General features: G+C 68.9%; 169 protein-coding genes, 2 tRNA genes and 2 pseudogenes. 77 read left to right on the top strand and 96 right to left on the bottom strand.

Annotation, left to right across the window (positions count from 1 at the left end):
* The 9 genes and pseudogenes from ABZX85_RS36230 to ABZX85_RS36190 all read left to right on the top strand — a co-directional run.
* Nucleotides 1-82: pseudogene (locus ABZX85_RS36230) on the top strand (toxic cation resistance protein); the annotation flags it as partial.
* A gap of 1700 nt (nucleotides 83-1782) precedes the next feature.
* On the top strand, nucleotides 1783-2913 hold the full coding sequence (gene dnaN, locus ABZX85_RS36225) for a DNA polymerase III subunit beta (protein WP_355878543.1): 1131 nt from the start codon (nucleotides 1783-1785) through the stop codon (nucleotides 2911-2913).
* A gap of 139 nt (nucleotides 2914-3052) precedes the next feature.
* Nucleotides 3053-3928, top strand: coding sequence for a phosphogluconate dehydrogenase (NAD(+)-dependent, decarboxylating) (gnd, locus tag ABZX85_RS36220; protein WP_355878536.1), 876 nt, complete (start codon nucleotides 3053-3055; stop codon nucleotides 3926-3928).
* Between the two features lie 55 nt (nucleotides 3929-3983).
* Entirely contained in the window at nucleotides 3984-5105 is a 1122-nt protein-coding gene (recF, locus tag ABZX85_RS36215) for a DNA replication/repair protein RecF (RefSeq protein ID WP_355878533.1), read from the top strand.
* The gene (locus tag ABZX85_RS36210; protein ID WP_355878530.1) at nucleotides 5102-5677 is read left to right on the top strand and encodes a DciA family protein; all 576 of its coding nucleotides are present in this window, start codon (nucleotides 5102-5104) and stop codon (nucleotides 5675-5677) included. The genes recF and ABZX85_RS36210 overlap by 4 nt, the downstream gene beginning before the upstream one ends.
* A 460-nt stretch (nucleotides 5678-6137) precedes the next feature.
* A complete protein-coding gene (gyrB, locus tag ABZX85_RS36205) occupies nucleotides 6138-8201 on the top strand; it encodes a DNA topoisomerase (ATP-hydrolyzing) subunit B (RefSeq protein ID WP_355878527.1) in 2064 nt (687 codons plus the stop codon).
* 42 nt (nucleotides 8202-8243) lie between these two features.
* Nucleotides 8244-10823 (top strand): DNA gyrase subunit A, encoded by a 2580-nt coding sequence (gene gyrA, locus ABZX85_RS36200; protein WP_355878524.1) that lies wholly within the window; start codon nucleotides 8244-8246, stop codon nucleotides 10821-10823.
* A 19-nt stretch (nucleotides 10824-10842) separates the two neighbouring features.
* Complete coding sequence (locus tag ABZX85_RS36195) at nucleotides 10843-11841, top strand: DUF3566 domain-containing protein (protein WP_355878521.1); 999 nt, start codon at nucleotides 10843-10845, stop codon at nucleotides 11839-11841.
* Between the two features lie 111 nt (nucleotides 11842-11952).
* A tRNA-Ile gene (locus tag ABZX85_RS36190) sits at nucleotides 11953-12029 on the top strand.
* Nucleotides 12030-12170: 141 nt separating this feature from the next.
* Here the strand turns inward: ABZX85_RS36190 and ABZX85_RS36185 are convergent.
* The 5 genes from ABZX85_RS36185 to ABZX85_RS36165 form a co-directional block, all read right to left on the bottom strand.
* Nucleotides 12171-13328 (bottom strand): tyrosine-type recombinase/integrase, encoded by a 1158-nt coding sequence (locus tag ABZX85_RS36185; protein WP_355878518.1) that lies wholly within the window; start codon nucleotides 13326-13328, stop codon nucleotides 12171-12173.
* A complete protein-coding gene (locus ABZX85_RS36180) occupies nucleotides 13328-13546 on the bottom strand; it encodes a helix-turn-helix domain-containing protein (protein WP_355878515.1) in 219 nt (72 codons plus the stop codon). The genes ABZX85_RS36185 and ABZX85_RS36180 overlap by 1 nt, the downstream gene beginning before the upstream one ends.
* A gap of 501 nt (nucleotides 13547-14047) precedes the next feature.
* Entirely contained in the window at nucleotides 14048-15523 is a 1476-nt protein-coding gene (locus ABZX85_RS36175) for an ATP-binding protein (protein WP_355878512.1), read from the bottom strand.
* A gap of 3 nt (nucleotides 15524-15526) precedes the next feature.
* Nucleotides 15527-16375 carry a bifunctional DNA primase/polymerase gene (locus ABZX85_RS36170; protein ID WP_355878509.1) on the bottom strand — a complete coding sequence of 283 codons (849 nt, stop codon included), beginning with the start codon at nucleotides 16373-16375 and terminating at the stop codon, nucleotides 15527-15529.
* Complete coding sequence (locus ABZX85_RS36165) at nucleotides 16372-17235, bottom strand: hypothetical protein (RefSeq protein ID WP_355878506.1); 864 nt, start codon at nucleotides 17233-17235, stop codon at nucleotides 16372-16374. The genes ABZX85_RS36170 and ABZX85_RS36165 overlap by 4 nt, the downstream gene beginning before the upstream one ends.
* Before the next feature lie 141 nt (nucleotides 17236-17376).
* Here ABZX85_RS36165 and ABZX85_RS36160 point away from each other — a divergent pair, with 141 nt between their 5' ends.
* A complete protein-coding gene (locus ABZX85_RS36160; RefSeq protein ID WP_355878504.1) occupies nucleotides 17377-18396 on the top strand; it encodes a hypothetical protein in 1020 nt (339 codons plus the stop codon).
* 84 nt (nucleotides 18397-18480) lie between these two features.
* Here ABZX85_RS36160 and ABZX85_RS36155 read toward each other — a convergent pair whose 3' ends face one another.
* From ABZX85_RS36155 to ABZX85_RS36100, 12 genes are all read right to left on the bottom strand, one after another.
* Nucleotides 18481-18867, bottom strand: a complete 387-nt coding sequence (locus ABZX85_RS36155; RefSeq protein ID WP_355878501.1) for an RNase adapter RapZ — start codon at nucleotides 18865-18867, stop codon at nucleotides 18481-18483.
* Between the two features lie 20 nt (nucleotides 18868-18887).
* Complete coding sequence (locus ABZX85_RS36150) at nucleotides 18888-19145, bottom strand: hypothetical protein (RefSeq protein WP_355878499.1); 258 nt, start codon at nucleotides 19143-19145, stop codon at nucleotides 18888-18890.
* 19 nt (nucleotides 19146-19164) lie between these two features.
* Nucleotides 19165-19620 carry a hypothetical protein gene (locus ABZX85_RS36145; RefSeq protein WP_355878498.1) on the bottom strand — a complete coding sequence of 152 codons (456 nt, stop codon included), beginning with the start codon at nucleotides 19618-19620 and terminating at the stop codon, nucleotides 19165-19167.
* 147 nt (nucleotides 19621-19767) lie between these two features.
* Nucleotides 19768-21825, bottom strand: coding sequence for a plasmid transfer protein TraB (traB, locus tag ABZX85_RS36140; RefSeq protein ID WP_355878496.1), 2058 nt, complete (start codon nucleotides 21823-21825; stop codon nucleotides 19768-19770).
* Nucleotides 21826-21837: 12 nt separating this feature from the next.
* A complete protein-coding gene (gene traA, locus ABZX85_RS36135; RefSeq protein WP_355878493.1) occupies nucleotides 21838-22410 on the bottom strand; it encodes a plasmid transfer protein TraA in 573 nt (190 codons plus the stop codon).
* Nucleotides 22410-22928: a hypothetical protein gene (locus ABZX85_RS36130; RefSeq protein ID WP_355878490.1), complete on the bottom strand. Its 519-nt coding sequence runs from the start codon at nucleotides 22926-22928 to the stop codon at nucleotides 22410-22412. Before ABZX85_RS36130 ends, traA begins: the two co-directional genes overlap by 1 nt.
* A 137-nt stretch (nucleotides 22929-23065) precedes the next feature.
* Entirely contained in the window at nucleotides 23066-23533 is a 468-nt protein-coding gene (locus ABZX85_RS36125; protein WP_355878487.1) for a Pycsar system effector family protein, read from the bottom strand.
* A complete protein-coding gene (locus tag ABZX85_RS36120) occupies nucleotides 23530-23886 on the bottom strand; it encodes an RRQRL motif-containing zinc-binding protein (protein ID WP_355878484.1) in 357 nt (118 codons plus the stop codon). The genes ABZX85_RS36125 and ABZX85_RS36120 overlap by 4 nt, the downstream gene beginning before the upstream one ends.
* Nucleotides 23886-24947 carry a DUF2637 domain-containing protein gene (locus tag ABZX85_RS36115; protein WP_355878481.1) on the bottom strand — a complete coding sequence of 354 codons (1062 nt, stop codon included), beginning with the start codon at nucleotides 24945-24947 and terminating at the stop codon, nucleotides 23886-23888. The genes ABZX85_RS36120 and ABZX85_RS36115 overlap by 1 nt, the downstream gene beginning before the upstream one ends.
* Nucleotides 24947-25261, bottom strand: a complete 315-nt coding sequence (locus tag ABZX85_RS36110; protein WP_355878478.1) for a hypothetical protein — start codon at nucleotides 25259-25261, stop codon at nucleotides 24947-24949. Before ABZX85_RS36110 ends, ABZX85_RS36115 begins: the two co-directional genes overlap by 1 nt.
* Nucleotides 25258-25521 (bottom strand): DUF6284 family protein, encoded by a 264-nt coding sequence (locus ABZX85_RS36105; protein ID WP_355878475.1) that lies wholly within the window; start codon nucleotides 25519-25521, stop codon nucleotides 25258-25260. The genes ABZX85_RS36110 and ABZX85_RS36105 overlap by 4 nt, the downstream gene beginning before the upstream one ends.
* 109 nt (nucleotides 25522-25630) lie before the next feature.
* Entirely contained in the window at nucleotides 25631-25828 is a 198-nt protein-coding gene (locus ABZX85_RS36100; RefSeq protein WP_355878472.1) for a hypothetical protein, read from the bottom strand.
* Nucleotides 25829-26429: 601 nt separating this feature from the next.
* On the opposite strand from ABZX85_RS36100, the gene ABZX85_RS36095 reads away from it, so the two are divergent.
* Complete coding sequence (locus ABZX85_RS36095) at nucleotides 26430-27206, top strand: GntR family transcriptional regulator (protein WP_355878469.1); 777 nt, start codon at nucleotides 26430-26432, stop codon at nucleotides 27204-27206.
* A 13-nt stretch (nucleotides 27207-27219) separates the two neighbouring features.
* Nucleotides 27220-27768 (top strand): UTRA domain-containing protein, encoded by a 549-nt coding sequence (locus ABZX85_RS36090; protein ID WP_355878466.1) that lies wholly within the window; start codon nucleotides 27220-27222, stop codon nucleotides 27766-27768.
* 497 nt (nucleotides 27769-28265) lie between these two features.
* Here the strand turns inward: ABZX85_RS36090 and ABZX85_RS36085 are convergent, their stop codons facing one another.
* A complete protein-coding gene (locus tag ABZX85_RS36085; RefSeq protein ID WP_355878463.1) occupies nucleotides 28266-28829 on the bottom strand; it encodes a hypothetical protein in 564 nt (187 codons plus the stop codon).
* A 320-nt stretch (nucleotides 28830-29149) separates the two neighbouring features.
* Here ABZX85_RS36085 and ABZX85_RS36080 point away from each other — a divergent pair, with 320 nt between their 5' ends.
* Nucleotides 29150-30361, top strand: coding sequence for an amidohydrolase family protein (locus ABZX85_RS36080; RefSeq protein ID WP_355878460.1), 1212 nt, complete (start codon nucleotides 29150-29152; stop codon nucleotides 30359-30361).
* 379 nt (nucleotides 30362-30740) lie between these two features.
* On the opposite strand, the gene ABZX85_RS36075 is transcribed toward ABZX85_RS36080, so the two are convergent.
* Nucleotides 30741-34841 (bottom strand): hypothetical protein, encoded by a 4101-nt coding sequence (locus ABZX85_RS36075; protein WP_355878458.1) that lies wholly within the window; start codon nucleotides 34839-34841, stop codon nucleotides 30741-30743.
* A 962-nt stretch (nucleotides 34842-35803) separates the two neighbouring features.
* Between ABZX85_RS36075 and ABZX85_RS36070 the strand changes: the two genes are divergently transcribed.
* Nucleotides 35804-36727, top strand: coding sequence for an FkbM family methyltransferase (locus tag ABZX85_RS36070; protein WP_355878455.1), 924 nt, complete (start codon nucleotides 35804-35806; stop codon nucleotides 36725-36727).
* 120 nt (nucleotides 36728-36847) lie between these two features.
* On the opposite strand, the gene ABZX85_RS36065 is transcribed toward ABZX85_RS36070, so the two are convergent.
* On the bottom strand, nucleotides 36848-37246 hold the full coding sequence (locus tag ABZX85_RS36065; protein ID WP_355878452.1) for a hypothetical protein: 399 nt from the start codon (nucleotides 37244-37246) through the stop codon (nucleotides 36848-36850).
* Nucleotides 37243-37992, bottom strand: coding sequence for a GntR family transcriptional regulator (locus ABZX85_RS36060; protein ID WP_355878449.1), 750 nt, complete (start codon nucleotides 37990-37992; stop codon nucleotides 37243-37245). The genes ABZX85_RS36065 and ABZX85_RS36060 overlap by 4 nt, the downstream gene beginning before the upstream one ends.
* A gap of 619 nt (nucleotides 37993-38611) precedes the next feature.
* On the opposite strand from ABZX85_RS36060, the gene ABZX85_RS36055 reads away from it, so the two are divergent.
* Nucleotides 38612-39367, top strand: a complete 756-nt coding sequence (locus ABZX85_RS36055; RefSeq protein ID WP_355878446.1) for a GntR family transcriptional regulator — start codon at nucleotides 38612-38614, stop codon at nucleotides 39365-39367.
* A gap of 69 nt (nucleotides 39368-39436) precedes the next feature.
* Nucleotides 39437-40432, top strand: a complete 996-nt coding sequence (gene galE / locus ABZX85_RS36050) for a UDP-glucose 4-epimerase GalE (protein WP_355878443.1) — start codon at nucleotides 39437-39439, stop codon at nucleotides 40430-40432.
* 14 nt (nucleotides 40433-40446) lie between these two features.
* Here galE and ABZX85_RS36045 read toward each other — a convergent pair whose 3' ends face one another.
* Genes ABZX85_RS36045 through ABZX85_RS36020 form a run of 6 tightly spaced genes read right to left on the bottom strand, consistent with a single transcriptional unit; the run spans nucleotide 40447 to nucleotide 45782 of the window.
* A complete protein-coding gene (locus tag ABZX85_RS36045; protein WP_355878440.1) occupies nucleotides 40447-41118 on the bottom strand; it encodes an alpha/beta hydrolase-fold protein in 672 nt (223 codons plus the stop codon).
* 49 nt (nucleotides 41119-41167) lie between these two features.
* Complete coding sequence (locus tag ABZX85_RS36040; protein WP_355878438.1) at nucleotides 41168-41920, bottom strand: sugar phosphate nucleotidyltransferase; 753 nt, start codon at nucleotides 41918-41920, stop codon at nucleotides 41168-41170.
* Nucleotides 41921-41932: 12 nt separating this feature from the next.
* Nucleotides 41933-42973 carry a DUF2332 domain-containing protein gene (locus ABZX85_RS36035; protein WP_355878435.1) on the bottom strand — a complete coding sequence of 347 codons (1041 nt, stop codon included), beginning with the start codon at nucleotides 42971-42973 and terminating at the stop codon, nucleotides 41933-41935.
* Entirely contained in the window at nucleotides 42973-43650 is a 678-nt protein-coding gene (locus tag ABZX85_RS36030) for a hypothetical protein (protein WP_355878432.1), read from the bottom strand. The genes ABZX85_RS36035 and ABZX85_RS36030 overlap by 1 nt, the downstream gene beginning before the upstream one ends.
* A gap of 15 nt (nucleotides 43651-43665) precedes the next feature.
* The gene (locus ABZX85_RS36025; protein ID WP_355878430.1) at nucleotides 43666-44865 is read right to left on the bottom strand and encodes an SIS domain-containing protein; all 1200 of its coding nucleotides are present in this window, start codon (nucleotides 44863-44865) and stop codon (nucleotides 43666-43668) included.
* Nucleotides 44862-45782 carry an SDR family oxidoreductase gene (locus ABZX85_RS36020; RefSeq protein WP_355878428.1) on the bottom strand — a complete coding sequence of 307 codons (921 nt, stop codon included), beginning with the start codon at nucleotides 45780-45782 and terminating at the stop codon, nucleotides 44862-44864. Before ABZX85_RS36020 ends, ABZX85_RS36025 begins: the two co-directional genes overlap by 4 nt.
* 247 nt (nucleotides 45783-46029) lie before the next feature.
* Between ABZX85_RS36020 and ABZX85_RS36015 the strand changes: the two genes are divergently transcribed.
* Both ABZX85_RS36015 and ABZX85_RS36010 read left to right on the top strand, forming a co-directional pair.
* On the top strand, nucleotides 46030-47322 hold the full coding sequence (locus ABZX85_RS36015; protein WP_355878425.1) for an XRE family transcriptional regulator: 1293 nt from the start codon (nucleotides 46030-46032) through the stop codon (nucleotides 47320-47322).
* Nucleotides 47323-47611: 289 nt separating this feature from the next.
* Nucleotides 47612-47809, top strand: a complete 198-nt coding sequence (locus ABZX85_RS36010; RefSeq protein WP_355878422.1) for a hypothetical protein — start codon at nucleotides 47612-47614, stop codon at nucleotides 47807-47809.
* A gap of 54 nt (nucleotides 47810-47863) precedes the next feature.
* Here ABZX85_RS36010 and ABZX85_RS36005 read toward each other — a convergent pair whose 3' ends face one another.
* The 3 genes from ABZX85_RS36005 to ABZX85_RS35995 form a co-directional block, all read right to left on the bottom strand.
* Entirely contained in the window at nucleotides 47864-48043 is a 180-nt protein-coding gene (locus tag ABZX85_RS36005; protein ID WP_355878419.1) for a hypothetical protein, read from the bottom strand.
* 738 nt (nucleotides 48044-48781) lie between these two features.
* Nucleotides 48782-49540: a glycosyltransferase family 2 protein gene (locus tag ABZX85_RS36000; RefSeq protein WP_355878416.1), complete on the bottom strand. Its 759-nt coding sequence runs from the start codon at nucleotides 49538-49540 to the stop codon at nucleotides 48782-48784.
* 8 nt (nucleotides 49541-49548) lie between these two features.
* Nucleotides 49549-50337, bottom strand: coding sequence for a GntR family transcriptional regulator (locus ABZX85_RS35995; protein ID WP_355878541.1), 789 nt, complete (start codon nucleotides 50335-50337; stop codon nucleotides 49549-49551).
* A gap of 335 nt (nucleotides 50338-50672) precedes the next feature.
* Between ABZX85_RS35995 and ABZX85_RS35990 the strand changes: the two genes are divergently transcribed.
* From ABZX85_RS35990 to ABZX85_RS35920, 15 genes are all read left to right on the top strand, one after another.
* Nucleotides 50673-51044 carry a hypothetical protein gene (locus ABZX85_RS35990; protein WP_355878413.1) on the top strand — a complete coding sequence of 124 codons (372 nt, stop codon included), beginning with the start codon at nucleotides 50673-50675 and terminating at the stop codon, nucleotides 51042-51044.
* Nucleotides 51045-51146: 102 nt separating this feature from the next.
* The gene (locus ABZX85_RS35985) at nucleotides 51147-51443 is read left to right on the top strand and encodes a hypothetical protein (protein WP_355878411.1); all 297 of its coding nucleotides are present in this window, start codon (nucleotides 51147-51149) and stop codon (nucleotides 51441-51443) included.
* Nucleotides 51443-52714 carry a hypothetical protein gene (locus tag ABZX85_RS35980; RefSeq protein ID WP_355878409.1) on the top strand — a complete coding sequence of 424 codons (1272 nt, stop codon included), beginning with the start codon at nucleotides 51443-51445 and terminating at the stop codon, nucleotides 52712-52714. The genes ABZX85_RS35985 and ABZX85_RS35980 overlap by 1 nt, the downstream gene beginning before the upstream one ends.
* Nucleotides 52711-54927 carry a cell division protein FtsK gene (locus ABZX85_RS35975; RefSeq protein WP_355878407.1) on the top strand — a complete coding sequence of 739 codons (2217 nt, stop codon included), beginning with the start codon at nucleotides 52711-52713 and terminating at the stop codon, nucleotides 54925-54927. The genes ABZX85_RS35980 and ABZX85_RS35975 overlap by 4 nt, the downstream gene beginning before the upstream one ends.
* A 140-nt stretch (nucleotides 54928-55067) precedes the next feature.
* Entirely contained in the window at nucleotides 55068-55319 is a 252-nt protein-coding gene (locus ABZX85_RS35970) for a hypothetical protein (RefSeq protein ID WP_355878405.1), read from the top strand.
* Nucleotides 55320-55440: 121 nt separating this feature from the next.
* Entirely contained in the window at nucleotides 55441-55632 is a 192-nt protein-coding gene (locus tag ABZX85_RS35965) for a hypothetical protein (protein ID WP_355878403.1), read from the top strand.
* Between the two features lie 28 nt (nucleotides 55633-55660).
* Nucleotides 55661-55867 carry a hypothetical protein gene (locus ABZX85_RS35960; RefSeq protein ID WP_355878400.1) on the top strand — a complete coding sequence of 69 codons (207 nt, stop codon included), beginning with the start codon at nucleotides 55661-55663 and terminating at the stop codon, nucleotides 55865-55867.
* A 21-nt stretch (nucleotides 55868-55888) separates the two neighbouring features.
* Nucleotides 55889-56119, top strand: coding sequence for a hypothetical protein (locus ABZX85_RS35955; RefSeq protein ID WP_355878397.1), 231 nt, complete (start codon nucleotides 55889-55891; stop codon nucleotides 56117-56119).
* A 92-nt stretch (nucleotides 56120-56211) separates the two neighbouring features.
* Entirely contained in the window at nucleotides 56212-56874 is a 663-nt protein-coding gene (locus ABZX85_RS35950) for a hypothetical protein (protein WP_355878394.1), read from the top strand.
* Nucleotides 56871-57236, top strand: a complete 366-nt coding sequence (locus ABZX85_RS35945; RefSeq protein ID WP_355878391.1) for a hypothetical protein — start codon at nucleotides 56871-56873, stop codon at nucleotides 57234-57236. The genes ABZX85_RS35950 and ABZX85_RS35945 overlap by 4 nt, the downstream gene beginning before the upstream one ends.
* 87 nt (nucleotides 57237-57323) lie before the next feature.
* Nucleotides 57324-58223: a bifunctional DNA primase/polymerase gene (locus ABZX85_RS35940; RefSeq protein ID WP_355878388.1), complete on the top strand. Its 900-nt coding sequence runs from the start codon at nucleotides 57324-57326 to the stop codon at nucleotides 58221-58223.
* Entirely contained in the window at nucleotides 58220-58819 is a 600-nt protein-coding gene (locus ABZX85_RS35935; protein WP_355878385.1) for a hypothetical protein, read from the top strand. Before ABZX85_RS35940 ends, ABZX85_RS35935 begins: the two co-directional genes overlap by 4 nt.
* The gene (locus ABZX85_RS35930) at nucleotides 58816-59811 is read left to right on the top strand and encodes an AAA family ATPase (protein ID WP_355878382.1); all 996 of its coding nucleotides are present in this window, start codon (nucleotides 58816-58818) and stop codon (nucleotides 59809-59811) included. Before ABZX85_RS35935 ends, ABZX85_RS35930 begins: the two co-directional genes overlap by 4 nt.
* A complete protein-coding gene (locus tag ABZX85_RS35925) occupies nucleotides 59808-60164 on the top strand; it encodes a helix-turn-helix domain-containing protein (protein ID WP_355878380.1) in 357 nt (118 codons plus the stop codon). Before ABZX85_RS35930 ends, ABZX85_RS35925 begins: the two co-directional genes overlap by 4 nt.
* Before the next feature lie 11 nt (nucleotides 60165-60175).
* On the top strand, nucleotides 60176-61747 hold the full coding sequence (locus ABZX85_RS35920) for a LacI family DNA-binding transcriptional regulator (RefSeq protein WP_355878377.1): 1572 nt from the start codon (nucleotides 60176-60178) through the stop codon (nucleotides 61745-61747).
* 409 nt (nucleotides 61748-62156) lie between these two features.
* Here ABZX85_RS35920 and ABZX85_RS35915 read toward each other — a convergent pair whose 3' ends face one another.
* The 3 genes from ABZX85_RS35915 to ABZX85_RS35905 form a co-directional block, all read right to left on the bottom strand.
* Nucleotides 62157-62549 (bottom strand): transcriptional regulator, encoded by a 393-nt coding sequence (locus ABZX85_RS35915; RefSeq protein WP_355878374.1) that lies wholly within the window; start codon nucleotides 62547-62549, stop codon nucleotides 62157-62159.
* Nucleotides 62546-63013: a hypothetical protein gene (locus tag ABZX85_RS35910; protein ID WP_355878371.1), complete on the bottom strand. Its 468-nt coding sequence runs from the start codon at nucleotides 63011-63013 to the stop codon at nucleotides 62546-62548. Before ABZX85_RS35910 ends, ABZX85_RS35915 begins: the two co-directional genes overlap by 4 nt.
* Before the next feature lie 167 nt (nucleotides 63014-63180).
* Nucleotides 63181-63534: a DUF6344 domain-containing protein gene (locus tag ABZX85_RS35905; protein WP_355878368.1), complete on the bottom strand. Its 354-nt coding sequence runs from the start codon at nucleotides 63532-63534 to the stop codon at nucleotides 63181-63183.
* Nucleotides 63535-63861: 327 nt separating this feature from the next.
* On the opposite strand from ABZX85_RS35905, the gene ABZX85_RS35900 reads away from it, so the two are divergent.
* Nucleotides 63862-63990 (top strand): DLW-39 family protein, encoded by a 129-nt coding sequence (locus tag ABZX85_RS35900; RefSeq protein WP_003999697.1) that lies wholly within the window; start codon nucleotides 63862-63864, stop codon nucleotides 63988-63990.
* A gap of 129 nt (nucleotides 63991-64119) precedes the next feature.
* Complete coding sequence (locus ABZX85_RS35895; protein ID WP_355878365.1) at nucleotides 64120-65526, top strand: hypothetical protein; 1407 nt, start codon at nucleotides 64120-64122, stop codon at nucleotides 65524-65526.
* Here the strand turns inward: ABZX85_RS35895 and ABZX85_RS35890 are convergent.
* Nucleotides 65490-67013 (bottom strand): serine/threonine-protein kinase, encoded by a 1524-nt coding sequence (locus tag ABZX85_RS35890; RefSeq protein WP_355878362.1) that lies wholly within the window; start codon nucleotides 67011-67013, stop codon nucleotides 65490-65492. The genes ABZX85_RS35895 and ABZX85_RS35890 overlap by 37 nt on opposite strands.
* A gap of 275 nt (nucleotides 67014-67288) precedes the next feature.
* Entirely contained in the window at nucleotides 67289-67837 is a 549-nt protein-coding gene (locus ABZX85_RS35885; RefSeq protein ID WP_010353434.1) for a DNA-binding protein, read from the bottom strand.
* Nucleotides 67838-68013: 176 nt separating this feature from the next.
* Between ABZX85_RS35885 and ABZX85_RS35880 the strand changes: the two genes are divergently transcribed.
* Nucleotides 68014-68086: transfer RNA gene (locus ABZX85_RS35880), tRNA-Ala, on the top strand.
* A gap of 185 nt (nucleotides 68087-68271) precedes the next feature.
* On the top strand, nucleotides 68272-70128 hold the full coding sequence (locus ABZX85_RS35875; RefSeq protein WP_355878359.1) for a site-specific integrase: 1857 nt from the start codon (nucleotides 68272-68274) through the stop codon (nucleotides 70126-70128).
* A 40-nt stretch (nucleotides 70129-70168) separates the two neighbouring features.
* Here the strand turns inward: ABZX85_RS35875 and ABZX85_RS35870 are convergent, their stop codons facing one another.
* The 5 genes from ABZX85_RS35870 to ABZX85_RS35850 form a co-directional block, all read right to left on the bottom strand.
* Nucleotides 70169-71623 carry a DUF5131 family protein gene (locus ABZX85_RS35870; RefSeq protein ID WP_355878356.1) on the bottom strand — a complete coding sequence of 485 codons (1455 nt, stop codon included), beginning with the start codon at nucleotides 71621-71623 and terminating at the stop codon, nucleotides 70169-70171.
* 2 nt (nucleotides 71624-71625) lie between these two features.
* Nucleotides 71626-72615 carry a hypothetical protein gene (locus tag ABZX85_RS35865; RefSeq protein ID WP_355878353.1) on the bottom strand — a complete coding sequence of 330 codons (990 nt, stop codon included), beginning with the start codon at nucleotides 72613-72615 and terminating at the stop codon, nucleotides 71626-71628.
* Between the two features lie 221 nt (nucleotides 72616-72836).
* On the bottom strand, nucleotides 72837-73532 hold the full coding sequence (locus ABZX85_RS35860) for a hypothetical protein (RefSeq protein ID WP_355878350.1): 696 nt from the start codon (nucleotides 73530-73532) through the stop codon (nucleotides 72837-72839).
* Between the two features lie 36 nt (nucleotides 73533-73568).
* Nucleotides 73569-74204, bottom strand: coding sequence for a hypothetical protein (locus ABZX85_RS35855; RefSeq protein ID WP_355878347.1), 636 nt, complete (start codon nucleotides 74202-74204; stop codon nucleotides 73569-73571).
* Entirely contained in the window at nucleotides 74194-74565 is a 372-nt protein-coding gene (locus ABZX85_RS35850) for a hypothetical protein (protein WP_355878344.1), read from the bottom strand. Before ABZX85_RS35850 ends, ABZX85_RS35855 begins: the two co-directional genes overlap by 11 nt.
* Nucleotides 74566-75369: 804 nt before the next feature.
* Between ABZX85_RS35850 and ABZX85_RS35845 the strand changes: the two genes are divergently transcribed.
* From ABZX85_RS35845 to ABZX85_RS35825, 5 genes are all read left to right on the top strand, one after another.
* Entirely contained in the window at nucleotides 75370-76116 is a 747-nt protein-coding gene (locus ABZX85_RS35845; protein WP_355878342.1) for a DUF2786 domain-containing protein, read from the top strand.
* A gap of 66 nt (nucleotides 76117-76182) precedes the next feature.
* A complete protein-coding gene (locus tag ABZX85_RS35840; RefSeq protein WP_355878339.1) occupies nucleotides 76183-76635 on the top strand; it encodes a DUF6197 family protein in 453 nt (150 codons plus the stop codon).
* A 105-nt stretch (nucleotides 76636-76740) separates the two neighbouring features.
* Nucleotides 76741-78510, top strand: coding sequence for a ParB N-terminal domain-containing protein (locus ABZX85_RS35835; protein WP_355878337.1), 1770 nt, complete (start codon nucleotides 76741-76743; stop codon nucleotides 78508-78510).
* 69 nt (nucleotides 78511-78579) lie between these two features.
* Nucleotides 78580-78990, top strand: a complete 411-nt coding sequence (locus ABZX85_RS35830) for a hypothetical protein (protein WP_355878334.1) — start codon at nucleotides 78580-78582, stop codon at nucleotides 78988-78990.
* A 128-nt stretch (nucleotides 78991-79118) separates the two neighbouring features.
* On the top strand, nucleotides 79119-80357 hold the full coding sequence (locus tag ABZX85_RS35825; protein ID WP_355878331.1) for a hypothetical protein: 1239 nt from the start codon (nucleotides 79119-79121) through the stop codon (nucleotides 80355-80357).
* 363 nt (nucleotides 80358-80720) lie between these two features.
* Here ABZX85_RS35825 and ABZX85_RS35820 read toward each other — a convergent pair whose 3' ends face one another.
* Entirely contained in the window at nucleotides 80721-81752 is a 1032-nt protein-coding gene (locus tag ABZX85_RS35820; RefSeq protein WP_355878328.1) for a DUF5937 family protein, read from the bottom strand.
* A gap of 217 nt (nucleotides 81753-81969) precedes the next feature.
* Between ABZX85_RS35820 and ABZX85_RS35815 the strand changes: the two genes are divergently transcribed.
* The 10 genes from ABZX85_RS35815 (at nucleotide 81970) to ABZX85_RS35770 (ending at nucleotide 88960) form a co-directional block, all read left to right on the top strand.
* Nucleotides 81970-82401: a peptidase inhibitor family I36 protein gene (locus ABZX85_RS35815; RefSeq protein WP_355878326.1), complete on the top strand. Its 432-nt coding sequence runs from the start codon at nucleotides 81970-81972 to the stop codon at nucleotides 82399-82401.
* Between the two features lie 512 nt (nucleotides 82402-82913).
* Nucleotides 82914-83768 carry a hypothetical protein gene (locus ABZX85_RS35810; protein WP_355878324.1) on the top strand — a complete coding sequence of 285 codons (855 nt, stop codon included), beginning with the start codon at nucleotides 82914-82916 and terminating at the stop codon, nucleotides 83766-83768.
* Nucleotides 83769-83887: 119 nt separating this feature from the next.
* Complete coding sequence (locus ABZX85_RS35805) at nucleotides 83888-84304, top strand: DUF6409 family protein (RefSeq protein WP_355878321.1); 417 nt, start codon at nucleotides 83888-83890, stop codon at nucleotides 84302-84304.
* A gap of 314 nt (nucleotides 84305-84618) precedes the next feature.
* Nucleotides 84619-85632: a DUF3560 domain-containing protein gene (locus tag ABZX85_RS35800; protein ID WP_355878318.1), complete on the top strand. Its 1014-nt coding sequence runs from the start codon at nucleotides 84619-84621 to the stop codon at nucleotides 85630-85632.
* A 72-nt stretch (nucleotides 85633-85704) separates the two neighbouring features.
* Nucleotides 85705-86337 (top strand): hypothetical protein, encoded by a 633-nt coding sequence (locus ABZX85_RS35795; protein ID WP_355878316.1) that lies wholly within the window; start codon nucleotides 85705-85707, stop codon nucleotides 86335-86337.
* A 54-nt stretch (nucleotides 86338-86391) separates the two neighbouring features.
* Complete coding sequence (locus ABZX85_RS35790) at nucleotides 86392-86814, top strand: DUF6197 family protein (protein ID WP_355878313.1); 423 nt, start codon at nucleotides 86392-86394, stop codon at nucleotides 86812-86814.
* 11 nt (nucleotides 86815-86825) lie between these two features.
* Entirely contained in the window at nucleotides 86826-87227 is a 402-nt protein-coding gene (locus ABZX85_RS35785) for a DUF6181 family protein (RefSeq protein WP_355878310.1), read from the top strand.
* Complete coding sequence (locus tag ABZX85_RS35780) at nucleotides 87224-87805, top strand: DUF6349 family protein (RefSeq protein ID WP_355878307.1); 582 nt, start codon at nucleotides 87224-87226, stop codon at nucleotides 87803-87805. The genes ABZX85_RS35785 and ABZX85_RS35780 overlap by 4 nt, the downstream gene beginning before the upstream one ends.
* Before the next feature lie 190 nt (nucleotides 87806-87995).
* Nucleotides 87996-88274: a DUF6211 family protein gene (locus tag ABZX85_RS35775; protein WP_355878304.1), complete on the top strand. Its 279-nt coding sequence runs from the start codon at nucleotides 87996-87998 to the stop codon at nucleotides 88272-88274.
* The gene (locus ABZX85_RS35770) at nucleotides 88271-88960 is read left to right on the top strand and encodes a hypothetical protein (protein ID WP_355878303.1); all 690 of its coding nucleotides are present in this window, start codon (nucleotides 88271-88273) and stop codon (nucleotides 88958-88960) included. The genes ABZX85_RS35775 and ABZX85_RS35770 overlap by 4 nt, the downstream gene beginning before the upstream one ends.
* A 263-nt stretch (nucleotides 88961-89223) precedes the next feature.
* Here the strand turns inward: ABZX85_RS35770 and ABZX85_RS35765 are convergent, their stop codons facing one another.
* Both ABZX85_RS35765 and ABZX85_RS35760 read right to left on the bottom strand, forming a co-directional pair.
* Nucleotides 89224-89385 (bottom strand): hypothetical protein, encoded by a 162-nt coding sequence (locus tag ABZX85_RS35765; protein ID WP_355878301.1) that lies wholly within the window; start codon nucleotides 89383-89385, stop codon nucleotides 89224-89226.
* A gap of 70 nt (nucleotides 89386-89455) precedes the next feature.
* Nucleotides 89456-90202, bottom strand: a complete 747-nt coding sequence (locus ABZX85_RS35760; RefSeq protein ID WP_355878298.1) for a hypothetical protein — start codon at nucleotides 90200-90202, stop codon at nucleotides 89456-89458.
* A gap of 292 nt (nucleotides 90203-90494) precedes the next feature.
* Here ABZX85_RS35760 and mobF point away from each other — a divergent pair, with 292 nt between their 5' ends.
* Nucleotides 90495-94895 carry a MobF family relaxase gene (gene mobF / locus ABZX85_RS35755; RefSeq protein WP_355878295.1) on the top strand — a complete coding sequence of 1467 codons (4401 nt, stop codon included), beginning with the start codon at nucleotides 90495-90497 and terminating at the stop codon, nucleotides 94893-94895.
* 97 nt (nucleotides 94896-94992) lie between these two features.
* Here mobF and ABZX85_RS35750 read toward each other — a convergent pair whose 3' ends face one another.
* From ABZX85_RS35750 to ABZX85_RS35695, 12 genes are all read right to left on the bottom strand, one after another.
* Nucleotides 94993-95496, bottom strand: coding sequence for a hypothetical protein (locus ABZX85_RS35750; protein WP_355878293.1), 504 nt, complete (start codon nucleotides 95494-95496; stop codon nucleotides 94993-94995).
* Nucleotides 95497-95524: 28 nt separating this feature from the next.
* Nucleotides 95525-96895 (bottom strand): NucA/NucB deoxyribonuclease domain-containing protein, encoded by a 1371-nt coding sequence (locus ABZX85_RS35745; RefSeq protein WP_355878291.1) that lies wholly within the window; start codon nucleotides 96893-96895, stop codon nucleotides 95525-95527.
* A 114-nt stretch (nucleotides 96896-97009) separates the two neighbouring features.
* Nucleotides 97010-98389, bottom strand: coding sequence for a glutamine synthetase family protein (locus ABZX85_RS35740; RefSeq protein WP_355878288.1), 1380 nt, complete (start codon nucleotides 98387-98389; stop codon nucleotides 97010-97012).
* Nucleotides 98389-99897 carry an amino acid permease gene (locus ABZX85_RS35735; protein WP_355878285.1) on the bottom strand — a complete coding sequence of 503 codons (1509 nt, stop codon included), beginning with the start codon at nucleotides 99895-99897 and terminating at the stop codon, nucleotides 98389-98391. Before ABZX85_RS35735 ends, ABZX85_RS35740 begins: the two co-directional genes overlap by 1 nt.
* A gap of 54 nt (nucleotides 99898-99951) precedes the next feature.
* Nucleotides 99952-100944: a hypothetical protein gene (locus ABZX85_RS35730; protein WP_355878282.1), complete on the bottom strand. Its 993-nt coding sequence runs from the start codon at nucleotides 100942-100944 to the stop codon at nucleotides 99952-99954.
* A gap of 126 nt (nucleotides 100945-101070) precedes the next feature.
* A complete protein-coding gene (locus ABZX85_RS35725; RefSeq protein ID WP_355878279.1) occupies nucleotides 101071-101265 on the bottom strand; it encodes a hypothetical protein in 195 nt (64 codons plus the stop codon).
* Nucleotides 101265-101705, bottom strand: coding sequence for a hypothetical protein (locus tag ABZX85_RS35720; protein WP_355878276.1), 441 nt, complete (start codon nucleotides 101703-101705; stop codon nucleotides 101265-101267). Before ABZX85_RS35720 ends, ABZX85_RS35725 begins: the two co-directional genes overlap by 1 nt.
* Before the next feature lie 108 nt (nucleotides 101706-101813).
* Nucleotides 101814-103052 (bottom strand): helix-turn-helix transcriptional regulator, encoded by a 1239-nt coding sequence (locus tag ABZX85_RS35715; protein ID WP_355878273.1) that lies wholly within the window; start codon nucleotides 103050-103052, stop codon nucleotides 101814-101816.
* A gap of 305 nt (nucleotides 103053-103357) precedes the next feature.
* Nucleotides 103358-103786 carry a GNAT family N-acetyltransferase gene (locus ABZX85_RS35710; RefSeq protein ID WP_355878270.1) on the bottom strand — a complete coding sequence of 143 codons (429 nt, stop codon included), beginning with the start codon at nucleotides 103784-103786 and terminating at the stop codon, nucleotides 103358-103360.
* Nucleotides 103783-104625 carry a hypothetical protein gene (locus tag ABZX85_RS35705; RefSeq protein ID WP_355878267.1) on the bottom strand — a complete coding sequence of 281 codons (843 nt, stop codon included), beginning with the start codon at nucleotides 104623-104625 and terminating at the stop codon, nucleotides 103783-103785. The genes ABZX85_RS35710 and ABZX85_RS35705 overlap by 4 nt, the downstream gene beginning before the upstream one ends.
* Nucleotides 104556-105227 (bottom strand): DUF6875 domain-containing protein, encoded by a 672-nt coding sequence (locus ABZX85_RS35700; protein WP_355878264.1) that lies wholly within the window; start codon nucleotides 105225-105227, stop codon nucleotides 104556-104558. The genes ABZX85_RS35705 and ABZX85_RS35700 overlap by 70 nt, the downstream gene beginning before the upstream one ends.
* Nucleotides 105224-105622 carry a hypothetical protein gene (locus ABZX85_RS35695; RefSeq protein ID WP_355878261.1) on the bottom strand — a complete coding sequence of 133 codons (399 nt, stop codon included), beginning with the start codon at nucleotides 105620-105622 and terminating at the stop codon, nucleotides 105224-105226. The genes ABZX85_RS35700 and ABZX85_RS35695 overlap by 4 nt, the downstream gene beginning before the upstream one ends.
* A gap of 531 nt (nucleotides 105623-106153) precedes the next feature.
* Here ABZX85_RS35695 and ABZX85_RS35690 point away from each other — a divergent pair.
* The 6 genes from ABZX85_RS35690 to ABZX85_RS35665 all read left to right on the top strand — a co-directional run bounded on the left by ABZX85_RS35690 (nucleotide 106154) and on the right by ABZX85_RS35665 (nucleotide 110573).
* Nucleotides 106154-106663: a nucleoside-diphosphate kinase gene (locus ABZX85_RS35690; protein ID WP_355878258.1), complete on the top strand. Its 510-nt coding sequence runs from the start codon at nucleotides 106154-106156 to the stop codon at nucleotides 106661-106663.
* 76 nt (nucleotides 106664-106739) lie between these two features.
* Nucleotides 106740-107039: a hypothetical protein gene (locus ABZX85_RS35685; RefSeq protein WP_355878255.1), complete on the top strand. Its 300-nt coding sequence runs from the start codon at nucleotides 106740-106742 to the stop codon at nucleotides 107037-107039.
* Between the two features lie 120 nt (nucleotides 107040-107159).
* Nucleotides 107160-107717 (top strand): hypothetical protein, encoded by a 558-nt coding sequence (locus ABZX85_RS35680; RefSeq protein ID WP_355878252.1) that lies wholly within the window; start codon nucleotides 107160-107162, stop codon nucleotides 107715-107717.
* Nucleotides 107717-108475 (top strand): hypothetical protein, encoded by a 759-nt coding sequence (locus ABZX85_RS35675; protein ID WP_355878249.1) that lies wholly within the window; start codon nucleotides 107717-107719, stop codon nucleotides 108473-108475. The genes ABZX85_RS35680 and ABZX85_RS35675 overlap by 1 nt, the downstream gene beginning before the upstream one ends.
* Nucleotides 108475-109833, top strand: a complete 1359-nt coding sequence (locus tag ABZX85_RS35670) for a hypothetical protein (protein ID WP_355878246.1) — start codon at nucleotides 108475-108477, stop codon at nucleotides 109831-109833. The genes ABZX85_RS35675 and ABZX85_RS35670 overlap by 1 nt, the downstream gene beginning before the upstream one ends.
* A gap of 20 nt (nucleotides 109834-109853) precedes the next feature.
* Nucleotides 109854-110573, top strand: a complete 720-nt coding sequence (locus tag ABZX85_RS35665; protein WP_355878243.1) for a methyltransferase domain-containing protein — start codon at nucleotides 109854-109856, stop codon at nucleotides 110571-110573.
* Nucleotides 110574-110594: 21 nt separating this feature from the next.
* Here the strand turns inward: ABZX85_RS35665 and ABZX85_RS35660 are convergent, their stop codons facing one another.
* From ABZX85_RS35660 to ABZX85_RS35550, 23 genes are all read right to left on the bottom strand, one after another.
* The gene (locus ABZX85_RS35660; RefSeq protein WP_355878240.1) at nucleotides 110595-111197 is read right to left on the bottom strand and encodes a non-canonical purine NTP pyrophosphatase; all 603 of its coding nucleotides are present in this window, start codon (nucleotides 111195-111197) and stop codon (nucleotides 110595-110597) included.
* Nucleotides 111198-111212: 15 nt separating this feature from the next.
* Nucleotides 111213-111752, bottom strand: a complete 540-nt coding sequence (locus ABZX85_RS35655; RefSeq protein ID WP_355878237.1) for an ATP-binding protein — start codon at nucleotides 111750-111752, stop codon at nucleotides 111213-111215.
* A gap of 195 nt (nucleotides 111753-111947) precedes the next feature.
* Nucleotides 111948-112409: a hypothetical protein gene (locus ABZX85_RS35650; RefSeq protein ID WP_355878234.1), complete on the bottom strand. Its 462-nt coding sequence runs from the start codon at nucleotides 112407-112409 to the stop codon at nucleotides 111948-111950.
* On the bottom strand, nucleotides 112406-113845 hold the full coding sequence (locus ABZX85_RS35645) for a TraM recognition domain-containing protein (RefSeq protein ID WP_355878231.1): 1440 nt from the start codon (nucleotides 113843-113845) through the stop codon (nucleotides 112406-112408). Before ABZX85_RS35645 ends, ABZX85_RS35650 begins: the two co-directional genes overlap by 4 nt.
* A gap of 19 nt (nucleotides 113846-113864) precedes the next feature.
* Nucleotides 113865-114044, bottom strand: a complete 180-nt coding sequence (locus tag ABZX85_RS35640; RefSeq protein ID WP_355878228.1) for a hypothetical protein — start codon at nucleotides 114042-114044, stop codon at nucleotides 113865-113867.
* Nucleotides 114041-114316, bottom strand: coding sequence for a DUF6238 family protein (locus ABZX85_RS35635; protein ID WP_355878226.1), 276 nt, complete (start codon nucleotides 114314-114316; stop codon nucleotides 114041-114043). Before ABZX85_RS35635 ends, ABZX85_RS35640 begins: the two co-directional genes overlap by 4 nt.
* On the bottom strand, nucleotides 114313-115713 hold the full coding sequence (locus ABZX85_RS35630; RefSeq protein ID WP_355878223.1) for an ATP/GTP-binding protein: 1401 nt from the start codon (nucleotides 115711-115713) through the stop codon (nucleotides 114313-114315). Before ABZX85_RS35630 ends, ABZX85_RS35635 begins: the two co-directional genes overlap by 4 nt.
* On the bottom strand, nucleotides 115710-117236 hold the full coding sequence (locus ABZX85_RS35625) for an SCO6880 family protein (protein ID WP_355878220.1): 1527 nt from the start codon (nucleotides 117234-117236) through the stop codon (nucleotides 115710-115712). The genes ABZX85_RS35630 and ABZX85_RS35625 overlap by 4 nt, the downstream gene beginning before the upstream one ends.
* A 3-nt stretch (nucleotides 117237-117239) precedes the next feature.
* Complete coding sequence (locus ABZX85_RS35620; RefSeq protein ID WP_355878217.1) at nucleotides 117240-118754, bottom strand: hypothetical protein; 1515 nt, start codon at nucleotides 118752-118754, stop codon at nucleotides 117240-117242.
* Nucleotides 118735-119775: a hypothetical protein gene (locus tag ABZX85_RS35615; RefSeq protein WP_355878214.1), complete on the bottom strand. Its 1041-nt coding sequence runs from the start codon at nucleotides 119773-119775 to the stop codon at nucleotides 118735-118737. Before ABZX85_RS35615 ends, ABZX85_RS35620 begins: the two co-directional genes overlap by 20 nt.
* Nucleotides 119776-119975: 200 nt before the next feature.
* Nucleotides 119976-120236 carry a hypothetical protein gene (locus tag ABZX85_RS35610; protein WP_355878212.1) on the bottom strand — a complete coding sequence of 87 codons (261 nt, stop codon included), beginning with the start codon at nucleotides 120234-120236 and terminating at the stop codon, nucleotides 119976-119978.
* A 129-nt stretch (nucleotides 120237-120365) separates the two neighbouring features.
* Nucleotides 120366-121343, bottom strand: coding sequence for a bifunctional lytic transglycosylase/C40 family peptidase (locus ABZX85_RS35605; protein ID WP_355878209.1), 978 nt, complete (start codon nucleotides 121341-121343; stop codon nucleotides 120366-120368).
* Between the two features lie 6 nt (nucleotides 121344-121349).
* Nucleotides 121350-121526, bottom strand: a complete 177-nt coding sequence (locus ABZX85_RS35600) for a hypothetical protein (RefSeq protein WP_355878206.1) — start codon at nucleotides 121524-121526, stop codon at nucleotides 121350-121352.
* A gap of 890 nt (nucleotides 121527-122416) precedes the next feature.
* A complete protein-coding gene (locus ABZX85_RS35595; RefSeq protein WP_355878203.1) occupies nucleotides 122417-123664 on the bottom strand; it encodes an SLATT domain-containing protein in 1248 nt (415 codons plus the stop codon).
* A 159-nt stretch (nucleotides 123665-123823) separates the two neighbouring features.
* Entirely contained in the window at nucleotides 123824-124387 is a 564-nt protein-coding gene (locus ABZX85_RS35590) for a hypothetical protein (protein ID WP_355878200.1), read from the bottom strand.
* 45 nt (nucleotides 124388-124432) lie between these two features.
* On the bottom strand, nucleotides 124433-125518 hold the full coding sequence (locus ABZX85_RS35585; RefSeq protein ID WP_355878197.1) for a DUF2637 domain-containing protein: 1086 nt from the start codon (nucleotides 125516-125518) through the stop codon (nucleotides 124433-124435).
* A complete protein-coding gene (locus tag ABZX85_RS35580) occupies nucleotides 125515-125925 on the bottom strand; it encodes a DUF6195 family protein (protein WP_355878195.1) in 411 nt (136 codons plus the stop codon). Before ABZX85_RS35580 ends, ABZX85_RS35585 begins: the two co-directional genes overlap by 4 nt.
* 35 nt (nucleotides 125926-125960) lie before the next feature.
* Nucleotides 125961-126686, bottom strand: a complete 726-nt coding sequence (locus tag ABZX85_RS35575; protein ID WP_355878192.1) for an ATP-binding protein — start codon at nucleotides 126684-126686, stop codon at nucleotides 125961-125963.
* Between the two features lie 2 nt (nucleotides 126687-126688).
* Nucleotides 126689-127489, bottom strand: a complete 801-nt coding sequence (locus tag ABZX85_RS35570) for a hypothetical protein (protein WP_355878189.1) — start codon at nucleotides 127487-127489, stop codon at nucleotides 126689-126691.
* Complete coding sequence (locus ABZX85_RS35565; RefSeq protein ID WP_355878187.1) at nucleotides 127486-127740, bottom strand: hypothetical protein; 255 nt, start codon at nucleotides 127738-127740, stop codon at nucleotides 127486-127488. Before ABZX85_RS35565 ends, ABZX85_RS35570 begins: the two co-directional genes overlap by 4 nt.
* Nucleotides 127741-127860: 120 nt before the next feature.
* Nucleotides 127861-128433, bottom strand: a complete 573-nt coding sequence (locus tag ABZX85_RS35560; RefSeq protein ID WP_355878185.1) for a WhiB family transcriptional regulator — start codon at nucleotides 128431-128433, stop codon at nucleotides 127861-127863.
* A gap of 20 nt (nucleotides 128434-128453) precedes the next feature.
* The gene (locus ABZX85_RS35555; RefSeq protein ID WP_355878183.1) at nucleotides 128454-128786 is read right to left on the bottom strand and encodes a hypothetical protein; all 333 of its coding nucleotides are present in this window, start codon (nucleotides 128784-128786) and stop codon (nucleotides 128454-128456) included.
* Nucleotides 128783-129100 (bottom strand): transcriptional regulator, encoded by a 318-nt coding sequence (locus tag ABZX85_RS35550; RefSeq protein ID WP_355878180.1) that lies wholly within the window; start codon nucleotides 129098-129100, stop codon nucleotides 128783-128785. The genes ABZX85_RS35555 and ABZX85_RS35550 overlap by 4 nt, the downstream gene beginning before the upstream one ends.
* A 364-nt stretch (nucleotides 129101-129464) precedes the next feature.
* On the opposite strand from ABZX85_RS35550, the gene ABZX85_RS35545 reads away from it, so the two are divergent.
* Entirely contained in the window at nucleotides 129465-130325 is an 861-nt protein-coding gene (locus tag ABZX85_RS35545) for a helix-turn-helix transcriptional regulator (RefSeq protein ID WP_355878177.1), read from the top strand.
* Nucleotides 130326-130332: 7 nt separating this feature from the next.
* Here the strand turns inward: ABZX85_RS35545 and ABZX85_RS35540 are convergent, their stop codons facing one another.
* From ABZX85_RS35540 to ABZX85_RS35530, 3 genes are read right to left on the bottom strand one after another with little or no spacing between them, the layout of a single operon-like run.
* Nucleotides 130333-130779 (bottom strand): NUDIX hydrolase, encoded by a 447-nt coding sequence (locus ABZX85_RS35540; RefSeq protein ID WP_355878174.1) that lies wholly within the window; start codon nucleotides 130777-130779, stop codon nucleotides 130333-130335.
* A gap of 5 nt (nucleotides 130780-130784) precedes the next feature.
* Nucleotides 130785-132038, bottom strand: a complete 1254-nt coding sequence (locus ABZX85_RS35535) for an MAB_1171c family putative transporter (protein WP_355878171.1) — start codon at nucleotides 132036-132038, stop codon at nucleotides 130785-130787.
* Nucleotides 132025-132531, bottom strand: coding sequence for a hypothetical protein (locus ABZX85_RS35530; protein WP_355878168.1), 507 nt, complete (start codon nucleotides 132529-132531; stop codon nucleotides 132025-132027). Before ABZX85_RS35530 ends, ABZX85_RS35535 begins: the two co-directional genes overlap by 14 nt.
* Before the next feature lie 539 nt (nucleotides 132532-133070).
* Here ABZX85_RS35530 and ABZX85_RS35525 point away from each other — a divergent pair.
* On the top strand, nucleotides 133071-133904 hold the full coding sequence (locus ABZX85_RS35525) for a helix-turn-helix domain-containing protein (RefSeq protein WP_355878165.1): 834 nt from the start codon (nucleotides 133071-133073) through the stop codon (nucleotides 133902-133904).
* Here ABZX85_RS35525 and ABZX85_RS35520 read toward each other — a convergent pair.
* The 3 genes from ABZX85_RS35520 to ABZX85_RS35510 form a co-directional block, all read right to left on the bottom strand.
* Entirely contained in the window at nucleotides 133892-135688 is a 1797-nt protein-coding gene (locus tag ABZX85_RS35520; RefSeq protein ID WP_355878163.1) for a DUF4209 domain-containing protein, read from the bottom strand. The genes ABZX85_RS35525 and ABZX85_RS35520 overlap by 13 nt on opposite strands.
* 95 nt (nucleotides 135689-135783) lie before the next feature.
* Nucleotides 135784-136224, bottom strand: coding sequence for a transposase (locus tag ABZX85_RS35515; RefSeq protein WP_355878160.1), 441 nt, complete (start codon nucleotides 136222-136224; stop codon nucleotides 135784-135786).
* A 14-nt stretch (nucleotides 136225-136238) separates the two neighbouring features.
* Nucleotides 136239-137477, bottom strand: a complete 1239-nt coding sequence (locus tag ABZX85_RS35510) for an acyltransferase (protein WP_355878157.1) — start codon at nucleotides 137475-137477, stop codon at nucleotides 136239-136241.
* A gap of 439 nt (nucleotides 137478-137916) precedes the next feature.
* On the opposite strand from ABZX85_RS35510, the gene ABZX85_RS35505 reads away from it, so the two are divergent.
* From ABZX85_RS35505 to ABZX85_RS35485, 5 genes are all read left to right on the top strand, one after another.
* Entirely contained in the window at nucleotides 137917-138507 is a 591-nt protein-coding gene (locus ABZX85_RS35505) for an RICIN domain-containing protein (protein ID WP_355878154.1), read from the top strand.
* 310 nt (nucleotides 138508-138817) lie between these two features.
* Nucleotides 138818-138943, top strand: a complete 126-nt coding sequence (locus ABZX85_RS35500; RefSeq protein ID WP_355878153.1) for a hypothetical protein — start codon at nucleotides 138818-138820, stop codon at nucleotides 138941-138943.
* 764 nt (nucleotides 138944-139707) lie between these two features.
* On the top strand, nucleotides 139708-140328 hold the full coding sequence (locus ABZX85_RS35495) for a hypothetical protein (protein WP_355878150.1): 621 nt from the start codon (nucleotides 139708-139710) through the stop codon (nucleotides 140326-140328).
* A 6-nt stretch (nucleotides 140329-140334) separates the two neighbouring features.
* A complete protein-coding gene (locus tag ABZX85_RS35490; RefSeq protein ID WP_355878148.1) occupies nucleotides 140335-141954 on the top strand; it encodes a hypothetical protein in 1620 nt (539 codons plus the stop codon).
* A gap of 2 nt (nucleotides 141955-141956) precedes the next feature.
* Complete coding sequence (locus tag ABZX85_RS35485; protein WP_355878145.1) at nucleotides 141957-142655, top strand: nucleotide-binding protein; 699 nt, start codon at nucleotides 141957-141959, stop codon at nucleotides 142653-142655.
* A gap of 6 nt (nucleotides 142656-142661) precedes the next feature.
* On the opposite strand, the gene ABZX85_RS35480 is transcribed toward ABZX85_RS35485, so the two are convergent.
* Nucleotides 142662-143585: a macro domain-containing protein gene (locus ABZX85_RS35480; protein ID WP_355878142.1), complete on the bottom strand. Its 924-nt coding sequence runs from the start codon at nucleotides 143583-143585 to the stop codon at nucleotides 142662-142664.
* A gap of 83 nt (nucleotides 143586-143668) precedes the next feature.
* Between ABZX85_RS35480 and ABZX85_RS35475 the strand changes: the two genes are divergently transcribed.
* A complete protein-coding gene (locus ABZX85_RS35475) occupies nucleotides 143669-145075 on the top strand; it encodes a macro domain-containing protein (RefSeq protein ID WP_355878139.1) in 1407 nt (468 codons plus the stop codon).
* A 344-nt stretch (nucleotides 145076-145419) separates the two neighbouring features.
* On the opposite strand, the gene ABZX85_RS35470 is transcribed toward ABZX85_RS35475, so the two are convergent.
* Nucleotides 145420-145905, bottom strand: a complete 486-nt coding sequence (locus ABZX85_RS35470) for a hypothetical protein (protein ID WP_355878137.1) — start codon at nucleotides 145903-145905, stop codon at nucleotides 145420-145422.
* Between the two features lie 252 nt (nucleotides 145906-146157).
* Here ABZX85_RS35470 and ABZX85_RS35465 point away from each other — a divergent pair, with 252 nt between their 5' ends.
* Together ABZX85_RS35465 and ABZX85_RS35460 are read left to right on the top strand one after the other, a co-directional pair.
* A complete protein-coding gene (locus ABZX85_RS35465; RefSeq protein WP_355878134.1) occupies nucleotides 146158-147021 on the top strand; it encodes a YihY/virulence factor BrkB family protein in 864 nt (287 codons plus the stop codon).
* A gap of 130 nt (nucleotides 147022-147151) precedes the next feature.
* Nucleotides 147152-147523 carry a hypothetical protein gene (locus ABZX85_RS35460; RefSeq protein WP_355878131.1) on the top strand — a complete coding sequence of 124 codons (372 nt, stop codon included), beginning with the start codon at nucleotides 147152-147154 and terminating at the stop codon, nucleotides 147521-147523.
* Between the two features lie 112 nt (nucleotides 147524-147635).
* Here ABZX85_RS35460 and ABZX85_RS35455 read toward each other — a convergent pair whose 3' ends face one another.
* A complete protein-coding gene (locus tag ABZX85_RS35455; protein ID WP_355878128.1) occupies nucleotides 147636-148346 on the bottom strand; it encodes a hypothetical protein in 711 nt (236 codons plus the stop codon).
* A 224-nt stretch (nucleotides 148347-148570) separates the two neighbouring features.
* Here ABZX85_RS35455 and ABZX85_RS35450 point away from each other — a divergent pair, with 224 nt between their 5' ends.
* Both ABZX85_RS35450 and ABZX85_RS35445 read left to right on the top strand, forming a co-directional pair.
* Complete coding sequence (locus tag ABZX85_RS35450; RefSeq protein ID WP_355878125.1) at nucleotides 148571-162766, top strand: hypothetical protein; 14196 nt, start codon at nucleotides 148571-148573, stop codon at nucleotides 162764-162766.
* 85 nt (nucleotides 162767-162851) lie between these two features.
* Nucleotides 162852-163253 (top strand): hypothetical protein, encoded by a 402-nt coding sequence (locus ABZX85_RS35445; RefSeq protein WP_355878122.1) that lies wholly within the window; start codon nucleotides 162852-162854, stop codon nucleotides 163251-163253.
* Nucleotides 163254-163264: 11 nt separating this feature from the next.
* Here ABZX85_RS35445 and ABZX85_RS35440 read toward each other — a convergent pair whose 3' ends face one another.
* The gene (locus tag ABZX85_RS35440; protein ID WP_355878119.1) at nucleotides 163265-164302 is read right to left on the bottom strand and encodes a phosphatidylinositol-specific phospholipase C domain-containing protein; all 1038 of its coding nucleotides are present in this window, start codon (nucleotides 164300-164302) and stop codon (nucleotides 163265-163267) included.
* A gap of 139 nt (nucleotides 164303-164441) precedes the next feature.
* Complete coding sequence (locus ABZX85_RS35435; RefSeq protein ID WP_355878116.1) at nucleotides 164442-164837, bottom strand: ATP-binding protein; 396 nt, start codon at nucleotides 164835-164837, stop codon at nucleotides 164442-164444.
* A 111-nt stretch (nucleotides 164838-164948) separates the two neighbouring features.
* Here ABZX85_RS35435 and ABZX85_RS35430 point away from each other — a divergent pair, with 111 nt between their 5' ends.
* Genes ABZX85_RS35430 through ABZX85_RS35420 form a run of 3 tightly spaced genes read left to right on the top strand, consistent with a single transcriptional unit; the run spans nucleotide 164949 to nucleotide 166344 of the window.
* A complete protein-coding gene (locus ABZX85_RS35430) occupies nucleotides 164949-165773 on the top strand; it encodes a helix-turn-helix transcriptional regulator (RefSeq protein ID WP_355878113.1) in 825 nt (274 codons plus the stop codon).
* Nucleotides 165770-165925, top strand: coding sequence for a DUF397 domain-containing protein (locus tag ABZX85_RS35425; RefSeq protein ID WP_355878110.1), 156 nt, complete (start codon nucleotides 165770-165772; stop codon nucleotides 165923-165925). The genes ABZX85_RS35430 and ABZX85_RS35425 overlap by 4 nt, the downstream gene beginning before the upstream one ends.
* Entirely contained in the window at nucleotides 165922-166344 is a 423-nt protein-coding gene (locus tag ABZX85_RS35420) for an NUDIX domain-containing protein (protein ID WP_355878108.1), read from the top strand. Before ABZX85_RS35425 ends, ABZX85_RS35420 begins: the two co-directional genes overlap by 4 nt.
* Nucleotides 166345-166463: 119 nt before the next feature.
* Here the strand turns inward: ABZX85_RS35420 and ABZX85_RS35415 are convergent, their stop codons facing one another.
* The 3 genes from ABZX85_RS35415 to ABZX85_RS35405 all read right to left on the bottom strand — a co-directional run bounded on the left by ABZX85_RS35415 (nucleotide 166464) and on the right by ABZX85_RS35405 (nucleotide 168492).
* The gene (locus tag ABZX85_RS35415) at nucleotides 166464-166901 is read right to left on the bottom strand and encodes a hypothetical protein (protein ID WP_355878105.1); all 438 of its coding nucleotides are present in this window, start codon (nucleotides 166899-166901) and stop codon (nucleotides 166464-166466) included.
* A gap of 53 nt (nucleotides 166902-166954) precedes the next feature.
* Nucleotides 166955-167476, bottom strand: coding sequence for a SigE family RNA polymerase sigma factor (locus tag ABZX85_RS35410; RefSeq protein ID WP_355878102.1), 522 nt, complete (start codon nucleotides 167474-167476; stop codon nucleotides 166955-166957).
* A 134-nt stretch (nucleotides 167477-167610) separates the two neighbouring features.
* Nucleotides 167611-168492: an NAD(P)-binding domain-containing protein gene (locus tag ABZX85_RS35405; RefSeq protein ID WP_355878099.1), complete on the bottom strand. Its 882-nt coding sequence runs from the start codon at nucleotides 168490-168492 to the stop codon at nucleotides 167611-167613.
* Between the two features lie 96 nt (nucleotides 168493-168588).
* Between ABZX85_RS35405 and ABZX85_RS35400 the strand changes: the two genes are divergently transcribed.
* Entirely contained in the window at nucleotides 168589-168927 is a 339-nt protein-coding gene (locus tag ABZX85_RS35400) for a helix-turn-helix domain-containing protein (RefSeq protein ID WP_355878097.1), read from the top strand.
* Nucleotides 168928-169000: 73 nt separating this feature from the next.
* Here the strand turns inward: ABZX85_RS35400 and ABZX85_RS35395 are convergent, their stop codons facing one another.
* The 4 genes and pseudogenes from ABZX85_RS35395 to ABZX85_RS35380 all read right to left on the bottom strand — a co-directional run bounded on the left by ABZX85_RS35395 (nucleotide 169001) and on the right by ABZX85_RS35380 (nucleotide 172811).
* A complete protein-coding gene (locus ABZX85_RS35395) occupies nucleotides 169001-169291 on the bottom strand; it encodes a hypothetical protein (RefSeq protein ID WP_355878094.1) in 291 nt (96 codons plus the stop codon).
* A gap of 56 nt (nucleotides 169292-169347) precedes the next feature.
* Complete coding sequence (locus ABZX85_RS35390; protein WP_355878091.1) at nucleotides 169348-170352, bottom strand: SDR family oxidoreductase; 1005 nt, start codon at nucleotides 170350-170352, stop codon at nucleotides 169348-169350.
* A 19-nt stretch (nucleotides 170353-170371) separates the two neighbouring features.
* Nucleotides 170372-171544: pseudogene (locus tag ABZX85_RS35385) on the bottom strand (beta-ketoacyl-[acyl-carrier-protein] synthase family protein); the annotation flags it as partial.
* A complete protein-coding gene (locus ABZX85_RS35380) occupies nucleotides 171531-172811 on the bottom strand; it encodes a beta-ketoacyl-ACP synthase 3 (protein ID WP_355878088.1) in 1281 nt (426 codons plus the stop codon). The gene ABZX85_RS35380 and the pseudogene ABZX85_RS35385, both read right to left, overlap by 14 nt.
* A gap of 197 nt (nucleotides 172812-173008) precedes the next feature.
* Between ABZX85_RS35380 and ABZX85_RS35375 the strand changes: the two genes are divergently transcribed.
* A complete protein-coding gene (locus tag ABZX85_RS35375; protein WP_355878086.1) occupies nucleotides 173009-173473 on the top strand; it encodes a hypothetical protein in 465 nt (154 codons plus the stop codon).
* Nucleotides 173474-173503: 30 nt separating this feature from the next.
* Nucleotides 173504-173887: a VOC family protein gene (locus ABZX85_RS35370; RefSeq protein WP_355878083.1), complete on the top strand. Its 384-nt coding sequence runs from the start codon at nucleotides 173504-173506 to the stop codon at nucleotides 173885-173887.
* Nucleotides 173888-174103: the final 216 nt, after the last annotated feature.

Genomic DNA, 174103 nt, shown 5'->3' with positions numbered 1-174103 from the left:
GTTCGACTTCCTGCGGAAGCTGGACGAGCTGCCGGTGCCGGACAAACGGGTGGTCGACAACGCGGGGTTCTTCCACGCCGGCGGACGGGCTGGAGAGGGGTGGGCTGGGAGGGAGGGGTGCGGGGGGCGGGTGTGGAGGAGGAAGGGGAGCCTGGAGGGGGGCCGGAAGGGGGTGGGGAGTCCGGAAGGGTGTGGGCGCGGGGCGTGGGAGAGGGGAAGCCCTGGCTAGGGGGAACGGGAAGCCAGGGGGAGGGGCGAGGGAGGAGGGGCGTGGGGAGGGCGAGGGGGAAGTCCTGGCGAGGGGCGTGGGGGAACGGGAAGCCTGGGCGAAGGAGAAGGGGCGAGGGGGAAGGGGCGAGGTGGAGGTGGAGGTGGAGGTGGAGGGGAAGGGGAAGGGGGAAGTCCTGGCGAGAGGTATGGGGGAACGGGAAGCCTCGGTGGAGGGAGTCCGAAAGCAGGACGGTCCGGCCGGGGAAGCCCGGGAGCCGGAAGGCCCGGCGAGGGAAGCCGGGAAACCGGAAACCCCGGCGAGGGAAGCCCGGGGGCTCGATCTTCCGGGGGCGCGGTCTTCCGGGGCCTCACCCGGCTCTCGGCGGCTGGCATCCCCGCGGTCACGGTCGTCTTCGGCAACTGCACGGCGGGCGGGAGAGAGCCCCGGAAGGGGAAGTCCGGGCGTTGCGGGAGCCCGGGGCAGAGAGCTCAGGTCGACGGGAAAGCTTGGGCCGGGGACGGGCTGATGCTGGGGCGGAGGGCCTGGGCGGGGATGGCCTGCCGCCAATGCCTGCCGCCGACGCTCGACGCCGACGCGCGGCAAGTAACGGCCGCCGACCGTAACCACCTCCGCGGAGCCGCGTGAAGCCGCCCGTGTGCGGGGATCGAGGGTCTGGAGAGCCAGCCCGAGTCCGGGAGACAGGCCAAGTGGGGGAGAGGCGAGAGGCGCGGGGGCAGGGGTGTGAGGGGGTGCCGTGTGGGGGTGTGGGGGCGGGGCGGGGTGAGGGGGGTGTTCGAATGATTTTGGGGTTACGGGTGTCGTCCACAGATTGGGTGGGTTTTTTGCTTCCACAGGCTGGGGACTGGGAAGTTGTCCAGACTGTGTCCACAGGCTGGGGGTGCGGGAGGGGATCTGGGCAGGTCAGGGGGGTGTGGATTCGTGGATAACTGTTGTCCACAGGGTGTGGAAAACTTTGGCGTCCACAGGGGGTCTACGAAGTTTTCCACCGGGTTTCCCCAGGTTGGAGGGTGTTTTCCCCAGGGAACGGGGGGTTCTCCACAGCGTTGTCCACTGTTCGGCAACATGACGCGCCTGCTCACCGGGTCGAGTGAAAGGCGTCACACGAAGGTGCCAGGTTGGCCTGTGGGAAACGTGGGTAAACCTGGGGACGCAGTTGGGGATAAGGGGCCCAGGTCTGTGGACGGGGTGTGCAGAACTTTTCGTTCTCCACAGGAGCACCGAGTTGTCCACCGGCTCCATCCACAGGACCGGTGGATAAAATTTCCGCTCTGAGCTGGGAAAACGTAGTTATCCACTGTATCCACAGCCCCTACTACTAAGACCAACTAGAGAGAGCCTGGGAATCGTTTCGAAGCGGGGCCTGTGCACAACTCGCTCCGGGCTGCCCGGCTGCCCCTCGTCACGACTTGACCCCGAGGGGCACCAGCTGTCAGTGGGGTGCGTCAGACTGTTCCCCGGTGTCCTTCCCCTCGCCGAGGGCCACGACACCCAGACAGACGACGAAGGCGAAGCAGGCCGAGAAGCGCCGGCAACAGCAGGAGGCGGCAAGAGTGAAGATCCGGGTGGAACGCGACGTACTCGCGGAGGCCGTGGCCTGGGCGGCACGCAGCCTCCCGGCCCGCCCGCCGGCGCCTGTCCTCGCCGGGCTCCTGCTGAAGGCCGAGGAAGGCCAGCTGAGCCTGTCGAGCTTCGACTACGAGGTCTCCGCCAGGGTCGGCGTCGAGGCCGAGGTCGACGAGGAGGGCACGGTCCTGGTGTCGGGCCGGCTGCTCGCGGACATCTGCCGCGCGCTGCCGAACCGTCCGGTGGAGATCTCCACAGACGGTGTACGGGCGACCGTGGTCTGCGGCTCCTCGCGGTTCACACTCCACACCCTGCCTGTGGAGGAGTACCCGGCACTCCCGCAGATGCCGGAGGCGACGGGCACGGTCCCCGGCGAGGTCTTCGCCTCCGCCGCCGCCCAGGTCGCCATCGCCGCCGGCCGCGACGACACCCTCCCGGTGCTGACGGGTGTCCGCATCGAGATCGAGGGCGACACGGTCACGCTGGCCTCCACCGACCGCTACCGCTTCGCCGTCCGCGAGTTCCTGTGGAAGCCGGAGAACCCCGAGGCGTCCGCCGTCGCGCTCGTCCCGGCGAAGACCCTCCTGGACACCGCGAAGGCGCTCACGAGCGGCGACAGCGTCATCCTGGCGCTCTCCGGCTCGGGCAGCGGCGAGGGCCTCATCGGCTTCGAGGGCGCCGGCCGCCGGACGACCACGCGTCTCCTGGAGGGCGACCTCCCGAAGTACCGCACGCTCTTCCCGACCGAGTTCAACTCCGTCGCCGTGATCGAGACCGCGCCGTTCGTCGAGGCGGTCAAGCGTGTCGCCCTCGTCGCCGAGCGGAACACCCCGGTGCGGCTCAGCTTCGAGCAGGGCGTGCTGATCCTGGAGGCCGGTTCCAGCGACGACGCACAGGCTGTGGAGCGCGTCGACGCCCAGCTGGAGGGCGACGACATCTCGATCGCCTTCAACCCGGGCTTCCTGCTGGAGGGCCTGAGCGCGATCGGCTCGCCGGTGGCGCAGCTGTCGTTCACGACGTCCACGAAGCCCGCGCTGCTGAGCGGCAAGCCCGCGCTCGACGCCGAGGCGGACGAGGCGTACAAGTACCTGATCATGCCGGTGCGCCTCAGCGGCTGAGTGTCGTCGTGGCGGGGGTGGGCGCGTAGCGTTCACAGGTGAGCGGTTATGCCCACAACTGTGCGCTGACGTCCGGGTTTAGGCTCAGGCCGGGGAACAACGTGCCCCCCACGCCACACAGCGACCTAAGGAACCACTGATGGAGCTCGGCCTCGTCGGACTCGGCAAGATGGGCGGCAACATGCGCGAGCGGATTCGCCGCGCGGGCCACACTGTCGTCGGGTACGACCGCAACCCGGACCTCGCGGACGTCCACAGCCTCAAGGAACTTGTGGACGGCCTCCAGGCGCCGCGCGTGGTCTGGGTGATGGTCCCGGCCGGAGCTCCCACCCAGGCGACGGTCGACGAGCTGGCCGAGCTGCTGGAGCCCGGGGACGTCGTCGTGGACGGCGGCAACTCCCGCTGGACGGACGACGAGAAGCACGCCGAGGAGCTGGCGGCCAAGGGCATCGGGTTCGTCGACTGCGGTGTCTCCGGCGGCGTCTGGGGCCTGGCCAACGGCTACGCGCTCATGTACGGCGGCGACGCCGCGGACATCGCCAAGGTCCAGCCGGTCTTCGACGCGCTGAAGCCCGAGGGCGACTTCGGGGCCGTCCACGCCGGCAAGGTCGGCGCGGGGCACTTCGCGAAGATGGTCCACAACGGCATCGAGTACGCCATGATGCAGGCGTACGCCGAGGGCTGGGAGCTCCTGGAGAAGGTCGACTCCGTCACCGACGTACGCGAGGTCTTCCGGTCCTGGCAGGAGGGGACGGTCATCCGCTCCTGGCTGCTCGACCTCGCCGTGAACGCGCTGGACGAGGACGAGCACCTCGACAAGCTGCGCGGTTACGCCCAGGACTCCGGCGAGGGCCGCTGGACCGTCGAGGCCGCCATCGACCACGCCGTCCCGCTGCCCGCGATCACCGCCTCGCTGTTCGCGCGGTTCGCGTCCCGGCAGGACGACTCGCCGCAGATGAAGATGATCTCGGCGCTGCGCAACCAGTTCGGCGGACACGCGGTCGAGTCCAAGTAACACCTGACGAGACAACACCTGTCGAGTCCGAGCCACACCCCCGGAGAGGTCGGCCATGCACGTCACGCATCTGTCGCTGGCCGACTTCCGTTCGTACGCCCGGGCCGAGGTCCCGCTCGACCCGGGCGTCACCGCGTTCGTGGGCCCCAACGGACAGGGCAAGACGAACCTCGTCGAGGCCGTCGGCTATCTCGCGACCCTCGGCAGCCACCGCGTCGCCTCGGACGCGCCGCTCGTGCGGATGGGGGCCGACCGGGCGATCGTCCGGGCGCAGGTGAGGCAGGGCGAGCGGCAGCAGCTCGTCGAACTGGAGGTGAACCCCGGCAAATCGAACCGCGCGCGCATCAACCGGTCGAGCCAGGTCCGTCCCCGGGACGTCCTCGGAATCCTGCGCACGGTGCTGTTCGCGCCGGAGGACCTCGCGCTCGTCAAGGGCGACCCCGGCGAGCGCCGCCGCTTCCTCGACGAGCTGGTCACCGCCCGCTCGCCCCGGATGGCCGGCGTCCGCTCCGACTACGAGCGCGTCCTCAAGCAGCGCAACACCCTCCTCAAGTCCGCCGCCCTCGCCCGCCGGCACGGCGGCCGGACCATGGACCTCTCCACCCTCGACGTCTGGGACCAGCACCTCGCCCGCGCGGGCGCCGAACTCCTCGCCCAGCGCCTCGACCTGGTCGCCACCCTCCAGCCGCTCGCCGACAAGGCGTACGAGCAACTGGCGCCCGGCGGCGGCCCGTTGGCCCTGGAGTACAAGCCGTCCGCCCCCGGCGAGGCGCACACCCGCGAGGAGCTGTACGGCCAGCTGATGGCGGCCCTCGCGGAGGCCCGCAAGCAGGAGATCGAACGGGGCGTCACACTTGTCGGCCCGCACCGCGACGACCTCCTCCTCCAGCTCGGCCGGCTCCCCGCGAAGGGCTACGCCTCCCACGGCGAGTCCTGGTCCTACGCCCTCGCCCTGCGCCTCGCCTCCTACGACCTGCTGCGCGCCGAGGGGAACGAGCCGGTGCTCGTCCTCGACGACGTCTTCGCGGAACTGGACGCCCGCCGGCGCGAACGGCTGGCGGAGCTGGTGGCTCCCGGCGAGCAGGTACTGGTGACGGCCGCGGTGGACGACGACGTACCTGGAGTGCTGGTCGGGACGCGGTTCTCGGTGTCGGACGGTCAGGTGGAGCGGGTATGAGTACCGACGAACGGGACGCGAGGGAAGTTCCCGGCGAAACGCGCGAAAAGCGTGAGAAGGCCGCGTCACCGGAACCCTCCGGCGTCGACCTCGCCCGCGTCGCCCTCAAGGCCGCCCGCGAACAGGCACGCGCGCGTGGGGACGCCGCCCAGCAGAAGAAGCAGGCCCGGCGCGGCGGCGGGCTGCGCTCCGGGGCGCGCGCGGACGGCCGCGACCCCATGGCGCTCGGCGCCGCGATCAACCGCCTGCTGAACGAGCGCGGCTGGGAGGCGCCGGCCGCGGTCGGCGGGGTGATGGGCCGCTGGCCGGAGATCGTCGGCGAGGACATCGGCAAGCACTGCGTCCCCGAGCGCTACGACGAGGACGCGTACGAACTGGTCGTGCGCTGCGACTCGACGGCCTGGGCGACGAACCTGCGGCTGCTCGCGCCGACGCTGGTCGCCCGGCTCAACCAGGACCTCGGGCACGGCACCGTACGTCTGATCAAGGTGTTGGGGCCCGGCGGTCCCGTGCGCCGTTACGGGCCCCTGCGCGCCCCCGGGAGCACCGGGCCCGGCGACACTTACGGGTGACTTACCTCACGCCGTGCGCGAGTGACCCGGTCGCCTCCGGGCCGTCGTACACAGGGGGAGCCGTGCCGGGGCCGGCGTGCGCCGTGTGCGGGGGCGTCGTCCTGGGCGCCCGGAAGCCGCTCAACCCGCTTGTCGTACAAGGCCGAACCGGACGTATGCACCGGTGAATCCGGAGCTGACTCGCCGGTAGCCATGGGTTGACAGCCGGAAGCGCTGAGTGCCGCCGTGAGCCTCTTGAGCCCCCCGTCCGTATATCGGGAGTCGTAAGAGGCGGGTTGAGGGCGGCACATGCGGACTCAGGTACCGGCAAACCCCCATCGCGGTCGGTGCTACCGGTAGACTGGAAGCCAATCCCGCCCCAAACGTGGGGACCGCCCGGGACAAGCTGAGCAACGCTGATCAAGGCTTACCAACGCAACATGCCGCAGCCGCTCCGGCAACCTGCCCAGGAGTCTGGCTCGTGCTGTGCCAGAAAGGGCGCTTCGTGGCCGATTCCGGCAACCCCAACGAGAACAACCCGTCCACCGACGCGGGCGTGAACGGCGAGGTCACCGCCTCGTACGACGCCAACGCGATCACCGTCCTCGAAGGGCTGGACGCGGTCCGCAAGCGGCCCGGTATGTACATCGGCTCGACCGGTGAGCGCGGTCTGCACCACCTCGTGTACGAGGTCGTGGACAACGCGGTCGACGAGGCCCTGGCCGGTCACGCGGACACCATCGACGTCACGATCCTCGCCGACGGCGGGGTGCGCGTGATCGACAACGGCCGCGGCATCCCGGTCGGCATCGTGCCGTCCGAGGGCAAGCCGGCCGTCGAGGTCGTGCTCACCGTCCTGCACGCGGGCGGCAAGTTCGGCGGCGGCGGGTACGCCGTCTCCGGCGGTCTGCACGGCGTCGGTGTCTCCGTCGTCAACGCGCTGTCGAGCCGGGTCTCCGTCGAGATCCGCACGGACGGCCACCGCTGGACGCAGGACTACAAGCTCGGTGCCCCGACCGCCCCCCTCGCGCAGCACGAACAGACGCGCGAGACCGGCACCTCGGTCACCTTCTGGGCGGACCCCGACATCTTCGAGACGACCGTCTACTCCTTCGAGACGCTCTCGCGGCGCTTCCAGGAGATGGCCTTCCTCAACAAGGGCCTGACGATCAAGCTCACCGACGAGCGCGAGTCGGCGAAGGCCACGGCCGGCGCGGACGAGGCCGGGTCGGACGAGAAGGCCGAGGTCAAGACGGTCACGTACCGCTACGACGGCGGCATCGTCGACTTCGTGAAGTACCTCAACTCCCGCAAGGGCGAGGCCGTGCACGCCACGATCATCGACCTGGAGGCGGAGGACAAGGAGAAGGCCCTCTCCCTCGAAGTCGCCATGCAGTGGAACAGCGGCTACAGCGAGGGCGTCTACTCCTTCGCCAACATCATCCACACGCACGAGGGCGGCACCCACGAAGAGGGCTTCCGCGCGGCGCTCACGAACCTGATCAACAAGTACGCCCGCGACAAGAAGCTGCTCCGCGAGAAGGACGACAACCTCACGGGCGACGACATCCGCGAGGGCCTCACGGCGATCATCTCGGTCAAGCTCAGCGAGCCGCAGTTCGAGGGCCAGACCAAGACCAAGCTGGGCAACACGGAGGCGAAGACCTTCGTCCAGAAGGCGGTCTACGAGCACCTCAACGACTGGCTGGACCGCAACCCGGTGGAGGCCGCGGACATCGTCCGCAAGGGCATCCAGGCGGCCACCGCGCGCGTCGCGGCCCGCAAGGCGCGCGATCTGACGCGCCGCAAGGGGCTGCTGGAGTCGGCGTCGCTGCCGGGCAAGCTGTCCGACTGCCAGTCGAACGACCCCACCAAGTGCGAGATCTTCATCGTCGAGGGTGACTCCGCCGGCGGTTCCGCGAAGTCGGGCCGCAACCCGCAGTACCAGGCGATCCTCCCGATCCGCGGCAAGATCCTGAACGTCGAGAAGGCGCGGATCGACAAGATCCTCCAGAACCAGGAGATCCAGGCGCTGATCTCCGCGTTCGGCACTGGTGTGCACGAGGACTTCGACATCTCGAAGCTCCGCTATCACAAGATCATCCTGATGGCGGACGCCGACGTCGACGGCCAGCACATCAACACCCTGCTGCTGACCTTCCTGTTCCGCTTCATGCGGCCCCTGGTCGAGGCCGGGCACGTCTTCCTGTCCCGCCCCCCGCTGTACAAGATCAAGTGGGGCCGCGAGGACATCGAGTACGCCTACTCCGACCGCGAGCGCGACGCGCTCCTGGAGATGGGCCGCCAGCGCGGCAAGCGCGTGCGCGAGGACTCGATCCAGCGCTTCAAGGGTCTCGGCGAGATGAACGCCGAGGAGCTGCGCGTCACGACCATGGACCAGGACCTGCGCGTCCTCGGCCAGGTCACCCTCGACGACGCCGCCCAGGCGGACGACCTGTTCTCGGTCCTCATGGGTGAGGACGTCGAGGCCCGCCGCGCGTTCATCCAGCGCAACGCCAAGGACGTCCGCTTCCTCGACATCTGAGTCGGTATCGGCTGACCGCGACAGAAAGGATCTTCACCAGCAATGACCGACGAGAACACGCCAGAGGTTCCGGCGGAAGAGGGCACCACCCGCATCGAGCCCGTCGGGCTCGAGACGGAGATGCAGCGCTCCTACCTGGACTACGCGATGTCCGTCATCGTGTCCCGGGCCCTGCCCGACGTCCGTGACGGCCTCAAGCCCGTCCACCGCCGGGTCCTGTACGCCATGTACGACGGCGGCTACCGGCCCGAGAAGGGCTTCTACAAGTGCGCCCGCGTCGTCGGCGACGTCATGGGCAACTACCACCCGCACGGCGACTCCTCGATCTACGACGCGCTGGTCCGCCTCGCGCAGCCGTGGTCGATGCGGATGCCGCTCGTGGACTCCAACGGCAACTTCGGTTCCCCGGGCAACGACCCGGCCGCCGCCATGCGGTACACCGAGTGCAAGATGATGCCGCTGTCCATGGAGATGGTCCGCGACATCGACGAGGAGACCGTCGACTTCACGGACAACTACGACGGCCGCTCCCAGGAGCCGACCGTCCTCCCGGCCCGCTTCCCGAACCTGCTGATCAACGGCTCGGCGGGCATCGCGGTCGGCATGGCCACCAACATCCCCTCGCACAACCTGCGCGAGGTCGCGGCCGGCGCGCAGTGGTGTCTGGAGCACCCGGACGCCTCGCACGAGGAGCTGCTCGACGCGCTGATCGAGCGCATCAAGGGCCCCGACTTCCCCACAGGGGCGTTGGTGGTCGGCCGCAAGGGCATCGAGGAGGCGTACCGCACCGGGCGCGGCTCCATCACGATGCGCGCGGTCGTCGAGGTCGAGGAGATCCAGAACCGCCAGTGCCTGGTGGTCACCGAGCTGCCCTACCAGGTCAACCCGGACAACCTCGCGCAGAAGATCGCCGACCTCGTCAAGGACGGCAAGATCGGCGGCATCGCCGACGTCCGCGACGAGACGTCCTCCCGTACCGGCCAGCGGCTCGTCATCGTCCTCAAGAGGGACGCGGTCGCCAAGGTCGTCCTGAACAACCTCTACAAGCACACCGACCTCCAGACGAACTTCGGCGCCAACATGCTGGCGCTCGTCGACGGCGTGCCGCGCACCCTCTCGCTGGACGCGTTCATCCGGCACTGGGTGACGCACCAGATCGAGGTCGTCGTCCGGCGTACGCGCTTCAGGCTGCGCAAGGCCGAGGAGCGGGCGCACATCCTGCGCGGGCTGCTGAAGGCGCTCGACGCGATCGACGAGGTCATCGCGCTGATCAGGCGCAGCGAGACCGTCGACATCGCGCGCACGGGCCTGATGGACCTGCTCACGATCGACGAGATCCAGGCCAACGCGATCCTGGAGATGCAGCTCCGCCGGCTCGCGGCCCTGGAGCGGCAGAAGATCATCCAGGAGCACGACGAACTCCAGGCGAAGATCGCCGAGTACAACGAGATCCTCGCCTCGCCGGTCCGCCAGCGCGGGATCGTCAGCGAGGAGCTCGCCGCGATCGTCGAGAAGTACGGCGACGACCGCAAGACCATGCTGGTGCCCTACGACGGTGACATGTCCATCGAGGACCTGATCGCCGAGGAGGACATCGTCGTCACCGTCTCCCGCAGCGGCTACGTCAAGCGGACCAAGACGGACGACTACCGGGCGCAGAAGCGCGGCGGCAAGGGCGTGCGGGGCACGAAGCTCAAGGAAGACGACATCGTCGACCACTTCTTCGTCTCCACCACCCACCACTGGCTGCTGTTCTTCACGAACAAGGGCCGCGTCTACCGGGCGAAGGCGTACGAGCTTCCGGACGCCGGCCGGGACGCGCGCGGGCAGCACGTCGCGAACCTGCTCGCCTTCCAGCCGGACGAGGCGATCGCCGAGATCCTCGCCATCCGCGACTACGAGGCGGCGCCGCACCTGGTGCTCGCCACGAAGGCGGGTCTGGTGAAGAAGACGCCTCTGAAGGATTACGATTCGCCGCGCTCCGGGGGCGTCATCGCGATCAACCTGCGCGAGCGGGAGGACGGTTCGGACGACGAACTGATCGGTGCCGAACTGGTCTCGTCCGACGACGATCTGCTTCTGATCAGCAAGAAGGCGCAGTCGATCAGGTTCACCGCCTCGGACGACACGCTGCGTCCGATGGGCCGCGCGACCTCGGGCGTCAAGGGCATGAGCTTCCGCGAGGGCGACGAACTGCTCTCGATGAATGTCGTCCGACCCGGTACGTTCGTGTTCACCGCGACAGACGGTGGGTACGCGAAGCGAACCAATGTCGACGAATATCGCGTCCAAGGACGTGGGGGCCTCGGAATCAAGGCCGCCAAGATCGTCGAGGACCGGGGTTCGCTCGTCGGTGCGCTGGTGGTCGAGGAGACCGATGAGATCCTCGCCATCACGCTCGGCGGCGGTGTGATTCGTACGCGAGTCAACGAGGTCAGGGAGACGGGCCGTGACACCATGGGCGTCCAACTGATCAACCTGGGCAAGCGCGATGCCGTCGTCGGCATCGCCCGTAACGCCGAGGCGGGGCGCGAGGCGGAGGAGGTCGAGGGAGACCTCGACGCCGCGGAGGCCACGACCGAGGCCGGCACGGACGAGGGCGACGTGCCCTCGGCCGAGTAGCACCGAGGAGAGAGTCATCGTGAGCGGAGCCACGGGCGCCGGTACGTCCGCCGGTACGGCCGGTACTTCCGGTACTTCGGGCACTTCGGGCCGGGAGAAGGACGGCGGCGGTCGTGGCTCCGCCGCGGACGCCCCCGGTACGGGGGGTGCGGGCGGGGGCGATCCGCGTGACTCGCACACGACGCAGCTGAAGGCGATCAAGCCGGACAGCGAGCCGCCGGCGTCGCTCGCCAAGAAGGGGGCCGCTCAGCGGGGGGCCGGTGGGTCCTCGGGCAACGGGCAGTCTCCGAAGGGTGGTTCGGGGGCCGGGGCGGGGGCTGTGGGGGCTCAGCAGGGTGCCGGGGCCGGTGCTGGTGCCGGGGTTCGGCAGGGGCAGCGGCAGCGTGGTGACGCCGGGGCGGCTACGGCGTCCGCGGCGTCCGCGGCGTCTGCGGCGTCTGCGTCTGTGTCCGCGGCGTCTGCGGCGTCCGGGGCTCAGGTCGGGCATCAGCAGACCGCCTCCCCGCTGCCCGGCGAGCGCCGCCAGGACGCCGGGGCCGCTCAGGGGGCCGCGCCGTACCACCCGCCGCAGGCGTACGCCGCTGAGGACGGGGACGTCGCCGAGGGTGCCGTCCGGCTGCCGAGGACGGGGGCGCGTACGGCGCCTCGGGTGCGGAAGGCGCGGCTGCGGGTCGCCAAGGCCGATCCCTGGTCCGTGATGAAGGTCAGCTTCCTGCTCTCCATCGCGCTCGGGGTCTGCACGATCGTCGCCTCGGCCGTGCTGTGGATGGTCATGGACGCGATGGGGGTCTTCTCCTCCGTCGGCTCCACGATCTCCGAGGCGACCGGGTCCAACGAGTCCAACGGGTTCGACCTCCAGTCCTTCCTGTCCCTCCCCCACGTGCTGATGTTCTCGACGATCATCGCGGTCATCGACGTCGTCCTCGCGACGGCGCTGGCGACCCTCGCGGCGTTCATCTACAACCTCTCCGCCGGGTTCGTCGGCGGGGTCGAGCTGACGCTCGCCGAGGACGAGTGAACTGCGGCTAAACCTGCGGTGGGCAGTCCCCCGACAACCGATTTTGGGACTGCCCGCGTCGTGCGCTAATCTTCAGGAGTCAGCGCGCGGGACACACTCCGCAGGCGCGGCGGGGCTATAGCTCAGTTGGTTAGAGCGCATCCCTGATAAGGATGAGGCCACAGGTTCAAATCCTGTTAGCCCCACCAGCACAAAGGCCCCCAACCGATCATGGTTGGGGGTCTTTGACATCAGCAGATGACATCAACGGGTCTGCGACGCCTGTTTCGGGGCGGGTTCACCGGGGGGGCCTACTCGCGGGTTACCCCAGGACTTCCCCGTTGCGTTGGTCACCCGATGAGCGGGTTCTCCAAGAGCTCCGCGAGCATGTCGACGGCTTCCCGCTCCGAGTCGCCAACGATCTGCGTGTAGATGTCCAGCGTCATCTTGATCTCGCTGTGCCGCATGATCTTCTGTGCCACCTTGGGGTGCACCTTCAGGTAGGCCAGCAGCGAGGCGCACGTCTTCCGGGCGATCCGGAGAGTGATCCGGCGCACGCCGGAACGCTTCAGGAGGCGGACGAAGGTCCGGCCGAAGCCGACCGGGTCTGTCAGACCGCCATGTTCGTTGGAGAAGATCACGTCATGGTCCGGGTCCTGGTGCCACTTGTCACCGGCGATCTGCCGTTCCAGGTCCTGTAGCTCGAAGCGCTGCTCCAGGGCGCGGGCGCAGAACCTCGGGAGCGGGAGAGGGGCGTTCGACGAGTCCGTCTTGAGGTTCTTGAGAACCAACCCCTTCCCCTTCACCCTCTGCACCTGCTTGACCGGGGTGAACTGGCCCGTTTCGAAGTCGATGTCCTGTCGGCGCAGACCCAGCAACTCGCTGCGGCGCAGACCGAGAACCAGTACTAGGACGAACGCCGCGTAGAAGCGGTGAGCGCGGGCGGAGTACAGGAAGCGGATCGCTTCCGAAGGGTTCCACGCCTTGCCCTTGTCGGTGTCGACCTTGGGCATGTCGACCAGGAGCGCCACGTTCCTGGTGAGGATCTCCTCTTTGACCGCGCGATTGAGGGCGTTCCGCAGGGTGCGGAGTACCTCGAAGCGGGTGGGTGCCGGCACGTCTTCACGGGTGAGCAGCGCCATGACGCTGCGGACCTTGGCCGGGGTCAGGCGAGTGATCGAGGTTTTCCCCAGGTGTGGAAGAAGGTAGAGCCTCACCTTGGACTCGTACTTGGAGTAGGTGTTGAACTCCAGGTTCGGCTTGACGATGTGGTTGATCCAGTAGTTCAGCCACTCGCCGACGCTCCATGAACGGGACGGGACGGGGACGCCCTCCCGCTCCTGCTGCTGAAGCTTCCCGAGCTTCTCGTTGGCTTCGTCGTACGTGGCGCCGTACACGAACTTGCGGACGCGGTTGCCGTCGGTGTCCGTGACGTACGCAGCACCCTGATAGCGGCCGTCCTTGCGCTGCGTGATGGTTCCCCCGCCGTTGGGGCGTCGCTTGGCCATCAGGCGGCCTCCCCCATGCCGCGACGGATGAAGGCGTGCACCGCTTCGTTCGGGATGCGGCGACAGGCGTCGACCTTCATGGAGGCGAGGCGGTTGGTGCGGATCAGGTCGTAGACCTTGGAGCGGCTGAGCTTGAGCTGGGCCATGACCTGAGGCACGGTGAGTAGTTCGGGGGTGCTGATGATGGGTGACTCCGTGTTCGTGGTGCGCGGGCTCATGTGATCCTCCGTGCGGGAGGCGCTCCCTGGGTGCGCAGGGGCAACCTCGTAAGCCGGACGCTGAAGGTGTAGCGCGGTGTCCGAGGCGGGGATTTCTGCGTCACTGGGTCATGCACGTCATTCGGGTCTCTGACCTGCTGGTTTGTGTGACGCGGTGACGTGGGTGTGTGTCACTGGCGTACGTCACTCCGTGCCGGGCTGTGTGGTGGTGATGACGCGGGTGACGTGGGGTGACACAGCCGTCGTGCGCGTACGTCACTGCCATATCCGCAGACCAGTGGTTGTTTCGCGGACGGGGGTGACGCGGGTGACGCAGCGTCCCTTTCCTTCGGACAAGAGGGAGGGGTGTCTGTGGTGGTGGGGTGCGGCTCAGGGCGTGAAGAAGGGGCCGCTTCGCGGCGCGTCTTTTGCCGGGCGGCGGTGCCGCCGGAACAGCAAGAAGAGCACCCCGGGCATGGGGCGGCGTGCTCTTCTTGCTTGTCCCCGGCGGCGGCCCGCAGGTCAGAATGCCGGCTGCTGTTCGTGGGGCGGCGGAACGGCGGGGCGGGCCATCTCGATGTAGCGGGCGGCGCTGGTGCGTCCCCAGTCGATGAGGACGCCCCGTGCGGCGAGGGTCGGCTGAAGGCGTTTGAGGCGGTCGGAGAGGACTTTCCCGGTGGTGGGCCAGCCTTTGGGGAGGGGGCGGAAGTCGTCGCCGGTGTACTGGCGGGTGAGGCAGTGCAGCCACTCAGCGGCCGTCATCCGCTGTTCCGTGCCTGGCTCGATGCTTGCGGCGTGCGCGAGGACAGTCTGTGCCAGCAGGTCGCCCTCGATGACGTCGTCGTTGAGGTCGTCGAGACTCGCCCGGTACGCGGCGAGAGCCCCCAAGCCGGTCGCCGCGTCGAGTTGGGCGCAGAGGTGGGCGAAGTCGGCCATGCGCAGGTCGGTGGGAATCTCCGCCTCTGCCGCACGGACCTTGACGGTGAGATCGAGCAGCGACCCGAGGATGACGGGCAACACATCCTCGAACTCCGTCCACAGCTCAGCCTCGGTGCGCCGGACGCGTGGCCGTTCGAGTCGCAACGGCAGGAGTCGTTCGGCGAGGTCGGGGCGGATGACGCCGACGTCGATGCCGGTGAGGAGGAGGGGCCGGCGGTAGCGGGCCCTCACGACGTCGCCGTCGGTGTAGAGGGCGCGCTTGATGGTCTCGGCGCCGGTCACGATGCAGCACATCAGGTCCGAGAGGTCCGGGGCCAGGTGCGAGAGGTTGTCCAGCGCGGTGACCCAGCCCGCTGCGACGGCCGCGATCAGGTTTTCCTCGTCCTTCGGGGCGCGGCGCAGGTCGCCGCTCATGCCCTCGATGATCCGTACGAGCATCCGGCCGCCGGTCGACTTCCCTGCGCCCTGGGGGCCGGTGAGGAACGGTGCGGGCACCGGCACGGACGGTCCGAGACAGCCGATCAGCCACGCGATGGCCAGGCACTCGGTCGCGGCGTTGGCGAAGTTGCACAGGCCCAACAGGAGGTCGATGCCCTTGCCGTCGGTGTCCCGTGCGGGGAGGGGGAGTTCGCCGGTGAGCTGGGTGCGCCGCCAGCACACCTCACGCGGGTCGGGAACGGTGATCTCCCACCCGGTGGGGTGGATGCGCACGGACTGCCCGTCGTCGCGTCCCAGGTCCAGCCAGGTGGCCCCGTCGAACCCGGGGGCGACACGGATGTGCACGGGCTGTACGGGCTGGCTCATCGCGAGTGCTTCGATCAAGTCCAACGCTTCCTTCAATGCGGTTCCGTTGAACACGCCGTATCCGTCCTTGAACAGGCCGACCATGAGTTCCTGCCGGTGGCTCCCCGAGGTTCCCTGGGATCGGATCGGGCGGGCGACGGGGTGGCCGTTCTTCTGTGCGAATACGGTGCCGTCGGCGGTGCGGAAGTAGCGGAAGTGCTCGCGGGCGTAGTCGGTGATGACCTCGCGTGCGGGGTTCTTGTCGTCGTCCGCCACGGGTCACATCCCCAGTCGGGTACGGGCGTTGGTCCACGCGTCGGTGCAGTGCCGGACTGTTTCGCCCTTGGTTTGCGCGGCGGTGAACAGCCGGCCGATGTGCGCTTCGGTGAGGCACCCGCAGGCGCCGTGTGCGGCCAGCACCGCGAGGAACGTGCGGTAGACCGTGTGGTGCACGCCGCTGCGGGCGCCGGTGATGCGCTGTTCCGCCATGGTGATACCGCGTTCCAGGTAGGCGGGGGTGCGATGACGGCACGTCCCACCCCCGACGGGCGTGGGGGCGACGACAGTCTGTGTCGCTGGCAGGGCAGGGGAGGACTGCCGTACGGCGAGCGCGCGCACGGTGTCCGGCAGCGTGGTGCGGGTACCGGTGCCGGGACCGAGCCAACGCGCGTAGGACATGAGCGACTTGACGTCGACACCCGGGCGGACGGCGTTCGACGACGGCATGGTGCCCTGGTAGATCCAGTGCTCACCCCGCGTCGTTGCCACGATCCGGGTAGCGGGCAGGGCGGTACGCGCCCACGCGACGGCCGCCGCGTCGTCGAGGTCGACGACCGTGAGTCCAGCGCCGCCGGGGTGGTAGGCAACCGCCGCGGCTTCGCGCCACGCCGCCACCCACGCCGGGGAGGCGAGGACGTTCGGGTCGGTCGTGGCGGCAGCCCACGCGTGGCACGGCAACGGGCACGCGCAGTGTCCCGGGGTCTTCATGTTCGGTCGGCCGCCGCACGCGTTGCCGTTGCAGATGCGGCAGTTGCCGAACGGGACCTTTCCCGCGCGCAGGGGCAGCACGGGGGTACCGCCCGCCGCGAGAGTGAGGGCGGTGTGCAGGGGTTCGGGCGTCGTGTTCATGCGGCGCTCCGGTCGGTCAGCAGCGTCTGCCGGTGCCGGGGGACGGCGTTGACGACCCGCTCGCGCCAGTTGAGGGCGTAGTCGATGCAGTTGGCACAGTTCTTGTGCGTGTGGCCGGCCAGCGGCGGACGTCGGCGTGCGTGGGAGCTCCAGGCAGCGGAGTCGGCGGAAGCCAGGAGGTGGCCGACGCGTTCGAGTCCGAGGATCTTGAAGCCGAAGCCGTGCAGGTTGAAGCCGTGTGCGGCCATGGCGGTGACGATCGCGGCGCCCTCGCGGGTGGACTGCAACCGGCACACCGAGCCCAGCCCAACGACGGGTTCGGCCCGCAGGTCGACCCCGGCCCGCTCGTACAGCTCCACACAGTGCTCGTACTCGGGGATGCTGCGCCCCTGGAGAACGGGGGCGATGCGCAGATCGGGGGCGAGGGAGCGTAGTTCGAGGAAGTTGTTCACGGTGCGGTGCTGGTGTTCGGCGACGTTGAGGTGGGTGCCGGTGAAGTGCTGGCCGTTGAAGGTGCCGCCGTGGATGATGGCGTCCTCGCACATCCAGTCCTGTTGCGCGGCCCAGTCGTAGGGGCCGACGTGTTCCCAGATCCGGCGCAGGTCATCGACGTACTGGCGCGGCGTGCGGGTCCAGGTGCCCTTGTTCTTCAGTTCCATGAAGCCGCCGGAGTCGATGGCGTAAGGGCCGCGGGCTTCGTCCCACTTGACGGCGCGCTCAAAGTGCTCGGACTTCAGGAACAGCGGCACATCGGTGAGGCGCAGCCAGTGCCGTTTGTGGGTGGTCAGGTAGAACCGCATCGCGCCCGGGGTGGGAGCTCCCACCGGGAGGGCTCGCGGGGAGGTGATGGGTTGGGTCATGCTGGGTGTCTCCAGTTCCTTTGGTTGGGTCCTGGTTGGTGAGGGCGGCCCCGGATCTTTGGTGAGATGAGGGGGTCGCCCTTGCCTTGCGCTGCGGAAATGCGGCGGCAGGGTGTCAGTGGGGGCGTTTAGGGTCGCGGTATGACGACGACCGTTGATCTTGTGCCGGGGTTGATTACGACGCGCGATGCGATCGCGGCGGCCTATGGCTGTGGGACGTTCCAGGGCATCGAACCGGCGGATGACGCGGGGAAGGTGTTCGTGTACTCGGACCCGTCCGCGGGTGAGGAGTACGGCTACACCTTCGATGGCCGTGCGGAAGACGATGAGTTCGGCCCGCTCTACCTGTACACCGGCGCCGGCGCGAACGGGGATCAGAAGCCCTCCGGGCGCAACGGTTCGCTGTTGAGCCATGTCGAGAAGCAGCGCGAGCTCCACCTGTTCATCGCACACGGCAAGGTGGACGGCGGTGGCGCCATGCTTCAGCGCTACATCGGCCAGATGGTGTTGGACACGATCAACCCGTACGACGTGCGGCGCGGTCCTGGCAAGGACGGCGTGATGCGTAACGCGCTCGTCTTCCGGTTCCGGCCGGCTGAGGGCACGACGCCTGCGTGGACCGAGGCGGACAACCAGCCGGTGGCCACGAAGTCGGCGATTGAAGTCACGGACCCTGAGGGCTTGGTGCCGGCGCCCGTCGTCCTGCCGAAGCAGAGCGGCGTGAAGGCCAAGAAGAACGAGCAGCACAGCACCGCGGAGACGACCGCCGACATTCCCGCGGGGCAGCGCAAGGTGTTGCGGCGCGAGGGCGAGTTGGTGAAGGCGTTCGTGGCGCATCTGGCCGCGGCAGGGCATGAGACCCACAGCTTCCAGATCACCATTGCGGGCGAGTCGGGGGCGTTGACTCCGGACCTCTACGACCCGACCGATCACGTGCTGTACGAGGCGAAGGGGCTGACTACCCGGGCCAACGTCCGCATGGCAATCGGGCAGTTGGCCGACTACCGCCGGCACATCCCCGAGCGGGCGAGTCTGCGGGTGGCCGTGTTGCTGCCCAGCGAGCCCACCGCGGACGTACAGAACCTCCTCAGCGAGGAGTCCATCGCCCTGGTCTACCAGACCGAAGAAGGCTTCGCCGGCTGGCCGCTCACTTCCCCCTAGCCGCAGCCGGTACGGGTGGCCTTCCTGCGCGTTGAGGCAGGGGACGCCACCCGTACCGGGCCCGAAAGGGAGCCGGGTGCAGCGCTACCGGTCGACGACCGGTTTGGTGAGGTCGCGGTGGTGGACGTGGACGGTGAGGCCGGTGGCTCGCAGGTGTGCGGCGAGGTGGTCGGCGAAGGTGGGGGCGCGGTGGCGTCCGCCGGCGCATCCGTCCGCGACGATGACCGGTCCGGCGCTGGGTCCGGTGCGGAACGCGTGGACGGCGTGGGCGGTGGCGGTGACGAGTTCGGGGATGCCGGGGGTGTTCATGACGGCGTCGCGGACGGGGGCGTCGTGGGCGGTCATGTGTCGGAGTTCCGGGGAGACGTGGGGGTCGCGGAAGTGGTGGCGCAGGTCGATGGTGAGGTGCGCGGCCGGGGGCGGTGCGTGGAGGTAGCCGAACGAGACGATCTCGACGTCCGAGTGGGGCACGGGTCTCCTCAACTCGCGGGTCAGAAGGGGGGTTCGTTGCTGTAGCCGCCGGGCGGGGTGCGGCGCCACTTGCGGGGCAGGGGGATCAGGAGCCGGCGGCGGGTGTGGTTCCAGCAGCCGCACGGCCACCAGTCGCTCCCGGCGTACTCGCCGAGGTGGTCGACGTACGGTTCCTCGGTGCCGCCCGTACCGCCGCAGTCGGGGCAGCCGGGGCGGGGGGTGTCGGTCAGGACCAGCGCGCGGCGCGGCCAGTCGACGACCCGGATACGCAGTCGCATCACGGAGATCGGTCTCCTGCTAGCCGTGGAAGTGGTTGCGCTTGATGACGGCTTTGCGGATGTTGACCGTCGTTCCCACGTCGGTCTTGCTGCCGTGACCGCTGAACACCTGTAGGGCGATCCACCCGCCGAAGATGACGGCGGCGAGGATGATCAACTGGGTGATCAGGGCGGTCAACGCGGCGATGAACGTGGTGAGGACGAACAGGCCCCCGCACACGGCGGCGAAGCCGACGCCCCCGAGGGCGACGTTTACCGCGGCCCGGGACACGGCCGGCTTCGCGGCGACCGGCTCGGGCTGGGCGGGGGTGATGCTGTAGCCGGTGATGACGCGTCCGTCGGGCAGCATGATCGAGGTGACAGCCGGGGCCGTGTCCGGCTGCACCGGCAGGAGCGGCGCGGGGTGGATGACGGCGGGGGTGAGGGGTACGGGCCGGTGGACATCGACCGGCGTGGGCTGTTCGGAGTGGGCCACGGGCGGGTTCCTTCCCGGGTGTGACGCGGGCTCGCGGGCGGGTGTGACGCGTGGGTGTGGGGGGTGTGACGGGCCGCTGTGACGGCGCGTCACACCCGCGTCTGCCTAGGGGTTTGGGTGTGACGGGCCCGTCACGTGTGACGGGTGTCAGACGGCCGTGAGGGCGGGGACGATGCGCCACCGGCCGGTGGTGTTCGTCGCCGTGAGCCGCCCTTCCAGGGCGGCGTCCTTGAGGCGCTTGGACACCCAGGAGCGGGACAGGTTGTGCCGGTCGCACCAGTCCATGAAGTCCTTCGGGCCGACGACCATGAGTCCCTGGTCCTCGAACTCGGTGAGCGCCTGGTCGAACAGGCGGCGCCCTTCCTCGGGGGTCGGCTTGCGGCCGGCTTCCTGTCCGAAGATCGGGGCGTCGTCGCCTTCCTGCGCGTCGGGGAGTTCGGCCTCGGGGTCGATGCCGGCGTCTTCCGGGTCGACGAGCATGCCGGTCAGCTCCATGTCGTCGTCCTCCACGGCGTGCGGCGCGGCCGGCGCCGGGCCGGTGCTGGTGTCGGTGGTGCGGCCGGTGTAGGCGCGGCCGGCGACCGAGGCGGCGGCGCCGGCGGTGACGGGGTCGGCGGTGGCGCCGTTGTGCTGTGCCCACGCGGCGAGCTGTTCCATGACGGGGACGGCGCGGTGGGTGAAGCGGGAGGTGCGGGCCGGGGAGGCGTACCGGTCCTCGGGGATGCCCGGGGAGACGACGTAGCAGTAGCCGGGGCGCCGGTTGCCCCACGCGCCGGGGTGCGCGCCGGCGTCGATGACGGTCTCCGGCAGCGAGAATCCCTCGTCGCGCGGGTCGCAGCCGAGTGCGATCACGGATGGGAGGGAGGCGCGGGTGGAGGTGGACATCTGGTCGTACGACGGGCGCTGGAGCGACACGAAGATGGCCGCGCCGGCAGAGCGGGCTTCCTGCGTCATGCCGGTGAACACGTCGTCGCCGAGCACGCGCAGGGTGTTGGCGGATTCCTCGAACCAGCCGATCAGGAACGGCATCCCCGGGCACCCGCACACGGTGCCGTCCGGGCGGCAGGAGTGTGCGGGGTCGTTCTGCGGCCCGGCTGCTTCGGGTACCCACTGGCGGTAGCCGTGGGCGCCGAGCCAGCGGGTCCGGGCCGGGATGACCGCTTCGACGGCCGCGACCATGACCTCGGTCGGGCTGCCGCCCTCCGCCGCCCAGTCCAGGCCGGGGCGCAGCGGCGCGAAGTCCTGGAACGCCTTGGGGTCGGAGAACCACACGATGACGTCGCGGCGGGAGAGGATCTCCGTCAGCAGGTTCAGCGCGGCGTCCCCCTTCCCGGAACCCGTGCCGCCCGCGATCAGGACGTGAGTGGAGTTGCGGCCCGCGTCCGGGTCACCGGGAAGCCACATGAGCAGCGGGGCGCCGTCGTCGTAGCGGCCGATGACCAGCGGATCGGCGATCGATCCCCCGAGGTTGGAGGGGCCTTCCCACTCGACGACCTCGGAGAGCATGTCCTCGGGGACGATGACGAGTTCCCCGCGCCGCACGGACTCCGGGTCGGGGGTGTAGCGCACGGCGGACTTCGGCAGATCGAGCGCGGACGCGATCCGTGCCAGCGCCTTGGCGACGTCGTCGTTGGTCTGCTCCCCGGGTTGCAGCGCGAGCGGCGCGGTCACCCGGTTCGGTTCCACCTTCGCCGCGCCGATCTGCGCCCGCGCGAGCCCGACCTTCTCCAGCAGTCCCCCGTCCGAACTCCCCACGGAACCTTCGGGGTTGTGGCGCATGATCATGCGCACGTTCCACGACAGGGCCATGGCGGGCCCGCCCATCAGGAACAGGTCGTCGATCGGTCCGGCCGTGGGTCCGGCCAGGCAGGCGGCGGTCACCCACGCCGATCCGGCGGCCACGGTGACGGCCGAGTGCAGCCGGCGCTGCCTGCTGATGCCCTTGCCCGCCGCCCACGCCACACCGGTCAACGCGACCGAGGTGAGGGTGAGGCCGACGCCGCCCGCCGCACTGTCGGGCCACCGCTGGTGTCCGACGACGCCGGCCAGGCCGGTGGCGGCCCAGCCCAGCCACGGCGGGAGGTGGGGCTTTGCCCGGTTCAGCAGGTAGGCGCCGACGCCGCCGCCGGAAGCGCTGTGCGTGCCGGCGGGGACGGTGAGCGGGTAGGCCCGGCCCTCTTGGTCGGTCCACACTTCACGAGCCATGGTCGAACCTCCTTACTGCTGGGCCCAGTTCATGACCGGCTGCTGGGGCTTGCGGGCACGGTGACGGACGCGGTTGATCTCTTCCTCGAACTCCTGCTGGAAAGCCGAGTAGCAGGAGGCGGCGTTCTTCGCCGCGTCCCGCAGGGCGTCGGCGGACTTGCGCATCTTGCGGGACACCTTCCGGGCCCGGATGCGGGAGCCGAACGCACGGCCCTCGGGGTCCGGCACGGCCGACAGCACGCTGTCGAGGATCTCGGCGGCCATCGCCACCTCGATCGACAGCGTCACGCCCGCCGCCCGCAGCGTGTTGCAGTAGTTGCGCACCTGAGCCGGGGACCCGAACTCCGGGGACGGCAGCAGGGAACCGGCGTACGAGCCGCCCCCGCCCCCGCCGCCGCGCGCGGTGTTCTTGGTGTTGTTGACGGTGACGCTGATCGGCGGGACGAACGAGCCGCCCACCGCGCCGACGAACCCGCCCACGGCGGCGCCCGCGTTGGCGAACTTGGCGCCCTTGTCCTGCGGGTTCGCACCGGAACGGCTGCCCGCCGCCGCCTGCCGGCGCGGGCCGTTGGTGGTCTGAGCCATCAGACGCTCTCCTCAGAACGGGCCGGACGGGGACCGACGAAGAACCACGTGGTCTGTGCGGCGATCAGTGCCAGCAGCCACAGCAGCGGCAGCGGGCCCGCGAGCGGGCCGAAGCCGGCGGCGAGGCACAGCCACACGGCGGCGGCCGTGGCCAACGCGACAAGTCCGGCCCGCCACAGGACGACCGACCCCTTCGCGGGACGGCGCCGGTGCATGACCAGCAGCCACACCGCCGGCGCGAGCGCGAGCGGGGCGAGCAGCAGCGACGACCACCACGCCAGCAGGTTGAGGACGCCCGCCAGCGGCATGGCGAGCAGGGCGAGGGCGGTCGGGGCGAGGACGCGGCGGGCGTTCCACAGGGCGCGAACCGCCCAGCCGGCGGCGAGGCGGGTGAGGGTGGGGCGTTCGGGGACGACGATGACGACCTGTTCCCCGCGCCGGCCGCGCTGGCGGGGGATGTTGAGGGTGTGGACGCCCGCGGCCGTTTTCACGGTCCGGGCACGGGTACGGCTGGACATGGGCAAGGCTCCCCTTGCTCGCAGGAAGCAGGACCCGGACACCCACGGCCAAGCGGATGTGTCCGGGTCCCGCGCGATGAAATAAGTGCTGTTCAGAGCTGTTTGGGCGCCAGGAAGAAGAACAGAGCTGCCGTCCGTCACAGGGCGCCCGCCGCCGCGACGACGGCGGCCAGGACCAGCAGGGCGCCGCCGGCCAGGATGAGCAGCACGGCGCGGCGCAGGCAGGCGAACTTCCGCAGCGCGAGCCGGGACAGGTTGGCGACGTCGGCCGCCATGTCGGTTGCGGCGAGGGCGGCGGTGATCTCCGCCGGGGTGAGGGTCGCCCAGAGCGGGAACCCGTTGTGCGGGCGCAGGTTTGGGCACACCGACCACAGCAGCAGTCCCGCCGCCACGGCCAGCAGCACCACCCCGCCACCCCCGAGCAGGTAGGCGGGGGCGTTCAGCGGGACGTCCTTCGCGACCGTCCACACCCCCGCGAGGACCGCGCCGGCGAACGCCAGCAACAGCCCCGCCTTGGTGTCCGTCCGCGCGATCTCCGCTTTCACCTCGGCGTGCGCCGACTCCGTACTCCGTGCCGCGTACGCGGCAGGCGTCGGGATGCTCACAGCAACTCCCCTTCACAGGAGGCGGATTCGTCGTCCGGGTAGGCGCAGGGCACGCACATCCCGAGCGAGACGGGGATGACGTAGCCGGCGTCCGTGCCGCATTCCGGGCAGGTGCGGCGGGCGGTGTTCGCCTTGTCGAGGGCCGCCCGCTTCGCCGGGGTCATCGGCCGTACGGGCTTGGCGGCGTCGACGCGGTAGAGGTAGCCGACCAGGGGCGGACGCCGGTAGCGGGGACGTTCTATCTGCGCGACCACGTCCTGACCGCCGGGCCGAAGCCCCCGCGCGCGCAACTGCCGGCGGGTGGCGAGCCCGTCGGGGGCCAGGCGCCAGCAGTAGACCGGGATGCCGGCCATCAGAGCACCGCCTCAACCGGATCGCCGGCGGTGTCGCGCTCGCGGTTCTCCTGGAGGCGGGCGGACACCCAGCCGACCGACCAGCCGGTGTTCTCGGCGAGCTGACGCACCGAGAGAACGCCCGCCTGGCCGGCGATGTAGTCGCGTGCCTGCTGCTCGGTGGCCTTCCCCGTGAACGCGGCGGGCGGGGTGTTCACGGTCGTGTTCACGACGTCCCCGGCGGTGTTCACGGGAGCCTCCAGGGTGTTCACGCGTGCGCCCCCGACAGCCCTCGAAGCGGCCTGTACGGCGGCGGCGGGGACGGCCTGTTCACGGTGTGAACGCTCCTGCCGCTCCTGCTGTTCACGCCTCAGGTCGTCCGCACGGTGCTGTTCCTCGCGGCGTACACGGTCGTCGTGTTCGCGCTGCTCACGCCGCATCTGCGCTTCGTGATCAAGGCGTTCACGCTCCAGGCGGGCGGAGTGCTCGCGCTCCGCCGTACGCTCCGCAGCCTCCCGCTCGGCCCGCTCGCGCTCCACGTGTCCGGCGTGTTCACGGGCGGACTGTTCAGCGTGTTCACGCGCCTGCCGCTCGTGTTCACGCTCATCGCGCTCACGCTGTTCACGCTCCTGCTGCTCCTGCGCCCGTGAACGCTCGATGCCCTCCAGCGCGCGGCCGATCGCCCGGCGGTAGGCGAGACCGGCTTCCGCCGTCACGATCAGCAGCAGCGGCGCCACGGAGTGGACCGCGACGCCGACCAGGTCCCGCTTGAGGGCACTGTCCCCGACGTTCAGGAGCAGGGTCATCAGGCCGGTCATCCACCGCAGCACCGCCGGCCACCGGCCCGCAGCGCCCCCGAGGCGGGCGACCACCGCGTCCAGCCGCACGACGATGACGACGGCGGCGTCCACCACCAGCGGCAGGATCGGCGCCGTCCACCCCCACTCGGGCGGGGTGACCCGTTCCACCAGCGGCGTCACGGTCAGGACCGAGAAGAGGACCGCGCCGCCCGTGATCGCCCACGTCCCCGCCGACAGCGTCCGCTCCGCCGACTGGATCTGCGCCGGCGTCAGCGTCTGCATCACCCCGCACCCCCCGCCGGCACGGCGGCCGGGGTGTAGGTGGCGTAGACGTGGAACGTGAAGCCGGAGGTGTTCGCGTGGAACTCCAGCGACGGCCGCTCCCCGATCCGGTCGGCGACCACCGCGTCCGGGGCGACGCCCAGCGCCTCCCGCCACGCTTCCAGGTCACCGGGGCTGTCGAGCTGCACGCTCAACTCCCGGGGCAGGTGCCGGCTCACGGGGAGGTAGGCGCCGGGCAGGTCCGGCCGCGTCTCGGCGAGATCGGCCAGGAACCGCAGAGCCGCCGCCTGGGAGGCCAGCGTCCGGGCGCTCACGCGCTCACCTCGGCGACCGCCATCGACCGGTTGACCAGGTCCACCCGCGCGGCCAGCGCCCGCCGCCGCGCCCTGCGCAGCCGGCGCGTGTCCAGCTCGGTCGGGGTGCGGTCGAGGGTGGCGATGTACGCGTCCAGCAACTCGACGTCGGCCAGCACGACCGGCATCTCCGTCTCGATCGCGGCCAGTTCCGCGTCGGTCGGCTCCGTCCAGTCCTCGAACGCGGTAACGGCGTCCTGAACAGTCACGATGGGACTCATTGGGTTGGTTCCTCTCACACAGGAACGGCCCGTCGCGGTCCCCGGGGTGCCTCCCGGGGACCGCTCGCCGTTTGAGGGAAAGCCGCACGGACCGCGCGGCGGGGGAAAGTCAGCTGGCGGTGACGCGGGCCCGGCGGTGCATCCGGGAGTCCTCGCCCTGCCGCGCACCGGGCTGAGGGGTCAGCCCGTTGAAGCTGGCGTCACCGGGCGAGACGCCCGCGCTCTGCCAGGCACGCGCCGGTCGCGGACCCCGGCTGTCGTCGGTACGGCCCGCGCCGCCCTGACTCTGGTTCCTCCACATGGGCATGGGATCAAGTCCCTTTCCATCCAGGTGGATCGAAGCCCTCCGGCTCCCCGCACCCCCTCCCGTACAACCCCGCGCCGAAGCACGGACCGGACGGGAAGGAGAGGCAACCGACGCAGCGCGATGACGCTGCGGGAAGGGTTGAGGGTGACTCAGCGGGCGATGCCGTCCATGCCGGTCCCGCACGGCGGCGCCCATCTCGTTCGTCGCATCGAACCTCCTCAGCAGGGATGGGGCTTGGCCCCGGGACAAGGAAAAACACTGCAAGGGGGACCACGTCCCCACACGCCGGCCGTTGCTCGCGGTCGCCGGGCCACCTCGCCAGTCGGGCCGAAGCCCATTGCGTCCTACCTGGCCTTTAGCGGGATTGCAGCGTCCCCGCCCTCTGCTTCGGAACAGCCCAAAGAAGGGCCCTCCCTGCGCTTCGCTGAACTAGTTCTGCGGTGCGCTGTGACGATTAAGGCACGCCCTGGAGTGGGTGTCAACAGAACTAGTTCAGAACCCTCGGAAGTCGCTTGCGGACCGCATAGAGATCTCCGCTACCCTTCTAGGACTAGTTCTGTAACACTGTGGTCCACGAGTCACACGAGCGAGGGAGTCATACGTGGATGAGGCCAAGGGGCCGAAGGTGCAGCGGCTCGCCGCTGAGCTTCGCGCGAAGATCCAGCAGGGGACGTATCCCCCTGGATCGGCGCTGCCCAAGGTCCGGGAACTCAAGGAATCCGAGGGCGTCGCCTACCAGACGGCGCGCGACGTCTACCGAGTGCTGGAAGACGAAGGTCTGATCATTTCCCGCCGGGGTGAAGGCACCTTCGTGTCCCCGATCCTCGGGAAGATCCACCGAGACGGAACGGGCCGCTACATCAAGTCGGCCCGCGAGGAAGCCGGCGCCCGGGGCGCGTTCGCGGCGGAGATCGCCCGACTCGGGATGACGTCGTCCGCGACAACCGAGATCAGTCACGCGCGGCCACCGAAGCAGGTGGCCCAGATTCTTGACATCCACCACTCGGCAAAGGCGCTCGTGAGGGCGCGTGTCATGCGCGCCGACGCCACTGTCGTGCAGGTGGCGACCTCGTACTTCCCGGGCGACGTCGCGTTCGGCACGCAGCTCGAACAGCAGGACACCGGCGACGGCGGGAGCAAGTCGCGTCTTGCCGAACTCGGCTACCAGCAGACCCGCATCCGAGAGTCCGTCGACGTACGACCCCCCAGCAAGGAAGAGGCCGAACAGCTCGGCGTCTCGGTCGACAGGTTGGTCTACGAGATCACCCATGTCGGCCTGACCGAAAGTGGCAGAGCCGTAGAGGTCTGCGTGCACGTCATGCCGGTCACCCTCTGGTCGCTCAGCTACGAGTGGCCCATCGACCTGCCGACCGTCTGAGAGGAACACCGAAGTGAACAGCAACACCGCCATCGTCCGAGACGCGACGGAGCGCTACCGCACGGAGCGGCGCGAGGCCGGCGAAAGCCGTGGCGCGTTCGAGACCGAGATCAAGCGACTGGGCGGAACGCCCCGTGTGGAAACCGCGATCCGTCGCGACACGGCCCCCGCCCAGGTGGCTGAGCTTCTCGGCGTCGAGTCGTCGGCACAGACCGCGATCCGTGCGCGGCACATGTACGACGGTGAGCGGCTGGTCCAGCTCGCTGACTCGTACATCCCCGTGGACGTCGCGGAAGCGGCCAGCGTCGAGAACCCGGACCCGGGTCTCGGTGGCATCATCAGCCGGATGCGTGACGCGGGGTTCGAGCAGACCGAGGTGATCGAGGAAGTCGCCCTCTACGCGGCGACCTCGGTTGAGGCGGAAGCTTTCGGCGTCGAGGTCGGCAGCAACCTGCTTCAGATCACGCACACCGGCTACACGGCGGCCGGCCGCGCGGTCGAGGTCACCGTTCACCGCCCCAGCCCCGGTTGGGTCCTGCGCTACAGCCCGCCCATCGACTGAACGCTGAGCAAGTAGAGCGGCCCGCATCGTAGGATGCGGGCCGCTCTGTGTTTGGTGAGACGAAAGCGCAGGTCGACCGGTCACCTAGTGGAACCCTGCGCTCTTGTCAAGTTCGCTTCCGTTGATGACATCAGCGGGTGACACCAACAGCGGCGAACAGGTGCGGTCGACGCCGGACGCCCACGGACACGTCGTCAAGGTCAGCGGTGCGTTGGCCACGGCGCTCGACACCCCATAACCGACCTGATAAGGATGAGGCCACAGGTTCAAATCCTGTTAGCCCCACAGAAGAAGTACCTGAAGAGAAGGCGTTTCCCCAGGTGGGAGGCGCCTTCTCGCTTTTCCGCGCCGTGGTCGTGGTGTTGGTCGGCGTTGGTCTGGCGTGGGATGGGGCACCATCGCGGGAGAAGATCCTCTCCCAGATTTCTCCCAGCGCGCTCCCATGGCTTCCGAGGGGCGTCGCGGAAGTTCGCCGTCTTCAGGTCAGGAGAGGGCCGTCAGGTCTCGTCAGAAGACTGGCGGGACGGAGGAAGCAGGAGATCGCGCTCAGGGTGCTTCTCGCCCATGACGTTGCCCTGGATGCCGAGATCCGCGCGAGCGGCCTCGTGGAAGGCGTTGATGGCCCGGAAGGCGGAACGGTTCCGCTGGCGCCACTCGTCCAGGCTCCCGGACGTCTTGCCCGTCGCCTGCCACTCGATCTCGGAGAGGAACACGTTCAGCTCGTGGCCGGCCTCGATGGCGTCGTCGCCACCGAGCAGCATCACGCGTTCGAACGCGGAGCCCCATACGCGGCTGGCGTCCGTCAGATCGTCGCGGAGGTCGCTCTCCGCCCGGCGCTCCTCGCGAAGCCCCTCACGGGTCTCGTAGAGGCGTACGGACATGGCGATCCTTGCCTTGGCCGCGTCCACGTAGTCTCCGTACGCGTCGATCTTCTTGTCGTCCCAGCGGGTGAGGAGCTGGTAGCGGTTCTTGCTGCGCTCCATGAGGAAGTTGGTGATGTGGGTGCTGAGCGCTCCGAGGAGTACCGCAGCGATCGTGATGAGTTGATCGCCCGTGTCCAACGTTCCCCCTGGTCAGCAGCGCTCCTAAAGATGACTTGGCGATCTTACGGGTGCGGGCTTGGAGGGGTGAGGGGATTGCTGAAACAGGGACTGCGTCACAGCTCGTCACGGGTGGCTGACCCCTTACGGCGGGGTGCGTGACGGTGTGACCGGTGTGACAGCCCCATGTTTCAGCGTCTTTCCCCTCTCTTCTGCGGGTGTGTACGAGTACCCGCAGGGGTGGGGTCGGGTCTTGCTGTCGTCGTAGTGCTCTCCTACGCTCAATCTGATGGACCGTCAGATTCGACGGTCGGGATCGGCAGACGAGCAGGGGGCAAGCAGTGAGCGGCACTGAAGCCAGCACCAAGGATCTCCCCCGGATCATCAGCGTGGACGATCACGTGATCGAGCCCGCTCACCTCTTCGAGACGTGGCTGCCCAGCAAGTACCGCGACCGGGGGCCGAAGCCCTTCACGGCCGGTATCGGCGAGCTGGCGTACGTGGGAGGGAAGTACCGCTTCACCACCGACCCTGAGGGACAGACCACCGACTGGTGGGAGTACGAGGGCCTGCTGTTCCCGTACAAGCGGATCATCGCGGCTGTGGGGTTCTCACGCGACGAGATGACCCTGGACGGCATCACGCGCGAACAGATGCGGCGGGGGTGCTGGGACCCCAAGGCACGGCTGGAAGACATGGACCTCAACCATGTGGAGGCATCGCTGTGCTTCCCGACGTTTCCACGGTTCTGCGGGCAGACCTTCGCCGAAGCCCAGGACAAGGAGGTCGCGCTGGCGTGCGTGCGCGCGTACAACGACTGGATGGTGGAGGAGTGGTGCGGCGGCAGCGGAGGGCGGTTGATTCCGCTGTGCTTGATTCCGCTGTGGGACATCGAGCTGGCGGTGGCGGAGATCCGGCGCAACGCGGCCCGTGGGGTGCGTGCGGTGACGTTCAGCGAGATCCCGACGTACCTGGGGCTGCCGTCGATCCACAGCGGCTACTGGGACCCGTTCTTCGCCGTGTGCGAGGAGACCGGGACCGTGGTGAACATGCACATCGGGTCAAGCAGCCAGATGCCGGCCGCGTCCCCGGACGCCCCGCCTGCCGTCCAGGCGTCGCTCAGCTTCAACAACGCCATGGCGTCGATGATGGACTTCCTGTTCAGCGGGGTCCTGGTCAAGTTCCCCCGGCTCAAACTCGCGTACAGCGAGGGGCAGATGGGGTGGATTCCGTACGCCCTGGAGCGGGCTGACGACGTGTGGGAGGAGCATCGTGCGTGGGGCGGGGTGAGGGACCTGGTCCCGGAGCCGCCGTCGACGTACTACTACCGGCAGATCTTCTGCTGCTTCTTCCGTGACCGGCACGGCATCGAGGCGATCGAGACCGTGGGCGTGAACAACGCGACCTTCGAGACGGACTACCCGCACGTCGACTCGACGTGGCCGGAAACGAAGAAGGTGGCGGCTGAGCATGTGGGTGGGTTGTCGGATGACGTGGCGTACAAGTTGCTGAGGGGTAATGCGATTCGGATGCTGGAGTTACCTTTTGAGTAGAAGGGAGTAGATACAGAAATCGGCTACCAGTCGATCTCGCGACTGGTAGCCGCTGAGGTAATGAGCCATTTTCCGTGCCGGATTTGTGAACTAAATCGGCGACAACTGCCCTTCCGTCCTGCTTGCAGAACGGGCAGTTGGAGGTCTCTACATCCTAAGGCAACCCGATCGGTGACCTGAATCGCAGAGCGTCCGAATAACTCGCTCGACCCCTTGCGTCGCAATGTAACCAGTCGCAGTGCGAAATTCATTTCCTCTGCTCGGCTAGTACTGCAGCCCAAAATGCTCCGGGAATCTTCCCATCTACTGCTTCTGTATCGAGTGTAACCTTCACGCACTCTCGGAGATCTGCGACATGAAAGCGGTGATTATTCAGATTTCACTCAACCGCTACGGAGTGAAGGTAAGAAAGCGAGCTAGTTACTGCCGAATTATTTGGATGTTTTTTCGCGAGCTTGAGTAGCAATTCTTTTGTCTTTGGTTTTTCCGGCCATGCCAGAGTCAGGATTTTCACTAGACTTTCGAGCATCTCGCCAGTTTTCTCCTCAAAGTGAATTGCTGCACAGTCCCATGTGGCTTCGAGGTCTGGCCACCGCTGGACCAGCATGTACAGGGAGGCGTCATTGGCGTTGGCGTCGCTGGCGGCATTGAGGATCGCAGGGTAGGTGTCGTCCCGGTCAGGCCACCGTCGGGCCAACACCTGCAGGGCGGTGTCGCGGGCATGCCTGTTGGTGTTGGTGTCGCGGGCGGTGTTGAGGACTGCGGTGTAGGCGTCGTCCCGGCCGGGCCACAGCTCTCCCAGCATCCGCAGGGCGGTGCCGCGGGCGTAGTTGTTGGTGTTGGTGTCGCTGGCGGCATTGAGGATCGCAGGGTAGGTGTCGTCCCGGTCAGGCCACCGTCGGGCCAACACCTGCAGGGCGGTGCCGCTGGTGGTGTCGTTGGCGTTGGTGTTGGTGTCGCGGGCGATCTCGAGGATCGCAGGGTAGGTGTCGTCCCGGTCAGGCCACCGTCGGGCCAACACCTCCAGGGCGGTGCCGCGGGTGTAGTCGTTGGCGTTGGTGTCGCGGGCGATCTCGAGGATCGCAGGGTAGGTGTCGTCCCGGTCAGGCCGCTGCTCCTCCAGCACCTGCAGGGCGGTGTCGCGGGCATGCCTGTTGGTGTTGGTGTCGCGGGCGGTGTTGAGGATCGCAGAGTAGGTGTCGTCCCGGTCAGGCCACCGCTCTCCTAGTGCCTCTAGGGCGGCGTTGCGGGCAGATGCGTTGGCGTTGGTGTCGCGGGCTGTGTTGAGGATCGTGGTGTAGGTGTCGTCCCGGTCGGGCCACCGCTCCACCAACACCTCTAGAGCGGTGTAGCGGGTGTAGTCGTTGGGGTTGGTGTCGCGGGCGATCTCGAGGATCGCAGGGTAGGTGTCGTCCCGGTCAGGCCACCGTCGGGCCAACACCTCCAGGGCGGTGCCGCTGGTGGTGTCGTTGGGGTTGGTGTCGCGGGCTGTGTTGAGGACTGTGGTGTAGGCGTCGTCCCGGTCGGGCCACTGCTCCCCCAGCACCTGTAGGGCGGTGTGGCGGGCATGCCTGTTGGCGTAGTCGCTGTTGCTGATGTTGGTGTCGCGGGCGATCTCGAGGATCGCAGGGTAGGTGTCGTCCAGGTCAGGCCACCGTCGAGCCAACACCCGCGCGGCGACGTCGCGTGAGTTTGAGTCTCGGTCGCGGGCTGTGTTGAGGACTGTGGTGTATGTGTCGTCCAGGTCGGGCCACTGCTCCCCCAGCGCCTCCAGGGCGGCGTCGCGGGCGTAGACGTTGGCGTTGGTGTCGCGGGCGATCTCGAGGATCGCAGGGTAGGTGTCGTCCAGGTCAGGCCACCGTCGGGCCAACACCTCCAGGGCGGTGCCAAAGGTGGTGTTGTCATCGTTGGTGTCGCGGGCGATCTCGAGGATCGCAGGGTAGGTGTCGTCCCGGTCAGGCCACCTCTCCACCAGCACCCGCAGGGCGGCGCTGCGGGCGTAGTCGTTGGCGTTGGTGTCGCGGGCGATCTCGAGGATCGCAGGGTAGGTGTCGTCCCGGTCAGGCCACCTCTCCACCAACACCTCCAGGGCAGCAGTTGCTGTCGAATATCCCCAAGGCACTCGAGCCAGAAGGCTGGCCTCCTGAGGCGTACGGCAAAGCGACGCCGCAAGGACATCTTTTGAACGGCCTGGATCGGAAGGAATTTCTGTACGGTGCCAGCGCTGATAGCGCTCTCGGCCGGTCCAGGACCAAGGGAAAGACATCATCGCAGGCACAGCGTCATCCAGTGTGGCCCATGAGAAGTCCGAAAGGTGGGCTGTGAGGGTGTCGATGACGGCGTTGCTCTGGATGGCGAGTGATCGTTCGGGATGCTTCCCGGGTTTGGCGGGTGCACGAGGAATCCGGTGGGCTTCGGCAAGCACACGGATGGCGAGTTCCAGGAACTTTGCACTGCTGTCTGTCTGGCCGTAAGCGGGAGTACCGCGCAGGCGGTGCATACTGAGCAAGCGGGCGATGAAGGTGGCGTGTTCGGCTTCTGCCTGACTGCTGATCTCGCCGATGAACAGCAGGATGACTTCGTACCAGACGGGGTTGGTGGCGCGGTCGGCGAGCATGTCGATGAGCTCTTCGGGGGACCATTCGCGGCCCGCGTAGCGTCGGCTGAGTTCGCGTGCGGCGAGATATTCGAGGAAGGTGCGGTGAACGAAACCGTACATGCCGGCACCATGGGGGTGCAGGAGGAAAGCCCGCTCGTGGAGCCGGGTGACCACGGCGCCGGCGACGATGCGGCCGACGCGGTGCGGGTAGTTCATGTCGGTGACGACGTACTCGGCGATCATGTCCGTGAGGTCACTGTGAGGGATGAGGGGGCTGCCCTCGGGGCTGCTCGCGCTCTCCTGTAGACGGCGGGCGAGACGTTGGAGGAGCTCTTGAAGCAGGCCCATGTCGAGTTCGTCGATGGCAGCGGCGACATCGGGGTGGTCTTGGCGGGGGAGGGGAAGGTGTTTGGCGTCACGGTCCCAGCGGCTGGTGAGGACATCGACGGCGTGCCGATAGACCTCGCGACGGTCGCGGGGGATGGTGGCGCCCAGGCCGATGGAGGCCAAGATGGTCAGCAGCAGGGGGTTGCCGGCCAGCTCCGCCACGGACGTGAATCCGCGCACGGCGTTGATGAGGCGTTCACTGAGGCGGGATGCCTCGTTGGGGTCGTCGCAATGGGCGGCGGTGTACCAGCGTCGGATGAACGACTCGATCTGCCGCCGGGGCAGGTCCTCAAGTTTGGCCTGGGCGAAGCCGGCGTTGGCGAACACCTCGCGGGTGAAGCCGATGCCGCGGGAGGTGACGATGACCTGCACATGTTCGTGGACTTCGGCGAACGCGGCCACCTGTCGGGCGACCGCAGCGCGTCGGCCGGGGTCGAAGATCTCGTCCAGGCCGTCGAAGACCACCAGGACCGGCCGGTGCGTGCGCTCCAGCAGATACTCGAAGACGTGCCGCGGCAGGCACATGCGTTCGATGGTGTTGAACTCCTCCCAGAAGTCCTCCACCGTCCGCCCCTGCCACCTCTCATCGGCGAGGTGCCGCAGCTCCACAACCACCGGCACTGTGCCCGCCTCCACCAGACCGCGCAGTTCGGCGGGCACCTCCTCCAGCCCGCCAGCGATCGCCAGCGCCAGAAACCGCGACAGCGTCGACTTGCCAGCCCCTGGGTCGCCCAGCAGCACCAGTCGCCGCCCCTGAGCTGAGGCAACCGCCTCGAACACAGGCACTGGCGGCCGCTCCACTCGCGTCTTACGCCACTCCTTGACCTGTTCCGCCCGCAGCCCCGGAGGCAACTCCTCCACCGGCACCTCGCCACGCTCCACCAGTTCCTGCCACAGCCGGGCCGGCAACTCTGGCTTCGGCGGGTTCCACGATGCCGGCGGGGCCTCAAACACCTGCCGCAGCCGGATCATGGGCTGCTCACCCGCCCTATCGCTCCCACCCAGGACATCGAGGTTCAGCCGCCCGCACGTCACCACCAGGCGCTCGAAGTAGCGGACCACAGCAGCATCCGCCTCAGCCTCTATACCAGACGCGGCCTGGGTACGGCGCCGGGCGTTGGCGGTTTCCTGCCAGGCGCTGTCCAGCAGGCGCTGCCAGTCCTTGCGACCCTCCGAGGCAAGCCAGGTCTGCCGGACCCGGCCGTCCGTTTCGAGCCGGTGGGCGCCGGTCCAGGACTCCCAGACCGCGACCACCGCCAGGACCTGCTCGAAACTGTCGGGCTGCGGCACGCTGAAGGACGCCAGGTCCTTCGGGGCCCACCGGCTGGCCACCTTCCCCTCGAACGCCGATGCTCCCGGCAGCTTGGTTCCACGGACCTGCCGCTCTAGCGGCGCCTGCAGACCACCTGACCCGTGCCGCTCTCGGTACGCGGCCTCTGCCTCGGTGCGCAGCGTGCGCAGTCGCCGGTACAGCGTCTCGCGGTGAACTCCCACAGTCTCTTCCCCCCCTGATGCTGGCCCCGTCCCATCATCCGGCAGCCCCCGGCTGCCTGAAACGGGTGGATCGGGCAGCCGTGGCGCACCGGTGCGGAACAGCAGGTTAGTACCCAACTTGCCTCACCCACCCCGCTCTTGGGACCAGACCACCCCCATGAGGCCAATCTCGAAACAACGCCGGGCCCGGCGCACCACCGTCCACACTGCTACGAGGGGGAAGAGCCGCCATGGCCAACCGTCGCCGCAAGCCCGCCACTACCCGCTCCACCACCCCACCTACTGGCCCTCGGCCCCGCCCGCAGACGCTGTGGCGAGAAGCGGGCCGCCGCGCCGTTCTAGGCTTCGCCGGTTCTACGGGAGCTGTCGCCGTCGCCGTTCTCGAATGGTGGCTGCGCACCCGCTGAAGCGCGAGGACACACCAGGACCCGACGCTCTGTCTCCTGCTGATGTAGGTGAACCAGGCCAACAACCTAGGCCACTTACATTGGCACCACTCTGTCCTAGTCCGGCAGGTGCCTCACCTCAAGCATCTGGCGCTGTGGATCACAGCGCCAGATCAGAGCAGCCCGAAGCCGCTCGCCGATCAAGTCCATCGCCCGCGATGCCGACCGCCCCGTCAACCTGCTCCTGACCACATAATCGACGACTTTGCCGTGTGCCTGCGCCCGCCCTTACGAGGAGCGCGACGCCGACGTCCGGGTGGCGGCGATGACACGCTGACTGCTCCCGCAAGCAGCAGTACGGCGGTGCGGGTGCCGACGGGGCCGTTCACGCTGAACTCCCCGGTGAGGTACAGGAGTACGCGGTCCTTCCGCGTCTCGGCCCGCAGCTTCGGACACCGAAGGGTTAGCCCCGCAACTCGTGTGAAGCGCTGCTGCGTGCGGTTGCGTGCTGGCTCTCTCGTACCGCCGTAAAGGGGTCGCGCTACCGTTTGCTGGAGTCGGCGGAGAGGCAGTCGGATGCGCGGCGCGGTGACAGAGGCCCTGGTTACGCTCGGGCGAGGATACGTGCGGGAGGCGCCGGGGGCGGTCGGGAAGGGGTTCCTGGTCTCGCGGTTCCTCAATGCTCAGCTTCGGGACCACCCCCGGCAACGGGTTGTCGAGACCCGGTTCGGCGCGCGGTTCGCCGTGGACACTCAGGACCTCATCCAGAGGTACGTCTACCTGTTCGGGGTCTGGGAGCCGCACATGACCGGCTGGTTGCAGCGGCGACTTAAGCCGGGGGACACGTTTGTCGACGTCGGCGCCAATGTCGGGATCTTCAGTGTGCTGGCGTCGCGGCTCGTCGGTGATGCGGGGCGGGTGGTCTCGATCGAGGCTTCGCTGGACTTTCATCGGCGGTTGGAGCAGCAGGCGCGGCTCAACGGGTGCCGCAACGTCCGTGCGGTGAACGCGGCGGTGGCCGACAGTCGCAAGACGCTGACGTTCGTCCTCGCAAGCTCCCGCAACATGGGGGCCAACAGCATCGTGCCGTACGACGGGCCCGCCGAGTCCACGTTCGACATCCAGGCGCTCCCGCTGCCGGAGCTGCTTACTCCGGACGAGATCGAGACCGCTCGTGTCATCAAGATCGACGTTGAGGGGGCCGAGGGAGGGGTCGTCCGGGGGCTGGCGCCGTTGCTCGCCAAACTCCGGCCCGATGCGGAGATCACCATTGAGGTCACGCCTGATCGCATGGCCCAACTCGGCGACTCTGTTGATGAGTTGCTCGGGATCATGGCGGACGCGGGGTTTCACACCTACCGGTTGGCCAACGACTACCGGCCCGAGAGCTACCCGGCTGCCCTGAAAGACGGGCCGTCCGTGCCGGTTCGGTGGCGGGGGCCTGTCGTGGCCGAGAGCGACCTGATCTTTTCCCGGGTGGACGCCGAGATGCTCCCCTGACATGCCGGTGGCCCGGTTCCCTTGCCACAAGGGCACGAGAGGACCGGGCCACGGCCGGCGGCTGGGGGCCCGCCGGGGGAGATGGCTTGTGGAGCGGTGGTCAGCGGACGGTACGGGTGGTCACTCGGGCGTCTCCTCGTCGCCCTGGTCCTCCTCGTCCTCCCACTCTTCCTCCTCCTCGTCGTCCTCGATGACGTCGGGCAGAAGGTGCCGGAGCCGTTCACCCCGGCTCTCGGAGATGACCAGGACGTCGTCCAGGTGCTCCAACAGGCAGCTCAACGCGGCGCGCAGTTCGCCGGCGTCCGCCGCGGGTTCGTTCAGGAGGGTGCGGCCCCTGGCCAACATGTCCTCCGCCGCAGACATCTGGGACCTCTCCAAGGCGTCGGCGAGCCGGCCTACCGTACTTCGGTGGCTGTCCGTTCTGAGGTACGAGCGCTTGCCGCTGCCGTCCCGGGGCAACAGCCGGACGTGCTTGCTGCGGGGACTCTCGTAGAGCGGCGGCGTGGAGTCGTCAGTCATCGGGTGGTTGCCTCCAGTTCCTGCTCCCGGAGGAGGGAATGGGTGGTGAAGGTGGCTTCGGCGTTGAAGCCGGGGAGGACGAGGAGCGTTGCTTCCACGACACGGCCCGTGGGGTCAAGGGAGGTGCGGACGATGTCGAGGACGGCCGTTCCGATGCCGATGCCGAGCAAGCGCGCTTCCTCGGCGGTGGGGAGGCGTGCCGTGATGTTCGACTGGGTGGCGGCCAAACGGACGCCGGACGCGATGAGTTGAGCGCGTACGTCGTCGCCCAGCGGGGACAGGGCTTTGAGGGACTCGTCCGGAGCGAGTAACCCGGCCGGGACGTAGACGTGGGCCAGGCTGTACGGGACGGTTCCGTGGCGGCTTCGGTAGACGTACTCGGTCAGCCGGGTGTCCGTCGGGATGCCCAGCAGTGCGCACAGCTTGTTGTCGGCCGTGATCGTCTTGTGGGTGACGCTCACCTCCATCACCGGGGCGATGGCGGCTCGCGTCTCGGGGGACAGCTTGTCGTTGGTGTACCTGATCCGCGTGGTGGGCTGCCGGACGAACGTGCCGCTGCCGTGGCGCCGCACGATCAGGCCCTCGTTCTCCAGTACCTCCATGGCGAGCCGTACGGTCGGCCGGCTCGCGCTGTACGCGGCCATGAGGTCGGCTTCCGAGGGCATTCGGTCGTCGGCGGAGAGAACGCGCTGCTCGATCTGTACGCGGAGCTGATTCGCGATGTGTGTGTAGCGGTTCGCGACCATCACTCTCCCTCTGCCTCTGAGGCATGGTTCTGTTTGGTGCCCGAGTGGCATTTGCACGCGCACCGCTCGTAGATCAGCGGCAGGTCGGAGGGGGCGGGCGGGGGTTCCGCCTCGCCGCACTCGTCGTGGACGCCGATGGCACAGGCGAGCGAGAGGTAAGGGGCGGGCGCTCCAGTGTCCGGAAGCCGACACCTGGCTGATGTGGTGTTGGGGTGGATAGGGTTTGACACGCTGTTCAGCTCCCTAAAGCTGAGGGGCCGTGCCCCTGGGCCACTGGGGTGGCCGCAGGGGTTTTCTTGTACACGCCGGCCCATGCGGTGTGGCCACGTTCCGCGCTGACGACGTGCCCGAACCAGTCGGCTGACGCGAGCTGCGTCAAGAGCACCTGCCAGGACTTGGCGGAGGTCTGGTCGGGGACGCTCACCTCTATGGCGATGTGGTCGTGGTGATCACGGAGAAGGGGTGCGAACCCAGCGGCGGTGAGCTGCGCTGCGATCGTGTCGGCACGTTCCTCGGGTGAGGGCAAGACGCTCCTCCGTGGCACTCGAACTTCGAGCAATCTAGACCTCTAGCATATAGCTAGAGGTCTAGATTATGGTGCGTCGGCTAGATTTTCCATATGCGAGAGCAGCCGTCTTATCTCCGGGTCGCTGACGTGCTACGACAGCGGATCGCCGATCGTGAGTGGGTACCGGGAGACCGGCTGCCGTCGCGTGGGCAGTTGGCGAAGGAGTGCGGAGCGAGCGAGGCCGTGGTCCGGACGGCTCAGGAGCTGCTCATCTCGCAGGGCGTTCTCGAAGGGCGTGCCGGATCGGGAACCTATGTGGCCGAGCCGCGCCGGAAGGTGCGCATGATCCGGTCCCAGCACCGAGAGCGGCGGGACGGCTCCCCGTTCCAGGCAGACATGGCGGAGATCGGCAAAGTAGGGACCTGGGAGAGCCGCAGTGACGCCATGCTGCCCGCTCCCCCGAACATCGCCGCCCGCCTGGGTATCTCTGAGGGCGACTACTGCGTCCGCACCACGTACGAGTTCCTGGCCGACGGCCGGCCCGTCCAGCTTTCGACGAGTTGGGAGCCGTACAGCATCACGTCCGGGTCCCTGGTCGTGCTGCCGGAAGCCGGACCCCACGCGGGGCAAGGTGTTGTGCGCCGGATGGCCGAGATCGGCATCACGGTCACCCGCGCTGTGGAGATGCCGGAAGCCGGACAGGCCGACGCCGAGGAGGCGACGCTCCTCGGCATTCAGCGCGGTGCGCTGGTCACTCGCATTCAGCGGACGTACTACAGCGACGACGGGCGCGCGGTCGAGACGGCGGACATCGTCCTTCCCGCCGCGCTCTGCGAGATCGTCTATGAGGTTCCGGCCAGTCCGTGATCTTCCCGGTTTCTCCGCTAGCCTGCTGCCGGTCGTTTGCTCGGGCTGGTACGAAGCGGGAGAGACGTCGTGGTGAAGGTTCTTGTCGCCGGTGGCGCCGGTTACATCGGGAGCACGGTGGCCTCGGCCTGTCTGGACGCGGGCATCACGCCCGTGATCCTCGACAGCCTCGTCCGTGGGCGCCGTGAGTTCACCGAGGGGCGGGTCTTCTACGAGGGTGACATCGCGGACGGCGCCCTCGTCGACAGGGTCTTCGCCGAACACCCGGACATCTCCGCCGTGGTGCACTGCGCGGCGCTGATCGTGGTGCCCGAGTCGGTGGCCGACCCGATCGGGTACTACGAGGCGAACGTCGCCAAGAGTCTGGCCTTCGTCAGCCATCTGCACCGCAACGGCTGCGACCGGATCATCTTCAGCAGTTCGGCCTCCGTCTACCGCGCCGAGGACGGCTCACCCGTCGACGAGGACTCGCCGCTGGCCCCGCAGAGCCCCTACGCCCGGACCAAGGCCGTCTGCGAGGAGATGTTCGCCGACATCGCCGCGGCCGGGCCGCGTGTGCTTTCGCTGCGGTACTTCAACCCGGTCGGATCTGACCCGCAGTTGAGGACCGGACTCCAGCTCAAACGGCCCAGCCACGCGGTGGGCGTCCTCATTCAGGCGCACAGCGAATGCCGTCCGTTCCCGGTCACCGGCACTCACTATCCGACGCGCGACGGCTCGGGCATCCGGGACTACGTCCACGTCTGGGACCTTGCCGCCGCACATCTCGCGGCGATCGAGCGCTTCGACTCGATCCTCGCGGGGCCCAAGCGCTCGATCGCGATCAACCTCGGCACCGGAACCGGCACCACGGTCCGTGAACTGTGCACCGCGTTCAACAACGTCGTCAGCACTCCCCTGGCCACCATCGATGCTGAGCCGCGCCCCGGGGATGTCGCGGGCGGCTACACCAAGAGCGAGCGGGCAGCCGAACTGCTGGACTGGGCACCGAAGTTGTCCTTGGAGGACGCCATCCGTTCCGCGCTGGAGTGGATTCCGGTACGCGACGCGCTGTTGAAGGACTGAAACCTGTTCAGCTCTCACCGGTCGGCTTCGAGGGTGAGCAGGTGCCGTATGGCGGGGGCGAGCCAGGCGGGGTCCCATCGGTGGTCGGCCGGTGCGTCCCGGTAGGCGTCGTGGGGGATGCCGAGCGTTTCGAGGAGTCGGCGGCCGGCGGTCCAGTCGGCTTCCAGGGTGCCGATGCCGCCGAGCGCGATGCGACGGGTTCCGCGCAGGTGGTGCGCGTGGCGGCGCAGGTTCTGCCGGGCGTCGTACTCGTCGAGCCGCGCCGTGCTTCCGGCGATGTCCACGAGCTGGGGGTGGGGCGGCCGGTCGCTGAGCAGCGAGGCGTCCCAGACGCTCGCGACGCCGAAGAGGGTGGGGTGGCGGGTGAGCAGGTTGAGGGCTGCGAAACCTCCCTTGCTGAATCCCAGCAGGTGCACCGGCGGCCGGGTCCGGGTGCCGAGTATGGCCAGGACCGTCGGCAGGACCACTTGGACGAGGTGATCCTCCTGTCGGCAGTCGGCCCGGGTGGCGTGGTTGACCAGCCAGGGCGACTCGCTGAACGTGGGTGCCGCGAAGACGGTCCCATCGCGCAGGTCGGCCGGGAGCCGTCCGATCTCGGTGAGGCTGTGGCCGTACTTGCGCTCGTCGCCCTTCTCCACGGGCAGGGCCAGTACAACCCGGCGCACATGCTGTTCGGGCCAGGTCACGGCGACCTGCGTTCCGGGCTTCTGGAACGGGCTTTGCAAGGCGGTGAGTTCAGGGGCGTAGCGCGGCGACGGCATCAAGGTAGGTCTCCCAGTTGTCGCAGTTGAACCTGAGGTCGTCGGGCCGGAGCGGCAGAGTCACCAGCGAGTTGCCGTTGCCGATCCAGCGTCGTACCGCGTCGATCAGGTACAACTCTCCGTTGGGGCGGGGCGGGCACTCGCGAAGGGCGTCGAAGACGAACGGCCCGAGCGTCCAGCGGCCGGCGCAGGCGTGCACCCACTGGGCACTGACGTGGTCCAGGAGTTCCTCGCCGAAGACAGCCTGACCGGCGATGGCCGCTCCCAGCAGCGTCTCGTGTCGGGGGACGCCGTCCGAAGGGAAGACGCGGGTCAGGACGGAGCAGTCCGACGCGCCGGCCACGAGCCGTTGGAGCGGTGTCCCGTGGTTGTCGGCGGCACGGATCAGGTTGTCCCCGAACGCGAGGACGAACGGCCTGCCCGCAGTCCATGTCTCGGCGGCGAGGACGGGGGCGCCGGGGCCGGCGCCGTCGTCCTGGACGCGGTAGGAGAAGTCCATGCCGTACGCGGCGCCGCTGCCGAAGTAGGCCGGGATCTGCGGCTTGCGGGAGGAGATGACGAACAGGACGTCGGTGACCTGGGCGGTGCGCAGTTCGTGGACGAGGTGTTCGAGGATCGGCATCCGTCCGGCGGGCAGCATCTCCTTAGGCAGGACGCGGGTGATCGGGGCCATCTTGGTCCCGGCGCCGCCTGCGGCCACGACCGCTCTGGTGATCGTGCGTGACATGAGGTCTCCCTGTCAGGCCAGCCAGTCGAGCCAAGCGCCGTAGATGTCGCAGCGGGCCACGATGTCGGCATGGCTCGCGCCGCCGTCGTGGCGGGCCATGATCATGCGAGGGATGTCGTGGCCGAAGTGGCCGATGGAGATCTCGTGCAGCGGGCGGTACCGGCTCAGCTCGGCGAGGGTGCTGACCAGGCGTTCCCTGCCTCCCGGTGAGCCGAAGATCTGGTAGATCGACCATGAGAAGACGAGCACCAAGTGATGCTCGTCGGGCGTCTCGGCGACGACATCGGCGAGGTGATCCTGGGCCGTGCCCGCCAGGATCGTCGGCGGGGTGCGGGCGGCCAGCGCCAGGGCGGAGTTCAGGGTCGTCATGCGCTTGGTCTGTTCGGGCCAGGTGAGGCTGACCAGCCACTCGGTGGCCTCGGGGTCGGTGACGTCCACCGGATGCGGTTCGATCCCGATCGGCCGCGCGAACCACGCCCGGTCCAGTGTCAGGGGCGGCATCGCGCCCTTGATCTCGCAGTGCAGGACCGTGCCGGGGTCGCTGTCGGGCAGGGTGAGCCGGTGTCCGTCGTAGTCGTAGGTGTAGCGGTCCCAGAGCAGGGTCAGCCCGGCGCTGGCGCCCACGTCCACGATTCTGATCGGTCGGCCGTCATCGAGCTGCTGCTGGAGGGCGGCGAAGGCCGGGAGGAGGACGGCGCATCGGCCTACTTCGTTGGTCTGGACGGACCGAGTGGAAATGATCCGCTGGATTCGCCCGGTGTGGCGGCGGCAGAAGTCCGCCAGCAGGGCGCTGGCACGGGCCTCGTCCAGGTCCTCGCGGCTGGTGAAATAGGGGGCGAGGGGGTCCTGGACGCCACTGCGGAGGACGTGGTGGACGGCCCCGAGCAGCATGTTGGGGGCGGGTTGTCCCGGCTGGGTGCGGGCCGCGAGGTTAAGCAGTTCGGGGGTGCGGGCGACCGCGCGGGACAGCGTGGCGTACAGCGGGGACAGGCCCATGGCCTGCTGGTCGGCGAACCGGCGGAAGGTCTCGGCGAGCTGGGTGTGGTCGGTCATCAGAGTCCCTCGCGGACGATCTCGTAGCCGCAGTCCGTGAGTTGCCGTACGGCGTCGAGGCTCTGGCCCCTCCGGGCCCACCACTTCTCCTCCTCGGCGGTCATGGACGCGTGGGCCTTGGTGATGACGGTCGCGACCTGGCTGCGGGGCACGATCACGGTGCCGTCCTCGTCGGCGGCCACGACGTCCCCGGGGTCGATGCGGACGCCGTCGATGTAGACGGGGACGTTGACCGCGCCGTGTTCCTGGTCGGCGGGGTAGTCGAAGTTCAGCGGGGTGGCGCCGCGCGCGACCGTCGGGAAGGCGATGCGGCGCAGTTCGGCGAGGTCGCGGACCATGCCGTCGACCAGGACCCCAGCGATGCCCCGGGTCTGCATGTGCGCGGCGGTCACGCCGCCGAAGCACGAGCGTTCCTTGCTGCCGCCGGCCGCGACCACGACGACGTCGCCGGGCTGGGCGAGGTCGATCGCCGCGCGGCGGACGGTGACGTCCGGGCCCAGCGCGGTGATCGCGCTGCCACATAACACTAGGCCGGGGGTCTGAAGGTTCAGGCAGTGGGATAGGGCTCCGGTCTTGCCGAGGGCGTCCACGATGGCGGCGACAGGGATGCGGGACAGGTCGGTGATCTCGCTCCGTGGAGAGCGGAGGATGTTGGTGTGGATCTCGCGTGCGGACACGTTGAAGCCCTTCGTTCAGAGGGTGTCGGAGAGTTCGCGGAGCGGCGCTAGGTCTTGCGCCATGAGGGCACTGGACGACAGCGCGGCCGTCGAGCCGTCGTGGTTCGCTGCCAGCGCGGCGTGGGTCGTCCGGCAGATCAGGTGCGCGACCGATTGCGTCAGGGCCGCGAGTGCGAAGTCGTCGGTCTGCGGCAGCTGGAAGTGGTGCTGGGTGCTGGGGCCGTTCCGGTGGAGGAGGAACAGTCGGGTGCCTGCCTCGGTCGCGGTGCCGATCGCCTCGCGGGTCGTCCTGGCAGCCGAGTCGTAGGCCAGGAGGAAGACCACGTCCTCGGGGCCGGCGCCGCTCAGTTGGTGACGGACGCCGTATGCGGGGTCGGGGTGGTCGTTGTAGATCGCGGTGAGGTCGGCCAGCGATGGGTCACGGACGACGAGCGGGGGCCGCACACCTTCGATGCCGAGCGGGGCGTCCCAGTTCAGGTTGTGCGCGAAGTGCTCGGCGACCAGTGCAAGGGGGCCGCCTTCGGGGCACAGCACGTAGATGCGGCGGCGGGTGCGGATCGCGTTCGAGATGGCCTCGGTCGCCTTCCGTAAGAAGACGCCGAGCCGCCCGTGGTCCACCGTGGTCAGGGCGTGCAGGTGCCGCTCCGTGTGGACCGACAGCGGGTCCGTGCCGGGGCCGAGCGCGGCAGCGGTCAGGGTCAGCGCGGTCAGCATGGCGTCCTCGCTGATCTGCTGGTCGGTGGTCCCGGTCGGCCAGACCATGCCGTGGGCCGTTTCCAACTGGGCCCCGTCGCCGCCGACCAGGGCCAGCACCGGCACGTGGTGGTCCGCGCAGAGCCGGATGGTCTCGCGGATGTTCACCGAACGGCCGCTGACACTCGCGACGACCACCAGGCCCACGCGGTCGATGCCCCCAGTGAGCGACCGGGCGAAGACACCGCGATAGTCGTCCCGCTGCGTGCTGTAGGTCAGGGCCGCCGGGCTCATCATCGTGTCGTGCACCGGCAGTTCGGCCTGGGCGCACAACTGGAGCAGGAGCGAGCGGACGATCGCCGACGAGCCGCCGTTGCCGAAGGCGCGGACCTCGCCGCCGCCGATGGTGGCACTGGTCACCAGGTCGACGGCGGCTGTGCCACGGGTGAGCATGCGGTGGACGGCCTCGCTCACCTCGGTCACGTACGCGCGGGCGAAGTCCTCGTGCAAAAGCGTGGTCACGATGGTTTCCTTCTCTGGTTCTTGATGCGTCCGACAGGGGCCAGCCAGGGCTCCACCACGAGCGGGAACTCGATGTCGAACGATCGGCGGCGGGCCGGGCGCAGGGCCTCGGGCAGGTCCCGGCAGTCGAGGCGGCAGTCGAGGGGCCGGTCCCCGGACGCCGCGTCCGCGTTCCCGGCGCTGACGTGACCGGCGGAAAGGCCGAACCGGCGCGCGATCAGGACGGCCATCCCGTACTTGGTGAGGCCCTGCTCCGCACTCCAGTGGGCAACCGCGCCCGGGTAATGCCCTCGTAGGAGGGCCCCGGCGATCCGCCGGCACACCTCGGCGGCGTCGTCCACGTGGGTGGGGTAGCGGATGCATACGTCGTCCAGTTCGACCGGGGCACCGGCAGCGACCTGGCGGGCGATCTCGGTCAGGTTCGTCTCGGCCGCGAACCGCACGGGTCCGTAGAGCACGGGCAGCCGCAGGACCGACGCGTCCGGGCAGGCGGCCCGCACGGCATGCTCGGCGAGGAGCTTCCACCGACCGTAGGCGTTCAGTGGGTTCGGGAGGCTGCCGGGCCGGTAGGGCGGCGTCGTCCCGTCGAAGACGTAGTCACTGGAGATCTGCACCAGCCGGGCCCCGCACCGACGGGTGCCCTCGGCGATCAGCCGGGCCGCGTCCACGTTCCCCGCGCGGGCCCGGTCCGGTGAACCGGCCCAGACTGCGGGACGACGCTCACCCACACAGTTCACGACCACGTCCGGCCGGCACTGGCCCAACAAGCGCGCGATGCCGTTGGACGACGTCGCGTCGACCGCGACCAGCCCTCCGCCGGTCCGGCTGTACCCGGTGCCCGTCACGGTCATGTCGTCGAAGGCCCGCATCACGCTGCGGCCCAGAAGCCCGGACGCGCCGAAGACCACTGCTCGCATTCGTCACCTCCATGGTCCTGCGAGGCGAGACAGCCAAGCGGAGGCGGACAGGTCATCGCGAGAGGTCGCCGTGGTGTACCCGGTGCACACACCAAGTCGGTTTACGGACACCGGTTTTGGGGCTTGGTGTACGTACACCAAGCCCCATTCGTCCCGTCTTCTGGCGGTGCATCAGCCGGTGGTACCGTCCGGCCAGAACCCTGCCGGACTTGGAGTGCCCATGGAGCCAGCAGCAGCGTTAGACGGCATGCCGGCGAACGTTCTCGGCGCCCTGTTGCAGCAGTTGGGGATGCGCCCGGAGCAACTCGTGGCCCGCATTAACCAGCGCCGGGCCCGTCGCGGCTGTTCGCCGCTCAGCCCGAAAGCGGCCTACCCCTGGCTTCGCGAGGTCCCCGCTCTCCCGCAGCCCGACAACCAGGCGGACGCCCTGGCCGTGCTCACCGACAGGGCCGGACGGTGCATCACCGCGTCCGACGTCGGTTGGGACCTGCCCCGCCCCCGGACCCGGCACCGTCACATCGACGCTCCCGGCGATGCCCCCCTGGAGGCACTGCTCCACGAGATCAGCCAAGGAGACATCATGGACCGCCGCAACCTGTTCATGCTCACCGGAGCAGCCGCCACCGCACCCGCCCTCGCACTGCTGCTGGGCCCGGTGGCGGAAGCCGCCGCCGGGCCGTCGTCCACCCGACTCAACGAGCAGCTCGTAGGGTCGATCGAACGTGCCGTCCGCGACCTCCGGGAGATGGACGACTCCACCGGCAGCGCCAGCAGCGATCTCACCTGGGGTGTCGGTATCTGGCAGAGCACCTCCCGGGTCGTGGCGCAGGCACACGGCCAAGGAGCGCTCGCCGACCGGCTTCGGACGGCCTACATCGAGCTGAGCGAACAGGTCGGCTGGATGCTGTTCGACGCCCGCCGGCATCCGCAGGCCCAGCGCGTCTACCACACAGGGATGCGGCTGGCCCGCGAGGCCGACACCTCACTGACCACCCGTCACGCGACTGCCAACCTGGTCGCCTCCACCGCGTACCAAGCCGCATGGCTGGGTCATCACAACGACGCCGCCGCACTCCTGGACATCGCCGCGCGGACACCGGAGCTTCCGTCCGCCGCAGCGGCGGTGATCGCGGAGCGGCGCGTCTACGCAGCGGGACGACGGCACGACTCCGATACGGTTCTCCGATTCCGTGACGAGGCGCTACTCCACCTCGACTCTCCGGACGAGCGCACACCGTGGTGGGCGGCCTGGCTCACGAAGGACTCCGTGGATGCCGCCACCGGGCGGGCCTGGCTCGCCTGCGACCAGCCCTCACAGGCTGTTCCCTACCTGCGTAGCCGCGTCGAAGCGACTACGCCCGCCTACCCGCGCGACCACCTTCACGCCGTACTCGACCTGGCCGACACCACCCGCCAGTGCGGCGAGGACGACGAGGCGCGGGAGCTACTCGGCCAAGCCGGAAGGCTGATCGGCATCGTCAGCTCCCAGCGCTTGGCCCATCGCTTCGAATCCCTGTCGTCGGCTGTCGCCGACGTGTGATGGCTGGAGCCGATGGCCGAGTAGCCCAGCTTTGTTCATCTCTCGCGACGGCACCAGTAGACGTGTCTGTTTCAGGGCAGTTGGGTGACTCATGAGAGTGCTGATCGTGCGGCTGCGTGGAACTGCACGTACTCGATGGTCGCGCCTCCGGGGTGCTGCACGGTCATGTTGCGGCCGGTGGGGATCTTTTCGCCGTGTGATCGCGCTCCGAACCTCTGCCTGATCTGAGATCTGGATCACAAGGTCTTAGGCGTTGCCCCCTCGATGCACCGGACTTATGCGCGGTCGTGTGTCGGTGTCAGCTCTCCTCGTCGTCGAGGGCGGTCGGGACGAACGAGACGTCGACGATCTCGAACTCGTCGCCGACGGCTTGGTGCTGCGCGCCATCGACGCCGACCTCCTCGTGAAGGTCGCCGAAGCCGACCCCAGCAGCGCCGCCCGCAACACCACGACCGGTCAGCCTTACGACCTGGTCAAGGCCGACTAGAAGTCCGGAGGCTCCGAAACACGAGGTGTTCCGGAGCCCCTGGCTGTCTTGGCGCTACTTCAGCGCCGAGGAGGCGTCGTCCTCCTCGCCCATGACGACCGCCTCGGGAGAGGGGCGATGCAGGACGTAGGCGATGACGGCGATCGTCGCGGCTGCGATGCTACCGATGGCCGTTCCCTGCTCGGGCTCGATCATGTGGGTGAGGACGCCGGCGGCGAGGAGAGCACCGATCACAGCCGTAATGGAAGCGATCAGAATCCGCCGCATTCCGTACTTGGACAGTCCTCCAGTGAGCGGGGTCACTGTGCGCGTACGGGTCCAGCGACTACGTTGGAACATGGGTATCGGCCCTTTCGAGGCTCGACGCACTACCCGGCGGCCCCCTGCTCGAACAGGGGGCCGCAGTCATTCCCGAGGGGTCGACTGCGGCCGATGGCCTATGGGTGCACCCGCGACGGGTGCTGATCCAAGGGGTACCGCTGTGGGGTCGCCAAAACAACAGAAGTGGCCTGCGCCACAGTTGCTCAAATGGGACCCGAACTTCCGTGTAAAGGCTTCCTTATTGACGCCGTAGCGGTCATAACGGTCATACGGGTGAGGGGCGTTCACCAGCAGACTTGCGTTGGATGTCCTATTTTTGAAGCCGCTTTACTAGGAGTCTGGATGCGTGTACAAGCCCGCTTTTTTGGGGGGTGTGGCGTGTGTGTGGACTGTCACATGAAGCGGGCGACTGGGCAGGTCAGGGCCTGTTGGCACATGTCCGAGATGTCCGTTCCTTGAATGCGTCTCGGACCTCCCTTCACATTCATGTGATAAAGCGCCGTGTGGTCTACGTCACAGCATGGACGGGGTGAGTTGGTAGGCGACGCCTCTGGTCGGCCCGCTGGCGACCAGCGAGAGCGTTGACAAACCCGTACGGGGCTCCCGGCTCAAGTTCTTCGTCCCGCGTGGGTTCCATTCGATGACCACCAGTCACCCCGTGACCGGATACCGCCACTGGAAGTAGGCCAACTGCCTGGCCCTGGCCTCCACCACCGCCATGCGTGCCTCGCGTTCCACGGGCTCGGTGTGTGACATCTGGCCTGTCATCTGTCCTTCCCACTTCCGATAGAGGAGGCCCACCTCCTCGTTGAACCAGCCGCGACTGACGGCGCTCAGTGCGAGGAGAAGGCCCGTGTCCTCCGACGCGGGCAGTGCCATCCAGCCGCCGAGGGCGAGCAGGAGGTCTCGGCGGATGAAGAGCGTGGCCGGGTGGACCTGGGCGCGGAAGCCGTTCGCCTTCCAGAAGTCGAGTACCTCGCCCCGCTCGATCGGCCCGTTGTCCGGATCACCGGGGAATCCGGCTGTGGAGCCGTCCGGGAGGAAGTCCAAGACACGGGACGTCGCCCAGCCGATCGTGGGGTCCGCTTCGAGGGCGTCCAGGTCGCGGGCCAGGACGCCCGGGGTCAGTTGGTCGTCGGCGTCGAGGATTTTCACGTACTCGCCCTCGGCGTGTGCCAGGGCGATGGTGCGGGCGACCCCGGGGCCGCCAGGCCGGCCTTGGCGGAACGTCACCCGGCTGTCGTCGGGGACGTGGGGGGCGACCTTGTCCGTCCGCCCGTCTTCTTGGATCACCCAATGCCAGTCCCAGCCGTCGGGCAGTTCCTGCTCGCGCAGCGACTTGTACGCCTCGGCGAGGAACGGTGCGGACGGTGCGTGGATGGCGGTGACGATGATGATGCTCCGGCTCATGACGGCGCTCACCACCTTTCCAGAGGAGTGGTGAACAGGAGTTCCGTGCGGTCGCCGGGGAGCGTGATGTCGGAGATGTCGACGACGCGGTCATGGACGTCGTACGACGTCTTGCGGAGGAGGATCACCGACGTGCCGGGCGGGAGTTCCAGCTCCTCCGCCTCTTCCGGCGTCGGTGGCCGGGCGGTGAGTCGTTCCTCGATGCGGTCGATCTCGATGCCCACCGTGTAGAGCTGGTTCTGGGTGCCGCCCGGCCATGGCTCCTTGGAGTCGTCCAAGAGGTCGGGGTTGGCGGCTACCAGGTCGCGGACGAGGTACGACGTCACCAAGTTGAAGGGGGCCGTCTCCGCCGCGTACCGCGTTCGGTAGGTGCGTTCGACGAGCTCTGTGCCCTCGGGGACCGCCAGGGCGTCCGCCAGATCCTGGGGGGCCTTGATCTCGCGGTACTTCGCGTAGAACACCAAGTCGTTGATTTCCAGGCCGGTGTCATGTTCCGTCGCGCCGGTCTGGGCGCGTTCGGCCAGGGCTTCGCGTGCCCGGTCCTTCTCCCACTGATGCCGCGTGTTGTCGCGGACCGCCGCTGTGCGGGGTCGGCGTACGAAGTTGCCGCGGCCGTGCTGCTTGTCGATCAGCCCCTCTTCGTTCAGGAGGCGGAGCGCGTTCTGAACGGTCGGGACGCTGCGCTTGTAGTGCTTGGCCAGATCCGTCTCCGACGGCAGACGGTCACCGGGTTCGCGCGTCCCCTCGCGGATGGATCTGCGGATGTCGTCCGCGATCACTTCGTACGCCTTGGGCATGGTGCTCACCGATCCGTTGCGCGGCCTGGGCCATATCACTGACTCCAGACTACGACTCCTAAAGAGGTCTTGACGACCCGACGAGGGATACGTCATAGTCACAGCAAGTCCTAAAGAGGAGTTGAGGAGAAGTCCTCTTAACCTCTTGAGGTCTCAGCGTCCGGAGGAAAGCCCGAGGGGGTGAGTACGAAGGCGACGCCCGCTTCTTGAGAACTCAACAGAGTGTCCGAACGAGTGTTTTTGATCTCCGGAGTGCGAACGGCCTTACCTGGCGCCGCACTTCGAAGGTCATGGCCACTCGTCCTGCTTGTCCCACACCTCCGAAGGAGACCTTCATGCGTCTCGCCATTGGCGACGTCGTCCGCGACCGCACCGACCTGGTCATCGGAACGGTCGCCCGTATCGACTACAACGCGCCCCGCCTCGTCCTCATGCACGTCCCTGGCGGGTTCTACCGGCCGGTCGCCGTGACCGACCTGGAGATCGTGCGCCGCTACTCCAAGCCGCTGACGGCGAAGCTTCGCCTGGCGGCCGTGCTCGTCCTCGTCATCGCGCTGCTCACCGCGTACGTCGCGGCTCACTCCGTCCAGTTGCTGGGCGGAAGCTGGCTGCTGATGTTCATGGCGGCGCTCGGCGGCTACCAGATGCACGAGATCGCGTTCCGCTTGGCCCGTCGCCTGACCGGGCCGCGCCGCTTCCGCGTCTGACCACCTCCGCACTACTTCGGCCGGCGGTGGTGGCCGACGGGTCAAAGCAGCCCACCCCGCTGGCTCTCTCCCATCCCATCCAGGAACCCCAGGAGAAGAACCATGCGAGCGTTCGTCGGCAATCAAGAAGCCGTGGACGAGCACGAATTCGCCGAGCTGGCCCGGGGAGTCGACGACTTCCCGGACGGCTTCCTTCCGGCCCTGTTCCTCGGCTTCGTCGGCGAGTCCGACGAGGAGAGCGAGGCCCGCAGGGCGGCGGCCGAGGACATCCTCGCCGACCTGATCGAGCACAGCCCCGACGGCATGTACACGGCCTACGCGAAGCAGGTCGCGGCCGTTACGTCGCTGCGGAAGCGCTCCCGTGGGACGCGCCCCGGCCGGATGCCGAAGGCGGCGTGATGAGCGACCTGCACATTCCCACGTGGGGCACGGCGGCCCCGTACCTCGTGGCCCTGGCAGTCGTCGCGTTCCTGGTGTGGCGCTGCGTCCGGAGACTCCGGGGCAAGGCCGCGCCCGCGATCTGGGTTGCCGGTGTCGCCGCCATCGCCTGCACGGGCTATACGGCGGACACGAGTTGGCGGTTCGCCGCCGACTACCTGGACATGGGCAGCACGCTCGAACGCGCCGCGATGTTCGCCGCCGCCGAGCTGGCGCTGTTCGCCAACTCGCTCCTCGCCCGGCAGAACCTGAACGGTCCGAAGGGGACGCCCGGTGCGCCCGGCGTTCTCGTCTGGGTGATCACCGGAGTTCAGATCATTCCCGCGTACGCCGAGTCGGGCCTGATCGGCGGGACGGTCCGGGCTTTCGTCGGGCCCGTCATGGCGGCGCTGTTGTGGCACCTCGCCATGGGCATCGACCTCCGTCACCAGAAGCCCGGAGCCGAGTCCAACGGCTTGGCCGCGCGCGTCGGCAGGGCACTGCGCGAACGTCTCCTCTCCCGTATCGGCCTTGCCGAGCAGGACCGGGACGCCGCACAGATCACCCGAGACCGGGCCACGGTCCGGGCGGTGAAGCTCGCGGCGCGGCTCGCCATGATGACGCCCGCCGAGCGGGGAGGCCGGTCCGGGCAACGGCTCGGGCGTCGGCTCTCCGACGCTGTGGCCCGCGCTTCCGTGGGCATGGACCACGAACAGCGCGGGAAGCTCCTCGGCCAACTCGCCGCGCGCCGCCACGCGGTCGGCCTCGCGACCATCGAACTCCGGTCTCCTTGGGAGGAGTTCAGAACCGATGCTGCGGCTTCCGCCTTGGCGGAGCAGACCCGCGAACAGATGCGCACCGCGACCGCGAGCATCCGGAGTCAGGTGCTGCCCGAACTCCTCTTCCCCGATGTCGCCCCTGTTCATGGGGTGGACAAGGAGGAGTGTTCACCTGAACAGCCAGATCAGGGCCAGGTGAACACCGAAGACGGCGAACAGTCCTCCAAGTTGGGCACCGAGGACGCCCGCGCCGCCATCGAGGAGGGGTGGGCCACCGGCCTCACCGTGCGGGACACCGCAGCACTCGCGACCCGCGCCCCCTCCTTTGTCCACAACGTGTTCGTGAAGCTGGACACCGAACGCGGGCCCCGACCGATGCGTGGCCAACTCGCCTTGCTCAACAGCGCCAACGGCCACGACGTCCAGGCGGACGACGACGCCGACGTGGACGGTTCCGGAAGGAAGCCTGAGTGAAACCCGAGGGCCAGAAAGGTTCCGGCGACAACTCGGAGAAGGAACTCTTCGAGCGGCTGGAAGCCGAGATGAGCAGCGGTTCAGGTGGCAGGCCGGAGCCGACGGACGAGGCCGTGGATCTCGGCAAGGCGCGGACGGCGCGCGGTACGGAGACGGAAGCCGACGCGGACGGCACTTCCGAGGGACCGGTCGTCGACCAGCCGTCCCCGGCCCACGCGGGTCCGGGACTGATCGACAGGATCAGGAGTTCCCAGCGCCGGGACGTGATCCCCGCCTGGGCGAAGTCCACCGGGGAGTTCAAGGACGCGATGCGCTGGCTGGCCGGGCACGCCTGGCACACCATCGCCTTCCACGCGGTCCGCCTCCCCTTCTTGTACGTGCCCAAGCTGGTCTGGCGCTCCCCTCTCGGAGTCGCCAACACCATTGGCCAGATCGCCCGTTGGGCCAGCGACGCCGAGAGCGAGCCGTTGCGCCGGGCAGAGGCGCGACGCGAGGACACCGATCGATACCTCAAGCTCTCCCGGCAGCGTGACCGCCGGGCGGTCTGGCGTGGGCTGGTACTCGCGGCGACGTCGCCGGTCGCTCTGGGGGCCGCGCTGTACGTCACGTTCGGCGCGTCGTCCGGGGTACGGCTCCTCGCGCTCCTCCTCGCGGTGCTGGGGTTCGGAGCGAAGGGAGCGCCGGCGGACGCGCCGCTGGTGACCCGCGCGGTGATCAAGGCAGAGGTGCAGAAGCTGACCAGCGACATCGTGGTCAGGGCAATGGCCTCGATCGGTGTCGGCCCCATCACAAGCGCCGTCGCGAAGGGCAGCGACGGCATCACGTTCGCCGCCCCCATCACCCGGGATGGCCCGGGGTGGCGTGCGGACATCGACCTCCCGCTCGGCGTGACGGTCGCAGATGTGGCCGCCCGGCGGGCCCGGCTCGCCTCGGGTCTGCGCCGTCCGCTGGGCTGTGTCTGGCCCGAGGGCGATCCCACGGTCCATGAGGGCCGGCTCGTCCTGTGGGTCGGTGACCGGGACCTCTCCAAGACCGGGTTCGTGAAGTGGCAGTTGGCCGCTGCCCGGCGGCACGACATCTTCAAGGGGAACCCCTTCGGCATCGACCCGCGAGGCCGGAGCCAAGTCGTCCCGTTGATCCAACACAACGTGCTGATCGGCTCGTTGCCCGGCCAGGGCAAGACGGCGTCGGTCCGGGTGATCGCCTGTGGCGCCGCCCTCGACCCCTCCGTCGAACTCTGGCTCCACGAGAACAAGGGGACCGGCGACCTGGACGCCCTCAAGTGCGTCTCGCACCGGTTCGTGTCCGGCATCGACGACGAGTCGATCCGGTACGCGGCCGACTCGCTGAGGCTGTTGCGCGAGGAGGTCATGCGCCGGGCCGCCGCGATGAAGAAGCTGCCCCGCGATCTGTGCCCGGACAAGCGGATCACCCGGGAGATCGCGAACAAGCGCTCCCTGAAACTCTGGCCGCTGCTCGCCGTGTTCGACGAGTGCCAGAACCTGTTCGCGCACTCCGAGTACGGCAAACAGGCCGGAGAAGACGCCGAGTTCGTCATCAAGCTGGGGCGGGCACTGGGCGTGATCCTGGTACTGGCCACGCAGCGGCCCGACAAGGAATCCCTCCCGACCGGCGTCAGCGGCAACGTCTCCATCCGCTTCTGTCTGCGCGTCGCGGGCCAGATCGAGAACGACATGATCCTCGGCACCTCGGCGTACAAGAACGGCATCCGCGCGACCTCCTTCCGGCCCGAGGGCGACGCGGGCAACGGCTACCTCGTCGGCGCGTCGGCACTGCCGACCGTGGTGCGCACGGCCTACCTGGACGACCCGGCGACCGACGCCATCGCGCAGCGCGCGTTGGCGCTGCGCAAGGCCGAGCACACCTTGACCGGCATCGCGGCAGGCGAGGAGAGCGAGGCCCCGGCGGGACCGTCGTACGACCTGCTGGCCGATGTCGCGTCCGTTGTTCCTGTGTCCGAAGAGCGCGTGTGGAACGAGCGGATCGCTGCCCGGCTCACCGAACTCCGTCCCGAGGTCTACGGCGGCTGGAAGGGCGAGAACGTCACCTCCGCGCTCAAGCCGCACGGCGTCAGGACAACCGGCGTCGCCGGGACGACCGACGACGGGGCGCGCACCACCCGGCGCGGAATCCTGCGTGCCGATGTCACCAAGGCGATTGCCGAACGTGACGGAAACAGGGGCGCGGCGTAGTCCTCGCCGCCCGCTACCGGTAGCGGGGCGACCTGCTACCGGTAGCACCCCTGCTAGCACCCCGAACAGTGCTTCACCTGCGATCTAGCACGTAGCACCTCATCAGTGAAAACCCCTGGAACCCTGCGGAAGGGGCCCCGATGACCCTCGCGTTCACTGCTTTCCTCTGCCTGCTCGTCGTCACTTTGGGTTACGCATCCATATGTGCGGCCAGTCCGTTCGGTACCTGCCGGAAGTGCCGGGGCTTCGGCTTCCAGCTCACGCAGGACCGCAAGGGACGACTGAAGAGGGGGAAGCACTGCCGCCGCTGCGACGGGCACGGCCGGCGCATCCGCGTCGGGCGGCGGCTCTTCAACCGAGTTCACCGGCTGCACCGAGAAGGCAGCCACTGATGCGCGCGGTCATCCGACTCTGCGTCCTCGGTGTCCTCCTCGGCTTGCTCGTCACGTCGTGCCCCCGCCACGGGACGCCGCCCACCACCCACTCGCCCAGCACCTCGAAAGGGGCCCCTTCATGGCCGTGACCGTCTCGCTCGTCGTGATCTTCGGACTCGTCGTCTACGGACTCCTCCGCGACGGCTCGCTCAGCTACGGACCGGCGTTCTTCGCCGTGATGTTCGGTTTCTTCCTCTCGTCCACGGGCCTCGCCGGGCCGATCAACGAGATCACGGCGAGCGTCATCCTCTCGATCCGTCAGTACCTCTGACCTTCAACTCAACCAGAAAGCAGGGCCCTTGTTCGAGATTCGCATCGTCTGCGGCGCGGACGACATCGACCGCGTCACCACCGCCCTCAGTGCCGCATTCGTCACCGGCACCTCCCGCAAGTACCCGAGCAGGGACGGTCTGCGCACCCTCCTCTACTTCCACGCCGACCTGCTCTGTGTCTGCGACGCCGCCGACGAGGCCCCCTGCCCGCGTCACCCCGACTCCACCCACTAGCTATACAAGGAGGGACTCCGCATGGAATCCCCTGCTCAACCGCGCCTCTCCCTCATGGCCGTCGGAGAACTCCGAGACGCCCTCACCGCGATCGACGAGGGCAAGGGCCCGGCGGCCGTCGCCGCGCTGCTCGCCATCGACCCCGAGTCCTGGCAGGCGATCGAGCGCCGCCTGGCCGCGCTCATAGGCGGTGACCTCCGCGAGCTTCTCCTCTCGGCGGGACGGGACTCCGGGCAGACGGCTCTGGACTGACGGCGCCCGGTGCGGCACCCGCTTCTCGGAGCGGGTGCCGTGCCGAGAGTCGGAAAGCCCGGCCGCTCGTCCACACCCTGTGGAGGAACTTCATGCCCGAGACCACCCTCGCGTGGTTCCACACCCTCTCCGACAGCGTGGCCGCTCTCGGAGCCGCCGCCCGCGAGTACCGCATGGCACACCAGGCGACACAGGCCACCGCCTGGCACTTCGATCCGGCGCGGCTCACCACCGAGGACGGACAGACGCGCGTCCCCGGCCAGTACTTCTTCCAGCCGCACGTGGACGCGCACCGCACCCTCAAGGAGGTGTACGGCGCTGCCGAACTCCGCCTCAAGGACCTCTACGAGAACACGGCCCTGGCGTACGCCTACGGCACGGCGGCCGTGATCAAGGCGATCCGCGACGGCGAGCACCCGCACCACGTCGAGGTCACCCGCGTCGACAGCCGGTACGGCCTGACCGCCGAGCGGCTGCCGGACCTGGCCGAGACCCTCGCTCTCTGGGACGGGTCCGCCGACCTCGCGGCCCTGCGGGACATCGTGATCCAGCACGAACGTGCCCGCCAGGTGGCCCGCGAGTTCTCGTACTTCGAGGACCTCGCGGACTACCGGGGGCACGCCGTGACGGAAGCGTCGGAGTACGCCGTCGGCCTGGCCGACGCCGCGTTCACCTACGCCGAGGCCGCCGAACGCGCGCTCCACTTCGTGCTTCTCGGTATCCGGGCGAGCCGCGCCGCCGGGGAGAGCGAGTGACGTACTCGCACCAGGTTCCGGCCGACGTCGCGTACGCCGGGGCGCCGAGCATCGTGCAGGAGATCTGCCTGATCGCCGAGACGTCCGGCGATGGTCCGTCCGACGTCAGCGCCGACCGGGAGTTCCGGCTGCGCAAGGCCGCGCTCCTCGACCGCATCGCGCTGCGCGAGCGGGCTCGGTCCGGGGGCGAGGCGGCGGCCGACGCCGACGACGCCGCGTTGGTCGCGGCGGAGTGGCTGATCGAGCACGACGTCGCGCACCGCAACTTGAGCCGCCGGGGACAGGATCTCGTCCTCGCCGAGGACTACCGCGAGTACGTCCGATCGGCATACAGGGTCTGGGTCAGTTCACAGACCGCCTGAATGTGCCCGGAGCAGCGGTCGACGGGTCAACGCAGCCCGCTGCTCCGGTCCTCCCATCCCATCCAGGAAATAGGAGGTGCCCTAAGAATGCACCACAACACCCCTGTTCCGCTGCTCCGCGCCGCGCTTGCGGCAGTCGAGCGCGGTGCGTACGTCTTCCCGCTCGTCCCCCGCGAGAAGCGGCCGGCGATCGAGTCGTGGGAACGGCGTGCCACTCGGGACATCGAGCGCGTCACCCGCTGCTGGACGTCCGGCGACTACAACTTCGGCATCGCCACGGGCCCGTCCCGGCTCGTCGTCGTCGACCTGGACGTGCCCAAGCACGACCAGGACACCCCGCCCGCGCACCTGGCGGCTGGCATGACGGACGGCGCCGACGCCCTGGCCCTGCTCGCCGAGCAGCACGGCCGACAGGTCGACGACACGTACACCGTCCGCACGCCCAGCGGCGGCACGCACCTGTACTTCACTTCTCCGGCCGGTGTGGAACTGCGCAACACCGCAGGGAAGTTGGGCTGGAAGATCGACACGCGCGCGAACGGCGGGTACGTCGTCGGAGCGGGCAGCGTCATCGACGGCACGGCGTACACCGTGGTGCGGGAGACAGCCCCGGTTCCGCTGCCCGACTGGCTGACGAAGCTCCTCGTACCGGCCGAGCTGCCGCCGCAGTGTCCCGTGGCCGTTCCCCTGATGGGGCACGACCGGCGAAGCGCCTACCTGGTCGCCGCCGTCAACGGCGAGTTGGCTCGCGTCAGGCGCGCGCCGGAAGGGGAGCGCAACAACGCGCTCTATCAGGCGTCCGTGGCCCTTGGTCAGTTGGTCGCGGGCGGTGAGCTGACCGAGCGCGAAGCGGTCGAGCCACTGATCGCTCAGGCCATCGCCAAGGGGCTCGGCGAGTCCGACTCCCGCCGCACCGTCGCGTCCGGTCTCCGTGCCGGTGTGAAGCGTCCCCGGATGTTCGGTTCGTTCGCCCGGAGGGCCGTATGAACCGCGATGTTCAGGAGACGTACCTCGGCTGGAACGAGCTGAGCCACAAGCGGGACTGCGTCCGCCCGGCGTGGACGGTCGACGTCCGCGAGGAAGAGAAGTACCGGCCTGCCTGGCAGGGGGCCGTACACGGGCACTTCTGCCCGGAGGAGGACTGCGAGCACGGCATCCTGTACACCCGCGTGACCGTGCGGGCGGTCTGTCTCTCCTGCCACATCGCCCACCTGATCAGCGGCGAGAGCGAGACCAGGCACTCCACGACCACCAGGACGACCGGCTACGGCGAAACCCCGCGCAAGACGGGCGGCTTGTACCTCTGGCCGGGCGAGCTGTGGTTCGACGACGAGCCCCACGAGTGGCTGGTCTCCCGGGAGAAGGCGGCCCGCCTGAGTGCCGAGAACATCCTCGGTGGGGTCTACGAAGAGCGTGGCCCGCGCGGCGGACGGACGTTCAGCGCCACCGCCAGGCCCTCGCCGACCGGTGAATACGGCGTCGGGCGCCGGCTTCGCTGGGAGCGTGCGCAGCGCGGTCTCTCGTCGCCTGCCGCCGCCGCGAAGTGGATCGTGGAGCAGTACGACGGCGGTGGCGCGGCATGAGCCACAACCCGTACGACGAATCCCACCCACAGCCGCTCCAGCCCGCACAGCAGCGCATCCGCACGGCGTGGACTGCGGACGAGCTGATGGACATGGTGTTCCCCGACCCCAAGTGGGCTGTACCGGGCCTGATCTCGGAGGGCGTCAACCTCCTCGCCGGTCCGCCAAAGGTCGGCAAGTCCTGGCTCTCCCTCGGCCTCGCCCTGTCGGTAGCCGCCGGGGGCACGGCGATGGACAGTGTCCCGGTGGAGGGCGGCCCGGTGCTGTACCTGGCCCTGGAAGACACCCCGCGCCGACTCCAGAGCCGTATGGGCAAGATCCTCGGCACCGAACGCGCCCCGGCGTCTCTCACGCTGGCAACCTCCTGCCCGCCGCTTCCTCAGGGCGGCAGTGAGGCCATCGCCCAGTGGTGCGAGCGCAACCCGGACGCCCGGATGGTCGTCATCGACGTCTTCGCGAAGATCCGCGGAACGTCGGCGCCGGGTGCTTCGGCGTACGACGCGGACTATGCGGCCGTCGGCCACGTCAAGCGCATCGCCGACCACTACGGCATCGCCGTCGTCCTCGTACACCACGTCCGCAAGGCCGGTGCGGACGACTTCCTGGCGGAGGTCTCCGGCACCAACGGCCTGGCGGGCGCCGCCGATGCCACGCTCGTCCTCAAGCGCTCGCGCGGCCAGGCGGACGGCGTCCTCCACGTCACCGGCCGCGATGTCGACGAAGCTGAGTACGCACTCCGCTTCTACGCCGAGCAGGGAGCTTGGCAGCTCCTCGAAGGTCCGGCCGCCGAGCACACCATCGGTGACAGCCGCGCCACGATCCTGCGGTACGTCCGCGACCACCCCGGCGCCGCGCCCAAGCAGATCGCCGAAGGAACGGGCCTCTCCTCCGACCTCGTACGGCAGACCTGCTCCCGCATGGCGAAGGACGTCCAGCTCATCCGCAGGGACGGGGGCTACCTCGCCCCCGAGGGGAACGGGGGACAGGCATGACGAGTCACACCAGTCACGGTGTCACCGCAGTCACGGTGTTGCCCCACCTGTTCCGCCCGGCACAGATCGCCGAAGCACTCGGCGTCTCGGAGTGGTGGGTGAAGGAACAGGCCCGGCGAGGGCGCATCCCGTGCACCCGCCCGGCGGGCGCCTACCGGTTCACCGCCGAGCACTTCGCCGAGATCGTGCAGCTCTTCGAGGAGCGCCCCACACGGCATCCGCGCGCGGCCGAGGTCCGTCCCCGGGCCAGGGCTCGCGCCCACCGGGCCGCGCCCGAGCAGACGCCCGCCGGTCTTGTCGCCCGGCTGCCTCAACGGTTGCGTCAGGCAGCCCAGTTGGCCACCGCCGGATAGGGGGCACTCAGATGGGATACGCAGAGAAGCGTTCGGGCTACTTCCGTGGCCGTTACAAGATCGCTCCCGGCAAGTACGGGACGGTGTCCGACGAGTCCGGCCGCGTGATCAAGTTCAGCACGAAACGCGAGGCCAAGAAGGCGGCGGACGCGGAAGAACTCAAGATCGAGCAGAAGACGTGGAAGTCCCCTTCCACAGGTCTCGAAACCTTCGGCGAGTACGTGAACCGCTGGTACGAGGATCAGGACCTCGCCGACAAGACGATGGAAAACTATCGTGACGTGATCGAGTGTCACCTCTTGCCCGAGTTCGGGGATCTCGCTCTCAAGGCCATCGAGGCCAAACTCGTCATCGCGTGGGAGCGGAAGCTCAAGGAAGCGAGATACGAGAACTCCAGCATCGCCACATACCGGTCCCGGCTTCACCTGATTCTCGGCGACGCGGTAGAGGCAGGGCTGATCGACGCCAACCCCGCCGCACGGCGTCGAGGACGTGGCCGTCGAGCGGGACGCGTTCAGTACCGGGGCGCGGAAAAGGTGATCACGACATCGCTCGGCATCCTGCTCGTCTCCGAGCGCATGGCGGTTCTGTCGGGCAGGGACGACGAATTCGTGGCCGGTGTCCTGAAGGGATTCACCGGCATCCGCTGGGGCGAACTCGTCGGCTTGGAGAAGGAGTTCGTACGGCCCGCCACCATGACCGTGCGTATCGAGTGGCAACTCGTCGAACTCAACTCGGGTGAACTCGTCCGTGCCGCTCCGAAGGACGACAGCTACCGAACGGTCGACATCCCGCAGTGGCTGTGCGTTCTGGTCGTCGACTTCCTGGCGCGCAAGCAGCCGAAGCCGTGCCCGTGCCACGGCGAGACCTACGTCTTCGACAGCTTCGGCACCGTACGACGTTGGGGCAGGGGCGGGGGGCCGACGGCGAAGGACGTCGCGAAGCTCGCCGGCGTGAGCACCGGTACGGTCTCGAACGTCCTCAACCACCCTGAGACGGTGGCTGTGGAAACCCGTCTCCGAGTCACCTCCGCGATGGAGGAACTCGACTACATCAGGGGCCGGACCCCCGAGGAGACGGCGGCACACTGGCGCCGCACGTTCGGCACCCGCATCTTCTACCCGGCGACCCACGGCACGTACCCACCGAAGAAAGAAGGACGGAGTACCGGCCAGACAGCGGCCAAGCCGGATAGGAGGGGAGACCTGGTTCCGATCCTCGCGGACCCCTACATGCCGGGCACCTTGCTGGAAGGCCGGGGTGCGGCGAAGAGAGCGACCGCGTGTTGGTTGCCGATCACCCCGGGCCTCACGGGGCACGGACTGCGGCACACACACCGGTCGATCATGGAGGAGCGCGGTACTCCGAAGGTCCTCATGGACGACCGGCTGGGTCACATGGACGGTTCGGTGTCCGCGCGCTACGCCCACGTGACCGACCACATGCGTCACGAGCTGATGGTGATGCTCACCGAGCAGTGGGAGGCGGCGCTTGACGCGCGGCTGGCCATGAGTCCACGGTCGTCCGTGAGCGTGCTCGATGCTCTGCTGAGGGCGCGAGCGGCGGAGTTGGAACAGCGCTGACGGCGTATGAAGGGCGTCTCCCTCGGGAGGCGCCCTTTCTTTTTTGTGGTATAGCAGCCGCCGCTGGCCAACGGTCCCTGGGGCGGATTTCTCCCAGGATTCTCCCAAACGATCTTCAGTGAGCGCAGGCGACCGCTCTGACCTGCCTAAATACTTGCGGCTGTGGTCGCTGGCCATTGCTGATAAGGATGAGGCCACAGGTTCAAATCCTGTTAGCCCCACTTCCAAGAAGGCGTCTCCCCTCGGGGAGGCGCCTTCTTCGTATGCGTGGGGCGTTTTCGGGCAGCGAAAACGCCCGGTCGCTGGCGACGGGGGATGCACCAGCGACCGGGCTATGGCCAAGGCTAACAAGGGTGTTGGGGGCGGTGGGGGGTGACTGGCCGGACGGGATGGGGATATGTGAGCGGGATCACTCCGGGGGTGCCGGGGCGGAGGCGTGGAATCGGGCTCGGGCGCGGGCCTGCGTGGCGATGCGCTGGAGGGCGTCCAGGTGGGATGCCAGGCGGGCGCGGCCCTGTTCGGTGAGGGAGAGCCAGGTACGGGGGCGTCTGCCGACGAAGCCCTTGCGGGACTTCACGTAGCCGGCGGCCTCCAGCGCGGAGACCGTCTTGCTGAGGGCGGAGTCGGAGAGGTTCAGCGCGTCGCGGGTGGTGCGGAAGTCCGCTTCCAGGCAGCCGGAGAGGAAGGCGGTCAGGGCCAGGCGGGCGGGGTGCTGGATGACGGGGTCCAGCTGGGGGTCCGCCTCCGGCTGGGCGTCCGCCTCCAGTCGGGGGGCCGCCGGGGAGGGCTCGTCCGCCGTCATGCCGTCGGCCTCGCCCCTGAGCGTCGCATCTGGAACCACGTCACCGCGCCCTGAGTCACGCCGTACACCGCCAGCCCGGCTGAGGGGTCGGTCAGGAACGCCGTCGCGACGGCGGCAGCGGTGGTGAGGAGCGCCGGGGACTGGCGCCGCCATCGCTCGCGCGGTGTTCCCGTCGGCGGCAGGAGGACGCCGCCCGCCCTCGCGTCGACGACGAACAGGGCGAGGAAGGCGAGGAGGCAGGTGAGGGAGGCCGCCATCAGGTGGGCGTTCGCGTGGTCCTGGTTCATGGCGAGGGCCAGGCCCGTGAAACCGGCGGCGTGCAGGAGGCCGGCGGCCGGTGGGTGCCAGGTGGGGACCCGGCGGGCGGCGAGGGCCGCTGCGCGCGCGGAACGGGCGGCGGCCAGGGCTGCCTGTGCTGCACGGATCTCATGCCCTGCGGCCGGAGCGGGGTGGTCGGCCGTCATGAGGCGGAGGCGGTACGGGTGGTCGGCATGCTGTCAGCTTGGCAAGTACTTTCCTTATCGGCAAGTACTTTCCCTGCCCCGGCATGGCGAAGGCCCGGCGGCTCCGAGGAGTCGGCCGGGCCTGGCGTGGGGCTGTACGCAAGTTCGCCGTCACGTCGTGGGGAGGGTCAGTGCTGGAGGGGGGTGGCCGGTTCCGGCTGGGGGAGGTGGTCGGAGGGGTGGGCCGGGGTGATGAGGGAGTCCGTGTCCGGGTGGGAGCGGTGGCGGCAGTTGGGGGACTTGCCGTGGGCCTCCGCGCGGATGCGCTGCTTCATCGTCGGGGGGAGGGAGCGGGGGTGGGGGCGGTCCCAACCGGGGAGGAGCGGGGGTTCCGACTGGGGCGCCGTCGCCGTGTTGCGGGCCGGCTCGCTCTGGGCTACCGCGGCCGTCGCGGCCGTCGTGATCAGGCCGAGCGCCGTGCACAGGGCCAGGAGGGCGGTGATGACGGTCGTCCAGAGGTTCTTGAGCTGGGTGCGGGCCACGGCCCCTCACTTTCGGGTTGGGCGGATTTGCGTACTTTCCTCATGATGTGTATGTCGGCCGTGAAACGGTGGACCGACGCTCGCGGCGTGGCGATGTTCAGATGAACACCACCCGGATGGGCGTACGGGCGGGGACGAGGGCGAAAGGTGACGTTCTGTGGGGGTGTGATCACCCTCAGATCGGAATGACGGAAGTCCCCCGCCCCGGCGTCTACTCGGCGGTACCGAGCGGTAGTTGGGGCCCCGGGTAGGTCACCGATCGGTCTCGGCCGGTGTGTATAGTCGGGCGCCAGAGGTCCCCTACGTCAAGAAAGACGAGGTCGCGCGGTGAAGAAGCTTCTCCTGGTCGCACTGGCCGCCATCGGCGGGCTCCTCGTGTACCGCCAGATCCAGGCGGATCGCGCCGAGCAGGATCTGTGGACGGAGGCGACCGACTCCGTGCCCACGGGTTCGTGACTGCCGATTCCCAGTACTCCCACAGGCCCCGACCGCCGAAGCGGTCGGGGTCTTGCGTTGTGCGGTGACCTGACGTGAGGGTGTCGACGTCGGACAGCGGCTCCGGCGCGGCGAGCGAGGGGGCGGGCGATGAGCTGGGGACCGGCGGCGCGGCGGCGCGTGGTGCTGGGGAGCGTCGTGGCGCTGCTGCTGACGGGCCCGGTCACGACGGCCCGCGCGGCGGACGTACCGGCGTACGCGTACGACCGTGAGGCGCGCGCCGTCAACGGGGCGAGCGGGACGAGCGACGCCGTACGGCTGGAAGCGGGCGGGGTCTACCGCAGCTCCCTCACCGGGACCGGGAAGACGTACTTCCAGGTCGAGCTGGACGCCGTGTCGACGACGTACGTGTCCGTGACCGCGGTGCCCGGGGACGACGCGGAGCTGACGTTCAACGACGGGGTCAAGGTGGCCCTCCAGGACGCCAACGGGCTGAACTGCTCCAGCGACGTCGTGACCTTCGGGTCCGTCGCCGACCCGCGTCCGATCACGGCGTGGGCGGGGCGGGAGGTGCGGGCGGGGCGCTCGGTGTGCCAGGGCGCGGGGACGTACTACGTGGTGGTGGAGCGGGCGGGGGGCCGGGCCTCCTCGGGGCCGTCCTCGGGGTCCCCCTACGGGTCCGCCGCGCCCGACGCGCAGCCCTGGGGGCTGGAGGCGGCCGTCGTCTCCGAGCCGCCCGTCGGCAAGGGCGGCGCCACCGAGGCGCCCAAGGGGTGGAGCTCGGCGACCCCCTCCCCCATGGCCGGCGAGGCGCGGCGGCGGCCCGGCGGGGCCGGGTTCGCCACGGCCACCGATCTGGAGCAGGGCGCCTGGCGGGACGACATCCTGCCGGGGCAGACGCTCTTCTACGCCGTCCCCGTCGAGTGGGGCCAGCAGGCGTACGTCACCGCCGAACTGGGCAGCGCCGGCGGCGGCTCCGGGTACGTCGCCTCCGCGCTGGACGTGACGCTGTACAACCCCGTCCGCGCGAAGGTCGACGACCTGCGGTTCGGGTACGACGGGGAGCAGAAGACGGGGACGATGCGGCCGTTGCCGCCGGTCGAGTACGCGAACCGGTACGCGTCGAGCGGGTCGGCGGGCGCGATGCGGTTCGCCGGGGGGTACTTCCTCGTCGTCCATCTCGCCGCGCAGGTCGGGGAGCGGTTCGGGGACGGGGTGTACGGGGTGATGCTGCGGGTGCGGGTGAGCGGCGCCGCGCAGGCGGGGCCGGGGTATCGGGGGGTGTCGGTGCCGGAGGGGCTGTTCGGGAGCGGGGGCTCCGCCGGTGTGTCCGGCTCGGGTGCGGGGGGTGCGGGGGGTGCGGGGGGTGCCTCCTCCGCCGCCTCCGAGGCCGCCGGGCCCGCCGGTACGGAGGGGGGCGGGGCCGCCATGGTCGCCGTCGCCGTCGGGGGGTTCGGGGTGGGGACGCTGCTGTTCGTCGTGCTGGGGGTGTGGGCCGTCGTGGGGCGGCGGCGGGCGGGTCAGATGCGGGTGAGGGCCCAGAAGCCGATCGCGTAGCAGGTGAGGGCCAGGAGGAGGAGGGGGATCGCGACGGCCGGGGGCGGGCCGGGGCGGGGGGACGCGGCGCGTTTCGGGGGGCGGCCGTGGCGGGCCGTGCGGGGTGCGGGGGCTGCCGTGTAGGTGGCGGTGGAGGCGGTGTCCGGGGGGCGGGGGGTGAGGGCGTAGGTGGCGGTGGGGTCGTACGGGGGTGGGGGGACCGGGGTGTATGTCGGGTTGTGGGTGGGGGTGTGTTCGTGGGGGGTGAGTGGGGGTGGGAGATGGAAGCTGCCGGTGTCCGACATCGTGGGGGTCGGTGTCGGGGTGGGCGTGGAGGTGGGTGTGGGGGTGGAGGTCGGGGTTGGTGTGGGGGTGTGGGTGGGGGCGGGTGGGGGCGGGGGTACTACGGGCGTGGCGGGCATGGCGGGCGTGGTGGGTGCCGCGGGTACTACGGGTATGACGGGGGCACCCCAGCCTGCCTGGACCGAGGCCGTGGGGGTGGGGCCGGTCCAGGTGGGGTGGGTGGGGGGTGTGCCGGGCCAGGTGGAGGTGGGGGGTGAGTCAGGGGGTGGGGGGATCGGGCGGGGGGTGGAGTCGTCGTCGTACGGGGAGGCGAGGAGCGAGGTCGAGGTGGGGCCCTCGCGGGTGAAACCCTTGGGGAGAGGGCCGAGTTGGTCGAAGATCTCGATCGTCTCGTCGTCCGGGGTGGGGCCGGCGAGGAGTTCCGTGGCCGTGAGGAGGGCCTTGCGGGCGCCTGTGGCGGTGCGGAAGCGGGCCGCGGGGTCAGGCTGGAGGAGCGAGGCGATGACGTGCCACAGGGGCTCCGGGACGCCTTGTGGGGCGCCTGGTGTGCCGTGCTCCGCGAAGTGCTGGATGAGCGCCTTGGCGTCCGGCTTGCGGCCCTCCAGGAGGTACAGCGCGACGAGCCCCACGGCGAACAGGTCGGCCGGGAAGTCCGGGTCGGCGCCGAGGAGTTGCTCGGGCGCGATGTAGCCCGGGGTGCCGACGACGAGGTTCGTGTCGGTCAGGCGCGCCTCGCCCAGCCGCATCGAGATGCCGAAGTCGGACAGGCGCAGGCGCGGGCGTGCCGTACCCGTCGCCTCCAGGAGGATGTTCGCCGGTTTGATGTCGCGGTGGACGATGCCCTCGGCGTGGACGGCGGCGAGGCCGGCCAGCAGCTGGTCGACCAGGACGCAGACGAACGGCGCCGGGAGGGGGCCGTAGTCGCCGATCAGGTGGACCAGGGAGCCGCCCGAGACCAGGTCCATCGTGAAGAGGACCTTGTCGTCGTCGGCGGCCCAGCTCGCCGGGGCGAGGACGTTCGGGTGGTCGATGCGGACGGCCTGTTCGCGGACGAACCTCAGCAGGGAGTGGGCGTCGCTCTGCTGGAGGACCTTGGCGGCGACGTACCGCCGGCGGCGGTGGTCCCAGGCGCGCCAGACCGCGCCGACGCCGCCGCGTCCGATCGGGTCGACGAGTTCGTACCGTCCGGCGAAGACCTCACCCATGCCGTGTGCCGCTCCTCCCCCTGCGGTAGTACGGGTATCCCTGTGCGGGCCGTGGGAACCCGGTGAGGGTGGTCGATTCGTGCAGGTGCTTCGTGGCCCCCGTGGCCCCCGTGATGTGTTGCGATTCGCCCTCGAAAAGGGCGGTTTCCCCCGTGTGGTGCTGCTGTGTACTGCTGTGCTGCTACGGCTGGTCGGGCCGCCCTGTTCTCGTCCCGTTTCCCGTCCCGTTCCCGTCGCCCGCTCTCCGAACCCCCTTCGGTGACCGGGCGGCGGGGTCAGTTCTGGTGGGACTGGTAGTGCGTGACCGCGTCCGAGGTGCGGCCGGCGCCGTAGACCCGGAGGAACTCTGCCAGTTCCGGGTGGGTCGGGGCGAGGGTGTCCGCCGCGTCGATGATGTCGCCGGCGGCGGCGACCGAACGCAGCAGGGACTGGATCTCGCGGACCACGCGCTTGACGGTGGGAGCACCTGAACTGCTCGTCGTCTGCGTGGTGTTGCTGAGCACCGAACCTCCCTGCGACCGCTTGATCTCGTCCATCCGCTGGGTCGCCTCGGCGGCGCTGACGCTGCCGTCCGCGACCTGGGCGGCCAGGTCCTGCAACAACTGCACGCGTTGCACGACCGCCGGGTTGCCGATCTTCGCCCGCTGACCGCTCATCAGCTGGGACAGCATGGGTGCGGAGAGTCCCAGCACCCCTGCGAGACGAGCCTGGTTGAGGCCAAGATCGTCGATGAGCTTACGGAAGAGCGCCCCCAGCGGCTCTCCGTACCAGTTCCGCTGAAGCTCCCGCGCTCTCGCGGTCGCTTCCTGTTGTGCGGCGTCCATTCGCGTCTCCCCATCGCTTCCCCAGAAAACCGCGGTTCGCTGTAGCGAACCACGTCCGAGCATCTTACGGAGAGTGGTCGTTCGCGGGGACCCCCAATCTTTTTGCGGGATCACGGGGGTGACCCGGTACTCTGGTCTCCGACGTCCCCCGGAACACTGTTTCCCGTGGGTGTCCTGGGGCCTTAGCTCAGTTGGTAGAGCGCCGTCTTTGCATGGCGGATGTCAGGAGTTCGACTCTCCTAGGCTCCACTTCTTCAGACCCTCTCTGACCTGCGGAAACGTGGGGCAGGGAGGGTCTTCTGCTTGGCCGTGTGTGCACCATGTGTGCACGGCGCCTTGAGGACGCTGGGCAGGTTGCCTTGCCGGACCGGGGAGTGCGACTGCCCCGTGCGCTCGTGTGAGTTCTTCCCGGCTCTCTACCTACCGTCCGCCGCATGGCACACATCGTGAAACGCGAGCGGACGGATGGTGAGACCTCCTACGTCGTCCGCTGGCGAGCAGGCGCGGCGCGGACGGGCAAGTACGAGTCCGAGATCTTCAGTGATTCCGACGCCGCCAAGAAGTTCAAGGACCTCGTCAACGGGTTCGGGCAGGAGTGGCCGCCGGGGTGGATACGGGGGCACGGGTTCGTCGCCGATCTGCGGTCGGCGGAGGAGATGTTCGAGCCGTTCGCCTTGAAGCACATCAGCCTGCTGACCGGTATCCAGGGCGACACCCGGACGAGGTACCGGAAGATGGTCGAGCGGAACATGTCGCCGTGGTTCAAGAACTACTCGGTGCGCGACGGCGAAGGTGGGATCAGCCGGGAGATGGTCCAGCGGTGGGTCAACGACCTGTCGGAGGGGACGGCCGCGCCGCTCGACGCGGCGGACCACAAGCCCCGTACGAAGTACAAGCCGAAGACGGTCGGCGACCAGCACGGGCTGCTCCACGCGATCCTCCAGGCCGCTGTGGACGCCGAGCCTCAGCTCCGGGCGACGAACCCGTGCGCCTTCACGCGGCTTCCCCGGCTCGATGGGGAGCAGGTCGAGGAGGAGATGGTCTTCCTCGAACGGGAGGAGTACCGGTGGATCTACGAATGCATGGCGGACGACGCCAAGGATCTTGCCGAGACCCTCGCGGAGACCGGTGTGCGGTGGGGCGAGGCGACCGCGCTTCAGCCGAGGGATCTGCGCCGTCGTAACGGGCGGCCCGCTCTGCGGGTCCAGCGGGCGTGGAAGCGGGACGAGGACGGGAAACCGTATCTCGGGGCGCCGAAGACGAAGAAGAGCCGGCGCACCATCGTGATCACCTGGAAGCTCGACGCGATGTTGCGGCGGCGGGCGAAGGGGAAGGTGCCCGATGCCCTGCTGTTCACGGGGCCGGCGGGTGGTCGGTGGGATGCGGGGACGTTCCGGCGGCTGCGGTGGCTCCCGGCGATCGAGCTGGCGGCGGAGAGGTTCGGGCTGATCAAGCGGCCCCGGGTTCACGACCTGCGGCACTCCCACGCCGCGTGGCTGATCGCTGCGAGGGTGCCGCTGCCCGCGATCCAGGCCCGGCTGGGCCACGAGTCCATTACCACCACCGTGGACCGCTACGGGCATCTCCTGGACGCCCTCGACGACGAGGTCATGGCCGCCGTCGCGTGGGCCATGGACCCCACCGCGCCGCTGCCGGGGTTTCTCGCGCAGACCGGACTCGCCGGCGCGGGGAACTGGCTTCCTCCGCTGCCGCCGCGCGAAGGCGCCGCGTTGCCCGAAACCGTTTGGGAGGCCGACGACGAGGTTCCCTCTGTTCCGGACGGGCCGGTTTTCGTCGTCATGCTCGACGGCCGCGAAGTCCCCTTCGCTGACCGGGAGTACGCCCACCAGGTCGCTGATCAGTGGAACGACGACCACGCCGGGGAACTGGAGGCGTTGCGGGCTGACGGGTGGTCGGAGGAGAAGGTCGTCCGCCGGGGAGCGGTTGGGCCTGAGGAGCGGCCTCGGTGGAACGGCGGGGAGTCTGTGTGGACGCGGGTGCCGGACCGGCGGTTCGTCCACTGCGCCATGGCGTCGTACAACGCGGACGGCTCGCTTGCGTTCACGCCATTTCCCGTGACGGGGCGGTGGACGTGGGAGTTCGAGGCCGACAGTTACACCGCGAAGGCAGCTGAGTACCGGATCGAGCGGCGGCCTCGCGGGACGATCGAGACCCAGGTCCGCGGAGTCAGCGAGGAAGCCGTCGCGGTGTCGTCGTTGGTGGCGCGGGCGGAGGTGCTCAAGATGTGCTCGCAGGACTTGGAGCGGGGCTCTGGAGGCCCGGCCTCGTGAGCTGTCGAGGGTGGCCCGGACGTTGGAGCCGGGCCACCCATCAGACGGGGTATTCGTCGGGAAGTTTCATTCCGGGTTTGCCGTTCACGAGGTTCGGCTTCAGGTGGACCCGGCACCCTGACTCCCGGGCCTGCGTTACGAGGTCGACGACCCATTCGAAGTCCGGGGCGAAGGCCGGCACCAGCTTGTAGTCCGCACCGACTCCTTGGTTCGTCTCGGTCTGCGCGCCGATGACCACCCAATCGAACATCGACAGGTCGTTGAAGACGAGGGGCTCACGGAGGGGCTCGATGGAGAGCCACTTGACCTTCACCCCGTCGATTTCCCGGAAAGCGTCCTCCGCGATGCGTACGCGCTTCTGCTCGTCGATGCTGGTACCTACCCAGGCGCTGGGCGGGAGGTCCAGCTTCGTGTAGCGCGCGGGGAACTTGGTGAGGAGCAGGTACTCCCAGAGGGGGTTAGCCGCCATCACGGAGTGGACTTCGAGAATCCACTCGTCGGGGACCCAGCGGCCGTAGAGGTCGGCCATGGAGCAGACGAAGACGCGGTGCCAGGTCGGGTCGTCGCGGTGGATCTCGGGGATTCGGGTGTTCGCCGGGGCGGACAGGCGCTCGTGGTGGAACAAGGGGGTGAAGCCGGCTGGGTTGACCTGAGGGAAGCGGAAGGTGATTTCCCGGGCGTAGCAGTACGAGCACCCGTGGAGGCAGCCTGTGATCGGGTTCCAAGACCAGCGTGCCCAGGAGATGCCCTCCCCGTCGGTGTTGTTGAACGTGGGCTTGCCTTCAGGCTTCGGGTACTGCACCTCTTGGCCGTTGTGGGTGCGGAGCGTCAGCATGACCGGGCTGGGCTTCTCGGTCGGCGGGGCTTCCGGCAGGGCGCGCATTCGCTGGCGGGCCTGCTTCTCTGCTTGGTCGAGGGCCATCTCGCCGGAGCGGACCTTGTCCACTAGATCGGGAGCGAAGGTTGCTACGGCTTTGGCACGTTGAACGGCGCGAGGGGAAGCGCCGACGGTGCGCCCCGCCTTCGCGCTGGATTTCTGTTCGGCGGCCTGTTCGGACGTTTGTCGCCGATCGGCGACAAACGTCGAGCCTGTGACCTGCCCGTTTAGTTGATCTGCTACCTGTCGGGCAACCTCGCGTTGCCGTTCCTTGGCTTGTTCCGAAAATGCTTTCTCATACTCAAGTGCTAAAAACGCCTTCTGCCCCGCAGTCAACTGTCGGCGGGCGACGTTCTTGGAGACGATCAAGTCGAGGATCATGGACTCGGTGTAGTCCTCCGACAAGGTCTCGAACCGCAGCGGGATGCCAGAGGCCTCGCAGGCGAGGTACCGGTTGCGTCCGTCGACCAGGACCGTCCGGTCGTGGTTGAGCAGGATCGGATCGTGGAGGCCGTGAGTCTTGATGTCTCTGACCAGATCCTCGAACTCGTCGCCCTGGATGAGAGGGAAGACATCGGCGAAGGGGTGGATCTGGTAGGGGCCGAGCGCATTTTCCACGTTCAGTCCTCGTCTTCCCAGAACGTCATTTGCTCGGCCGGAGGGGGAGGAGGCGGCGCTTCTTCGAAGGCATTGATCATCTGAAGCCGCTGCTCCATGGTCGCGGCCAACCAGTCCTGTTCCTTGCCGCGGATGCCCTTGAGTTCGGCCTTGGTGAGGAAGTGTCGAAAGAGTTCGTCCTGGAACTGAGCGCTGTCGACGCGGTACCAGGTGATCGTGACGTCGTGTCCTTGTTTCTTGAACGCCCGCCGGACGTTCGATTCCGTTCGGCCACGCCATTTGTCCGAGGTCTCGATCAGGTAGGACCACTGCGCGTCGTCGTTCGCTGCGGCAAGACAGAGATCACGGGACGAGGCAAGCGTGCCTTGGGCGGCGGCCAGCCGATCGAAGCACTCGATTCGTGTGGGCCGGGCCTTCTTGCCTCGCTTCAGCCCGGTGGCGTTGCACCCCATCGTGGTCAGACTCCGGTAGAGCCTCACACCTCGGCCGATCACCTCGTGTGAGAACTTCGACCGCATAGCCCAGCCTGTAACGGCGTTGGGGTCGTTGATGGCGAAGACCGCATCGCCTGATCGCAGGTGCCGGATGGACGCATCCCTTCCGTCACCGTTGATGGCGTACAGCACGGCGCGAGGGGAGCGCCAGCAATTGTCGCCGTCTGGCGAGTAACCGAGCTTCGGAAGCTGGTGACCGAGGTTGGCCACGAGCCGGATGAAGGTCTCGGGGTTGATCTCGTAGAGGTAGATCTCGACTGGAAGTTCTGAGCGAGTTGCCTGGTAGGCGAGGATTCCAGGTGAGCAACTTCGGTTCCAGTACTCCCCGTTCTTTCCAGCAGCGGCATCGCCTGCGGTCAGATCGAACCAAACGAGCCGACGTGGGGCCTTGGGCAGGTGAGGTGATGCACCTACTTCCTCGCCGATCAAGTTGTTCAGCACGCTGTGTTTAGCAGGCGTGCGCCAGTCGCTTTGACCGACATCGAGCCGTTTCCCCACCCTGTGAATCTCCTTCCGGGGACACTGTCGCGTCTCGCGTAGAGCCGCGATCGTCCGGAGTGGGAGACCGTACTGCTGTGACTCGCAGTAAAACCAACCGAGTTGAGAATGTTTGTCCGATGGTGTATGCGGTGTTTTGGTGGACCTCTTGATGCCGGTCGAGCTTCGGATGAGCGGCACAGGGGGGGGTAACCGTCATCCAGAATTCGGTAATTCGGGCTCTACACCGCAGTTTCTGTGCCCATGTGGAAGAGGACCGCAGCGGCCTTGTGGAGGCTGTTCGACAGGGTTCGTGCGTCGTTGCGTGCTTGGCCGAGGTGCTTCAGGGCTTCGGTGGCCGCGTCGTGCGGAGAGGTGGTGTCGTCCATGCGGATCAGGCCCTTGGCCAGGTGGTGGCGGATCGTGGTGGACAGGTGGTCGAGGGTTTCCGGGAGGCGGTCGATCATCTGCGTGAGCGGCTGGGCGACTTCGCTGATGTGTGGTGGGTAGGGGAGCGCCATCGGGGTGGAGAGGGCGTGGTTGATGCTGCGGATCGCGGCTGCGGCGTCGTTGGCGAGCTGGGCGGCGGATCTCTCCGGCGCGCTGTTGTTGATGGCGGGCAGGGCGGGTTCGTCGATGATGGGGTGGCAGACGGTCTTCCACTGGTCCGGGAGGCTGCCCTTCGACCAGCCGTTGACGGTGTCCGGCTTGAACCGCTCGGTCGGGTCTATGAGGTAGCCGACTTCCACGAGGCGGTGACCAGCGGAGGCGGCGGGGAACGGTAGGTGCGCGGGGCCGAGTTCGCGGTGGGCGAGGGTGCGAAGGGGAGGCGGTTCTGTGTCGTAGGCGCTGTTCGGCTGGGCCGGGGAAACGACCACGACGAACCAGCGGTCGTCGAGTACGTAGGCCAGGGCGCGGTGTTGGGGTGTAGCGGGCACGTCGGTCTTCTCCAGAAAGAGGAGGGAAGCAGGAGGTCACCAGAGGCTCAGCGGCTTGCCCGCCGTGGCTGCGGTGTGGATGCGGTGGGCGATCTGTGCCTCGGGTTCCTTGAGGGCGAGGCCGGTGCGGATCGCGGTGCCGATGGCTCGGGAACGGCCGGCGGGGCCGCGTAGATCCGCCAAGGGGCTGGCGGGGTTGCGGCGGCGGGTCAGCCATTCGGTGCGGTTCTCCGCGGGGGTGCCGAGGCGGAGGTGGGCGGGCTGCTGGCAGGAGTGGTTGTCGCAGGTGTGGCAGACGGTGGGGCTGTCGTTGTCCCAGCCCAGGCGGGGGATCACGCCGTGGGCGAGCTGGTAGCCGTAGAGGTGGCCGGGGACGGTGCCTCGCCGGGTTGGGCCGGGGAGGGAGGCAGCGCGGAAGCTGGCGTGGCCGGTGCTGGAGATCGCGCCGTGGAAGAACCAGCAGTCCGTGTCCGACGCGGTGCGGTGCACCTTGGCCCAGTACCGGGTCTGTGTCGATGTGTCGGACAGCCAGGCCGACCACTCGACGGCGGGGATGCGTACCGGGGACGGGGTCCCGATCAGCGCGAGCTGCTCGGGACCCTCCTCGGGTGACGCGGCGTGTCCGTGCGTGGTGGAGAGCGGGAAGAGGCCGGGAAGCCGGTCATTCGACACCGGCTTGCGTGCTGCTCAGGTCGCTGGTCTCTGCAACAGCGGTTTCCTGGAAGGGGTGTTGGGAGGCGGGGGAGTTTCCCGGGCGTGAGCGGTGGGTGCGTGGGCGGCCGGCGCGGGCACGTAGCGCCTCGATGACCTCCTTGGCGCGAGCGGCGGTGACCGTCTTCGCGTCCCGTTCGAGTTCTTCGGCGGGCACGTCGAGGAGTTCGGCCACCAGCTCCGAGTCCTGGTCGTACAGGCGCAAGACCGCCGCAGTGGACTCGCGGGCCTTACGGTCGGCAGCTTCCTTGGCAACTGCCGCCTCCGCAGCGGTCTTTCGGGCGGTCAGGACGTTCTGGGCGGCCAATTCGCGAGTCCTCATCTGGAGTGTCTCAACTGCCCGAACCCGTCGCCGTAGCTCGGCTGTTGTCACGCCATCCGCCGATGTCACCTCAGTAACCTTCCTTCTGCATAGGCGAGTTGAGGATGAGCGGTGAGGACTGGCGTGCGAGGGCGTCAGCATGGCGCTGATCGGGGTAGCGGGTCATGGTGGGCACCGTAGAAGTGAGGTCAGGAAGAACTCACATGCGTCGTCTGGATGTGCCGGCGCCGAGGAATGCGAGGAGGCCGTAGAACTTTACGAGCGCCGGTGTTGCGTTGGGGCGGGGCGTCGGTGGGAGCAAGTTCCCTTACGCGCAAGCCCGTTGAATGCCGGGGTGGGCTGCTGCCGCTCAAAGAGCATGCCTCCGGCGGGTCCGCTCTCGGAGGGGGAGGGGGCGGGTCGTTCGGCTGGTCCGCCGTCGTGGTTGGGGTGGGGGTGGCGGCGGGGTTCCCTCCTCGGTCGGTCGTCCCAGCGAAGCGCACCGTGCCGCAGGGGTGCGAGGTCGTACGTCCGGGTCTGGGACTTTCCTCGTCCCTCAGAAAGTCCCAGCTTCCGGGCGCTCCACCTCGCACCCCTGCACCACGGCACGCGAGGCGGTGCCGTCCAACCGAGGAGGGAACCCCGCCGCAGGCCCGCTGTGGCTGAGGCATCAGCCGAGGCCCGGATGGGAAACCGCAGGTCAGGGGTTGCACGAGCGGCTAGAACATGGTTTAATTAAACATGTCGGGAGGGGAGGGCAACACCTCGACCGGCATCCCGAGGTCAAGTCGGCCTCGGTCAAGCACTCTCACCAGGAGCAGAGCCATGGGCACTTCCCGAGAAGGCGTGAACCCCAAGCTGGCCACCATTCAGGCGCTACTCGCCAAGGCCGAGGACTCCGCGACCCCCGAGGCGGAAGCCGAGCTCGCCCGTACGCGGGCGATGGAGATGATGGCCAAGTACGGTGTCGACGAGGCCCTGTTGAGCGACGGGCAGCCGTCGCGGGACGCGATCGTCACCAGGAACGTCGACCTGCCCAACCCGTGGTCCATGCCCCGCGCCCGGCTCATGTACTTCATCGCGGAGGCCGTCGGATGCCAGCCCATCCACATCGGCGCGCGGGGGGCCGGGACGCGGCGCGTTCAGATCGTCGGGTACGAGTCCGACGTGCAGCGCGCCGAGATCCTCTACGCCTCGCTTCTGCTCCAGATGTTCAACGGACTCAACGCGCAGGCCGTCCCGTACGGGGTGCGGAGCGCGCGGGCGTGGCGGAACTCATGGCAGGTCGGGTTCATCGTGCGGGTCACCGACCGGCTCAAGGCGACCGAGGAGGCCGCCCGCGCCGCCGCCGGTGCGGAGATGTCGGCCGCCGGGCGCAGCGGTGAACTTGTCCTGGCCGACCGTGACGCCATGGTCCAAGCCGCCTTCAAGGTCGAGAACCCAAGCGTGCGGACGCAGCGAGGGTCGTACAGCGGCAACGGGTACGGCGCCGGGGTCGCTGCTGGAAACCGTGCCGACATCGGCGGAACCCGCCGCATCGGTGCCACGACCGCCGGGGCGCTCTCGGCCTAGAGGTCAACTCTGCCGGGGGCGACGGGTGCCGCCGTCCCCGGCCCTGCCGTAAGGAGGAAATCCGATATGCCCGCACGCCGCCAACCCGCAACCCCCGCCCGCATCCTCACCGCCGCCGCCAACCACATCGAACGAGTCGGCCTCTACCAGGGTGACCACCTCTGGCAGCCCGGACGGATGGGTGGCGCAGCCCCTTGCACCGTGCTGCACGCATGGGAGCGAGGAGTCCGTGTTGCCCGACCCCGCTGGTCCGCGCACCGTGAACAGTGGGACGTCTTCCGACAGGCCCTTGCTGATTCCCTGGTGGTGCTCAGCGACCACGTCAACGGCCGCGCCGTTCCGAGTCTTCGGTGGAGGAAGCTGCGGCTTGCCGAAGACGCCTACCGGCGCACGGTGTTGTGGTGCTGGGGGGACGCTCCCGAGCGGACCACCGACGAGGCCGCCGCCATGATCCGTGCCGCCGCAGGCCGATGCTTGAGTGACGCCGATCACGTCACCGTAGGTTGTTCCGCTCCGTAAAACATGGTTTAATTAATGAAGTCGGGAAGGGGAGGGCAACACCCCTTCCCGACACTCCACCGGACCGGGACGGTCCGGCAGAACTCACCAGGAAGAGAAGACCCGATGCTCAACGTCAAGAACCGAGCCAGCTCCGAGTCGACCCCCACCCTGTGGTCGTCCCTCACGGTCGCCGAACTTGCCTCCCACTCCGGCAACCTCCGAAACATTGAGATCCCGGCCGATCTGCTGGCCGACGTGACCGAGGACGGCGTCACGGAGCCGCTGTACGTCGTACGGACCCACGGCGACGTGCCGCAGATCGTCGACGGGTTCCAGCGTCTCGCCGCCGCCGTCGCCGCAGGGCTGGAGACCGTGCCGGTCACGTCCCGCCCGGTGATCCGGATGGATGCCCTCACCCCGCACCCGAAGAACGCCCGCGAAGAACTGGACATCAACGCGGCGTTCGTGGAGTCCCTCCGCACCGAGGGATGCCGAATCCCCGTCAAGATTCAGCGACTTGACGGTGGAGTGCTCCAAGTCAACGACGGCAACCGCCGCTTCCACGGTGCGAAGGACGCGGGTCTTACGCACCTGCCGTACGAATGGGACGACGACGACCGCGACGCCGCCGGGCAGTTCCTCGACATGATCACGACCGCGCAGCACCGCAAGGGCCTGACGCCGTCGGAGATGAACCAGGCCATGTTCAGCGCGGCCGAGGCGGGCGCGCAGGTCGGTCGCATCGCCCGAGCCGCAGGGGTGCGGCAGAAGGACGTCAAGACCGTCGTCAAGGTCCGCTCCGATGAGAAGTTGAGCGCCGCCGTCGCGGGCGCCAGCGGCTACGCGTGGACGTTCGAGCACATGGCCGCTCTCGCCGAGTTCGCCGACGACGCCGAGGCGCTCGAAGCGATCACCGAGGCCGCTGCTGAGGAAGATGCTGACGCCAGCGACGTCGACTGGGCCATTGCCATCGAGCGGACCAAGCGCGACAAGCGGACCAGGGCCGAAGCCCACCGCGCGGAGCTGGAAGCGGCCGGGCAGAAGGTCAGGGACGCCGAGGAACTCTCCGAACGCGCTGTCGCTGTATGGCGGTTGCGCGGCATCGGCGCCGAGGAGCACGCCGACTGCAAGGGGCAGGTGTGGGTGTTCGACGAGCGGAAGGGGGACCGGTACGAGCCCTACTGCTCCGCTCCCGGTCTGTACGGGCATGAGGCGCCGGTGAGCGCCAGCAGCAGCGGCGGAGCTACGAAGACCACCGCCGAGGTCGAGGCGGAACGCGCCGTCCGCGCCGCCGTGAAGAAGGGCAACCTTGACTGGGACGCCGCCGAGGCCCTGCGTCGGAAGTGGATCACGGACCTGATCAAGCGGCGCAACCTGCCGAAGAGCATTACCAATGATCTGGTCGGACACATCAACAACGCGCTTCTTAACGGGAGTTGGGGAATCTCCGAGGACTTGAACAAGGAGCCGACCACCAAGATCCTGGCCGCCTTCCTGGGGCTGAACAGTGCGCAGGCCAAGAACCGGGGCGGTTTCGCCGGGCACGTCGCGAAGGACCCCCGCAGGGCGCCGCAACTCCAGTTCGCGGCACTTGCCGCAGTCCGCGAGAAGTGCGCGACTCGGACGGCGTGGCGGACGGACAGTCAGCGGTCGGACTGGACCCGGAAGCCGACCGGGCGGTGGTTCATGGTGCTGGAAGCCTTGGGGTACCCGTTGACGCCCATTGAGCAGTCGGTTGTGGATGACGAGCCGTACGACCCGGCGAAGAAGAAGTCCCGCGCCGCGCTCACGTCCGGCGAGGAGCGGGGAGCGGAGCAGGAGTCCGGCACCGCCGAGGAGACCGGCGAGCAGGAAGCCGAGGAACCGGCGAACGACGACGAAGCCGCCGCCTAGCCCCCCCAGTAACCCGACTCCGGGGGCGGGAACTCCCTCCCCGCCCCCGGTTACCCCAGGAGCCCCGCAGTGACCCGCACAGCTCTGTTCGAGACGCACACCGACGACCACGGATGCGGTTGTGTCCCCGCCCCCGCTGAGCCCGACCCCGGCACCACCGCCGACATCATGCAGGCCCGCGCCATCGCGGGCGAACTCTCGGAGTTCGGCATCGGTCCCGCTCGCTGGTCCGCCGCCTACGACCACCAGGCCGCCGCAGTCGTTCTGCGCGTGGACACCTCACGTGGGCTGTACGCCCTGGTCATCCCAGCCCCCGGCCAGCCGTTCCCGGTCCACTACCGGGGGGAGCGCATCGGAGCGCTGGACTGCCGCCGCACCTACGGCACCGCCGACAGCTACACCGCCGCCTTGTTCGCCGCGTTCCTCCGCGACCGCGCGGCACTGGACATTCTCGGTCGGGATGTTTGCCCTGTACCGTAAAACATGGTTTAATTAAACATGTCGGAGGGGGAGGGCAACACCCCCTCCGACACCCCGGGCCGCACGCGGAGGGCAACCCGCCCAGCCTGGCGCTCGATTCCTCTCTCACCAGCAGGAGCACCTTCCCGATGAACAACTCTGTCTTGCGCTTCGACGTCCCGGAGACCGCCGAGAGTCACGTCCGTCAGCTTGTCGAGGCCACCAACGCCCGCGCCGCGATCCACGGCCTGAACCCCTACGCGCTGGAGATGTCCGCGCCGTTCCTCGCGGACTACCGGGACTACGACGGCCGGTTGATCGGCAAGCGGTACTTCGTGACGGTCACCCTCACTGGGGGTGTCCCCCGGCACGCCGGTTGGACGGTCGTCGCCCGACTCGACCACGACGAGGAAGGCGAGACGATCCTCAGCACCTTCCCCGGACTGTCCGACGAACTTGCCGAAGAGGCGCGCGGGATGCGGGTCGTCGAGAACTTCTGCTACGGCTGCAAGGTCGAGCGCGACCGGACTGTCACCTACCTTGCGCGCCACGAGAACGGCGAGTACCGGCAGTTGGGCACCACGTGCGTCGAGCCGTACACAGGTCTGCCGATCAAGGGACTTCAGGCGCTGTGGAGGCTGGAGAAGATCAAGGACACCGACTGGGACGGACTGGGGGTCGAAGGGGTCCCCGCCGACATCCGGTTGCCCGTGGACAAGGTGCTCAGGGTGGCCGCCGCCATCGTGGAGATGGAGGGTCGGTTCTACGCGCGGTCCGAGGCGTGGAAGACGGTCACGCCGACCGCCGACAGCGTGTCCGCCTACTTCTTCAACCGCAAGGTTCCCGAGGAGTGGCGCGCGGACGTCAACGCGCAGCCTGGCGCCGAGGCCACGGCCGCCGCCGTACGGGAGTGGGCCGTGCAGGAATACGGCAGCAGCAACGACTACCGCCACAAGATTGCCCAGTTGGCCAAGGGGCAGACCGTGGGCCAGCGGCACCTTCCGACGCTCGTTTCTGCGGTCGCCGGATGGCACCGGGACCAGGAGAAGGCCGCAGCAGAGCGTGCGGCCCGGTGCTCGATGCCGCAGGGGAAGGTGGGGGAGCGGCTCACCGTCGCCGCCACCGTGACGACCGTGATCGAGTTGGAGGAGCGCCACTACGGCTACCGCGCCCAGCGCCGCCGTCTGGTGAAGTTCCAGGACGCGGGCGGCAACGTGTACGTCTGGTTCAGCAGCGCGGCCGATGTCCCCGATCAGGGCGACGAGGTCGAGGTGACCGGCACGGTCAAGGACCACAGCACCTACGGCGAGGTGGCACAGACCGTGCTGACCCGGTGCCGTGTGGTCGAGCGGGAAGCCACCGAGGAACGGGAGTTGGTCGCCGCGTAACGGCAGCGGTCGGGCGGAGGGGCCGCCCGACCGGTCCCCCGGCGGGTAGCCGGGACCCGGACGGCATCGAGCCGCCCGCGTCCCGCGCGCCCACTGCCGGCCGAACTCCCCGGCGAGCGCGGAAAACCGCGCCGAACCTCACGAAGGACGTCCCGGAGGGACGACTCAGCCTGGCCCGGCTCGCAGCCGGCCGGAACGTCCGGGCCGCAGACGGCCCTCCCACACCGCCCGGACGCCGGGCCGAAGGACGTGTCCTCCGGACACGACGGCGCTGTTCGCCGCGCTCCGCGCGACCACGGCGGCGGCTTCCGTTGAGGCGAGGTGCGCGCCCGGCTGCACCACCGAGCACCATCTCCGTGCCTGTCAGGCGCCCGACTTTTCGGTGCCGGTGCTTTGGGGCTGCCGTGCGCCGGCACGGCCCCGCAGGTTGCGCTGGAGCAGAGCGGCGCCGAGCGGGGTCAGCGTGTGCAGGACCGTGTTGGCGTACCGGTGGCTGGTGATCAGCCCGGCGTCGCGCAGCAGCGTGGTGTGGTGGCTGGCCGTGGTGGGGGTGACACCAGCGCGTCGGGCAGCCTCGGTCGTGGTGGAGCCGGCCGCGGCCGCGCGCAGAACGGCCGCACGGGTGGGGCCGAGCAAACCGTTCAGGGGTGCGTGGGCGGTAGAGGGCACCGACGTCGGAACGTGTTCGACGGGATACATCAGCACGGGCGGGAGGCCGGGGTCCGCCAGGGCGATGGGGGCGTTCCAGCAGAAGTAGGAGGGGATCAGCAGTAGCCCGCGCCCGCCGAGGTGGACGTCGCGCTGACGCGGATAGGCGGGGACTTCCAGCACGGGGTGGCGCCAGCGGATCGCTGGGGTCAGGTCGGCGAGCATGGCCCCGATGCCGGCGCGGAACAGCGTGCGGATGTGCCGGGCCCGCTCGGTGTGCAGACGTTCGTGGATGTGTTCCTCGTGCGGAGCGATCACCGCGCGGTGGTAGGTGCGCAGGGCGCGGACGAGTTGTTTTCTCGTTTCCCCCTCGGCGACGCGGTGCGCCCAGGTCGGCGCGCCCACAGTCCCCTGGAGCAGCGCGACTTCGTCGGCCACTCGGTGGCGCGGGGTCGCCAGAATGCTGTCAAGACCGGCGTCCAGTCCCTCGATACCTTCGGCCGGGGTGAGGAAGTCGGGGAAGTAGCTGGCCCGCGGAAAAAGTGGCAGGAGCAACCGCATTGTGGTGCGGTCCAGGCCGGTCTCGCGGAGCGTGGAGCAGGCGGTGCGGTACCAGAAGGCGTGGGCCCAGCGGCCCTCGCGGGTCTGGAAGCGGTGCAGACTGGCCGCGATCTCCCACAGCGGATGAGGTCCGGCCGCCACCCTGAGGCGGGTCAGGTCCTCAGGCGTGAAATGGAAGCGGAGCATTCCGTTCCCTCGTCTCTTCCCAGCTGTCATCTGCGATGTTTCAGTGGGCTCGCACGAGCATGACAGTGGTGGAGGGTGCGCGGAAACATGAGTTCACGCCAGTCGGTTCCGCCGACCGAAACGGGGATACGGAGCATTCGGCACCGACGTTGACCGACGGCTGTCGTGCCAGGCGCTCCCAGCGGATCTCGGCACCGACCACGAGAAGGGGATCGGTATGTCCTCCAACGAGCACAAGAACGCGCCTAAGCCGCGTCGGTTCCGCAGAGCCCTGGCGGTCGCCGGCCTCACCGGAGCCCTGGCCTCTCTGAGTCTGGTCGTGCCTAGCACGGCCAGCGCCGCCCCGCTGGCGTGGGAGTGCGACACGGGAGACGTGTGCGTCTGGAACGCCGTCAACGGCACCGGCAGCCGCTGTGCCTGGACCAACGCCGACCCGGACTGGTGGAGCGGTTCCGTCCAGTGTTCGTGGTCCGACACGCAGAACGCCCGGTCGGCCTACAACCGCGGTACCTCGTCCTCCTACGCGGGCGTCGCCTTTTACTCGGGCGCCAACTACTCCGGCTACCTCGGCTGTCTGTCGCAGAACGGCGGCTTCGACAACGACTTCAACGTCAGGATTCGCTCCCACCGCTGGGTGGCGTCCTGCTGATCCCGGCCTGACAGCGGGAGCCGGCCTTCTCAGGGTCGGCCCCCGCCCCGTGTGCTCAGGAACCGGGTGTCGGCTCAAAGAGCTTGTGCCTCCGGCGGGTCCTCTCTCGGAGGGGGAGGGGGCTGGTCAGTTGGGTGCGGGAGCGTTGTGGTGCGGGTGAGGAAGGCGGGGTTCCCTCCTCGGCCGGACACCCGGAGGGCGTACCAGGAACCCGGACACGGCGTCCAGGCCAAGCCGCTACGCGGTCGCTTCGCGAGCCAGGACACCGCGCCCGGAACCCTGGTCCGGCGGAGCTGTTCGACCGAGGAGGGAACCCCGCCCGGGTCCGCTGTGGCCGGGCACGGCCGCGCGAGTGCAGGTCACCCGGCGAGGAAAGGGCAGGTCAGGGCGCACAGGAGGTTGACCCGGCTGGCATAACATGGTTTAATTAAATATGCGAGGGGGGCGGCACCTCCTCACATATCGCAGGGTCGTTCGGCCCCGTGTCGAATTCTCACCAGGAGGACCGCACTGTGTCCCGCAAGCCGAAGATGACCGACGAAGAGCGCCGCGCCTACAGCGTCAGGATGCGCGGTGAGCTCGAAGCCGTAATGGATCGCGCGTACGGCGCGATGGTCGCGGATGAGGAATTCTGGGCGACGGTCATGCGCACGGCCGCGACCCTGACGGACCGCAGCGCCGTCAACTCCATCGCGATCGCCGCCCAGTGCCCCCATGCCACCCGTGTACTCAGTTCCGGAGACTGGCGGAAGGCCGGACGCTTCCCGATCAAGGGGTCCACCTCCATCCGTATATGGACGCCGATCACGCGCCGGTCCGAAGGCGCGCAGGACACCGCAGCCGAAGGCGGGCAGGGGGAGGCCGTCGAGGTGGAGGGGCGGCGGGTGTCCGGCTACAAGGCGGGGCCGGTGTTCGACGTCGCTCAAACCGACGGCGACGCCTACGAGTTGCCTTTCACTGCTCCGTTCGCCCCCGAGGTCGTTCGAGACGTCCTGGTTGGCCAGTACCGCGACTGGTACCACCAGGACCCCGAGCAGGCCGGAGGGTTCGACTTCGGCCAGGAGGCCCCCGACGGCGCCGTCCGCATCCTGCTGTACGGCCACGCGTGGCGACGTATCGCCGAGGGTGACGTCCTTCTCCCCGGACAGCACGCGGCCGAGGTCGCCTCAGCGGCGCACGTTGCCGCTCTGATCCTCGGGGTCGCTCCAGGGCCGGTTGTCATGCCGCCGCTCGCGGGTGTCATCACCCAGGACAGGAAGCCCCCGATTCATGAGTCCGCCGTCCGGGTCATCGAGACCGGCCGGGCCATCGCCAGCGCCGTCGCCGGAGCCGTCGAGCGTCACCATGAACTTGCCCATGCCGGTTGACCTTCACCAAAAAACATGGTTTAATTAAACATGTTGGAGGGGGAGGGCAACACCCCCGACCGACACCCCCGCCGGGGCCGACCGGCCCCGGCGGTACCTCTCACCAGACAGGAAACGACATGCTCACCACCCAGCAGACCCTCACCGTTCAGGACTTCCCCACCGCGACCCTCGTGCTGGCCGGACCCTGGCACCGGGGCCGCCAGTTCAACACCCTCCCCGCCATCGTCGTCTGCCCCTTCGGCGGACCGGAGTTCGCGGACAGGGCCACCATGGCGGTCGTCTGGTACTTCACCCTCGGTGCCCCGCAGCCCGGCCACAGCGTCCAGGCGATGTTCCCGCACGAGCTGACCCCGCTGGACGACACGCTCACCACGATGCACCAGGACACGTTCCGCGACATCGTCCGCACTATGCGCCAGGGCCGGTTCGCCTACGACGACGGGGACGCACTCCGCGCCGCAGTCCGCGACGCGTGGCGTGAGCGGGCAGGGCTGGCCGACCCCGCTGAGCGGGACACGCTCCACCACAGCTGAGCACGGCACCGCCGGTCCGGGGGAGGGCAACACCCCCGGACCGGCAGGCCCCTCAGTACCAGTGCGGACACCCCATCGCGGCGGCAGGACAGGTCCGGTGCGTTCACCGCCGCCGGCCGACTCCGTCGACCGCCGACGGGCACCGGACCGTGAAGGACGCGCCCCGCGGGGACGCGGCAGCCCCTGCCGTCGCGCGGGGCGCGACGGCCCGCGAGCCGCTCGTCCCTCACGGCCCGCGCCCGTGGTGCGGACCGTCTCCCACACAAGGTCCGTCCTTCGGACAGACCAACTCCTCACCAGGAAAGACCAGTTCAGTGACTATCGAGATCACGCACACCCGCCGGGAAGGGACCCTGATCGAGGGCACGGCACGCGGCGACAGAACGGCGGAGATTCTGAAACTCCGCGAGTACGGCAGGACCGGCCGCCAGCCCTTCTGCTGGAGCAGGAACCTCGGCTGCTGGTACCTCCCGCACAGCCGCGACCACGCCACCCACACCCCGTCCCTCGAACTCCTCGCGCAGCGACTGCGAGACGCCGGCTTCGAAGTCACGCTGAGCGTCGACAACGCCGACCGCCGCAGCTTCAGCGAGGCCGAGCAGGACCGGGAAGACCGGGCACAGGACCGAGCCGAGCGGTTCGGCGGGTACGCCGACAACGCCGCCCGGAACTCCGAGACCGCGTGGAAGTCAGGCAGGGCGATAGCCGACCACATCCCCTTCGGCCAGCCGATCCTGGTCGGTCACCACTCCGAGCGCCGCGCACGGCGGGATCAGGAGCGGATCGACAACGCGATGCGCAAGAGCGTCAGCGAGCACGACCGCGCCCAGCACTGGAGCGACCGCGAGCGCGCCGCCGCCAACTACGAGCGGTTCCGCAAGGACCCCGGCCGCACCCTCCGCCGTCTCGACAAGCTCCAAGCCGACCTTCGCGCGGTCGAGAAGTGGCAGCGCGGTGAGTCCGCCAAGGGGTACGCCCGCAATCCGGCGGACCCCAAGTTGGTGACCGAGCACCAGGAGCTGACCGAGGAGATCGGGCACTGGGAGCAGGTCATCAAGGATGCCGAGGCCAAGGGCTTCAAGGTCTGGTCGAAGGCCGACTTCCAGCGCGGTGACTTCGTGCGCTGCCGGGGCACTTGGTACGAGGTCCTGCGCGTCAACGCCAAGTCGGTGACCATCCCGCACATCCACAACGGCGTCGGCAAGACCGTCGTCCGAGCCGAGGGCAACCGGCTCGACGGGTGGACCTGGACGGTTCCCTACGACGACGTCTCGGGACGTCGGAGCGCCGACGAGATGCGGCAGACAGCCCCGGCCGACGCCGAGTAACGACCGCTCACCCGGACCGGCGGCCGAGCGCCGCCGGTGCGGGACCCTCTCTCACCAGAACAGGGCACCACCATGACCACCCAACTCCCTGAACGGCCCGGGTTCGTCACCATCACCGACGCCCAGCCACACCCTCCCCTCCAGACCACCTTGCCGTACCGCATCGGAGCCCCGGACATCGAGTGCCGGTACCCCGTGGTCATCGGCGAGGACCTGGTCATCGGCCGCGCCCACAGGTGGCACCGGGACTGGTGGATCGACACCAGCATGGGAGTGCACAACCTCCGCCGCCCGCCCGCCGGAGTCCCCGGCATCGAAATGGCCGCCGCCCACCTCGCCCAGGAGTACGCCGCCGGACGCATCACCGCCGTCCCCCTGGACCACGTACGCGCCGAAGCTCCCCAGCCGCTCCACGGGCCGGTCCCCCTGCTGCACCCGCGGATGCCTGCCACCGAGCGCAACCTCCAGAGCGCGCGGACGGCGTTCGCCGGACTCGCGGCTCACCGTTGGCGGGCGGTACTCACCGGGTTCCCGGGGTCCGACAACCACTGGTTCCTCTCCTGTGAACTGTGCCTGTGGCAGGGGCCGAAGTTCTGGAGCCACCTGCGGGGACGCAACGGCGCTCCGCCGAGTGTCCACCGCCACGAGGGCGGATGCGTCGGCAAAGACCGGGTCCGCGAACTCATCCCCGCCTACCAGCAGTAGACCGACCCCGGGGGCGGTGCGCTGCTGCCCCCGGGCTCTGAAACGGACTTCACCATGCCGATCCACTACAGCCCCGCAAGCGTCGTCATCGCGGACACCCCGGCCGGAATCCTGGAATGGGCCGCCTGCCACATCGAACACGTCGGCATCCACCAGGGTCCCCACCTTTTCGCCGGGCCGGGCCGCACCGTCACTCTGCCGTGCTGGCCGCGCGGAGCCCTCCAAGTCGCCGCCGGACAAGGGCGGGTGACCGCCGGCCGGACGTACGACTGGGACCGCATCGACCACGCCCTTGACCAGGCGTTCGCCCTGCTCGCCGAGACCATCACCGGCTACCCCGTCACCGTCGGCGAGTCCGCCGCCGTGAACATCCTGCACCGCGACGTCATCGACCGATGGAGCGCCGAGCCGGGCCGCACTGCCACGGAGGCCGCTCGCGCATTCCGTTCCGCCGCCGCGCGCGCCCCGATTTTCTGAAAGCCAGCACGATGGACGAGACGACAGAATTCCGCAGCACCACCAGAACACCGAGCCGCCGAGGAGCCGCCACCCTCAGCCGGGACGGCGTCCACCGCGTCGCCGTGCCCGTCCACCTCCGGCTCAGCGCGTCCGAACTGATCCGCGTACTCCTCGCGGCCCCGGCGGATACCGACTTCCGCACCCTCAACTCGGCGGAGGTCCGGTCCCTCATCACTGCCGCACTCACCCAGCACGGCTACGACGTACTCGACAGGTCGTCCTACGACCCCGAACACGACCGCCACCAGGACGCCCGCCGCGCAGTCCGCCGCGCGTATGGACCACGGTTCGTCGGCGCCTCCGACGCGCAAGCCGTGCTCGCTGATCCCCTCCGCGAAGTCCTGCGCGCCATCCGCAGCGAGAAGCCGTGACCGAACCAACTGGAGCGCGAGCGCGGCAGACGTACTACTGGCGGGTGCGCAACGCACGCACACGTGCGCCCGCGCAGAGCGCACCACGAACGTGGCACATCCAGCCCGGACACCCTGGCGGCGCATACTCCGACCTCGGACACGAACTGGACCCGCCCGCGCACCACACCCCCACCCTCCTCGCCCGGAGCCGGCAGTCCGGATGCCGGGAGCAGCAGGAGTTCCGGGGTGGATGCCTCGCCTGTGACTGGGAAGGCCCCGTCCACCGTGGTGACGGCGGCAACGAGGCGGTGGAGGACGCCCACGACCACGCTTTCCCCGGCTGGCGGACGCTCCCGCCAATCACCAGGGTCACGGACAGATGGGCGATCCCGCAGAGCCCGCACCGTTGGGTTCAGCTCACATCCCGGTACCCGGCGGGGTGGGTGGACCGAGGCGCACCGCTTGTCGTCTGGAACCGCCACCGCCGTGAGGCCCACGCTCCTCCGCACGCGGGACGTCCCCGCTACGAACTCCGCGTCGACCGGCCGCCGAGTAGCTGGGACGTCGACCTCGCGAACCAAGGAGCGCTGTTCTGACGGCCGCCGTTCTGCGAACCAGAGGCCCACCCCAGCTATCTCAAAGGTGGTTTAATTACCCGGCCGTCAACGGAGCAGGGCAACCTCCAGTCGGCCGGGTGCCGAACCAACCCGGACAACGAAATGACGGCCAGCGCACAAGGGCAACAAGGCGCTGGCCGTCGATGTCTCTCACCAGAAAGACCCAACCATGCTATGCGACCGGCACCCCGACTGTCCCCAGCCTGGTGACATTGCCCAGCTCAGGAGGGGTAACAGCATCAGCGCCGACGACACCGACAGCTTCGTCATCGTCGAGGACTTCCCCCCGAACGGCCGGCACCTCGTCCTCAACCGTCCCGTCGGGCACCCCGGCCGCGCCGACTGGGCCGCCGCCGTCCCGCTGCACGAGATAGCCACGCTCACCAGGCTGGAGCCGACCGGCACTCGCACGTGGACGCCAGCCCCGGAATCCGACGATCTCCCATGACCACCCCGAACGACCCCGGACAGGAGACGAACGTGCCCCCCGAGACCGGCCGCACGCTCTACTCGCGAGCGGACCTGCGTAAGGTCCACAACATCAGCGAGTCGACCCTCCAGAACCTCTGGACCGACCGCGAGAACAACGGCCACCCGCCCGTCACCGCGACCCTCGACGGCGTCATGCACTGGGACGGCGAGGTGTGGGCCACCTGGCACCACGAACTCCAGCGACGGCGTGCCGCCGCGAGCACCACGAACCCGCCGAAGCTCGACGGAGACCCCGAAGAACTGGTCGGCCCGGCCGAGGCGGCGAAGATCTGCGGCTTCGCCGACTCCGCCACCGTCTCCCACTACGTCAAGAACCCGCCGGAGGGGTGGCCCGAACCTGACGACTGGGATGTCCTGCCGACTCGTCGGCGTCCGAAGTGGAAGCGGTGGAGGCTCTGGCAGTACCTTGCGGAGCGCAAAGGCCGGGGGCATGCCGGTGGACGGCCCAAGGGGCGCCGCGGGTTGGCGTACCCGTACCAGGGGGACGAACGGCTCACCCTTGCGCGACAGGCGCTCGCGGCTAACCCGGGGGCCAAGAATGCCGACCTTGTTGCCGGGCTCCAGGTGCAGACGGAGAAGACCTACTCCCGGACGGTCTGGAACCTGATCCTGAAGTCCGCGCGTGAGCACCCCGAGGAGTGACCCGTGCCCGACCCTCGCTGTCCGCGCTGCTGTGGCCCGCTCGGTGAACGCTCCGCACGTTCCCGCTTGACGATCGAGCGGGAAGTTCGGATCTGTACCGTGTGCGGAACGGACGAGGCCATCAGGGAAGCAACCGGCCTAACGCCACTACCGTTCGGCGAGTGGCCGATCACTCGATAGCAGTCTGACGTTAGCCTATTGCTGGGACGGACCCAACAAGATGGGTTCCGTCCCAGCACCCGGGGTGGCGGGGGAATAGCCCCTCAAGACAGCAAGATCGTCAGCATGCTCAAGGTGAGCGTCATCGATCCCACGAAGGTGCCAGCGCCCCAGCCCATGGCCTGGAGCCCATGCCCGCCTGTGGCATAGGCGAGGAGCGCCGCAGACAGCGCTGCAATCAGCGAGAGAAGAACCGCGACCACCACGAGTAGCACCCTCGTGTGAAAGTCCCAGTGCATGAGTCCGTCCTCTACAGGGCTACCGCCCCGGAGAGGGCTAAGCAGCTAGGGTCATGGATGTTTGATGAGGCCATGACTGGGTCCCCGGTGCACCGGGGACGATCGGCGAGGCTAGGCGCAGGACGCCGCATGGTGATGACTCATGGGGCGGTACAGCGACGAGGTATTCGATGTGTTGGACGCCGTCGCAGAGACCTTGGGCGAGGTCTTGAAGGAACTTCCTCGCCGTCTCTACGTCGTTGACGAGACGCCCGAGGAACGACGTCGCCTTGATCCTCTCTGCCCAGATCGCCTGGCCTGCTAGCTGAAACTGGGTGATCAGTCTGCCGAGGGTCTTACTACCGCCCATGGCAGCGTTGACGAGCCCGTAGACTGCTTCGACGTGCTCCTCGTAGCTGCGCCAAAGCTGGACCGGAGGTGTTGTGAGCTCGATCCCATGAATCAGCCCGGACGTGATAGACGGGAAGCCGGAGGCTTCCTCGACTGTCCGGAGCAAGAGCAACGTCAGCTCTTCGGGGAGATCAGATGCGCGATCGTTCAGACCCTTGAGCTTTGAGGACCAGCTCTCTAGAACGTTTCGCGCCCGCCAAGCGTCCCGGATGCGGCTGTGCTTCACCTGAACAAGGATGGGCATTGTGTCGGTGGCCCACACCAAGTCGTCCTGGAACTCTGGACTCGCCACGCCCATGTCGAAGTAGTCCAGCTTCCCCTCCGCCAGATGCGCCCAGAGGGACGCCATGTAGTCAGGCGTCTCCGGGAGTTCAGGGAAGGACGAGGCGGTCACGTAGGAAGATTACGTCACTTGCTGCTGGTTAAACCTTCGCTTAGAACAATCAGCCAGTTCCGGCCCCGCGACTACCTCTTGTCGATCTGGTAACGGCTCGACAAGAGGTAACAGTCTCCTAACGCGCCTTGCCTGCAACCCCCCTGCGGAACTGAGTAACCCCAGGTTTCCTGTATCGATCTTGAAAAAGAGGACCAAGGTATCGTCACTTCGTGACGATACAATTGGCCAAGATGACCTGATCTGGTCGGTTCTCGGACGGGAGGTGGGCGGGCCGTTGGGGTGGGTGACGATGATCGGTCCGTCGGACGGGCAGGTCGAGTACCGCCTGACCGGAGGTCACGGGTGCGGGAAGGCGACCACTGTTGACGCCGCTCCCCTCATCGCCGCCATCGAGGCCAAGGCCGAAGAGATCGGGACCACCGTCGCCGCGCTCCTCGGCGCGGCGGAGGCGAAGAAGGCGTTCTTCCGCGCCCGCACCCAGATACGCAACGCCAAGTCCGCGAGGTTCACCGGGTTCGACGCCGTCGAAGTCGCCGCAGCCGCAGGGCTCGACGCCCGCACGCTGTACGGCGAGGAGGTCCTCCCCGCCCCCGCTGCCGACGGCCAGATCGACTACCACCTCGACGCGAGCGAACGCCCCCTGGTGTGGATCGGCAACGGCCTCACCGAGTTCGGCATCACCCCCGGCAACGTGCTGTCCCCCGACCAGTTCCCGGCGGCCCGCCGCCTGATGCGAGGCGAAGACCCGCGTACAGGCCGGACGTTGGTGGAACCCAAACTCGCCGTCGCCCCCGCCGCGAAGCTCCCCGCCGCACCCCTGGTCCGCGCGATCCGCCGCACCGCCGCCGAACGCGGCGTGACACCGGCGTCCCTGCTCGACTCGAAGCGTAAGAAGGACGCCTTCGGTCGGATGGAACGCCAGCTCGTCCGCTTCGGCGAAGCCCACAAGGTCCCCGCCTCCACCCTCGTTACCCTCGCCGACGCGCTCGGCATCAACGCCGTCGACCTGTACGGCGAACAGCACCTGGAGCAAGCCCTCCTCGCCGAGGCCGGCGGACGCCTCGACGCCCGCGCGCTCCTGAACGCCGTACGGAACAAGGCCCGCGAAACGGGTCAACAGTCCACCGACCTCTTCGACTCCGCGTCCATGAAACGCCGCCACCTCCAGACCGAGGCAGAAGCCGGACGGCGCCTGCGCGACCTCCCGATGGCGGTCCGCGAGGCCGTCGCGATGGCCAAGGCCGCGGGCATCGATCCCGCCGACGTCTGGGACGTCGAGGAGATCAAGGCCGCCCAGCGGGAAGGCCGGGTCGAGGTCGGCAACCGGGGCGCGGACGTCACCCTGGACCTCCCGAAGTCGCAGTCGGTGTTCCTGGCGTACGCGCCGCAGGAGATGGCCGACGAGGTCGAGTCCGTCATCGTCGCGGCGGGACGCGAGTCCGTCGAGGCGCTGGAGCGGTGGACGGCGTACGCGATGCGCGGTCGACACGGCGACGGCGAGGAGGCTCGCACGGTCGGCACGAGCGGGTTCTCCGGCTGGATGATGATCCACCGCGCGGCTCGCCCGGTCGGCGGTGCGCCGTACGGCGATCCCCACTTCCACCTGCACTTCACCCTGGCCAACATGGTCAAGGGCACCGACGGACAGTGGTCCACCGTCGCCGCTGGCGGCCGTGACCTGCACCGTCACGCCCGCGCGACGCAGGCCCTGATGAACGCCCGCGTACGACGCGAACTCGCCGACCGCTACGGCATCCGCTTCCGCCGCGAAGCGCGCACCGGCGCGTGGGAGATCGCCGTGATCCCCGAGCCCACCATCCGCCTCTTCAGCAAGCGCGACAGCCAGGTCCGCGAACTCCTCACCCGCCTCGGACTCGACTACGACAGCGCCACCCTGCGCGAACGCACCGCCGCCTCCGCCGTCTCCAAGGCCGCGAAGAACGGCGAGGCGGTGGGGGTGGCGGACGACGTCCTGCGCGCGTACTGGCAGGCGGAGGGCCGAGCCGCCGGGGACGACCCCGCCGCCCTCACGACCGCCACCGTCCACGACGACGCACCCGCGGTCAACCCGGCCCTGGACGAACTGTGCGCGCTCGTCTTCGACCCGAAGACTGGACTCACCGCGCACTCCAAGGAGTTCACCCACGCCGCCGCCATCGCGGCCGTCCTCGACGCCCTCCCCTACGGCATCGCCACCGCCACCGAGGCCGAGCAACTCACCAAGTCCGTACTCCGGCACGCTGGTTACGCGGTCCAGCTCAAGCCCAAGGGCGCCCAGCACTACACCCACGCCGACCGCTACACCACCACCGACATCGTCGCCGCCGAAACCCTGATCGTCACCGAGACGACCCGCAGGCTCGGCGAACAGGCCGCCATCGTCAGCACCGACACCGTCGCGATGACCCTGTCGGCGGCCGAGGCTCAGCAGGGCTTCGCCTTCAGCGTCGAACAGCGCGCCGTACTCGACCGGCTCCTGACCGCCGGACACGGCATCGACGGCGTGATCGGCGTCGCGGGCGCGGGCAAGACGACCATCATGGACGCCGCCCGCCAGGCATGGCAGGCCCACGGACTCGTCGTCGCGGGCGCGAGCACGGCGGCCGTCGCCGCCGCCAACCTCAAGGCGGAAGCCGGCATCACCTCCCGCACCCTCGCCTCCTGGCTCACCGGCATCCGCGCCGACGGCCCTGGCCTGGCCGGCGTGGACGTCCTGGTCGTCGACGAAGCCGCCATGTGCGACGACCGCGACATCGCGGAGCTGCTCGCGCACGCCGCGAAGACCGGCACGAAGGTCGTCGGCATCGGCGACCCCAAACAGCTCCACTCACCCGGCGTCGGCGGCCACTTCGCCGCCGTCCACCACCTCGTCGACGGCCTCACGCTCAACGAGAACTTTCGGCAGCGGGATGTCGTCGAGCGCCGCGCGCTCCAGTTCTGGCGCGATGGCAAACGCGTGGAATCTCTGCGCACGCTCACCGGAACGGGCCGCGTCCACGCGCTCGCAGACAAGGACGAGACGCTCGCGGCCATGCTCACCGTGTGGGCCGACAAGCGCATCGCGTACGACGACGACCACACCGCCGTCCAGCAGCTCCTCATGCTCGCAGCGACCAACGAGATCGTCGACGAACTCAACCTCGGCGCCCGCGCCCTGCGTAAAGCCGGTGGTGACTTCACCGGCCCCGAACACACCTATGTCCTCGCGGGCGGAGGCGAACTCGTCCTGTCGGTCGGCGACCAAGTCCTCCTGCGCGCCAACGACTACCGGGCCAGGCGCACGAGCGGGGAGAGCGAGGACGTTCTTAACGGCTTCCGTGGCATCGTCCGCGCCGTCGACGACGAACGACGCGTCCTTGTCGAGTGGCGGGAGAAGACCTCCGACGGCCACAAGGACCACGCCGAATGGGTCGACACCGACTACATCGCACAAGGCGGTCTGAGCCTTGGGTACGCCATCACCGGCCACAAGAGCCAGGGGCTGAGCGTGCAGGAAGCCCTGGTCTATGGACCCGGCGCCCAGGCCAACGCCCTCTACACGATGCTGTCCCGCGACAAGAAGGAGTCCCACCTCTTCCTCCCGCTGTCCGTCTACGAGACCGAGGCCGACCGCGCCCGAGCGGGCGAACCGGAGAACGAGCGGGAGCAACTGGACCGTGCGGTCGCCGGGCTCATCCGCGAGATCGAGGCCGGGACCGAGGAGCGGATGATCCTCACCGAGCTGCCGGGGAACGCCGTCCCCGCGCACGTCCGTGAGGCCGTCGCCGATCTCCCGGTTCCGCGGGCACCGGGAGCCGCTGAGCCTTCGCACGGCGATGCCGAGCCGGAGACCGTGAGCCTGAGCAGCCGCAGAATTCCGTCCCCGTCATCAGAGGTCACCGCGCCGACCGCCAATCGCCCGTACGCGCACTTGAGCAACAACGCCCTGCGCGACGCGATCCGCAAGGCAGCGACGGCCGCTCGCAGTACCTCGGCGGCAGCGGACAAGGCGGAGTCAAAGGCTGCTCATGCCGCTCAACAGGCGTTGGCCGGCACCGGCCCTGCGGTCCTGGCTTTCCGGCGACAGCACGAGGATCTTGCTGTGCGTGCCGCGGCGATCTGCGAGGTCCGGACGGTCACCGCTGCCATTGATCAGTGCACCAGCGCCCGGATCAAGGCTTCGGAGCGGCTGCACCAACTCGAACAGCGGTTGGCCACTGTCGGTCGGTTCGGCCGACACGTTCTGCGCGGCGAGGAGCGATTCCTTGCCGAGACCGAACGCGACAACCTGCGTGCGTACGACGCCCAAGCGGCGCGTGATCTGCGGGTTCTGCATGGCCGTCTCCCTGGACTGGCTGTCACGGCTGGGCCAGTCGAAGAACATGAAGGAGTGCTTGCCGACAAGGGGAGGAGCCGGAACGACCAGGCTGTCCTGCTTCACCGTGCTCACGGTGATGATGAACAGGCCGCTGAGCAGCTGAAGGGCGAGGCACGTAGGGCACGAAGCCTGGCGCAGGGCGCGGCTCAGCGGGAGGCGAAACTCTGTGCCGAACTGGAAAGCCGAACGCTTGGTGACGACAGGTTCGAGGACCCGGGGTCTGTTGCCAGAGACTCTCGGCGAAACGACGCCGCGCACAAGCGCGGAACTGAGGCAGCCACTTACTTCCCCGGTCCTGAGCCGTCTCATCCACTGCCCGTGGAGGGGCTCTGAGGTTCGTGGCCGTGGAATACCGGGCTCTGCCAGTCGGCCGCGTCTGCCTGTCCGCAGAGGGCTGTGTTGTGGACAGGCAGACGGGCTGCTCGTTTCATCAACCGCGGTTGGATGCACCGAATCTGTCGGTCTGGCGGAGTACGGACATCGGTCGGGTGGGCTCCGGCCAGACCTGGACGAGGTACCACTCGGTGATCTCGTCCGGGGCGAGGTCGATGGCGGTGTCCCTGCCGCGTGCGTGTAGACGCAGCCGGTAGTCGCCGGGCCCTTGGAAGGCCAGGACGGGCAGTTCCTCGTCTAGATCGTCCATCATTCCGCGGACCTGGAGGTCACCGGAGACGGAGCGCGCGGAGATCTCCACGATCTCCTCCCAGGCTCCGTCGTCGGGAGCGGGTTCCGTCTCGTGGAGGGCGATGTCGACATCGACGGAGCCGGTGTGGATACCGGTCGTGACGACGATGACGCCGTCAAGGACTCCGATGATCCCGTTCTGTCTGTAGTTGAGTTCTGGGCCGGTGGGGCCGTCCTCGTCCTTGATGTCGAACTGGTGGTACTGCACCGGAACATCGCCGTTGCGCCGCTCGACCGCCACGTTGCCCATTACTACGTTCCTCGCCTGTCTGTAGCGTCTACTTGATCCACACCAGGAAACGGTCCTTCTCGATGATGCGGTTGTACAGGTAGAAGTTGGCCAGGGTCCGGCCTCCGCTGCGGTTCTGGTCTTTGTCGATCATGCGTCGGCTGAACTTGCCGGTTTTGCCGCCCTGCCACGTCGAGGCCATGGGGTACTCGTCGCAGTCCTTGCCGGTCGGTCGGGGCAGGCTTGACGGGCACGATGCGTTTCGGTTCTCGTTGATCCGCGTCTTGTTCGTGACCCGGGTGAGGTAGTTCTTCGTGCCGTGCTTGCCGGGCAGACCGCTGTTCTGCGCGTCCTGGATGTGATCGGCGAGTTCCGGGTATTCCCCGTGCCGTGCGTAGGCCAACTCCGGGATGACCGGCATCACGCAGCCGGGCTTCGACGTTCCAGGGAAGGCGTTGTCGCACCGTACGCCCGGGGTGGGCAGTGTGATGCGGTTGGTCGGGGTTACGTCGGGGCGGGTGAAGACCCACCCGGCAGTGGCCTGCCCCCAGCCGCTCTGCCCCTTGGGCGAAAGGGCGATCGTGGGCTCCATGAACGACTGCCCGACAACGTCCTTGGTCTGGCTCATGACCTGGGCGGGGAAGGTGCTCTTGGTCACCCTGCACTTGCCGGAGCACGTCGTGCTGCCGGAGACCGTCAACCCTTTGGCCCGGGCGGTGCTGGAGACCTCCATCAGTTCGACCTGGTAGGCCCAGTTCTTCGAGTCCCGAGTGCTGTAGGCGTAAGCGCGCACGAGGTAGTTGAGCGTGCCGATCACCGCACCGCTGCGCGGGTCCCAGATGGTGACTTTGGCGGAGAAGACCCCGCACGCCCTGAACCGGTTGACCAACCATCTGTTCATGCCGGACTCGCCGCACCATTTCGGTGTGGACCAGGCGGAAGACGCCTTGCGTATGTCGGCCTCGGGGATGTCTGTGCTCCAGTTCGCGCACGAGACGGGCTCATCACTGCCCTTGGCGGCGGCGATGGCCTTCTGTACGAGGCAACTCGACTGGATCTCACCGGCGGTCGCCACCGGATCGGAGTCGATGCTCTGTTCTTGGGACATCCCATCCGACGGGGTGTCCGAAGTCGTCGGTGTGTCGTCCTGCGGATCGGGCAACGAGGAGACCAGGTCGTCCAGTTCGACCGACGACTCGTCCAGGTCCTCCGGCAACGGGATGGTGTCTTCCGTGGCCTGGCTCACGACCCGCGTGGGCATCTCCGCCACTGTAGGGTCGTCGGCTGCCTGGGCAGCACTGAGGCAACTGCCCAGCAGCCCCAGCGTGATGACGCCAGTGGCCAACAGATTCTTCAATCTCAAGTTGTGCCCCCCTGTTTTTGGGCAAGCGGCATGAACACGTTGTGATGTCGTGTTCATGCCTGGTCCCCTTGATCCAAGCGTGGTGGCATGTGGTATGCGAACATATTTTCGATAATCTGGCCACGCTGCCGGGCAGAGGGCGGCTCGGTGCGGAGAGGGCATGTGTCTGTGTCAGGCGCGGGTGAGCCAGCGTCGTCGTTCGGTGTCGGTGACGTGGGTTCGTTCGTGGTCGAGTTCGAGTTTCGCGAGGTGGGCGTAGTGGTCGATGACGTCTGTGCCGAAGGCGTCGTGGGCGAGGGTGCTGTCTTCGAAGACGGTGAGGGCGTCGGCGAGGGTGGGGAGGACGGGGATGTGGTGGGTGCGGTAGGAGTTGCCGGTTTCGGGTGGGCCGGGGTCGAGTTTGTGGTCGATGCCGTGGGTGATGGCGGCGAGGGTTGCGGCGAGTGCGAGGTAGGGGTTGGCGTCGGCTCCGGGGACGCGGATTTCGAGGTGGAGGGTGTTGTTGTGGCCGATGACGCGGATGGCGCAGGTGCGGTTGTCGTGGCCCCAGTTGAAGGTGGCGGGGGCGAAGGAGTTGGGGGTGAAGCGTTTGTAGGAGTTGGTGGTGGGGGCGTAGAAGGGGGCGAGTTCGGGGAGGGCGGTGAGGAGGCCGGCGATGGTGTGGTGGGCGGTGGTGGAGAGGGTGCCGTCGGGGTTGTTGAGTTGGGGGGTGTTGTTGGACCAGAGGGAGAGGTGGAGGTGGAGGCCGTTGGCGCGGCCGGTTTCGGGGGCGGCCATGAAGGTGGGGGTCAGGCCGGCGCGGGTGGCGAGGGTGCGGACGGCGTGTTTGAAGAGGAGGTGGTTGTCGCAGGCGTCGCGGGCGGGGCCGTAGGGGAAGGTGACTTCGACCTGGCCGGGTCCCGCTTCCGTCTTGATCGCTTCCACCGGCATTCCGGCTGCGGCGAGGGCGCGTTGGAGGCGGCGGAAGAAGCGGTCGGAGGTGGGGTTGTGGTCGAGGGCGTAGTCGAGGTTCTCGGTGGTGAGGGGGTGGAGAGGGTGGTGGGGGTGGGGTCCGGGGTGGTTGTGGGTGCCTTTGTAGAGGACGAATTCCGTTTCGATGCCGGTCTTGGGGTGCAGGCCGTGGCGGGCGAGGCGGGTGAGCTGGCGGTCGAGGATGTGGCGGGGCGCGATCTCTGCGGGGGTTCCCTCGGGGGTCATCGCGTCCGCGAGGATGATCGCGGTGCGCGGCATCCACGGGATGCGGCGGGCGGTCGTGAGGTCCGGTCGTACGGGGAGGTCCTGGTAGCCGGTGTCCCAGGAGGTGAGGGCGAAGCCGTCGGCGGGGTTCATGTCGACGTCGGTGGCGAGGAGGTAGGCGCACATCTCGGTGCCGTGGGGTGCGATGCGGGTGAGGAAGTGGCGGGCGTCGTAGCGCTTGCCCTTCAGGCGGCCTTGGAGGTCGGGGAGGGCGAGCAGGACCGTGTCGATCGTCCCCGCTTCCACGAGGTCGGCGAGGGGGAGACCCGCTTCGTTCTCGGGGACGAGGTGGGTGTTGTTGACGGTGGCCGTCATCAGACGATCTCGCTTTCGTAGGACGACGCCGAGCGGTCGGAGCTGTGAGCCGGGACCTTGTACGTACTGCCCTGCTTGTGCCACCAGGCCCAGGCCAGGACGAGGACGACGAGCAGCGCGACGGGCGCGTAGTTGAAGGTGTCGACGGAGACCGGGGCGGTCTGGGGGAGGCAGAACAGCAGGGTCACGAACACGACCCAGACCACCGCGACCATGCCGACGATCACGCCCCAGCTCCCGAGGTTCCACGGGCCGGGGCGGAAGCGGTGGCGGTTCTTGACGCGCAGGTAGATCGGGATGGCGTAGGCGGGGGTGATGCCGATGACGTTGATGCTGGTGATCGCCGCGTACGCGACCGGGCTGTACAGGCTCGGCAGGGCGAGGAGGGCCGCGCAGACGACGGCCAGGATCACGGCCTTGCGCGGGGTGCCGGTGCGGGCGTCGACCTGGTGCCACAGCGCCGAGCCCGGCAGGGCGCCGTCCCGGGAGAACGCGAACACCATCCGGCTGGCCGCCGCGGTCTCCGCGTTGCCGCAGCACAACTGGGCGACGATCACGACCAAGAGCAGGAGTTTGGCGCCGGTGAGGCCGAGGGCGTCGAGGAAGATCTGCGCCGGCGGAACCCCGGTCGCGGTCCCGACGGTGCCGGCGTAGTCCTGGATCGCGAAGGTGAGTCCCGCGAGGAGGACGAACCCGGCGAGCCAGGACCAGCCGATCGCGTGGATGATCCCCCGCGAGGCGGAGACCTGTGCGTCGGTGGTCTCCTCGCTCAGGTGCGCGGAGGCGTCGTACCCGCAGAACGTGTACTGCGCCAGCAGCAGACCCAGCAGGGCGACGTAGACGGGGCTGGACCAGCCGGTGTTGTTCACGAACTCCCCGAACACGAACCCCGGTGACTGGTGGCGGGAGGGGACGATCGCGAGGGCGCCGACGATGACCAGGACGCCGGCGACGTGCCACCAGACGCTGATGCTGTTGAGGATGCTCACCAGCCGTACCCCGAACCAGTTCAGCGTGAGGTGCAGGGCGAGGATGCACAGGAAGATGACCATGATCTTCCCCGGTGTCGGTGTGATCCCCCACTGGAGGTTGAGGAACGCGCCGGTGAACAGGGCGGCGCCGTAGTCGATTCCGGCGATCGCGCCCAGCAGGCCCAGCAGGTTCAGCCAGCCGGTGTACCAGCCCCACTTCCGTCCGCCGAGCTGCTCGGCCTGGTAGTACAGGGCGCCCGAGGTCGGGTAGGCGGAGGTGACCTCGGCGAGTCCGGCGCCGACGAACATGACCATGGCGCCGACGGCGACCCAGCCCCACAGCATGACGGCGGGGCCGCCGGTGTTCATTCCGAACCCGTACAGGGTCATGCAGCCGCTGAGGACGCTGATCACGGAGAAGCTGACCGCGAAGTTCCCGAACGGGCCCATGCGGCGGGTGAGGACGGGTTCGTATCCCAGTTCCCGCAGGTAGGCGTCATCGGATTTTCGGTGTGAGGCATGGCGGTTGGGACTCACAGGTCCACCTCCGGAGATCGGGAAACGAGATGGTCAGGTTCATGCCAATAGAGATCAGGGGTGATGCGATGTGCGGCGTGCGTAGGCGAGGGACTCCGCGCGCGCCCGCAGGAGGAGCGCTTCACCGGGGTCGGGTCCGGTGGTGCGTTCGCACACGGTCGACCAGGGTTCGCGGGAGGCGTAGGGGCCGAGTGCGGCGAACACCTCGGCGGCTTCCTGGTACTTGGCGCCGGCCCACAGGATGTAGGCGAGGAGGTTCAGGTCGGCGACCGACCGCAGGGTGGGAGGTGCCCGGTGGAACCAGTTGCGGAACGCGTTGAGGCTGTAGCCGACATGCGGCTCCTCCAGCCACTGGCGGCGCCACAGAGGGTCCACTTTGATGCGCCGCCGCTGCTCGACGAGCGCGTGCGCGGGCAGGAGCAACAGCGGTGACCCCGAAGGCTGTTGGGAGACGACGCTGCGGCCGAGGTCGAAGACGGCGGCCTGGGAGGCGGTGGGCAGGGCGTCGCGCGCGAGCAGGAACTGCACCGTCCGGTGGTACGCCTCGCGGTTGTAGGGATCGCGGCGGTCGACCTGGTCGAGGATGCCCCACGGGCCGGAGGGGAGCATCAACTCCGGTGCGGGGATGCGGTGTTCGTAGTACTGCTGGCGGGTGTCGACCTGGGCCAGCGCGAGCAGGCACACCCAGGGCACGGGGTCGTCCGGTGCCCGGCGGGCCGCCGCCAGGACCGCGCGCCGCGCGTCCGCTTCGAACTCCCAGGTACGGGGGTGGTGTTGGCGGTGTGCTCGCAGGACGCGTTCGACGGCCACCCGCGCGTTCATGAGGTGGGCGTCGTAGTGGTGGGGTTCCTCGCGCAGCCATACGCCGACCACGTCCGACCTCGCGGCGGCTACGGCCAGCACCTGCGTGCGCGACGTCCGCAGTGCGCCGTGCGTTCCCGTGGCGAGCAGCAGCTCCCGTGCCGTTCTCCAACGGCCCGCCTCCAACTCGACGAGGGCCACGCGGAGTTCGTCGTCGTGGCCGGCCGGGTGGTACACGAGGCGCATCAGTGTGCCTTTCCCTGATGAGAGCAGCGGGGGCGGCGCGGTGCAACGGGCGGTGGTGACGGACAGACGATTTCGGACGTCGGTGTCATGAGGGCCTCGGGAAGGGGGTGGGGGGAGAAGACGGGGTCAGAGGCGGATCTGAGCGATCGCGTCGGCGACGCCGGTCACGAGGTTGCTGATGCTCGGGGCCAGGGAGCTGCTCGCGAGGAAGAACCCGAAGAGCACGCAGGCGATCTCGGGGCCGGTCTTCACCGCGTTGCCCCGGATCAGGAGGACCACGATGATCCCGAACAGCAGCGCGAAGGAGATGCTTAGGGACATCAGGGGGCCGTTTCCCCCGCCGTCCCGCGCCGCTCGCCGCGTGCCTGGATCAGGGCGCGGCGCAGCGCCGGGGGCAGGGTCAGCGTCCGGGGGCCGCTCGCGGGGACGTGCCAGTGCATCCCCGGCGGCGTCGTGGTCTCGACGGACGGTACGACGACGTGGCAGTTCTGGCCGAGAGCGACGGTCTCCGGCTCCGTCCAGTTCGCCGCCGTGCCGACGGGGACGAGGAAGTACAGCCGGGGCTCCGCACCCCCGAAGTCCATGATCACCGGCCCGAGGGGCTCGTGGCGCTCGCGAAGGATCTCGATCGCGCGGTTGCCCACGGCTTCCCCGGCACGAACGACGTCCCACCACAAGCCCGCCGAGCACAGCTCGGACTCTTCCCCGATGGGCATCCAGCGCGGCGGGCGGGCGTGGGCCGCGGGATTGACGTCGGACATGGAAATGGCCTCCTCACCACTATGTGTGAAGAGACCATTCCATTCAGCGAGTTCGGTGCGCGGACAGATTGTCCGTGGGGTCCGCTCGCCAAGACCCTTGACAAACAGTCACGTTGAGCTTAGGCCGGTCCAACTCGCAAACGCGGACAGCTCGTTGGACGGGTTCGACTCCACCCTGAGCAGTGCCGCCGTCGTTTCCCGGACGGACGGGTGGAAGCGGGTGTGGTTCGGGGCGACCTTCCGGGCGCGCTTGAGGTCGGCGAAGGAGCCCACCCTGTCCCCGGCGGTCAGCTTCGCGGACGCCACGTCGATGAAGTGATGGCTCGACCGCTCCCCGACGGTCGTCACCGGCGGCGTCCACTCGCCGCCGGAGGCCGGGGCCCACTCGGTGAGGTGGGCGAGCGCCTGCTCGGTGTCGCCCATGTCGATCATCGCGTGGACTTCGTGGATACGGATGTTCGTCGGCCCGAAGGACATCTCGTACGCCAGCGAGTCCCGGTTCCCCGCGAGAGCCGCCACCTGCTCGGCCTCCCGCAGGTACGCGTCCGCACGGTCCGCGTTGTTCTCCCGCGCCTCCAGGACCGCCAGCTTCAGCAGCAGCGCGCCGTCGATCGCGAGGGCGTCGTCCGAGTACGAGCGTTCCGGCTGGAGGCGTTCCAACTCACCGCGCAGTTGCAGGAGTTTACGGCGCGCGGTGGTGTAGGCGCCCTGGCGGAGCATCGCCCCCGTGACCAGGTAGCCGGCCGTGAACTGCATCAGCGGGTCGTCGGAGCGGTCCGCCGCCCAGCGGACCCGCTCCAGCGCCGTACTCGACAGGTCGTGGTGACCCATCTTGTGCGCGAGGGAGTTCACCGCGCGGTAGACCCGGGCCAGGTGCCAGAACGCCTTGCTCCGTTCCTCGCCCCGGCTGTTGAGGGCCACGTGCGTGAGTTCGGTGATGATCGGCGGGAGCAGGGGGCCCATCGGTGCGTACCGCGCGTCGCGGCGCAGCGTCGTCACCTGGTCGACCTCCGACGCGAGCACCGCGAGAGAACGCGGTGCGATCTCCAGGTCGTCCGGGCTGTCGTAGCAGAGGAGAAGGCGGCGGAGTTCGGGGATGACGGCGTGCACGCGGTCCTCTGCCTCCGGCTCCCCGTAGTACGGCTGCCCGGTCAGTACCTCCGGGCCGAAGCGCAGCGCCTTGGCGAGCGCCAGGATCAGCGACGGTGAAGCCTTCCGCGCGCCGGACTCCAGCTTCTGGATGTAGCTCGGGGAGACCGCGACCTTCTGCGCCAGCTGGGCGGCGGAGAGTTGGCGGGTCTTGCGTGCCGTACGGAGTCGGCGTCCCAGCGTCAGGTTTTCACTCATCGGTGGTTCTTTCCCTTCGCGATGGAGGACTCGAATCAGGGTACGGAAAGGGAGTTGTCCCGCGCCTGTGGTTGCCGAGCGTTAACGGGATCGACAGCGCGACGCCTTGAGTGCGGGGGCTGCGGATGCCAGGACGAGGGCTCGCATCGCGTGTTCGTGAAGAGGTTAAAGCGGTGCTATTTATGTGAAATAGGTCAGTTTTGAGGTGAGTTCGTGCGCTGGTCGTCAAGGGGTTTTCGGAAAGCGCCTACGGACAGATTGTGTGCATCTCCGGTCTGGCCTCGCTGTCGACGAGCCCCATTCAGCTACGCACCGTGGCCGGTGTGGGTGAAGCCGGTTTTGGCCAGGACCCGTGCCGATGCGTGGTTGTCGGGGTGGTGTTTGGCGGTGACCGAGGTCAGTTGGAGAGTCCTGAACGCGAAGTCGAGTACGAGGGTCACCGCTGTGGTCGCGTACCCGTGCCCCCAGACGTCGTCGCGGAGGATATAGCTCAGGGCGGCGGTCGTCCCCTCGACACGGAGTTTGACCACGCCGATCAGATCACCGGCGTGGTCGATGCCGAAGCAGTACAACGTCCTTGGGATCGCGCGCTGTTCGGCAGCGCGGGCCGTCAGCCAGGCGATGGCCGAGGCGGTGGTCATGGCGGGCCTGGGCAGGTGGCGTACGGAGGGTTCGCTGTAGATGTGCTGGAGGGCGGGTGCGTCGTCCGGGTGCAGTTCGCGGAGGGAGATCATTGCTCGACGGTGCACAGGATCTGTGCCAACTCGGCTGCTGTGGGCCGGTGTTCGGGTGGCGCGGTGAGGACGGGGCGCAGGGCGTCGTGGAACGTGGACCACGTGGCCGGGGACAAGGGGATGCCGCCGGTGGCGATGGCGTCGCGGATGCCGTCCTGGCCTACGGCCTGGCGGTCGATGCCGGCGGCTTGGTAGTCGAGGGGCCAGGTTCCCGACGCGCAGGTCCACAGTGTGCCCGCCAGGGCGTATACGTCGCTGTGGCGGGTGGCGAGGACGGGGTTCTTGTCGCGGGCGGCGATGGCGAGTTCGGGGGCCATGAGGTGGACGATGCCGCCGCGGTAGCCGTCGACGGGGCCGTGGGGTTCTGGGCGGGACCAGGCGAAGTCGATGAGGCGGACGCCGTCGGGGGTGTGGATGCCGTGGGCGGGCTGGAGGTCGGCGTGGACCCAGCCGGAGGCGTGCAGGTCGGCGACGGCCCGGCACAACTCGACAGCCGCGCGGAGGGCCGGTGCGCGGTCGCCGTCGCCCGCGCGTACGGCCGTGAAGGTCTTCCAGGTCGAGGGGCCGTCGTGCCAGGGGGTGACCAGCCACGCCCCGCCGTCGTAGCGGCCGGCGGTCACCTCGTGGCCGGGGAGGGCGTCGAGCATCGCCGCTTCCCGGACCGTGACGGCCACGGCGTCGTCGTAGCCGGTCTTCACCGCGACTGTTCCCACCGGGCCGGTGGCCTTCCAGACGGCCGAACCCCGCCGGTTGGTCAGCTCCTTCAGCTCTACGACGCCTCCGCAGGCGGTTTCCGCTGCCGTGCGGGCCTCGGGGGGACAGGGAGGGAACGCGACCATGCTTTTACCGCCTGCCAGTCGTGAGGGAGTTGGGCGAAGACGTCCCGTCCATCGTCCACCGCGACGGCGAGGGCGTCCGCGAGTTCGGGCGTGTCCGCGAGGAAACGGGGGTCCCGGGCGCGGACGGCCGGGCGGACCGGGAAGAACGAGTACGGCGGAGGCGGGATCGGCAGGTCTTCGCGGTCGAGCCGTTCTTCGCCGTGGTGGAACTTGCCGATCATGAGGCCGACCGGGCCGTACAGGTGCTTCAGCGCCCAGTGCGGCCAGTCCAGGAGACGGCCCGTGTCCCCGAGGAGGACGACGTTCTCGCACACCAGGGCTCCGTGCGGGCGGGCCGCGAGGGGGCGGACCCACTCCGCCGCCTGGACACCCGCGTGGAACAGCCCCGCTTCGACGAACTTGCGTTCGTCGCTTGCGACTTCGTAGACCGTCCAGGTCGTCAGGCCGCGGCGTATGGACGGCGCGAGGTAGGGGCAGTGCGCCGACACCGCGTCCACGTACCCCGCGACGTCCACCGTGCAGGGCTCGGCCGTCTGGGCCTCGACGAGGCGGAGCGCCCCGGCGAGGGTCCGGGGCGCTCCTGTTCGTGGGCCGGTCGTCATCCGGCGGCGGGCGGTACGACGTCGTCGCTGGGGAGAGGGGTGCAGTCCCACTCCGCCCACACCTCGCCGGTCTCCCGGTAGCGTGTCAGCGCCCGTTCGTTCAGTACGCCGTCGGCGTCGGTGAACCACACCTCCGGAAGCGGGCCGAACATCTCCTCGTACGCGGCGACCCACGAGACCCTGCCGAAGCCGGTGTTCTCGACGTGGTTGACCAGTCGGCCCGCGTGCTCAGCGCAGAACGCCCCGTACTCGGGGTCGTTCAGGAGGAGGTGCCACTCCGCGTCGACGGCGGCCGAGAACATCTCGGGTACGGGCTGATCGGCGGCGAACTGCCGGGCCGAGACCTCGAAGAACCTGCCCAGCTCGGTCCTCGCGGGGGTTTCCACAGAAAGCACGCCGGACTCCTTTTCGTCTGACTGGATAGGGGTGCCGGGAACCGCTCGTGGGGGTTCCCGGCACTCGGCGGTGTGAACGTGGTGACGGTCTTCCGGTCGGCTCGCGGCGCCGCCCGGAAGATCGCCACCCCGCCGGCCAGGAACCTTTCCAGTCCGCGAGGGTCGGTGCGCGGACAAGCTGTCCGTACCGTTCGGTTGTGGGGAGCCTTGACAGGCGGGTGAAGTACTCAACTTACTTATTAGTAAAGGGAGTTGATTCCCTATCACAAGAAGGCGCTCCTCGCAGTGAATCGCACGAGAGGCACGTGGACAGTCTGTCCGTTCACGGGCGGTGTCCGGTGGGAGTCTCACTGCACGGCCACGCAGAGCGGCACGGTTGGGGACTATGCAGCTCTGCGTGGCTGATGGGCTCATCCAGGGATTTTCGATTTCCGCATCGCTCCGGAGCGCTTGTTCCGGCCCCGGTGATCCTGGGTCGATGACAAGCTGAAAGTCCGTCATATCGCTTGCCTGAAAGCTGAAAGGGAACCGATGGCCCAGGATCAGGAACAGCCGGTGGAGCGCACCCTTGTACTGCTGAAGCCGGATGCGTTGGTGCGCGGATTCGGCGGGAAGATCATTTCCCGTTTCGAGGACGCGGCACTGAAGATCGTCGGCGTCAAGATGAAGCAGATGGACGCCGAGTTCACGCGCAAGCACTACTTCGACCTCGAAGAACGGCTCGGCGCCGAGGTCTACAACCTCACCGCGACGTTCATGCAGCAGAGCCCGGTCATCGCGCTCGTGCTGGAGGGGGCGGACGCGGTGGCCACCGTCCGGAAGATCGTCGGGAGCACGTACCCGAACGAGGCCCCCGCCGGCACGATCCGCGGCGACTTCTCGCACTACAGCCGGGCCGCGAGCGCGGCATCCGGCAAGGCGGTCGCCAACCTCGTGCACGCGTCCGGGAACAAGGAGGAGGCGGAGATGGAGGTGGGCCTGTGGTTCGAGAAGGACGAGCTGCACGACTACCGGACTCTCGCCGAGCTCTTCACCTACTGACGGCGGCCTGCCTCGTCACCGGCGGGCCGTCGCCGCGTTGAACACCACCGGGTACCACCGGACGAGAGAGGGCACCATGACCAGCGAAACCCGCGTCGCCTCCGTCGAGGAACTGGAGACCAGCTTCCAGCGGGAGATCGGCACCGACCGCTGGGCGGCGGCCGAGACCGCGTACGCGCTGGCCGTCCGGTACCGGGACGCCGCCGACTGGAACACCTCGCGCGAGTGGGTGCAGCAGTGCCTGCGCCTGCTGGAGGGGTTCCCGAGCGACTCCCTGGAGCAGGTCGCCACCCGGCGCGTGTCGGTGGGCGGGGTACTGCTCCCGAACTACCTGCACGAAGGCGTTGTACGGGACCGGTTCGGCGCCGTCGCCTGACGGCCCTTTATCGGCGGCGCGGGCATCGCCTGCGCCGCCCCATCTGAACATCTCGCCCCGCCGGACCCCACCCCTGGGCGCTCCGGGCGGATCACCCATGCCCGAAACAAGGAGGTTTCCGTGCCTGTCGAGATCGAAATGCGTGCTCGCTTCAGCCAGGAGGTACACGACCGGCTCGTCGCGCGTCTGGAACGGGACGGTGAGGACCTCGGCCAGGACGACAAGTACATCTACTTCTACGTCCTGCCCGACCGGCTGCTGAAGGTCACCGACAACATCACCGCCACCACCGCGAAGATCACCCTCAAGGACGGGAAGATAGGCCAGGGTTCGGCCTTCCCGGAGACCGAGATCGCCATCGCGCACGACGACGTCCCCGCCGCCGTCCGGATCTTCAACACGCTCGGTTTCGAGAGCGCGATGCACGAGGCGTACAACGCGCGCCGCAACTTCCGCTTCGGCGAGGTCGAGATCGCCGTGAAGTGGAGCGAGGCGTGGGGGTACCACGCGGAGTTCGAAGTACTCCTGGACGAGGAGCCGAGCCCCGCCGAGGTGGTGGCGGCGCACGAGCGCATCGCGGCGGTCGCCCGCGAGCTGGGCGTCATCCTGATGAGTGAGAGCGAACTCGCCGAGTTCACGGCCGCGTTCGAATCGGCGCGGTCCGCCTCCGAGTCGTGATGAGTACGACTCCGAGCCTTGTCGAGCTGGCGGCGCGCAAGGAGCTTCCCCGGCACCAGTTCACCGACGCCGAGACGGTGAACTGGATCGCGGAACACCGGCCCGGCCAACTCATCGATGGAGCACCGAGGTTGGGTCCTGGCATACGTCGGCTCCTGATGCGTACGGCGATACCGGCCGTATGGCTCGCGGAACCTCGGCTGCACGACTCCCTGCACGGTGTGCGGCACGCCATGCGTACGGCCGCGCTCGCGGCGCTTCTCGCGGAGGCTGCCGGCCTTGATGGACAGGACACAGCAACCGCGGTTGTCGCCGCCGCTGTTCACGACTGCCGACGCCTCCACGACAAGGACGACCAGGGACACGGCGATCGTGCCGCGCGCTGGCTGACCGTGAACGCCGAGGACGTGTGGGGGCGCTTCCGGCTGGAGATGCCCCCGGCGGCCGTACGGCAGGCGGCCGTCTCGGTCCGGCTGCACGACGTGCCGTACCCGGACTTCACGCCGGACGACGAGACGGACTACGCGACGGCTCGGATGGTCACCGACGTGGTGAAGGCGGCCGACGCGCTCGACCGGTACCGCCTGCCGAAACTCAAGTGGTGGCCCGATGTCCGGCACGTGCGTGTGGACGCGTTCGAGGAGTTGAAGGCCGTCGCCTTCGACCTCGTGCTGTGGTCCGAGGCTGATCACGTGACGGGGACGGACAGCACGTCCGCCGTCCTGAAGGCGTTCGCGCGGCGGGAGTTGATCGGCTGATGGACTTCCTCGACGCGTACCACTTATGGGCCGACGCCCACGAGTTCTACGGCGCGTCCGTCATCCCCCAGTCTGTCGAGAGCGTTGAGTGGGAGACGAGGCTTGCCCAAGAGGCCCCCAACGGCGCCCTGTTGCACAACAACGCGCTCTTCGACGCCCTCACCACCAACACCACCCTGCATCTCCTCCACGTCACGCACGCGCTGGAGGAGATCAGCGAACACGGGGTCCTCTACCCCTCGGGCGGGTGTCTGGTCGGCAGCATCTACTGCGCCCCGCTCACCCCCACCGGCAACGGCCTGCGGATGCACAACCTCGCCGCGTACGTTCTCAACCGGGAGGCCCCGGCGTTCCTGAGACGCATCGGACGGCCCGGCGCGGCGCCGACGCCGCTGGTCTTCGAGATCGACGTCCCGCACCAGGCGTACCGCGGCCTCGCCGGCATCGACTACCTGCGGCTCGGCGCGATCCACCTGCGGATCTACAGCCTCCTCGAATACCTCCTCTCCAAGACCGAACGCCACCAGCTCCGCGAGACGATCACCAGCCGGACGAAGAACTCCGCAGGGTTCCTCGCGCTGGCCTCCGCGGTCGCCCACGGGCAGACCACCGTCGACCCCGAGCTGTTCCTCCAGTTGCTGGACTCGGCGATCCCGCGCCTGCCGATCCTGGGGTACGTGTACTTCGAGGCGCTCGCCGAGTACCTGATGCTGTACTCCACCAGCGCCGAGACCAGGCGGCTCGCGGAACTCGGGGAGTTCAACAACCAGCTCTACAAGGATCTGATCTTCTCCTCCGAGCTGGCCATGGCCGGCACCTTCGACCTCGCCAAGTTCCGTCCCCCGCCCGCCCGGTTCGACACTCTCCTCGCCCAGGTCGACCCGAGCCTCGACCCCCAGCACGCCCGGCGCCATCTCACCGAACGCGTCAGCCACCTCATCGCCGCCCGCCTCTTCACCCCCGGCCAGACCCCGGAGGAATGGCGGCACACCCGCTGGGAGTTCGACAGCCTCGCCACCCACCTCGGCCCCCTCCTGGGCCACCTCATCCACCGCGAACTGCGCACCTTCGGCCGTTACCCGCACTTCTACTTCTACTTCGACCAGCACAAGGCGCTCCAGGCGTGGAACTACTGGAACCACATGGACATCCTCACGCCGTTCAACGGGACGATCCCCAAAGGGGAGATCGGCATCAACCCGGCCTACCCGGACCTCGCCTACCGCGTCTGGCGGGCGGAACAGGACGACGCCGGACACCTCCACCCCGTGCAACAGCTCGACCTCACGATCGCGCCGCGCCTCGTCGACATCAAGCACACCCTCATGCGCAACAGCCGCAGCCTGTCCCGGACTTGAGCCGCAAGGAGACCCTCGACATGACCCCTGACACCGTGTCGCAGCAGATCACCGAGCTGCTCGCACAGCCGACGACCACCCACGGCCTCGCCCGCGCCCTGCGCGCCGCCCTCAAGGAACTTGACGTCCACCGCACCCACACCGCCGCCCTGAAGGCGTGGCCCGACGGGCGAATCGACGACACCCCCCGCAAGGTCCAGATCGGCGGCGGCGCCCACCGCATCGACGGCTACTTCAACATCGACGCCGTACCCCCGGCCGACCTCCTGTGGGACGTCCGCGAGGGGATACCCCTCCACGACAACTCCGTCCAGGACCTGTTCTCCGAACACTTCCTGGAACACATCGACTACCCGAACTCCGCCAAGCACTACGCCCGCGAGGCCCACCGCGTCCTCGCTCCCGGCGGGAGAGTCGTCACCGGCGTCCCCGACGCGGGCTTCGTCCTCTCCCGCTATCCGTCCGGCGACGCGGACACCCGCACGCTGCTCAAGAAGTGGTACGGGAAGCGCGACTGCCTCGGCCACATCAACACCCACCTCGACCTGATCAACTACGTTTTCCGCGACCAGGACGACGATCCCGTTTACCACCCCCACTACTGGGCCTACGACCACGACAAACTCGTCCAGCTCTTCACCGAGGCCGGATTCAGTGCGGTCAAGCCGTGGGCCTTCGACCCGCAGATCGCCAACCCCAAGCGGGAGTGGGGCAGCGTGTACGTGGTCGCCACCAAGTAGCTTTCGTGGAGCGAGGGTTGGTCAAGCCCGAGGAGGGTTCTCGGCCAGCCACGCGCCGAGTGCCGCGACGACGGACGTCGTCCGCCACTCGGCGAACACCCGCTCCTGCTCGGCCTCCGGGAGCGCCGCGAGCGTCGTCGTGGCGCCCTCCGGGACGAAGATCGACCACAGGTCGGACCAGGACCGCTCACCGCTGCCCCGGTCCGGCACCTTCGCGATGGTGCCGGGCTTGCGGGAGTCGTCGGCGAACATGTGCAGGGCGCCTTCCGCGTCGACGTACACGGCGGCACTGGCGAACCTGCATGCCCGTGTCGTCGTGCGGTCCGCGAGGTGTGTGAAGCCCTCGGGGCCGAACGCCTCCAGGGCCTGCTTCACCATCGGGCCGGGCCAGCCGCCGAACTCCTCGATGTAGAAGCCCGAGTCCTCCACGAACAACGGCCGTCCGAGCAGCGCGAATGCCTGCTGGGCCTTGTGGCGGGCGATCTCCACGACCGACGTCGTCTGGATCTCGTCCAGGTCCACCGGCGCCTGCTCCACTTCGATGCCCCACGGGGCAAGGTGTTCCTGGGCCGTGCGGAACTTCCCCGGATTTCCCGTACACATGGTCACTTTCAACCCTGACATGGGCAGATCTTCTCCTTAGGAGCTATGGAGCGGATATCGGACGAGGGGCGGCCACCCGTGAAGTGCAGGTTCTCCGGTTGCCGAGGTGCGGTCGCACCGGGAACCCTCAGAGGCTTCGTTTATAGGGGAATTGCTGTTCGGGCAGGTGGGCGAATGCTGTGCTCTGAGTTCGAACCAGGTTGTTTTCCCTGACGAGTTGGGCTCTGTTCCCCAGGCATCCGCCAGCGTATCGACAAGGAGGAGACCACGGCCGCTTTCATCGTCAGGCCCGGCTTCAGAGACGGTCGGCAACAGCGGGTTCGTGTCGGTGACTTCGACTCGAACGCATTTCAGGCTGCGCGTCACGGATACGTTGCACGTGGCGCCCGAGTACAGGACGGCGTTGGCGATGACCTCGCTGGCCAGCAGCTCGACGGTGTCGAGCAGGTCGTCCGAGAGCGAGATGCCGAGACGTCTGACCAACGTGACGACACACCGGCGCGCGGTCGGGACCGCTTCGATGATGGCCGGGATCGTGAATTCGTACGTCGGCTGTTGGGGATCGCGACGTGTCATGACGGCATCCTCACCTCGGGGGCGGCTTCGGAGGAAAGAAGAATTCCACCGGGCAAGGTCTGTGTGAGGACAGTTTGTCCACAGACAGTTGGTCCGAACTGCCTTGACGGTCAGGCGAGATGTGGTAGCGGCTTCCACTGCTCCGGAAGGAGCGGCACTGCGTGCTCTTCGAACCGTACCCCGCGCGTTGGCGGATCAAGTCGGCTTATCGGCCGGGTTTTCCGAGGGCCATGCGGAGAGGGCAAAGCGCGCGGGACGTGGTTCGTGGCGTCCTACTCGGCAGTCGTCACCGCTCTTCCCGAGGGCGTTGTTCAGCCGGTTGATGAAGCGGTCGTACTGCTCGTGCCAGACGATCGCCGCACCGGGGTCGACGGTGGCGTCGATGCGGGTGAAGGCGAACGCGGTGATCTCGTACGCGAGGTGTTCGTGCTGCTGCCAGCAGGGTGGGATCACCTGGTGGGGCTGCCAGGCGTACGTCTGGTTCAGCCAGCGGCAGACCGCGTCGAGCCAGGCCAGGACCGGTTCGAGTATCTCGCCGGGGAGGGCGCCGAGGTCCCACGGGGGCGGGTTGCTCAGGGAGTTGATATCGGTGGTCCGTGCGGCGGCGTACTCGGCTATCGGCGCGGGGAGTTCGGGGAACGGCGGGAGCGCGCTCACGCGGCCGAGTCCTGCCGGTGCCGCCACGCCTTGGCGTGTGCTGCCGCCCGGCGGCCCTTCTCGACCGCCTGTTTCATCCGCTCGGCCTCGTTCGCCTTCCGCAACTCCCGGACGTGGTCTTGGATCTCGTCCCAGGTGTCCCAGGTCCACATCCCGTCGAGGCGGGTGATGACCGGTGGGAGGTTGTCGGCGAGGAGGAGGGCGTGGCCCTCGGGGAGGGCCTTGATCTCGTCGCCGCGCAGGACGGCTTCGAGGGCGATGTGGGTGGCGGTCGATTCGCCGCCGCGGTCGCCGCTCGTGGTGGTGCGGGTGGTGCGGACGCGTTCGACCTGACCGCACAGCTCCGACATGTCCTTGAGGAAGCCGGGGTCCTTGGCGCCGCCGAAGACGAGGACGTGGTTGGTGAAGCTGGCGAGTTCGTCGGCGGTGTCGTCGCCGAAGCGGGCGCGGGCGCTGGCCCAGCCCTGGAGGCCGTAGACGATGGTGATGCCGCGCCCGCGTCCGTCGGCGACGCGTTGGCGCAGGGAGGGGATCGGCGCGATGTTGGGGGCCTCGTCGAGGGAGCCGAGGAGGGGAGGGTCGAGGCGGCCGGCCGGGGAGGCGACGGCGTGGGTCTCGGCGATGTCCAGGAGGTCTTCCGTCAGGGCGGTGGTGAGCGGGGCGATGGAGTTGGCCTCGGAGTCCTTGCCCAGCAGGTAGACGGTGCCGCCCGCGTCGAGGATCTCCCGGAAGTCCGTCGGCGCCTCGCCCTTGCCGCCCCGCAGCGCGTCCAGGACGCTTTCGTGCACCAGGGGCTCCAGCGCGGCTTCGAGGGTGACGGCGGTGTTCCCGACCGTGCGGCTGTCGCCGGACGTGGAGGTGCGCAGCATGTCGGCCCAGCCGGGACCCGCGCCGGGGTGCGCGGTGAGGATGCCCAGCGGGGCCGGGTCGGTGAGCTTGCGGGCCCAGCGCAGGACGTGGTCGAGGCCGGCGCCGTCGAGAGCCGCAGCGTGCAGGATCGCGGCGAGGACCTTGGCGGCCTGCCCGCGGTAGAAGGCGCTGCCCTCGGAGGTCTGCCGCGCGGAGCCCGGCGTACGGGACCCCGCGACGAGCGCCTTGGCCCGCATCATCGCGATCTGCGTGTCCTGCGCGCCGTCGATCGGCTGCCACCGGAAACGGGGGAGGGACGGCGCGATGTTCTGCGGGTCGAAGACGAACACCGGACGGTCCCCGGTCCGCCGGGCGTCGAGGGTGTACTCCACCAGGTCCGGCTTCGTCGACGTCGCCAGGACCGGACCCCGCCACTCGCGGATCAGCGGAGCGAACAGCCGCAGCGTCTTGCCCGACCCCATTGGGCCGATGACCCGGCACGCTTTGTCCGCGCGGGACCACAGGGGGACGCCCCTGGGACGCTGGGAGACGCCGAGCGAGTATCCGAAGTCGTAAGGGTTGTGCATGTCAGGGTGCTCCATGCGTTCAAGGGAGGAGGGAGGGGCGGATCTCCGTGGCGCGCAGGACGGCTTTGGCCGACAACTGCCGCCGGAGCTGGGCCTTGGACGCGAACCCGGCGTTGCGCCGGCTCCGCACCGAGGACACCCACAGGGCCAGGAGGGCGAGCGCACACAGCGCGGCCAGACCGTATAGCGCGACGTTCACCTGGACCTCCTTCGAGCGGCGCGCGCGGCGAGGTAGCGCATCCGCCGCCCGCACAGCCGCGCGATCGACGGACTGTCGCAGGGCGCGTGATGGAACGCGGCGTGCAGCAGCTCCGACGCCTGCCAGATCTCGCGGACCGCCCCGTACAGCCGTCCCGCCGTCGCCGCGTGCACCCCGCGGTCGAGTTCGGCGGCGAGACGGGCCGTGCGCCGGGCGAGCGCGAGGCACTCGGAGTGCAGGAGATCGATGTCCTCCCGGACGACGGCGCTCATGCCGTGGTCGCCAGGTCGGTCATCGAGCCACTGGAGAAGCACAGATACTGCTCGGCCTCCGTCAACAGGTGCTGCACACCGGGGTAGATGACCTCCCCGACCTTCCACAGCGCGACCCCGCGCCGCAGCCGCATGATGTGCTCCGCCGTCCACGCGGGGAACCCGAGGCGCTTGACGGTGTCCTCGGCCTCCGCCTTCTTCATCGAGTACACGACGACGGTGTCCGCCATCTTCAGCGCCGCCTGCGTCTCGGGACTGTCGTCGATGTCGCTGAGGTGATGGACGATGAAGATGCACGACAGCCCGTACCCGCGCGCGAACTTGAGGAACTTCTCCAGTAGCGCGGCGAGTTGAGGCGTCCCGAGGATGTGCCACGCCTCCTCGCAGACGAGGATGCGCTTGCGCTGTGTGTACCGCAGACACCCGGTCGCCGTACACGAACCCAGCTCCCACGCACCGGAGTTGACGTCCACGACCCGCCGCTCGTGCCGCCCCGGTTCGGCGCCGCACTCGCATACCGGCCGTAGCCACACCTCCTCCAGGAACACGGAGATCACCGCGACGAGGATCGTCATCGCGACGCCCCCGGAGGGGACCTTGGTGAGGTCGAAGACGACCATGTCGGCGTCGAGGTCGATGCTCAGGCTGGTGGGGCCGTCGAGCATCCCGACCAGATCCCCGGTCTCGGTGCCGCACAGCCGGTCCAGGACGTACGACGCCTCCAGCCCGTCCCCGAGCAGCTCCTCCCACGTCCGCTTCTTCACCTCGGCGTCCGCCACGTCGGGCGAGCGCAGAGCGGCGGCGACATCGGCGAGGACCGGCGTACGGCCGTCCAGAGCCGCCCGCTCGTGCGCCCGGCGGATCGCGATGCGAAGGGCGGAGCCGGCGAACTCGTCCAGAGGGCGGCCCAGGCCGAGTTCGACGATCGTCCGGACCAACTCGATCTGCCGCTTGCCCGCGATCGCCGGGTCCATCGGATTGATGCAGGAGGAGCCCGTCCCCCCACCGGGCGCGAAACGCACCGGCACCGTCCCGGTGAGAGACCGGCTCAGCGCCGCCCACTCCCCCTCCTCGCGCTCCTTCTGCTCCTTCGTGTCGAGGACGACGACCTTGCGGCCGAGGCGGATCTGCCGGGCAGCGTACGTCTTGGTCAGGGCGCTCTTCCCACGCCCGGTGTCCCCCATCACGATCATGTTGCCGCCGGGCAGACCATCCCCGAAGGCACTGAACGGGCAGTAGATGAACGCCTTCCCGGAGTACAGCTCACGGCCGACGATGGCGCCCTCGGTGCCGAGGGTAGGCGGGGCAATCGGCAGGTAGAGCGCCTGGCTGGTCGTCGTCGCCGTGTGGAGGGGACGGCGTACGGTCTCGTGCAACGGGCTGAGCAGGGAGGTCACTTGATGCCTCCGGCGAACGGCAGGGTGGTCGTGAACGCACGGGCGTGCTCCAGGTCGAGCCACTCGATGCGCAGGTGCGCGTTGCGCGCCCGGGACGCGGTCGTGCGCTTGGTCTTCTCCAACTCGGCGGCGCTGCGCGCGGAGACGGTGATGTAGCCGACGACGGAAGCACCGGCCGCGCCCGACGCGGCCAGGGCCATGCCTCGGGAGCCCGTCGCGTCGGCCGCGATCACGTCGCGCGGGTCGATGTTCTTGCCGCGCTGGCGGTCACGGTGCATCTCCGCCTGGTTGTTGGTGTCCTCGGCGAGCATCCGGTCCACGGCCTTGTCGTTGGGTTCGAGGTCCTGCGTGATCGCGATCGTGCGGATCACGTCCGGCATCCCGATCAGCAGCGGCGAGAGGAAGTCCGGGCCGACGGGCGTGGAGGGCCAGTGGGTGACGGCGGCCGTCGCGTGGAACCAGCCGCTGGTCGAACCCACCGCGCGGGTCGCGACGTGGGTTCCGCTGCGGACGTCGACGTTGCGCGGGAAGGCGTGCGGCCGGGCCAGGCCGGTGTCCCAGATCGGGTGGTCGGGGTCGTAGCTGTTACGGATGAACGCCGTCATTCGGCCCTCGTCCAGCGGGGCCACCACCGACAAGTCGGCGTCCTCGCACCGCGCCCACAGCTCCTCCATGCAGGCGGCCATCGCGGCGGCGACTCCTTCGTCACCGACGCCCCGGGACGCGCCGTCGGCCGCCAGGTCGCGGGTGAAACGCGCGTGCGCGGTGACGTAGTAGCGGTGCTCCTCCGCCGACGTCGACACCGCGTCGGCGAGAACGTCGTACGACTCCCTCAGCCAGGACGGGACGCCGGCGGTCGCCCGGGAAGCGTCGCGCTGGGAGAGGAACCGCTGGTGCGCGTGCGGGTCGCTCTTCATCTGCCGGGCCAGCACCTGGATGCGCTTGACGGGGTGCTCCTCGGTGTTGCCGAACGCGTCGAGCAGTTCGCCCCAGCGCTCCAGCGCCACGACCTGCTCGGCCACCTCCTTGCCGCCCAGCCCTGGCGAGGCGACCTCCAGGGTGGCGGTCACGCAGCCGGCCTCCGGCTGGAGGACGACCACCGCGCGCTGCCCGCGTACGGTCGTCGCCACCCACGTCATCCCGGCGACCCCCTCCGGGCTCACCAGGGCGGCGTCCGGCGGAGTTCCGTCCCGCCGTACACCGGCCTCGACGGCCGGGGAGACCCACACTCCGCCGGTCCGCGCGAGCGCTTTGCGGTGGTAGCGGCTGATCCGCCACCAGCGGTAGACCGTACGGCGCTGCGCGGTGCCCTTCGGCCGGTAGGGCAGGTAGACGAGCAGGAGCGCCGTCACGATCGGGACGACGAGGGCGGCGCCGGCGAGCACCGGGGCGCCGTTGAACAGGAAGCCGCCCAGGACGCCGATTCCGGCGCCGCCGCCCAGGACGGCCTGTTCGCCGAGGTCGCGGCGGCCCACCAGGCCGGTGGGGCGGTGCTTTCCGAACTGATACGTGCGCGTTGCCATGAGCTAGGAGTCCTTGTCGGTGGGCGGAGGGGAGAGGGGAGGGCCACTCACGGGAGGCCGTGGAGCGGGAGGTGGCGGCGGGGGAGCTGCCGGAGGCCATGGAGGGCTCGACATCGGGTGCCTCGGCGCCGGGCCGCGCGCGGGAGTCGGCGCTCCCCGCCCGCCGGTGGGTCCGACGACCGAGTCGGAGCCGTTGCCCTGGGGCCGAGCGGCAGCCGGAGCACCCGATCCCTGCGCGCCGGGAGAACTCGCCGCCTTACTCTTCACCGCGTCGGCACCGGCCTTGGCGACCATGACACCGACTCCCACGGGACCGGCGGCCCCCGCGCTGGAGCCGGTCATCGCCTTGGCGCTGGCGGTTCCTGCACGACCACCCGCAGCGGATGAGGCTCTCGGCCCTGCGACCATCCCGTACCGTCCGCCGACCATGGAGTCCTGAAGATGCATCCCCATGGCCCGGTTAGCGTGCTGCGCGGGCCCGTCGACGGCGGCGGCCGGACCGGAGGACTGCATGGACTTCCGGTCGTGATGCAACTGCGCCATCTCGTCCCCGAACGCCGGGAGCCACTTGTAGAGCGTGGCGCTCGCGAAGACCGCCGCGAGTAGGATCAACGCGCCCACCAGCGTCTTGGACGCCGTGTCGGACAGGCTCCCGGTCGAATCGCTGAGGATCGCCCCGCCGAGCCCGAGCAGCGCGAACAGGATCGGCTTCGACAGCCCGATCGCGAACACCGCGCCGAACCACTTCTTGCTCTTGCCCCACAGATCCCGGTCGACAAGACCGGCGTTGACCACCGGCCCCAGCGCGACCGCGACGTAGATCGCCGCACCCCGCACGAGCAGCTCGACCCACATCAGCAGAGCGCCGCACAGCATGATCAGGTTGACGACGATCAGCACCCCGACGCCCTCGTTGGGCTCCGCCGCCATCACTTTGAGGACGTTCTCCAGGAACGGCTTGAAGTTCGCCGTCGCGTACGGCTCGAAGACGTCCGTCACCTCGTCGATCGCCCGCATGAGCAGCGCCATGAACGCGGGAGTCATCGCGTTGACGAAGAACTGGAGCACCAGGAAGCCCACCGCCTCCCCGACCGCCGTGGTCAGCCCCACACCCCGCACGGCCCGCTTGCCGACTGCGATCAGCCACAGAGCGACCGTGATAAGCGAGCTGAACGCGAAGATGATGGCGTACTGCTTCAGGAACGCCGCCGACGTCAGGTCCACCTTCGTCGTGTTCTGGATCAGCTCCAGCATCTTCTGGAGGAACCAGATGTTCGCCTCCGTCAGCTTCTGGAGCAGGAACCCCAGCGGGTCCTGCACGAAGTCGACGGCCGCCTTCACCTCGCAGACCATCGGGATGTAGCAGAACGGGTTCGCCACCGCCGACGGCACGAACAGGAACGCGACGACGACGTTGACGACGGCGATCGTCCGAACTCGACGCCCCCACCTGTTTGTTGACCCAGTCCGGGTTAGGGCCAGCAGCCCCGGCGCGTCCTCACGCAGTCGCAGGCGCATCGCCCACACCCCCCACCTCGACGAACCGCTCCGCCGCCGACGCCGCCTCGGTCGCCGAGAACGACGGCACGAGCGGCTCCCCCGGCGTCACCGCCGTCGTCCTCCAACTCCCGCCGCTCCACACCAGATCCACCGTCATCCGCAGAAACGCGATCCGCGGACGCTGCGTCTCGTCGTCCCCGGCGATCCCGCCCACCGACGCCGTCCACAGCTCGACGCTCGCGGCCTGCTCCGAGTACGACACCGGCCGCACACCGAGCACGGCCGTCCTCGTGACCAGCGGTGCGCCCTCCGAGGTCTTCCCGTCGGCACCGAGGCCACGGTTGTCCACAACCAGGCGCGCGGTCGAGTCCGAGCCGGCTTTGGTCGAGCTGAGGGTGTCCGGCGAGGCCGTCGCGGCGAGCATCCGGTGACGCCACGAACTGTCCGTGAAGAAACGCGGATCGCCGTACAACTGGACCGCGCTGGTTGCCGCAGCACGCGAACCGGCCGCCGTACGGGCGTACGACACCGGGAACCCATCGGCCCCGACTACGCCGCTGACCATGGGATCTACGGCCTGACCTGCCGCGTAGCCCGCGAAGTCCCTGGCCACGCTGACCGTCTGCTTGACGTCGACCGGTGCCACCAGACCGGGACCAGACGAGCAGCTGGACACCTTCCAGCCACCGCGCTCCCAGACGAGTCCGACCGTGACCGAACGGAAAGCGAGCTGGGGCGAGGCGGCCCCGATTGCGCTTCCACGCACGGTAGTTGTCCACAGGCGGACCGTGGCCTTGTGGATATCGAAACCGAGGGCATGGGCGGCCAGGACACCGGTCCGCGCGACGGTCGGTTTCGTGCTGGCGGAGCGGTCGGCCTCCTTGATGGCGTCTGCCGCTGTGCGTGCGGAGGACATGGCCCGGATCGCACGGTGCCGCACGGCCTTGTCCGCCAGGAAGGAGGAACTGCCGCTGACGGTGACGTAGTTGGCGGCGGCAGCCTTCGCGCCGGCCTCGGTGCGCGGGTAGCCGACCGGCACACCATCGGCGGTCTGGCCCCGAGTCCCGCCGCTTGACGGCGCGACGACGATCGGAGACGAACTTGCTGATTTCGTAGTCGGGTTGGAGCCTACGAGGGCGGTCACAGCGAGGCCGCAGACTGTGAGCGCCGCGACTATCCCCGCGCCGACGGTCCACAGCTTCGCGCTCTTCTCACGAGCCGGACGAGAGGAACCCACGGTCACACACCCATCCCGTACGTGATGGTGACGAGGGTGCCCAGGGATGCGACGAGGAAGACGCAGACCAGACCGCCGACCATCATCCCCTTGCCCCGCGAACTGTCCATCGTCGAATGCCCCTCACCCACCCACCCCTTGGACTTCCCGAGCCCGACGAGGAACGCCCCCACACCTGCGGCGAGGACGACGGCGGCGATGACGCCGAGAATCACCTTCGCGGTGTTCCCGAGCGTCGAGAACGGCCCCCAGTCCGGCTTCACGCCGGACACCGTGTCGATTCCCGCTGCGAGGGTGGGGTGAAGGGACGGTTCGGAGACCGCAGAGAAAAGGGCATGCATGTGAATCCCCTTGATAATTGGGTCAGTTGAGAGAGGTGAGCTGCTGAGGAATCAGCCGATGTGTCGCATGGCGATCACCTGCGGCGCCCAGAAACTGAGGGGCTTGATCCGGACCCGAGCACCGGTGTGCGGTGCCTCGATGACCTGGTCGTCACCGATGTACATCCCGACGTGCTCCGGCCCCGAAGCGCCAGGGACGCTGAACAGCAGGTCCCCCGGCTGGAGTTGGGAGATGCTCTTGACCGCCGTCCCCGCCCGGACCTGGTCGTAGGTGACCCGCGGAAGGTTCACTCCGGCGTGGCTCCACGCCATCTTGGTGAGCGACGAGCAGTCACAGCCGTTCTGCCCCGTGTACGGCGGAGCACAGTCGCCGCCCCACTGGTACCAGCTCCCCAGCGCGGTCTTCGCGGCGGCGATGGCCGCAGCCGCACCCTTACCGACGGGTGAACTCGCGCTGCTGGCCGCCCACTTAGCGGCCAGATCCCTGATCGCCTTCACGTAGTTCCGGGTTTCCGAGTACGGCGGGACGCCCCCGTACTTGAGCACCGCACCGGCGCCCGCGTTGTAAGCCGCGAGCATGCTGTCCGTCGAGTCCCCCGGCACGGCCCCGACTTCCTTCGCGAGGACACAGTCGTAGGCGGCCTGCGTAGCGACGGCGTCCGCCGGGTTGAAGACGTCTTTCACCCCGTCGCCGTCTCCGTCCACGCCGTACACCGACCACGTTCCCGGCATGAACTGCGCGATCCCCAACGCGCCCACCGGGCTCTTCGCCTTCGCGTCGAAGTGCGACTCGGTGTAGAGCTGGGCAGCCAGCAACGATGCGGTGACCTGCGGGCACTTCCCCGCGTATTTGCTGACGAGGGCCCGAACCCAGGCCGGGACATCGGCGTTCGCGGCGACTTCGCCACCGGGGCCGGTTTCCTGTGCGGACGCGCTGTCCGCGCCGCCGAAGGTCGCCAGCAGGGTGACACCGGAGAGAGCCATCGCGACGACCAGGCCAAGCACCACCTGCACGGTCTTCTTCGCCATCCGCCGTCACGCCCAGGGCAACGCGACGACCCACCAGCCGGCAGGGGTGCGCTCCAGACGCAGCGCGAGCTGCTCGCGGCTGAGCAGTGGAGCCCCGGACTTCGGGGTCGTCGTCAGGACGTAGCCGACGCGGACGAGGGCGCTCGACGAGGTGATGGCGGGGGCGCCGTCAGGCACCTCCACCGAGGTAACCGTGACGGACTGCCGTGCCTGTTCGGCGCGGAGGGCCGCCCACGGAGCGTTCTGTCCCGGATGCTTCTGGACGAGGGCCTCCGCCAGATCATCGGCCGCGAACTTTGCCGCGCGCTCGCCAGCATCCGCGTACGACAGGTCACCGCCAACACGGGCATCGTGCCCGGCGTACGCCTTGGTGAACTCTCGGGCGGTGGCCGCTACATCGGTGGTTACGGCGCTACTGAGTGCCTCTCCGCCAGAGGAAGGAGAAGCGGACCCAGCTTGTGGGGCGGCGGACTGAGATCGGGGTGACGCGCGCTCGGAGGAGGAGGCTGCGGAGCAGCCGGTGGAGAGGATGCCGACAGAGAGCGCAATGGGTATACCGCAGAGAATGCGGACAAAACGGGTGGGTTGAGGCATGAGGGAACCAGGACCTTGATGTGCAGAGGGAAGAAGGAGGCGGGCGTTGCGGTCCTGAGGGGGGAGCGCACCGCAACGCCCCTTCGCAGGAGTCAGACCAAAGGGCCTACTCCTGCGGGCTGTTCCTGAATCCTGGCAGGAGGGGAGGGAAGAAGACACACGAGAAGCCGGAAGGCGACGCGTTCTTGGAGTCGGGGTTCTGATCGGGGAGTTCGCCCGAGACTGTGACAACCGTGCTGTTGTTGCACCGGCAACCTTGGCTTCCCCTCGGGCGGGGCTGGGCTGGGCTCTGGCCTGGTTCTATGGTCCGCTGACGTCTACAGCCGTTTGCGGATGTGCGCCGTGGTTGTCACGCAGATAGACGCTCACCGGGGAGACAGGCGCGGTTCGCTTAGCCCTGCCATGGCTTCCCGGGTCCGCCTCGCAGGAGGCGCCGCGTCGTTCGGGGGGGGGCGTACTGACGGCAGTCCTGCTGTCGGTCAGATGACGTCTGCCTGCCCCTGATGTGGCTGTTCCAACTGTTGTTCCCGCTTGCGCTGCTCCATCCGGAGCGTTTCCACGTTCTCCGCGAACCGCTCCAGGTTTACTGCCGCGTCCGCATCCGCGTACGGCGCAATCCCCAAATCGAAGGCTGTGGCGTGCTGCTCTACCTGGTCCGCAGTCTGCTGAAGGTTGTATGCCCGCTCACGGAATTTGAAATAGCCCGTCACTGCGGTGGCGAACGCCAGGAACGACCCCAATACGATCAGGATCGTCTTACCCGGCTGCGGGGTCTCCCAGAAAGCCGTAGTCGCCGTGGTTCCCACCGAAGCGAAGAACACCCCCCACTGAAACCAGTTGTGAATACGCCGGTAGAACCGTGTATCCCGCCGCAGACGATCTATTACCCGCGGTATGTGCTCCCGGTAGCCGTTACGCCGCTCCCTCGTCGGGCGCGTCTTTGAAGCGTTCAGGATCCACCGATCATGGATGATCTCCAGATCTCTACGGAGCAGGAACACCGACCTGACACCGTGTTCTTTGTCCTTCACCCGCAGGAAGAAGCCGACCAGGAACACCACCACCAGAACCAGCACCACCGCGATGGTCACGATGTTGAACGTGCGTGGGTCCGGCACATCTTCGGGCCACAAGTTTCCCCACCCGAGCACTGCAAGAACAAGCGGTATCACTACAAGCGGCACCAGCCGGAGCCACCGCGACAGAAGAGCCCTGCGGATACTGCGCTCCGCCGTCGCGACTTCCCGCCGGTAGGTGATAACGCTGTTCGCGTACTCGTGCTGCTGAGCGGGCTCTAGCCTCCATCCGTACTCTTGTTTTGGGTCTTTGAGGGTTCCAATTACCTCTTCAACGAGGTCGCCCCAGGTGGAATCTGATTCTGCTGTGAACAAATTTTCAAGTCGTACGTACCGTTTATATCGGTCAGGTGTCCCATACTTCCGGTGGAAGATGTATGCGCTGTCGCTGGCATATCTGAGCCGTCGGGTTATTTCGACAGATAGGGTCCAATCAAGTTCCTTCTTGTCGGTCTTCCGTGCGGCGGAGAGGATGGCGGCTACACCCTCCCAGGTCAACATGAATTCCTCGGGGAGGGGAGTGTCTATGTCGGCCTCGGACAGCCGCTGATCTCCGTATGCGAGGTGATGCAGGACATCTCCCACCCACGGTTCGTAACTGCCGGCGGTCTCGGGTACAGGTTCACGCGGCACGTCGGTAAGGCCGGACATCGCGGAGTGGCTCCCGGTCAAGGATGCGGTCTGTGGTCGACGGCACGCTACCGCTGATCTGCCTTCCACCAGTTGGTAACCCGCCTGCTAGGAAGTGGAGTTGACCACATCCGCTCCTAATAAAGGATCTCAGAACTCGCGAGACACGGTTCTGCCCGATCAAGAGCTGCCCCGGTGGAAGCACGCTGCTTCCAGAGCGACCACCAACCATGGCACTGCTGGGCCTGTGAGGAGGAGCGGTGCGCACACGCTGTACGACAGCACCAGTTCCTGACGATCGGTTTCGGCCGTCAGGCCGGTGAGGAGGACGTGGTCGAACGGGAGCCACGTGTCCGGTGAGCCCAGCGGGTTGATGCGAATGCCTTCCGAGGTGAGGACCACCCGCGCCCACTCGTGGTCGCGCCACTGCTCCTGGGCCTCAGTTTTCGCCTGCTGGAGCCGTTGGGCGTCGAGTCGCCGGTTGATCACCCAACGGCGGCCTAGGGACGGGTGGTTCTCGAAGTAGCCGGCGCGCGGTGGTTGTACGGGGTCGGTGGCGTAGAAGCGGGCCGTCGTGCACATCACGTCGGCGTACGCCATCTCGCCGGGGTCCGGGGTGTACCCGGGGGTGGGGACCGGCATCAGGGCTCCGCCCGCGCGAAGGTGCGCGTCGAGCTGGACTGCGGCTTCGGCGGCGTGTCGGTGGGCCGCTTCGTCCTCGAAGCCGAGCAGGTGCCGCCGCATTGTTTTTCCCTCCCGCTGATGAGGACATTCTCTCCGAAAGGCTGGTCACCAGAGCTGTCGGGACGGACCCGGCTGAGTCAGCCCTCGGGTGGCGGCTTCCTCGTCCTTGAGGGCGGCGACCAGTTCGCCGAGCTTGTCGTTGCCGACGGCTTGGTGGGCGCGGACCGCGTCCTTGATGGCGTCGCGGCTGATCCGTCCGGCGGTCCGGGCGGCGTCCCGCGCGACGGGAAGAAGGTCCTGCATCCAGTCGTCCTCGGGTTCACGGTTCTGAGGAGGTTCCTCCTCGTCCGGGACGGGGACAGGTTCGTCGTCGGAACGAAGGACAGTCTTCTGCTGTGCCGCCGGTTCTTCGTCCGCCGGACCGGTCGAATCGGTCGAGTCGGTAGGCGATGGTTCTTCGTCCGGGACAGGCGACTCCTGTGGTCCGCGCGCTGCCTGCCCCTCGTGCTCTCGGGGTGTGAAGGCCGCACTCTCCGGGTCGGCCGGATGGCACATCACCCCAGGTCCAGCGCTGGACAACGACGTCCGGTCCCTGTCCGCCCGCTCGTGGACGGGAGACAGAACAGGCGGGATCACACCGGATTCCTCGGCGTCTCGGCTTTGCGGTTGATCTGTCGTTCCCGGGACGCCGAACTCCACCTTCACGCAGTTCCGGACCGGTCCCGGACGGCTTTCTGCCCCGTCCGGGACGGACGACTCCGCCGTCCGCGCCATGATGATGTAGAGGTGGACGGACCCGGCGAGCGCGAGCGGCGCGAGCATCGAGAGGATGCCGACGACGTTGTCCCCGAGGTGGAGCGGGGACGGTCCGGACGGGCCGCTGTGGTTGAGGGTGATCGCGTGGAGTGAGTTGGCCCAGAGGCTGGAGCCGGTGGCGGTGAGGAAGAGGAACCAGGCGTACAGGCGGGCGCCGAATCCGCTGTGACGTAGGAGGACGAGGGCGCGCACGCCGTACGCGATGAAGCCGTCGATGAAGACGGGGAAGAGGTAGGAGAGCGTGGGGCGCGCGTGGATCGCGAGGGCGACTTGGCGGAGGGCGTCGTAGGAGAAGGCGAAGCCGGCCGCGCCGAGGAGGACGATCGCCGCGCGGTCCCAGGCGGACATCGTGCGCAGACGGTACGGGGTGTTCACGCCTGCTCCTTGAGGGTTGGCCAGGCCGGGGTCTGGGCGAGCAGTCGGCCGAGGTGTTCGAGCGAGTCGACGTCGTCGAGCTGCTGGGCGGGGCACGTGCCGCACGAGCGCCGCAGCGCGAGCCGCTCCACCTGCTTGCCGTCCCCGCTGTAGTGGAGTTCCAGGTGCTGGCCGGCGACTGTGCCCAGCGGCGCGATCGCCTGGAGAAGGTCGTCCAGGCGCAGGACACCGAGCGCCTCCCACTTCAGCGTCACCGCCTCGTCGCCGAGGAGACGCCGGGCGTGCTTCGACGCCGCCGAGGCCGCGCGGGCGCCCCAGGTGTGGAACGCCTGCGTGCGGGCCGCGGAGCGGAGCTGCTCCGCCCTGACGAGCTTCGCGGCTGCGGCGAGCATGAGGGGATGGGGCATGGGAGTGGCGGTCTTTCCGGGGGAGTTGGGGTGGTTCATGCCGTCGCTCGCCTGCGGCGTCGGTCGTCGCCGATCATCGGGACCAGCGTGGTGACCATCTCGGCGAGGCGGCTGGCGACCCGGTCGCCGACGAAGTCGGTCAGGTCGGGGCCGTCGGCGTCGCGGGCCGGGAGGTTGGAGGTTATGACGGTCGGGAGGCAGTGGTTGTAGCGGTGGTTGATCAGCCGGTAGGTGATCTCCTCCGTCCACTCCGACGTCTTCGACGTCCCGAAGTCGTCGAGGAACAGGTACTGCACCGTCGACAGCCGCCTGAGCTCCTGCTCCGAGGCACCCATCACCGCGCTGGGACGCAGCCGGCCGTACATGTCGGCCGAGTTCACGGCCAGCACCTCGAACCGGTCGGGGCCGCCGCTTGCGATGTGCCGCAGGGCGCCGTACGCCTGATGGGTCTTGCCGGTGCCGGTCAGGCCGGTGAGGAGGAGCGTTCCTGCACGGGACGGGTCGTCGAGCGCCCGGTCCGCCCAGGCCCGCACCAGCGGGAGCGTCGCCTCCGCGTCGCGGAACCGGGGCGGGGTCGCCGACTCCCAGCGGGTGAGGGCGTACTCGACGCGGGCGTCGTGGTGCCAACGTGGGTTGCCCGGACCGGACTCGGCGTACGACAAGCTGTCGTCGTCTGCCACCAGGGAGATCCCCTTCGCGGCGAGGATCTTCTCCAGACGGCGCACCGACCTTGCCTGGCAGGCGAGTTGAGGCTCGGGCATGGTCAGAATCCGTTCTGGTAGGCGCTGGCCCTGGCGGGGTTGCGGTACAGCTTCCAGCCGCCGGACTCGCGCCGCAGGGGGACGACGTTGTGAGCGGGGACCTGACTGGGGAGGTCGTCCCAGATGCGCAGCAGGTAGCGCGCCGACTGCGGGGGACGGCCGGGGTCCCATCGGCGGGAGATGAACTCCACCAGCCGCTCGACACCCCATCGCGCCGACAAGGCTGTTACCCGCGTCCACTCGTCCTCGGTGAGCCTCCAGCCGACGACCATCCCGGAGCCCGTGAGCGCGGCGACGAGGTCCTTGGCGTCGGCCGGGACGCTCTCCGCTGCCCTCGGCGCTGTACGGGGAGGCAGCAAGCTGGCTTGCTGTTCTGAAGAGGTAGTACTCCCTACGGGAGTACTACCAGCCCCGCGAAGCACGGAAGAAACTTCCCCGCTTCCTGGAAGGGACTTCGGGGTTCCTGGCTCCAACTTCCTGGTTTCGGCGGCGGTTTCCGAGAAGTCGCTTCCGGATTCCCGTTGCTGATCAGCGGTGTCCGAGGAGCCGAGCAGGAGGGAATAGCGGTTGGTGACGGCCCGGCCCGAACCCGGCGTATAGCTCAGCTCTCCGAGCGCCGACAGTTCGGGGAGGCAGTTGGTGACCGCCCGCGCCGACAGCCGGGCGAGCTTGGCGATCTGCTCCAGGGACAGGGAGACCCACCCCCTGTCGTCCGCCTCACGGGCCAGGGCGAGCATCACCAGAAGCGACCCCCGCTTGGCCCGCGAGCGGCTCCACACCAGTTCCGTCATGGCGGCGCTCACCGGTCATCACCGTGCGCCGTGGCGACGTACCGCTCTTCGAGCAGGCCGAACGAGCGGTCGTCCTCCGGCACGTACCCGACGCGTTCGGGGTGCGGAGTGAGGTAGAGGCGGTTCGTGGGCACGTGGAAGTCGTGCGGGAGCCGCCAGTCGACGGCGTCGTCGAAGTGCTGCCGTACGAGCCGCGCGGCCTGGTCTTCCAGGTCTCGGGAGACCAGGAGCATGAAAAAGTCCGCCCCGTAGAAGTGGATCATTCCTTGTAGCTTGGGAAATATGCGTACCATGACGGCGTCCGGTACCAAGGAGGACAGGGATTCGCTGAGGTTGTTGGGCATGGAGAGGCTTTCGCGAAATTAGGTTCCGTGAAGGGCTGGTTATGCTGCTTCGGGAACAGAAGAATCGGCCGAGCGTTTCTTGTGCTCGCGCACCAATTGCCACAGGTACTTGATCGGAATGCCTAGACCCTGTGCGGCGAGACGGGCATTGATTTCAGGGTCTTCAGCCACTCGCGCGACGACAGCCGCGCGTTCCGCGGAGTTGAGCAGAGTGGTAACACCCTGAAGCACCGCCGCGACCGAATCGGCGTTGACGCGGGTTTTCCACAGGCTGAGGAGAACTTCGCGCTCCGGCGCCAGCAGACCTGCCCGGATGCCGTACCGGTCCTCGTACCGCAGCGCGTCCACCAGGCAGCGTGCGGCGACGGACAAGGGGCAGGCGGAGCACAGGGCGAGCGGCAGCCTCAGCGAGTCGGCGTGGGACTCCCGTATCTGGTCGGGATCGCTCCAGGGGTGTTCCGATTCCGGGAAGAAATCGTCCTCGAAGTCGAGGCCGGAGCAGAGAGCTTTCTCGGGCCAGTTCTTTCCCTGTACTTCACGGGCGTTTTCGAGCAGGGGTGTCCAGTCGCCCTGCCGAGCAGACTCGACGAGCGTTTCTATGGTGTTGTTCATTTCGTCCGTGTCCAGGAAAATCAGGTGCGTCGGCGGGAGCGTGCGGAAGGCCGTATGGCCAGGAGATCCGGACTTTCTTCCGCTGCCGCACGCTGATGCGGCTGGACGAAATGCATTTCGGATATGGAGCGAAGGTCGTCTTCGGTGAACTGGACGAACTTTCCGAGCTTCCGGTGAGGAAGGCTGGAAATCCGCTCGCGCAGCCATTTCTCGGGAATGTTCAGACGCTTGGCGGCCTCGTCGTACCCCAGGTGGAGACGGGTTTCGGAGACGTCGTCGGTGCGGGCCAGCATTCGTACGACGGCCGCGAGTCCGTGGAGCGCGGCCAGGTCGGTGGGGTTCGCCGTCGTCATCGCGCGTTCCGTCCGCTCAGTACGGCCGTCCGCAGGTCGAAGCGCAGGGGCTGAGCCGCCCAGCCGGCCTGAGGGAAGGACCTGATGAGCCAGCGGGCGATGGTCAGCGCCTTGGCGCGGGGGACGTGTACGGTCCGCTGCTGCTCGTCGATGGCGGTGAACCGCAGGTGCGGCCACGGCGTCCGAGGGCCCTGGAGGCGTACGTCCACGGCGGCGACTCCGGGCAGGAGGGCCGACAACTGGCCGGCCAGCCGGTTCGCGATGGTGGGGTCGGGCGTCGGGATGCCCGACTTGCAGCCTATGGCGGGAGCCATGCGACACTCCTTCACGTTGGCAGCCGTCCCGGTAGTGCCGTGCGAGGGACACGGGGCGGCCGTCTCGGTGACGTGGACCGTGCGAAGGTCCAGGTCATTGCGTCCGGCGTCTGGGAGGTGCGAACTCCCGGACGCCGGTGTTGTTTTGGGAGGGCGGCGCGATGCGCGCGACACCCGTTCCAGCTCCGTGGCCTGTGGGCGCACGTGAGCCGGGCGAGGCCAGGGTGTGCGAAACCCCGGTTTTTCGCTAAGCTGAAGCTATCCCAGTTTCCGGTGAATATCAACAAGCAGATGCTTCCTCTGCTTGGATAAAAAACGAGGTCCGATGGCTGCTCGACACTTCGACAGGGGTCGCGTGCGCGCGGTGCGGCGAGCTGCCGACATTCCGCAGAGCGCCGTGGCCGCCTCCGTCGGCGTCGCGGACTCGACGGTGGCCGGCTGGGAGACCGGGCTCACGGCCCCCGACCCTGAGAAGCTGCCGGCACTAGCCCGCGCACTTGGTCGTTCCCTCGACGAACTCTTCCCGCGCGCGGGATCGCCCGACCTCACGGACCTTCGCTGCGACGTCGGCCTCTTTCAGTACGAGACACCCGCGATCATCGGGACGAAGAGCGCCGGGCCGGTGGCGGGGGCCGAGCGGGGGGAGCGGCGGCTCAAGGAGAAGTACGTCCAGGCCCTGGCCGCGCGGTACGGAGTGACCGTGGAGGAGCTGCGGAGGGCGGAGGACCGCTCTATCGCCAAGGCGAACGGGCAGGAACTTGAGGAGAGCGTGGAGGAGAGTGCCGACCCCTCCCCCGAAAGCTCCTTGGGGAGCGCCTCCGCAGAGCTGCCGACAACGCTGGCCGAGAAGATCACCTATCTCATTCAGCGTCTCCCAACTCCCCTGTCCGACGCGGAAGTTGCGGCCGAAGGCAATAGCAGGACCGGAACCCGTGTTCTGACGGAGGAATCGGTACGCCAGTTGCGTACCGGAGAGGCGACCGCCGCGCCGGAGGACGTGCTCGGCGCGCTCGCCGAGGCTCTCGACACGACGCCGCTGATCTGGTCCGACGACGCCAATGTTCAGCGGATCATCGCGGGGACGTGGCTGCTGAAGAGCGAGTTCGCGGCGATCGCCGCGCGGGGCGGCGAGAAGGAGGGGCTCTCGGCGGACCTGCTGTCGTTCATCCGCAAGGAGGTCGAGCAGGCCCGCGCGGAGGCGAAGGCGCAGCCCGACCGTTCGTAGGTGTTGTTCAGAGACGTACGGTCACGTCCACCAGGCGGCGTTCCGCGTGAGCGGTGATGACGGCCTGCCACACCGTTTCGAGGTGCGGCGGGACCAGGTCCGGCCCCAGGTCGCGCGGTGCGCAGAAGCGGTACTCGCTCAGCTCCGACTCCTGGAGAGTGATCGCCGCCTGCTGCTCGGGGTTGAGGATTCCGCCGTCGTACACGTAGAGCACCTGGGCGCCGACGCCGGGGATGGTGATCCACGCGTGGACCAGGAGGCGGCCAATGTGCGGGGTGATGCCGAGTTCCTCGTGCACCTCGCGGACGGCAGCGTCGTACGGCGGCTCGTCCTGGTCGATGTCGACGGCGCCGCCGGGGAGGTTCCAGTACTTCTTGTACGTCGGGTTGACGATGAGGACTTCGCCGTCGTGGTTGAAGAACACGGCGGCGGCGGAGGCAGTCAGAGTGCTCATGGTCATCACTTTGCGGTGTCGGGGAGTGGGACGGGGGTGAGGTCGGTCCGGCGGTATGCGCGGGAGACCTGCATCAGCCATGAGACCTCGGTGCCGAAGTCGTCGCCCGCGGTTCGGAAGGCGGTCGGTGTTCCGGCCGGTTGGCGGGCGGCGGGGAGGGCTGCCTTGAGCCAGTACGCCTCGGCCGTGGCGGCGGCTTCGGGGCCGCGATGGCCTTTCGTCTCGGCGAAGTGGACGGCGCGTTCGTAGAGGTCGGCCGGGGCGCGGCGGCGGAGTTCGTGCGTCGCGTCGCGGATCTCCGTGATGTACCGGCCCAGGCGGATCTGCGGGGTGGCGTCGTGAGAGAGGACGTCGCGCAGGGTGCTGAGCGGAGCGGCGGCACGGTGGCCTCGGAGCAGGTTGGCGGGCTGGTACAGGGCGATGCCGTCGACCGCGAGGGCGAGGTCGCGCCAGAGAGGGTGGAGCCTGACGATTGCCCGGATGCTGCTGGCGCGGGTCAGGAGGGCGCGGATCGCGGGGACGATCGAACCGAGGAGCCACAGGAGGAAGCCCGCGTACAGCACGGTGTCGGTGACGTGTTCCTGGTCGGCCAGGTCACGCGCCGGGAGCGGGTGCGCGGTCGCGACGCTCAGGAAGACCGTACGCATGACGGCGTAGACGACGATCAGCGTCATGCCCGTCGCCATCATCGTGAGGCCGACGCGTAGCGCCCAGTGGCTGGGGCGGCGTGCGGCGCGGCCCCATTGGTAGGCGCAGACGAGCGCGGCGGCCACGACGTACGCGTAGAAGAGGCCCATGTAGAGGGCGAGGCCGGGGTCGCCCATGTGCCGGCCGATGAAGTACGGGCTGTCCTTGTCGGTCCTCGAGCGGTCGAGGACAAGGAAGAACACCGCCGTCATGCATACCACCGTCGCCACCGAGGCGTACGCGGTCACGCGCTGGACCAGCGCGGAGATCCTGATATGGCGGGCGGACGCGTCTTCCTCGGCGTACACGTCGCAGACGTACATCAGTAGGACGCAGATGCCGGCGATCGCCAGGACGTGCTTGAGGAGGGTGGGCAGGTCGTTGATCCCGAGCGGGTCGACGGCGGTCCGGCCGAGGCCGGTACGCAACCACCAGGCGATCGCGAAGGCGATGAAGGCGCCGGAGAGAGAACGGCTGCGGCGCCGGCCGCGCAGGGCGCCGGGCAGGCGGACGGCGGCCTGGAGCAGGAGCAGCGCGAGGATGAAGGTGGCGATCAGGTCAGAGACGGACACGGGGCTTCCGGGGAGTGTGGGGGGTGTTGTGGGTGAGGTCTTCGGCGAGGTGACGCAGGGTGGGGTCGTCGATGTGGTCGGTGGCGTACGCCTCGTGGTGCAGGAGGTCGGCCAGCATCTCGGCGCGGCGTTCGGTGGGGGAGTCGTAGCGGTGGCGGGCCATCACGCGGCCCTTCGCCAGGAGCCTGCGCAGGGCGTCGGGCGGGAAGTCGGGGAGAAGACGGGCCAGTTCTTCGAAGCTGGCCTCGGTGGTGTCGTCGCACCAGATGTGGGCCAGCTCGTGGAGGATGATCCGCTGGCGGTGGAAGGGTGTGGTGCCCTGCACGTGCAGGACCAGGTCCACGGCGACGTCGTCCAGCCGCAGCCATAGGCCGCACACGTCGGTGTTGGCCAGCAGGTGGTCTGGGACTGGGATCAGCTTGATGCGGCGATTCCGGGCGGCTTCGATGCCCGTGATCAGGCCGTCCAGGGTGAAAGGGCTCGGGACAGGCATTCCGGCGAGATGGGAGCGGCACTCATCATGGAGTCGGCGCCGCTCTGCTGCCGCCTCACGGCGTCTGCGCATGGACTCGACTGCCCGTCTCCACCACTGGTCACTGGAACGGAGTATCTGGTGCTTGAGACCGTCCGAACCGGGCGCGCTGATTTTCTCCATGAGTCACTCAGAACGAAGCGCCAGAGCAGTTGGGGGACGGTATTCCTCTGGAGCCTGTGAAGGCCGGAGCGGGGTGCGACATGAAGATCCTTTTCGTGCGCGAGCCAAGCAGGACGGGCCCGCAGGAGGAGATTCCCTTGACAATGAAGAGACTACGGCCAGAGCTGGAACAGCACAGGATTCACAGCATCCGCTTATCCTGAGGAAGGGAACTGGCAGTTCCCCTAACCGGGTAGTTTCCTGTTCAACTCTTTCCGGTCCGGCCCCGGTACAGCTTCAACTCGCCCCAAAAAAGGAGGCGGTGTGCTGCATCCTGCCGGAGGCTGACGAAGTTGATCATCGGAATCTGTGACGCACATCCCAACCCTGGATGTTATATGAACGTTATGGATAGCGGGGAAAGTGGGCGGCCTCTCCTCACGCGCATCCTGCGCCAAGCTCGCGCCCGACGCGTCACAGCGGACGTGCCGGGATTCAACGACCTGTACGGTGCGAAGTTAGCCCACGGCATTACCCAGCAGCAGACGGCGCGGTTGGCGGGCGTCAGTCGACGCTGGTACGGCAACCTCGAAGCGGGACGCCCGAAGAACTACAGCGACGCCTTCCTGTACGCCGTGCGCCGCATTCTCGACCTGGACGACGACGAGTGGAGCATCGTCTACGGCATCACCCGAGGCCGGGCGCCAAACGCCATTCGCTCCGGGCCGTCGGCCCACAGGCCGTCCCCGGCCCTCCTGTCCCTCGTCGAGCAGAGCCCGACCTGGGGGATCTACCTCAGCAACCACCGTTGGGACCTCCTTGCCTGCAACAAGAAGGTCCAGGAGTACTTCCCTTGGATGTCGGACGGCGTCAACGTCGTGGAATGGGTTCTGACCTCCCCGGAAGCACGCATCCAGCTCATAGACTGGAGGGAATCCTGGGCACTGCCCTCAATGGCTGCACTTCGTGTTCACGCAGAAAAGTGGCCGTACGACGAACGGCTTCAGGAAATCATCGAGAAGGTGCGGCTCGACCCGACCGCCCGACAGATGTGGAACGATGCAGATCTGCCGACCGTGACGTACCCAGTATCTAGCTCTCCGAGGCGCCTCTATCTGCCCCAATATGGGGGAAAGGAATTTTTGGTTCGAATTCTCGTACTGGAGCCTCTTGAGCTTCCAAGCTGCCGATTGGTGGCGCTCGCACCTGCTGAAATGGTTTATTCGGAGTGATGTGAGCTGTTGAAATCTGAGGAACCGGAAGCTCCTGACTCCGATTCATCCTTCTCTTGTTTGGGACCTAGGGTCCAGAGGTACATCACACATTGAAATAGGATGGCCGCTCCCGGCGGTCCGGAGTTCTCAACGAATCCATGTGCAAGTTCGTTCCTGAGATTCCAGCCACCCGCCGGGTTTCCACAAATAGTGAGGATGTTGCGGTACCAGGACTCATCGAGTCCTCTCTCTCGTAGAGTTGAAAGCAGGGATGCTAGCCCTGGGTACTGTCCTGGTTTTTCCTGGCGCTGTAGCCGATAGACACCCGCGTCCAGACTCAAGACGAGATTTCGAGCCAACGTTTCAATCTTTGGAGCGATGGTGAACGTGGCCCCTTCCGGATCTCCGGTCCAAAATCGGATGAAACACCGAGAGATCGACGATGCCAAGTCATGTGAAGCAAGTGGGCCTTGAGAAAAAAACTCAGTAAGATCCGCTTCGCTTGGAACTCCGTGTGCCTCAGCTACTTTATGCAATAGATGTGCTAGCAAGGGAGCCATTGCTTGCAGTGCAAACGTCTCTTGACGGGCTAGGCGCATTTCGTTTCTCTCGGCATCGGTTTGTGGAGAAAAGCGTGGTAGGCCATCGGACCCAAAAATCTCTGTTGTGGCAAGACTCTCGATGATGGCAACGCGGGCGTACTCTTCGGCAGCTTTCCTTGTGCGTTCCACCGTACCGACGGCAGGCCCGTAAGCGAAGGCGAACTGCATCAAAGCTTCACGCCAATCGGCGGCGTGGACCACTGGCGCCATCATTTCCTGGAACTGCTCTCGACTTATAGCGCCGGAGGAGGTAAAGGAGACGAGCCCAAGATCTTCTTCCCGGATCTTTTGGAGGGCCGCAGCGGCACGCTCAATCAGATCGGATTTACCCGTCTCCTGAGCGCGCTGAAGGGCAGTCTTGAGGTGACCGGCTCTCCTTAGACCAGTCTCGCTGGCGGCAGCGTCTAGCCAAATCTGCACTCGCTGCACATACAAGGCATCACGTTCCTTGACCGTGACTGGACGACGCAATGCAAGGGACAATAGTTCATCTCGGATGAACGGAGAGTCGTACGTTTGCAAGGCGATGCCAATAGTGGAATCCAGGGCTGGGGGAGGTGAAATCTCACCTACGAGAGGCCGAAGGACACGCAATACAACTCCAGGCAAATCCTCGTTGCTTGATAGGGCTTGACCCACTAGTTTTAGCATGTCCGCCATAACTTGCGAGGCGAGTTCTCTTTCCCCTACTGCGCGCGCCAGCCGCAACGCCGTGTTCAGGGCTTCTTCTTTATCAAGCCAATCAGTCCATTCTTTGGCTGCTTGAAAATAACTCTGCGCTGCCTGGATTGCGTGATTGCGAACGTTTCCGTGTTTGCTCTCAAAGAGCAAGTGGTGCAGCCTGGCCTTGCCAAAATTCGAAGATACAATTTCAGCCAACCTAGACCACGTCGCGACACCAGAGTTAGGCACGTCGGCAATTCTAGGCGGCATTGATGAACCATCTGGATATTCGTGGTAAGGGATAACCCGAGCTCTCCACTTGCCGCCGTTTTCTACTACTTGAACATGGTAAGCGAAGGCCCAAGCAGTTGCTTTCCGTGCGGTATTGTCGAGGTCGTCTTCATCCAGCATCCCTTTTTGCTCGGCGATCGGAATAAGGCTAGTAAGTGATAGGTGAGCTGCAAATTTGGTCTCAGCTTGAGCCGCTTCGTCGATCCAGCTGGCCAGAAGCACTAGTTGATCATCTGCGAAGTCCATACATTATATTTTGCAGGGGAACCGTCGCAATATCTACTGATTTCTGACATGCGGGCCCATGAGGTAGTGCAGCAGTGCTCCGTCAAGCTCCGGAATCAGGTGGCGTTTGCTGCCCGCCTTCCGCCGGTCGACCGGCGACGGACCGGTGTCGGCTCCTCTTTTTTCGCGCGTACGTGGGGGCCGTCCACGCACGCGCGGGACCAGTCGAGTTCGCCAGCCGTGTTGAGTCCGGCGAGCAGGATGCGGTGCAACCGGTCGAAGGCACCGGCCTGCTGCCACCGCTCCAGCCGGCGCCAGCAGGTCTGCCCGGAGCCGAAGCCCAGTTCCAGAGGCAGAAGTTGCCAGGCTATGTCGTTGTAGAGGACATACAGGACGCCTTGCACACAGAGCCTGTCTGCCACCGGTCGAGGCCCCGGCGACCGCTCAGGCCAAGGCGGCAGCAACGGTTCGAGGGGGGAGGTTGTTGAGGAGTTTCTGGGCGACTTCGAGTCGAGTAGCGCGCAAGACCTGCGGGCTCGCTGCGGACTGTCCGGCACTCACGCCCAGACCCTCAGTCGCTTGGGGTTGTTGTGTTACTCGGGAGGGATCCGGCACCCTTGTGACCAGACTTCCGGCGTGGAACCTGGACTAGACGTACTAGTCTCCGACCCCACGCTTGGCCCGGTGCTTCGATATATCGATAGGTCAACATGCTTATGGGCAACAGGACGCTGTAGAACGCAATTTCCAGCACGAGATTGTTCTGCTTCCAACGCCCGAGCGTGCCATCGGACACCGCCAGCAATGCGGGGTGCACCAAGTAGACCGAATAGCTGATCGTTCCCAGGCCGATCAGCCATCGCGGTACCTGCCGCTGCCGAAACGCCAGTCCGATACCGAATGTGGCCACTGCCAGCAGGAACGCCACGATCCAACCGCGCCGGGTGAAGTTAGACCCGCCTCCGTATTGATACGCACTCCCTACGGCGCAGGCCACCACCACGGCGGCGGCGCTCGCCGCGGTGCGCCAAGTGCTCTGCCCGTGTTCGGCCCGGTAGATGGCCGTTCCGAGGAACATCACAGAAAGGATCACCAAACCTTCCCACATGGGAACCGTGCCGTTGAACGTGACCAGTACGAGTGCCAATAAACCTCCCAATATCGCTCCGAGCACACGAAGCACGGGAGAGTGTGTGCTTGCACAGCCGATGGCGGCCGCCATGGTGAGCGCAGCAATAGCTATCAGCGGGACGACACCTACTGCCCCGGACAGAGCAGAGACGGGCAGCGCAGCCCCTGCCGCCACGCTGATGGCGGCGATTGCCGCTAAGACGACGGCGTATGTGGCTGACTGTTGGTGAAGACGGACCGAGAATAGGGCAACGACTAGCAGGTAGAAGGCCATCTCGTACGAGAGCGTCCATAGGACAAGGAGAAGGTTGGGGGTGCCCAGCAGTTCCTGGAAAAGTGTCACATGTGCGATGACGGCTGCGGCAGCGTTCTCTCCGTCGAAATTGCGAATCTCGGCGATGCCCAACATATGGGATGTGAGCATGGCCCCGGCTACGGCTACGCACAGTGGGTAGATGCGGAAGATTCGCCCGATCCAGAAATCTCGGATGCTTCCTCGTCGTTCTAGGGAGGCGGGGATGATGTAGCCGCTTACTAGGAAGAACACCATGATGCCATACCGGCTGGTGTTGAAATCTGGCATCAACTCCCGCCGGAATTGGGCCATGAAGGAGTACGAGGAGTGGTCGAAGACCACGACGAGCGCTGCGATGCCGCGTAACGCGTCCAGCCAGCCCAAGCGTGATGTACGAACTGGATCGACAGCCAAGGGTAACTGTGGAGGCGCGGAGGGTGATCGCGCCCCGGCCGGGGAGGTTGGGGTGGGGGGTTCCATACCCATGTTCACGTGTGCCATCTCTCAGGTGTTCACCTGCTCGCCGGAAGGAGCGGTCGGGTGTCCGTTGCTTGGTGTCGTGGGTCCGAAACGAGACAGCGATGACCATGTCTGGTGTCTGGGAATCCAGGGGCCGCAGGTCGAAGTGCCGAGTCTGATCGCATGTACTTCAAGCGGACCGCTTGTCCGGCGCCGCGCGGGATGTCGCCTTCTGTGTGTGAGTCCGACCCCTGTCAAGAAAGCGCTTTCGGTCGAAATATTCGAATGCTCTAGCGAGATCGTTGCCGAGCCTGATTGGGTGCTCTCGGTAACGCCTAGAGCACCTACAGCAAGGAGACAGAGCATGCGTATCAGACGCCCCAAGCAGGTTCTTGTGGCCGCCCTGGCCGGAACTCTGATGGCGCTGGCCAGCCCCACCGTTGCAGGCGCCCAGTCGGCGCCCAGCAGTGACTTGAAGCCCGTGGCGCTTCGGGACGTCATGGCTACGTCCTCGGCGGGCAAGTCCGTGGCCGCGGTCACGTACTACGGGATCGGGAACAAGAAGTCCGGGAAGTTCATCCAGCCCTTAGGTGGTAGCTCTGCCAACGGCACCAGGGTCGTTCAGCAGGAATTCAACGCCAACTCCTTGACGCAGTTGTGGGTGCGGATCACTGACGGTGACTTCCTCAGCTTCCAGAACTACTCTGGTCGGAACCTGGGCATCGACGGCGCCAGCACGGCCAACGGTGCGAACGCCATCATCGCGAACGGGTCCGGCGACACCAACCAGGACTGGAAGGTAGTGGGGCGCGACGAGTACACCTTCGAACTGCACAACCGCAAGAGCGGCAAGTGCCTGGGCATCGTCGATGCCAGCACCGCCAACGGTGCACAGGCAGCCCAGTTCACCTGCAACTCCAACGACGTCAATCAGGGTTGGATCTACTACCAGTAGCTAGGACGGTCAGGATATCTCCTGACCAGACAATCGTCGACGGCATGGGTCGATGCCCCATGAGTGGGGCACGCATCCCTGTGCTGACCTGCATCGAATTCCCTCATACCGCAGGTTGGCAGTAGGCGGGCAGCGTGCTGGATCCGAACACGCAGGAAGCGCCCTGGGGGCATCACTCCCAAGCCCAGTGGAAGGTGTTACTACCGAATACGACGGTGGTGGTGCCTTCCACTGGGGTGGTGGCCCCGTTTAACCTCGATCTCCCAACGACGACGCGCTCATCTGGCTGGTCACCGCCGTACTCTTCGAGATGCACGACAAATGGATCGCCTTCCCCCGCCGCTACCTCCCCGAAGGCAGCATGAGCGAGATCTACCGCGAACTCCCCGAAAGCGCCCCAGCACTACCCAACACCCCGAACACGCCCGCCAGTTGATCCCCAACACCACACCGAGGGACACGACCGATCCCGTCGTGGTTCCAGGCGTGTCTCGGCCTCGGCTCTCTGCGCGAGCGGAGGTGACCCGGCGAGCGCTCCTCAGGGGTTGCGGGCGGTGTCCTGGCTCTCCGCGCGAGTACAGGCGGGCCGGCTTTTGGGCGGAGCGATATCTGCTCTCCGCCCAGGCGGAGAAGGGCCACGGCAGGCCGAAGGGGCATGATTTGCAGAGATCCTTCAGGGGGCAGCCAAGCCGCCCTGTAGGCAGGATGGTTGCAAGCATGATGTTCGCTGCTGCAATCGCCTTGAGCTGCGTGCACACGCGTGCGCACCGGCCCTGGATCGACGGGGACCGAGGTGGATCGAGCAGGGTTGAATAGGGTGCCAATGTCCGGTTCTCTGGAATAATCGCAGGTCAGAGGCGTCCCCGCCTCGGGTTCGACTCTCCTAGGCTCCACACCAAGAGACCCCCTCTGACCTGCGGAAACGCAGGGTGGAGGGGGTCTTTTTGGTTGGGTGGGTGGGGTGGCGGAAGTGGATCGGAAGCGGATCGGTTCTGGTTGCGGAAGCGGGTGGGGTGGTCGTATCGGCAGGGTCAACCGGCCGTTCCGCGCGCTTCTCGCCGTCGGCTCGCCGCCGACTCGTGGGTCGCACGGGTCGTGAACGTTGGAGTACCCATGAACGACCCAGGACCACCATCGTCCCGGAGAGATCCAGGGAAGGAATTTCCCGCCGAGCCGGGGGCGCCGTCGGCCTATCACGGCGTGGGGCTGATCCCGCCGCCCGGACCCGCCCGGACCTGGGGGCTCGCCGTCGTCGGCGTGCCGCTGGTGCTGGTGCTGCTGCTGGCGCTGGCCGGGAATCTGTCGGGCGGCGGCGACAACTCCGCGCGCTCCGGCAGCAGTTGGCTCGGCTCGTCGGGATGGCCCAGCGCCTCGGAGACGACGGAGGTGCCCGACACCTCCGCGTCGTACGACGCGACCGACACGCCTGTGCCGTACGGGTCGAGCGACACACCCGTGCCGTACTACGAGAGCGACACACCCGTGCCGTACGACTCGGCCACCGCTTCCGGCTACAGCGACACCCCCGCCGGTCCCGAGGGCGTCGTCACCGCCTACTTCGCGGCCATCAACAGCCGTGACTACGCGACAGCCTGGTCGCTCGGCGGCAAGAACCTCGACAGCGACTACGACGCGTTCGTCACGGGGTTCGCCACGACCCGGTCGGACACCATCACCATCACCTCCGTGCAGGGCGACGACGTGGCGCTGACTCTCGAGGCGCTCCAGACGGACGGTACGACGAAGACGTTCGACAAGGTCTACACCGTCAGCGGCGGAGAGATCGTCAAGTCCACGGGTAACCAGAGAGCGGAGCGCTGAACGGCCGTGACCACCCAAGTGATCCGTCCCCGTCCCCCCGAGCCGGGACACCAACCGCCGCGCGCCGCACGGGCGTACGCGCGCACCAAGGCCACCCGCCTGCTGTCCGCGGGGACCTACCTCGACGCCGGCTACCGGCGCGCGGTCGTGCGGGAACTGCTGCGCAACTACCCCCGGGTCGTGGCGCCGTCGTACGGCTACGACGCCGTGTCGGTGCTCGCCCACGCGCTCGCCGCCCGCCGACTGCACCGCCTCCAGTGGGCCGTGGGCCTCGGCGCCACCTTCGTGGTCTGGCTGCTGCTGGTCCAGGGCACGCTGAACGGCCTCACGGCCGGGCTGCTCCTGGTGTGGGTGTGGTGGGGCGCGGCCTATCTGCGGCGCATCGTGACCCTGCACATCCTGATGACCCGGCTGAAGGAGACCCGCCCCGACGGCGGTTTCGACGGCGCCTACCCCGCCAACCGGGCCCTCACCGACACCGTCGTCCGCAAGATCGACCACGAGCAGTCCAGCGGCAGCGGCCTCGTCTTCTACGGGGGCTTCCGGCCGTTCGTCGGTGCCGGTGAACTCCTGCGCGAGTGGTCCAACGCCCAACTCCTGGTCGGTGCGCGCAAGAAGCGGATCGACACCCGTACGAAGACCGACGGCGACGGCGGCGGCGCGACCCTGGATCTGGAGGGGCGCGAGACGCCCGTCCCGTTCACTGTCCACGACATCACCGACTATGTGGCCGGCCGGATGCGGGCGGAGCTGCGCGACGAGGCCCGCGAGGACGAGCGCATCGAGGGCCTCACCGTCGAGCAGCGCCGCTTCACCACCGCGATCCGCACCAACGACCGTACGCGCGGCCCCGGTTGGTCCCGGCTGCCCGGTGTGGACGACCTGCCCGACATCCACTGGCGGGAGGACTACGACTCCGCCCGCGAATACCTGTGCGTGCGGGTCGGTTCGTGGAACGAGGAGTTGGTGACCTCGATCTTCGTCGGGTTCGACCTCAAGGGCGACACCCTGCACACCGAGTTCTACACCTACGTACTCGGGCCGCTGGTCCAGGACTTCCACCTCGCCGACCGGCTGCCCGACGCCTTCGACGGCCGGCTGGCCGTGCGGGTCGCGTGGGACATGGCCAAGGCCGTGCCGATGCGTGCCCTGGCGCTCGCGCTGTGGCCGCTGTACCTGGTCCCGCAGCGGTTCCTGCCGGGCTCGGTACGCCGGCTGCTGCGCCCCGGACGCAGCCGCGCCACCGTCGCCCGCGCCGAGGCGGAGACCGTCCTGGTCGACAACAGCGAGTTCCAGCTGGGTCGTTATGCGACCGAGGCGGTCGACTGCGGGGCGCTGACCAGCGTCCGGGAGATGGCCACCAGCGACACCTACCACCACTTCTTCCAGAAGACCGACGCCGTCAAGTACATGCAGATCGTGCAGCGCCGCACGCTCCAGAACATCCGGGTGTTCCTCGCGGAGCACAACATCGACCTCGCCGAGCACGACCGCGCGCAGACCAACATCCTGATGGGGGGCCGGAATCAGGTGTTCACGGGCGACAACAACCACGACATCGGCTACGAGTACCACGAATCCGGCAACGGTCCGTCCGGTTCGTCCGGCGATCGAGGGGGACAGTGACCATGGGCGGGAACAACACGTTCGGCGACAACAACCAGGTCTTCACCGGCGACGGCAACCGGCGGATGGGCTACAACTACCACGAGGCACCGGCGGCCCCCGCGGTCGCGGAGCGGGAGCGGCCGACGGCGCCGGGGACGCCCACGTACCCTTCCGACGACGTCCGCGCCCGCAGCGTCTTCGTCGTGCACGGCCGTGACGAGGAGGTGCGCTCGGCGATGTTCGGGCTGCTGCGCCGCCTGGACCTGCGGCCCCTGGAGTGGGAGGAGCTGGTGCGCGCCACCGGCAAGGCGTCGCCCTTCCTCGGCGAGGTCGTCGCGCACGCGCCGTCCCAGGCGCAGGCCGCGCTGGTGCTGCTCACGCCGGACGACGTCGCCAAGCTCCACCCCCAGCTGCTGGGCGACCGTGAACGCGACGACGAGATCCGGCTCACCGGCCAGCCCCGGCAGAACGTGCTGATCGAGCTGGGCATGGTGCTGATGGCCTACCCCGAGCGGACGGTGATCGTGGAGGTCGGCCGGCTGCGGCAGGCCGCCGACACCGCGGGCCGCAACGTCATCCGCTTCGACGGTTCGGAGGACTCCCTCAGGAAGATCGTCGCCCGGCTGAAGGTGGCCGAGTGCCGGCTGGACGACTCCCGGTCCGACTGGCTCGACACCTCGTACTTCGAGAATCTGTCGGCCTATCGGCGGATCGCCTGAACGTCCTCATGTTGCGGCGGGCCCCGCCGCGAGGGCGCTCAGGAAGGCGCCCAGTTCCCGCAGGTCGATCCGTTCCAGGTCCGACGGCCGTACCACCACCCGCAGTTCGCGGCAGATCGCGCCCTCGCGGGAGCGGGCGACGAAGGACATGAGCAGCAGCCGCAGCAGGCTGTCCTGGTCGAGATGGCCGAGCCGGGACAGCCCCGACCCCACCAACGGCATGGCCACGCACTCCAGTTGGGCGTGGTCGCGCAGCGCCTCCCAGAGCCGGGTCAGCCCGGCCGAGAGGTCCTCGACGCTGGACGCGGCCACGTAGTCGTTGCCGATCCGGCTGTACGCGACGGCGAACACCAGCCGGGGCCGGGCGCCGAGTACCGCGACCGTGCCGATCGGGTACCGGTCCAGTTTGCCGAGCGGTTTGCGGGCCCGCTCCTCGCGCGCGACCGGTGCGAGGGGGGCGAGCGCGCCGGCCAGTTCCGCGTCCAGCCGCCGTACGTCGCCGTCGTAGCACCGGGCCAGCAACTGGGCCTGCACGCTGTCGCCGTTGATGACGACGGACGCCCGCGGCTCGGTGTCGAACGTGTCGCAGAACCCGACGACCAGATGCGCGCTCTGCTCGAAGACGTCGCCCGCCTCGACCACGACCGTCATGTCCGGCCGCCGGAACTCCTGCCGCACCCGCCGCACCGGCCGGGCCGCGCGGAGCCCCCACACCAGGCAGGCGCCCACCGACACCGCGCTGACGAGGCCGGGGTCGGGCAGGCTGCCGGGGAGGAACTGGGCGGTGAACTGGAGCACCGCGGACATCCCGCCGAACGCGACGGCCGTGCTGCGTGCGAAGACCTGCCGGGCGCGGCGGGTGCCGAACAGCCGCGACGGGCGTCGTGGCGGCCGTATCGTCCCGGGTCCACCGGAATCACCCGAGCGCATCGTTCCTCCAAGGCATCGTGATAATCTGCCGGTCACTTGATAGTTACGCAGAGTGGCGCACAGATGCGGCGGGGGCGACGCGAGTGGCCGATGCACAGACGCAGATCCAAGTGAGGGTGCTGGGCCCGGTCCGGCTCGAAGTCGACGGCGTCGCGGTGCGGTTGACACCGCTGACCACCCGGCTGCTGATCCGCCTGGTGGCCGCCGAGGGCGAGGCCGTTCCGGTACGGCAACTGCGGCGTGACGTCTGGGGGTTGGCCGACGAGCCGCGCCATCTGGCCCAGCGCAACCGCAACGAGGTGCAGAAACGCGTGCTGGAACTGCGCCGCGCCCTCGATCCCCGGCAGGACGGCACCGGCGCCCGCGTCCTGCGCACCGAGCAGCAAGTCACCCTGCACGGCTCGGAGTCGGCCTACCGCCTGGTGCTGCGGCCCGGGGAACTGGACAGCGCGCGGTTCACCGACGTCGTCCGCGGCGCCCTGCTCGACCCGCCGGCCACCGCCGCGCACCGGCTCGACGAGGCGCTGTCCCTGATCTACGGCCGCCCGCTGGCCGAGGTCGACGGCGAGGGGTTCGCGGAGCCCTTCATCCGCCGCCTCGCCGCCCTGCGGGACGCCGCCCGCCGTGAACTCGTCAGCGTCCAGGCCGACCTGGGCCGTCCCGAACTCGCCCTGCCGGTCGCCGAGTCGATCGCCCGCGACCACCCCGACGACCCCGAGGCCGCGCACACCCTGGATGCCCTGCGGGCCACGCTGCGGGCCCGGCACGGCGCCGAACTGATGCGCCACCGTGTGCCGTTGCCGGGTCAGCGGGCCGATGTCGTCCTGGTCCGGGGCGACTTGTTCGAGCAGACGGACTCGAACCTGGTGGTCGGCTTCACCGACACCTTCGACACCGAGTCCGACCAGTCGATCGTCATCAGCCGCGAGAGCGTGCAGAGCCAGCTCGTGGACCGGCTGTTCGCCGGGGAACGCCGTCTCCTGGACGAGAAGCTCAGATCCGGGCTGCGTACCGTCCGGGCCGTCGCGACGGAGAGCGCGCGGGCCAAACCCCGCGGGCGGCGCGTGCGTTACCCGGTGGGCACCATCGTCGCCGTCCCCGTGGACGGCGGACGCCGGGTGTTCGCGACCGCCTACTCCCGGCTCGGCAACGACCTGGTGGCCCACTCCGGCCACGACGACCTGCGCGTCAGCCTGGCGAACCTGTGGGCGTCGGTCGCGGTGCACGGCCTGTTCAAGCCGGTCGCCGTCCCGCTCATCGGCTCCGGGCTCGCCCGCGTCACCGAACTCGACCGCGGCCAGCTCGTGGCCCTGATCGTCGACTCGTTCATCGACGCCTGCCGCAGCCACCCCGCGCTCACCCCCGAACTCCGCATCGTGGTGCGCCCGGAGGACCTGGCCCGAACCGACCTCGCGCCGGTCGAGAGACGCTTCCAGGAACTGGTCCCGGACCTGGAGCGGGGCCCGGACGGGCCCGCCCCGGGTAGCTGAACGGGGCCCGGACGAACGGGCGCCGTCGTGGCACCCGCGACGGCTCCGAGGTGAGACCGGGCGTCGGCGGTCGGCTCCCGCCCCCCGGTCCGGTGGGTTCCTCCGCATCTCTGGGCTCCCCGTGCGCGGCGTCGTCCCACCGGTTCACGCGGTCCGCCACCGCCGCCCGGCCTCACCGGACCCCACTGCACCGCGCCCGCCGCTTCCGCGGGCACCCGCCCTCCGCTTCCGAACCGATTCCGACGGCCGGGGCGCGCTTGCGGGGACGGCGCCGGGTTCCGCCGGTACGCCGACGCGCCCCGGCCCTGGAGGGGGGACGGGGCGCGTCGGGGTGGGGCGGTCGGCTACCACCAGTCGGTGCACTGGACCGCCTGGCCGCCGCCCCCGCCGCAGGCGCGGAAGCGGTAGTTGGGGCTGTTGTCGGTGATCTTGGCGGCGCTGGTGAGGGGGGAGCCGTCGCGGGTGGCGTTGAAGGGGCCGCACTGGACGTGGACGTCGCGGCCGTTCAGGGTCCAGTCCATCCAGACGTCGTCGCCGGCGCGGGGGACGGTGAGGGCGGCGAAGCCGTAGATGTCGCCGCTGATGCGGACGGCGCGCAGGGAGATGCGGCCGACCAGGCCCTGGGGGTCGGAGGGGCGCAGGAGCTTGTCGGAGGGGCCGGCGGCCACGCCGACCGTGTTGTCGGCGATGTCGCGGAAGCCGTTGGCGCCGCGTTCGCAGTCGGAGCGGGCGGCCAGGGCGGTGCCCGGCGCGGCCACGGTGACGCCGGTCGCCAGCAGGAGGCCGGCGGCGGCTGTACAGGCGGCTCTGGCAATGGCTCGTCCGGTCATGACGGTGCCTTCCCCTCGGGTGCGGTGGTGTGGCGGCGGCCTCGGGTGTCCCGCCGGGCCGCCGTCGTCGTAAGGGAATCAGGGGAGGGCGGGGGCGCGGTCCTGGCAGTTGTCAGGTTGTGCCGGGGCGGGTTCCTCGGCCGGCGGTCGAGCGGGGCCGGGGCTTTTCCGGGCGGTCGCGTCACAACGTCGTACGGTTCGGGTCGGAAAAAGAGGCAACGAGTACGAGGGAACCTAGGGAAGGACGGCATCGTGAGGACGCGGACGGCGGGGGTCCGCCGCTGGTGGCCGGCGTTGCGGCGGACGCCCGGGGCGTTGTGGGACGACGATCTGTCGGACTGCGCGGCGGCGCTGACGTACTACGCGATCCTCGCCGTGCTGCCCGCGCTGCTGGTCGCCGTGCTGGCGTTCGGGCTGATCAGCCCCGGTACGGCCGAGGAGTTCGTCACGCACGTCACCGCGTACGCGCCCGCCGAGTCGGCGGCTGATCTGCGCGCCGTGCTGTCGCGGGCGCTCGGCGCGGACGCGGGGGCGTGGCCGCTGCTCGTCGCCGGGACCGTCAGCGCGCTGTGGTCGGCGTCCAGCTATCTCGCCGTGTTCCGGCGGGCCCTGCACCGTATGCACCGCACCGAGGACCACCGTTCGCCCTGGCGGCGGGCCCACCACACGGTGCTCACCGCGCTCGCGCTGCTCGTCCTGCTGCTGGCCGGGTCCCTCGTGCTGCTGCTCACCGGGCCGCTCGCGCAGGCGTGCGGGCGGCTGCTCGGGCTCGGGGCGACGGCGGCGCTCGTCTGGAACCTGCTGCGGTGGCCGGTGCTGCTGTGTCTGGTCGCGCTGCTCGTCGTGGTCGTCTTCCACACCGGGCCGGCCGGGGCCCGCCGGCGCTCCCGCAGTCTGCCCGGGGGCGCGCTGGCCGCCGTCCTGTGGCTGACCGTGTCCGCCGGGTTCGCGCTGTACGCCGCCACGTTGAGCGCCTACAGCAGGCTGTACGGGTCCCTCGCGGGCGTCGTCGTGTTCCTCGTGTGGCTGTGGCTGTCCAACCTCGCGCTGCTCGCGGGGGCGCAGTTCGCCGCGGAGTTGGGGAAGGGGCGGGGGGAGGAGGAGCCGGGTGACTGAGGAGCCGGGTGACTGAGGGGCCGGGTGACTGAGGGTCGCGCGTCCAACCGTTCGCACAGTTGCATCCAACGAGAGGTGACCACCCGTCCGATCGGGGACCTTGAGGGGACGAACCGGTGGGAGGAGCGGCGTGGACAAGAAGATGCGGCAGTACGTGCTGTCGGAGGTGTACGCGGAGCGGGACAGGTTGCTGCCGCTGCGCGGGGAGGCGTCCCGGACGACCATCGAGATGGTCCGTACGAGCGCGGGCGAGGTGCGGGAGCCGGAGCTGGTGCCCTATCTGAACCTCGCCTACATCCTCGGTGTGAAGCGGGGGCGGGGGGACGACGCGCTCGTGGCGTTCGCCCTGTCCCTGGCGAACTGGGCCGTCGCCGCGATCGCGGAGGTCGCCCGGAGCACGGACCGGAGCGTCGAGCAGGTGGTCGACGTGTACGAGACGGCGATCATGGCGGCTGCGGCGGAGTCGGGGGACGAGGAGGGGGAGGGCGAGGAGGAGCTCTAGGGGGAGCCGACTCGGGTGACCTGAAGGGGAGTGCTCGGGGTGGGGGCCGGTGGTCTCGGGGTTCTTCGCTCCGAGGTCCGGTCCCCCGCCACGCGCGGCGGCCGGTCGCCGCTCAGATGACGATCCGGCCCGTCCCGTCGTGCCGGAGATGCCGCCATTTCCAGAGGTGGTCCCGGACGGGTTCGTGCACCGGGGTGCCTCGGTAGACGACACGGACGCCGTTCGCGTGCGGGCCGTACGTCCCGGGGGCGTCCCAGGGCGGGGTGCTCCCCCTGGTCGCGGGCACCCGCAGCTCCCCCTCCACCAGTTTCGCGAGGCAGCTGGACTGGCGGAGGGTGTGGTGTCCCGCGCGGCCGGCGGTCAGGAGGGCCAGCGCCTTGAAGGCCAGCCAGAGGCCGCCCGAGGTGTCTCCCAGGTAGAGGGGGATGTACGGGGTGTGTTCCATCAGCGCCCTCGCCTGGGCCACCGCGTCGAACGACCGGCCGTCGAACTCGTCCCGCATGGAGATCCAGGGGACGTTGAGCCGGCGGGCCTCGGCGCGGGGGTCGATGTCCCAGGACCGCCAGGTGGCGGACCGGATGTTGTCGATCACGACGTCCGTGTCGCCGGGGGCGAGGGTACGTACGTCCGTCGCGGGGCGTGGGAGCAGTGACTTGCCCTCGTTCAGCCAGGTCCAGAGTTCGTCGCCTCTGGTGAGGGTCTGGACGGGGTCCGGGTGGCCTTCCGGGTGGGTCCACTTGGTGACCTCGCAGCCCTGTTCGCGCAGGATCATGCCGGCGTAGGCGGGGAGGATGTAGGAGCCGAGCTCCAGGATGCGGGGCAAGGGGGCCGGACCTCTCGTCGTTCTCGGGTGGGGCTGGTGAACGCGGGCTTGTGCTGTAGAGGTAACGGTTCGTCAGGTGCCGTGTCATCGTCCGGGCGGAACGTTCTCGCTGGTCGGGGCCGTACGGATGATCTTGTGGTGGGGGATGATCGGGTCGTCGTATTTGCGGACATTGCTCTGGATGCTGACGGATTGTCATATCTAAGCGATTCAGGGAACGACACATGGACTCCACGCTCACGCGGTGGCCAGGACGGCTGTTCGTGGTTCTGCTGGTGCTGTTTCTGGGGTTCGCGCCCGCGCCGGCGTCCGGGGAGGGGCGTCGGGGCGGGGTGGAGTTGCGGGACCGGCTCGGGGTGGGGGAGGCGGAGGTGCTGGCGGACTGGCCCATGGGGGTGAGCGGGTCGTTGGCGGGGGTGCTGAGGGCGGGGAGCTCCGGGTACACGGTCGGTTTCGGTGGGGCCACCGCCTACGGGAGCTGGCGGACCGTGGCGGTGCCGGAGCGGGTCGCTGGTGCGGAGGGGGTCGCGGGGGTGCGGTTGCCGGGGGCCTCGCACGGGCCGTACGACGTCACCCTCACGCTTCCCGAGGCCGCGCCCGTGTGGTTCTCGCTGGGCGGGCTGGGCGGGGGGACCGTCAGCGCGGAAGGGGTGACCGAGGGCGGGGAGGCGGTGGCTGCCGAGGGGTTCGGGGCGGGGGTGTCGCCTCGGATCGGCCGGGTCGGTGAGGGGGTGGCGTTGAGTGCGGCCGGTGGTGGTGGCGGTGGGCGGGTCTGGGAGGCCGGGCGGAGTGCGGATGTGGTGTTCTCGCGGGCGGTGAAGAGGGTGACGTTCCGGGTGGGGGAGGGGGTTCGGGACGGGGTGACGCTGGTGGGGCCGTTCGGGGACGCGGATCGGGGGGAGGGCGGTGGGGTCTCTGCGTCCGGCTCGGCCTCTGCGTCCGGCTCAACCTCTACGTCTCGCTCAACCTCCACGTCCGGCTCGGCCTCCGTGTCCGCCTCAACCTCTACGTCCGGCTCGCGCTCCGGTTCCTCCGCGGGGGAGGCGTCTGCGGCCCCGTCCGTCGGCCCGGCTCCCTCGGCCAGCCCGTCCCCGTCCGTCAGCCCGTCCCCGTCCGCCGGCGCCTCTCCCCCGGCCAAGGCAGCGGCACCCGTGTCGGCGTCCGCGTCTCCGCCCTCGCCTCCCTCCGCATCCCCCTCGCCCAGCCCGCCCCCGCCCCCCTCCCCCGCCCCCCGCAGACGTGACACCACCCAGAACGTCGGGGACTGCTCCGGCTCCCCGCAGAACCTCCAGTTCCCGGTGACGGAGACCTTCACCGTCTCGCAGACCAGCCGGCTCTCGCACTGCTGGGTCGCGATCAACGCGGTGCAGGGGAGTCAGGCGTACCTGCACGGGTCGGTGGGCAATCCGTACCTCCAGTTGACGACGAACCGGGGGAACCTCAAGGGCGCGTACGTCCTGAACGACTACTTCACGGCCGGCGCGGGCGTCGTGACGGACTTCGACTACAACATCAACTCGGGTGACGGGGACGGCCTCTCCATGTTCTTCATGGACGCCGCCGCGACCCCGAACCAGATGGGCGGCTCCGGCGCCGGACTCGGGTACGCCTGTATCGCGCAGGGCTCGAACGGACCGTGCACGGTCCCCGGGATGAACGGCGGCTGGCTCGGGATCGGGATCGACAACTACGGGAACTACAGCACGGGGCTCGCGGGCAACAACACCGGCCCCGGCGGCAGACCGCAGAACATCGTGCTGCGCGGCTCGGGCCAAGGGACCAGCGGATACCGGTACTTGACCGGCGTGGGCGTGAACAACGGCTTCAACCAGTCCGGCGACACGACGTTCGCCCACCTCAGGGTCATCATCAAGGGCAGCGTCGTCACCATCCAACAGGGCCCGTCCGCGGCGCAGTTGACGACGATCGTCAGCAACTACGACGTGGGGTCGAGCGCGGGACAGGCCGCCCTCCCCGCGCAGATGAAGATCGGGTTCGCGGCCTCGACGGGCGGCGCCTACGAGGCGAACAACATCAGGAACGTCCAGGTCACCCTGCCGACGAACGCGGCGACGACCAAGACGGGCACCTCCTCGGTGTGGGTCGGGCAGCCGGTGCGGTACCAGATCCAGGCGACGGCGAAGCCGGACTCGGTCAACGGCACATCGGGCACCCTCGTCGACACCGTGCCGTCCAACATCAATGGTGTGACCTGGAGTTGCTCGGCGGGCAGCGGCGGCTACTGCGGGCAGAGCGGCCAGTCGGCGTCCTCGGGCTCGGGGAACGCCGTCAGCGTGCCCATCGGCACCCCCATCGGCGTCACCGACACGATCACCGTGAACGGCACGGCGGTCGGCCCCGGGACGATCACCAACACCGCGCGGTACCAGCTCCTCGGCGCCTACTCGAACGTGGACGCCGACTTCGCCGACACGACGGCGAACCTGACGGCGAGCGCGCGGACGACGATCCTCGCCGACGACTTCGACGTCACCCCGAGCGGCGGCAGCGCGACGACGGTCCCCGGCGGAGTGACGACCGTTGCGGTCGTCGTCCGCAACAACGGCCCCAACAACGCGCCCCAGAACGCGACCGTGACGGTGAAGGTGCCGCCGTACACCTTCGCCAACACCTCGGGCCAGCCGGCGGGTTGCACGGTCGACGCCGATCAGAGCGCGGTCACCTGCACGGTCCAGGCGTCGGCGCTGGCCTCGGGGGCGAGCGTCAGCCTGCCGATCTCGGTGACGGTGTACGGCAACGCGCCCACCAACACCCAGCTGACCAGCCCGAACGGCATCCAGGTCAGCGGGTTCGGGGACTACGTCGCCGGCGACGACCGGGCGACGACGCTGGTGAACGTCGGGTCCGCCGTCTCGAACCTCGTCGTCACGAAGGCCGCGAACGCGACGCAGGTCGGCTACGGGCAGCGGTTCCAGTACACGGTGACCGTGCAGAACCAGGGGCCCAGCCAGTCCGCGACGACCGTCCTGACGGACCGGCTGCCCAGCGGGGTGACGTACGTCGGAGACAGCTCGGGCGGCGCGTACACGCCGGGCACCGGGCAGTGGAACATCGGCACGATGGCGGCGGGGACGACGGCCACGCTGACCGTCACCGCGACGATGAACAGTACGACGGCCCAGACCAACCAGGTCCAGTCGCTGGCGAGTTCGTCCACCGACCCCTCCCCCTGCACCGGCTCGAACGCCAACTGCGGCCAGGCGGTGACCGTTTCGCCCATCGCCGCCGACATCTCGACGACGAAGAGCGTCACTTCACCGAGCGGGCCGATCGCGCCGGGGCAGCAGTTCACGTACACCGTCACCGCGAGCAACGCGGGCCCGAGCCCGGCGGCCGGGGTCTCCGCGACGGACACGCTGCCCGACCGGCTGACGTTCGTCTCCTCGCCGGACGGCTGCACGGCGGCCGGGCAGAACGTCACCTGCGGGCCCAACGCGTCGATCGCCGCCGGGAGTTCGGCGTCCTGGCGGATCGTCGTGACGACCTCGCCGTCGTACACGGGCAACGGCTCGGACATCCGGAACACCGCGACGGCGACCTCGTCCGGCACCCCCGACCCGAACACCGGCGACAACACCTCGACGCCGTCCACGCCGAACATCGGCGGTCCGGTGACCGACATCCACGTCAGCAAGGTGCTGAACACGACGACGGCGGTACCGCCGGGGTCGACCGTGCAGTACACGGTGTGGATCAACAACGCCGGTCCCTCGGTCGCGACGGGGGCGACGCTGACGGACACGCTGCCGACCGGGATGACGTACGTGTCGGGGCCGTCCAACTGCGCGAACTCCGGGCAGAACATCACCTGTTCGGGGATCGACATCCCGGTGGGGACAGGGGTCGCGTACCCCTTCACGGTGCGGATCTCCGCCGCCTACCAGGGCGACGGCTCGACGATCCCGAACCAGGCGAGCGGGCGGCCGGGCGCCGGGAACACCGATCCGGACCCGGACAACAACACCTCCGCGCGGGTCCCGCCGAACGTCTCGACCCCGCAGGCCGATCTGACGACCGCGAAGTCGGTGACCTCGCCGGGCGGGAGCGGGACGGTCGCGCCGGGGCAGCAGTTCACGTACACCGTCACCACCACGAACAACGGGCCCTCGGACGCCCGGCAGGCGACCGTGAAGGACACCCTGCCGACCCAACTCGCCTTCGTGTCCTCGCCGGACGGCTGTACGGCGTCGGGGCAGACCGTCTCCTGCGGGCCGACGGCGACGATCGCGGCCGGGGCGTCGAAGGCGTACCGGATCGTCGTGCGGCTCGCGTCCTCGTACACCGGGACCGGTGCCGACATCCGGAACGTGGCGTCGTCCGCGTCGGGCACGCAGGACCCGGTGCCGGGCAACAACACGTCCACGCCGTCCTCGCCGAACGTGGGCCCGCCGCAGACCGACCTCCAGGGGACGAAGGTCCTCGGCACGACGGGGCAGGTCGTACCGGGGCAGCAGGTCGTCTACACGATCGGCGCGACGAACAACGGGCCGTCCGACGCGGTCGGCACCGTCACGCTCACGGACACGCTGGCCGCCGGGACGTCGTTCGTGTCGTCGTCCGACTCGGTCTGTACGGCGTCCGGCCGGACCGTCACCTGCACGGGGCTGAGCGCGGCGAGCGGCAGGAGCGTGACCGCGCGGCTCACCGTCCTGATCGCGGCCTCGTACACGGGGAACGGGTCGGACCTCGGGAACGCGGTCACCGTGTCCGGCGGGGCGAACGACCCGAACACCGCCAACGACACGTCCCCGACGGTCAATCCGAACGTGGGGGCGGCGTCGGCCGATGTGGCGACCGCCAAACGGGCGGCGACGCAGGCGCGGATCGTGCCGGGGCAGACGTTCGCGTACACGGTGACGACGACGAACAACGGGCCCTCGGACGCCCGGCAGGTCGCCGTCACCGACGCGTTGCCGGCGCAGCTCGCCTTCGTGTCGTCGTCGACCGGCTGCACGGCCACCGGGCAGAACGTGACCTGTCCGACGATCGCGACCCTCGGGAACGGGGCCTCGCAGGTCGACACGGTCACCGTGCGGCTGTCGCCAGCGTACACCGGGAACGGGTCCGACATCGGGAACGTCGCCGTGTCGAAGGCGGCGACGAACGACCCGACGCCGGGCGACAACTCCTCGGACCCGGCGCCGCCGCCGCCCGTCGGGGCGCCGCGGACCGCGCTGACCCTCACCAAGGCCGGGTCGGCGACGTCGTACCAGCCGGGGCAGGCGTTCTCGTACACCGTGACGCTGACGAACGCCGGGCCGTCGGTGGCGGCCGGGGTGAGCGTCGCGGACACGCTGCCCTTGCAGAACCGGAACTTCCGCTGGACCTGCGCCGCGTCCTCGGGGAGCGCCTGCGGGGCGGCGGGCGGCAGCGGGGACCTCGCGGACCGGCCGACGGTCGCGGTGGGCGGGACGCTCACCTACGTGCTGTCGGGGAACGTCACCGCCGGGGCGCACGGGCAGGTCACCAACACGGCGACGGTGACTGTGCCTTCGGGGACCGAGGACGTCAACTGCCGCAGCACGTGTACGGCTTCGGTGACCGTGGACGGGCCGGACGTCACGCTCGTCAAGACGTCCTCGCCGCAGGGCGCGAAGCCGGGGGCGACGGTGACGTACACCGTCACCGCCACCAACAACGGGAAGGGCGACGCGAGCGCGTTCACCTTCACCGACGACCTGTCGGACGTCGTGGACGACGCGACGTTCGTGAACGGGTCGATCGACTCCGGGGCCGGGAGGGGCACTTACGACTCCGGCGCGAAGAAGCTGACCTGGACCGGGCCCGTCGCCGCCGGGCGGACGGCGACCGTCACCTACCGGGTCACCGTGAATGTCCCGCCCGCCGGGAACGGCGTCCTCAACAACGCCCTCACCGCGCCCGGCACGAACTGCGAGACCGGGACGACCGACGACTCCTGCACCGACTCCAACGGGGGCGGCACCGCACGGATCACGATGCGCAAGACCGCGAGCCCGAGCGGGCCGGTGATCCCGGGGACGAAGGTCACGTACACGGTCGCCGTCACCAACGGCACCGACTTCGCCTATCCCGGGGCGACTTTCACCGACGACCTCACGGACGTGGTCGACGACGCGACGTACGGCGGTGACGCGACCGCCTCCGCCGGGACCGTCTCCTACACCGCGCCGAAGCTGTCCTGGACCGGTGACGTGCCCGCGAACTCCACGGTCACCGTGACCTATTCGGCGACGGTGAACTCCCCCGACACCGGGAACGCCTCGCTGGCCAACGCGGTCGAGTCGACCGGGGACACCAACTGCGCCGCCGGGTCCGCCGACCAGAAGTGCTCGGAGACCGTCGCGGTCGGGATTCTCCGCATCGCCAAGACGGCGTCGACCTCCGCGCCCAGGCCGGGACAGCAGGTCACGTACACGGTGACCGTGCGCAACGTCGGCACCGGGACGTACACCGGGGCCTCCTTCTCCGACGACCTGACGGACGTCGTGGACGACGCGACGTTCGACAACGACCAGAACGCCTCGGGCGGGAAGGTGAGTTACAGCGCGCCCACCCTGTCGTGGAGCGGCGACATCGCGGCCGGCGGCTCCCGGACGGTCACCTACTCGGTGACCGTGGACAACCCGCCGGGCGGCGACAAGCGCCTGAACAACGCGGTGACGGGCCCCGCCGGCTCCAACTGCGCCACCGCCGGGGCCTGTTCCGTGGACCTGGGCTTCCCCTCGCTCCGGCTCACCAAGACCTCCCGCCCCGCGCATCCGGTCGCCGGACAGACCGTGACCTACACCGTCACCGCCACCAACGACGGCTCGGTGACGTACTCGGGGGCGAGCTGGTCCGACAGCCTGGCCGACCTGATCGACGACGGCACCTACAACGGCGACGCCGACTCCTCCTCCGGCACCCCGGCCTACTCCTCCCCCACCCTCTCCTGGACCGGCGACCTCCCGCCCGGCGGCTCCTCCACGACGACGTACAGCGTCACCCTCGCCAACCCGATGCCCGGCAACAAGCAGCTCACCAACACGGTGACCTCCACCCCGGACACCAACTGCCCCCCGGGCACGACGAACCCCGCCTGCGGCAACCCGACCCCCGAGGGCGTCGGCCAGCTCCAGCTCACCAAGACCACCTCGAACTCGGCGCCGAAACCCGGCGACAAGGTCACGTACACGGTCACCGTCCAGAACACCGGGACCGGCGTCTACAACGGCGCCACCTTCACCGACGACCTCACGGACGTCCTCGACGACGCGGCGTACGGCGCTGACGCGACGGCCTCCGTCGGGACCGTCGCCTACGCCTCCCCCAAGGTGACGTGGTCCGCGGATCTCGCGGCCGGGGCGACCGCGACCGTCACCTACTCCGCGACCGTCGACACCCCCGACACGGGCAACGGCACCCTCTCCAACGCCGTCACCTCCACCTCCGGCTCCAACTGCGCCCGGCCCTCCGGCACCGGCTGCTCCACCTCGAACGGGGTACCCCAGCTCAGGCTGACGAAGACGTTCAGCCCGGCAAACCCGGTGGCGGGCGGGACGGTGACGTACACGATCACCGCGCGGAACACGGGGACGGCGACGTACACCGGGGCGGCCTGGTCGGACGACCTCACCGACCTGATCGACGACGGGTCGTACAACGGGGACGCGAACTCCTCGGTGGGCAGCGTGAGTTATACGGCGCCCACGCTGTCGTGGACCGGCACGCTGACCGCCGGGCAGACCTCCACCACGACCTTCAGCGTGACGCTCGGTGAACCGATGCCGGGGAACAAGCGGCTGACGAACGTGGTGGCGTCCACCTCGGACACCAACTGCCCCAAAGGCACGACCAGTTCGGCGTGCGGCAACGCCACCCCGCAGGGCGTCGGCCAGCTCCGGATCGGGAAGACCGTCTCGAACTCGGCGCCGAAGCCCGGCGACAAGGTCACGTACACGGTGACCGTCCAGAACACCGGGACCGGCGTCTACAACGGCGCCACCTTCACCGACGACCTCACGGACGTCCTCGACGACGCGGCGTACGGCGGTGACGCGACGGCCTCCGTCGGGACCGTCGCCTACGCCTCCCCCAAGGTGACGTGGTCCGCGGATCTCGCGGCCGGGGCGACCGCGACCGTCACCTACTCCGCGACCGTGAACTCGCCCGACAGCGGGGACCAGGTTCTCGGGAATGCCGTCACCTCGACCGGCGGCTCCAACTGTGCCGCAGGTTCGAGGGACCCCGGCTGTTCGACGAGCAATGCCGTGCCGCAGTTGAGGATCAGCAAGTCGGTGTCGGAGGCCGCTCCGCAGCCGGGGGAGAAGGTCACGTACACGGTGACCGTGGCCAACCCGAGCAACTCCCCTTACAACGGGGCGATGTTCACGGACGACCTGACTGGGGTCGTGGACGACGCGGTGTACGGGGCGGACGCGAGGGCGTCGGCGGGGACCGTCTCCTACCGCGCGCCCGAGCTGACCTGGCGGGGTGATGTTCCCGCGCAGGGGACGGTGACCGTCACGTACAGCGCGACCGTGCAGAGCGACCCGGCCCGGATGGGGGACAAGGTCCTCAAGAACGCGGTGACTTCGGAGTCGCCCGGTGCCAACTGCGCTTCGGCGAGCGGCTCCGGCTGCTCCACGGCCTCCAGTACCGTGCCCACGCTCCGGATCAGCAAGGTGCGGACCTCCACCGGGCAGGCGACCCCCGGCTCCCAGGTGAGCTACAAGGTGACGGTCACCAACCCCAGCGGGACGGCGTACACGAACGCCTCGTACGACGACGACCTGAGCGGCGTCCTCGACGACGCGGCCTACAAAGGGGACGCCTCGGCGTCGTCCGGGACCGTGTCGTACGCGGCGCCGAAGCTCAGCTGGTCGGGCGGGGTGCCGGGGAACTCGTCGGTGACGCTGACGTACAGCGTCACCGTGAACGACCCGGACACCGGGGACAAGCAGCTCACGAACACGGTCGTCGCGACCTCGCCGGGGACGAACTGCCCGCGGGGGTCGACCGATCCGAGCTGTGCGAGCACACCGGCCGGCGTTCCGGCGCTGGCCGTGCGGAAGGCGGTGTCCGACACGAACCCGGTGCCGGGCGAGACGCTGACGTACACGGTCACGCTCCGCAACACCGGGACGGCGGACTACGCGGGGGCCTCGTTCTCCGACGATCTGACGCGGGTCCTGGACGACGCCACCTGGCTCGGCCGGACGTCCGCGACGGCCGGTACGGTCGCGTACTCCGCGCCGAAGGTGTCCTGGTCCGGGACCGTTCCGCGCGGGGGGACGGTCACCGTCACCTACCAGGTGCGGGTCGACGCGCCGGACACCGGCGACGGCCGGATCGCCAACTCCGTGACCGGGCCGCCCGGTTCGAACTGCCGGGCGGGATCGGCGGACGCGGACTGCGCCGCCGACATCGACGGGGTGCCGGCGCTCGACATCAGCAAGTCGATGTCGCCGAGCGCGCCGCTCCAGGGGCAGAAGGCGACCTACACCGTCACCGTGCGGAACACGGGCGGCGCCGGTTACCCCGGGGCCTCCTTCACCGACGACCTGACCGGTGTCCTCGACGACGCGGTGTACGGCGGTGACGCCTCGGCGAGCGCCGGTACCGTCTCCTACTCCGCGCCGAAGCTGACGTGGACCGGGAACGTGGCGGCGGGCGCGTCCGTCACCGTCACCTACTCGGTGACCGTGAACAACCCCGACACCGGCGACCAGCGGCTCACCAACGCCGTGACCGGGCCCGCCGGTTCGAACTGCGCCCGGCCCTCCGGCACCGGGTGCACCACCTCGAACGGGGTGCCGCAGCTCCGGCTCACCAAGACGCGGTCACCGGCGAACCCGGTGGCGGGACAGAAGGTGACGTACACGGTCACCGCCCGGAACACGGGGACGGCGGCCTACGCCGGCGCGGTGTGGTCCGACGACCTGTCCGACCTCGTCGACGACGGGACGTACAACGCCGACGCGGACGCCTCCAGCGGTGATATCGCCTACAGCGCACCGAAGTTGAGCTGGAACGGGACGCTCGCGGCGGGGGCGGTCTCCACGACGACGTACAGCGTGCTGCTCGGGAACCCGATGCCGGGCAACAAGCGGCTCACGAACATGGTGACGTCCACGCCGGACACCAACTGCGGGCAGGGAACGGCGAGTTCGGAGTGCGGGAACTCCACCACCCCGCTCGGGGTGCCGCAACTGACGTACAGGAAGACCGCGTCCACCGCCGTCGCGCTGCCCGGGGCGAAGGTCACGTACACCGTGACCGTGCGCAACAGCGGGACCGCCGCCTATCGCGGGGCGGCCTGGCACGACGACCTGACGGACGTCCTGGACGACGCGGCGTACGACAACGACGCCTCGGCGTCGAGCGGTTCGGTCTCCTACGCCTCCCCCGAGGTCTCCTGGACCGGCGATCTCGCGGCCGGGGCGACCGCGACCGTCACCTACTCCGTGACCGTCGCCGACCCCGACACCGGGAACCAGCGGCTCGCCAACGCGGTCGTCTCCGACTCGCCCGGCTCCAACTGCGGTGCGGGGTCCACCGATTCGGACTGCGCGCCCGCCGCGACCGGGGTGCCCGCGCTGGCCGTCACCAAGACGGTCTCGCCGTCGGTGCCGCTGCCCGGGGAGACGCTGACGTACACCGTGACGCTGAAGAACACGGGGACGGCCGACTACACGGGGGCGGTGGTCTCCGACGATCTCACGGACGTCCTCGACGACGCGGCGTGGGCGGGCGGCACGACCGCGTCCACGGGAGCCGTGAACTACACGGCGCCCGTGGTCGGTTGGCGCGGTGACGTGGCTCAGGGGGCGACCGAGACGTTCACCTACGCCGTGCGGGTGAACGACCCCGACACCGGGGACAGACTGATCGACAACAAGGTGGTCGGGCCGGTCGGGTCGAACTGCGCGAAGGGGTCGGCCGATCCGCGGTGTTCCGCCGACATCCCGGGCGTTCCCGAGCTGCACATCACCAAGACGCAGTCCCCCGCGACGCCGACGGCCGGGCAGGTCGTCCGGTACTCGGTGGTGATCGAGAACACCGGGACGGCGGACTACGCCGGGGCGGTGGTGTCGGACGATCTGACCGGCGTGCTCGACGACGCGGTGTACCGGGGCGACGCGACGGCGACCGCGGGCTCGGTGACGTACACGGCCCCGACGCTGAAGTGGTCCGGCGACGTCGCGGCGGGGGCCTCCGCGACCGTCACCTACTCCGTCACCGTGCACAACCCGGACACCGGGGACCAGCGGCTCGTCAACGCGGTCGGCGGGCCGCAGGGGTCCAACTGCCGGGCGGGCAGGGCGGACGCGGACTGCTCGTCGGTCTCCGGGGTCGGGCAGCTCCGGATCAGGAAGACGTTCTCGCCGGCCGCGCCGGTGCCGGGCGACACCGTCACCTACACGGTGACCGTCGAGAACACCGGGACGGCGACGTACGCCGGGGCCGCCTGGTCGGACGATCTGAGCGGGGTCCTGGACGACGCGTCCTACGGCAACGACGCCGCCGCGAGCGGGGGTTCGGTGTCCTACGCCGACCCGAAGCTCTCGTGGCGCGGGAACGTGGGCGTCGGGGACACCGTCACCGTCACGTACTCGGTGACCCTCGACGACCCGGGCATCGGGGACGGGAGACTGACCAACACCGTGACCTCGCCGGGCGGCGGCACCAACTGCCCGTCAGGCGCCTCCCAGACGGACTGCTCGCCGGTCCCGCCGGGGATTCCGAGGCTCAGCATCGCCAAGTCGGCCTCCTCCGCCACCCCGTTGCCGGGCCAGAAGGTCACGTACACGGTCACGCTCCGCAACACCGGGCAGGCCGACTACGCGGGCGCGGCATGGTCGGACGACCTGACGGAGGTCCTCGACGACGCGGTGTACGGGGGTGACGCGACGGCGTCGGCCGGGACCGTGTCGTACGCCGCGCCGAAGCTCTCCTGGACCGGGACGGTCCCCCGAGGCGGGACGGTGACGGTCCGCTACTCGGTGACCGTCGGCAACCCGGACACCGGGGATCATCGGCTCGTCAACTCCGTGACCGGGCCCGCCGGTTCGAACTGTGCGGCCGGGAAGCAGAGCGCCGCCTGCACGACCGGCGGCGAACCCGGGAGCGGGGTGCCCGATCTCAGGCTGACCAAGACGTCGTCCGAGCCGAACCCGCTGCCGGGGCGGACGGTGACGTACACGATCACCGCCCGCAACACCGGCACGGCCGCCTACGTCGGCGCGGTGTGGTCGGACGACCTGACGGGCGTCCTCGACGACGCGACGTACGGCGGTGACGCCACGGCCTCGATCGGGACGGTCCGTTACGGGGCGCCCACGCTGTCCTGGAGCGGCGACGTCCCGGCGGGGGCCACCGCGACCGTCACCTACTCCGTCACCGTCGACAGCCCCGACACCGGGGACAAGAGGCTGGCCAACGCGGTCGTCTCGACGCCGGACACGAACTGCGGACCGGGTTCGGCGGACCCCCTGTGCGGGTCCGGCGCGACCGGAGGGGTGCCCAGCATCCGGTTCACGAAGTCGGCCTCGACCTCGGCGCCGCTGCCGGGGCAGACGGTGACGTACACCGTCACCGCGCTGAACGAGGGGACCGCCACGTTCAACGGGGCCGTCTGGGCGGACGACTTGAGCGACGTCCTCGACGACGCGGCGTACAACGGTGACGCGAGCGCCTCGATCGGGGGTGTCTCGTACGCGTCGCCCACGCTGTCCTGGAGCGGGAACGTCCCGGCCGGGGCGACCGCGACCGTCACCTACTCCGTGACCGTGAAGGCGAATCCTGCGCGGATGGGGGACGGGGTGCTCGCCAACGCGGTCACCTCGACCTCGCCCGGGTCCAACTGCGGTACTTCTCCGGCCTGTTCGGTGACGTCCAACGCCGTGCCGTCGCTTCGGATCAGCAAGGTGGCGTCCACGACCCGGGTGGTTCCGGGGGATGCCGTGTCGTACACGGTGACGGTCACGAATCCGTCGGGGTCGGACTATCCCGGGGCCACGTACACCGATCAGGTCACCGAGGGGGCGGGGCTGCTCAACCGGCGGCCCGTGTCCGGGCCTTCGGCGACCTCGGGGACGGTGACCCCCGGGGACGGGTTCGACTTCACGTGGACCGGGGACCTCGCGGCGGGGGCCAGTTCGACCGTGACGTACACCTATCTGGCCAACGCGGTGCCGGGGGGCGGGGAGATCGTCAACCAGATCACCGGGGCCGGCGCCAACTCGACCTGTTTCGGGAACCGTTCGGACGCCGGGTATCCGGTGGGGTGCGGGGCCACGGTCGCCGGGCCGGAGTACGAGTTCGCGGAGGCGCCGGACTCGTACCGGACGAGCCTGTCCGTCGGCGGGCCGTACCACGTCATCGTGCCGGGGCTGTTCCTCGGCAAGGGGAGTTTCGCCGATGTGGACGGGCATCCCGGCGGTGCTCGGCTGGACGAGTCCGGGCGGGGGCCGACCGCCGTTCCGGTCGCGTACTCGGGGCAGCGGGGGTACAGCGTGCCGGTCCGGCTCACCAACTCGACCGGTTCGAAAGCCATGTTGGCCGCCTGGCTCGACCACGACTTCGACGGGACCTTCGACCAGGGGGAGCGGATCACCCGGCCCCTCGCGGACGGGGCCACCTCGGTGACGTTGAGCTGGCCGGACGCCGAGTTCGCGAAGGCCGGGACGACGTACATGCGGCTGCGGCTGTACGGGGCGCAGCCGGCCGACGGGGTGTCGCCGGAGCTGCCCGCCGGGGAGACGCGGGCCGTCGCCCGGGTCGGTGGCTCGCCGCGGTCCGTGCCGGTGCGGCGGGCGCTGCCCGCCGATCCCCGGCCCGTCGGGTACGGCGGGGCCGGGCAGGTCGAGGACTTCCGGGTCCCGGTGCGGGAGGGGCGGGTCGATGTGCACATCACGACCGACAAGCCGCGGCCGAGGCCGGGGGACCGGGTGACGTACACGGTGAGCGTGTGCAGTCCTACGGGGACGGCGATCTCGGGGGCCACGGCCGGCGTCGACCTGAGCGAGGTGCTGAAGTACGCGACGTACGGGCGGGACGCGCGGGCCACCGCCGGGAGGGTGGAGTTCGGGGCGGGGAAGGTGAGTTGGCGGGGGACGGCGCCGGGGGACTGTGCGCGTCCCGTGCGGGTCACGTTCACGGTGGTGTTCGGGAGGACGCCGCCCTCGACGCCGGTGACGGTTCCCGTGACGGGAGGGCCCACGGTGTCCAACTGTCCGCCGGGGGTGGTGAGACCGGGGTGTTCGGTGACGGTGACGCCGGTGCCGTTGGTGCCGAGCTCGACGCCGGCTCCGCGGCCTCTTCCCGACACCGGTGATTCCTCCGGGCGTTGGGGGTGGGCGGCGGTGGGGCTGCTGGTCGCCGGGTGCCTGTTGTACGGGGTGCCGGTCTGGGTGCGGCGGCGCAGGCGGGGGTGAGGCGCGGGTTCGGGGCCTCGGCTGGGAGACTGGCCGGGGCCCGCCGGGCGCTGTACGGGACGTGCGGGGACGTTGAGGGGGACGGGTGGAGCGTAGCGAGGATCGGATACTCGCCGAGGCGCTTGCCGCGCTGGGGCCGGGTGGCGGGCGGCTTGTGCGGTGGGTGGCCTCGCTGATGCCGAAGAACGTCCGGGAGATCGACCTCGTCGTGCCCCTGCCGTTCGAGGAGGCCGTGGCGCGGGTCGCGGAGGTGCTGTACGGGGCCGGGCGCCGGGTCGATGACGGGGGCGGGTCGGTCGTACGGGTCGTCGTCGGGGGTGGGGCGGGCGGCCTGAATCCCGTGGTGGTGACCGTGTCGGTGTCTCCGGGTGGGGAGGACGGCGCGGGCACGGCGGTACGGGTTCGGGCCGCCGCCAAGGAGGGGCTGGTCAAGCAGCGGGCGGGGGAGAAGACGGCGGTGTGGGTCGCGGAGTCGTTGCGGGGGTGAGGGGGTGCGCGTCAGCTTCGGGTCGTCACCGACGACAGCACCGACGCCGACTTCGCCGACCAGTCCGACGTGATGATGCTGGCGTGGTCGGCGGCCAACAGGGAGAGGCGGGCGGCGACTTCGGCGTCCGTCGGGGTCGTCGAGGAGATCGCCGGGGAGATCTCGTACGCGTCCGTCATGATCAGGATGTAGTGGTTCGTCGAGTAGAACGACGTGTCGTACGCGTCGTTCACGTACGTGCCCGCGTCGCCGTCGAAGAAGACGAACCACGGGCGGATCGTCGTGTCCGGGTAACGGGTGCGGGGGTCGCCCGCCGCCGCGCCCAGCACCGCGGGGAACGCCTCCGCCGAGCCGATGTTCCCGGCCGCGTACAGGTCGCGCAGGTGGTCCGCGTACTCCTCGTCCGTCCAGTACGTGTCCAGCGGGTTCGCCTTCTCGACCGTCCCCGGGATCAGCTCGAAGAGGAACTTGCCCTTCAGGGCGTCCCGGGTGGGCCACGCGTTCGCCTTCGCCGCGGCGTCCAGCGTCGCGTACGAGGTGCCGAGCAGGTTCGCCGGTTTGTACACGCTCGCGCCCAGCTTCTGCGAGACCAGCGTGTCGAACTCGTCCGGGCCGAGGCCCGCGTCGTTGTCGAAGCCGACCTTCATCTCGACCTTCACGACGATCGGCGCGTGGTCCGGGTGCAGTTGCTGCCACGCCGCCATGTTGTCCAGGCAGCTGCCCAGGTCCTGGTTGCGGTCCTTGCTGTACAGCTCGCTCGGCTGGTCCGCGTCCTCGCAGTTGTTGTCGTTCGCCAGCGGCTTGCCGTGGCTCACCCGCCACCGTCCGCTCACGCTGTCCGCGTACACGTCCAGCTCCAGCAGCGAGGCACCCGAGTCCAACGCCTGCGCGAAATAGGTGTACTTGGACTTGTCGTACGCGTTGTGCGTGCCGATCGCCGTCGTCTGCGCGTACGTCGTCGTCGCCGCGGTCGCGTTGCCGGGTGCCGCCAGCAGCGCCATCGCCGCCGCCACGCCCGTCAGTGCCGCCCGCCTTGCCGTCGCTCGCATGGTGTCGTCCTTCCTCCGCCGGGGATCTTGGAATCGGCGGAACAGTAGGAGCGGGCGGTTACTTCGGGGTGGCGGGGAGGGGAACACGTTCGTGAGGGTGTTCGTGAAGTTGGTAAGGGCGCGGGGAGGTGGCGAGCCGTCATCCGAACTCGCACCACACCACCTTCCCCGGGTGCCGTTGCTGCGCGCCCCACTTGTCCGCCAGCGCGGCGACCAGGAGAAGGCCCCGGCCGCCGTTCTCCCTCGGGGTGGGGACGATCGGGAGGGTGCCGGGGCCGCTGTCGTGCACCTCGACTCGGACGCCGGCCTTGCCGTGGGGGCGGAGGCGGAGGAGGAAGTAGCGGCCCGGGGGGACGCCGTGGAGGAGGGCGTTGGTGGTGAGTTCGGTGACGCACAGGAGGACGTCGTCGAGGGGGGCCGTCGTGTTCCAGGAGGTCAGGGTGGCGCGGGTGAAGTCCCGGGCGGCGGGGACGGAGCGGCGGGCTCGGGGGTAGAGGCGCTCGCGGGTGGTGGGGAGTTGGAGTTCCACGTTCATGGGACGAGGGTTACGTGATGTCGCCATCATGGGACAGACGGTGAGTGCGTACATCGTGGATGTACCAGCGCTCTGTGTGGATGCTCTTGCGGGGACGGGGAGTCAAGCACCATGGCGAAGAAGAAGGGCCGGTCGAACGGGTCGGCCCACCGGATGGTCGGTGCCGTCCTGGCCGTACTCCGCAGGAACAGCGGGCGTACACAGAGGGAGCTGGCCCGTGACTTCAAGATCTCCGAGGGGCTGCTCGCCTCCATCGAGCAGGGCAGACGTCCCCTGCACCCGATCACCGCCGCCGAGCTGGACGACTTCCTGGAGACCGGCGGGGTGCTGGTCGCGATGGTGGGGCACCTGCCTGAGGCCGACCTCATCGCGCGGTGGTACGAGGAGTTCCTCGAACAGGAACGGACGGCGTCGTACCACCTGTCGTACGAGATCTGGCTGATCCCCGGCCTGCTCCAGACGCGCGCCTACGCGGAGAGCCTGTTCCGCAGCCGGGTACCGGCCTTCCCGGAGGAGGAGATCGCCGAACGGCTGGCGACGCGCATGCGCCGTAAGGAGATCCTGGCGAGGGAGGCTCCGCCGACGATGTGCTTCGTGATCTGGGAGGCGGCCGTGCGGGCGCCGTTCGGCGGGACGGCCGTCTGGCTGGAGCAGTTGCGGCATCTGCGCGCCTGCTGCGAGCTGCCCGACATCACCGTTCAGATCCTGCCGATGGACCGGTCCTCCCACGCGGGGTGCCAGGGGCCGATCCACATCATGGAGACGCCCGAGCCGGACCGGTTCGTGTACGCCGAGGGCGCGATGGGGACCGTCCTCATCACCGCTCCGGACGACATCATGTCCCGCTGCCAGAAGTTCGACATGCTGCGCTCCCAGGCTCTCAACCCCGATGAATCGATGGCACTGTTGGACCAGATCATCAAGGAGGAGCGATGAACGGCACCGGACGACGCCGATGGCTGAGGTCGAGCTACAGCAGCGCCGAGCAGAGCGCGTGCGTCGAAGTCGCCGCCCACTCCTCCGCCATCCACATCCGCGACTCCAAAACCCCCGAAGCCCCGTACCTCACCATCACCCCCACCCCGTGATCGAACGCGTCCGCGCCCTCCTCCCCACCCCCTCCCGCGCCCTCCTCCTCATCCGCCGTACCCGCCCCGGTGTCCCCGTCTACTGGGTCACCCCCGGCGGCAAGGTCGAACCCACCGACGTCACCCATGAGGACGCGCTGCGGCGGGAGTTGAGGGAAGAGATCGCCGGTGTCGCGGACTCGTTGCGGCTGTTGTGGACGCTGGACGAGGGGGAGAGCCGGAACTACTTCTACCTCGCTCCCATCACGACCTGGTCCTTCGAGGACCGTTCGGGGCCGGAGTTCAGCGCGCCGGGTACGGGTGAGTACCACCTCGACGAGATCCCGCTGACTCACGAGGCGCTGGACGCGGTCAACTTGAGGCCGGTCGGACTCCGGCGACTTCTCCATGGGGCCCTGGAGGACGGGGTGTTCGGCTGAGGCCGGGGTGGTGAGCGGGGCCCGTCTCGACACCGGGCCGTCCGCGCCGTGTGATGCTGTGACGGGCGCCCGCCCCTGATTGACGCAGGGGCGGGCGCTCGTGCCGGCTCAGGGCCTGGTCAGCCGGCGCAGACGGTGAAGCTGACCGTGTCGCCGTTGTGGACGATCGCCGGGGCGTGCGGGGAGACGCCGAGGACCGAGTTCGGCTTGCAGCCCTTGACGGCCTTCTTGGTGACGGTGCCGAGTTTCGTCTGGGTCTTCTCGACGTACGACTTGGCACCCTCCAGGCTCCAGCCGGCGAAGTCGATCGGGATGGTCGGGTTCTCGCCGTACAGCATGATGGTGGCGTCGCTCTTGTCGGCCGTGCTCGGCGCCGCCGGGGTCGAGCTGCCGCCGGCGATCGAGGTGGCCAGGGCCGTACCCCCACCCGCCGCGATGAGGGCGGCGGCGACGGCGGCGATGCCGATGGTGCGCCTGCGCCGGGTGCGGCGCAGGATCTGGGGCGCGTCGAAGTCGGGGGCCTCGGCGGAGTCCGCGAATCGGTTCATGGCGTTCATCAGTTCCTCTTCGAAAGGTGTGCAGCCGGAAGGCCGTGCATCGCCGTACGAGTTCATCGGATTCCTTCCGTGTGCTGCCGTGGTGAAGGGGCGGAGAGTACGGGGATCTGGTCCCTGAGCTTCTCGATCCCGCGAGCGAGCTGGGAGCGCACCGTGCTGGGCGATATGCCCAGGTCGGCTGCGATCTCGGTGTCGGAGAGGTCGTGGAAGTACCGCAGCACCACGACCGTGCGCATCCGCATGGGCAGTTGTTGCAGAGCGCGCACCAACTGGTCCCGGTTGTCCACCTGTCCGAACTCGTCTCCCGGGGCGGCTTTGTCACCGCTTTCCGGATCGGACGTCGTGACCAGGCGGCGGAACCTGCGCCAGCGGTCGTTGGCCAGGTTCACCATGATCCGCCGCACATAGAGATCCGGAGCGTCCTTCTTGGCGATGGTTCGCCACTTGCGGCAGGCTCGCTCCAAGGTCTCCTGGACCAGGTCCTCCGCCGCCTCGCGGTTACCCGTCAGGACGTAGGCACCCCGGAACAGCGCGGTCGATCTCGCGGCGACGAAAGCCTGGAAGTCGGCCTCCATACGCTCCTCCCTTCCTGTCACCCCTCCTCGACGTGAACACCGCCTCGTCTGCTGCACGGCCACACTGAGACCTGGGTCACATGAGCGGTCCGGGTTTCCGGGACGGTGAGGGGCTCCGTCAGGCCGCCGGCCCGTCAGCGCACCAGCAGGTCGATCACCCCCGTCAGATCCTCCTCGCCGCTCCCCTCGGTCAGGCGGCGGCGCATCAACTCGAAGTAGGGCGTGAGGAGTTGCGGGCTGACGCCCTGTTCCTCGGCGGTGGTCAGGAACGTCGGCGTGCCCGCCACCTGCATGGCGAGGTGGGAGACGACGCCCGAGGTGTAGTCGCCGGTGCGCAGGTGGTCGGCGGTCTGGTGGACCGCCGGGGCCATCGCGGTGAGCCAGTCCGCGAGGAGTGGGGCGAGGGTCGTGGGATCGATGGCCTCCTTGCGGATCAGGGCGAAGGCGTGGGCGGCGCCGGCGAACATGCCGTACATGGCGCTGAGGAGGGCGATGTCGTGGAGGGCGGCGAAGCCCGGGTCCTCGCCGACGTAGGTGGTGCCGGTCGGGACGGCCAACGTCCGGCGGTGTCGCTCGAAGAGTTCGCGCGAGCCGCTGTAGAAGACGTATCCGCCGGTCTCCGGGACGCCGATCATCGGGGGGACGGCCATGATCCCGCCGTCCAGGTAGCGGGCGCCGCGCGCGTGGGCCCACTCGGCGCGGGCGCGGGCCTGGGCGGGGGTGCTGGTGGTGAGGTTGACGAGGTCCCGGCCGGAGAGGTCGGTGCCGGACAGGACGTCGTCGACGGAGGTGTCGTCCAACAGGCAGACGATGACGAGGGTGTTGGCCGCGACCGCCGCTGCGGCGGTGTCCGCGATGCTCGCGCCGTCGGCGGCAAGTGCCTTGGCCGGGGCCGGGGTTCGGTTCCAGACGGTGAGGGGGTGGCCGGTGGTGAGCCAGGTACGGGCCAGGGCGGTGCCCATCGCGCCGAGGCCCAGGAGGGTGACGGGGGTCTTCTCAACAGGGTGCTGTGTCATGCCGATTAGGCTGGTCAAAGGCCCGGAGGTGATCAAGTACGCACTTCGGAGTGGGTGGTTACCCCGGGGTGAGCGAGCACGTCAGGAGGGCGGGGCATGACGACGCTGAACCGGCCGGGCGCACCAGGCGGACACGTCTGCGGCATCGACACCGCGATGGAGGTCATCGGCGGCAAGTGGAAGGTGCTGATCCTCTGGGCGCTCCACGAGCACCCCTGCCGCCGCTTCGGCGAGCTGCGGCGGCTGCTTCCGGGGATCACCGAGAAGGTCCTCGCCTCCCACCTGCGCGAACTGGAGGCGGACGGCGTCGTGCACCGCGTCTCCTACGACGAGGTCCCGCCCCGCGTCGAGTACTCGCTGACCGAGGACGGCACCCGCCTCAACGACGCCCTCCAGCCGCTGGCCGCGTGGGGGCGCGAGCGGACGGCCGGGTGAGGGCCGGAGGAGGCGCTGGGCCAGGGGCTGTTGTGAACGACGTCCGCTCCAGGGGGCAACCAGCGCCCCCGCGTCACACCGACTCCGCCGCCGTCCGCACCGTCTCCAGGAACTCCCCCAGCCCCCGCACCTCGTCCCACTCCTCGGCCGTGTACCGCCAGACGTGGCCTCCACCCCGGGAGTCCGGCTGCTTGCCATGGCCGATCTCCACGACCCGCTTGCCCTTCCGGTCGGGCCCGGTGACCCGCACGTACATGTTCCGCACGTGGTAGCGGACGGCGTCCTCACCGCCGAATATCTCCAGTACCCGCCCGTCGAACGAGTAGAGCCGTCGGCCGACCATGAGCGTGATCTCGTCGTTCATGAGGGGACTCTATGCACGCGGATCACCCCGTACCAGGGTCCTGTCCGGCGGCCGGTCTACGCGAACGGACGGAACATCGCCCGCAGTGTCTCCTGGTCCGGTAGCCAAGGGGTTCCCGGGTGGGTGCGGGTGAAGTGTTGGGGGTTGTTGAGGTAGGGGGCGTAGACGCCGAGGGTCATGCGGAGGACGGGGTCGGGGGTGTGGGTGTAAGTGGGGGACGGGGCGCGGCAGTTGGCGAGGAGGGCGCAGAGGAGGGCGTCCGTGGTGGGTGGGGTGGGGTTGGTGAGGTGGTGGATGCCGCCCGGTTCGGCTCTGATGGTCAACTCGTGGGCCTCGCGGACCACATGGTCGATCGGGACGATGTTGAAGGGTTCCAGGGGGAGGGCCTGGATGCGGGGGTGGGTGGTGGGCGGGGGGAGCGCTCTGTAGTGGGCCGCCAGGAGTTGTTGGATCGTGTACGCGCCGCTGGGGGTGCCGGGGTAGGCGAGGGTCTCGCTGTGGCCGACGACGACCGAGGGGCGGAGGATGTGTACGGGGATGTCGGGGGCGTTCAACAGGAGGCGTTCGGCGGCGATTTTGCTCAGCTCGTAGGGGGTTCGGGCCGTGGACGGGGTGGCGGGGGTTTCCTTGATCGTGCCGGTGGTCGTGCCGGCGACGTACGCCGTGCTGAAGTAGGTGAACGCGGGGGAGTCCAGGCGGCGGGCCAACTCCAGTACGCGGCGCGTGCCTCGGACGTTGGTGTGGAACACGGGGCGCCAGTGGGCGCGGCGGAAGTGGAGGGCCGCGGCGCAGTGCCAGACGTGGGGGCGGGGGACGCGGAGTGGGGGGAGGGTCCGTGCCGTCAGGTCCGCTTCCAGCGTGCGGGTGCGGCGTAGCGCGGAGTCGAGGACCTCGGGTCTGGTGCCGTACGCCTCGGCCGACCGTCTCAGCATGTCGGGCAACCGCCCCACGGGCGGCCGGACCAGGCACACGAACTCGTCGTCCGTGTGTTCCGCCAGGTGGAGGACGAGGGCCGCGCCGATCAGGCCCGTCGCGCCGGTGATGAGGTGCGTGGTCGGCATCAGGGGCCAACTTGCCGAAGAGCAGGGCCGTGTTGTGGCCGCCGAAGCCGAAGGAGTGGCTCAGGGCGAGGGTGGGGTGGGCCAGGGAGGCCCGGTCGCTGATCAGGTTCAGCCGCGCCGCCTCCGGGGACGGCCGCTTCAGGCCCGCCGTCGGGGGGACTTCGCCGGACGACAGCGTCAGCGCCGTCAGTGCCGCCTCCACCGCGCCCGCCGCGCCCAGGAGATGGCCCAGGGTGCCCTTCGCGGACGTCACGGACGGGCCGTGCGGGAAGCAGCGGGCGATCAGCGCCGCCTCGGCGGCGTCGTTCAACTCAGTACCCGTGCCATGGGAGTTGACGTGGTCGACGGCGGACGGCTCGACGCCCGCCACCTCCAGCGCACCCCGCACCGCCCGCTCCGCCCCTCGCCCCGCCGGGTCCGGCGCCACCGCGTGATGCGCGTCGCCGGTCGCCGCGTACCCGGCGAGCAGTGCGTACCCCCGCCGCCCCCGCGCCCGCGCGTCGGCCGCCCGTTCCAGGACCAGCACCCCCGCCCCCTCCCCCATCACGAACCCGTCCCGGTCGGCGTCGAAGGGCCTGGCGGCACGCCGGGTCAGCGCGCCCATGCTGTCGAAACCGGCGATCCACAGGGGGTGGACGGCCGCGTCCGTGCCCCCGGCGAGCGCGATGTCGCAGACACCCGTCCGCAGCAGGTTCCACGCCGTCCCGATCGCCGTCGCGCCGGACGCGCAGGCCGTGGAGACCCCCGAGGCCGGGCCGCGTGCCCTTACCCGCAGGGCGAGTTGGGCCGCCGCCATGTTCGGGAGGAACATCGGGATCAGGTAGGGGGAGAGCGGGGAGCCCGCCAACAGGCGCTCGTGCTGCGTGAGTTGGGACTCCGTCCCACCGAACGCCGTGCCGACGACGACGGCCACCCGGTCGCCGTCCCACTCCCCCGGGTCCAGTCCCGCGTCCGCCACCGCCTCCTCCGCCGCGGCCAGCACGAACCTGGTGTGCCGGTCGTACTGCCAACTCCGCCTGGGGAGCGGGTGGTCGGGGACCGTGCACGCGAAGTCGACGCTCAGGTTCTTGAGCTGGGGGACCGGCGCCGCCGTCGGGCGGCCCTCCAGGGCCGTGCGCCAGGTCGTCTCGCGGTCCGTGCCGCCCGGGGTGAGCAGGCCGATGCCGGTGACGGCGACGTCAACCCCGTTCATCTCGCGCCCGTTCCACCAGATCCGCCGTCGCGCCGACGGTCAGCTCCGGGTCCGCCTCCGTGTCGTCGAGGGTGATCGACCAGTGGTCGGAGAGGGTGACGAAGAGTTCGACGACGGCCAGGGAGTCGAGGCCGAGGGAGGTGTAGGTGGCGTCCGGGGTCGGTTCGGAGACGTCGAACTTCGTCTCCAGGAGGTGCACGAGGTGGTCGTACACGGCGGGCTCGGTGGTCGTCATGAGGGGCTCCTTCGGGGCGAGGGGTGCCGGATCGGGCCAGGTGAGGGCGGCGGAACCCCAGGTCAGGCCGCCGCCGAACGCGGTGAGGAGAGTGCGGGTGCCGGGCCGGACGGCGCCGCGCGCGACGACGTCCGCGAGGGCGAGGGGGATGGAGGCGGCGGCCGTGTTGCCCACGTCGTGGATGTTGCCGTGGCGGTGCGCGGGGGCGATGCCGAGGCGGTCGGCGACGGCGTCCAGGATGCGCTGGTTGGCCTGGTGGCCGACGAAGGCGCCGACCGAGTCGGGCGGCCAGTCCAGGCGGGCCAGCGTGCGGCGGGCCGAGGCCGTCATACGGCGGACCGCCTGGCCGTACACCTCACGGCCCTTCATGTGCAGGAAGCGGGCGGAACTGTCGTACGGGGTGAGGGTGTTGGGCGTGGTGGGGTGCCGGGAGCCGCCCGCCTCGATCATCACGTGGTCCGCGCCGCGGCCGTCGCTGCCCAGGTCCACGGCCAGGATCGCGCCGGGCTCCTCCCGCAGGCCCCTACTCAGTACGACCGCCCCGGCGCCGTCGCCGAAGAGGATCGCCGTGTTGCGGTCGGCCGGGTCCACGATCGTCGAGTACGTCTCCGCGCCGATCACCAGCGCGGAGTCCGCCGCGCCGGACCGTATCCAGCTGTCGGCCGCCGCCAGGGCGTACACGAAGCCGGAGCAGACCGCCGCGAGGTCGAACGCGGGGATGTCCGTGAGGCCGAGTCTGCTTGCCACCTGCGGTGCTGTCGCGGGGCAGGGGTGGTCCGGGGTCGTCGTCGCGAGGATCAGGAGCTGGGGGCGGACGGTGGTCGTCGCGAGCGCGGCCTTCGCGGCCCTCGTCGCCAGGTCGCCCGTGCTCGTACCGGGTCTCACCCTGCGGCGGGCCGCGATGCCCGTCCGGGTGCGAATCCAGTCGTCCGTCGTGTTCAGACCGGCCGTGACCAGGTCGGCGTTGGTCACGGTGCGGTCGGGGAGGCAGGAACCGACACCTCGGATCACCGAGGCGGGGGTGGGGGACATGCGGTGCCTCGCTCTGCGTGTGGGGGGACCGCCGGTACAAGGAAAGCGGTTGCGGGTACCGGGAGTCATCACTCACATGGGGGGCGGGCGGGGCGCTGAGGGGATCGCGGGGGGTGGCGTGAGGGTGAGCGGGAACCGGTGACGGGTTACGTGGTTTCCCCGCGAGCGGTGCCGGGCCGCCCGTCTACGGTTCAGCCATGAGCGTTCCCGACGTCATACCGATCCGCCACGAACCCGATCACTACACCCGCACCATCGGGCGGTGCCGGGACGGGCAGTTCCTCGCCTCCGTCACCGCGGCGTTCCCCGAGGACTGGAACGACTGGAGCCGCGACGACAGCCTCGCCGCGAAGCGCTGGTGCGCCGTACTCCACCGCTTCGACGCGGCCGGCCGTCACCTCGGCTCCCGGATCGAGTTCACCGGTACGTCGGCGGAGGGGGAGCAGCGGGCGGTGGACGCGGCGAGGCGGTTGCTCGACGCGTGGCTGGCCGGGCTGCCCGGACTCCGCTACCAGGACATCGCGATCGCCCCCTTCGAGGTGCGCTTCGAGGGGGCGCTGTTCGGTCTGGTCCTGGAGGAGGACGAGGACGAGGTGAACGCCGAGCTGTATCCGGAGGGGCTCGGCTTCTACCCGCCGTGGGACGGTTGTTACGACACGTGAGCCGGGCGTACGAGGAGGCGGGCTTCCCGCATGGCATGCCGTATCAGTGAACTCGTCATCGACGCTGTGGACCCCGAGGGGCTCGCCGTCTTCTGGTGTGCGGTCCTCGGATACGTCGAGGTGGGCCGCGAGGACGACGGCAGCATCGAGATCGGCCCGCCCGGCGTAGGCTTCGGCGGCCCCCAGCCCACACTGATCCTCAGCCCCACCACCGACCCCCGCCCCGCCAAACTCCGCCTCCACATCGACGTCAACCCCACCGACCGCGACCAGCCCGCCGAACTCACCCGCCTCCTCACCCTCGGCGCCCGCCACGCCGACATCGGCCAGACCGGCGAGGAGAGCTGGTATCCCCTCCTGGACCCGGAGGGGAATGAGTTCTGCTTGCTGCGGAGGAGGTTGGGGGAGGTGTGAGGGCAGGGAGGGGGCCGTATCTGATGCGCGGCACCGCCGCGTGAGCGCGAACTAGCCGCGGCGACTCCCCGGCCGCAACCCAGTCTTTTAGGGGCGCGGGGCTGTGTCTGATGTGCGGCTCCGCCGCGTGAGCGCGAACTAGCCGCGGCGACTCCCCGGCCGCAACCCAGTCTTTTAGGGGCGCGGGGCTGTGTCTGATGTGCGGCTCCGCCGCGT

The organism is Streptomyces sp. NPDC004539 (assembly GCF_040610055.1).
Lineage (GTDB): Bacteria > Actinomycetota > Actinomycetes > Streptomycetales > Streptomycetaceae > Streptomyces.
This window is presented reverse-complemented; position numbering and strand designations above follow the sequence as displayed.

Excerpts from the sequence above, each read along its gene's own strand:
- gnd (WP_355878536.1), top strand. The coding sequence starts at position 3,053 with ATGGAGCTCGGCCTCGTCGGACTCGGCAAGATGGGCGGCAACATGCGC.
- recF (WP_355878533.1), top strand. The coding sequence starts at position 3,984 with ATGCACGTCACGCATCTGTCGCTGGCCGACTTCCGTTCGTACGCCCGG.
- ABZX85_RS36210 (WP_355878530.1), top strand. The coding sequence starts at position 5,102 with ATGAGTACCGACGAACGGGACGCGAGGGAAGTTCCCGGCGAAACGCGC.
- gyrA (WP_355878524.1), top strand. The coding sequence starts at position 8,244 with ATGACCGACGAGAACACGCCAGAGGTTCCGGCGGAAGAGGGCACCACC.
- ABZX85_RS36185 (WP_355878518.1), bottom strand. The coding sequence starts at position 13,328 with ATGGCCAAGCGACGCCCCAACGGCGGGGGAACCATCACGCAGCGCAAG.
- ABZX85_RS36180 (WP_355878515.1), bottom strand. The coding sequence starts at position 13,546 with ATGAGCCCGCGCACCACGAACACGGAGTCACCCATCATCAGCACCCCC.
- ABZX85_RS36170 (WP_355878509.1), bottom strand. The coding sequence starts at position 16,375 with ATGAACACGACGCCCGAACCCCTGCACACCGCCCTCACTCTCGCGGCG.
- ABZX85_RS36165 (WP_355878506.1), bottom strand. The coding sequence starts at position 17,235 with ATGACCCAACCCATCACCTCCCCGCGAGCCCTCCCGGTGGGAGCTCCC.
- ABZX85_RS36160 (WP_355878504.1), top strand. The coding sequence starts at position 17,377 with ATGACGACGACCGTTGATCTTGTGCCGGGGTTGATTACGACGCGCGAT.
- ABZX85_RS36150 (WP_355878499.1), bottom strand. The coding sequence starts at position 19,145 with ATGCGACTGCGTATCCGGGTCGTCGACTGGCCGCGCCGCGCGCTGGTC.
- traB (WP_355878496.1), bottom strand. The coding sequence starts at position 21,825 with ATGGCTCGTGAAGTGTGGACCGACCAAGAGGGCCGGGCCTACCCGCTC.
- traA (WP_355878493.1), bottom strand. The coding sequence starts at position 22,410 with ATGGCTCAGACCACCAACGGCCCGCGCCGGCAGGCGGCGGCGGGCAGC.
- ABZX85_RS36130 (WP_355878490.1), bottom strand. The coding sequence starts at position 22,928 with ATGTCCAGCCGTACCCGTGCCCGGACCGTGAAAACGGCCGCGGGCGTC.
- ABZX85_RS36120 (WP_355878484.1), bottom strand. The coding sequence starts at position 23,886 with ATGGCCGGCATCCCGGTCTACTGCTGGCGCCTGGCCCCCGACGGGCTC.
- ABZX85_RS36115 (WP_355878481.1), bottom strand. The coding sequence starts at position 24,947 with ATGCAGACGCTGACGCCGGCGCAGATCCAGTCGGCGGAGCGGACGCTG.
- ABZX85_RS36105 (WP_355878475.1), bottom strand. The coding sequence starts at position 25,521 with ATGAGTCCCATCGTGACTGTTCAGGACGCCGTTACCGCGTTCGAGGAC.
- ABZX85_RS36100 (WP_355878472.1), bottom strand. The coding sequence starts at position 25,828 with ATGCCCATGTGGAGGAACCAGAGTCAGGGCGGCGCGGGCCGTACCGAC.
- ABZX85_RS36070 (WP_355878455.1), top strand. The coding sequence starts at position 35,804 with ATGCGCGGCGCGGTGACAGAGGCCCTGGTTACGCTCGGGCGAGGATAC.
- ABZX85_RS36065 (WP_355878452.1), bottom strand. The coding sequence starts at position 37,246 with ATGACTGACGACTCCACGCCGCCGCTCTACGAGAGTCCCCGCAGCAAG.
- ABZX85_RS36060 (WP_355878449.1), bottom strand. The coding sequence starts at position 37,992 with ATGGTCGCGAACCGCTACACACACATCGCGAATCAGCTCCGCGTACAG.
- ABZX85_RS36055 (WP_355878446.1), top strand. The coding sequence starts at position 38,612 with ATGCGAGAGCAGCCGTCTTATCTCCGGGTCGCTGACGTGCTACGACAG.
- ABZX85_RS36040 (WP_355878438.1), bottom strand. The coding sequence starts at position 41,920 with ATGTCACGCACGATCACCAGAGCGGTCGTGGCCGCAGGCGGCGCCGGG.
- ABZX85_RS36035 (WP_355878435.1), bottom strand. The coding sequence starts at position 42,973 with ATGACCGACCACACCCAGCTCGCCGAGACCTTCCGCCGGTTCGCCGAC.
- ABZX85_RS36020 (WP_355878428.1), bottom strand. The coding sequence starts at position 45,782 with ATGCGAGCAGTGGTCTTCGGCGCGTCCGGGCTTCTGGGCCGCAGCGTG.
- ABZX85_RS36015 (WP_355878425.1), top strand. The coding sequence starts at position 46,030 with ATGCCGGCGAACGTTCTCGGCGCCCTGTTGCAGCAGTTGGGGATGCGC.
- ABZX85_RS36000 (WP_355878416.1), bottom strand. The coding sequence starts at position 49,540 with ATGAGCCGGAGCATCATCATCGTCACCGCCATCCACGCACCGTCCGCA.
- ABZX85_RS35995 (WP_355878541.1), bottom strand. The coding sequence starts at position 50,337 with ATGCCCAAGGCGTACGAAGTGATCGCGGACGACATCCGCAGATCCATC.
- ABZX85_RS35990 (WP_355878413.1), top strand. The coding sequence starts at position 50,673 with ATGCGTCTCGCCATTGGCGACGTCGTCCGCGACCGCACCGACCTGGTC.
- ABZX85_RS35985 (WP_355878411.1), top strand. The coding sequence starts at position 51,147 with ATGCGAGCGTTCGTCGGCAATCAAGAAGCCGTGGACGAGCACGAATTC.
- ABZX85_RS35980 (WP_355878409.1), top strand. The coding sequence starts at position 51,443 with ATGAGCGACCTGCACATTCCCACGTGGGGCACGGCGGCCCCGTACCTC.
- ABZX85_RS35970 (WP_355878405.1), top strand. The coding sequence starts at position 55,068 with ATGACCCTCGCGTTCACTGCTTTCCTCTGCCTGCTCGTCGTCACTTTG.
- ABZX85_RS35965 (WP_355878403.1), top strand. The coding sequence starts at position 55,441 with ATGGCCGTGACCGTCTCGCTCGTCGTGATCTTCGGACTCGTCGTCTAC.
- ABZX85_RS35955 (WP_355878397.1), top strand. The coding sequence starts at position 55,889 with ATGGAATCCCCTGCTCAACCGCGCCTCTCCCTCATGGCCGTCGGAGAA.
- ABZX85_RS35950 (WP_355878394.1), top strand. The coding sequence starts at position 56,212 with ATGCCCGAGACCACCCTCGCGTGGTTCCACACCCTCTCCGACAGCGTG.
- ABZX85_RS35940 (WP_355878388.1), top strand. The coding sequence starts at position 57,324 with ATGCACCACAACACCCCTGTTCCGCTGCTCCGCGCCGCGCTTGCGGCA.
- ABZX85_RS35935 (WP_355878385.1), top strand. The coding sequence starts at position 58,220 with ATGAACCGCGATGTTCAGGAGACGTACCTCGGCTGGAACGAGCTGAGC.
- ABZX85_RS35930 (WP_355878382.1), top strand. The coding sequence starts at position 58,816 with ATGAGCCACAACCCGTACGACGAATCCCACCCACAGCCGCTCCAGCCC.
- ABZX85_RS35925 (WP_355878380.1), top strand. The coding sequence starts at position 59,808 with ATGACGAGTCACACCAGTCACGGTGTCACCGCAGTCACGGTGTTGCCC.
- ABZX85_RS35920 (WP_355878377.1), top strand. The coding sequence starts at position 60,176 with ATGGGATACGCAGAGAAGCGTTCGGGCTACTTCCGTGGCCGTTACAAG.
- ABZX85_RS35915 (WP_355878374.1), bottom strand. The coding sequence starts at position 62,549 with ATGACGGCGGACGAGCCCTCCCCGGCGGCCCCCCGACTGGAGGCGGAC.
- ABZX85_RS35910 (WP_355878371.1), bottom strand. The coding sequence starts at position 63,013 with ATGACGGCCGACCACCCCGCTCCGGCCGCAGGGCATGAGATCCGTGCA.
- ABZX85_RS35895 (WP_355878365.1), top strand. The coding sequence starts at position 64,120 with ATGAGCTGGGGACCGGCGGCGCGGCGGCGCGTGGTGCTGGGGAGCGTC.
- ABZX85_RS35890 (WP_355878362.1), bottom strand. The coding sequence starts at position 67,013 with ATGGGTGAGGTCTTCGCCGGACGGTACGAACTCGTCGACCCGATCGGA.
- ABZX85_RS35885 (WP_010353434.1), bottom strand. The coding sequence starts at position 67,837 with ATGGACGCCGCACAACAGGAAGCGACCGCGAGAGCGCGGGAGCTTCAG.
- ABZX85_RS35875 (WP_355878359.1), top strand. The coding sequence starts at position 68,272 with ATGGCACACATCGTGAAACGCGAGCGGACGGATGGTGAGACCTCCTAC.
- ABZX85_RS35850 (WP_355878344.1), bottom strand. The coding sequence starts at position 74,565 with ATGAGGACTCGCGAATTGGCCGCCCAGAACGTCCTGACCGCCCGAAAG.
- ABZX85_RS35845 (WP_355878342.1), top strand. The coding sequence starts at position 75,370 with ATGGGCACTTCCCGAGAAGGCGTGAACCCCAAGCTGGCCACCATTCAG.
- ABZX85_RS35840 (WP_355878339.1), top strand. The coding sequence starts at position 76,183 with ATGCCCGCACGCCGCCAACCCGCAACCCCCGCCCGCATCCTCACCGCC.
- ABZX85_RS35835 (WP_355878337.1), top strand. The coding sequence starts at position 76,741 with ATGCTCAACGTCAAGAACCGAGCCAGCTCCGAGTCGACCCCCACCCTG.
- ABZX85_RS35825 (WP_355878331.1), top strand. The coding sequence starts at position 79,119 with ATGAACAACTCTGTCTTGCGCTTCGACGTCCCGGAGACCGCCGAGAGT.
- ABZX85_RS35820 (WP_355878328.1), bottom strand. The coding sequence starts at position 81,752 with ATGCTCCGCTTCCATTTCACGCCTGAGGACCTGACCCGCCTCAGGGTG.
- ABZX85_RS35815 (WP_355878326.1), top strand. The coding sequence starts at position 81,970 with ATGTCCTCCAACGAGCACAAGAACGCGCCTAAGCCGCGTCGGTTCCGC.
- ABZX85_RS35805 (WP_355878321.1), top strand. The coding sequence starts at position 83,888 with ATGCTCACCACCCAGCAGACCCTCACCGTTCAGGACTTCCCCACCGCG.
- ABZX85_RS35795 (WP_355878316.1), top strand. The coding sequence starts at position 85,705 with ATGACCACCCAACTCCCTGAACGGCCCGGGTTCGTCACCATCACCGAC.
- ABZX85_RS35790 (WP_355878313.1), top strand. The coding sequence starts at position 86,392 with ATGCCGATCCACTACAGCCCCGCAAGCGTCGTCATCGCGGACACCCCG.
- ABZX85_RS35785 (WP_355878310.1), top strand. The coding sequence starts at position 86,826 with ATGGACGAGACGACAGAATTCCGCAGCACCACCAGAACACCGAGCCGC.
- ABZX85_RS35775 (WP_355878304.1), top strand. The coding sequence starts at position 87,996 with ATGCTATGCGACCGGCACCCCGACTGTCCCCAGCCTGGTGACATTGCC.
- ABZX85_RS35770 (WP_355878303.1), top strand. The coding sequence starts at position 88,271 with ATGACCACCCCGAACGACCCCGGACAGGAGACGAACGTGCCCCCCGAG.
- mobF (WP_355878295.1), top strand. The coding sequence starts at position 90,495 with ATGATCGGTCCGTCGGACGGGCAGGTCGAGTACCGCCTGACCGGAGGT.
- ABZX85_RS35750 (WP_355878293.1), bottom strand. The coding sequence starts at position 95,496 with ATGGGCAACGTGGCGGTCGAGCGGCGCAACGGCGATGTTCCGGTGCAG.
- ABZX85_RS35745 (WP_355878291.1), bottom strand. The coding sequence starts at position 96,895 with ATGAACACGACATCACAACGTGTTCATGCCGCTTGCCCAAAAACAGGG.
- ABZX85_RS35740 (WP_355878288.1), bottom strand. The coding sequence starts at position 98,389 with ATGACGGCCACCGTCAACAACACCCACCTCGTCCCCGAGAACGAAGCG.
- ABZX85_RS35730 (WP_355878282.1), bottom strand. The coding sequence starts at position 100,944 with ATGCGCCTCGTGTACCACCCGGCCGGCCACGACGACGAACTCCGCGTG.
- ABZX85_RS35725 (WP_355878279.1), bottom strand. The coding sequence starts at position 101,265 with ATGTCCCTAAGCATCTCCTTCGCGCTGCTGTTCGGGATCATCGTGGTC.
- ABZX85_RS35720 (WP_355878276.1), bottom strand. The coding sequence starts at position 101,705 with ATGTCCGACGTCAATCCCGCGGCCCACGCCCGCCCGCCGCGCTGGATG.
- ABZX85_RS35715 (WP_355878273.1), bottom strand. The coding sequence starts at position 103,052 with ATGAGTGAAAACCTGACGCTGGGACGCCGACTCCGTACGGCACGCAAG.
- ABZX85_RS35710 (WP_355878270.1), bottom strand. The coding sequence starts at position 103,786 with ATGATCTCCCTCCGCGAACTGCACCCGGACGACGCACCCGCCCTCCAG.
- ABZX85_RS35705 (WP_355878267.1), bottom strand. The coding sequence starts at position 104,625 with ATGGTCGCGTTCCCTCCCTGTCCCCCCGAGGCCCGCACGGCAGCGGAA.
- ABZX85_RS35700 (WP_355878264.1), bottom strand. The coding sequence starts at position 105,227 with ATGACGACCGGCCCACGAACAGGAGCGCCCCGGACCCTCGCCGGGGCG.
- ABZX85_RS35690 (WP_355878258.1), top strand. The coding sequence starts at position 106,154 with ATGGCCCAGGATCAGGAACAGCCGGTGGAGCGCACCCTTGTACTGCTG.
- ABZX85_RS35685 (WP_355878255.1), top strand. The coding sequence starts at position 106,740 with ATGACCAGCGAAACCCGCGTCGCCTCCGTCGAGGAACTGGAGACCAGC.
- ABZX85_RS35675 (WP_355878249.1), top strand. The coding sequence starts at position 107,717 with ATGAGTACGACTCCGAGCCTTGTCGAGCTGGCGGCGCGCAAGGAGCTT.
- ABZX85_RS35670 (WP_355878246.1), top strand. The coding sequence starts at position 108,475 with ATGGACTTCCTCGACGCGTACCACTTATGGGCCGACGCCCACGAGTTC.
- ABZX85_RS35665 (WP_355878243.1), top strand. The coding sequence starts at position 109,854 with ATGACCCCTGACACCGTGTCGCAGCAGATCACCGAGCTGCTCGCACAG.
- ABZX85_RS35660 (WP_355878240.1), bottom strand. The coding sequence starts at position 111,197 with ATGTCAGGGTTGAAAGTGACCATGTGTACGGGAAATCCGGGGAAGTTC.
- ABZX85_RS35655 (WP_355878237.1), bottom strand. The coding sequence starts at position 111,752 with ATGACACGTCGCGATCCCCAACAGCCGACGTACGAATTCACGATCCCG.
- ABZX85_RS35645 (WP_355878231.1), bottom strand. The coding sequence starts at position 113,845 with ATGCACAACCCTTACGACTTCGGATACTCGCTCGGCGTCTCCCAGCGT.
- ABZX85_RS35635 (WP_355878226.1), bottom strand. The coding sequence starts at position 114,316 with ATGAGCGCCGTCGTCCGGGAGGACATCGATCTCCTGCACTCCGAGTGC.
- ABZX85_RS35625 (WP_355878220.1), bottom strand. The coding sequence starts at position 117,236 with ATGGCAACGCGCACGTATCAGTTCGGAAAGCACCGCCCCACCGGCCTG.
- ABZX85_RS35620 (WP_355878217.1), bottom strand. The coding sequence starts at position 118,754 with ATGCGCCTGCGACTGCGTGAGGACGCGCCGGGGCTGCTGGCCCTAACC.
- ABZX85_RS35605 (WP_355878209.1), bottom strand. The coding sequence starts at position 121,343 with ATGGCGAAGAAGACCGTGCAGGTGGTGCTTGGCCTGGTCGTCGCGATG.
- ABZX85_RS35595 (WP_355878203.1), bottom strand. The coding sequence starts at position 123,664 with ATGTCCGGCCTTACCGACGTGCCGCGTGAACCTGTACCCGAGACCGCC.
- ABZX85_RS35590 (WP_355878200.1), bottom strand. The coding sequence starts at position 124,387 with ATGCGGCGGCACCTGCTCGGCTTCGAGGACGAAGCGGCCCACCGACAC.
- ABZX85_RS35580 (WP_355878195.1), bottom strand. The coding sequence starts at position 125,925 with ATGCCCCATCCCCTCATGCTCGCCGCAGCCGCGAAGCTCGTCAGGGCG.
- ABZX85_RS35575 (WP_355878192.1), bottom strand. The coding sequence starts at position 126,686 with ATGCCCGAGCCTCAACTCGCCTGCCAGGCAAGGTCGGTGCGCCGTCTG.
- ABZX85_RS35565 (WP_355878187.1), bottom strand. The coding sequence starts at position 127,740 with ATGATCCACTTCTACGGGGCGGACTTTTTCATGCTCCTGGTCTCCCGA.
- ABZX85_RS35560 (WP_355878185.1), bottom strand. The coding sequence starts at position 128,433 with ATGAACAACACCATAGAAACGCTCGTCGAGTCTGCTCGGCAGGGCGAC.
- ABZX85_RS35555 (WP_355878183.1), bottom strand. The coding sequence starts at position 128,786 with ATGACGACGGCGAACCCCACCGACCTGGCCGCGCTCCACGGACTCGCG.
- ABZX85_RS35550 (WP_355878180.1), bottom strand. The coding sequence starts at position 129,100 with ATGGCTCCCGCCATAGGCTGCAAGTCGGGCATCCCGACGCCCGACCCC.
- ABZX85_RS35540 (WP_355878174.1), bottom strand. The coding sequence starts at position 130,779 with ATGAGCACTCTGACTGCCTCCGCCGCCGCCGTGTTCTTCAACCACGAC.
- ABZX85_RS35530 (WP_355878168.1), bottom strand. The coding sequence starts at position 132,531 with ATGCCTGTCCCGAGCCCTTTCACCCTGGACGGCCTGATCACGGGCATC.
- ABZX85_RS35525 (WP_355878165.1), top strand. The coding sequence starts at position 133,071 with ATGAACGTTATGGATAGCGGGGAAAGTGGGCGGCCTCTCCTCACGCGC.
- ABZX85_RS35520 (WP_355878163.1), bottom strand. The coding sequence starts at position 135,688 with ATGGACTTCGCAGATGATCAACTAGTGCTTCTGGCCAGCTGGATCGAC.
- ABZX85_RS35505 (WP_355878154.1), top strand. The coding sequence starts at position 137,917 with ATGCGTATCAGACGCCCCAAGCAGGTTCTTGTGGCCGCCCTGGCCGGA.
- ABZX85_RS35500 (WP_355878153.1), top strand. The coding sequence starts at position 138,818 with ATGCACGACAAATGGATCGCCTTCCCCCGCCGCTACCTCCCCGAAGGC.
- ABZX85_RS35485 (WP_355878145.1), top strand. The coding sequence starts at position 141,957 with ATGGGCGGGAACAACACGTTCGGCGACAACAACCAGGTCTTCACCGGC.
- ABZX85_RS35480 (WP_355878142.1), bottom strand. The coding sequence starts at position 143,585 with ATGCGCTCGGGTGATTCCGGTGGACCCGGGACGATACGGCCGCCACGA.
- ABZX85_RS35470 (WP_355878137.1), bottom strand. The coding sequence starts at position 145,905 with ATGACCGGACGAGCCATTGCCAGAGCCGCCTGTACAGCCGCCGCCGGC.
- ABZX85_RS35450 (WP_355878125.1), top strand. The coding sequence starts at position 148,571 with ATGGACTCCACGCTCACGCGGTGGCCAGGACGGCTGTTCGTGGTTCTG.
- ABZX85_RS35440 (WP_355878119.1), bottom strand. The coding sequence starts at position 164,302 with ATGCGAGCGACGGCAAGGCGGGCGGCACTGACGGGCGTGGCGGCGGCG.
- ABZX85_RS35435 (WP_355878116.1), bottom strand. The coding sequence starts at position 164,837 with ATGAACGTGGAACTCCAACTCCCCACCACCCGCGAGCGCCTCTACCCC.
- ABZX85_RS35430 (WP_355878113.1), top strand. The coding sequence starts at position 164,949 with ATGGCGAAGAAGAAGGGCCGGTCGAACGGGTCGGCCCACCGGATGGTC.
- ABZX85_RS35425 (WP_355878110.1), top strand. The coding sequence starts at position 165,770 with ATGAACGGCACCGGACGACGCCGATGGCTGAGGTCGAGCTACAGCAGC.
- ABZX85_RS35415 (WP_355878105.1), bottom strand. The coding sequence starts at position 166,901 with ATGAACGCCATGAACCGATTCGCGGACTCCGCCGAGGCCCCCGACTTC.
- ABZX85_RS35410 (WP_355878102.1), bottom strand. The coding sequence starts at position 167,476 with ATGGAGGCCGACTTCCAGGCTTTCGTCGCCGCGAGATCGACCGCGCTG.
- ABZX85_RS35405 (WP_355878099.1), bottom strand. The coding sequence starts at position 168,492 with ATGACACAGCACCCTGTTGAGAAGACCCCCGTCACCCTCCTGGGCCTC.
- ABZX85_RS35400 (WP_355878097.1), top strand. The coding sequence starts at position 168,589 with ATGACGACGCTGAACCGGCCGGGCGCACCAGGCGGACACGTCTGCGGC.
- ABZX85_RS35395 (WP_355878094.1), bottom strand. The coding sequence starts at position 169,291 with ATGAACGACGAGATCACGCTCATGGTCGGCCGACGGCTCTACTCGTTC.
- ABZX85_RS35390 (WP_355878091.1), bottom strand. The coding sequence starts at position 170,352 with ATGCCGACCACGCACCTCATCACCGGCGCGACGGGCCTGATCGGCGCG.
- ABZX85_RS35380 (WP_355878088.1), bottom strand. The coding sequence starts at position 172,811 with ATGTCCCCCACCCCCGCCTCGGTGATCCGAGGTGTCGGTTCCTGCCTC.
- ABZX85_RS35375 (WP_355878086.1), top strand. The coding sequence starts at position 173,009 with ATGAGCGTTCCCGACGTCATACCGATCCGCCACGAACCCGATCACTAC.
- ABZX85_RS35370 (WP_355878083.1), top strand. The coding sequence starts at position 173,504 with ATGGCATGCCGTATCAGTGAACTCGTCATCGACGCTGTGGACCCCGAG.